This window comes from Bradyrhizobium sp. cir1 (assembly GCF_014198245.1).
In the GTDB taxonomy this organism is placed as follows: Bacteria; Pseudomonadota; Alphaproteobacteria; order Rhizobiales; family Xanthobacteraceae; genus Bradyrhizobium.
The window spans coordinates 56,966-252,710 of sequence record NZ_JACIHE010000011.1 but is presented as its reverse complement, the minus strand read 5'-3'; the positions used below and the strand labels follow the sequence as shown (position 1 = coordinate 252,710).

The window sequence follows — 195,745 nt, the reverse complement described above, 5'->3', positions numbered from 1 at the left end:
GAAGGCGTTCGCTTCAATACGCGAATGAAGACGGTGACCAGCCGCTGGCCAACCGGAATACGAGCCGGTGCCGAATTCGTCATGCCGACGATGTCGTAGGCAGAAGTGTCATTCGGCCTGCAATATTGACCCCCTAAGCCGGGGGGCGGCGCCCAAAAAATTAGCGCCCGGCTTCGCATGGTTGCGACACTGTTCCTCGAGCGGCCCTCGATCAGCACAAGGCTGATCGTGCAGGGCCGAAACTCGCACGAGCAGCAACCGAAGCTGCAGCCGGCCTGGGCAGCGGAAGAAGCGGACGGGAAGGTCGACGCCCGCAGAACGAGCCTAACTTTCAAGAGCAAGCCTGTGGCTGCCAACTCGCCGCCACAAGGATGACCACGAGTTCACGCGGGTTCGGCGAGAAGTTCGCCTGTTGGATTTAAGCTACGGCTCTCTTAGTATTGCCGTATACAGTAGTCTCAAACTGAAGATAGCCTCCGACCGAGGTTGGTCGGCAAAGGGTAAGATTTGTGTTGCCTGTAGCCGCCAATCCCATTTGGGCGGTCGATCGAATAGTAAGGGTTGGCGAGGCCGGCCCAGGGGAGGGCACCAGCGGGCCGGCCCCGTAGTGGCATCCTGCTCATTGACCATAAACGTGAGAGCCCAACTCTTCGGCATTCCCGGGAAGAACTCGGCGTAGTTCGACAGGTTTGGGATGGCGCCCGGCGGGCCTTAATCTTCATGCTGGCAGGCAAGCCGTTGCGGGCCGCCGGCTCGACATCTCCTTTTTGAGGACGCGCCCGCTGGATTATACCAAGTTCATCCGTATGTGGTTGGGCCGTCGAGAGAGGCCGTGCCCTCCCATCTGGACCTCGGGGACCTCAGAGAACTTTCGATATTCACTCGCGCTCCCTTGCTGCGCGGGTTACGATGTACCGCCGTACGTGCACTTTCTCGTGGCGAGCGTGTTATGAAGATGCAGTATTTCACAAATCCCTTATCCGATGTTCGCGTGGGATGTGGGATTCAGCTGCCGCTCACCCCCGCAATTTCTTGAGTCCAGATTCGTAGGTCTCTTTGGAAAAGCTCACCGGGCGCCGAGCCAAGCCGCATTGTTCTCCTATCAGGACCAGCCTGCCGGTCCTCGCTGAGGCGTGGATGGCCTGCGGAGTTGCGGTTTAACTCCGGCTCGGCACCTGACCGGCGTGTAGTCATGGCACTGGGGAACGGCCGACGAGAACGGTGAGCAGACCGTTGCCCCAGAGACGCGCCGCCACTCTTTTGGCATCCTCCAACGTCACCGCATCCACGATGGCGTGGTGCTTTTCGAGATAGTCGATCGGCAGCTTATCAAGCTGATGCTGCAACAGCGTTCGCGCAACCTTCGATGATGTGTTGAGAGCCAGTTTCTGCGAACCCTTCAGGTAAGACTTTGCATCGTCGAGTTCCTGCTGGGTTGGCCCTTCCTCGGCAATGTGGCGGACCTGCCTCTCGATCTCTTCGACTGTCTCGCTGGCGCGCTCAGCCCGCGTGCCGCTAGAGCCGACGAATACGGCTGAATGATCCATCCAGACCAGCCGCTCACTGACGGAATAGGCCAACCCGCGCTTCTCGCGGACTTCCCGGAAGAGCCGCGAGGTCATTCCACCGCCAAGGACGCGGTTGACGACACAGGCTGCCATGAAATCAGGTTCGTTGCGCCGGACGCCGGGACCTCCGAATGTCACAAATGTCTGCGGTACATCGAGAGGAATGAAAACGCGCTGCGGTGGCTTTGTTGCGAAGACCTCGGGAATAGGCGTCCAATTAGACTGTTCCGGTAGGCTCGAAAAAGTCCTGTCCAGCAAATTGCACAGGGCCTCTGGATCGATGTCGCCGACCACCGCGATCTTGAGTGTGTTTTTTGCGATCACGCCTCGGACATAGCCCTTGAGATCTGCTGCCTCGATCTTTGGCACGCTGTCGAGGGTGCCTCCGGCCTGCCGAGCATAGGGATGATCCTTGAAGGCGACTTCGAAGAACTTGCGAATTGCGAGTGACGAAGGATCGGTCAGCTCATGCCGAAGGTTCGCAATCACGCCGGCACGGATCCGTTCGAGATCGGCCGTGTCGAAACGCGGCGAGGTCAGGGCCATCCGTAAAAGGTCAAATGCCTCGTCCCTGTTGTCCTTTAGCGTGCGCAAGTTACCGCGGAAACGATCATGATCCGACTCGAAGCTCAACTCAATGGCGCGGCGGTCCAGCCGCTGATGAAAACTCGTGGAGTCCAGATCGCCGGCGCCTTGGTCGAGCAGCCCAGCCACCATGCGGCTTACGCCAGGTTTGTCGCTGGGGTCCTGGGTCGCGCCGCCTCCGAAGGCATATTCTACAGCAATCAGCGGGACCGTTGCATCCTGCACCAACCAGGCCTCTATACCGCCGCGCGAGACCACGCGTTTGACCTTGGCGGCGACAAACGTGCTGGTAGCAGCAAGCAAGCTTGGTGATGCGAGCATTGCGATTAAAGCCGACGCTCCAGCGAGGAGGACGTCACGTCGTGTGCAAGACTGGGTCACTATCGGCTCTCCCCGTTTCTTTGAGTGGGCTCATTGACGAGATAGCCAGTTACCGAACACTTTTTGTCGAGCCATTTGCGCGCGGCAGCGGACACCTGCGCGGCAGTGACTTCGCGGATGCTGCCCGGCCAGCCTAGGATCTCGTCGATGGTCAGTCCTGTCGTGAGCCGGCTGCCGTACCATTGCGCAAGCTCTACCTGGTCGTCCCGGGCATAGATTGCATGAGCGAGCAGCCGCGCCTTAACCCGTTCGATATCTTCTGTGCGCGCAGGATACTGCGCAATATCGGCAATCACTCCGTCGATAGCGTATTCAATCTGCGCGAACTCGATGCCGGGTTTTGGTGTGACAGAAATTGTGAGTTGCGACGAATCGAGCGCGGTGGGCTCGTAGCTCGCTGAGGCACTGCTCGCGAGCTTCTTGTCGATCACCAGCGCGCGGTAGAGATATGAGTTGATGCCGCCGCCCATCAATTCCCCGAGCACCTCAAGCGCCGGGCCCTCGCCGGCGACCGCAGTGCGTGCCGACGGGACCAGATAGTAGCGGTGCAGAGCTGGCTGCTCAACGCGGGCATCGGCCAGCGTCACGGTGCGCGCCGCGGCCGGCGTTGGCTCCTGAGCTCGCGAGCGTTCTCGGGGGATCGAGGGTTGCGGGAGGATGCTGCCAAACGTCGTCTCCACCAGAGAGCGGATCTCGTTGGCCTCCACGTCACCCGAGATGATCAAGATGGCGTTGTTCGGCGCGTAGAAAAGCTTGTAGAAGCTGAGCGCGTCCTTGCGGTCGAGCTTTTCAATCTCGTGGCGCCAACCGACAATGGGGCGACCGTAGGGGTGGTTGAGGTAAAGCGCGGCCATCATCTGCTCGGCGAGCCGCGCGCCTGGATGGTTGGCGACGCCTTTATTTAACTCCTCGAGCACGACGTCGCGCTCGGACAACACGTCCTCGTCTTCGAGGATAAGGCTGGTCATGCGGTCGGCTTCAAATTCCATCATCGGGCCGAGCTGCTCGCGCGGCACGTTCTCGTAATATACGGTAAAGTCGGTCCCGGTGGCGGCGTTGTCGTCGCCGCCGACGCGCATCACGGCCTGGGAGAATTCACCCTGCGGATGTTTGGATGTGCCTTTGAACATCAGATGTTCTAGGAAATGCGCGAGTCCTGATTTTCCAGGTGGTTCGTCGGCCGAGCCGACTTTATACCAGATCGTTTGAGTTACGACGGGCGTCCGACGATCCGGAATGACCACAACCTGGAGCCCGTTCTGAAGCGTAAAGCTGGCTGGTCGATCCCACCTGGCCTGAGCAACAACGCTACCCTCGTGAGAACCGTTTAGGTGACCAGTAGTGCTCGCCTTTGATCTCTCTTCGATCGGCAGCGAAGTCCGCGTCATCGGGTCGAAGGCATTACCGTCGGTCTTTGCCGTGTTTCCGCTGACCGATCCCCAATCACTCATGGCAGCGCCCTTCGTTCCATAAATACGCACATCCTATGGCAGAGCCGATCAAGAGCTGGCAGCCGCACACGGTTCGAAATGCAATGAAGCAAGGGCTGGGCCATTTGCCTCGGCCAGCGCGCGCAAACTGGAAATCAAGCAGAACCAACACGTTTTCTGGCTAAAGGTCCGCCGTTGCGATGTCGTGAACACGACATGGCCCAGCGAGCCGCACTACAATTTGTCGGATTTGTAGAGCGACAGCTTGCCGGCATCGATTGAGCCGCAACATGAAGACAGCTCAACTCGTTGGGCCGTGGATAGCTGAAGGGACGTCCAGACGAGCAGGCGTCTCGCGGAGCTCCTTGTTGCGTCAGGTCGGCATATGAAATCTCGGGTTCACAACTCGGCTGAAGATGCTTAACCAAAAAAGCCGACCAGCGCTGTTGCATTCAGCCAACAGCAGATGTCGGGCCATGCACAATAGCGTAGTAAAAGATTGCCAGAGCAAACAAAAAACCCCGGGCATTGCTGCCGGGGTTCTCGCGTTTCGTGGTTGACGTCGCCGTCGGTGTTAACCAGCAGACCAGGATGGCTCGACAGGCAATCTCAAGCGGACGAAGATGAGGCCCTTTCAGCCGAATTTATAGGAGGCCTGAAAGAACGTACCCCAGCGCTCCATGCTGTACTTCGCAAATGTGAGCGGCTCACCGGCGCAGCCGCGGCTGCTGCACAAAGAGTCGCTGTCCTTTTTCGTCCACATGGCCCAATAGCGGCCACCGACGCCGACGCTGATGTTCTTCGTGATTGAGTAGGACAGCACGCCTTCGATCTGGACGCCGCCACCACCATTTCCGCGTTGTTCATCAAAGATGGTCATGTCGCGCAAGAGATGATAGTCACGCCCCCTGAAACCGCTCCAAGGCAGGTAAGCGACATCAGCGTTCAGGCGCCAACGCTCGGTCAGCATCGTGTCGGCGCTCAAGCCGATCCGAGGCGCATTCCATTGAGTATCCTGGCTGCCCACGATTCTGTTGTCACCCGGGTTAAGACATCGATTCCGCGGATTAGCGAACTCGACACAACCGATCGAGTCCGAGCTCTGCCCGTAATAGGTCCAGCCTATAAACCCCCCCACCTTGTAATCGGTGCTGCGCAAGAAATCGTAACCGACGTCGGCCGTGTAGTATGTGAACCTTCCATTTGACTGATCTGAAAGGGTGTTCTGGTACGAGAGTCCCTCGTGGGGCCGCCAATCTTCATCGTTGTCCTTCCCTTTGTTGAAGCCTCCGATACCAAGGTTGCTCTTCAGGAACACTCCCCAGGGACTATCAACACGGCCGAACAGTTCGCCAGAGAATCCGTCCAGTCCATGATAGGTGAGTCTCGATATGAGCATCCCAGGATCCTCGTCTTCGTGCGCTGCGCTGCGATCCCACTGGAAGCGTCCCCGGCTCAGCCAGAGCCGCGAGCCGCCTTCGAAGGACCAGCCGGGTGCGTAGAAAATGGGTGGTACGCTGCCGGCTGATTTCCCATACAGCGGCGCATCGGACCATTGTGCGGCCTCTGGGTCCGCACCAAAGTGGTAGTTCAGGCCAATCTTTCCGATGTGATAGTTGCTGGCCAGGCTGGTCGTGTCCGCTGGCAGAATCGCAAACGGAGGAAACTGTACTGTCGAAGCCGTCGCGACGTTCGGCCCGCCAAAATGCAGATAGTCATATTCGACGTTCACCGACCATGCAGGCGTTAGGGTTTGCTCGACGCCCAGCCCGATGATGCCACCGGCCCGACCATCGTCGAAATGCGTTTTGCCCTGTGGCCAGCCGCCTTCATAGTTGTTGACCACATCGCCCCGATTATTTTGCCAAGCTAGGCCTGCCTTGAGATAGGCCAGCGTGTGTCCGAGCGCGCCAAAGGCGTAACCGAGGCGACCGGTCCCGGTCGCAAAGAGGCTCGGACCTGCCTTGCAATTTGCGCTCACAACAAAGCCCGAAGGGGCGAGGCATGTATTTGTACCCTCGGAGACAGAACCGGAGGCATCCAGCTCGATGCCAAACACCCAGCTGTTGTTCTGCCAGTTGTAACCGATCTGGCCACCCGCAAGGAACGCCGGGGTATCGACGATGCCGCCATAGATTGATGGACCATGTGGATTGCTGAAGGAGGTGCGGCCGTACCCACCGCCGGCGTGCCCGCCAATGTAGCCTCCAGACCAGTTCCATACCGCCTGTGGCAGTTTAAGTTGTGGCTCAAGGCCCGCCGGCTTGACTGCGCTGCTCGCAACCAGCGCAATCGTTGCCGCACCACAAAAAATAATTCTACATCGCATCAAAGTTCGCCCCGTACTTCCCGGTTCACGACCCGCCTCCTGAAGTATCGCCGCACGACAGATCGTCGGAGCAGACCAGGCACGCGGTAACGCGCGCCAGGTCCGTCCCAAAGATCACCGCACGACGATTGGTGATGATTTCCCGAATGAAGCAAACCGCGTGCCGAACTGAATTCGTATGCTTTGCCGGATTTTCGGAAGAGTTTGTCGCGTCAACTTGCCGACGTTGTCTCATATTTGACAGTCTGAGCTTCATTGCGTGGGAATAGTTGCGCTTCAAAGCGCCGGCGAACGGAAAACAACCAGGGTGGGAGTGAGTGGCGATTGCTACCCCGGATGCTGAAAAGCAGCACACACGATGGAGTGGCAACCGAGATGGACAAGAACACAGGACTTTCCTGAAACTGATTGCGCGACGTGATTTCGAGAGGCCGGCGCCCAGTTGAAGATCACAAAGGGTCAAATGCTATTGCACGAGCAGCGCAAGCTCGGCGCGAATGACAAAAAGCGCGCAACTGGATTTGTGACGATCCGGTCGCTGCGTTTCCTGCTATAGTGTCGCGCGCGCCGTGGTGGTGGAAGGCGCAGCCGTCAGACGTCTATCTCACGGAGCCACCGTCATGATCATCCTCGGACCACCACTCATTATCCTCGTCATCGGCTTGTTCTGTTGGCTGGTGTTCCTGCTTGCTGCTTTCGCACTACCCCTCTTCGTTGGCCCGACGATGGCATTTGGGCCTTCCACACTGGCGCCGGCATGCTTGGCGGCATTGTAACGGCCCTCGTGGCGTGCGGTGTGAGCTTTGGCGTCGCCCGGCTTGCGCTCGCTCTCGCGTCATGGGCTTGGGTTCGGCTCCAGACCATCTTTCTCTACGTCGCGCCCCGCTACCGCCGCGGGCTATACCGCCACATATGGAACCGCCCTGATGACGGGGCCTTCACCAATCTGGCAGACGATATTTGCTGTCGCAGGCGCAACTGCCGTCCGCATCACGGCTTCATCCGCTTCAAGGAATGGCCGCACCTGCACATGCCGGGCAATGGTAGCGCCCACTGAAGGCGTCACATCGACCGGCGGGACGGGACCAGGTATCCGCAATGATCGCGGTCCTCATCGTCGAAATTCGAACGAGAGCGGGCTGGCCGTTGAAGCTGCGGTCAACAAGTTTGCGCCGCGGCTTCGTCACGGTGACCATAGAGGCTTGCACCAAGCGGTCGCATCTCGAAGGATGCGGCGACATAAATGTGAATGGGCCGCGCGGCCGACGCGTAATCACGCCACCACATCCGTTCGTGTGAAGGGAGAGGGCGCGTGTCACCATCGAAACTCACTTGCCGGCCTCTCGGTGCAGTTTCGCCACATTCTCCTTGACGTCAGTTCTGTAGGCCGAGCGCACTAACAGCCTCTTCGATGGATTGATCTGGCCGAAGGACGGCTGCGTCTCGACCGCCGAAGACGCAGCAGCGGCGTCACAAATGTCCTCCCCTGCCGGCTGCGCCGTCATTCCGCGCGCGAGCCAAGAAAGTTGCTCCTTTGCTGTCAGGCCCCTTCGGGGTGCGCCGTCGGTCGCCTCCACCCTGTCGATCACCATCAAGGCCGCAAGGAGCGGGCTCGAAAAGCAGAGATCAAGGAGAACTACCATGGCGAACGAGTTCACCGGCGAAATCACCACCCTCTCGTTCAAGGCCAGGAACGTGCGGCGAGCCACCGGGTCTATGTCGGCCGTGTGGAGATCGGGGTCGCCGCCTGGTCGAAGCGCTCCAACGAGGGCCGCGATTATCTGGGTCTGAAGCTCGACGATCGGAGCTTCACCGCTCCGATTTTCGCCAACCTCTTCGCCGACGAGGAAGGTGAGGGCTTCAGCCTGATCTGGCCCCGTCCCGGCCGTCGCAACGGCGACTGACCCGGCCCACATTGCCTCGCCCGGCTAGTCCGGGCGGGGCATTACCTTGCGCAGGAGCCGGCCGCGATCTTGCGGCAGGGTCGCACCCCGACCATGCGAGCTTCGCAGGACGGACGCACCGATTAGGAGCTCTAGTCGCAAGTAACCGAGGGCGCATCGTTGTGCTTGAGGTGCCGCTTTCGGACATTGTAACTCACCAGCCAGATCACGCCGACCGCGATCGGCACGAAGGCTGCGGTCAGGAACGAGGGCTCTACTCGCAGTCCGACATCATGCGCGCCTTTGGCAAGATAGCTAAACAGGCTGACCACATAATATCCTATCGCCCCGACCGACAATCCTTCGACCGTGCACTGCAGCCGAAGTTGCTGTCTCGCGCGCTCGTTGATAGCCTGCAACAGGTCACGATTCTGTCGTTCGATTTCGACGTCGACCCGGGTTCGCAACAGATCGGCGGCACGCGCTAGCTTGACCGACAGAGTCGCCTGACGATCCTCCACAGTTGCGCAGGTTCGCATTGCCGGCGCCATGCGGCGTGCCAGAAACGACGACCAGGTTGGATAGCCCGAGACATCGTTGCCTTCAATGATGGATAATCGCGATTGGACCAGCTCGTAATAGGCCCTGCTGGCGCCGAAGCGAAACAGGCTGCCGGTCGCGCCTCTTTCGAAAGATGCGGCCAGCGCCGTCAGCTCGGCAAGCAGATGGTTGTTGAACTGCAGCCCTTCACCGCTTTGCATTTTCTCGAGCGCCTCAACAAGACGGCGGTCGATGCGATCAACAGATGGTGCAAGCTCAAGAGCAGCCGACAGGCCAAGCAGCGCCAATGGTCGGTAGGTCTCGATTTCCAGGAGCCGCTGCACTAGCGCTCCGAGATCGTGCGACGTCAACCCGAGGTCGCAGACGAGTATTTTCGCGAAGCCTTTTTCGTCTACGCGGAAGTCTGAGGCGGCAACGCCTGTGCCGCTCTTTGTGGCAACCATGGCCAGGCTATTCTTGTCAAAAATCTGTTCCGCCCGCCTGGTCGGCGAGGCGTCCCGCTCCACTTCTAGCCTGATTGCGACCAGCAACTGTCCGGTCTGACGCAGCGCGCGAATTAGCGATCGGACGGTACCATCAACTTTGTCAAATTGGTCTGCGGCTGAACAATTTGTGTTAGTCCAGATCCAGGTGAATGTCGTAAATTCCGAATGTTGCTCCCAGCGTAGCGTAGCGGGCCCGATGACAATCTGATGAAGTTTCGCCGATTGCTCAGGCGGCGTAAGATTGCGCTCGAGGCAAAAATCGATAAAACGGCAGCGATCGCTTGTGGCCGCCTCGCCCTGTGCAAGAAAAGCGAAGTGGATCACACTGAACGGCGAAACAAGGCGCGTGAAGGGGCGCGCGTGCACTTCGCGGAGCACAGCGTCGCGTTGCGGATGTGGCGTGAAGGTTCGCAGATCCAGTTCATCATCGATCATGTATTCACGCCTCGCTTCAGGTGAGCAGGCAACCGTCAGCCTTGACGCGGGGGGCAATGGCGGTGCGGGGAAACGGTTGCGCGCGGCTAGGTTGCTGATGAAGTCGTGTCGACGATCACGCCGCCTTGAACTCGGGAAAGAGGTCTTGCGGGAGGAGCGTCGGGCCAGGCAGATTGAGATCGAGCCGCCCCATCCAGCTTTTGGATGACGCCATTAAGGTATGGTCCGGTGTCTATGGCGAAACGCGGGCATTGTGGCTCAATCGGTGTGGCGGTGCGCGCGCGACCTTGGCGGTGGCGCGCGGCACCGTTCGACGTATGCTTAGATTTACGTGGACATGGTTATCTGGCCGTCCCTCAGGTTCCGCCGCGTGTCCGCCGATGAGTACCTCGACTTGTGGCTTGGGCAGGCCGACGTCGAGAGGGGTGCCGGGCGGAAGCTCCTTCACGGCCATGTCCCCAAGCTCCTGCTCGCTCTGCAAACGATCCGGGCGCGGGTTGGCGAGGTCGAACACGGCGAAGACCGAAATGATGAGGGTCGTCCCTGGAGGACGACGCTCGCATTTCGTCAACAGACCCAGTGTGCGGGGCTTTACAAGAACGGGCATGAAGCCTGCAAAGACGTTTTTCGTCCCACCAATATCTCTCGAGCGTGACAGACTTTCGGTCGCCCGATGCAAACGCGTCTTTATGTCCCATACCAAAGTTGGTAGGCAGCCGTTTAGCTCCGCGTTGCGTAAACCCGACGTTCCCGCGGCAAAGGTTGATATTCGAAGCAGCGGCAATTTGCTCCAGCAGAATCATCGGCCGACAAAGCCGCTCCGCCGCAACTTACCGCGATGCTGCGACTAGCAGTTCGACGCCGGTACAAAAGCCGGTACAGCGATCAATCTCCGGGGCTGAGATCGTCAAAGCGAATCGAAGATGACGAAGGTGCTTTTATATCTGAAGCTCTTCAGCCTTGAACCCGCAGTTGCTGACGTGGCCTCATGGCGGCGAAGGTTCATTAGCCACGATTGGTGAGGACCTTGACACTGCCTGCGCGGCTGGAAAACTCTGAGAAGTTTGAGGCTTGTAGCGTCGCTGTTCTAAGTTGACTGGGTGCATCGCGCCCCGCAAGTTGCCGAATTCGAGCAATTGATCGCGGCCGTCAGCTTTTGGTCAGGGGACGGGGTTAGTCAGGCGCTGCCCGAAAGGTGCCTGGGCAGCCCCACGAAGCTCCTTCCGGTCATGCTCGACCAGGTCGCGTTTGATGAACACGTATCGCGCCTCGCGCGCGCCGTTTGATCGGCAGCGCGTCAATAGGCAAATCACACATCTAGGCTGTCCAAAATGCCGCATGAAGATCGCTGTCTTAGTGCTATCGTTCTGTCCTCGTCGGGCGCGAAGGGCGATACCGGCGAGATAGCCTGAAGGACAATACAAGGTCGCGGATGGATACGTACTTCTTAACAAGTTCAAAGACAGTGGCGTTGCGTATCAGGCCGCCCTTGGTACACGATGATGATCCCACTGAGCGGCCTGGAGCCGCCTAAGCAGATTGCTCGAGGCTATATTGGTGCGTCACAAATCCGGCATCTGGAAGCATATGCGGACGCACTCCATCATCCGCGATGGCCGCTGTTCCTGAAGGAGTTGTAATGGCCCAATATGCCGTCACGGCAGACGATGCCGATGTCTATCTGTCATTTGCCGCCGAGCTCGCGGATTTGGTCAGACCCATCGTACTGTCCTATTTCCGCACCCCGCTGGATGTCGTCGCCAAGTCCGATGCCAGCCCGGTGACGATCGCCGATCGAGCCGTCGAGTTGCGTCTCAGGGAAAGGATCGAGGCGCGCTTTCCAGATCATGGCATCATCGGCGAAGAAATCGGAGCCAAGCCCGGCGGAGCATTCACCTGGATCGTCGACCCGATCGACGGCACCAAGAGCTTTATCAGCGGCTTTCCCTTGTTCGGCACGCTCATCGCGTTGACTTATCAGCAGCAGCCGTTCTGCGGCCTGATCGACATCCCCTTTACGGGCGAGCGGTGGATGGCGAAGCCCAGCGTGGCGCGGTTTGGCGATGGATTGGCTCGGACCAGCGCATGCGAGAGCGTCGCCGACGCGAGCTTCTACACCACATCGCCTGACATGTTCCGCGAAGGCGAGATGGAGCCATTCGAGCGGCTGTCGCGAGTTGCTCGTATGCGCCGATTCGGCGGCGACTGCTACATCTATGGCCTGCTTGCGTCGGGACACTGCGACATCGTTCTCGAAACGGGGCTTCAGCCATATGACTACATGGCGCTGGTTCCGATCGTGCAGGGCGCCGGCGGCTGCATCACCGATTGGGAGGGATGCCCGCTCTCGATTCACTCGGAAGGGCGCATTTTGGCAACCGCAACGCCGCGGCTTCATGCCGAAGCGCTGGCCTTGGTCCAGGGATAACCACCGATCATGCCCTACAGGACGCATCGGAGGGACGGTCGTCCCCTTGCTGACCTCTGGTGGGCGTGGCCGACGGTAGCAGTCGTCGTATTCCCCCTGAGCGCATTATTTGTTTGGTTCGTGCGCTACAGGAAACGGACGGGATGGTGGGCCGTTGCGTCCGGTCTTTTGGTTGGATTGTGGACCCTTGCGGCCTCCAGCATGTTTCTTCTTGGATTACTTGCATATGGCGCAGGTAGATCCGAATGAGCTCCCGAACATTGAAGCGTTCAAGTACACCGAAGAGGTGGCGCGAAACTTCTGGTTAGCCGGCGTCGCCGTGCTCGTTGCTCTGTCAACCGGGAAAGTTCCCGGAGGCGAGAAGAACTAACGAGCAGAGGAGCGAGAGGTATGAACCGAGGTCCATGGATAGGTTACGCCCGCCTAATGAGCCTCTCCGGCCGGAACTGCGTCGCCCAGCATCGCGCTCGAACACGCGACGGATTGAGTTAAGGCTGCCGACCCCGCAGCACGTGCACGTTCGTGTCGTGCCGCTCCGGCTGGTTCAGCATCGCGGTAGTCGGCCCGTAGCAGTTCTTGTTGCCTGAACGGTTCAGTTCCGACGAATTCAGTCTCCGTAGGCGGAGGCAATCAGGACCGGAAGGTCGGGCCGCACGCTGGGATGCTCTCAGCTGAAAGCCGTTCATGCCGGCATGGATAATCGCTGATGACGATCGGTCCTTACCGATCCGCGATGCGTCGCCGAGAAAACCCGTCACGATCAGATCTCGGCAGTGACGCCTCGCCCTTAATGCTCGAACTGCGGTTGCCGCGCAACAAGTAAGACCGCAGCGCGCGGACGGCGACCGCCCGCAGGATGCCGACGAACATCATGACGAAGACGGCGACCATCATCTCGCTAGCGTTGGCGGCGAGGATCGCGATTTGCCAGAACAGGATGACGGCGCGGCTTTTACCGACGGTTAAGGCGACAGTCGCCTCTTTGACGAATTCGTCAGCTGACGAGTGCACACACGCTGTTTGTCGTCGTGCGGCAACAAACGATGTGTCGGCCGCGAAAATTAGAAAAACTCATTGTCTCCGCGCGACGAAAAATAGTTCGTCTTGGACTCGCACGCTCAAAAGTTCTCTGAAAGGATTGATCATCAGGCAATGACGCCTGCCAGGAACGATCATGATGCGCGACGACGTCTTCGACGAGTTGAGTGATCCGGCTATGCGCAGACCTTCTCGATGTTCTTGTGCGCCCGGTTGTGGCGCGCCGTAGACCAGCGCAATCCGGACGTCGACGTACCCCTTCCAAACCGACGGCCCATAGGGCGACCTGAATAGCAACGTGAACACCTGCTCGTATTGGGCGGCGTGATTGCATGGTGTCGCCTGCCTCCAGGCGTCGCTCTTGTCTAAATCTTCAAGGATCAGCAGGATGACCGCGAACAACAACCCGATCAAATTCGCTTACTGGGTGCCGAACGTATCCGGCGGCTTGGTTATTTCGACGATCGAGCAGCGCACCAGCTGGGACATCGACTACAATCGCAAGCTCGCGCAGATCGCCGAGAAGGCTGGCTTCGACTACGCCTTGAGTCAGATTCGCTTCACGGCAGGCTACGGAGCCGACAAGCAGCACGAATCTGTCGCCTTCTCGCACGCGCTGCTTGCCGCAACCGAGAAGCTCAAGGTTATCGCCGCTCTCCTTCCCGGCCCATGGAATCCAGCACTGGCTGCCAAGCAGATCGCAACGATTAGCCAGCTCAGCAATGCGCGTGTTGCCGTCAACATCGTCTCGGGTTGGTTCCGCGGCGAATTCCACGCGATCGGCGAACCATGGCTGGACCACGATGAGCGCTACCGCCGCTCGGAGGAGTTCATCACCGCGCTCCGCGGGATATGGACGGAGGAGACCTTCACGCTCAAGGGCGACTTCTATCGCTTCAACGACTATTCGCTGAAGCCCAAGCCGTTAGATCCGCTGCCGGAAATCTTCCAGGGCGGCTCCTCGCGTGCAGCTCGTGACATGGCGGCTCGCGTATCCGATTGGTATTTCACCAACGGCAATACGCCCGACGGCCTGAAAGCGCAGGTTGACGACATCAGGGCCAAAGAAAAGACCTTCGCCAAGAGCTTTCGGACCAAGATCGGCATCAATGCGTTCGGCATCGTCCGGAAGACAGAACAGGAAGCCAAGGGCGTCCTGCAGGAGATCCTGGACAAGGCGATCCCGGAGGCCGTCCATGGCTTCCACCACGAAGTCCAGAATGCCGGCAATGCCAGCCCGGAGCGCGAAGGCAATTGGGCCAAATCCACGTTCCAGGATCTCGTTCAGTACAATGATGGCTTCCGCTCGAACCTGATCGGTACACCGCAACAGGTCGCCGAACGCATCATCGAGCTCAAGCGCGCTGGCGCCGACCTGATCCTGCTCGGCTTCCTGCATTTCCAGGAGGAGGTCGAATATTTCGGCAAGCATGTGATCCCGCTCGTCCGCGAGCTCGAGGCGCGTACGCCTCTGCACGTGCAGGCGGCCGAATAGGCCGTTAAAGAAAGGCAGCAGCCAGTGGCAGGGATCGCGACAGGACCGGGCGTGCTTCGTCTGGAGGAAGCTCCTCCAGACGGGCCGGCCCATGGCCAGACCAGGGAACGCGGTGATGCGAACATGCGCCACGGGGGGCATGTGCCTCAGCCGCTCGCGCGTCCGGTGCTTGGACTTGCAAACATTTCGTTGACTTTTGGCGGCGTCGCGGCGCTGCGCGACGTCGACCTCGACGTCGCGCAAGGCGAGATCCGCGCTGTCATCGGACCAAACGGCGCCGGCAAGAGTTCGCTGCTCAACGTTGTCAGCGGACAGTACCGGGCCGATCGTGGTGAGGTCCGGTTCGGCGAGCACGCCTTCGATGAAGTGCCTACTTCGAAGCTCACCGCCCATGGCGTGGCGCGGACGTTTCAGAATCTGGCGCTGTTCAAGGGGCTTTCGGTCTTCGACAATGTGCTGATGGGGCTTGCGCACCGTGTCCGCATCGGTTTCCTGCGGCAGATCGTCGGCTCGCCGCTTGCGCGCCAGATCGAGGCGGAAAACCGTGCGGCCGCGACGGAAGTGATCGGCTTCCTGCATCTGGACCAAGTCCAGGACCGTATTGCCGGAACGCTTCCTTACGGCGTGCAGAAGCGGGTCGAGCTTGCGCGGGCCCTGGTCGCGCGGCCAAAGCTCCTGCTGCTGGATGAGCCGTTTGCCGGCGTAACGCTCTCCGAGAAGCAGGAACTATCGCTGCATGTGCGTAACGCCCGTGACAGCTTTGGCGCCACCATCGTGCTGATCGAGCATGACATCGGTTTGGTGATGGGGCTGTCCGATCGTGTCGCGGTGCTGAACTACGGCCGCAAGATCGCGGACGGCACGCCCGAAGAGATCCGCACCGATCCGGCAGTGATCGATGCCTATCTCGGGGTCGCGCATGAGGATGACACGGAGCTTGCGGCTTGATGGTCGACTATCAGTTTTTGATTGAGGTCTTGATCGGCGGCCTGCTCTCGGGGGTGATGTATTCGCTCGTCGCGATTGGGTTTGTGCTGATCTACAAGACGTCCGGCGTGCTTAACTTCGCGCAAGGCGCGATGCTGCTGTTCGCGGCGCTGACCTTCGTCAGCCTGGTCGAGCGCGGCGCCCCATTTGCTGCAGCATTGGTGGCGACTCTGGTGATCATGGTCGGTCTCGGTATCACCATTGAGCGCACGGTGCTGCGACCGCTGGTCAACCAGCCGCCGATCACCCTTTTCATGGCGACACTTGGGCTCTCCTATGTGATCGAGGCCGCTGCGCAGCTCTTGTGGGGCACTCAGGTGCACGGCCTCGACATCGGAATCAGCGATACCCCGTTCGAACTCGCAGGCGTTCTGATCAGCCGGTTCGATCTGTTCGCGGCGGCGGTCGCAGGAGCCCTGGTCACCGTGTTTGCGCTGTTCTTCCGCTATACCCGCACTGGGCTGTCGTTTCGTGCCGTTGCCGACGATCAGTTTGCCGCTCTCGCAGTAGGCTTGCGGCTGCCGCGAGTTTGGGCCGCGGTCTGGACGGTGGCCGGCATCGTCGCCCTCGTCGGCGGGCTCTTGTGGGGCGCCCGGCTCGGCGTGCAGTTCTCGCTGTCCCTGGTCGTTTTGAAAGCGCTTCCCGTTCTGGTGCTCGGCGGCTTCGATTCGATTGCGGGCGCCATCGTCGGCGGGCTTTTGATTGGCGCGATCGAAAAGCTGGCGGAGGTCTATGTCGGACCGTTCTTCGGTGGCGGCATCGAGGCCTGGGCGGCCTATGTCGTGGCGCTGGCGCTCCTCCTGATCCGGCCATCAGGCCTGTACGGGCAGAAGCCGGTGGAGAGGGTGTAGATCGTGGCCGCTCTCGCTTCCACTCAATCCAGGCGGGTTTCCGCCGAGACGCTTGGAATCGGCATCGCCATCGTGGCCGCCTACGGCGTCGTTCCGCTCGCAGGCTCCGATTACTTGCTGGATGCCGTGCTCACGCCGTTCCTGGCTCTGGCGCTGGCCGCTGTCGGGCTGAATGTTCTTACCGGCTATGCCGGGCAGGTCTCGCTCGGCTCAGCCGCCTTCCTCGCGGTCGGTGCCTATGCCGCATACAATCTTCATCTCCGCATTCCAGGATTGCCGCTGCTGGTCGATCTGGTGCTGGCCGGCAGCATCGCCGCGGCGGTCGGCATCGTGTTTGGGCTGCCGAGCCTGCGGCTGCGCGGGTTCTATCTGGCGGTATCGACGCTCGCCGCGCAATTCTTTGTGCAGTGGGCGCTCACCAAGTTCGGCTGGTTCTCGAACGATAATGCATCCGGGGTGATCGATGCGCCACCTCTCAGTATTGCTGGCGTCTCCTTCACAAACCCGGTTGAGCGCTACGTCTTCTCGCTGACGGTCGTGGTCGTTCTGAGCCTGGTGACGCTGCGACTATTGCGTTCCCAATCCGGTCGCAACTTCGTCGCCGTGCGCGATCATGAGATCGCGGCCAAGGTGATCGGCGTGCCAATCTTGCGCACCAAGCTGCTCGCTTTCGGCATCTCATCCTTCCTGATCGGCGTCGCCGGCGTGCTCTGGGCGTTTGCGTATTTGCGCACCGTCGAGCCGGCCGGCTTCAATCTCGATCGCTCCTTCCAAATCCTGTTCATCATCATTATCGGAGGCCTTGCCTCCCTGCGCGGCTCCTTTGTCGGTGCAGCCTTCATCGTGGTGTTTCCGCTTCTCTTGTCGCGCGTCGGCGCCGCCCTGCTCGGCAGTGTCTTCGATTCCGGCGTGCTGGAGATGAGCCAGCGCATCCTTATCGGCGTGCTCATCATCGCCTTTCTGATCGCAGAGCCGCGTGGGCTGATCGCCCTCTGGGACCGCACCTGGGCCCGTACCTGGGCCGCGGTGTGGCCCGCCAAGCATCCGACTATTCCAACCTGAGATTTGCTTAACCCAAAAGGAGCTTCCGATGAGCATGTTGAGACGTTTGAAGATGACGATGGGCGCGGCGCTCGCCGTGAGTCTGGCCAGTACGCTGGCGGTGCACGCCGACGAGCAATTCTTCCCGCTGCAAAGCTATCGCGTTGGTCCCTATGCCGCCGGCGGCACCGGGTTCTTCGGAGGCTTCATCGATTACTTGAATTTGGTCAACATCCGCGATGGCGGCATCAATGGCGTCAAGCTGACCTGGGACGAAGGCGAGACCCAGTACGAGGTCGAGCGCGGCATCGAGGTCTACGAGCGGCTGAAGAGCCATCCCGGGATCGCCGCCTGGAATCCGCTGTCGGTCGGCATCGCCTATGCCATGATCGATCGGATTACCAAGGACAGGGTGCCGCTGATCACCATCAACCATGGCCGCACCGATTCGACCGACGGGCGCGTCTTCCCATATGTCTTCCCGCTCCTGCTCAACCCCTACAGCGAGACCTCCGGCATCGTGAACTACATTGCCTCACGAGAGGGCGGTCCCGACAAGCTGAAGGGCAAGAAGATCGTCGTGCTCTATCACGGCTCTCCCTATGGCAAGGAGACGATCCCGATCTACAAGCTCCTGGCCGACAAATATGCCTTCAGCCTGGAACAGATCGAAGTGCCGCATCCGGGCAACGAGCAGCAATCACAGTGGTTATCAATCCGCCGGGCGAAGCCGGACTATGTGGTGCTCCGCGGCTGGGGTGTAATGAACCCGGTCGCGCTCAAGACCGCGCAGAAGGTCGGCTTCCCCGCCGACCATATCATCGGCAACGTCTGGTCCAATTCCGAAGAGGACGTCATTCCCGCCGGTGACGCGGCCAAGGGTTATGTCGCGATTACGACCCAGGCCTCTGGTTCCGAATATCCGGTGCTGCAGGAAGTGATCAAGACCGTCTACGGCGCGAACAAGGGCAATCTCGAGGATAAGAAACGGATCGGCAGCGTCTATCACAACCTCGGAATCGTGAACGGCATCCTCAATGTCGAGGCGGTCCGGATTGCGCAGGCCAAGTTCGGCAAGCGCACCTTGACCGGCGACGAGGTGCGCTGGGGCTTTGAACATCTGCAACTCGATCCGGCGCGGGTCGAGGCGCTGGGCGCGAAGGGCCTGTTCCACTCCATCAACGTCACCTGGGACAATCACGAGGGCGACGGACGCGTCACCTTCCAGCAGTGGGACGGCAGCAAGTGGAAGGTCGTTTCGGACTGGATTGCACCGGACTGGGCGTTCCTCCGGCCGATTATCGAGAGGTCGTCCACGGCCTATGCCAAGGAACATGGCATCAAGGTCCGGACCTCCGGCGACGATCCGGTGAGCCAGTAACGCGGTGAAGCTCGCTACCGGCGGGAGCTCGGCTCCCGCAGGTCTCGGGTGGGATGGATCAGGGCATGAGTGACGTTCTGCTTTCGGTCGAGCGGCTGGCCGCAACCTACAATCACGCCATCCGCGCCGTGAACGATGTGTCGTTTGCGGTTCGGCGCGGCGAGATTGTCGCCGTGCTCGGCGCCAACGGCGCCGGAAAGTCGACGACCCTTCAGGCGATCTCGGGGCTACTGCCCGCGCGGCGTGGCCAGGTGGTTGCCGGGCATATTGTTTTCGACGGCAAGGGCATTGCGTCCGCGTCGCCCGCCAAGCTGGTCCGGGCCGGGATCGTTCCGGTGCTGGAAGGCCGGCATTGCTTCCGCTCGCTCACGGTGGAAGAGAACCTCATCAGCGGCGCGATTGGCCGGGACGCGAACTCGCGCGAAATTCGCGCCGATCTCGACAAGATCTACGCGCTTTTCCCGCGGCTCAAGGATCATCGCCGGTCGATCTCGGGACTGACCTCAGGCGGCGAGCAGCAGATGACCGCAATCGGCCGCGCGCTGATGTCGCGGCCACGGCTCCTGGCGCTCGACGAGCCATCGATGGGGCTCGCGCCGCTCGTGGTCGAGAACATTTTCCGCGCGCTGAAGCAACTCAACAGCGACCAGGGGCTCTCGATCCTCGTCGCGGAACAGAATTCAACGGTTGCGCTGCGCTTCTCCGATCACGCGGTCGTCCTGGAGAATGGCCATGGTGTGCTGTCCGGAGCGTCAGTGGAATTGCGCAATCGCGACGACATCAAGGCGCTTTACCTCGGCGGATCGACGCAAAAGGAAGTCGGCGAGAAGTCACTGACACACGCCCTTGCTTGAATTTGATTGAGACAATGGAGACTGATCATGGCAAACGACAATCTGGCGCGTAAGATCAATGAGGACGTCTATTCCCGGCTAGATGCCGCAATCGAGGCGACCGTAAAGATCGACGCCGATCGCAATGATCAGGAAGGCCGATTTCCCAGAGAGAATCTGAAGACGCTGGCGGAAGCCGGCTGGACCGGCGTATTGAACGAACCGCGATTTGGCGGGCTTGGCCTCGGCCATGTCGATTTCGCGGAAGCTGCTTACCGCATCGGGCAGGCCGACGCCTCGACCGGCCTCGTCTACGTCATGCATGTCGGCGCGGCCCAGACGATCAACCTGTTTGGCAACGACGACCAGAAGGAGCGCTGGCTTAAGGCGAGCAGCGGCGCCTTGCTTGGCACCTATTCGACCAGCGAACGCGCCACCGGCGGACACTGGTGGTATAACCTCTCCGAAGCCGCGCGAGACGGCGAGAACTATGTCCTCAACGCCGAAAAATCGTTCACGACGAGCTCCGGTCAGGCCGATTTCTACGTGGTGCAGACGCGCACGCCCGGCGCGAAGGACCAGACCGACATTATTTTCTTCATTGTCGACGGCAAATCTGAAGGCATCGAATCAAAGCCGTGGAACGCCCTTGGTGTGCGCGCCAACCACTCCGGGCCGATCCGCTACAACAATGTAAAGGTCCAGAAGCGGGATCGGCTGGGCGCCGAAGGGCAGGGGAAGGAGATCATCTACGACGGCGTATCGCCGGTCTATCTCATTGGGCTCGGCTCCGTTTGGGAAGGCGTGGCGCGTGGGGTGCTGAATGCGGCGGTGGCGCACACAAAGAGCTTCGTTCACAAGGACCGCAACAAGAGTCTTTCGGACTACCAGGCAGTCCGTCAGGAGCTCGGTGCGGCCAAGGTACTGGTCGAGACGCTGCGGCCTTGGCGGCTTGAACTGGCGGCGAAGCTCGATGAACTCTGGCGCGCCGGCAAGCCCCAGAGCGAGATCCTGATTGCATTGACCGAGTTCAAGGTCCATGCCGCCGAGGTCGCCAACAAGGTCGCCTCCGCGGCACTGACGGTGACCGGAGGCTATGGCTATCACCGGGGGCCGATTGAGCGTTCCTTTCGCGACGCGCGTGCAGCCATCGCGATGGGACCGTCCAATGTGATTGCGCGGGATTGGATCGGCAAATCGCTGGTCGGTCTGCCCCTCGAGCTTTTCTATGAGGGAGGAGAATAGATTGGGTTGGCAGCCAAACGTCAGCGACCGTCGAGACGATCTTGCCTGAATACGAGGGACCCCCGCTTCGGGGAATGTGCCATGAACGTAGTTCCCCGCAATATCATGACCGATATTGCCGTTTCGTCCGCTGATTTCCGCGGCGTCATGCTCATCTGACCGGTGGCGTCAGTGTCATCACGGTAGGCCTCGGCAAGGACATCACCGGCATGACTGTGACCTCGGTGACGTCGTTCTCCGTCGACCCACCGACGCTGATCGTCAGCATCAATCGCGATACATCCTCGTTCCCCTGATCAAACGCCACGGTGCCTTCGGCGTGAATATCCTCACCGCCGACCAGCTCGATGTTGCCGAGCGCTTTGCCGGCAAGGGTGGACTGAAAGGCGCCGATCGCTTTGTTGGCTCGGACTGGAGCGCGGGCAAATCAGGCGCTCCGTTGCTCGTCGGCGCCTTAGGCGCGCTCGATTGCGAGGTCGAGGAGATCATCGAGCGCCACTCGCACGCCATCGTCATCGGCTGTGTCCGCGAGATCCGTAGCTCGACCCGAAGCGCCGCGCTCGCTTACTGGCACGGGCAGTATGTGGCGGTTGACCAGCAAGGCGCCGCAAGGCTTGCCGAGATCAGCGTTCCCGTGCGGGGACGCTCGGTCGTGTGAAAGTTGGTTGGGGCGCCGGCGAACGCCTTGTACTTCGAAATGCCAAGGCGTCCCGGTGCAATCGATTTGCATTTTGTTGACCGATGTATCGATCCGCGAATGTCTGAACGACCGGAACGCCGCATGAGGTTCATGCCCCAGAGAGTTGGATACGACAGCCGTCAGCGCATGGCGCGCCGCTATTTCTCCGCCGCTACAGGGCTCTGTTGCCTCTGCTGACTGCCTCCTGAGCGGCATACCCCATTCGCGCTAGCACCAAATACGAGAGCAGGCCCTTGCTAGGCATTGCTGCTGTGCGAAGACCTCTCCGCCCGATTGGAGCGATCTTAGATTTCCCACCTGATTCACACATCTGAATCCCTTTCGCACGAAGTCCGTATTATCTTGATCATCGTTGGATAGGGGGAGACCACTATGGGGTTTGATACCGCTACCACAACGCTTCTTCGCGCTATCCTCGACGAGGTCTGCGAAAGCATTTCCCGGCACGAAACTGGCGTCCGCGCCCATGTCGCCTCGAAGATTCTGGAAGCGGCCACCAAGGGTGAGAAGACACCCGATGGCCTCAAACAGATCGGTCGAGCCGCCCTTTCCGAAGCACCGACCATGTGGCGGTAGGCCAGGACAATGTCAGTTTGTCAGTCAGGTGAACTTCCAGGTCACAGTCCTGAAGATTTTGGTGAGCTATCCGGATGGGTTTGCTCCGCTGGCCGAGCTTAAACGCGACATGGCCATTTTGGCGACGAGCGGTCGGGACTGGGCCGAACGCACCAAGAGAATGGCCGCCCGTGTGTCGGGCCTCAACATTTTTTCGCAGAAGCTCATTGAGCGCGGGAATGGCGGCTGGCGCATCACCGAGAAGGGACGTTCGCTCCTCGAATTCAGGGAAGCGCGGGCGATCGCTGCGGAGGTTTCGGCAGAGACCGAGGCCGTTTCTTCCGAGCAACCGAAGCCCGTGATAGCTCCATTGCGCCCTGCAGAGGCGCGTCGGCGACGGCATGAACGCCGCCAGCAATTACGCGCCGGCAATGGAAGACGCGCCAGCAAATCTTAGCGCTGCGGTCCTCGCTGGAGATTCTGCCCCAACCGGACTTCGACCTTTGTGGCGTTTTGTGTCGACGCGCAATGCCCTGGAAGCTCAGTGGTTGGCCGTCTCCCTATCGGGGACCGGGCTGTCGGCTGGCGCTGAAACCCCAAGCTGCGCCGGGTTTTCACCCTTTCGGGCGTTCATCCCTGACGAAAGCTGCGGTGGGAGCGGAAATTTCGTGAGCGTCAGCGATCGGCGATGCGCTGGCCATGACGGGTTGATGGTCGGAGGAGAGCCTTCTGGCGCCGTCATGGAGATTGCCTCCCATGAATACGAAGGTCCTTGATGGCCGCCGCGACGGTGGCGGTTACAGAGTGGATGTGAGCCGCGGCGCGCGCGTCGGTCGGCTATCCTCCGAGTGGTTTCCCGACCCTCAGATGAGCGCTATCTGTCACTCATGCGAACTCGCCCGAACGGTGCGTGACCGCACGCGGCGAAGCCGCACGCGCGTGGTCGAAACCGCACGCATACATGTGGAAGCAAGCCGCGCCGACTTCGAACGCTTGGCCCTGAGGCTGCCGGGTTGGGAGCTGCACGATCTGCTTGAGGCACGTGGTGTTTCGGCCTCTAGGATCGACTGCTACGTTTAGGATAGCGCGAGTAATCGCCGCCGACCGTTGCGATGAATTACCGGAAGCTGCCGCGGTCTTGCGGGTCTCCCCATGCATGGCCCATATTAATGATACGTTTATGGATCTTTTGCTTTGGATATGATACGTAAACGGAACATGTCGCTTGACGCCGGTTACCTCGCAAGATATGTATACGTATCTTTATTTGGATAAAAGATACGAGTACAGCTCATGGAACGCGGTTCACAGACCACCTTCCGGCTAGGACGGCTCCTCCGGGATGCCAGGAAACAAGCGGGTCTGACTCAAGAGCAGGTGGCTGAACGCGCAGGGATTTCCAGGCCTCGTTACCGCGATATCGAGCAAGGCGCGGCCGCCGCGCGCGCCACTACCCTGATAAACGTCGCGCGCGCGCTGGGTATAGAGTTGATGCTGATCCCACAAGCAATGGTCCCTGGCGTCAATGCTCTGCTTCGTCCTTCCGACGACGAGGACCGGCCGGCATTCACCACCGATGAGGATGATGAATGAGTGTCCAGGTCCGCGCCTCCAAAACCATCCAGTCCCTCGACGTGTTCCTTCAAGAGCTCAAGGTCGGAACGCTCGTACGCACGCCAGGCGATTTCAACGCCTTCAGCCTCGATCCGGCCTATCGAGCCATGGCAAGGCCTCCGATCTTGAGCCTTTCGTTGCGCTCCGCCGATGGCGGCCTCCGCAAAGATCCGAAGCCCGTGGCGCACGTCTTGCCGGCGTTCTTCGCGAACATGTTGCCTGAGGACAGGCTCCGCGAGGCAATGGAGAAGCACCACGCAGGAGCGGTGAGGCCGGGCAACGATTTCGACCTGCTGGCGGCGCTTGGCACGGACTTGCCGGGCGCCGTGCGCGTCGTGCCCAGCGACGGCACCAGCACGAGAGCTGCTCAAGACGATTTGCATGCGATCAAAGCTCGCTTTTCTCTGGCCGGAGTTCAGATGAAGCTCTCGGTGATGAAGAGCACGGGCAGGGCAGGCGGTCTGACCTTGTCCATCGGCGACGAGCAGGGGCAGTACATTGCGAAATTCCCTTCAACCAATCTTGTCGGATTGTCGGAAAATGAGTTCGCCATCCTGGCGCTCTCGGAGGCCCTCGGTATGGATGTGCCTCAACGAGAGCTTGTTGAAAAATCCGATTTCGAGGAAATACCTGAAGAGTTCAATACCCTCTCGACCGGTAAAGTCTTGTTGGTGAAGCGTTTCGATAGGGGCCCCGAAGGCAGGCGGATACATATCGAAGACTTTGCCCAGGTATTCGGCCGGCAACCATCCAAGAAGTACGATGACGCTTCATACCACGATATCGCCTCCGCACTGAACGTCGCGGTGTCGACAGATGCCGCACTCGATTTTGTTCGCCGCCTGGCTCTTGCCGCGCTTGTCGGGAACGGAGACATGCACTTGAAAAATTGGTCCACGATCTATCCGGGCGACGGTTGCACTCCGGCCATCGCCCCAGTGTACGACGTGCTGTCGACCACCGCCTATTTTCCAAAAGACGACATGGCGCTGTCATTGGGGGGCGAGAAGTCCTTCAAGGCGCTTACTCCGGATCGTTGGCGGAAGTTTGCCAACCGGGCGCGGCTACCGGATCCCGCGGTCATCTCGGCCGTCAAGCAAGTCGTTTCATCGGTGAACGATCTTTGGTGGAGCCTTCCTGAGCGGGATGTTGTTCCGACGGCTGTCCTGGAAAAGATCGATGCAAAAATCCGCGAGATGAGCCTGGTTCTGGATCCGAGCTAAGTCTCAAATCTCTTTTGCCCTTCGGGTTCGCGAGCATTGCTGGGTTTGGGAGCGGCAAGAAGATCGGCGCCGAGAAGGCCGACGCTGCCCAAATCGATGATCACCTCGATCCCGCCGTGGTGCTGAGCGTTGTGCTTGAACCCGCCTTTGTTCGGCGATGGCGAACTTTTCTGGCCGCATGGCCGACACAACGTATCGGCATATCGCGTCGACCTTAGCGCGCCTTGCCGATGGCTGCCGGCTGGTGACGATGTCAGGCGCAAATTACTTGCCCGAAGCTTTAGCCTCGCGCGACGCCTTCGCCAGATTGCAGGAACGCGGCCGCGTAGTGTTCACCGCTCCGGCGCGCAAGTTCGGGCCTACAGCGTCGGCTCGAACTGGCAGTGCACCAGCATCTCGGAAACCGAGGCGTTGTTCGGCAGCATGAGCGCGGTCTCAACCAGGCGGGCGATGTCGTCTGGCTGGCTCATCTCGTGGCGCGGGATCTCGTCGTCATTCAGCGTCATGTCGGTGGCCACGTAACCCGGGCAGATCACTGTCGCTCGAATGCCGGCCGCGCGTCCCTCCCGGCGGATGCCGTGGGTCAGCGCGACCACCGCGAATTTGGTCATGGCGTAGCCGACATTGCTGCCCACGCGCTTGCCGGAGAGGGATCCGAGATTGACGACCCGTCCATGACCGCAGGCGGCTAGATGCGGCAGAACGGCTCTGACGAGGCGCAGGGGACCCTTGACGTTGACGCGCCACATGTGGTCGAGCTCGCTCTCGCCTTCGTCGCAGACACGAACCTTCGGATTTATGCCGGCAGCATTGACGAGGGCGTCGACGCAGCCCCATCGTGCGACCGTCGCGTTGACCCAAGAGATCGGACTGCCGGCGTCATCCGCGTTGTAGTGATGCGTCATGAGCCGATCGCTCTCGGTAAGGCGGCTCGGGTCGCGAAGCCCTGCCGAGACCCGGAAGCCCGATGACAACAGCCGGTCGACGACGGCGCGTCCGATGCCGCGCGACGCCCCCGAGACCATGACGATCCGATTGCCGACCTCCAACATCTTAAGTCCGTCTCCTTTTGGTGAGCCAGGGGGCATCGCGAAATGTAAGGCCGAGCGGCGGATGGCGAGTAAGAGAAATTCACTCTGCCGGCATCGGGCGTGCTTATGGCCCGCGGGCCGGCACCATCCGGTCGGGATATTGGATGTCCTTATGAGGGCAGAACAAATCCGCTGTATGCCCGCATCGGCGCATGCCCGTAATTTTCCCGCCGCCGTGGCTGCTTGAAAAATTGGCTACCTGCAAAAGAGCCCTGCGGATGGGATTTTCGGACTATCGAACGGCGTTGGTGACGGGCGCATCCTCCGGTATCGGGGCTGCGACGGTTCGGCGCCTCCGCGCCGAGGGGCTTGAGGTTCACGCGCTGGCGCGCGACGCCAGGCGGTTGGCGAGCCTATCGGCAGAGACCGGATGCCGCATCTGCGAAGTCGATGTCAACGATCTCGCGGCCCTAACGCGGCTTGCGGGCGCGGCCGAATTCGATGTTCTCGTCAACAATGCCGGTCAGTCGCGGCGCAGCAATATCCTGGATACGGCGGCGGATGATGTCGACACCCTGGTCGACGTCAATCTGAGCGCGGTTCTGCATCTGACGCGGCTGATCGCACCAGGCATGGCGAGGCGCAACCGGGGCCACGTGGTCAACGTCTCCTCGATCGCCGGCCATTACGCCTTCGGCGAGAACACAACGACATTCAATTCCTCCGTGGCCTATCACGCCACCAAGGCGGGCATTCATTCGCTGTCGCAGCAATTGCGTGTCGATCTCTACGGCACCTGCGTTCGCGTGACCGAGATCTCGCCCGGCCGCGTGGCGACGAGCATCTTCCAGAACCAGGATGCCGCCGACAACCCGGATGCCCGCTTCGTCGGTGGCTTCGAGACGCTCCTATCCGACGACATCGCGGATGCCATTGCATTCGCCGTAAGGGCGTCGGCGCGGATGAACGTGGCGATGATCGAGGTCGTTCCCACGTTCCAGGTCGTTGGTGAACTGCGATTTGCGAGCCGAACCCAGGCCGCACATTTGAAAGACATGAGAAGTGGAGCTGACAATGCCTGAACTTGCAAACCGCCTGAAGACCGTGAAGGTGTCCGCCTCGGCGGCGATGACGGACAAGGCGCGCGAGCTCCGGGACGCAGGCGTCAAGATTGTAGGCCTGTCGTCCGGGGAGCCGGACTTTCCGACGCCGCCGCACGCGATCGAGGCCGCGCACAAGGCGGCGCTGCGTGGCGACACCAAATATCCCGCGCAGCCGGGTTCGGTCGCGCTGAGGACCGCAGTGCAGCGTAAGTTCAAGCGGGAGAACAATCTCGACTATGCCTTCGACGAGATCCTGATCGCCAACGGCGGCAAGCAGATCATCTTCAACGCGCTGTTCGCGACCTGCAACCCGGGCGATGAGGTCGTCATTCCGGCACCGGGCTGGATCACCTATGCGGACATCGTCCAGCTCGCGGAGGCGACGCCGGTCGCCGTGCCCTGTCCGGAGAACAACCAGTTCAAGCTCCGCCCGGCGGACCTGGAGGCTGCGATCACGCCAAGGACGAAGTGGCTGATCCTGAACTTTCCCAACAATCCGACCGGCGCGGCCTGCTCGCGGGCCGAGATGCGGGCGATCGCGGATGTCATGTTGAAGCATCCTAACGTCTGGATTCTCACCGACGACATCTACGAGCATCTCACCTATGACGGATTCGAGTTCTGCACCATCGCGGAGGTCGAGCCGAGGTTGAAGAACCGCGTGGTGACCGTAAACGGCGCCTCCAAGGCCTACGCCATGACGGGCTGGCGGGTCGGTTATTGCGGCGGGCCGAGGGACCTTATTGCTGCGATGAACAACGTCCACGGTCAGGCGACCGGCGGAATCTGCACGTTGAGCCAAGCGGCGGCGGTCGCGGTGCTGGACGGCCCGCAGGACTTCCTGAAGGAGCGTGCGGACATCTATCGCAACCGGCGCGATCTGGTGGTCGGGCTGCTCAACCAGATTCCAGGAATCACCTGCCACAAGCCGCAGGGGGCGTTCTACGTGTTTCCGAACATCGCCGGTAGCATCGGCAAGACCACCAAGGGCGGTCGCCGGCTGGACACCGATGCCGACTTCATCTCGGCGCTCTTGGAGGAACAGCATGTCGCAGCCGTGCCCGGCGGCGCCTACGGCATGAGCCCTTATTTCCGCATTTCCTACGCGACGGACACCGAGTCCCTTAAAGAGGGATGCCGGCGCATCGCGAGCTTCTGCGAAAGCCTGCGCTGACGCGTCGATATGTCAGGGGGCTTGGCCCCCGGCGGAGAACAAAAGCCGCAGCGAGCGGCATTTATCGGTCAAGATCGGAGCAGTATGCCGCACCAATTGTCATAATCCTTCCTAATGCCCCTAAACGAAGATGTTCTTGGTCCTGTAGGATGCCGGCGCATAAGCTTTGTGCAAAGAGGGGTATTGCCTTGGTATCGCGCAGTCGAGGACGGCCAGCGATGACCACCAGCGACAATGCGGTGGCGGTTTTGAGCGTTGAAGCTCCACCGGCGGCCCGGCGGGGACCGGGCTGGCGCCTGGCGCTGCCGGTCGGGCTCCTGGCCATCCCGATGCTGGCATTCCTGATGTATTTCTTCTTCTATCCGGCGCTGGTACTGTTGCTTTCAAGCATCCAGACGCAGGACAGCCGCGGCATTATCGGCCGCCCGTTCACGCTCGCGCACTACGCGCGCCTCGTCAATGTCGAGCTCTACGCACGCGTGCTTTGGACCACGTTGCGGATCAGCATCATCACCTCGGCGCTGGCGACGGTGCTCGCCTATCCGGTCGCGCTGGTGATGGTGAAGAGTCGCCCGATGGTCACGCGGATCATCACGCTGATCGTCATTGCGCCGCTGATCGTCAGCGTCGTCGTTCGCGGCTACGGCTGGCAGCTGGTGCTTCAGAACGGTCCGAAGGGCATGCTGAACTGGATCCTGATGACGCTGCATATCGTCGATGCACCGATATCGGTCCTTTACACCGAGGCGGCCGTCGTCATCGGGTCGCTGCACGTGTTCTTCCCGATGATGGTGCTGCCGCTGGCCTCGGCGCTCGGCAAGATCGATCCCAATCTCGAAGATGCGGCCCGCATGTTGGGTGCGCCCTGGTGGAAGGTGTTCCTCCGGGTGACGCTGCCGCTCAGCATGCCCGGCTTCGTGGCCGGATTCACGCTGGTCTTCTCGCTCACCGCCGGATCGTTCGTCATTCCGGCGATCCTGGGCGGCGCCTCGGCGATCATGCTCGGCAATCTGATCGAGCAGCAGATCTTCGTCGTCTACGACTGGCCGTTCGGTGCGGCCATCGCCGTCGTTCTCGTCGGCCTCGTCCTTGCGGTGAATGGCGTCTCGATGTGGCTTCTGGAAGGCCGTCGTCTCAGGAGGCCCGAGTGATGGACGAGCGATTCTCCGGCTTCGGCGCCTTCATCCTCTACAGCATCACGACAGGCATGATGCTGTTCATCCTGGCGCCGCTGCTCCTGGTCATGGCCGTGTCGGTCTCCGATTCCTATTTCGTGACGTTTCCGCCGCAAGGTTTCACGCTGAAATGGTACGCCAAGGTTCTCCAGGACCGTGACTTCCTCGAGGCGATGAGGTTGAGCATCCTGCTCGCGCTCGGCACCACGGCGGGATCGCTCCTGCTCGGTGTGCCGGCGGCCTTCGCGCTGGTGCGCGGCAGGTTCTTCGGCCTCGCCGCAATCAAGGGGTTCCTGCTGTCGCCGCTTATCTTCCCGGCGTTGGTCACGGGCCTTGCGCTGCTCCAGGTGCTGACCAAGCTCGGCTCCCAGGATGCGCGGCTCAATCTCTTGATCGGGCACGTGGTGGTGACGTCGCCCTATGTCATTCGCACCGTTGTCACCAGCCTTCAGCTGGTGGACGAGAATTTGGAAGATGCCGCACGCACGCTCGGCGCCAACCGGTTGCGGACCTTCTGGCGCGTGACACTGCCGCAGATCGCCTCCGGCGTTGCGGCCGGCGGGCTGTTCGCCTTCATGGTGTCCTTCGACAATTACCCCGTCACCATGTGGCTGGCGAACTCCGAATATTCGCCCGTGCCGCTCGTCCTGATGCGGCAACTGGTCAACGTCTTCGACCCCTCCGTGCCGGCGATGTCGACGATCATCATCCTGATGGCGATGCTCGGCGTGCTGGTGCTCGAGAAACTGGTCGGCCTTCGCCGCGCGCTGGCCGCCTGATGTGCATTGGTAGATGGAGATTGAACCCATGAAGCTGACGCGTAGGACTCTCATTCAGGCCGGTGCATCTGCGATTGCCTTCCCGACCATCATCAGCCGGTCGTGGGCGCAGGCCGCCAAGCAGCTGCATGTCGGCGTCTACAATTCCGCGCTGGGCAAGCTGATCCAGAAGGAGGTCATTCCCAAGTTCGAGGCCGAGTTCAAGTGCCGCGTCTTCACGATCGAAGGCGCCACGCTCTCCAACATCGCCGCGCTCCGCGCGACCCGCGACACGCCGCGCTTCAGCATGATGATGATGGACGACGTCGGCATCCCCCAGGCCAAGCAGGAAGGGCTGATCGACAAGCTCGACGCAGCCAAGATTCCCAATCTCGCGAAGGTCTATCCCCGCTATCTCTTCGAGGAGGATTATGGCGTCGGCTTCTCGATCTCGAGCGCAGCCATGTTCATCAATCCGCAGGTGACGAAGCCGCTCGAGAGCTATGAGCAGATCTTCGATGCGAAGTATCGCAAGCAGATCCTCTTGAACACGCCCAAGAACACCCAGAGCGTTCTGATGCTCATCGTGGCGACCGCGCTCGTGACGGGCAAGCCCCTCAAGGAGGCGCAATACCTCGTCGACAGCGGCTGGGACAAGCTCGCCACCCTCAAGCCCAACGTCCTGACGATCTACGACAGCGAGGCCCAGGTGCTCCAGGTGGCCCAGGGCCAGGCGACGATCGGCGGCATCGAATATTCCAAAGCGATCTATCCGCATACAGCCAAGGGCATGCCGATCGACATGACCTTCCCCAAGGAAGGCGCGTTCACCGGCATCAACAGCATGACGCTGGTCAAGAATGCGCCCGAGCCCGAGCTTGCCTGTGCGCTGATCAACCGCATTCTGGAGCCTTCGGTGGCCAAGATGCTGTCCGAGCAGACCCTTAGCGCGCCCTCGGTGGGCGGGATCGACTTCAAGCCGGAGACGGCCAAGTTCCTGGCCTATCCCGACACCAAGGCAACCGATCTCGGGCTGTTCACGCCGGATTGGAAGTTCATCGTTCCGCGCCGCGGCCCCTGGCTGGAGCGCTATAATCAGGTATTCACGAGCTAGGGCGTCTACTCATAAAAACGCAGATGACTGAGCATATGAGCACATACTCACAAAGAAGTGGCTGGGAGAACTTGGCTCGCCGCATCGACGTTAGAGCGGCTCCTCCCGGCCGACAGCGCCGAAGCATTCTCATAACCCCTAGAGGAGCGTGCGATGTCCTGGAAGTCGAAGCCGAGCTGGTACGTCGTGGCCGACAAGGACAACAGTCCCCTCCAACCGGAGCTTCAAGGTTTCGTCGCAAAACCCATGGGCACGACTGTCTTCGAGACCGACGGCAGCCGCGTCCTCAAGCTGGTCCGGCCCGAGCTCGTACTCGACGTGATCCGCAAGGCGATATACGCTGTTCAGCGTGTAAGACGTCGCAAAGTGCATCGCACCCGTTCCAGCCAACCAAAGGAAAATCCGGGTGGTGCGAACGGCGAAGCTCCATTGCAGACCTCAGCGGATTTCGTGGGCACCCATAGTGCTGTCGTCAACGCTCTCACAGCGACGATCATGAATGCGGAGGCAGGGTTAAGCTGGCTGAGCGCTCAACCACCGGATCTTGAAGAAGTCCGGCGAACTCTCAATACCATCGCTAACGACGGTGAACGAATGGTCGAAATTGTAGTTCGACTTCGAGCACCGATAAAAAGGCCTCCAGTGAATGACGCTCTTGATTCTTGAGCCGAAACTACCGAGGTGAGCGGAGCAACGTCGCCTTTTGCTCGGCTCAGAGCGGGCGACGTCCGCTTCGCACTGGTGTTAAGGGCAAAGCAGGCAAAGGCGCTCTGATCCGCGCCATCGCGATTTATGAGTACACACCCTAGGAAAGGCTGCCATGAGGTCTTCCGAAGTCAGGCTTGATCGCCTCAGCAAGGAATACAACCGCACCGTTGCGGTCGACGATGTGTCGCTCACGATCGAGCCGGGCCACATGGTGGCGCTGCTCGGTCCGAGCGGATGCGGCAAGACGACCTGCCTTCGCATGATCGCGGGATTGATTCGCCCGACATCCGGCGACGTCTTCGTCAACGACAAGCGGATGACGGGCGTTCCCGTGCATCGCCGCAACGTCGGAATGCTGTTCCAGAACTATGCGCTGTTTCCTCATCTGACCGTCGAGGAGAACATCGCCTTCGGCCTCGAGATGCGCGGCATATCCAGGGCCGATGCTGCAAGGAAGGTGGCCGAGGCGCTCAGCCTCGTGCAGCTCGCCAGCTTCGGGAAGCGTTATCCGGCGCAGCTCTCCGGCGGTCAGCAGCAGCGCGTCGCATTGGGGCGGGCCCTCGTGATCGAGCCGGCGATGCTTCTGCTCGACGAGCCGCTCGGCGCGCTCGACAAGGGGCTTCGCGAGAGCATGCAGGTCGAGCTGCGCGCGCTTCAGCGCAGGCTCGGCCTGACCACCGTCATGGTGACCCACGACCAGGACGAGGCCCTGACCATGGCCGACAAGATCGTGGTGATGCGCGACGGCAAGCTGGAGCAGGTCGGCTCGGCGACGGAGATCTACCAGCGTCCGGCTTCGAAATTCGTCGCGCAGTTCATCGGTGCCTCAAACCTGTTTGAAGGGCCCATCGAGCAGCGCAACGGAAACGGTGTGGTCATTCGCGTCTCGCCGGAATTGAGTCTTCAGGTGGGCCAGCTTCCATCGTCTGCGAGTGACGTGATGGTCTCGATCAGACCCGAGGCCATCGTCGTGGAAAGGGCAGGCCAGGCCCCGGCCGCGCAACGCGCGAACAGCGTGACGGCGCGCGTCGATCAGGCGATCTATCGCGGCTTCGTCAGTCACTACTACCTCAAGACACCGAGCGGCGGGCAGATCATCGTGTTCGAGCAGAATCAGTCGCAACAGGCCGGGCTTCGATACGCGGTGGGCGAGGAGGTGGTCGCGCGATGGGAGGCTCCGAGCAATCACGTCATTGCCCGTCACTGAGGCCTGGAACGAGAGCTGCGGATGCGGGCAATCGACATCCCTTATGCCCGCAGACGAACATCGTCTTGGATCGGCTGCTGCTGCCTGGCTAGATTTGAGGTGACGACGCCACGCGCGTTGGACCAGCGAGGCCCTCTTGTCGATTAATCAGCCCAGCGCTCCGCTCGTCGGTACGATCGAGAAAAGTCCGAAGATCAGCCTGATCGGCACGCTTGCAATGCTGGTCGAGGCGCCGGGTGACTTTGACCTGGTTCAACAGGGGCGCATCTGGGCGCTCGCGGATGCTTTGTCGTGCTGGCCCAACGTCCAGGAGGCCGTCATTGGCGTCACCAATGTGATGCTCGTGTTCGACGAGCCGCCAGCGGATATCGGCATGCTCGGCGCCTCGATCGTCGAACTGTGGCATCGCGTGGCGAGCCGCAAAGCCGACGGCAAGATCATTGAAATTCCCGTGATCTATGGCGGCGAGCTCGGCTTCGACCTGCCGGCGGTCGCGAAGCACACTGGATTGTCCGCGCGCGACATCATCAGGATTCACAGCGAAGGCGACTACACCGTCTGCGCCGTCGCGAGCTCGCCGGGATTTGGCTACCTTCACGGCCTCGACCCGCGCATTCACATGCCGCGCAAATCGGTGCCCTCGCTCAACATGCGCGCCGGCTCAGTCACGATTGGTGGGATGCAGACCGGTGTCGCGGCGTTGACGAGCCCGAATGGATGGAACGCGATCGGCTGGGCCTCGGTCGTGATGTTCGATGCCTTGCGCGAGCAACCGTCCCTGATGCTTCCGGGGGATCGTGTCAGATTCAGGATCGATCGGATCGAGCTGTGATCGAGATCCTCACCAGCGCGGCCTTCAACACGATCCAGGATCTCGGTCGCCACGGCGCGCGCCGTTTCGGCGTGAGCACATCAGGCGCGATGGATCCCGTCGCGCTGGCTGCCGGAAATGCGCTGCTCGGCAATGACGACGATGCGGCCGGCATCGAGATCCAGACCTTTCCGTTCCGCCTGCGTTTCCAGGCCGATGCCGCATTTGCGCTGACGGGCGCCGATCACGCTACGACGCTGGCCGGATCACCGGTTCGTCCCTGGTGGTGCAAGCGGGCGGGGGCCGGCGATATCCTCGGGATCGAGGCGCCGCGGCGCGGTGCGCGGGTCTACGCGACGTTCGCAGGCGGTATCGACGTTCCCCGCGTGCTGGGCTCGCGCAGCACGCATCTGCGCGCCGGATTCGGTGGGCTTGAGGGACGACCCTTGCAGGCGGGCGATGTCATTCTGGTCGGAAGACGCGAAGTTGCCGGCCGTTTCGACTTCGGCGTTGCGCCGCCGGATGTCGCGATCGTAGACGCCGCTCCAGCGGACGACCGTGTGCTGCGGATACGCGTCATGCGGTCCGGCGAGTACGACCTGTTTTCGGAGGCGATGCAGGCGACGTTCTGGTCGACGCGATGGAAGATCAGCGCCCACAGCGACCGGAGCGGCTATCGTCTCACCGGCGGCAAGCTGACATTGGACACGCCCGTCGAGCTGCGCTCGCATGGTGTGGTGGCCGGCGTCGTGCAGGTGCCGCCCGCCGGCGAGCCGATCATCCAGATGAGCGACGCCAACACGGCAGGCGGCTATCCCAAGATGGCGGCGGTGATCCAGGCTGATCTCTGGCGTCTCGGCCAGGCAACGCCGGGATCGTTCATCGCCTTCAGCGAGGTGAGCTACCAGGACGCGGTCGCGGCCATGGCGCCCGTCAACGATTATCTCGCCGGCTTGCGGGCTGTCGCGGAGCTTTACCGAGCGCTTTGAGTGAACGTGAACAACAACAAGAGCAGGGTGCGAACATGAAAATCGGCATCAATTCGGACATGGGCGAAGGCTTCGGCAATTATCGCATCTGCGACGACGAGGCGCTGATGGGCATCATCTCGTCCGCCAACGTCGCATGCGGCTTCCACGCCGGCGATCCCATCATCATGGATCGCATGGTGCGCCTCGCAAAGCAGAAGGGCGTCGAGGTCGGCGCCCATCCGGGCCTGCCCGACCTGCTCGGATTTGGCCGCCGCGTGATCCAGATGGACGCCGCCGAACTCGAGAAGCACATGGTCTACCAGATCGGCGCCTTGCAGGCGATTGCCGCCAATGCCGGCCACCGCGTCACCCATGTCAGCTTCCACGCCGCGATGGGCAACATGGTCAATGCGGACCCCGACATGGCTGAGGTCGTCGCCCGCGCGATCGGGACCATCAACCGCGACTTCATCGTGTTCTCGCAGCCCGACGCCGAGATCGTGCGCGCCGCGCGCAAGGTCGGCCTGCGCATCCTGACTCTGTTCCTCGCCGATCGTGCCTATGACGAGCACGGCCATCTGGTGTCGCGCAAGCTTCCCAACTCGGTCATCACCTCGCCCGAGGCGGTCGCCGAGCGAGTCAAGCGGTTCCTGGACAGCGGAACGGTGAAAACCATCGAGGGCAAGTCGATCAAGGTCGAGGCGCGTTCGATCCTGATCCACAGCGACACGCCTGGCTCGGTCCATCTTGCCGGCACGGTGCGCCGCGTGATCGAAGAGGGCGGCGGCGAAGTTACGCCCGCAACCGTCTTGCTCAATTGAACGGGCGGATCCGCACGATCGGGGTGCCGTAGCCGACCATGGCGCCGGTCTCCCCGATCACGGCATCGACGGTGCCGGCGGTCGGTGCAACGACGGGTGCATACAACAGCCCGATCTTGACCAGGCCGACGATCGCACCGGCCTCGATGCGCTCACCGGGGGCGACGAACGGCTTGTCCTGCCAGGGATGGGCTGCAAGGAAGTGCCCGGCGACATCGGCTTTCGCCGTGACGAAATGATCCGTGGTCGGGGCGGCCGGCGTTGCAGGCGCCGCAATCCTGGCAGCCGTGTCGACGACGAGCTTCAGGGTCAGTCCCGGCTCCTCGATCTCGATCGTGTCGACCCCGGACCTTGCGAGGATCTGGGCCAGGCGCTCGATATCGGTGATCTCTATCGGCATGTTCTGGTCTCCTCGACAAGACGCACATTGGCCCTGAGCCGCTCGAGATAGGCCGACATCTCGGCCTCGGCTGCAAGCGCGTCGGTGTAGGCGGTCTGCTCGAACCGCAGCTTGCTGCCGAGGCGCGCCTGCCCGAGGCGCCAGAGATCGGCCCGGATCACGGTCGCGATCTTCGGATAACCGCCTGATGTCTGCGCGTCGCGCATCTGGATGATCGGCTGTCCGTTGGGCGGGATCTGGATGACGCCGGGGACGATGCCGTGCGAGCGCTTCTCGATCGGCGCCTTCGGCTTCACCGCGGGGCCTTGCAGTCGGTAGCCGTAGCGGTTGCTTTGGGGCGTGATCTTCCAGCTGCTGGACCAGAACAGCGCCTGCGTGTCGGCATCGAACCCGTCATATTCGCCGGCGACGATAACGCGGACGATGGTTTCGTCCGCAGCAGTGTTCGGCCGTGCCAGCGTGATGTCGGCCGGCTCGACCCCGAGCTCGCCGATGGTCGCAGTAGATGTGGCGCAGGGCAGGATGTCGCCCACCTGGAGCGGCCGTCCGTTCAAGCCGCCGAACTCGCCGCGAAACTGCGTGCTGCGCGAGCCCAGCACGATGGGCACGTCGACGCCGCCGCTGACGGCGAGATAGAGGCGTGCGCCGTGGGGCATCGCCTTGATGTTCAAGATATCAGCGGCGCGCGCATGCGAACGCCACCACGGTGGGACGGCACGTCCCGCGATCTCGGCCTCGACGCCGGCGCCGGTGAGCGCAAATGCCATGTCCCGGCCGAAGCGGAGACTGAACGGCATCATCGGGATTTCAATGCCGGCGGCGTTCTCGTCATTGCCGAGCAGGATGTTGCCGGCGCGCAGTGCCACATCATCCATCGCGCCCGACGTACCTACGCCAAAGCGATACTGGTCGAAGCGCCCGAGATCCTGGATGCTGGCGGGACCCGTGACTGACAGGATCTCGATCAACGGACCACCTGCTTGATCTCGAAGCGGATCGTATCGCCAGGCGCGAGCGCGGCCGGCGTGGGCCAGGATGGATCGAAGAACCTCCAGCTCGTGTGCCCGATGGCGTGCCAGCCGCTGGGACCGGGCGAGGCGGAGACACCGGTCTGCGATCCACCGATCGATACCGAGCCGCCCGCGGAACGTTGCAGCGGTGTCTGTCGCCGCGGCATGGTGATGCGCGGGTCCATGCCGCCGAGATAGCAATAGCCGGGATGGCTGCCCAGCGCGAACACCGTGTAGAGCGGCGCGGCGTGGATCGACACGACGTCGTCGATGGATAGGCCGCAATGGTCGGCGACGGACCGGAGCGAGGAGCCGATCTCGCCGCCATAGGTGACGGGCAGCCTGATCTCGCGGCCGCCGATCGCGAGGCTCTCCACGGAGTCCCAGCTCTCATTGAGGGCGGTGATCAGATCGTCGAGCTGACGAGGCGGTGTCTCGAAGGTCAGCATTAGGTTGGTGATGCCGGGAATGGCCTCGCGGATATCTGGCCATTTCGACGCCGTCGCGGCCAAGGCCCAGATGCGTCGCTGATGAGGCAGGTCGAACGTGCCGGGCGCTTCGAACAGGAGAGCCGATGTGCCGAGCAGGCTGATCCGCGGGCGGTCGGGCGCCGTCATTGCGCGGCCACCTTCGCATTCATCCAGTGCTCGAGGTGATGGATGTCGTAGCCGCCGCGGCAGAAGGTGGGATCGGCCAGGATGGCCTGATGCAGCGGTACATTGGTTCGGATGCCTTCGGCACGCAACTCGGACAAGGCGACGCGTGCACGCGCCAGGGCCTCGTCGCGGGTGCTGCCGTGGGCGATCAGTTTGCCGATCAGCGAGTCATAGTGACGGGGAACGGTGGCGCCGGCCACGATATGGGAATCGACGCGGATGCCCATGCCCCCCGGCACGTCCCAGCGTGTCACGGTGCCGGGCGAGGGCGCAAAATTGACGGGGTCTTCGGCATTGATGCGGAATTCGACGGCATGGCCGACACGCGCGATGTCGCCTTGCGCGATCCCGAGTTGCTCGCCACGTGCGATGCGGATCTGCTCCTTGACGATGTCGATCCCGGTCGTCATCTCCGTGACGGGATGCTCGACCTGGACGCGCGTGTTCATCTCGATGAAGAAGAATTGTCCATCCTCGTAGAGGAACTCGAACGTGCCGGCGCCACGATAGCCGATCCGCCGGCAGGCTTCGACGCAACTTGCACCGACCCGCCCGATCAACGCGCGATCGATGCCTGGCGCGGGAGCCTCCTCGACGACCTTCTGGTTCCTGCGCTGAAGCGAGCAGTCGCGGTCACCGAGCCAGAGATGGTTGTCGTGCTGATCGCACAGCACCTGGATCTCGATATGGCGGGGCCTTTCGAGAAACTTCTCGATATAGACTGCAGCGTTGCCAAAGGCCTTGCTGGCCTCCGCGCGCGTCAGCGCGAGTGCCTCGTCCAGCGCGCTTTCGCTGCGCATGATCCGCATGCCGCGGCCACCGCCGCCGCCGGCAGCCTTGATGATGACGGGATAGCCGATGTCCCGCGCGATTGCGCGGACCTCCGCCGGATCATCCGGCAGAGCGCCGTCCGGCCCGGGCACGCAAGGCACGCCGGCCAGCCGCATCGCCCGCTTGGCCGCAACCTTGTCTCCCATGGTGCGGATACAGTCCGCGGGAGGGCCGATGAAGGTGAGGCCGGCGTTTGCTACCCGCTCGGCGAACTCCGCACGCTCCGACAGAAATCCGTAACCCGGGTGAATCGCCTGGGCGCCGCTGACCTCGGCTGCGAGCAGGATTGCAGCCACGTTGAGATAGGTGCTGCTCGCTGGTGCCGGCCCGATGCAGAGCGCCTGGTCGGCGAGCGCGACATAGCGTGCGTCACTGTCCGCCACCGAGTGGATGACGACCGTCTTGAGACCCATGGCCCGGCAGGCGCGCTGGATGCGAAGCGCGATCTCGCCGCGATTGGCGATCAGGACCTTGTCGAACATCACGATGAACCCGCAGGGCCGATCCGGAACAGCGCTTGTCCTGCTGCGATCTCGTCTCCGTTCTCGGCGAGGATCGCAAGCACCATTCCGGGCGCCTCGGCGGCGATGTCGATGAAGGTCTTCATCGCCTCGATGATGCAGATCTTCTGCCCGGCCTCGATCTTTGCGCCGACCTCGACCAACGGCGGCTCGTCGGGCGCCGCAGACCGGTAGAACACGCCGTGCATCGGCGCGGGCACGACGATATCGGCGGCAGCCGACGCCTCTGGGGCGGGAGCAGGGCTCTCCTGGCGATTGAGAGCAGGAACCTCGACAGCGCCTCCGCGTGCAGGTTGCACCGGGACCGGCGGCGCTTCTGCCGGCGAGCGCTTCAGGATACGGATGCGGGTTCCATCCTGCGTGAGGTCCAGCTCCGTGATCGAGGAGCGCGCAACCAGATCCACAAGCTGTTCGATTTTGGCGAGGTCCATAGTCACGCTCAGCGTTGACGGCATGTCGCGTTCGGGGCGTTCATGGATTCATGACTCGGCCGGCGGCCGGGCCTTCTGCGCGAAATTGAGGCCGCCGACGACTTGCTGGGTCGGCAGCACTTCCATGAAGGCGACATTCATGCGCGCCGGTGAACCAACCGCGAATGCGATCGAATTGGCGATGTCCTCGGGCTGGAGGGCATCGTAGTCGTCGAAGAAGCGGCGCTTCGCTTCGGCCAGATCGCCGAGCAGCCGTCCGAAAACCTCGGTCTCGACCCGTGCCGGCGATATCTCGGTGACGCGGACCCTGGTTCCGTAGAGGTCGACGCGCAATTGCTGCGACAGGGAGTGAATGCCGGCCTTCGTGGCGTGATAGACAGTGTTGCCGCCGGCGAAGGCGTAATGGCCTGCGATCGAGGAGATGTTGACGATATGGCCGCGATCACGGCGCGCCATGCCCGGCACGACGAGGCGCGTCAGATGCAGGACCGCGCGTAGATTGACGTCGATGAGCGCGTCGACGTCCTCCGGCGTGGTATCCAGGATATTGCCGCGCCGGGATTGGCCGGCATTGTTGATCAGGACGTCGAACTCGGCCGACTTCGCCAGCGCCGCGAGCGCGTCGAGGTCGCTGATATCAACGGCGCAGGGGCGGCAGCCGGTCTCCGCGGCCAGGGCGCTCAGGCGCGCGGCGTCGCGTGCCACGGCGTGAACCTGGAGCCCTTCCGCACTCAGGCGGCGCACCGTTGCGGCCCCGATGCCCGAGGATGCGCCTGTCACCAGCGCTGTTCGATAATCCGAAAATCCCATCCAAAAGGCTCCTCTGCTGCCGTCCGGCCCGCGAGCGGCTTCGGCGGCAACGCGAGCGGCGGACGAGTGCAGCACTACCTATAGGCCCCCCGGGTTCCAGGTGGTAAGAACAATTCCTTCTGATCCCATAGCTTCAGCCTATTGCTGCTGCTTTGCTCCCTGTCTGGATATCCGGAGACGCCGTATTGGATACGAAACGTTTGGAGGCCTTCATCAAGGTTGTCGATCTCGGCAGCATGACGAGCGCGGCAAAAGTGCTGAATGTCGCGCAGCCGGCCCTGAGCCAGCACATTGCGAGCCTGGAGGCGGACTTCAAATGCAAGCTGCTCGACCGCAGCGCCCGCGGGGTCAAGCCCACCGAGGCCGGACGAATCCTCTACCGCTATGCCAAGTCGATCCAACGGCAGATCGAAGAGGCCAGGCGCACCATTCTGGACAATAAGCCGGAGCTGACTGGCAACGTCACGATCGGCCTGGCCCCGCTCAGCTCGGCGGCATTGCTGGCGACTCCGCTACTGATGCAGGTCCGCGAACGCTATCCCGGCATCGTGCCGCACATTTACGACAGCTCCGGGATCATGCTCAGCGAGATGATGCTGAAGGGCAGTATGGATATGGCTGTCCTGTACGGCGATCGCCCGGTGACCGGTCTCGATTACAAGCCGTTGATGCGCGAGTACTTCTATCTTGTCGCGCCCCGCAGCATCTATCCGGAGCAGATGCCTCTGGAGGAGGTTTCGGCGGCGGAGGTCGCGCAATTCGACCTGCTGCTTCCCTATCGGGAGTCCTTCCTGCGCCAGACGGTCGAGCGGGTCTGCGCCGAGGTGGGACTTCGCCCGCGCATCGTCGCCGAGATTCATTCTCAATCGACCCTCTCTTCGGCCATTGCAGCCGGAGTGGGGGCGGCAGTGCTGCCCATGTCGATCGCAAAGGAGTTGCCGAACCTCGACGAACTCTGCATTCGGCGGATCAACGCGCCGTCGGCCTCGCAGCAGATGTCGCTTTGCATTTCCGACAATGCTGCGTTGTCCGATGCTGCATTCGCCGTCTACAAGATATTGCTCGAGATCATCGTCAAGACGTGGGGGCCGTTTGATCTCAACCTGGGCTCGGCGACCATCGTCATGGGCGGCGCAACGTCGGCTCTGGATGGTCCGAAGGACGAGCCATAACGAAACACGATGCGGCAATCCAAAAATCTGAATTTGCCGCCTCAAGGCGGTTGGTTATGGAGGTGTAACGGGGATCGCGACCGCAAGGAGATTACCATGGTGCATGTGATCAAGACATTCGATCGGCCCGCCGCCGAGCTTGTCGAGCGCATCAAGCAGTTTCCTCCGTCCACCCTTCATGAAGCACAGGGACGATCGGGCGCGCTGACCTCCCGCATCAAGCCGATCTATTCCGGGATGCGCGCCTGCGGACCGGCGCTCACGGTGAGCTGCCATCCGGGCGACAACATGATGCTGATCACGGCGATCTCGCTGGCCAAGCCCGGCGACGTGCTGGTGGTCAGCGCGGGCGATCATCCGGAGCAGGGCGGCTTCGGCGAGGTGCTGGCGACGGCCTGTGTCGCCAAGGGCATCGTCGGCCTGGTCACGGATGCCGGCGTGCGCGATGGCCTTGCGGTGCGCGCCACCGGCTTCAACGTGTTCTCCTATGGACTCTGCATGAAGGGCACCGTCAAGGAGACGCTCGGCACCATCAATCAGCCGATCGTCATCGGCGGCATTGCCGTTCGCCCCGGCGATATCGTCAGTGCCGATGACGACGGCGTCGTGATCGTGCCCAAGGAGAACATCGCCGACGTCTGCGTCAAGTCGGCCGCGCGCGAGGAGAAGGAGGCCGGCGTGATGAAGGCGCTCAAGGCCGGCGGAAACATCCTCGAACTGTCCGGCATCGGCAAGGTGCTGGAGTCCAAGGGCTGCACCTTCGGCTGAGCGGTCACGCGCCGCACACGCGCAATGATGGGAGATCAGGTGTCAGCCATTCTCGGCTCGGGGGAGCACCGCTACCGCGTCGTCGACAATTGGGCGAAGCTGCCGGATGGCTGGCAGCTCACCGACGTCGCTTCGGTCGCGGTTGACAGCCGCGATCGCATCTACGTCTTCAATCGCGGCGCCCATCCGATGGTGGTGCTCGACCGCGAAGGCAATTTCCTGCGCAGCTGGGGCGAGGGCGTGTTCAACCGCGCGCACGGCCTGCACATCGATGCCGACGACAATCTCTACTGCACCGACGACGGCGACCACACCGTGCGGAAAAGCACGACCGACGGCAAGGTGCTGCTGACGATCGGCGTTCCCGCAAAGCCCACACCGTTCATGAGCGGCGAGCCGTTCCATCGCTGCACCCACACCGCGTTGTCGCCCAACGGTGAGATCTACGTCTCGGACGGTTATGGCAATGCGCGCATCCACAAATTCACGCCGGACGGGAAGCTGATCAAGAGCTGGGGAGCGCCAGGCACCGATCCCGGCCAGTTCAACATCGTGAACAACATTGTCACCGATGCCGACGGCTGGGTCTATGTCGCCGACCGCGAGAACCACCGCGTGCAGGTGTTCGACGGCAACGGCAAATACGAGACGCAATGGAATAATCTGCACCGTCCCTGTGCGCTGTGCCGTTGCGGCGGCAAACAGCCGACATTCGTCGTCGGCGAGCTCGGCCCCGGCATGGCCGTCAATCGCAAGGTCCCCAATCTCGGCCCGCGCCTATCGATCGTCGACGCCAGAGGCAATCGCGTCGCTCGCCTCGGCGGCGAGAACGGCCCGGGTCTCGAAAGCGGAAAATTCCTGGCCCCGCACGGCATCGCACTGGACTCGAGGGGCGATATGTATGTCGGCGAGGTCGGCGTCACCGATTGGAAGACGAACTTTCCCGACGAGGATATGCCTTCCGTCGTTCGGACGACGCGGTGTCTGCAGAAGTTGGAGCGTATCGAATAGCCAATGAGGCTTGCAAGCAGAATTGATGCTGCTGATGCGGCAGCGTAGCTGCATCCTACACTCCATCAGTTCGATTTCGCCAATTGGCTCTATGCCAGCAAAAGCACGACCTGCGTCTAAAAGACAGCTCTTCGCGCAAAGGGAAGTCTCCCTCCGACCTGGTTTTCAACCGTCCCTCTGTTTAGCGCGTGTAGCGGACATTCTCGTCGCCGAGTTGCGCGATAACCCAATCTGCGAAGGCTCGTACTGCCGATCTTTGTCGGCTGGCGCGCGGGTAGATCAGGCGATGGCCGACGTAGCGGATATCGTTGGCGCGCCCCGCCAACGGCGCAACCAATCGCCCGCTCGCCAGTTCGCGCTCAGCCAGGAGCGTTGACTCCAGGGCGACGCCTAGACCCTCCGCAGCTGTTGCAATGGCCAGAAAGCTGCGATCGAACCTCATGCCGTGGAGTGCAGGGGCTTCCAATCCGTTGGCGGTGAACCATTGGTGCCACTGAACCTGCTTCACGTCGGAGCGGATCAGCGTCTGATTAAGGAGGTCGGCTGGCTTTCGGATCGATTTAGCAATAGAGGGGGAGCAGAGCGGGGTGACCGTTTCCTCCGGTAGAGGAACGACCTCGACGCCTTCGGCGCGCGGCGGACCGTAGACGATATCGATATCGAAATCGTCGTTGCTGAAGCGTGCATAGTCAGTGCTTGCAGCCAGCCGAACCTCGAGCTTCGGATAAGCGGCTAGAAACTGTGCAAGTCGCGGGGCAAGCCATTGCGCGGCAAAGCTCGGCGCGGAATGAACGCGCACCAATTGCGGCCCGCGCGCGGCGACTTCCTCGAGACCGCGGCGGAGCTGATCGAACGCCGCTCCGGTGTGGCGCATCAGGTTTTCGCCGGCCGGCGTGAGCCGCACTGACCGCGCGCTGCGCTCAAACAAAACGGTCCGAAGCGTGTCCTCCAGCTTGCGGATCGCATGACTGACGGCACTCGGCGTCAGGTGAAGCTCATTCGCCGCATCGCGGAACGATCCCGTGCGAGCGGCGGCTTCAAAGGCGCGAATTGCCGATATCGGGACATTCGACAGCATTCCATAAGTGAACCAGATTCATCGATCCGTGACAACTGTGCGTTTGTCTGTTGCGTGTCCGCGAGGCATTCCTAGCCTTGCCAAGGAAAAACAATTTGCGGGAGGAATTGATGCTGCTTAGCGGTAAGACGGCAATCATTTCGGGCGCGGCTTCGCCGCGCGGGATCGGGCTTGCCACCGCCCGCAGGTTCGCTGCCGAGGGCGCTCGGGTCGCCATTCTGGATATTGATGCCGATGCTGCTGCGGATGCCGCAGCATCGCTTGGAAAGTCCCACGTCGGGCTTCGGTGTGACGTTGCCGACAAATCGTCCTGCGAGCAGGCGGTCGCCGGCGCGCTCGAGGCGTTCGGAAGCGTCGATATCCTCATCAACAATGCCGGCATCACCCAGCCGGTGAAGCTCCTCCACATTTCGGCGGCCGATTGGGATCGCATCCAGGACGTCAATCTGAAAGGTGTTCTGTTCCTCTCCCAGGCCGTGATCCCGCATATGCGTGCACGGAAGTCTGGATCGATCGCGTGCATGTCGTCCGTGTCGGCTCAGCGGGGCGGTGGGATTTTTGGCGGCCCGCACTATTCGGCTGCGAAAGCCGGCGTGCTGGGTCTCGCAAAGGCCATGGCCCGTGAGTTTGGCCCGGACGGTATCCGGGTCAATTGTGTGACGCCCGGCCTGATCGGCACCGATATCACCGCCGGCAAGCTGACCGACGAGATGAGGGCGAAGATCCTGGAGGGCATTCCGCTCAATCGCCTCGGCACCGCAGAAGATGTCGCCGGCATCTACACCTTCCTGGCGTCGGATCTCTCCGCCTACGTCACGGGTGCCGTGATCGATGTCAATGGCGGCATGCTCATCCACTGAGCCAGCGAGACAAGGTCCAAATCAATGGAAACGTCTACCAAGCTGACTAACACGCCGAGCCTCGCGGATCGGGCCTACAACGTTCGCCGCAATGCGCTGCGCATGGGCGAGGTTCAGGGCCAGGGCTATATCGCACAGGCGCTGGACATCTCCGACGTGCTCGCCGTGGCCTACTTTCACGCGATGCGCTACCGGCCTGAAGATCCGTCATGGGAGGGGCGAGACCGCTTCCTGTTGTCCAACGGGCATTACGCCATCGCGCTCTACGCGGCGTTGATCGAGGCGGCGATCGTCCCTGAAGAAGAACTCGAAACCTATGGCAGCGACGAGAGCCGCCTGCCGATGTCGGGCATGGCCTCCTACACGCCCGGAATGGAAATGTCGGGCGGTTCGCTCGGACTTGGGCTCAGCATTGCGGTCGGCATGGGCCTGGGGCTGAAGCGCAAGAAATCCGAGGCGCGGGTGTACACCTTGTTCTCCGATGGCGAGCTCGACGAAGGTTCGGTCTGGGAGGCCATCCAGTCGGCGGGCCATTACAAGCTCGACAATCTGATCGGCATCGTCGACGTCAACAACCAGCAGGCGGACGGTCCTTCCACGCAGGTGATGACCTTCGAGCCGCTGGTCGACAAGCTTGAGGCCTTCGGCTGGTTCGTGCAGCGCATCGACGGTAATGATCTCGATGCCGTGGTCGCCGCGTTCGATGCAGCCAAGTCCCATCCCGAACCCAAACCGAGGATGATTGTCGCCGACACGCTGATGGGGAAGGGCGTTCCCTTCCTTGAGCAGCGCGAGAAAAACCATTTCATCCGGGTCGAGCAGCACGAATGGCAGCTCGCGCTTGCGGCGCTGGAAGCCGGGAGGCAGGCATGAAGACCGTCAGATCAGCGCCCCAGCCGGGCAAGCCGCGCCTGACCACCTCAGCCATGATCGCCTCGATCGCGGCCGAGGGACAGAAAACGAAACCGGCGCCCTTTGGCCACGCGCTGGTCGAGCTCGCGCGCAGCCGTCCCGACGTGGTCGGCATGACGGCCGATCTCGGCAAATACACCGACCTGCACATCTTCGCGAAGGAATTTCCGCACCGCTACTACCAGATGGGCATGGCCGAGCAGCTGCTGTTCGGCGCGGCTTCGGGTCTAGCCGCCGAAGGCTTCATGCCGTTCGCGACCACCTATGCCGTGTTCGCCTCGCGGCGCGCCTACGACTTCATTCACCAGACGATCGCGGAGGAAGACCGCAACGTGAAAATCGTCTGCGCATTGCCGGGCCTGACCTCGGGTTATGGCCCGAGCCATCAGGCCGCCGAAGATCTCGCGTTGTTCCGCGCTATGCCGAACATGACGGTGATCGATCCCTGCGATGCGCATGAAATCGAGCAGCTGGTGCCCGCCATCGCGGCGCATCAGGGGCCAGTTTACATGCGCCTGCTGCGGGGTCAGGTGCCCGTCGTGCTGGACGAATACAACTACAAATTCGAGCTCGGCGAGGCCAAGCTGATCCGTGACGGGAAAGACGCCCTGGTCATTTCATCCGGCATCATGACAATGCGTGCGCTCGAGGCGGCGCAATCCTTGAAGAACGACCGCATCGATACCGCGGTGCTGCATGTTCCAACCATCAAGCCGCTCGACGCTGCGACGATCTTGCGTGAAGCCGATAAGTCCGGCCGCCTTGTCGTCGTTGCCGAAAACCACACGACAATCGGGGGGCTCGGCGAGGCGGTCGCCGCACTCCTGATGCGTTCAGGCGTTCATCCGCCTTTCCGCCAGATCGCATTGCCGGACGAATTTCTTGACGCCGGCGCACTTCCGACGCTGCACGACCGCTACGGCATTTCCACCGCCGAAGTCGCAAGGCAGATCAAGCGGTGGCTTTAGCGCACCGGCACTAAGCGCCAGTCAGGCCAAATCCGAGTGAAGAGTTCCGCCCGCTGCATGTTGCGGCGGACGATGGCTGTTGCCCGAATGCGGGCGGTCGAAGAGCCCGGACAGCTGAAAGCCAGCGCCGGCTCATGCAGCCGGCACAACGTCAATGCAGGATCAGGAGGAAAACATGACTGTTTCCAAGCCCGGAAGCATCAGCCGCCGTTCGCTCTTGATGGCGGCCACGGCCGTACCACTCTGCGGGATTCTGACCCGCCCGGCGTCAGCCGCCGAGTTCGTCTACAAATTCGCGACGGGACAGGATCCGACCCATCCGGTGAATATAAGGGCGCAGGAAGCGATCGACCGCATCAAGGAAGCGACCAGCGGTCGCCTGGAGATCAGGCTGTTCCCCGCCAACCAGCTTGGCTCGGACACCGAGCTCTTGACGCAGGTTCGCAGCGGCGGCGTCGAGTTCTTCAATCAATCGTCCTCGATCCTTGCCACCCTGGTGCCTAGCGCCGGCATTGTGAACACCGGCTTCGCGTTTACTGATTACGACAGCGTATGGAAGGCGATGGACGGCGATCTCGGCACCTACATCCGGGCGCAGATTGCCAAGACGCCGATCATGGCGGTGTCGAAGGCCTGGGACAACGGCTTCCGCCAAGTGACCTCGTCCGGCCGTGAGATCCGCACCCCGGATGACCTGAAGAATTTCCAGATCCGCGTGCCACCCGCGCCTCTGCTGACCTCGCTGTTCAAGGCGCTCGGCGCCGGACCAACGCCGATCAACTTCAACGAGGTCTATTCCGCGCTGCAGACCAAGGTCGTGGACGGCCAGGAGAATCCGTTACCGATCATTGCGACCGCGCGGCTCTACGAAGTGCAGAGCACGTGCAGCCTGACCGGTCACGTCTGGGACGGCTATTGGATCCTCGGCAACAAGCGAGCCTTCGAGCGCCTGCCCAAGGATGTGCAGGAGATCGTGACTCGGGAGCTCGACCGCTCTGCGGTCGACCAGCGCGCCGACATCGCAAAGCTCAGCCAGTCCTTGCGCGCCGATCTTTCCGCCAAGAGCCTCAAGTTCGTCGACGTCGATCGTGCTGCTTTTCGCCAGGCGTTATCCAAGACGAGCTTCTATTCTGATTGGAAGGGCAAGTTTGGCGAGGAGGCGTGGTCGCAGCTAGAAAAAGCCGCGGGCCAGCTATCATGAGCAGCATGAGCCATACGCCGCCTGTCGATGCCGGTATGGCGGCCGGCACGTCTCAAGCAGGCTCGCGCAGTTGGGTGATCACAGCGAATATTATGCTCGGCCATGTCGTCGCCGTCCCGGCAGCACTGCTCGTGCTGGCCGAGATTGCGGTGCTGTCTGCCGGAATCGTGGGTCGATACGTGTTTCGCTCGCCCATCGTGTGGTCCGACGAGCTGGCGGGGATCCTCTTCCTCTGGCTCGCGATGCTGGGATCGGTGATTGCGTTCCAGCGCGGAGAGCACATGCGCATGACCGCGATCGTCGGCGTTCTCCGTGCCGAAACGCGTGCGTTCCTGGACACCGTCGCGGCCGCAGCATCGCTAGCCTTCCTCGTCCTGGTCGTCTGGCCGGCCTATGAGTTCGCCGCCGACGAGGCATTCGTGACGACGCCCGCGCTCGAGATCGTCAACAGCTGGCGCGCGGCGGCGTTGCCGATCGGGATCGGACTGATGCTGGTCGCAGCGGTACTCCGCCTCATCCGCATCGCAAGCCTGCGCAGCTTGTTCGCTTCCTTGGCGCTCGTTGCGGGCATCATTGCGACCTTCGTTCTGCTCGCTCCGGCCTTGAAGCCGCTCGGCAATTTGAACCTCCTGATCTTCTTCGTCTTCGTCGTCGGCGTGATGGTCTTTGCGGCCGTTCCCATCGCGTTCGCATTCGGCCTAGCCACCGTCGGCTATCTCGCCCTGACAACCAGCACGCCCGACGTGGTGATGATTGGACGAATGGACGAGGGCATGAGCCACCTGATCCTGCTTGCCGTGCCTCTCTTCGTCTTTCTCGGCTTGCTGATCGAGATGACGGGCATGGCACGCGCCATGGTCAGCTTCCTGGCAAGCCTTCTGGGCCACGTGCGCGGCGGGCTGCATTACGTGCTGGTCGGCGCGATGTATCTGGTCTCGGGGATTTCCGGCTCCAAGGCGGCGGATATGGCTGCGGTGGCCCCGGTCCTGTTTCCCGAGATGCGGCAGCGCGGGGCCAAGCCGGGCGATCTCGTTGCGCTCCTCGCCGCGACGGGCGCGCAGACCGAAACGATCCCGCCGTCACTGGTTCTCATCACGATCGGCTCCGTGACAGGCGTTTCGATCTCGGCGCTGTTCACCGGAGGGTTGCTCCCGGGCGTGGTGCTGGCCGTTATGCTCGCCGCCGTCGTGTGGTGGCGATACCGCAGCGAGGACCTGTCGCACATCAGAAGGGCGAGCGGGCGGGAGATCGGCCGCGCCTTTGTGATCGCCATTCCGGCCATCGCGCTGCCGTTCGTGATCCGCACTGCGGTAGTCGAAGGGGTTGCGACAGCGACGGAGGTCTCGACCATCGGCATCCTGTACTCCGGCTGCGCGGGTCTACTCATTTACCGGCAGTTCGACTGGCGTCGCATCTATCCGATGTTGGTCGAGACGGCTTCGCTGTCTGGGGCAATTCTGCTCATCATTGGCGCAGCCACAGGCATGGCTTGGGCACTGACTCAATCAGGATTTTCTGCCTCTCTAGCAAAGTTCATGACCAGCCTTCCCGGAGGAGTCCCTGTCTTTCTGGCGGTCACCATCGTGACCTTCGTGATCCTGGGCAGCGTGTTGGAAGGGATCCCGGCCATCGTGCTGTTTGGTCCGCTGCTGTTCCCGATCGCGCGGCAGGTCGGGGTGCACGATGTCCACTACGCAATGGTGGTCGTCCTCGCCATGGGCATCGGCCTGTTCGCGCCGCCATTTGGGGTCGGTTACTACGCAGCCTGTGCCATCAGCCGCATCAACCCGGATGAGGGCATGAAGCCCATCGTTGGCTACATGGTAGCCTTGTTGATCGGGACATTCATTGTGGCCGCCGTGCCCTGGCTATCGATCGGCTTCCTTTGAGGGCCTCGCGCGGCAAGCTGCTAGGCCCTTCGTCAGGCGAATTTCGGCAGATGCAGCGGAAGACCGTCGCAAGGCATGTTAGCCGATCGGATAACTGACCTCGTCAGCTTATCGACAGCTGAGGTTCCTAGCATGCGAACGTCTCGATCTAGCCGATAGAGCCGCCGCATTGGCTGAGACCAAACATGTCGTGAAGTTCATTGAATACAGAACGGGCCCAGCCTCGCGCTGGCATACCTTCCGAATCCGAAAGCACCGAGCCAACGTCTGGGGCCTCCGGGCAGTCCCCCTCGTGCCTACCCCAGTGGGCGTCAGCCTTGGCTCGATGGGCCACAGGAGCGGCCGCCGCCGACCGCGTCTCGTCCCAGGACCGCGTCCTGGCGAGCTGGGCAGCGCAAGATGGGCAGGGCGAAGGCGAGAATAGGCAAGAGGCGGTCAGCCGGACGAGGGCATGGCGGGACGACGGTGATGTCAGAGACGAGCTGAATTTGTCGTCATTGTCCCTGACTGCCTTGCCGGCCTCACTCCTGCCCAGGCTCCGAACCCTCAATGTCATCGGTAACCAGTTGACCAGCCTGCCGGCCCAGCTTCCAGGTGGTCTTCGGGACCTCTACGCCTCTGACAACCGGCTGACTAATCTGCCCGCCCTCCCGAGCAGGCTCCGGCACCTCCACCTCATGGCCAACGAGCTGGCCAGCCTGCCGGCAGAGCTGCCATCCAGGCTCCGCAGTTTGACTGTCGATGGCAACCAGCTGACTAATCTGCCCGCCCTTCCGGCAACGATCGAGGAGTTCTCCGCCGGCAATAATCAGCTCACCAGTCTGCCCAACCTTCCAGCCAGGCTCCGCCGCCTGGACGTCAGCGAAAATCAGCTGACCAGCCTGCCCGATCTTCCACCCAGATTGCGGTACCTGGACGCGAGCGACAACCAACTGACAAGCCTTCCCGACATTCCGGACAGACTTCAATACTTGGACGTCAGCGAAAATCAGCTGACCAATCTGCCCGAGACACTCCCCGTCAGCCTTGAAATGCTCGGCGCCAGCAATAATCAGCTGACCGGCCTGCCCGCGACCGTGCTGACGCAGCTCGGCAGCGCGTCCAGCATCGACCTGCGGTCTAATCCGATACCGGCCCCGGTGCTCGCCGATTTGGCGACAGCCACGCGCGGCGCGGACTATGCCGGCCCGCAGGTCTTGCTGTCGATGCCGCTTCAACCGGTGGAACATCAGCCCCGGCTACTCCAGGAGGTTGTCGCAGATTGGCTCGCGGCCGAGCCCGGCGCAGTAGACGCGTGGCAGGGCTTCGCCGAAGAGCCGGGTGCGCAGGACTTCGCACTCTTTCTCGAAAGACTCGCAGGCACCGTGAACTATGGTCATCAGGCGTTCCGCGACCAGGTGGCCGAGAATCTGCTGCAGGCTGCGATGAGGCCGCAGCTGCGCAAGCAGCTTTTCGAGCTGGCCAATGGATCGACTGCGTCCTGCGAGGACCGCATCACTTTGACCTGGAACGGCATGCAGACCGCACGCCTGAACGCTGATGTCAAGGAAGGGCTCTATGACAATCGGCTCGAGCAGCTGCTCCAACACGGCCGTGTCATGTTTCGTTTGGAGGCGCTTGACGACATCGCACGCGAGAGGGTCAGCTCGCTCCGTCGTGCCGACCCAGAGGCCAATATCGACGAGATCGAGGTCTATCTTGCCTATCAGACCCAGCTACGGGATCAGCTAGAACTGCGCCACATCGCCCCGGATATGCGCTTCTTGAATCTCGCTGACGTCACGCCGGACGACGTTGCCAGGGCTGAGACGTCGGTGCAGGAACAGGAAGCGACGGGTTTCGCGGATTTTCTGGCAACGCGCTGGGAGCCTTGGGATACGGTGGCGAGGCGGATCGCCCCCGATGATCATGCCGCGATGCGGGACCGGCTTGCGGATGCGCTGGAAGATGAGTTTCCGACGCGCTTGAACGAGCGACTCGCGGAGCATGGCCTGACGGATGATGCCGATGCCCGGCGGGTGGCCGGAGCCCAGATCCTCAGCGAAATCGCACGTGAGATCAAAGGCGAGCTGATGCACAAAGTTCTGCGGGAGCACGGCCTCGAGCCTTGACGATGTGATAGCCGCCCCGATCATGCAGTCGCGGCGCCGGCTTCATAGAGCTGATGGACGGCGGCATCGGCCTCGTAGACGGCACAGCAATTCATCCGCTGCTGATTCGACGGCGGGCGATGATTTTGCAATGGATTCCCATGGATTGCCGACATTTTCACTCTAAATATGTTTATTATCAGTAGGTTATGCGTATTTACTTCGATTTTTTGCCAGCCAAGTACATGGCACATCACATGAAATTAGAATCGTTGCTCGCTATCGTCAGGGTTGAAATATCGCCTGCCTAATCGGACGACGCAAATCACTGACGGTGACGAGCTCAGAGCCATCAGGCGGAAGACGGCTTTGCCCGGCGAAGCAGAAAGTAGGGAGATCGCACTCTGGAAAGATCCCAATGGTCGCGCGCGGCCACTTAAGCTTCCGCGGGGAGATCATGCGCTGCTCGTGACGTTAACAAGCCGCTGGGTCGAACAGTTCACTTTAGATGGAAGGGGGGATGGAACGTCGACGATGGAGTTTCAGTTCGGATCGGCTCATGGCGTTCGAATTCCAAAAGCGCCAGCATGGCTCGGCTTACCGACCTGAGATGCCTGGCGAGGGTCGGTGTCGCTCGAGGAGTGAACGGAGCATCAGATGGCAATATCAAGTAAACTGGTCAGCCTCCTGAAGAAAAACTTACGGGATGTTCCAGAGCCAAGAAACTACCAGAAACTTCGAAAACGACTGATCGAGATCCAACCTTCGCGGCGGGCACCCAGGATCAAGGAAAGTCCAGAGAACGCTCGTCGTGTGGGCATTTCGGTGGGGCACACTGAGGAGTGAACGTGTGGACTTGCACCGATGCTGCGAGCCCATGAATCGGCAATCGCCTTGGCCGCCGGATATTGCGGACCATTCTCTCAATCGCGGCTCGTTGCCGAGAAGTCCGCCCTTCAGGCCGGCGCGTCGTAGGTAACGAGATAGTGCTCCGGAAACGGCCTTCCCGCGTAGTCGATGTCCGCGGCCGGACGCACGCCTGGAATTTGCAGGATGCGGCGAACGATTTCCGGAACCTGGATGCGGCTGATCGGGTTGCCGAGACGGGTGTGCATCCCGTAGCCCAGATGCATGTATCCGCCCAAGCCCGCAACATCGTCATGGTGCCGCTCGGCAAACTGAAGAAGTCATCGAAGAATGTGCGTAAGATGCCACATTCGCTGGCGGAGATCGACGCTCGCCGCCAACGGTTTTGATGCGTCGGGTACTGATAGAGAGGTGGACTTAGGCTCCTTGGGTCCTGTCTTCAGATCGCTAACGGAGCCGCGCCCTTTCCGCTTGGCTCTTGGGATTGATCCCGTAGCGCTTAGCCAGCGATCTTAATCGCTCTTGATTATTTGTATTCCTCGACGGACCGCCTCCTTCGCGGTGGCGCAGCCGTGTAAAATTTGTCATGGCGCTTCCTTCGAGTCATCCGATAGGGATGCACCATCAAAGCCCGGAACTGAACATCTAGCGAACATGAACCCGCGGTAAGCGCGCCGCAGGCAAGCGGACGATGATCTGGCTGTCCGTGATGTCGATGACCTCCTTGCGCTTCCTCCCGTCGTCGTACCGCAATTCCAACGTCACTCCCGATGCAGATGGTGCAAAGGGCTCAGGTGTAAGGCTGATCCGCCCCTCTCCCAAATTCAGAATGATCGGTCGATCCGCCCGAAATCGGGCGTCGAGCAGCACCAAGTCCAATCGGAGAGACTGGAGCCGCAGGTTGAGCCGTCGCCGCACGCCATCACGTGGCCAGATACGCAGGGTGTGAGCGAACGTTTCCATCGTGCCACCGTAACAGACCTGCCCAAAGATGGGATCGTCGGCAACGATCGTCGCAGCAGCGCGGACCGCCCCACAAAATCCCAGGTCGATCTCGCACGAGTAATACCACGTTCCACGGTGATGCGGCTGACCGAGCCATGTGGTCCCGCTCGGCGCCGGCTCGAAGCCGCCACCGGCCGCGCCGTCATTCTCCTCGCCCGGATACCAATAGCCATGACCGGCCGACGCAGGGCCGCTGTTCAGCAAAGCCCAAGCGCTGAGTTGCGATGCATAGCCGAGACGAACGAGCGGATGCGGGTCGTCTGCATCGTTCAGAGCATGATCAAGCAATGCCCAGCCGCCCATCTGCGCCATGTAAGTCAACGTATAGGCGTCGCCCGCAGTGCTGCGATAATCGCTGCCCAGGTAGTAATAAGCAGGTTCCAGCCAGCCACGGCAGAACAGATTTGCAGCGATCTGGCGCTCCGCGAAGGCGCGCGCTGCCGCCTTCCAAACTCCCATGGCGACAGGGTCGTCAAGGGCCGAGCGCGCCAGTGCCTGTGTTGATTCGAAGGCTGTGGAATCGAACGGATATTCCGACTTGAACAGGTCCGCCTTTGCATCGACGAAGGCGCGCACCTTACGCGCCCAGTGCGCCTCCAAGGTCGCTGCCTCGCGCGTCAAGCCCGCAGTCGTTAGCGCCGAAACCAGTTCGGGGATCACAACTTCGTTGCAGAAGCCGGTGCCGTAGGCAGACCACATTACCACGCGCATCGGCACGGTGAACATGGCCAGCGCCGTACCGTAGGCGCGTACCAAATAATCTCGTGCGCTCTGGCGGGTGGGTATCGCGGGATGGTCACGCGCGATGCGGTGCATGGCCAAATAAATCGCGAAGATGTGCGGATAGTCATAAGGCCGCCAGATGTGCAGGCGGCCCTTTGGGCCGGGATCGCTACTTTCTCTGTTCTGCTTCCAATCGGGTATGCCGTAGAGGCCGTAGGCGTATGCCTCCTGTGTGGTACGCTGCAGCCCGCCCCAGACGAACGTATCTATGTACCGATCCAGTGCCGCCACTTCCGCCACATCAGGATGCTCGGCATTCTTGGTCGCGAGGTAAGCGGGCTTGCTCAGCCCGGGATCGTCGCACGTCACCTCGTAGATGCGCCAGCCTTTGATCCGGTCGTAATTGTCCGGGCCAAGCAGGACCTGCGTATCCATATTCCACTCGCCAAACAAACCGTCGTACCATTTGGACGGGTCACGATGCTGCCGTTTCACGATGAAGGTTGCGCGCTTCTTCATCATCGTCTCGACGGGCTCGGTAGCGAAGAATTCAAGAAAGGTCTGGCGCGCACCCGGCTGGTGCAGAGTCAGCCGGTTCTCGCCCAATCGCGAAAAGCGAACCCGCCACAGTCGCCTGCCAGCCCGATCCGGCAACCGTTGCACCAGCGTGTCGCCAGTAAATTCCGCTTCGATTCGCTCCACCGGAATGGAGGACGCGAGCGCAATGTCGACATGCAGGTCGTTGGGAACCGTCATGCCCGGCATTACTTCCACGTCCACCAGACCGGCGTCCGCGATAGCCCTGCGCGCCGCCTCGTAATCGGTAACCCACTGGAAGCGGAGACGGTAACGCCGTTGCTCGCCCGGCGACAGGGACAGGGAATGGGTCGGCTGTCGCCAGCGAGTCCCGCCCGCCATTGCCTCGCAGGCGGCCGCCCCGCCCAAGATGTAGGCGCACCACGTCCCACTGGCTTCGGTCGAATCCTTGTGGACATCCCAATATTCCAGTGACGTGTCCGCTTCCGGTAAGAGCATGAGGTAGGGACCGGTGCTGTTGCCACGAATCCAGAAGATGTGCGACCCATGCCCCGAGACGAAGCTGTGCTTCAAAACAGCCGCCGATACCGGTTGCCCTGCCGGAAATTCGGTGTTCATCGGCATGGGCAAAAAGAGGTCGCCAACCTCCACGCTCGCCATGCCGTCGTTCCGCAGCATGACCTCCCACGTCAATCCAGCCTCGTCGACTGCAAGGCGGGTTGTGAGAAGGACGCCGGCATCGCGGGCTGCTAGTTCAAGAGCCGCGCTATGCATCGGCTTCGTTGCATCAACGCCGGTTCGAAGCGTATGCCACTCGGATCCGGCACGCCGAACTCTAGCGTGAGCCTTCCCCAGCACGGCTCCAGGCCGGACATAATCCGTGTCATACGCATCGTTACGATAACGCAACGAGGTAATGCCGTCTTGTGTGCACCCAACGACGAAGGGAGAGTCGGCCGCCTTCAACACCATGGCACCTTGCGCTGCGGCTGATTGGGTGTAGGCACCGTAAACGCCCCCGAACAACGCTCCACTGCTGCCCAACAGCATCGCACGACGAGTATACGTACAGGCTTTAGACATGCCATTGATCTTCGTCATAAACCGTATCCGGTATTGCTACATACGGAGGATCAAGGCGTGCCGTTTCCCGCCGTAAACGTCAACGCGACAAAGCGACATACGTTGCGAACAGCAAAAAAGCGATCAAGCGTGGCAACATGCCCGCGCGATCCGTGAGCTTGGAGCATACTTGCATACCATGCACTAGCGCTCGACTAAGCGAAAATAAGCGTCAAGACCCGGCGATGATCGGTGTCTCGTCCTGTCGCGCTGACATCGTCAGTACGGCTTGTCGGACCAATGCGACTTTGCTCCGGTCATTGTCAACGCACGCCAAAAGCGCTTGGTTGTCTGCCGCGCTGGTAGTTTCGATTGACCAGAGCTCCGCAGTTACCAAGCAACACTAATCGCCACGTTATGAGGTCTGAGCCGATAACCCGTGCGAGAGCAACTTCTGGCCGGATGCCAAGCATAAGTCCAGTTGTCAGACTGCCGACGCCGTCACCCAAGTCGAGGGGCGGGTGAAGGATCTCTGCTACCCGTGGCGCGGTTGGCAAGAGATCACACGTCCGCGCTGCAACGTCGCGGACGGGCCCTGCCGCACCTCCAAAAGCGGCGCCGAATTGCGTGACAACGCGCTCAATGTCGGTCAGGGGCGCCCTGACACGAACAGCAAACACGCAACGGCCTTCATTGCTCGCAAAGTTGGCTGGAATCTATCGGTGACAAATTGGCCAAGGGCGCCGATCAACCAACCCGAAATGCCCTGCTGACGTAACTCAGTCGGCCAGAGTTTGCGGCTCCTTCTGCATGCTTTTCTTGTTCATCGGAAACAGCACCTGAGCCGCTTGCCCCAAAGGCTCAGATCAGAGACGACGGAAGCAGGTAGAGCGTTCGTGGACGTGATGAGTTCGCTGTCATTGCAGTCTTCGTCTGACAGCTTCGATGTATTGATCACACGGGATCTGGCGACCATTGAGGAGGCGGGCCGTTGGGAGATTATCGAGAACACTTGGTCTGCGTGATCGCTCCTGGCCATGTGGCAGAGAAGGGTGTGGGTATAATAAGGACATCACTGGTCCTTACTGTCACTTCCTGGCCAGATATTTTACCGACGTGGTTGAAGTCTCAAGGACTATCTCCGGACGATGTAACGCTTGGAGCCCGATATGATCAGCACTATCTGGCACTGCCTGCCGTCTTGAGCGGAAGGTCCCTTCTTGGTGCACCGGAGATCGTGATTGGCGGTCTCGTGCGTGGTGGCCTGCTCAAGGCCCTTCCGAACTCACGTGTGCCAAGTGGGATGCAGTATAACGCCTATTCATTCGACCGTAGCGACAACCCTGACCTGGCCCATGCATTCTGTCGCTGGCTCGTGAGACTTTGCCGGGACGAGACCAAGCTGATCCCATCATGTGCTCCGATCCCATCTCGGGAGATTTAATTGATTTACTCTTTTTGCATCGGCCCGATCGTTCAATCTCTCTAGCATCTTCCAAGCGCGAATGAGCGCAAGCCCGTTCACGAGTGAGGCGATGCAAGTGCAGCAAACCCCGCAAGTAAATCGGTCGCGGCGCCACCATTGAAGGCCACCAAGGATGCTGCTTGGGACTTCAGGAAAGGGTCGCGCCGATCTCACTGTCAGACACCGACAGTGAGCGAACCCACTCAGGCTCCTTCCAGGCCAGGGCAACCCAGACGCGTTATTGATTGCGGATCGCTTTGGTGGAAGGCTGTACAGTCAAGCGATAAATCACGAGGTGAGCCGCTCCGAGCTCCTCGATCGGTGTGCCGCAAGCAGGGCAGTGGTAGTTTCCTTGGATGCCGCGTTCAGACGTAAGCTCAAGACGGCTAAAGCCAGCACCGCATTCCAAGCGCGTCACATCGCTCTTTTTCATGCGTGGCCTCCTCGCGCTGGCAATCGTCACATTTCTTTAACATGTGCTTCGTTATCGCGCATCTCCCTGGGACGGCCTTTCAAGCACAATCAACATTGTGGACCTGCTGACGCCTGAACAAATCGGACATCCGACAAAAAATTTCGAACGAAACTGACGGCGCTCCTTCGTAGAATGCGTGACGCTCAAATCATTAGCTACGAAGCTTCTCGTCGTCATCGTGGCACTGGCAAGTGCTTTTCGTCGAATTCTGGCTTATCGCCGCAGAGTTTCTGCGTTGTGAGGCGCGAAAGACGATTAGGGCCTGATGTTCCAGGCGGCGCCATCGATCGGCAGGGCTAGAGCGCGGCCGTCGCGTCTTTTAAGAGCGAATTAAGCCAAGCTGGATTTTATGCCTCCCGGGCAGGAAGCTTAGGTCAGCGGGGCGTGTGATGAGTGCTGCGAACAGGCAATCCGTGGAATCAGATACCAGGCTGCCCAATGACATGCCGATCCTGCGGCGCAAGTGGCAAGCTGCGCTCGAGCCCGGCGAAACGCTTCCCCGCTACGAAAATGTGCTGCTGGGGAGCCTCGGGCGGCTTGCCGATCATCTTGTGCTGCTCAGGTGTGACGATGGCGCGTTTGCTGTTTCGCGCACTGGCCGTTATGTGCAGAACTGGTTGGGCGATGCCCGCTGGGACATTCCGCTTGATGCGTTGCGTCCAGACTGCGCGGCATCCCTCACCGAGGCGGCCTCGAATGCGATTGCAAACAACCATCCCTATCTCGCAACCGCTCATTGCGTGCAAGCCGGCATGGTACGGACCTACGACGTGCTGGCGCTGCCGACCTTATCGCGTTGGGCCGGTACGCTGGTCGGCGTCTATGTCAACGAGCGCGCTACAGAATACAATTTGATCGATGCAATCTTTTGCAAGACCGACGATGGCGTTATCGCGCTCTCAACCGTTCGCGATCCCGCAGGCAGGCCATTTGATTTTCAAGTTGTGCACAACAATCAGGCAGCCGCAAGGCTCCTCGGTGTGGAAGAGGGCAGCCTGCTGTGGCAGCGCCTCGGCAATGCAGACCATCTGCTTTGTTCGGAAGAGGTGATGGAGCGGTTGGGCGCCGCGGTCGCGAATGAATTCGGTGACCAGTTCGAGCTCGAATACGGTGATCAGAGCCTGCGCTTGCGCCTCAGTGCCTTCGGAGACATCGTGTCCGTGGTCATTTCCGACGTTACGTCGTTCAAGCGCCGGGACGCCTCGTTCAGGTTGCTGTTCGACAGTAATCCGATGCCGATGTGGGCGTTAGATGCCGAGACAATGGACTTCGTGAGGGTCAATGACGCGGCAGTGCAGCACTATGGCTATGCTCGCGAGACCTTCCTGCGAATGAAAGTTCAGGAGATCTGGCCAGACGACGAGCGGGTCAGCTATACGCGGGCGCTGCGAGAAGCGGGCGACATCTCTCAGTCCGAACATCCCTGGCGCCATGTCAGGGCTGATGGCACTGAGATTTCTGCGCTGACCTTTGGGCGGCGCCTCATGATCGAGGGACGCGAGGGCTATCTGGTTGTGGTGGTCGACATCACCGAACGGCGCAAGGTCGAGGCCCGCATCGCCCATATGGCACTTCACGACGGGTTGACCAACCTCGCCAACCGCGCACTCCACCAGAGGTGGCTCGGAGAGGCACTCGAAAGCGCTAATGCAGCCGGCAACCGTGTCGCGGCGCTGTGTATCGACCTCGACCTCTTCAAGAACGTCAACGATTCGTTCGGCCACCTCATCGGCGATCACCTGCTCGAGCAAGTGGCCGACCGGCTGCGGTCCAGGGTGGCCGGCAACAACCTGGTGGCACGGCTCGGCGGCGACGAATTCTCGATCATTCTCACGGATGATACCTCGCCGACGCATGTGAGCCAATTCGCGGGCGACCTGATCAGAACATTGAGTGCGCCATACGAGATTGACGATAACGAGGTCATTATCGGTGCCTCGGTCGGAATCGCGCTGTCACCAGGCGACGGCGCGATCAGCGCCGAGTTGATGCGTAACGCCGATATCGCGCTCTATCGCGCCAAAGAGGATGGCCGCGGAACGCATCGCTTTTTCGAGCGGGAGATGGATCAGCAGGTGCAGCGACGGCGTGAGATGGAGCTTGATTTGCGCCGCGCCTTTGCCAGCAGCGAGTTCGAGCTGTACTATCAGCCGCTGGTCGAGATTGCGAGCGACAAGATCTCAGGTTTCGAAGCGCTTCTGCGCTGGCCGCACCCAGGGAAGGGCATGATCTCGCCGGCCGAATTCATTCCCCTTGCGGAAGAAATCGGGCTGATCGGGCCACTCGGGGAATGGGTGCTGCGCGAAGCCTGTAAGGAGGCGGTAAAGTGGCCTTTAGAGATCAAGGTCGCGGTCAACCTGTCGCCGGTGCAATTCCGTAGCCGCAATCTGGTTCAGGTGGTGATTTCAGCGCTGGCGAATTCCGGCTTGGCCCCGAAGCGGCTCGAGCTTGAAATCACAGAATCGGTGTTTCTGGCGGAGACGGAGGCAAATCTTGCGATCCTGCACCAACTCCGCGAGCTCGGCGTCTCCATATCGCTGGATGACTTTGGAACGGGCTATTCGAGCCTCAGCTACTTGCGCAGCTTTCCCTTCGACAAGATCAAGATTGATCGCTCCTTTGTGAAGGATCTGGCGAAACGCTCCGATTGCGGGGCCATCGTGCGGGCGATCTCGGGCCTCGGCCGGAGCCTCAACATCACGACGACAGCGGAAGGGGTGGAGACCACGGAGCAGCTCGATTGGCTTCGGGCCGAGGGTTGCAACGAGGTGCAAGGATTCTTGTTCAGCGGCGCCAGGCCAGCCGCCGAAGTGGGGCAGCTCTTGTTTCGCTTTGGCGCAAAGGCGTCCAGAGCGGCCTGATCGCCGTGCCGCAGGAACAGCTTCGTCACGTTGAGGCTTCGCAAATCGAACCCGATCAGGCCACGAGGTCGCCCGTAGCCGTCTCTGCCCCCAGGAGGTGATCTCCGACACTTCTCGCGCGCCTTCACTGCGGGAAGGCGTGGTGCCAAGACGTCAAGGGGGCTTCAGCGCTCTTGGCGGCAGCCGGCACCAGATGCACGATCCGATACCCGTTCTGATGCAGGTAGCGCAGGAACGCAGGCAGCATGGCCGCCGTCCGCGTCTGGGCATCATGCAGCAGAATGATGCCCTTACGAGCGGCCTCGAGCCGCTCGATCAGGATTGTGAGCTCCTGCTCTGGAGTTATGTTCTCCCAATCGCTCGCCCAAAGGTCAGCTCCGAACACGACAATTCCGCGCGCCTGCAAGAGATCGAGCGTCGCAGGTGTCGCGTCGAAGTAGGGGAACCGGAAGAACGGTGTCGAGGGCATTTTGGTGGACACACCGTTGAGTGCCATTTCGACGGCGGCGATACCGCGCTCGATGTCCTCTTTCGCCTGCTCGAACGAGATTTTCGACATCTTCGGATGCGACCAGCTGTGGTACGCTACGGTGTGCCCCTGGGCGGCCACACGCCGCACGAGTTCGGGAAATTCCGCCGACGATCGGCCGACCAGAAAGAACGTGGCTCGCGCGCATTCCTGGGCGAGCGCAGCCAGCACCTTATCCGTGTTCGGGGACCGCGGTCCGTCATCGAAGGTGAGGACGACTTCATGGTCCGCCAGAGGAAGCGTCTCTGGAAAGTTCTTCAGCCCCACGCGCGGGAAGAGCGCGGCATCGACAGCGAGCACCCGCGCCGTGCCGAGCGCATCCCGCCGATTGCAGCTAGAGGCGTCTGACATGGCAGTACCGGCGAGCAACGCCAGCCCAGCGCAGCCGATGCGAAAAGCTAATCTAGGCAGGCGCAACTCCGTCATTACGCGTTAGTGCGACCTCGATCGGTTGGCGAGCCCCGTGGTACTCAGCAGACTATCTGACTGGCATCGCGGGATTTCGGCGCATCGAGGCCATGTCGTGCGCAAAAAGGTCGTCGAACGTCCGTTATCCGCTCGAACCGCGCCCGCTGCCTGACTTGCTTGAGCTGGGGGTGGCCCTGATGCGACATGGCGTGTGATCGCTGATGTAAGCGTGACGGGATGGATTTCCGGGTTTCCTGTGACGAGAGTCGCTGCTTCTCGCGTACGCATTTATCAAGCTCGTTGGAGTTCCTCCTAGCTTTAAGGTCACGTGGGAATGCAGGTCAATGTGTTGGGCGCCGAGCGTCGGGGGCGATGGAGTTACGACGAGAAGGTCCGCCTTGTCGAAGAGACCTTGCAGCCCGACGAGACGGTCTGCGGGGTGGCACGCCGGCACGGGGTGGCTGATAGCTGCTGTTCACCTGGCGTCGACAAGCGTGCCAGGGGCGACTGGGCGGAGATGCTGCGCCTGCTCTTATTCCCGTCGAGATCACACCTGTAGTGGCTCCGATATCGAGCGGCGCACCACAACTGGCGTCTTCACCGCCTGCGCAGCGTGCAAGGGCTGGAATCATCGAGATTGATCTCGGGGCGGTTGGACAACTGCCGGGTTGTCATGAGGTCATTCAATGCGATCGACCGGCCTCCCTTGAGTGACGGCAGAAGAGGCTTCACCGAACCGTGAGCTCCCAGATGATGCGAATGTGCCCCCCTTCAATCGATGGTCGGAAAATATGCATGTTTCTAACGCGCAGCTTACTGTCATCGATCACGTTCAGGACGCGCCCAATATCTCCCTGATCAGAAAAGACGACATACATTAGGCCATCAGCCTTGAGCCAATTAAACGAAAAGCGCACGTATCTGGTGCGATTTCTGGTGCGGTGATTCCGATCCGGCGAAATGGGGGCTGTTATTGAGTTATTTGCTGGGCCTTTTGGGATGCGTATCGAAAGTTATGCGTCGTACCAACCCGCGAAGCTAGGGAAATTTTCGAACAGATTCGCCGCGGTGGTGAACCGTTCTTGCAAGCTTAACCACGTGGTCGTGCCAGTTGGCGGCGACGAATAATCCATGGCGTGTCGATTAGGGCCGCCTGACGCCGCTCGTCCTTAAAGCTGTCTAGGACTCGAAGGCTGGAAGCGGATAGTTGTCGATGTGATATCGCCTTGGCCGCTGGATATTGCGGACCATTCTCTCAATCGCGGCTCGTTACCGAGAAGTCCGCCCTTCAGGCCGGCGCGTCGTAGGTGACGAGATAGCGCTCCGGAAACGGCCTTCCCGCGTAGTCGATGTCCGCGGCCGGACGGACGCCCGGAATTTGCAGGATGCGGCGAACGATTTCCGGAAGCTAGATGCGGCTGATCGGGTCGCCGAGACGGGTGTGCATCCCGTAGCCCAGATGCATGTATCCGCCCAAGCCCGCAACATCGTCATGGTGCCGCTCGGCCAACTGAAGAAGTCACCGAAGAATGTGCGTAAGATGCCACATTCGCTGGCCGAGATCGACGCGCTCGCCGCCAGCATCGCCCCGCTGGGTATGCTGCGGTTCGAGTCCTGCCGGGCTCACCAACCAGAACGCGGACCCGGATTCGATCCGCTGCCGCCCCCGTTATCGGACAGCCCGTTGCTCATTTCTGCAATGATATTAAATGGTTGGCGAAACGTCGCCGTGAGCTCGCCATCGCGCCAAGACGAGTTCGAAAGTACGAAATTTAGAAGGCGACGTTTGTCCGCCGCCGGGGCGCTTCGTGAAAAGCTGTTGGGAATCTTCGATGGCGTTCGTTGCGCTTTGATCAGGTTCTTCCTGGCGCGAAACTGATACGGCAGGTGACGCAGCTCGCCAGCAAAGGCCGGCTACATAGGGCACATACGCGGTCGAGACGAACGTCCCCCGGCGCTACCGCGGAAGCCGATCACTTGAGCGCGTCAATGGAGTCCTCGAGGTTGAGGCGTGCCGCTTCTAGGCAGCGAAGCGCTACGAGAGGGGATGCGCTCGTGGACAAGGCTTCCGAAAGCATTATGGAGCACTGCTTCGCGAAAGTCCTGTATCTGAGTTCGATCAGCGCAGCGCGCGGGCCACTTTGGTCTTGGGCTGCTTTGGTTTCGATCGCTTGTTGTGCGGCGCTGGGGAGGAACGGCCTGTCCCAACTACTCGCCCGACGATCGCTCGTGCCAGGCCGTCAGCGGTTTCGAAGCGAGGTATTCCACGGCGAATGCGAGCCCTTTCAGAAAACGTCATGGTTCGTTTTACCTTCCCGTCAGTGGGCAGCAGTACGTAATCGAGCACCGACTTGTTATGCTCAGCCATCCTGAGTGCGGCAATCCAGCCGTGAGGCAGGCGTGTCCCACGCTTTATAGACCAGTACGGTGCGCGGTCTTGCCTTCCGCACCAGAGGGCTACGCGAATTGAGATGTTGATCGATCCGTTCACGCGCAAGGAACCCGTCCCGTCGCGAGAGGCAGTTTGGCCTCCGGCCTTTCTAATAGCCATGCTGATTAGCGAGACGAGTTTTGTCTTTTCCTCGGCCCACTGCGGACGCGAGCCAAGAAACTCAAAGTTTCGCTTGGGAGTGTAGCCGATTAGCCGATACACGTTCATCATGCCACCGAAGTGGTTTTGATAGGTAGAGGCGCAAGGAAGGCCTGCCGTGCTGGCTATGATAGCAGAGCTCAGGCGTCCCTCCTTGAGCAGCGTCTTGCGTAGACGGACAAGCATCTCCTCTTCAGTGAGGTCGACACGCCGTTCTTCAATGATTTTGCTTACCTTCAGGAAGGTTTCGCGTTCGACAATTGGCTCGATACATCCCTCGCTGGTGATCCAAAGCTCGGGAGGATTGCACGTGCAGGTCCGCCGCAGCTTGCGTGATCGGCGGTTGAAGGTCATGTTTCCAATGTAGTTCTCGTTTCTAAGTACTGCGTTAACCGCTGCACGCGTCCACCGAATTCTTGTGCTCGTGAGTATGGCCCTCCGGTTTAGCTCCCGGGCAATGATCGCTTCAGACTTTACCTGCAGAAATCGCTCGAAGATCCACTTCACCACGGCTACTTCCTCGGGAATGCCGGGGCGCACTCGGACGTGATCAGTTGAGAGGTACTTCTGATCGCCGTTCTTCAGCACGCCTCGCGACCGCTGACTCTGATCGACAAGTTCTCGCAAAAGAGCATAACCGGGGCGACCTCCGAGCTTGAAGCCTAGTCGGGCGAACCGGCACTGCGCAGCGTGAACCTTTACCGAAAGCTCGCGACTGTATTCCGCTGCCATTACGCGCTTGATGTTCTTGATGATGCTGGAGAGCACGCTGCCGTCATTGTCAAACTGCTCCGCACAATACACGATGTTGATGCCTGCCTGCTTGCAGAGGAATTCGTAATACGCGCTCTCGTCGACATTCTGAAAGCGGCCCCACCGGCTTACGTCATAGACCAGAATATGACCAAAATCGGCTTCTTCTGCTTGGACATCCTTGATGAGCTGTATAAGGCCGGCCCTGTTCTTGATGAGCAGGCCGCTCTCTCCCTCGTCGCGATAGGTTCGTACAATCGTCAGGTTATGGGCGTGCGCGTATGCTGCAATCACAGCAGCCTGATTCTCAATCGAGTATTGCTGCCGTTGTGTCGACATGCGCACATACTGTGCGGCCCTCATGCCGAGCTGCGATCGTAACGGGTGAGCCTTATAGATCTCGAGCGCGTTGGCCATCATTCTCGCTCCCGAACGCTACACAGGAGCGAATCAAACATTTAAACGACAGTGCGGCAAGAATTACTTCGATTGGAAAAATAGTCTCCCTCCATCGCCGCCGTTGTGATGCAGGTTGGGCGAGCGGCTCGCTTCGCAGGCCGCGTCCCAAGGAGATTGTTCAAGGGGCATCTGCAACGCCCAATGGCGAAGAGCGCGACGCCGGTAAAACCAGATTGTCTTCGCTGCTGCGTTTATTTGGGCGTCTTGTACGCCGGCTGTTTCTCGCCCCTCCATAATCCGCAATGGATGGGACGCGTGTATCTCTGTTGGTCCCTATAAAAACGACCGCGTAATGCACATACCTACTCGACAGACGCCCCGTGCTTTCCGTTCTTGATCTGCGTGATGCGTCCGGAGCCGATCAGTCGGTCCGGTTTGTTGAAGTTGTAATACATGACGTCGTTTTCGCCAGCCCGGCCGGCACGGACCTCGCGCCGGTCGGCGCAGGCGGTTCGCCCAATGTTCGTTGAAGCTGCTGCTACCGGAGGATGTATTTGCTCGCAAGAGCTGTGACGCTAGCTTGCAGACCCGGGCGGGCATTCAGGGTATGTATGCCCATCGATTTGACGACTTCGCGCATTTCGGCAGCCGCATCTTGCGGAGAGCCCCCCGCACGGCGGATCCGCAAGCTTTATCGAAAAGCGCGCGCGTGCGTGCGGGTTGGCCCGGTCCTGTACCCAGACGTGCTCCTCACATTCGTGGATGGCCCCGGCTTCCAGCAGCACGTTGACCGAGAAGCCGCATATCCCCGATCGAGAGCGCGTGGCATTTGCCGGATGCGCCGCAACCGCCGAGATAGGCGTGCTCCGTGAACTGAAGTGCCATCTCCAAACGGGCTCGCTTGGCTCGCGAGCAATCGATGTGGCTCGGGAATTATGTGGAGTTCTTGCGGAGCCGTTCCGTCTGCGGAAGGTACGATGCTGATCTCCGGATTGACCTCGCCAATGACGGACAGTGGCTGCCGCAGCGTCGGGGAGAGACTTTCAACACTACGAAGGGCGTTCCGCTGCGCGTAATCGAAAACGAAGCAGTCGATCTGGTGCCCACTTTGGGTGCCCCGGGGTTGGCGGATCTGATTTGCTAATAGATCGTGATGTTGCCTTCGCTGAGGAGGAATAAAATTGCGTGCGCTTGGACGGCGATTCGAAGAGGCGGTATCCAGGTAAGTGAGAGCTGCCGGTTTCAACAGTTCGGATCTGTTTTAGATGGAACTGTTGAAACCATTGATTCTAGACGATAAATACCATTTCAACAGTTGGGTTAGAAATCAGGCTAGATTGTTGAAACCATGGATTTTCAAGAGCTTAATAACGACCAACGCCGCGAGGTGGTCAATAGTCAGCAGCGCTTCCAGGCCCTGAGGGATGCCAAGGAGGCCTACGATGTCCATCGGGGTTCCTTGACCTGGGTGGAGTCGAAAGGCCGCGAATACCTCATCCGGAGCTACTACGACAAGGCCGGTCTCAGGAAGCAAGCCTCGCTCGGCTCGCGTTCGCCCGAAACTGAAAAGATGAAGGCGGACTTCGAAGCTAAACGTGCTGTTGCAGAAGACCGGGTGAAAAACTTGCGCGATACAATGCATCGTCAAGCGGCGGTCAATCGTGCGCTCGGCTTAGGCCGCGTACCGTTGATTGGAGCCCGGATCATGCGGGCTCTCGACGGCTTCGGAATCTTGGGTTCTGGCATCCGGATTCTAGGGACCAACGCGATCTACGGTTATGAGGCCTCTTCCGGCGTCAGACTCGATCCGGGCCTAGCCACGACAGAAGACATCGATCTGCTGTTCGATGCGCGCGGCGGACTAACGTTCGTCGCCGACGACGACGTCTCTGAGTCATCGCTCATGAAGATACTCAAGCGAGTGGACACCAGCTTCGAACGTGCCAAGCAGACGTTCCGCGCTATAAACCGGGACGGCTATCTCGTCGATTTGATTAAGCCCATGCAGAGCCCACCTTGGTGGAAGGCTCCAGACAAGATCGGCTCGGACCCGGAAGATTTGACCGCTGTGCAAATCGAAGGACTCGATTGGCTGCAGAATGCTCCCGCGTTCGACGCGGTCGCGATCGACGAAAAGGGCGAACCGGTACGCATCGTAGCTCCGGATCCGCGGGTTTGGACCGCCCATAAGCTATGGCTGTCCCGTCGTGCGGACAGAGAGGCGATCAAACGCCAACGAGATGCAGCACAGGCTGAAGCCGTAGGCGCTCTGGTGGCGAACTATCTTACTCACCTCCCGTTCGACGCAGAGCAATTAAGGATGCTTCCGAAAGAGGTGGTGGACAGCGCGGCGCCTCTTTTCGCCAAGAAAGATGGCGCTGCGCGAGCCTAGCGGGCAGGGTCGGCAAAAAAGGCTCCGGCATATCCGGCGCCACTGATCATCAGCGGCACCATGATGATCAGCATCCTGCTGCTCATCGACATGCCGAAGATTAAAATGCCGGCATCATGACCAGCACCAGCACCAGCAGCAGCAGCAGCAGCAGCAGCTTGAGCATTGGCCGCTGGCAGCCCAGTGGCATTCGACACGTTGTTCCGGTCCAAGACGAGCAGACCCCCTGCAAATAGGCGCAGACGCATGGTTCGAGGGAGGCGGGACGATACGAATTGCTGGAGAACACGTTTCCGCTTCTAACAACGAGGTACTCGAACGTGTTCCCTTTAGCCGTGACACACCAACATGGCGTGGAAACGATTGCTCTGGATCAAGCGGATCGCGATGGCCGGTGAACGAAAAGCGCACGTATCTGGTGCGGCGGTTCCGATCCGGCAAAATGGTGCCTGATAAGCTATTGATTTTTCTGGTGGGCCCGGCAGGACTCGAACCTGCAACCAGACCGTTATGAGCGGCCGGCTCTAACCATTGAGCTACAGGCCATGGCGACCACGGAAAAGCAGCCAGCGAGGTTGCAGGGGGATCGTTTATCGGGTGGCTGGCATGCTTGCAATGCCAATTAGAACAAGTGCGAGGCTAAGTCTCACCGCGGACCAGAACAGGCAGATCGGCCAGGCGAGCATCTCGCCTTCCTACAGCAGGAGCGCCGGCACTGTCGCCGAGATACGGTGAGCACGGCCGCTCACCGCGTCCTTTGCTCCCGTCGCAGATGGTGAGGTCGACGTCCGCGGCAATCCCATCCACGGGGGTCCGAGCGGCCTCGCCTGGCAAAGCATGAAGCTGCCGAAAAGCCAGTGGTTAGCTGCTGTATTGTCGTGTCGCTCGGATACCTGCGCTCCACGCGTATAGCAGGGCTCGTCATTCAATTCATATCCGCCGATCGCGCGGAGCTTGAAGTTCACCGGGTTGTGGGAGGCGATGGTGCGCGCGTTCCGCCAATGCCGGTCGATCGCGAGTTCTCGGAGATCAGAGAAGCTCCGCCGACCTCGAAACGCTCGGTCGTCGCGGCGAGAGACGACAACTGTGCCTGTGCTGCCGCGAGCTCAGACGCATCAAGCTGTTGCGGGTCCTGTTAGCGGCCTGTCGAGTGTTCTCGCGAGCTCGTCGACGCCGGCGAGGACTGCTGCACGCGCACCAAAAGCAGCGCTGAAAAGCTTGCCGATGACCTGTTGCACCAGGGATCGTTCCGCGGCAGGTCGGCAACGGCGTGCGTGAACGTGCGGGTTCGCGCCTTAATCCACTCCGTCGTGTCGCTAGCGACGCGCCGCGCAATTCCAGCGAGGGTCGCAAGCAGGACCAGCTGAACATATGCCGTTCCAAAAAACCGGCTCTCCGTCCTAAATCCGGGACCAAGAATTCGGTCCTCGGGGATCGCTACATTCTTGAAATCAGTTGTACCGCTCGCGGTGGCCGAAGCCATCCCAATCGTCGTGGATGCTGACGCCGGGCTAATTGGTGTCGACGAGTACGGCGATCCGCTTGCCGCTCTGGTCAGCCGCTACGATCAAGTTATCGGCGTATAGCGTGCCAGTTCGTAATACTTCGTGCCATTGAGCCGCAGTCCGCCTCCGTCCGACGTCACCGCCGTCCGGTAGCGATCGGCGGCGCCGACGCCCAACTCGGTTGTCGCGCCCCCGATCAGCGCACTGTTAGCGATGGCTTTGATCTCATTTCGTCGTCAGCTCTCATTCTCGTGGAGGAATGCCGCAATGAATTCGCAACGAATTGGACGAAACGAACGTGAACAGAACGCGACCGGCAGGGCTGCCGTATCAGGAAAGTCAATAACTTAGAAGACACTCACTGCGTTCGGGACGCAGGGGTCGCAGGTTCGAATCCTGCCACTCCGACCATTATTTCAAAAGTCGACGTTTTCCAGAGACTTGGCGGACCGGCCGCCGGCGCCTCAAGGCGCCTTTTTGCAACGATTTCGGGATCGGGTCCACGGCCGATTTGGCCCTCGCAGGGCGGCCTGTCGCGGCGGCATGGCTTGCCAGGTTCAGGGTGACCCTGCGGGCCGGGGCTCGAACGAGACCACGATCCGCTTCGCCTTGATCCGGCCGCGTACCCCATAGCTGGACTCGAAGCTCAGCGTCGTGCCGTCGGGATTGACCTCGATGTCGAGCCCGAACATGATGCCGGCTTCCGTGAATTCGAATAGCTGGACCTCGATCAGCTCGAAGATCGTGAACGTGACGTCCACATGCTTCGTCAGCACGAAATAGCCGCGCTCATCGATCTCTGACGTCATCTGGAACGCGTGAGCCACCAGCCGGCTTGGCGCGCCCTGGCGCAGCTCCAGCTCCCGCAACGTTGCATCGTGGAATGAGGGGACACCCTCGAACCAGGCGCAAAAAGCTGCGCCACCTTCCAGATCGCCAATCGTTGCCTTCGCCATCGAGCATCTCTCGCGCGCAAATGTGTTGCGCAAAGCTATCGGAATTTCGACGACGCTGCATCTACGCGCTTGCGTGATCGGTGAAGCCGTCGCGCGCGATCAAATCCCTTCGCTCGGCATAACCAGTTGCCATCTGATCGGGGCGGCGGCTAGATGGGCGCATAGTCGATCGCGCGTTCGAGGGCACGGTCGGCCAATAACAAAAAACAGGGTTGGAAATCATGAACAAGAAAATCCTCGCGCTCGTCGCAGCTCTTGGCTTCGCTGCCTGCGGGTCGGCATGGGCGGCGTGGCCGGACGACAAGCCAATCGAAGTCGTCGTTGGCTTTGCGCCCGGCGGCGGCACCGATGTCATGGCGCGCAAGCTTCTTCCCTTTGTCGAGCGCGCGCTCGGCGGCAAGGCGAAGTTTGTGGTCCTGAACAAGCCCGGCGCCGGTGGAGAGATCGCGTTTGCGTCGATCGCGCGCGCGGTGCCCGACGGCAATGCGATGGGCGTCGTCAACGTGCCGGGCTACAACTTCCTGCCGATGACCCGCAAAACCCAATACACCACGGACGAAATCCGGCTGGTCGCTCGCGTCGTCGAAGATCCGAACGTGATCGTGGTGCCCGCAGACAGCAGATTCAACAATCTGCCGGATGTCGTTGCCGCACTTCGCAGCAAGCCGGGCTCGGTGACGTTTGGTCACAATGGTGCCGGCACGAACGGTCATCTGGCCATTCGCATGCTCGCGGCAGCCGCGAAGGTCGAGCCCAACGAAATCTCCTACAGAGGAACGGCGGCACAGCGGACCGATCTGTTGGGTGGGCATCTGGAAGTCGGGATGGTCAGTCTCAGCGAGATTCCCGAATTGCATGGCACCAACAAGGGGCCGCTTCGCGTCATCGCGATCCTGTCGAAGAAGCGCTTTCCATCGCTGCCCGAAGTTCCGACAGCAGAAGAGGTGGGCTTTCCGGTCACGTCGACGGCAGAACGCGGCTTTGCGGTCCCGAAGGGCGTTCCGGACGACATCGTCAAGAAGCTGGAAGCCGCGATTGCCGACGGCCTGCGCAATCCCGAATACTTGACGGGCTCGCCCGGCGACGAGCCGGTGATCGCCTTCATGCCTGGTGCCGAGTGGCAGAAGCGCCTCGACGACATGTCCGCGGCTTTGCGTCCTTACGCCGAGGAGATGCGAGCAAGCGAGCAGAAGTGATCGATCCTGCCGCAGCCGGCGGTTGTCGCGAGACTACCGCCTTGCCACCAGCACGCCCACCAAAAACGCCACCATCAGCGACGGCAGCGGCGCCTCGCGCACCATGCCGCGCACGATGTCTGTCCAGTGCTGCTCCGGGACGAGTTTTGGCGATCTGATTTCGGGCGTCGGCGGGATGTCCCATTCGGAGGCGAGCTCAGCGATCTCGCTTTGCGCGAGCTGCACGCCGTCGCGAACGCGGAAGATGGCAGCCTCGACGCGCTCGCGCGGGGCGAGCGTCATCAGCGTCGCGATCGCCGTACGCAACGTCATCTCGCCAAACCCTTGCAGTCTGACCGACTCCTCGGGGTCGGACGTCATGGGATAGTCCTCACGGCGCGAAGTGGTGCGCGATGGTGAAGGCCGCCGCCGTGCACAGGACCAGCGTGGATACGGCGCCGGCCACGCCGCGCGCAAGATGGGCTCGTGTCAGATGCCTGGTCATGATCTTGCTCCATACTCAGCATGGAAATGGCGGCGAGCAAGGTTGGTTCCTGCGCCGTTCGCGAATCGTTGAGCTGCGCAGGATGGGTAGAGCCCTTGCGAAACCCATCACTTTCGTCCCCCCGAGTGGGTCGATGAGTTTCGCTTCGCTCTACCCATCCTACGAGCCGCCGAATCGGCAGGCCTGCTACTTCCGCAGCAGCTCGCTCAACGCCGCCGTCGCCTCGGCGCAGCGGATGTCGTCGATCTCACGCGACAGGCTGAGCGCGCTCGATCTCAGCTCTTCGAGCTTCCAGTTCTCCGGACTCTGGTTTTCGAGTTGGCTGAGACGCTTGTTCAGATCGTCCAGTCTGGATTGGAGTTGCCCGATGCTGGCGGCTCCATTCACTTTCCAAACGCGTTGTGCGCGCATCGTCGTTCCCCTGATAGTCTCACGGCGTTGTGAGAGCGGTTCGTGGCCGCAATGGGAGTTTCTTTTGTCCGGCTTCAGACCGTGGGGAACCGTTGCAGATCGGCAACGGAAGTTCCTTGATTCGGTGCGCAGACCGGTCTTGCTCTTGCGCTGTGAGCTTCAATAGGCGCGGAATCTGCATATGCGCGGTCACGCCGCGCGATAGCGTTCGGCGAAGCAGTGCAGGAAGCAAAGGAAAGACGCGTGGCGAGATTTGTGAACGTCGCAGCCGGCCAGCTTGGCCCGATTGCGAGGCGCGAGACCAGAACCGAGGTCGTGGCGCGGCTGATAGCGTTGATGCGCCAGGCCAAGGCCAATGGCTGCGACCTGATCGTCTATCCCGAGCTCGCGCTGACCACCTTCTTTCCGCGCTGGTATTTCGAGGATCAGGCCGAGATCGACAGCTTTTTCGAGCGCGAGATGCCGGGGCCGGAGACGCGAGCCCTGTTCGATCTCGCCCGTGAGCGCGGCATCGGATTTTACCTCGGTTATGCCGAGCTGGCGGTCGAGGCCGGCATCGTCAGGCGCTACAATACCTCCATTCTCGTCGACAAGAGCGGCGCGATCGTCGCGAAGTACCGCAAGGTCCATCTGCCCGGTCATGCCGAGCACGAGCCGTGGCGCGAATTCCAGCATCTGGAAAAACGCTATTTCGAGCCCGGCAGTGGCTTTGGCGTCGTCGATGCGTTCGGCGGTATGATGGGAATGGCGATCTGCAACGATCGCCGCTGGAGCGAGACCTACCGCGTGATGGGCCTGCAGGGCGTCGAGATGGTGATGATCGGCTACAACACGCCGGTGCACAATCCGCCCGCGCCGGAGCATGACGACCTCTCGCTGTTCCACAATCACCTGGTGATGCAGTCGGGCGCCTACCAGAACGGCACCTTCGTGGTCGGCGTCGCCAAGGCCGGCGTCGAGGAGGGCGTCGACCACATCGGCGGCAGCTGTATCATCGCGCCCTCCGGCGAGATCGTGGCGCGATGCACGACCAAGGGCGACGAGATCGCGCTCGCCCGCTGCGATCTCGACCTCTGCAATTCCTACAAGCGCACGACGTTCAATTTCGACGTTCATCGCCAGCCGCGGGCCTATGGCATGATCGTGGAACGGAAGGGTGTGGCGACCATGGCGGACGGCACGCTGGTGCGGCCGAAGGGGTGATGCTCTCTCCTTCGTCATTCCGGGGCGATGCGAAGCATCGAGCCCGGAATCCATCGGGCCGCAAGACATGCCGCTCAATGGATTCAGATGCGCAATTGCGGATCATAGTTCGTCGCTGCGCGACGCCCCGGAATGACGCTGGAAACCGGTGTTTCGCTTCGCTGTCAACCCACCGCGCCAAAAATATTCCACTTTACCGAAATTCGGATTTGTCGTATGTGTCGCCCATCCCGGCTCATCCTTGAGGGGCGATCATGTGGTCGTCATTTTCGCGAGCCGGGCTTGCGGTGGACGCGGCAGCGTCGGGCGCGAGGTTAAGGGCAGGGCGGACTGCTCTCCGTGAGCCCAAAACTTCGCGTAGACGAACGGCGCTGACAGGTTCGTCTCGTCTGTAAGTTTCCGGCTCCGTCGACAGGGCTGGGAAAACTGCGGCGAAATGGCGGGCCGCGCGTACGGCAAAACCGTGTGGTTCCGGCCGTCGTTGCTACGGTCAAGCTCTTGCGGAGGCGGCAGTCGCGTCAACCGGCGCGCTGTCGGTGAATTCCGCTGGGGCGAGGGAGGCCAGAACGAACTCGGCTCCCGGGAGAGCACGGCATAAGCCGTCCAACCACTGCGCAGGGAAGGCCGAGTGATTGGCACCACCTGTATGCTGCTGTGCGGTCTCCTTTGCGCTACCTTTCGCGCAGCGGACCGCGGGTGCGAGGTCAGCACCCGGCCTTCCCCGCGCCCTCTTGGACAAGAGGGTGGAGAGATCAAGCAAAGCTCGGGCGAAATGCGCCGCGAGGATGCGAAGGCGTGCCTGCCTCCACACACTTGGTGTCATCGCCCGGCTTGACCGGGCGATCCAGTACTCCGAGACAGTTGTGGTTCAGCCGAGGAGCCGCGGCGTACTGGATTCCCCGCCTGCCGCCTACGCTAAAGCTTCGGCGCCCCTGGACCTCAACCCCGGCGAAGCCTTGGCGTAGCCGGGTCGCGGGGAATGACAGTGGTACTTGGAGGACGCAGCCGATGCCTCATACTCCGTCATTGCGAGCGCAGCGAAGCAATCCAGAGTCTTTCCGCGGAGGGATTCTGGATTGCTTCGCTGCGCTCGCAATGACGTGTGGAGGCAGTGTGCGTTCCCTCCATCCCGTCACCCTGAGGTGCGCGCTCTGTGGCGCATCGCGCCGCAGAGCAAGCCTCGAAGGGCGACGGCCCGGCTGCATCTCGGCCGTTTATCCTTCGAGGCTTCCGATGGGTCGCTCCGCGTCCCATCATTCGCACCTCAGGATGACGGGTTTGGCGCTTTCCCGGCTGCAAATCGGCCGCTCCGCACTTCGTCCATCCAACAATCACAACCACGTGTCTTTATTCGGAAACAATCATTCCCTATTATGCCGCAATGCAAAAAGCCGCTCGCCAGTCGCAAGCCAGCATCCGTCCGCCCGGTCGTCCCCGGGAGTTCGACATGGATACCGCGCTCGACCGTGCCCTGCGCGTGTTTCGCGAGCGCGGCTATCACGCCACCTCGATCGGCGACCTCACTGCGGCGATGCGGCTTGCGACCGGCAGCGTCTACAAGGCGTTTCGCGACAAGCATGCCGTGTTCCTCGCCGCCTTCGAGCGCTACGTCGCGGTACGCGGGGAGCAGACCCGCAGCGCGGCCGGGCGCGGTGCGAGCGGCCGCGAGCGGCTGCGCAACGTCCTCTTGTCCTATGTCGAGCACTCCCAGGGCATCGAGGGGCGGCGCGGCTGCCTCGTGGTCGGCAGCGCGGTCGAATTGTCGGCGGTCGATCCGGTGATCCGCACCCGCGTCAGCGCGCAGCTCGAGACCAACGAAGACTTCATCGCCGGCCTCATTCGCGAGGGCCAGGCCGACGGCTCGATTCCGGGCCATGTCAATGCCGACGACACCGCGCGGCTGATGATCTGCATCACGCAAGGCATGCGCGTCGTCGGCAAGGCGCGCCTGCCGCTCGATGGCGAGCGCCTGGTCGGCGTCGCGATGAAGCTGCTCGCCTGAATTCATGTCCTATTAGGGAATGATCGTTCCCGATTATCGGAGACTGCATCAATGACGATGAATGCCACGATCGAGACCGCGCCCGAGCCGGATGCGGTGTCGCAGCGCCTGACCTTCGTGCTTGCCGCGGCCTGTGGCATGGTCGCCGCCAACCTCTATTACGCCCAGCCGCTGATCGCCCCGATCAGCGCCGCGCTCGGCCTGTCCCATGCGGCGGCGGGGCTGATCGTGACCATGACCCAGATCGGCTATGGCGTGGGGCTGCTCTTCATCGTGCCGCTCGGCGATCTCGTCGAGAACCGCGCGCTGATCTGCTCCGTCATCACGCTCGGCGCCGCCGCATTGCTCGCCGCCGCCTTCGCCACCCATGCGCTGCCGTTCCTGGTGGCCGCGCTGTTCATCGGCCTTGGCTCGGTCGCGGTGCAGATCATCATTCCCTATGCCGCGCATCTGGCGCCCGCGGCGATCCGCGGCCGCGTCGTCGGCAACGTCTCGACCGGCCTGATGCTGGGCATCATGCTGGCGCGCCCGGTGTCGAGCTTCGTCACCGCGGCCTCGTCGTGGCATGCGGTGTTCTTCGCATCCGCTGCGCTGATGATCGTGCTCGCGGCCGCGCTCTGGATGGCGCTGCCGAAGCGCAAGCCCGTCGCGCGCATGCATTACGGCACGCTGCTGCTGTCGATGCCGCATCTGGCCCGGACCACGCCGCTGCTCCGGCGCCGCGCGCTCTACCAGGCGAGCCTGTTCGGCTGCTTCACCCTGTTCTGGACCGTCGCGCCGCTCCAGCTCGCCGGCGCGTTCGGCTTCTCCCAGCGCGGCATCGCGCTGTTCGCGCTCGCCGGCGTCGCGGGCGTCTTCGCAGCTCCGATCGCGGGCCGGCTCGCCGATCACGGCCATAGCCGCATCGCGACGCTGGTTGCGATGCTGCTCGCGGCCGCCGGCTTCCTCGCGACCTATATCGGCGCGCCCGGCTCGATGCTGAACCTCTCCGGATTGGTCGTGGCCGCCATTGCCATCGATATCGGCGTGCAGGGCAACGTCGTGCTCGGCTTCCGCGCCATCTTCACGCTCGGGCACGAGCACCGCAGCCGCCTCAACGGCCTCTATATGGCGACGTTCTTCGCCGCCGGCGCCGCGATCGGCGCCTGGGCCTTCGCGCAAGGCGGCTGGACGCTCGCATCGGCCATTGGCCTCGCTCTGCCCGTCGCGGGCCTGCTCTATGCGGCCACCGAGTAGCGGCCGGCCGGGACGGAAATTGTGCGATGCGGGTGTTTACCAAGCCGCAGATTCGTGGCCGTACCATGCCGTGTGGGCCGCAATTTCCATCTCGCGGATTGGTTGCAGCTGTAGTACTTTCGTCGCAATCGGACCTGGTTAACGGGCGGCAGGGGGAGGCTGATGAGGCGTGCGGGGCTGTTTGGCGTACCGCGGGTACGGCCATGGTCGTGGCAGGCGTTCCTGCTGGGCCTAGTCATCGTCGCAGTGTCGGCCCTGCTTCAGGGCGTCTGCGTCGCGCTTGGCGCAAAGCTTTATTTCGCAGCGTTCCTGCCCGGCCTGTTCGTGCTTGCGCTTGTCGCGGGCGTGCCGGCGGCGACATTCGCCGCGCTGCTCACCATCCTGCTGGTGTGGTGGGCGTTCATTCCGCCGTTCTTCGAGTTCACCCCGCTAACCAGCGCGAATGCCGATTCCATCAACCTGTTCTGCCTGCTCGCCGTGCTCCTGATCGGCCTCGCCGATCTCTGCCGCGAGACGATGACCATCATCAGCCGCGACGGGCTGAAGCCTTCGGGCAAGAGCGCGGCAACGAATTCGCAATAATTCGGCGTTGCGCGAGCGTGCACGTTGCGCCCGCGCAACAGTCCGGCAACCATGCGCGAGCTTGCTGCTCGCCGCTAACTTTTCGAAAAAGATTTGCCCGCAATTTCTCCCCCGGGAATGACGAGGGAGTTTCTAGACATGAACGGTCACGCCATCTTGGAGAACGTGCGTCGCTATCGCGGCATCGCATCGCTCTATCGCCAGACCGCCGCATTCCGCCCGGGCCAGAGCTGGTCGCTGCTGGAGCAGGCGAGGGAGTGGGAAGCACGGGCGCTGACGGAGCTGGAAGCCTATTTCGCCGCGCGCATGGACCACGCCGCTCCGCTCGCGGCCTGATTGCCCGCCGCGCAGGGCGGGGCGCAACCGGCCCTGTCGGGGCCGGGCGACCCGGGGCGACTACCGAGTTGTCTCGATGCCCGCTTGTGCTAGCAACATCCCGATCGAGATCTCCTTCACGGAGGCCGGGGGCGAGCGATGACCACCTTCAACCGCATCTTCACGACCGAGCGCCTGCTGCAGATCATCGTCATTCTGGCGGCGACCATCGCGATGAAGCTGATGGCGTAGGCACCGGCGGGCTATGGCCCGCCGAACTCCGGCACGACTGGCAGATAGTTCGACCCTTCGGAGCCAAGGAAATCGAACATCGCCTGCGCCGGCGGCAGCAGCACCTTGTCGCTGCGACGGATCACGTACCACTGGCGGACGATCGGCAGGCCGGCGACATCGAGCACGATGAGCCGGCCCTCGGTGAGCTCATGCGCGACCGTGTGGGCCGAGATGAAGGCGATGCCGAGCCCGGCGATCACCGCCTGCTTGATGGTCTCGTTGCTGCTCATCTCCATGCCGATGATCGGCTCGAGATCCGACCTCTGGAACATGCCCTCCATCAGCGTCCGCGTGCCCGAGCCGGGCTCGCGGGTGAGGAAGGTCTCGTGCACGAGATCGGTTAGGCTGAGGCCGGAATCCTTCTCCAGCCAGTGCCCCTTGCGCGCGACGATGACGTGCGGATTGCGTCCGAGCTGACGGACGTCGACGCTGACGTCGGCCGGTGGCCGACCCATCACCGCGAAATCGAGGTCGTAGCCGTGCATGGCCTCGCGGATCTCCTCGCGATTGCCGATGGTGAGCTTGATCTCGATCTTGGGGTGCCGCTTCGAGAACGCCGCGATCGCATGCGGCACGAAATATTTCGCGGTCGAGACCGCGCCGAGCTGCACCGTGCCGCCGGTCCGCCCCGCAAGCAGGTCGAGCGAGCCCTGGCAATCCATGATCGCGGCTTCGACCCGCTCGGCCAGCGCCAGCACCTCCTTGCCCGCCTCCGTCAGCAGCATGCCGTCGCCGGTCCGCTGCACCAGCGGCAGGCCGGCGAGGTCCTGAAGCTGCCGGAGCTGCTGGGTCACGGCCGGCTGCGTCAGGCCGAGATGGCCGGAGGCCGCCGTCACGCTGCCCTTGGCCGACAGCGCCGCAAGCGACCGAAGCTGCCGGATCGTCAGATGCCGGAGCTGGGCCGCCGCATGGCCGGGGCCATTATAAGAAAATTCTTTGGCGCTCATTATGAATAGAAATTTTCCTTATTAAGCTGCCCCTGTCAATCTCCTGATGCCGGGACTGATCGCACCGACCTCCAGCCTGGAGGCAATGGATGCGGCGCCGGCCCAGGGGATGGACGCAGATGACCGGGCAACTCAGGCTGGACGACCACCTTCAACGGTATTCAGAGACCGCGCCGCACGCGCTGGCGGTGGCGGCCGCAGTCGACGCCATCGCGGCGGCCGCGATCGAGATCGCCGACCTCATTGCCACCGGCGATCTGGCGGACGCTTCGGGCCTGACCACCGGCCGCAACAGCGACGGCGATGCCCAGCGGAATCTCGACGTGCAGGCGGATGCGATCCTGCGCCGCTGCCTCGGCAAGCTGCCGGTCGCGGCGCTGGCGTCGGAGGAGATGCGCGAGCCGCAGATCTGCGACCGCGAAGGCCGCATCTGCGTCGCGATCGATCCGCTCGACGGCTCCTCCAATATCGACATCAACATGACCGTCGGCACGATCTTCTCGATCCTGCCCGCGCCTGATGACATCACGCTCGCCTTCCACCAGCGCGGCTCGGCGCAGCTCGCGGCGGGCTTCGTCACCTACGGCCCGCAAACCTCGCTGGTGCTGACGCTCGGCGACGGCGTCGACATCTTCACGCTCGACCGCAAGGCCGGCTGCTTCCGCCTCGCGCGCAGCGCCGTGCAGATATCCGAGGCCTGCGAGGAGTTCGCGATCAACGCATCGAACCGCCGGCATTGGGACTCGCCGGTGCGTGCCTTCATCGACGAATGCCTCGCCGGCGTCGAGGGACCCGCCAACCATGATTTCAACATGCGCTGGATCGGCTCGCTGGTTGCCGAGGCCTATCGCATCCTCACCCGCGGCGGCGTGTTCCTCTATCCCTCGGACGCGCGCCCAGGCTATGGCGACGGCCGCCTGCGCCTCACTTACGAGGCGCACCCGATGGCGATGATCATCGAGCAGGCCGGCGGCTCCGCCACCACCGGGCGCGAGCGCATCCTCGACCTCGCAGCGCAAAGCCTGCACCAGCGCGTGCCGCTGATCATGGGCTCGAGCAACGAGGTGCGGCGCGTCGAGGAATTGCACTGCGATCCGCTGCTGGTTGCCAGCGTCTCAGCGCCGCTGTTCGCGCGGCGCGGATTCTTCCGACTCTGAGCGAGGCGTCCCATGTCAAGGAAGCATCCGATCATTTCCATCACCGGCTCCTCCGGCGCGGGCACCACCTCGGTCAAGAAGACCTTCGAGCAGATCTTCTTCCGCGAGAAGGTTAACGCCGTCTACATCGAAGGCGATGCCTTCCATCGCTACGACCGCGCCGAGATGCGCACGCAGATGGCGAAGGAGGCCGAGCGCGGCAACAAGCACTTCAGCCATTTCAGCCCCGAGACCAACCTGTTCGAGGAGCTGGAGCGCGCCTTCCGCGACTACGGCGAGACCGGCACCGCGGTGACGCGGCACTACGTCCATGACGCCGAGGAATCCGCGCTGCATGGCGTGGCGCCCGGCACCTTCACCGACTGGAAGCAACTGCCGGAGAACTCCGACCTGCTGTTCTATGAGGGCCTGCACGGCGCCGTCGTCACCGACAAGGTCAACGTCGCGCGCTATGCCGACCTCAAGATCGGCGTCGTGCCCGTCATCAATCTCGAATGGATCCAGAAGCTGCACCGCGACCGCAGCGCGCGCGGCTATTCGACCGAGGCCGTGACCGACACGATCCTGCGGCGGATGCCCGACTACATCCACTACATCTGCCCGCAATTCACCGAGACCGACATCAACTTCCAGCGCGTGCCGACGGTCGATACCTCAAATCCGTTCATCGCGCGCTGGATCCCGACGCCGGACGAATCGATGGTCGTGATCCGCTTCAAGAATCCGCGCGGCATCGACTTCCCCTATCTGCTGTCGATGCTGCCGCAGAGCTGGATGTCGCGCGCGAATTCGATCGTCTGCCCCGGCGCCAAGCTCGACCTCGCGATGCAGCTGATCCTGACGCCGCTGATCATGCAGCTGATCGAGCGCAAGCGCAGCCTGAAGTGAACAGGGAGAGAATCCGATGAACATCTCCGTCCACGCCGAAGCCGACCTCACGGCGGTCACGCATAACGATCTCGCCAACGCCGTCCGCTTCCTCGCGGTCGACGCCATCGAGACCTCGCAGTCGGGCCATCCCGGCCTGCCCATGGGCATGGCCGATGTCGCGACCGTGCTGTTCTCGCGCTTCCTGAAATTCGACTCGGCTCACCCCAACTGGCCGGACCGCGACCGCTTCGTGCTGTCGGCGGGCCACGGTTCGATGCTGCTCTATGCGCTGCTGCACCTCACCGGGGGCGACGTCAGCCTCGACGACATCAGGGCCTTCAGGCAATGGGGCTCGAAGACGCCGGGGCATCCCGAATATGGCCACACCCCGGGCGTCGAGACCACGACGGGACCGCTGGGGCAGGGCATTGCGACCGCGGTCGGCATGGCGCTCGCCGAGCGCATGGCCAATGCGCGGCATGGCGACGAGCTCGTCGATCACTTCACCTATGTCATCGCCGGCGACGGCTGCCTGATGGAGGGCATCAGCCAGGAGGCGATCTCGCTGGCCGGACATCTCGGGCTCGGCCGGCTGATCGTGCTGTTCGACGACAACGGCATCTCCATCGACGGTCCGACCTCGCTTGCAACGTCGGACGACCAGCTCGCGCGCTTCGCCGCCTCCGGCTGGTCGGTGCGCCGCGTCGACGGGCACGATCCTGAGGCCGTCGCACAGGCGATTGCGGAGGAGCGGGAGACCGCAAAGCCGTCGCTGATCGCCTGCCGCACCATCATCGGTTATGGCGCGCCTGATCGGCAGGGCACCGAGAAGGCGCATGGCGCGCCGCTCGGCACCGAGCAGACGGCGGCGGCGCGTCGGACGCTCGGCTGGGACTATCAGCCCTTTGTGGTGCCTGTCACGATCCAGAAGGCATGGCGGATGATCGGGCAGCGCGGGCAGGTCGATCGGCTCGCCTGGCTCGATCGTTACGAAGATGCGACGCCAGAGCAGCGCGACCTGTTCGTCGAGGGCAAGGCCGCGGCGCTGCCGGCCGCCTATGCGCTGGCCGCCGCAAAATTGCGCGAGCGCTTTGCCAGCGAGCGGCCGAAGCTTGCGACGCGGCAGGCCTCGCAACAGGTGCTCGACGGCATCGCCGGGACGATTCCCGGCCTGGTCGGCGGCTCCGCGGACCTGACCCATTCGAACCTGACGCATGCCAAGGCGCAGGCGCCGGTCAAGAACGGTGCATTCGCCGGCGACTACATCCACTACGGCATCCGCGAGCACGGCATGGCCGCCGCGATGAACGGCCTCGCGCTGCATGGTGGCTTCATCCCCTACGGCGGTACGTTCCTCGCGTTCTCCGATTACAGCCGGCCTGCGATCCGCCTTGCGGCCCTGATGCGGCTGCGCGTCATCCATGTGATGACCCACGACTCCATCGGTCTCGGAGAGGATGGCCCGACGCACCAGCCGGTCGAGCATCTCGCGGCGCTGCGCGTCATTCCCAACCTGCTCGTGTTCCGGCCGGCTGATGCCGTGGAGACGCTGGAGGCCTGGGATTGCGCACTTGCTGCGGAGCATCGTCCGTCCGTGCTGTGCCTGTCGCGGCAGGCTTTGCCGACCTTCCGCAGCGATGTGCGCGGCAGAAACCGCGTCGCGAACGGTGCCTATCTCGTCGTCTCGCCGGATGGCGGCCGCGACATAACGCTGATGGCAACCGGCTCGGAAGTGTCGATTGCAATGGAAGCCGCGCGCCTGCTCGCGACTGAGCACATTCGTGCAGCGGTGGTCTCCGCACCGTGCTTCGCGCTGTTCGCGGAGCAACCGGACGACTACCGCGCCTCCGTGCTCGGCACCGCGCCGCGCGTCGGCATCGAGGCGGCCGTGCAGGGCGACTGGTCGCGCTGGATCGGCACTGACGGTGAATTCGTCGGCATGCGCGGTTTCGGCGCCTCGGCGCCGGCGCCGGTGCTGTACCGCGAATTCGGCATCACACCGCAAAGCATTGCGGAAGCGGCCCGCCGGGCAATCGCCCGCAAGAGCCAATAAGGAGGACGACCCTTGGCCCGTATCACGCTTCGCCAATTGCTCGATCACGCCGCGAGCCACGGTTACGCCGTGCCGGCGTTCAACATCAACAACATGGAGCAGGGCATCGCGATCATGCAGGCGGCGGCCGAGGTCGATGCGCCCGTGATCATCCAGGCCTCACGCGGCGCGCGCAGCTATGCCGGCGATCTCATGCTCTCGCACATGATCGACGCGCTGGAGCGGACCTATCCGGACATCCCGCTCTGCATGCACCAGGACCACGGCAATGACGAGGCGACCTGCGCCTCGGCTATCGCCCATGGCTTCACCTCGGTGATGATGGACGGCTCGCTCAAGGCCGACGCCAAGACGGCGGCCGATTATGACTACAATGTCGCGATCACCCGCCGCGTCGTCGATCTCGCTCATTGGGTGGGTGCCTCCGTCGAAGGCGAGCTCGGTGTGCTCGGCTCGCTGGAACACGGCGGCGGCGAACAGGAAGATGGTCATGGCGTCGAGGGCAAGGTCAGCCACGACCAGCTGCTGACCGATCCGGACCAGGCGGTGGATTTCGTCCGCGCAACGAAAGTCGATGCGCTGGCTATCGCGATGGGCACCTCGCACGGCGCCTACAAGTTCAGTCGCAAGCCCGATGGCGACATCCTGGCGATGCAGGTGGTTGAGGAGATCCATCGCCGGCTGCCGAATACGCATCTCGTCATGCACGGCTCCTCCTCGGTGCCGCAGCCGCTCCAGGACATGTTCAATCAGTTCGGTGGCGAGATGCCACAGACCTGGGGCGTGCCGGTCGAGGAGATCGTCCGCGGCATCAAGAGTGGGGTGCGCAAGGTCAATATCGACACCGATTGCCGCCTCGCAATGACCGCCGTGTTTCGCAAGGTCGCCACCCAGAGCCGCAATGAGTTCGATCCGCGCAAATTCCTCAAACCCGCGATGGATGCGATGCGAGAGCTTTGCCGCGAGCGGTTCGAGCAGTTCGGCACCGCGGGCCACGCCAGCAAGATCAAGGTGGTCCCGATGAGCGAGATGGCGCGGCGGTACCGCGCCGGCGAGCTCGACCCACGCATCGACGCCCGCGAGCCCGTCGCGGCCTAATCAATCAGAAGAGCAAAGAGAAGAGCAGGAGAGAGACATGAACGTACACTCCGGCACGGTCCACGGCAAAGAGCGCTATCGCTCGGGCGTCATGGAATACAAGCGCATGGGCTATTGGGAGCCCGACTATGTGCCGAAGGACACCGACGTCATCGCGCTGTTCCGCGTGACGCCGCAGGAGGGCGTCGATCCGATCGAGGCCTCGGCGGCGGTCGCCGGTGAATCCTCGACCGCGACCTGGACGGTGGTGTGGACCGATCGCCTGACGGCCGCCGAGAAGTATCGCGCGAAATGCTATCGTGTCGATCCGGTGCCGGGCTCGCCGGGCTCCTATTTCGCCTACATCGCCTATGACCTCGATCTGTTCGAGCCGGGCTCGATCGCCAACCTCTCGGCTTCGATCATCGGCAACGTCTTCGGCTTCAAGCCGCTGAAGGCACTGCGGCTCGAGGACATGCGTTTCCCGGTCGCCTATGTGAAGACGTTCCAGGGCCCTGCGACCGGCATCGTGGTCGAGCGCGAGCGGCTCGACAAGTTCGGCCGGCCGCTGCTGGGTGCGACGGTCAAGCCCAAGCTCGGTCTGTCCGGCCGCAATTACGGCCGCGTGGTCTTCGAGGCGTTGAAGGGCGGGCTCGACTTCACCAAGGACGACGAGAACATCAACTCGCAGCCCTTCATGCATTGGCGCGAGCGTTTCCTCTACTGCATGGAGGCGGTGAACCGCGCCCAGGCGGCCACCGGCGAGGTGAAGGGGACTTACCTCAACATCACCGCTGGGACGATGGAGGACATGTATGAGCGTGCGGAGTTCGCCAAGGAGCTCGGCTCGATCGTCGTCATGATCGACCTCGTGATCGGCTACACCGCGATCCAGTCGATGTCCAAATGGGCGCGGCGCAATGACATGATCCTGCATCTGCACCGCGCTGGTCACTCGACCTACACGCGGCAGAAGAGCCACGGCGTGTCGTTCCGCGTGATCGCCAAATGGATGCGCCTCGCCGGTGTCGACCACATCCACGCTGGCACGGTGGTCGGCAAGCTCGAAGGCGATCCCAACACCACGCGCGGCTATTACGATGTCTGCCGCGAGGACTTCAACCCGATGAAGCTCGAGCATGGCCTGTTCTTCGACCAGTCCTGGGCGAGCCTCAACAAGTTGATGCCGGTGGCTTCCGGCGGCATCCATGCCGGCCAGATGCACCAGCTGCTCGACCTGCTCGGCGAGGACGTCGTGCTGCAATTCGGCGGCGGCACCATCGGCCATCCCATGGGGATTGCGGCCGGCGCGACCGCCAATCGCGTGGCGCTGGAAGCGATGATCCTCGCTCGCAACGAAGGCCGCGACTACGTCCACGAAGGGCCTGAGATCCTGGCCAAGGCGGCCCAGACCTGCACGCCGCTGAAGGCAGCGCTCGATGTCTGGAAGGACGTCACCTTCAACTATCAGTCCACCGACACGCCGGACTTCGTGCCGACGGCGCTGGAAACCGTCTGAGGAGATTTGACATGAAATTGACCCAGGGCTGCTTCTCGTACCTGCCGGATCTGACCGACGAGCAGATCACCAGCCAGGTGCAGTATTGCCTCAGCAACGGCTGGGCGGTGAACATCGAATTCACCGACGACCCGCATCCCCGCAACACCTATTGGGAGATGTGGGGCCTGCCGATGTTCGATCTCCAGGACGCCGCCGGCGTGATGATGGAGCTCGCCGAATGCCGCAGGGTCTATGGCGACCGCTACATTCGCATCAGCGGCTTCGATTCCAGTCATGGCTGGGAGTCGGTGCGGATCTCGTTCCTCGTCAACCGGCCGCCGCAGGAAGCGGAATTCGAGCTGGTGCGGCAGGAAGCGGCCGGACGCGCGATCCGCTACACCACCGTGCGAAAGCCGGCTGCTCACGCGGCTCAATAGCCATTCTCCTCCGCGCGGAGCTCTCCCTGCTCCGTATCCTTGGCGGACCACTGCTTCGCCGCCTCCCCCGCGGCGAAGCTTTTTTCTTCGAGGTGCCGATGCTCGATGTCCCCCATGCAACGACGACCGATCAGGGCGAGACCCAATTCGATCTTCGCAAGGAGGCCGAAGCCGCCGGGATCACCGATACGCTGCAACAACTCGATCGCGAGCTGATCGGGCTCAAGCCGGTGAAGAACCGCGTGCGCCAGATCGCCTCGCTGCTGCTGATCGAGCGCATCCGTCAACGCGCAGGTCTCGCCGCGGCGCCGCCGACGCTGCACATGTCGTTCACGGGCAATCCCGGCACCGGCAAGACCACCGTGGCGCTGCGCATGGCCAAGATCCTGCACGGGCTCGGCTTCGTGCGGCGCGGGCAGGTGATCTCGGTGACGCGTGACGATCTCGTCGGCCAGTATATCGGCCACACCGCGCCGAAGACGAAGGAGATCCTGAAGAAGGCGATGGGCGGCGTGCTGTTCATCGACGAGGCCTATTATCTGCATCGGCCCGACAACGAGCGCGACTACGGTCAGGAATCGATCGAGATCCTGCTCCAGGTGATGGAAAACCAGCGCGAGGACCTGGTCGTGATCCTCGCCGGCTATGGCGAGCGGATGACGAGCTTCTTCGCCTCCAATCCCGGCTTCCGCTCGCGCATCGCGCACCACATCGAGTTCCCTGATTATGCGGAGGTCGAGCTGCTCGTCATCGCCGAGCTGATGCTGAAGGAGCGGGGCTATCGCTTCTCGGCAGCGGCGCGCGAGGCGTTCGAGAAATACGTCGCCTTGCGCCGGACCCAGCCGTTCTTCTCCAACGCCCGCTCGATCCGCAACGCCGTTGACCGCATTCGCCTGCGGCAGGCCGATCGCCTGGTGTCCGATCTTAACCGCATGCTCGATGTCGCCGATCTCGAAACCATCGACCCGGCGGATGTCCTTGCAAGCCGCGTCTTCAACGGTGGTCCGGCCGCGGAAAGGAGCGTGAAGGCATGACCAGCGAGATCCTTATTGCCCCCTCGATCCTGGCCGCAGACTTCGCGCGTCTCGGCGAGGAGATCGCGGCCATCGATGCGGCCGGCGCCGACTGGATCCATTGCGACGTGATGGACGGACATTTTGTCCCGAACATCAGTTTCGGCGCCGATGTGATCAAGGCGATCCGGCCGCTGACGAAGAAGGTCTTCGACGTGCATCTCATGATCGCGCCGGTCGATGCCTATCTCGAGGCGTTCGCGAGGGCCGGGGCTGATGTCATCACTGTTCACGCCGAAGCGGGTCCGCATCTCGACCGCTCGCTCCAGGCGATCCGCGCGCTCGGCAAGAAGGCCGGCGTCAGCCTCTGTCCGTCGACACCGGAGAGCACGATCGAATACGTGCTCGATCGTCTCGACCTCGTGCTGGTGATGACGGTCAATCCGGGCTTCGGGGGCCAGGCTTTCCTGGACTCCCAGCTGGCGAAGATCGCACGGATCAAGGCCATGATCGGCGACTGGCCGATCCGGCTCGAGGTCGATGGCGGTATCACCCGCGATAATGCGGCGGCGGTTGCGGCGGCCGGCGCGGATACGCTCGTGGCGGGCTCTGCCGTGTTTCGCGGCAAGAGCAGTGCCGACTATGCCGCAAACATCGCGGCCATTCGCCTCGCGGCAGAGGCGGCGCGGGCTCCCAACCTGCAATCTAGTTCCGCGCAATCGAAGCGCGTGGGCGAAGAGGACGCAACCGGTAGACAACGGGAGGCGCAAGTATCGACGGACCCGGCGGGGTTCCGCGCTGACGTTTGGAACTAAAATTCCTACTGGAGCTTCTCGAAAATTAACCGAGGTTAGGCGCGTTGTGCCCGCAGCAAATGTTTTGCATAAACGCCATCGGCCTGACGCAAATCAGGACAATAAGCGCGGTGAACGCGAGGGAGGGTCTCATGGAGAACGTACGTCGCTACCGGGCGCTGGCGTCCCTCTGTCGTCAGCAGGCCGCTTCAGAACTGGGAACTCCTCGGCCAGGCCGAACATTTCGAATATCTCGCCGAGATCGCGCTGAAGGCGCATTTCGACGCGTGCAATGCGCAACGTGACGAGAACGCGGCCGCTGAGTGGGAGGCACCCGTCGCGGCGTGAGAACGTGTCGCCTTCGCTAATGCGACATCAGCGCCGGGATCGTCATGGCCTCCAGCATGGAGCGGGTAACGCCGCCGAGAAAGCGCTCCTGCAATCGCGAATGGCCGTAGCCGCCCATGACCAGGAGGTCGAGGTTCTCGTCCGCCGCCAGCGACAGGATGGTCGGCTGGATGTCGGAGCGGGCGGCTGAGAACGCAACGATCCGGGGCGACAGTCCCTTGCGCGCCAAATGCCTGGCGAGATGATCCGCTGAAGCCTCGCCGGGAATGGCATCTGCCTCATTGATCGTGATGATGACGATCTCTTCGGCCCGCATCAGGAACGGCGTTGCATCGTGCACTGCGCGAGCGGCGACGCGGCTGCCGTCCCAGCAGATGCCGATCCGGTCCGCCTTGAAAGCTCCACGGAAAGTATAGGGCAGGAATAGCACGGGGCTTCCTGCGTGGAACAGGACCTCGCGCGGCAGGTCATTGTCGAACGAGCCCTGCTCGGGATCCGGCTGGACCACGACGTTGAGATCATACAGACGCGCCAGTGCGCCGACCGAGGCCGCCGCGTCCGCGGGGATCGCGGCCAGGGGATGGCAGGCATGGGCAATACCGGCGTGCTTTGCTTCGGTCTCGAACACGGTCAGCGCCGTCTCGGCCCGTTCCATCGCGCGCTCGCGCTCCATCTCGAACACGGCCGCCACCGCGGCGCCGCCGTCCATGACATAGGCCGTGCTGGTTGCGACATAGCCGACCGCGACCGCATCAAGATGGGCGTTGAGACCCGCGGCCAGCGAAATCGAGCCATCGATCGCGGCGCGCATCGGCCGCTCGGTCGGGATATGGACAAGAATGTCTTTGATCATAGCGCAGTCTCCCCGTGATCTCGTGTCGTCGCCATAATCTTCCATCGTTCCGGACGCCAGTATTTTGAGCTGGGTCAAGCCCCGCGTTTTGATCCGCCGCAAAATCTCTCGCCGCCGGTCGCCTAGACTTGACAATACGGTCTCATTCTTGCGGCTTGGCGGAGAAGATAATGGACAAGGACTCGTCGTCGCGGCAGCAGTCCATCGCGGTCGGCTACATCTTCGCGGCCGGAATCCTGCTTGTGCTGCTGCAATGGGCATTCGCCACCTACAATACCGTCGAGAGCATTCCCTACAGCCAGTTCGAGCAGCTCATCGCGCAGGGCAAGGTGGCGGAGGTATCGGTCGGGCAGGACGTGATCCAGGGCAAGCTCAAGGAGAACGAGAAGCTCGCGGGCGGCAAGACCGCCTTCGTCACCGCGCGCGTCGATCTGCCGCTGGCGGAGAAGCTGCAGGACAAGGGAATCACGGTCACCGGCGTGCCGTCCGGCGGCCCGTTCCAGACCATCCTGTCCTGGGTCGTCCCGGCGCTGATGTTCTATCTGGTCTGGGTGTTCCTCGGCCGGCGCCTGGTCGAGCGGCAGGGCTTCGGTGGGTTGATGTCGATCGGAAAATCGCGCGCGAAGGTCTTCGTCGAGACCGATACCAAGGTGACCTTTGCCGACGTCGCCGGCGTCGAGGAGGCAAAGTTCGAGCTGCAGGAGGTCGTCTCCTTCCTGAAGGACCCCAAGAGCTACGGCCGACTGGGCGCCCATGTGCCGAAGGGTATCCTGCTGGTCGGCCCGCCCGGCACCGGCAAGACCCTGCTGGCGCGCGCGGTGGCGGGCGAGGCCGGCGTTCCGTTCTTTTCAATCTCCGGCTCCGAATTCGTCGAGATGTTCGTCGGCGTCGGAGCCGCACGCGTGCGCGACCTTTTCGAGCAGGCGCGCAAGGCCGCGCCCTGCATCATCTTCATCGACGAACTGGACGCGCTCGGGCGCAGCCGGGCGCCGAGCGCCTTCGGCGGCTATGACGAGAAGGAGCAGACGCTGAACCAGCTTCTCGCCGAGCTCGACGGATTTGATCCCTCGGCCGGCGTCATCCTGCTCGCCGCGACCAACCGTCCCGAGGTGCTCGATCCCGCGCTGCTGCGTGCCGGCCGGTTCGATCGCCAGGTGCTGGTTGACCGGCCCGACAAGGCCGGGCGCGTGGCGATCCTCAAGGTTCACGTCAAGAAGATCCGCATGGCGAAGGACGTGGATCTCGACATCGTGGCAGGCCTCACCGCCGGATTCACCGGCGCGGACATTGCCAATCTGATCAACGAGGCCGCGATTGCCGCGACCCGGCGCAGCGCGGAGGAGGTTTCCTTCGATGATTTCACCGCCGCAATCGAGCGGATCGTGGCCGGCGTCGAGAAGAAGAGCCGGGTCCTGAGCGCGGATGAGCGCAGGCGCGTCGCCTATCACGAGATGGGGCACGCGCTGGTCGCCGCCAATCTCGCCGGGGTCGATCCCGTGCAGAAGGTCTCGATCATCCCGCGTGGCATCGGCGCGCTCGGCTACACCATGCAGCGTCCGACCGAGGACCGCTTCCTGCTGACGGTTGCCGAACTGAAGAGCCGCATTGCCGTGCTGATGGGCGGGCGCGCCGCGGAGCGGGTGATCTTCGATGGCGACATCTCGACCGGCGCGGCCGACGATCTCCAGCGCGCCACCGAGATCGCGATCGAGATGGTGACGAAATACGGCATGGACGCGACCGTCGGTCAGCGCACCTATGCACCAAAGCCGTCGATGTTTCTCCCGGTCGCCCAGGACGCGGTCGTCAGCGCCGCGGCCGACACCGGACGCGAGATCGATCTGGCCGTGCGCAATCTGGTCGAGGCCGGCGATACGACGGCGCGCAGGATCCTTGCCGAGCACCGCTCCGATCTCGAGGCCGGCGTCGAGTTGCTGATCGCGAACGAAAGCCTCACGGCCGAGCAGTTCGCGCCATTGCGTCCGCAGGGCGTGAAGCGCGGCCAGGTCGCCGCATGAGGCCGGCATAAGGCGCTGGGTGTTGCGCCGTCCTCCGCGGCTGCGGCCTTCTTTGCCAAGATTTAATCGCGTGGACGGAACGCCGTAAGGTGGCAGCGACCATGTTGGGTGCAAGGCGACACCTGACCCAACATGGACATTTCGACATGAACGATCGCGTCAATTCCGACACCACCACGTCCCGGAAGATCCTGGGACCGCGCCGGCTTGCGCTGCTCGGTACCGTGGCCGCGCTTGGCGTGGCCGTGCTGGCCGGCTCTCCCGGCTCCGCGCAGTTCGGCGTGACCTCCCTGATCTCGCCCGCGCACGCCGCGGAAAGCGCCGCGCCCCCGCAGGGCTTCGGCGACCTCGTCGCCAAGGTCAAACCCGCCGTGATCTCGGTGCGGGTCAAGATCGACCGCGACAACGACAAGAACGCAATGTTGCAACAGAACCGGATGGATTCCGACGAGGACTCTCCGTTCGACCAGTTCTCGCGGCAGTTCGGCTTCCGCGGCCCGGGTGGCATGAACGGCATGCCGCGCCAGCGCCACCAGATGATCATGGGCGAAGGCTCCGGCTTCTTCATCTCCGCCGACGGCTACGCCGTGACCAACAACCACGTCGTCGACCACGCCGAGTCCGTGCAGGTCACCATGGACGATGGCACGATCTACACCGCGAAGGTGGTCGGCACCGACCCGAAGACCGATCTTGCGCTGATCAAGGTCGACGGCAAGAAGGACTTCCCCTTCGTCAAATTCGCCGAGCAGAAGCCGCGGATCGGCGACTGGGTGGTCGCGGTCGGCAATCCCTTCGGCCTCGGCGGCACCGTGACCGCCGGCATCGTCTCGGCCAGTGGCCGCGACATCGGCAACGGGCCCTATGACGATTTCATCCAGATCGATGCGCCGATCAACAAGGGCAATTCCGGCGGCCCGGCTTTCGACATGAATGGCAACGTGATCGGCGTGAACACGGCGATCTTCTCGCCGTCCGGTGGCTCGGTCGGGATCGGCTTCGACATCCCGGCGACGACCGCAAAGCTCGTCGTCGCGCAGTTGAAGGACAAGGGTGCTGTGACCCGCGGCTGGCTCGGTGTGCAGGTGCAGCCGGTGACGGCCGACATCGCCGACAGTCTCGGCCTGAAGGAGGCGCGCGGCGCGATCGTCGACAATCCGCAAGACGGCAGTCCGGCGGCAAAGGCCGGCATCGAGGCGGGCGACGTCATCACCGCCGTCAACGGCACCGCGATCAAGGACTCCCGCGATCTTGCCCGCACCATCGCAACGCTGGCACCGGGCACGTCCGTGAAGCTCGATGTCTTCCACAAGGGCGGAGCCAAGACGGTGACGCTCACGCTCGGCGAGTTGCCGAACGAGCGGCAGGCCCAGGGAAACGGTAAAGCCGACGAGGGCAAGGCGCAGCTGGGCAACGGCACGCCGCGCCTCGGGCTCAGCCTCGCGCCGGCCGGCGAGGTGCAGGGCGCCGGCCAGAAGGGCGTCGTCGTCACCGAGGTCGATCCGCAAGGGCCGGCGGCGCAGCGCGGTATCCAGACCGGCGACGTCATCCTCAATGTCGGCGGCAAGCCTGTGGCCAATGTCGGTGACGTCCGCGCTGAATTGGCGCAGGCCAAATCGTCCGGCAAGAACAGCGTGCTGCTTCAGGTGAAGGGCGCGGAAGCGACCCGGTTCGTCGCCGTGCCGCTCGCGTAAGTCTTTCGCCTTCAACAGCAATTCAAAAGGCGGCCCACGGGCCGCCTTTTTCGTGCCGGCGTGAAAGATACCCACAGGCCAGCGATAACATTCTCGTTAACGGCAGCATTGATGACGGGTTCGTCCGAAAAAGCCGCGTTCGCTCGTCAGACTTTCGAGTCCATATTACCCGCAGGGGGTGGAACTCCGAACGTCCGGCTGCTTTGGAACCGGCCGGTGTTCGCATTTGATCGGTGCCGACATGGATCGATTGAAGCTTTCGCTGAGATGTGCGCTGCTCGTGGCGCCGCTCGTGCTGTCGGCCGGAAGCGCCCTCGGGCGCGACGATGGCCGCTACGCCAATTCACCGCTCAAGCCGTGGTTCGACAGTCTGCGCAGCCATCTCGGCCCGTGCTGCTCGGATGCCGATGGATTTGCAGTCTCGGATCCCGATTGGGAGTCCCATGACGGGCATTATCGCGTGCGTCTCGACGGTCAATGGGTGGATGTGCCGGATGAAGCCGTCATCACCGAACCGAACCGGGCGGGGCGCACCATGGTTTGGCCGGTGAAGACCGCGTTCGGAATTTCGATCCGGTGCTTCATGCCGGGCAGCATGATCTGACGCCGGTCGGCGTCACCGCTTGCTGGATTTGCGCTTCGACGATTTCCTGGACGATTTCTTTGCCGCTTTCTTGGCCGTCTTCTTCCTGGACGTTTTCCGCTTAGACGCTTTCTTGGGGACCTTCTTGCCCTTCTTGCGGGCCTTCGAGAGTCCAATCGCGATCGCCTGCTTGCGACTCTTCACGCGTCCGCCGCGACCGCTCTTCGCAGTGCCTTTCTTGTAGCGGCGCAATTCGCTCTCGACATCGCTGCCGGAGCTGCGCGAGTAGCGGCGCTTCTTTGCCTTGCGTGCCATGCATTTTCTCCCTTGGCCGGGGAAAACCACTCGACACAGGCATGGTTCCGAAAGCGCGTCAGCAACGCTCCCAATGAATTGACGCAGGCTAGAAGGAGTTCGCGAGCTCGATCTCCGCTTCGAGCACCCGGATGCGCCGCGCGGCCTCGGCGGAGGACAGATCCCGCGCATATTGCGCGGGCTGATACGCCTCTTCACTCAGCCGCTTCAGCCGCAACCCCTGCGCCCGGGTCATCTGCTCCATGAGAAAAGCCTTGGCGTCGTATTTACCCTGAACCCGCATGTCCGCTCTCCATTCTGAAATCGCGACTTGACTATATGTTCTTATTTTGTTCTAACAAGCCATGGACAACCGAATTAATGAAATTCGACGTAAAATCAGCGTCTTGAGGCTGGAAATGGCCGACGTCGAGGCATCTGTGCGCGACCTCGTCGACCGCGATCGCGACTGCACGGAAAAGGCCCTGGCGCAGATGGACTTGCGCCGGAAAATCAACCTGTTGATCGGCGAATGGAGAGCGGCTGGCGGTGGCGATGTCCTGCCGGATGTCCGCGATCGTGTACGGCTTCGTCTGCTGAAGAAAGTTGCAGATCCCGTGCGGACGATCGCGCGCCGCTGAGAGCTTTGGGAGCGCGCCGTGGTGGAAGACCCGGACGCCTACCGGATCCTGAGACTGCGCGCCGAGATTCTCGAAACTGGGCTCCGCGATCCGGCAATTGCAGCGTGAGGGGCTCGATGACGCCGCGGCCCAGCGCCTGATTGCGCGCAAGCGGGCGCAGCTCGATAATCTCGTGAAGATGAATTCCGCGAGCGGCGGACTGAACATCGCCGATATGCAACGAGATTAAAGCATGATCCGGAAAAGTGCGAACCGGTTTTCCGGAAAGACCATGCGTAAACGACAACCTAAAGCGCGATGACATTCATCCAAATCTGATCGTGCTCTAGCGCGTGCGAGGTGGCGTCAGAAGGATCGCATCGAATCTCAAAGCGAGAAGGCCCCGCGATGGCGGGACCTTCGATGAGCAGCTGCGCCTTACTTCGCGGTGCCCGTGCCCTTGGTCATGGTGCCGCCCTGATCGGAGCCGGGGCCGGAGCCGCCCTGGCCGGAGGCATCGGGGCTCTTGGTTTTCGTGTTGGCGCCGGTTGTCTGTGAGGACGAGGTCGAGGATTCATGTTTCGCCTTGTGCGATTTTGCCTGTACGGCAAACGGGGCGGCGGCAAGGCCGGTTGCCAACATCACGGTGAGAGCGAGCTTGGTCGTCTTCATGCGCGGGAACTCCCTGGGTTAAATTGACGCAGGCAGCCAACTGCTGTTCGTCACAGGAGTTCCCGACAAAGTCACCCGCATGTTTCACGCGCGCTTCAAAATTCCTTGTCCTCGTCGATGATGAACACGACGCCGGTGAGCGTCGCGCCGATCGCGAACGTCGTCACCAATGTGAGGGCGAAGACCAGAATCGCCTGGCTTCCGCCGTGATTGAGCAGATTGGCGACCGCCGGATTGGACAGAGTGAGCGCAAGGCCGAATGTAAGTCCGAGAGCTGCGCCCATCATCGCATGCGTCACGAGCTTGATGACGCCGGTGGGAGAGATCAGGCTCGGTGGCTTCTTGGGCGACTTGTTCGCACGCATGGAACCGACCCTCGATTGCACATGCAACGCGCACGATGATCGCCGGTTCCATTCGCATGAAGGAATTGTCATCCGCCGCTTCATCCGGCGTTCATGCCGGGCTTGCGAGGATGAAGGCGATCAACATGGGACACTCGACATGGGTAAGGTCGTCTATCTCTATCGCTCGCTGGCCTATCGGAACGCGGCCGCGGACATGTTGCGCAAAGCGCGCAAGCTGCCGCGCGGTGCGGAGCGAAGCGCCGCCCGCCGTTATGCGATGGCGCTGCGCGATCTCGCACAAACGGAAGCCTGGCTCGAAGGGCGCGTCGCCGACGAACCTCGGTCGATCCTGCGCACGAAAGTCGCCGCGTCCGGTTAACCCGACGCGCGCTGCAGCTCGGGGGAGGTGTCGGCGTCGAACTTGCCCTGCGTTGCCGAGGCAGGGGTCTTGCGGGTCAGCGGCACGTCCAGGCGGCACAACAGGCCCTCGGCCCGCCAATCGAATTGCGCCCGTCCGCCGAGCTGGGACTCGACGCTCGCAAGCAGGCTTCGCGTACCAAAACCGCGAGACTTCGGCGTCCTCACGAGCGGACCGCCGGATTCCTCCCAGGTCAGCGCGAGGTGGTCTTCCTCGACCTGCCAGCCGATCAAGAGCCGGCCCGATCGCGTCGAGAGCGCGCCATACTTGGCGGAGTTGGTGAAAAGCTCGTGCAGCGCCAGCGCCAGCGTCTGGGCGGTTGTCGGCAGCAACTGAACCTCCGGGCCTGCGAGCTTGATCTGGCCGCCGAGCGAATAGGGTGCAAGCTCCTCGTCGATCAGCTTGGAAAGCTCGGCGCCCTGCCAGCTCGACAGCGACAGGATCGTGTGCACGCGCGCCAGCGCATTGATGCGCCCTTCGACGGCATTGACGTAAGCCTTGACTTCGTCGGCACGGGTGAGGCGCACGATCGATTGCGCCAGCGCCAGCGCATTCTTGGCGCGATGATCGACTTCCCGCGCCAGCAGGTTTTGCCGCTCCTCGGCACGCTTGCGTTCGGTGATGTCCACGGTGACGCCGCTCACGCGCACCACGCGGCCGGCCTGGTCCACGGTCGCGGCCGCTGTGCCGACGCACCAGCGCACCTCACCGTCGGGCCGGCTGACGCGAAATTCCCCTTCATAGGCGCGTGCCCCGCTATTGAACGCGGCAATAGCCTGGCCGAACCGGTCGACGTCATCGGGGTGCAGCAGCGCCTGGATGTTCGCCGAGGTGACGTTGAAGGTCTCCGGCGTCACGCCGAAGATGCGGTACTGGCCTTCGTCCCACATCCAGTCGCCGTTGATCCAGTCCCAGTCCCAGGATCCCATCTTGCCGGCGGCAATCGCCATGCTGCGGCGCTGCTCGCTCTCGCGCAGCTTGGCGGTGGAGTTCTCCAGTTCCGCCGTGCGCGCGCGGACACGGTCCTCGAGTTCCTGGTTCAGCCGTTCGAGCTCGCGGGTCTTGCGGTAGAGCTCGGAAAACACCTTGATCTTGGCGCGCAGCACCTCCGGCACCACGGGCACCGGCACGTAGTCGACCGCGCCCATCTCGTAGCCGCGCAACCGGTCGATGTCGCTCACTTGAATGGCCGAGATGAAGATCATCGCGGTCTTCTGGAAGCGCGGATGTTCCCGGATCATCGCCGCCAGCTCGAAGCCGTCGAGCTCGGGCATGCAGACGTCGACCAGGATCACCGCGACCTCGGTCTTGAGCAGCACTTCCAGCGCCTCCCGCCCCGACGAGGCGATCACGAGATTCTCGCCGAGATCCTTCAAGATCACCTCGTAGGCGAGCAGCTTGGCCGGCTGGTCGTCGACGAGGAGGATATTGACCTTTTCGTGGTCCATTCGCGGATCCAGCTCAGCGGTGCAGCCACATGCGGATCGCAAGCAGCAATTGATCGGTGTTGACGGGTTTGGCGAGGTAGTCGGAGGCGCCGGCCTCCAGGCATTTCTCGCGATCGCCTTTCATTGCCTTGGCGGTCAACGCGATGATCGGAAGGCGGGCGAAGGCCGGGTTCGCGCGGATCACCCCGATGGTCTGATAGCCATCCATCTGCGGCATCATGATGTCCATCAGCACGATGGCGATTTCCGGATTGGATTCGACCAGCGTCACGGCTTCGCTCCCGGTGGTCGCCGTCAGCACCTTCATGCCGCGCCGTTCCAGCACGCTCGATAGCGCAAAGATGTTCCGGGCGTCGTCGTCGACGAGCAGCGCGGTCTTGCCGATCAGGTCCTCGTCGGAACTGTTCAGCTTCTCCAGCATGCGCTGCTTCTCGACCGGAAGTTCCGTGATCACGCGGTGCAGGAACAGCGCGGTCTCGTCGAGCAGACGTTCCGGCGATTCCACGCCTTTGACCACGATACTGCGCGCCATGGTGTGCAGCTCCGCGTCCTCCTCCGCCGAAAGCTCGCGGCCGGTAAAGACCACCACCGGAACATTCGAGAGCGCCTCGTCATTGCGGATCTGGTCCAGCACCTCGAAGCCGCTCATGTCGGGCAGTCGTAGATCGAGAACGACGCAGTCGCAGGGCGCTTCGCGCAGCATCGCGAGTGCGCCGGCGCCGGTGTCGGTCGCCACGATCTCGATGTCGTCGTGATGCAGCAGCTCGCGGATCGAGAGCTGCTCGGCCTCGTTGTCCTCGACGATCAGGAGCCGCTTGCGCCGCGGCCGCGCATACTCCTTGATCTGCGTCAGCGCAGCCGCGACGCCTTCGGTCGTCGTCGGCTTGTTGACGAAGGAGAAGGCGCCGCGCGCCAGCGCGTGCTGGCGGTCCTCGTCGAGCGTGATGATCTGCACGGGGATATGGCGGGTCAGCGGATTGTGCTTGAGCTGGCTCAGCACCGTCCAGCCGAGCATGTCGGGCAGGAACACGTCGAGCGAGACCGCTCTCGGCTGGTACTGCTTCGCAAGCTCCAGCGCCTCAGCGCCGCGCGCCGCGACCAGCACCTTGAAGCCCTTGTCGCGCGCGAGGTCGACCAGCACCCGCGCATAATGCGGGTCGTCCTCGACGATCAAGAGGATGCTGTCGCCGGGTTCGAGGTTGAGACGGTCGTCGGGCAGTTGCTCGATGGCGCGCTGCTGCTCCGGCGCGGCCGGCTGCAGCGCCGGCGGCTGGCTGTATTGCTGCGGCGTCGGCGCGCGCGGCGCCAGCGTCGGTCCCGAATATTTCAGCGGCAGGTAGAGCGTGAAGGTCGAGCCCTTGCCCGGCGCGCTGCGTAGATGGATTTCGCCGCCGAGCAGGCTCGCGAGCTCTCGGCTGATGGCAAGGCCAAGGCCGGTGCCGCCATATTTACGGCTGGTGCCGGCGTCGGCCTGCTGGAACGCTTCGAAGATCAGCTTCTGCTTTTCCAGCGGAATGCCGATGCCGGTATCGGACACCTCGAACGCGATCACGGCCGGCGCTGAGTTCAGCACCGGGTGATCGGTTCCCCAGCCGCCGAGGGCTCCGCCGACCTTCAGACGCACTTCGCCTTCGGCGGTGAACTTGAAGGCGTTGGAGAGCAGATTCTTCAGGACCTGTTGCAGGCGCTTGGAGTCGGTAACGATGCTGCGCGCGAGGTTCGGATCGACGTCGATCTTGAACGAGAGGCCGCGGTTCTCCGCCTCGTGCCGGAACGGCCGGCCGACGGTCTCGAGCAGGTTCGCGGTCAGGATCTCCTCGGCATCGACGGTCACCGTGCCGGACTCGATCTTGGAGAGATCGAGGATGTCGCTGATGAGGTTGAGCAGGTCGGTGCCGGCGCCGTGGATGGTGCGGGCGAACTCGACCTGCTTGGCCGTGAGGTTGCCGTCCGGATTGTCGGTGAGCTGCTGTCCGAGGATCAGGATCGAGTTCAGCGGCGTACGCAGCTCGTGGCTCATATTGGCGAGGAATTCGGACTTGTACTTCGAGGTCAGCGCGAGCTCGGTGGCCTTTTCCTCGAGCGCGCGGCGGGCCTGCTCGATCTCCTGGTTCTTGCGCTCGACCTCGACGTTGCGCTCGGCGAGTTGCTGCGCCTTCTGCTCGAGCTGCTCGTTGGTCTGCTGCAATTCGCGCTGCTGGGTCTGAAGCTCGCCGGCGAGCTGCTGCGATTGCTTGAGCAGGCCTTCGGTCTGCATCGTCGCCTCGATCGAGTTGAGCACGATGCCGATGGAGTCGGTGAGCTGCTCCAGGAACGTCATTTGCGAGGTCGTGAAGGAAGCGAGCGAGGCAAGCTCGATCACGGCCTTGACCTGGCCTTCGAACAGAACCGGCAGCACGACGAGGTTCTTCGGGGCGACACGGAACAGCGCGGAATTGATCGGCATCACGTCCGTCGGAATGTCCGCGACGACCCGCGGGCGCCTGTCGAGCGCGCACTGGCCGATCAGGCCCTCTCCGAATTGCAGTACGCGTTGATAGGGATAGACGCCGTCGCCGGCGTAGGAGGCGAGCAGCAGGAGCTGCGGATTATCCTCGCTCTCGATCTGGTAGATCACGCCGGTATGCGCGTTCACCAGCGGCGAGAGCTCGGTCAGCAGCAGCCGGCCGACGGTGGCGAGGTCGCGCTGGCCCTGGAGCATGTTGGTGAATTTCGCAAGGTTGGTCTTCAGCCAGTCCTGCTCGGTGTTCACGTCCGTCGTGAGACGGAGGTTCGTGATCATCGTGTTGATATTGTCTTTCAATTCCGCGACTTCGCCGCGGGCATCGACCTGGATCGACCGCGTCAGGTCGCCCTTGGTCACGGCGGTCGCGACTTCCGCGATGGCGCGGACCTGCGAGGTGAGGTTCGCGGCCAGGAGATTGACGTTGCCGGTGAGGTCCTTCCAGGTGCCGGCCGCGCCCGGCACGTCGGCCTGGCCACCGAGGCGGCCTTCGACGCCGACTTCGCGCGCCACTGAGGTCACCTGATCGGCGAAGGTTGCGAGCGTCTCGGTCATGTTGTTGATGGTGTCGGCGAGGGCTGCGACCTCGCCCTTCGATTTCACCGTGAGATTCTGCTTGAGGTCGCCGTTGGCGACCGCCGTCACCACCTTGACGATGCCGCGGACCTGCTCGGTCAGGTTCGCCGCCATGACGTTGACGGTGTCGGTGAGGTCCTTCCAGGTGCCGGCGACGCCGGGCACCTGAGCCTGGCCGCCGAGCTCGCCCTCGGTGCCGACCTCGCGGGCAACGCGCGTGACTTCGCCGGCGAAGGCGTTGAGCTGGTCCACCATGGTGTTGATGGTGTTCTTCAGCTCGAGGATCTCGCCCTTCACGTCGACGGTGATCTTGCGGGACAAGTCGCCGCGCGCCACGGCGGTCGTCACTTCGGCGATGTTGCGGACCTGCGTGGTGAGGTTCGCAGCGAGCAGGTTGACGTTGTCGGTGAGGTCCTTCCAGGTACCGCCGACGCCGGGCACGACGGCCTGGCCGCCGAGCCGGCCTTCGGTACCGACCTCGCGCGCGACGCGCGTCACTTCGGCGGCGAAGGAGCGGAGCTGCTCGACCATGGTGTTCAGCGTATCCTTCAGCAGCAGGATTTCGCCGCGCACGTCCACGGTGATCTTCTTCGAGAGGTCGCCGCCGGCGATGGCGGTCGCGACCTCGGCGATGTTGCGGACCTGGGCCGTCAGGTTCGACGCCATGAAGTTGACGTTGTCGGTGAGGTCCTTCCAGGTGCCGGCGACGCCGGGCACCTCGGCCTGACCGCCGAGCTTGCCTTCGGTGCCGACCTCGCGCGCGACGCGGGTGACCTCGCCGGCAAAACCATTGAGCTGGTCCACCATGGTGTTGATGGTGTTCTTCAGCTCGAGGATTTCGCCCTTCACGTCGACGGTGATCTTGCGGGACAAGTCGCCGCGCGCCACGGCGGTGGTCACCTCGGCGATGTTGCGAACCTGCGCGGTGAGGTTGCCCGCCATCGAGTTCACGCTGTCGGTGAGGTCCTTCCAGGTGCCGGCGACGCCGGGCACGTTGGCCTGGCCGCCGAGGCGGCCTTCGGTGCCGACCTCGCGCGCGACGCGCGTCACCTCGCCTGCGAAGCGGTTGAGCTGGTCGACCATCGTGTTCAGCGTGTCCTTGAGCTGAAGGATCTCGCCGCGGACGTCGACCGTGATCTTGCGCGACAGGTCGCCGCCGGCAATCGCGGTTGCGACCTCGGCGATGTTGCGGACCTGGGCGGTGAGGTTGCCCGCCATCGAGTTGACGTTGTCGGTGAGGTCCTTCCAGGTGCCGGCGACGCCCGTCACCTGCGCCTGGCCGCCGAGCTTGCCTTCGGTTCCGACCTCGCGCGCCACGCGCGTCACCTCGCCGGCGAAGGCGTTCAGCTGGTCGACCATGGTGTTGAGCGTCTCCTTCAGCTGAAGGATTTCGCCCGACACGTTGACGGTGATCTTCTTCGACAGGTCGCCCTTGGCGACCGCGGTCGCGACTTCGGCGATGTTGCGGACCTGGCCGGTCAGGTTCGAGGCCATCGAGTTGACGCTGTCGGTGAGGTCCTTCCAGGTGCCGGCGACGCCGCGCACCTGGGCCTGGCCGCCGAGCTTGCCTTCGGTGCCGACCTCGCGCGCGACGCGGGTGACTTCGCCGGCGAAGGCGTTGAGCTGGTCCACCATGGTGTTGATGGTGTCCTTCAGCTCCAGGATCTCGCCGCGGACGTCCACGGTGATCTTCTTGGACAGGTCGCCGCCGGCGACCGCCGTCGTGACCTCGGCAATGTTGCGGACCTGTGCGGTCAGGTTCGAGGCCATCGAGTTGACGCTTTCGGTGAGATCCTTCCAGGTGCCGGCGACGCCGAGCACGTTGGCCTGACCGCCGAGCCGCCCTTCGGTGCCGACCTCGCGCGCGACGCGGGTGACTTCGCCGGCGAAGGCGTTGAGCTGGTCGACCATGGTGTTGAGCGTTTCCTTCAGCTGAAGGATCTCGCCCGAGACGTTCACAGTGATCTTCTTCGACAAGTCGCCACCGGCGATGGCGGTCGCGACGTCGGCGATGTTGCGGACCTGGGCGGTCAGGTTCGACGCCATGAAGTTGACGTTGTCGGTGAGGTCCTTCCAGGTGCCGGCGACACCGGGCACCTGGGCCTGGCCGCCGAGCTTTCCTTCGGTGCCGACCTCGCGCGCGACGCGCGTGACTTCCGAGGCGAAGGAGTTGAGCTGGTCCACCATGGTGTTGATGGTGTCCTTCAACTCCAGGATCTCGCCGCGCACGTCCACCGTGATCTTGCGCGACAGGTCGCCGCGCGCCACGGCGGTGGTGACGTTGGCGATGTTGCGGACCTGCGCCGTGAGGTTGCCGCACATCGCGTTCACGGAATCGGTCAGGTCCTTCCAGGTGCCGGCGACGCCGGGCACGATCGCCTGGCCGCCGAGCTTGCCGTCGGTGCCGACCTCGCGCGCCACGCGCGTCACTTCGGAGGCGAAGGAGCGGAGCTGGTCCACCATCGTGTTGATGGCTTCCTTGAGCTGAAGGATCTCGCCGCGGACGTCGACCGTGATCTTCTTGGACAAGTCGCCGTTGGCGACCGCGATCGTGACCTCGGCGATGTTGCGAACCTGGTTGGTCAGGTTGTTCGCCATCGAGTTGACGCTCTCGGTCAGGTCCTTCCAGACGCCGGTCACCTCCGGTACCTGGGCCTGGCCGCCGAGCTTGCCCTCGGTGCCGACCTCGCGCGCGACGCGGGTCACCTCGGAGGTGAACACGCCGAGCTGCTTGATCATGGTGTTGACGATGTTCGCCGACTGCAGGAATTCTCCGCGGAGCGGACGGCCGTCGACGTCGAGCTTGACGGTCTGGAGCAGGTCGCCTTGCGCAACCGCGGCGACGGCCCGCGTCACCTCGCGCGTCGGCCACAACAGGTCGTCGATCAGAGTATTGACGGAGCCTTCCATGTCCGCCCAGGAGCCGGAGGCGAGGCCGAACTTCACGCGCTGCCGGGTCTTGCCCTCGCGCCCCACCACTTGGCCGACCAGTTCGAGCTGCTGCGCCATGCGCTGGTTGGCGGCGATGATTTCGTTAAAGGTGTCGGCAATCTTGCCGTCGATGCCGAGATAGTCGCCGCTCATGCGCACCGAGAAATCGCCGCTGCGCATCGCTTGTAGCGCGAGCAGCAATTCCGCTCGGGAATCCGGCTCCGACATTCCGTTGGCTTTTGGTTTCGGGACGCGACGACCGGAGCGTGATGCAGTTCCGGGATCGAGGTCGCTCATACTGATTCCCCCGCAGGCGCCGGCCGAATCTAAAGGCGAGACGCAATTGGTCGAAATGAAATAGAGCGTCAGCCAAATTCGAAATCAAGCGCCAAGGTTGCGGCACGAAGAAATGGAACCTGCTTTGCTCAGCCCGGCCAAATTAACGACAGGGGATAGGATTGGTTCCGCCAGGTTCCAGAAAAATTTCGAACCGCCGCGGAGTCTTAGAGAAGCCTCTTCCTCGCTGCTGGCGCCGTCCTTTCGGAACGGAGCGCCAGCCCTGCCGGTTAGCGGGGACAGGGAGAGCGCATATGCAAATCAATGTAGGATTAACCGTGATCGCTGTCGTCGCATTGCTGGCCGGATCGGCCTTCGCGCAAGGGGGTGAACCCAGCGGCCGCGGATCCGTGACCGGCGATCCCGCCGCAAGCTCCGCCACCCCGCGGGCGGATGCACCGACCACGGGTGCGGCGACCCGGTCGAACCCCAGCGGCAGCGGCACGTCGAGTTCAGGGGGCAAGGACGACAACGGGGATGCGGGGCGGGACAAGATGCCGGAGAGCGACCGCACGGTGCGACCGGAGAGTCAGCAGCATCATCCGAACGACAAGTGAGGCCGGCTACTTGTCCGCCATGGTGCGCTCTGCGTCCCTGACCTGCGAGCGCAGCAGCGGCAGTTGGCCGCGCGCGAACACTGCAAGCGCCGCATTGTCGGGGGCTTTCAGATAGCGTTCGAGCAGGGCGATGGTCGATTCATATTCGGGGATCTGCGCGGCATAGAAAGTCCGGACGTAGGCCGGTCCGTCCGAACTGTCGGGCTCGGCGAGGCCAGCACTCGTCGCCGTCTTGCCGATGCGGGGCTCGGCGCCGATCGCTTCCTGAATATCCTTCAGGGTCTTGTCGCGTTTGGCAGCTTCTTCGGCGCGCCAGGCGGCAAGGTTTTTCACCTCCGCATTGCCCTTCAGATCGGTGCTCTCCAGAAGGCCCTGCTGAAAGCGGCTGAACGCGTAAAGGCCGCTGATGACGTCAATGGCCGTCGGCGCGCGGTTGTCAGGCCTTTGCTCGCCGGTGCTGTCGGCCAGCGCTGCGCTGCCAATGAGCATCAGGATGATCGCGACAAGAACTCGCATCCACGACAATGACCGATGCCGTGCCAAGTTCCCGAACGTTAAGATCCGGTAGGGGCGGTTGCGACGCAGGAGTTCCGTCCCCACGTCTTGCTCATGAAACAGTCTGACATTTTCAGGGATAACGCCGAGAACTGCCTGCAACTCGCCGAGCGAGCGGAAGGGCAACCCGCCTTCAAGCGCTATTCGCGCATGGCGGATGCCTGGACGGCGCTTGCAAGGGAGCAGGACTGGCTCGATGGCGAAATCCCGCCAGTAACGGTCCGCATCCCCCAAGACCGGGAGGCATAGGCGGCTCTCGTCTTCGTGAGTCCGCGTGTGAGACAAAGCACGGAACGCAAGCGACCAATCGAGGATCATCCGGGAACAGTCGATCGCGTGGATTTTCGACTCCAGAAGGAGGTTTTTGCAATGGCTCCACGTCTTGCCCTTCTTTCACTCATTCTCGCCTTTGGCGTCTCGGTCGCATTCGCGACGGTGACGACGGTACGGCAGGTGCATCTCGAGAAGGCGTCGGCCGCGGTTCATGCCGCGCATGGCTAGCGCTGTTGCTCGCGTCCGGGAACATTCGGCGCTGACATGCGTAGCCGCTTCGATAAATCAAGAGAGAAGCGAGAGCATATCATGGCCCATTCCGACCACGGCATCGTCAAGGACAAGCGCGCGGAGGAGCAGCCGCGCGACAAGCAGCGCGCCCAGACGGTGCACAAGACGAACCCGAAGGGCTCGCCATCGCGAGAGGCGACGCGCGATCCCGACCTCACCGATAAGAACAAGACGCCGGGCTCCGGCGTGATGCCGGACGATTCCGGTGACGCGCCGACCGGGTAGAGCATGATCTGGACCCGGAGGGCCGCGTTAGCGCAAAGTGTGAAGCGGTTTTCCGGAAGCATCATGCTCGAACGCTAGAGGGTTTCCGCAAGGAACGAATTCGCGCGCGAAGAGTCGACGGATTGCTTCCGGTTGGCATGCCCCCGGTGCACCGGAAGCAATCTCCAAGGACGGCCCTGGCACCCACCGTGCCGGGGCCGTTTTGCCTTGCGAGGCCTGTGATCAGTCCTCGTTGCCGCTCTCGGGGTCGGTTTGAGTGTGGCCATCGGGTCCACGGCCGAACACACCGAAGTTGCTAGACTTCACGCCGGCCGCCGCATCGACGTCCGCTGCTGTCAGCCCAAACTTGAGCAGCTCGCGGACCGCAGCGGCGCGGGTCGGCATGCGGTGCTTGAATCGGAAATCGTCTACTGCGGCCAGCTCTTCCGGCGAGAGCATGACCTGAAGGCGCTCGGCGCGAAGGTCATTCATGGTCGATCACGCAGAATGAGTAAGTTGAGTAGTCTGCTCAACAAACGAACTTGGCGACAGTTCCACAAGAGTCGGTGAAAATGCCAAATGAGTAGGAATTGCAAGCAAAATCAATAAGTTATATTGAAACGACTCCCGTGCTGGCGCATTCTTCTGCAAAGGGAGATTGGCCATGACGGATGAGGTCAGGTTACCCCGCAAGCTTTCCGAAGAACCGGAAGCACCCAAGCCGGTGCGGCCGAGCCACCAGAAGGTTATCGATCAAGTCGAGCGCTGGGCGAACAGCCCGGGCCTGCAACCCCCGAGGACGGACGATGCGAAGACGGTCTGAACCCCACACATTCGAACAACGTCTCGACGCGCAGCGGCTGCGGCTCGAGCAGGAGTTCGCAAGTCTGCCGGTCGGCGTTCAGCGGGATTCCGTTGCCGCGCGCATCGAACAGCTTCATGCCGCCGCGGAGATGTTTGAATTCCTGAAGCTACGGGACGCTTCGCCGTCGCGCTGATCGCGACCAGGATTCGGACGACCGGCGATGCGAGACGGTGCGAAATTTCCGTCTCATCCACCACGCCGAGACTGAAACCACGGCCCAGGCGAAGACGGCGCCGATAAAGGCCGCGACGCTGCTCACGGGGACCGTGACGTAGAAGACGGCGGCGAACGCAGCAAGACCGATGCTTCCCAAGGCGGCGCCGGCGGCGTCGAGCGCTGCGGCCTCCTGCCCACGCCGGCGGCCATCGAGACCTGCCTTCTCCTTGGCCCTGCGCTCATGACTTTCGATCAGCGTTGCGCTGGCGCAGAAGATGGCGGGAAGGGCAAGGAAGAGCCCGCCTATGGAGGTGCCGAAGCTCGCACCCATGATGCCTGCCAGCACTGTCGCCGCTCCGCCGAGCACGAAGCGAATAGCGTATTCGTACCCGCGCGTTTGCTTCAGCGCCGATGGGGACAGCTTGACCAGCATCAGGCGGCACCTCCGAAGCTCGCGAGCAGGCCGAACGCGACGACCAGCCATACCGCGAAGGCGAGAACGGTGGCGGGCAGCGCGGCAAGACGAAACCTGATCAGCAGATGGCACACGGCAACGCTGTAGCAGGCAAGCGCGATCGCGCCGTAGATCATGGTCCAGCTTTCGGCTGCGGCGTAAGCTCTGCCATGCTGCACGATCGCGATTGCGAGCGTGGCGAGCGCGACCGAGGGTGCCGCGCCGAGCAGGCCGGCAAAACTCTTTGGCCGCAGCATGTCGCCAAGGATCGCGAAAGCTGAGACGATCACGCCACCGGCGATGAAGCGCACGACATATTCGGTCATGACTGCACCCGCCTGTGGTGCTGGCGTCTCGCCAAGGTGAGCGGCCTGAGAAGTCGTTCGACGACAACGCCGAGCGAGAACCCCGCCAGCACATCGCTCGCCCAGTGCGCCAGCAGCACGACGCGCGTCAGCGAAAGCGCAACCGTGATGAAGCGTACCGTACGGCGCGGCCCTTTTGGCAGCAGCCCTGCTGCCGAGGCCAGCCCACCCATGTGCATGGCGTGGCCGGAGGGAAAGGCATTCCGCGCTCGCCCGGAGAAGGGAACGCCATTCCGATGACCGCGAACGGTCGTGCGGTCAGGTCTTGTCTGGTCGAATATGGATTTCAGCGCGTGCGGAATCATGGCAGTCACCAACGTCACTGCCAGAATATGATTGGCGGCGGGGCGTGCCTCCGGACGCCGCAATTGAGCGTAAAACCATCCCGCAGCGGCAAGCGCCAGAAGCACGTGCTCGTCAGCCGCCCAGGTCAGCGTCTGCGCCGTCTGCTCCAGCCCTGAATTGGTGTGGTCGGCGATCTCGTTCGCGATCACCGTGTCGATCCGAGTGGGTTTGACTGTTACGACTGCCATCGGTCCGCGGTTGGTGCAACGTCCCCCATGACGTTCTTGTAAAACCTGAGTGACGATGATGGTTCCTACGGCTACGGCTGTCCGGATCCGCCTGCAGCGCCATAGATCTGACCGGTCGCGTAGCTTGCATCGGCCGCGGCAAGCTGCACGTAAATGGAGGCGAGTTCGGCGGGCTGGCCGGGGCGGCCGAGCGGCGTCATGCGGCCGAACTTCTCGAGCTTCTCCATCGTAGCGCCGCCGGAGACCTGGAGCGGGGTCCAGATCGGACCGGGTGCCACGCCGTTGACGCGAATGCCCTTGGGACCCAGCTGCTTGGCGAGCGACTTCACGTAGTTCATCGTCGCGGCCTTGGTCTGTGCGTAGTCATAAAGCTCCGGAGACGGATCGTAAGCCTGCTCGGACGTCGTGCCGATGATGCACGAGCCCGGCTTCAGATGCGGCAGCGCCGCCTTGATGATCCAGAAAGGAGCGTAGATGTTGGTCTTCATGGTCGCGTCGAAGTCCTCGGACGAGATGTCGAGGATCGACTCGCGGGTCTGCTGTCGCGCGGCGTTGCAGACGACGATGTCCAGTCCGCCGAGGCCCTGCACCGCTTGCTCGACCAGCTTCCTGCAGAAGTCCTCGTTGCGAAGGTCGCCGGGGATGGCAAGTCCGGTGCGTCCCTCCTTCTTGACCAGGGCGATGACGTCCTGGGCATCGGGTTCTTCGTTCGGGAAGTAGTTGATGGCGACGTCGGCACCTTCGCGTGCATAGGCGATCGCGGCGGCGCGCCCCATGCCGGAATCGCCGCCGGTGATGAGTGCCTTGCGGCCGGCGAGGCGGCTGGAGCCCTTGTAGCTGGTCTCGCCATGGTCCGGCCGCGGCTCCATCTTGCCGGCAAGGCCGGGCCAGGGCTGCGACTGCTTCTTGAACGGCGGCTTCGGGTAGCGGCTGACGGGATCTATCAAGTTCTGCTCGGCCATGGGCGGGTTTCCTTTCGCTGCCGAAGATGCCAGCGAAGCTAAACGAGAAGCCGCCGGCAGAACCGGCGCTCTCGAAATATTACTTCGACTGGCCGACGCTCGGCGCCTTGCCGAGCTCTTTCGCCATCTCGAGATGGTGCTTGAGCCCGGGCAGCGTCTTGCCGGCCCAGTCCTTCAGCTCGGCGTTCTCGCCGCCTTTGGCGTAGCGATCGAACAGCGACACGGCGTCTTCATGCGCGCTGACTTGATAGGAATTGTAGTCGGAGCTGAAGTCCTTGCCGGTCGCGCCCTTGAGCTTGTCGAGCTTGCTCTGATGCGAGCTGTCGAGCGCCGTCGGCAGCGTCGCCTGGACTTTGCCGTTGCCGACCAGACCCTTGAGCTCGCTGCTGGTCTTGGTGTGGTCAGTCACCATCTGCTGTGCGAAGGATTTCTCCTGAGCGTTGCCCTTCTGCTCCGCGAGCTTGCTCGACTCGATCTCGAACATGTCGCTGATGGCGACTTCCTTGACGAAGTCGGCGGTGGTGGGCGCGACGCCGAGCGCCGAATTGACGCCGGTCTTCTCGCCGAGCGACTGGGCGAGCGCGGGGCCCGCGAGGAGCACGCAAGCAAGGGCAATGACGGTTCGTTTCATGGTCGGTCCCTCTGAATTGGCGGCGCGAGCGCTTGCCGCACGACGTTTGCGCCGATCAACACGGGATCGGGACCGAGGTTCCTAATCCGTCGGATGGCGGCCGGTGCGCGGGTTGATCGGATCGGTCGGCTTGCGCCGGAGCCTTTCCGGCAGGAACGGTTCGCCTGGTGAGGCAGACGGCTCTGCACGCACGTCCGCATGGTGCTGGGCGCGCTCGTGCGGTGTCTTGTTGTCGTTGAAGTGCAGTTTCACATCGACGCCGTTGACGGGATCGTTGACGCCGTTCTGGATGTCGCGAAAATCGCTCATGGCTCACTCCATTCTGGGTAGGATCGTCTCGATCACCTGCCGCAGCGTGCCGTGCGCTCGGGGCGGACTTTCGTATGGTTCTTTCTGAAGATTGTTGATGAGCGCGGTCGGGGTCCGCCGGGTAAGCACGGTCCGCTGATGCAGGCGCTGGACGATGAAGTCGGAAACGGTCTGGGGCATCGCGCATGGCCCTCTGTGAAGCTCAGAGAACCGCTCGTTCCCTGCGATGTTCCTGACCTGCCGCTGGAACATGGACCGGAACGATCGTACGCCTGTCCGGTTGGTCCACACATTGGCTGAGTGGAGAATTGCAATGTTGAACCAAGGCGAGCTGGATCGCGCCGAGATGGGCCGGTTGATCGGCAGCGACAAGGTCGAGGGAACATCGGTCTATGGTGCCGACCGCAACAAGATCGGCTCGATCGAGCGCGTGATGATCGACAAGATCAGCGGCAGAGTGTCCTACGCCGTGCTCGGTTTCGGCGGATTCCTGGGCCTCGGTAATGATCACTACCCCTTGCCCTGGCAGTCGCTGAAGTACGACACCGAGCTCGGCGGCTATGTCACCGGCATCACGGCCAAGGAGCTGCAAGGCGCGCCGAAATACGGCGCGAAAAGCGATTGGAACTGGAGCGATGACGCCGCCGTTCGCGGCATCAACTCATACTACGGTGTTCCGTTCGCGTAAGGCTGCTTCACGAAAGGAGATCCGATGAGCAAGGAACGGCCCAACGACGATCCCCGGCAGCAGAATGACTGGGGATCTCATGCCCAGACGGACAAGCCCTGGAAGGGCAATCCGGAGAAAGAACAGGGATCGGACAACAAGGTGAAACCCGATCTCGAGAAATGGCACGAGACCAAGACGCACTGAGCGAAGTGCGTCGGCACGACCATCGAGGCGAGCGCGGCACGGTGAGTGCCGCGCTTGCTTTTTGACCTCTGCAATCACGAACGGCGGTGGCGCGCTCGGGATGCGGAACCATGCCTCAGTGCCAAGGTTAGGCTGGCGGCGCATAAGCTCGCTTTGTCGTTCTGCGCCGTTCAATCCCGAGAAAGGTGTGCACCGTGGATGCTCAAACCCGGGAGCGTGGGGCGCGTGCGGAGCAGCCGGCGAAATCGCCGCCGCTGCGGGACCGGCTCCGCGAGCATTGGCTTCTCACCACCATGGGAGCGATCGTGCTGGTCGCCGCACTCGCCGGCGGTCTGCTCTACTGGCTTGACGTGCGTCATTACGAATCCACGGACGACGCCTTCATCGCCGCGCGCAGCTTTTCCGTGGCCTCGAAGGTCGGCGGCTACGTGACCGACATCCCGGCCACGGACAATCAGCATGTCAATGCCGGTGACCTGCTGGCCAGGATCGACGAGCGCGACTATCGCATCGCCATCGATCAGGCCAACGCTCAGCTCGCGGTCGCCAAGGCGAACGTCGCCAATGTCGAGGCGCAGATCGATTCGCAGCAGGAGCAGATCAAGCAGGCTCAGGCGCAGCTCGAGCAGGCCCAGGCCCAGCTCCAGTTCTCGCAGGAAGAGTTCAAGCGCGCGGAAGATCTGGTCGAGAAGGGCGCCGGCACGGTGCAGCGCCAGCAGCAGACGCGCTCCGATCTTCAGGCGCAGCAGGCCAACACGGAGCGGACCAAAACCGCGGTGACAGCCGCGCAGCTCGGTATCAAGACGCTGCAAGCCCAGCTGGAAGGCGCCAAGGCGCAAGTCGAGCAGTCGCAGGCGCAGCTCGATCAGGCCAGGCTGAATTTGCAATATACGAGCGTCGTCGCGGCGCAGTCCGGCCGTGTGGTCAAGCTCTCGGGCGCCAAGGGCACCTTCGCCACGGCGGGCCAAAGCCTGATGATGTTCGTGCCCGACGAGGTCTGGATCGTCGCCAACTACAAGGAGACCCAGCTCAACGACATGCGGCCCGGCCAGCCGGTCGAGATCCGCATCGATGCCTATCCGGGCCGCAAGCTGGCCGGCCATGTCGATTCCGTGCAGCCCGGCTCCGGCACCGCGTTCAGCCTGCTGCCTGCGGAAAACGCCACCGGCAACTACGTCAAGGTCGTCCAGCGCGTGCCGGTGAAGATCGTGGTCGACAATTGGCCGGCCGATCTGCCCGTCGGTCCGGGCATGTCGGTCGTGCCCTGGACCAGGGTGCGATGAGCGACGTCGCGCAAGGCGGCGCGTCCGGGTGGTCACCGGAGCGCTCGGCGGCCGGCGGGCACAATCCCTATCTGATCGCCTTCGTGGTTTCGATCGCGACCTTCATGGAGGTGCTCGACACCACCATCGCCAACGTCGCGCTGCGGCACATCGCCGGCGGGCTCGCGGTGGGCATCGACGAGAGCACCTATGTCATCACCAGCTATCTCGTCGCCAATGCCATCGTGCTGTCGATCTCGGGCTGGCTCTCGACCGTGATCGGCCGCAAGCGCTTCTACATGATGTGCGTGGCGACGTTCTCGGTCGCCTCGCTTCTGTGCGGCTTCGCCTGGAATTTGCAGTCGCTGGTGCTGTTCCGCATTCTGCAGGGCCTCGGCGGCGGCGGCATGGCCACCAGCGAGCAGGCGATCCTCGCCGACTCCTTCCCGCCGCACAAGCGCGGCCAGGCTTTCGCCATCTACGGCGTTGCCGTGGTGGTCGCGCCGGTGGTCGGCCCGACCCTCGGCGGCTGGATCACCGACACCTATAGCTGGCACTGGGTGTTCCTGATCAACGTGCCGATGGGGCTGCTTTCGCTGTTCCTGGTCGGCACGCTGGTCAAGGAGCCGTCGGGAGCGGAGGAGGAGAGGGAGAAGCTCCTGAGCAGGGGTCTGCGCGTCGACTATATCGGCTTTCTGCTCGTCGCGATCGGGCTCGGCTCGCTCGAATTCGTGCTTGACGAAGGCCAGCGTAACGACTGGTTCGGATCGACCATGATTGTGATCTTCGCGGTTCTCGCAGCGGTCTCCCTGCTGGCGCTGATCCCATGGGAACTGACGCGTGAGGATCCCATCATCGATCTGCGCCTGCTCGGCCGCCGCCAGTTCGGCGCCTGCTTCCTGGTCATGCTGGGAACCGGCGCGGTGCTGATCTCGACGACCCAGCTCCTGCCGCAACTGCTCCAGACCGAGCTGAACTACACGGCCATGCTGGCCGGCCTTGCCCTATCGCCCGGCGGCGTCGCAACCCTGGTGCTGATGCCGGTGGTGGGCCGCCTCGTCAGCGCGGTGCAGCCGAAATATCTCATCATGTTCGGCGCTGCCATCGTGGCGTTATCGATGTGGCATCTTACCGGACTCACCGGCGACATCACTTATGGCTATGCGGCGCTGTCGCGCATCTTCCTCGCGCTGGGCCTGCCCTTCCTGTTCCTGCCGGTGACGACTGCCTCCTATGACGGCGTGCCGCCCGACAAGACCAACCAGGCCTCTGCGCTGATCAACGTCGCCCGCAACATCGGCGGCTCAATGGGCGTCGCACTGGCGCAGACGATTTTGGCGCAGCGCCAGCAATTCCATCAGAGCCGCCTCGTCGAGCACGCCGCGCCGTCTGATCTCGGCTATCAGCAAACCATCGATGCGATGACGCGCTACTTCCAGGCGCAGGGCTCGAATGCGAGCGACGCCGCGTCGCAGGCAGTTGCCTGGGTCGGCAGGACCTTGCAGCAGCAGGTCGACTTCCTCGCCTATATCGATGTGTTCTGGACGCTCGCGATCGTCGCGGTTCTGATGATCCCCACGGCTGCCGTGCTGCGACCGATCGACTTGAGTGCGCCGGCGCGGGGGCATTGAGTGGCAATGCCATCAGTGCGTCTTTGGCGCGAGAGCGTATCCCACCCTCGCTGTCATCGCCCGCGAAGGCGGGCGATCCAGTATTCCAGAGGCAGTCGAGGGATGCAGAGAGGCCGCGGCGTACTGGATGCCCCGGTCAAGCCGGGGCATGACACCTGTTTACTTGGCGACATTCACCCCACCGCTTCTTCCCGCCCCGGACCCGCATGCACATGCACTTGCTTGGCATGCAGTACCTCCCCGCATTCCGAGCACACCATCACCGGGTCGAACAACTTGCCGCATGTCTTGTGCTCGTGCAGCAGCGGGCGGCCGCGCTCGTCGCCCATGTGGGTGTCGCCCCAATGCACCATCGCCATGATGATCGGGTAGAGGTCGAGGCCCTTCTGGGTGAGGATGTATTCGTAGCGCTTGGGCGCTTCTGAATAGGGGACGCGACGCAGGATGCCAAAGCGCACCAGCTTCTTCAGCCGCTCCGAGAGCAGATGCCGCGTGATCTGAAGCGAGGACTGGAACGCCTCGAACCGTCTTACGCGCAAAAAGCATTCGCGCAGGATCAGCAGCGTCCAGCGATCGCCGACCACGGCGACGGTGCGGGAAAGCGAGCAGGGCTCCTCGTCCAGCGTGTCCCACTTCATAATCCGGTCTCCGGCACTAGTCAGTCAGAAAAAGGAACGGACTTGAATGATCGACGTAATTTCCAGCCAAACCTAGCACTTGGCTCGGTGGTTTGACAGTTCTATTTTAGAACTATAGCCTCCTGTCAATCACACCCTCAGCGGAGGAGACGACCTTGCCCAAGCGAAACGCGACCGCCGCCGTCATCGGGGCCGGCGATTTCATCGGCTCCGAGATCGCCAAGAAATTCGCTGCGGAAGGATTTTCGATCTTCGCCGGCCGCCGCAACGGCGACAAGCTGGCGCCGCTGGTGAAGGACATCGAGGCCTCAGGCGGTGAGATCCACGCGCGCTCGCTCGATGCGCGCAAGGAAGACGAGGTCATCTCGTTCCTCAACGATGCCGACAAGCATGCGCCGCTCGAGGTCTGCATCTTCAACGTCGGCGCCAACGTCAATTTCCCGATCCTCGACACCACCGAGCGCGTGTTCCGGAAAGTGTGGGAGATGGCCTGCTATTCCGGCTTCCTCGCCGGCCGGGAAGCGGCGCGGCTGATGCTGCCGCGCGGCGGCGGCAACATCTTCTTCACCGGTGCGACTGCAAGCTTGCGCGGCGGCAGCGGCTTTGCCGCCTTCGCCAGCGCCAAGTTCGGCCTGCGCGCGGTGGCGCAGGCGATGGCGCGCGAGCTCGGGCCGAAGAACATCCACGTCGCCCATCTCATCATCGATTCCGGCGTCGACACCGAATGGGTGCGGCAGCGCCGGCTCGAAGCGCTCGGGCCGAACGCGCTCGACAATCCCGATCTCCTGATGCCGCCCTCGTCGGTCGCGGACGCCTATTGGCAGCTCTATCAGCAGCCCAGGAGCGCCTGGACCTTCGAGATGGAGATCAGGCCGTTCGGGGAGAAATGGTGACCACGGCGCAAAAGTCCGGCTAGACTGATCCCAACCCAAGCAAAATTCCGGGAGGTACTTAAGTGAAGACCGCGATCACCGAACTGTTCGGCATCGAGCACCCCATCATCCAGGGCGGCATGCATTTCGTCGGCTTTGCCGAGCTTGCCGCCGCCGTCTCGAATGCCGGCGGGCTCGGCATCATCACGGGCCTCACTCAGAAGACGCCGGAATCGCTCGCCAAGGAGATCGCGCGCTGCCGCGACCTGACCGACAAGCCGTTCGGCGTGAACCTGACCTTCCTGCCGACCTTCTCGGCGCCGCCTTATCCGGAATACATTGCGGCCATCGTCGAGGGCGGCATCAAGGCGGTGGAGACCGCGGGCCGCAGCCCGGAAGCCTACATGCCGGCGCTGAAAGCCGCCGGCATCAAGGTGATCCACAAATGCACCTCGGTCCGCCACTCGCTGAAGGCCGAGCGCATCGGCTGCGACGCCGTCAGCGTTGACGGCTTCGAGTGCGGCGGCCATCCCGGCGAAGACGACATTCCCAACATGATCCTGCTGCCGCGGGCGGCAGAGGAGCTGAAGATCCCGTTCGTGGCCTCCGGCGGCATGGCCGACGGGCGTAGTCTCGTCGCGGCGCTGTCGCTGGGCGCGGCCGGCATGAACATGGGCACGCGCTTTATCGCGACCAAGGAAGCCCCGGTGCATCAGAACGTAAAGAACGCGCTCGTTGCGGCCACCGAGCTCGACACCCGCCTGATCATGCGCGCCCTGCGCAACACGGAACGCGTGCTGAAGAACGCCAATGTCGATCGCTTGCTCGAGATCGAGCGCGAGAAGGGCACCAAGCTCACCATCGACGACATTCACGACCAGGTCGCGGGCGTGTATCCCAGGATCATGCTGGACGGGCAGATGGACGCCGGCGCCTGGAGCTGCGGCATGGTCGCCGGCCTCATCCACGACATCCCCTCCTGCAAGGAACTCATCGATCGCATCATGGGCGAGGCGGAAACCATCATCCGCGGCCGCCTTATGGGGTTCCTGGATGGGACGGGGGCGACGCGTAAGGTCGCCTGACACCGCCAAACTTCTTAACCACGGCAGCAACCGGCCGCTGGAATTCCGCGCGATGCCCTCCTAAATAGGGATAAATTACGCCCTAAATAATCAATTTCAGGAGGCGTCCGTGGTCCTGAAAAGCGTTCCTTTTGCCGTTGCCGTCGCCCTCGTCGTTGCATGGGGCGGCATCGTGCGCGCTGACGACTACAAGCCTGACGAATATCTCGGTCTCGATCTCTCCAAGGCGGTGCTGTCGCCGAAGCGGCTCGGGCCCGAGACGCGGTTCGCACCGGTCGCACTCGAGGCGAAGGGCGGCAACGAGGCGCAGGCGCGGATCGAGCCGATGGATGTGCCGAAGAAGGTCGCCGCCGAACGCGTGCATGTGCCCGAGCCGAAGGTCGCGCATACCAAGAGCACGCAGCCCCGCGGCGCCGCCCGCACCAAGCTCGCGCATCGCCGCAGCAACCCGCTCGACGCGCAGGCGATGGACACCCGCATCCAGACCTGGCCGTGCCGCTCCGGCGGCATCTGCAACTGGAAGCGCTAGAGCAGTCTGGTCTTCGTCGCTATTTTGGCACAAGATCACAAGCGGTTGGCGCGAATTAGCGAAACGCACTTGGCCGCCTTTGCTAAAGGTGTACGGTCCGGTTTTGACCGGCACAGCCATCGGCATTGTCCGGGCGACTTACTGACGCTTGGCGCGCTCGCTCCTCATTGCTACTGCTCTAGGGCGATCACGTCGCGTCTGAAGCCAGACGTGGGCGATGATACTGATAAGACGAAATTTCTTCTTTCTGGCGCTTGATCTGGACAATCCGAATCATTTGGAGTTGCACGCAAAATACCACAACGTCTAATTGACCTGTCCTGTCTTCCTTGCTCTGGGATAGAGCTTACCGATTATGCAGCTATCGCTATTGGCGACCTTACCACCGAGGTTGAGTTAGATGATTGACGAGCCGACCAGTTTATTGCCGCCGTCGGGTGCGGGGGAAAGTGACGATACAACAAAGACCCGAACGCGCCTTGCGATGCTGGTTGAAAAGATCCGCGAGGCCGCGGGCCGCGCATTCGCGTTCAAGACCAACCCACTGCGATCGGTTCTCGCTGTGGCCGGCTGCCTGCTTGTCCTGTTCGTGGCAGCATGGGTCCTTGACAAGATCTTCGTCTACTTCCTGGCCCGCAGCTATGTCCAGGAGGTTGCTGACGTCTTCGACCTGAACAAGCATCTTGCCAATGCGCTTGTTTATGTGACCTTCGTTGCGCTCGTCTTCTTCGGCGGGCTGACGATTTCGCTGTCGAAGCGACGGCGGCTTGTGGGGCTTCTCGGCGTCTTCGTCCTGATGGTCGGGCAGTCCCTCATCTTGTGGCGGGGAACCTCGAAAGAGATTATTTCACGCGATGGCAACGCCCTGAAGTGCTACGTAATCACGCGCGATGGCGTCAGATATGGCGAACGGCCCGGCATAGATCCGGGGACCGGACGCCAATGTCGTGCCGTCACGCCCGAAATGGTCGAGCGTCTTCGCGAATACGAGAAGGGCAATCGTCCGACTCAGATCACCGGCGGCACGCCGACCTTCTTCAATCTCGGAACGGGAGAACCGATCGTCTGGTACTCCAAGACCAAGAACGGCGAGATTGAACTGTTCGACCTGATGGGTTTCCATCCCTCTTCCGGAGAGGAATTGCTTCCGATCACCAAAGACGTCGTCGAGGCCTGGAACCTGCAAAAGCAGAAAGAGGCGCGCCAGGCTCCAACGCTGATCGATCCCGAGAAATACGCGTTCTTCGATCCTATCACCGGCAAGGCTCGCGTCTGGTATCGACGCGCTGACAAGACGGGCGATTTCGAGTTCTACGATCGCGAAGGCTTCGACCCGCGAACCGGCGATGCCCTCGCAGTCATCTCGCGCGACGTGATCGCAGCCTGGCAGCAGTACAAGCGCGATAGCGAATCCCAAAAATGTTACGTCATCACCAAGGACGCGGTGCGATACGGCAACAAGCCGGGCATCGACAGCGCCACGGGCAAGGAATGCCGGCTGTTGACGGCCGAACTGCTCCAGAGGCTCAGGGAATACGAGAAGGGCAATCGTCCGAAGCCGATCAAGGCGCCGCCGGATCCGGTGTTCTTCGATCTGCGAACCGGAGAACCCATCGTCTGGTATTACAAGGCCAGGTCCGGCGCGATCGAGATCTTCGACCTGATGGGCTTCCATCCCGAGACCGGCGAGGAACTTCTGCCGGTCAGCAGGGACATCGTGGAAGCTTGGAAAGCGCAGCGGCAGTCCGAAGCCGTCAGGGCTCCGCAGCGGATCGATCCCGAGAAATATGCCTTCTTCGATCCCCTCACCGGCAACGCGCGCGTCTGGTACTGGCGCAGCCAGAAGGGCGAGTACGAATTCTACGACGCCCCGGGGTTCCAGCCGCACACCGGGGAGGCGCTGATTGTCGTCACCAAGGATACCCTCGATCAGCTCAAGCGGGATGCCGAAGGGAGGCAAAAGGAGCTTGAACAGCAGCGATTGAAGATCGAGCAACAGCAGCGCGAGCGGACTGAGCGGCTTGAGCGTGAAACACGTGAAGCCGCCCAAAGGCTGGACGAGGAGAGAAAGAAGCGCGAGGCCGAGATCCAACGCGAGACCCAGGCAGCCAACCTTTGCGACCAGCTGGCCGGAAACCCGACCGACCCGCAACGGTCGGGGCCGGGGGCCCCATTCGACGCGCTCAAGGCCCGGGTCAGCGACGCGGTGGCCAATTGCGAGCTGGCTGTCCGGCAATATCCGGATCAGCTCCGGTTTCAGTATCAACTGGGCCGATCGCTGCAGTTCGGAGATCGCAACAGGGCCTACGAAATCCATCGCAAGCTCGTTAGCCTGCGCTATCCCGCCGCCTACGACAATCTGGGCTGGATTCTGTATCAGGACAAGAAGAACGTCCCGGAGGCGGTCAATACCTTTCGGATGGGTGTGCGGCTCGGCGATCCCGATTCAATGGTGAGCCTGGCCGAAATGATCGACCGAAAATACGCCTATCCCATGGATCAGAGCGAAACGAAAATTTCCCTCTATGCGAGAGCGGGGGCGCTCGGGCATCTGGGCGCGCAGCGGGCGCTTCAGGTCGAGCAGGCGAACGAGGCAAAGGCGGCACAGGATCTCGCCGTGCAGCAACAACAGCAACGGCTGATGTTGGAGATGCTCGGAACGATCGTGCAGAACGTGCGCCGCTAGCAGCACTTCCGGCCATTTGCGACAGGATCGGCCGCGCACAGCGTTTACCCAGATCTTGCGCGCAACAGCTGCTGCTGCAAGCTTTTCGCGTGCGCTTGGTGTGTCGGCCACCGGTCGATTGTGTTCAAATGCCCTAGGTCCGTCCGCTGCCGTCATCCCGGTGTCGCAAAACCGTAGGCGCGGAGTCAAGAAACCGTCAGGGTGGAGTCAAGGAGCGCAGGCACCTTCCGTCGCGATTCGACGAAGGTTTCCTGAATGGCAATGCTCCGAGCCCCGCGCGCATGGACCCGGCGGCAATTCCTGGTCCGCTCGACTTCAAGCCTCGCCGTCGCCTCGCTCGGCACGCTCGCAACGCCCCGCATCAGCCGTGCCGCCGACCGCCCGCAAATCGCGGGCGGCATCCAGTCCGGCGATGTCTCGGATGGCTCTGCCGTGGTCTGGGCGCGCGCGGACCGGGCCGCACGGATGCACGTGGAGTGCTCCACTGTCGAGAGCTTCAAGACCATCATTGCGTCGGCTTCGCGCAATGCTCTGCCGGATGCGGATTTCACCTCAAAGCTGCTGCTGAATGACCTGCCGCCCGGGCAGGACATCTTCTATCGCGTGCGCTTCGACGACATCGCCACCGGCATCGCCGGCGAAAGCCGCGTCGGTCGATTCCGCACCGCGCCGGCAGCTAATCAATCGATCTCGTTCCTGTGGTCCGGCGACACCGCGGGGCAGGGCTGGGGCATCGACGTCTCGCGTGGCGGCTATCGCAGCTATCGCACCATGCTCGACAATCGCCCCGACTTCTTCATCCACTCCGGCGATCACATCTATGCCGATTGCACGATTCCTGCCGAACAGAAGCTGCCGGACGGCGAGACCTGGCGCAACATCGTCACCGAGGAAAAGGCTGAGGTCGCGCACACGCTGGCGCAGTTCCGCGGCAATTACAAATACAACCATCTGGACGAGCACTTTCGCGCCTTTCACGCGAACGTGCCGCTGTTCGCGCAATGGGACGACCACGAGGTCACCAACGACTGGTCGCCGTCCGGCAGCTACGACGATGCGGGCTTCGAGGACGACGGGACGCCGCGCCTGGTCGCACGCGCCCGCCGCGCCTTCTTCGACTTCATGCCGATCCGCGACATCGGCGCGCGGCAGGGCCGGGTCTATCGCAAGATCGCTTACGGCCCGCTGCTCGACGTCTTCATGATCGACATGCGCAGCTATCGCGACGAGACCTGGAACAAGGGCCGGGATCAGCGCGGCTGGATTCTCGGCGCCGAGCAGCTCGCCTGGCTGAAGCGCGAGCTTGCGGCCTCCCGCGCGACCTGGAAGGTGATCGCGGCGGACTTGCCGATTGGCCTGGTCAGCCTCGATGCGGTCGCGCTTGGCAACGGTCCTCCGGATCGGCGCGAGCACGAGATCGCCGATCTGCTCTCCTCCATCAAGCGTGCCGGCATCCGCAACATCGTCTGGCTCACCGCCGACATGCACTACACCGCCGCGCACTATTACGATCCGAACAAGGCGCAGTTTCAGGACTTCGAACCGTTTTGGGAGTTCGTCTCCGGCCCGCTGCATGCCGGCACCTGGGGGCCCGGTGACCTCGACAACACCTTTGGCCCGGTCGCGATGTATCAGAACGGATGCAGCGCGGCACAGGGCGAGAATCTGGCGCCGTGTTTCGGGCTGCAGTTCTTCGGCCGTGTCGACATCGACGGCGCGAGCGGCGTGATGACCGTGACCCTGAAGGACGTCGACAACCGCGACCTCTGGTCGGTCGATATCGTGCCGCAGCCACAGACGCGTCCGGCCGTGGTGGCCCAGCACTCCTAGGGCATGCGCAGGCCGATGCCTCCGCGCACGGGCCGGGTCGCGGGCCGCGCGGCTTCCGCACGAGCGTTCGTCCACGAAGGCACTTTCGGCACGGTGGGTTGCCGGACAAAGAATTCGCCCTGCTTGGGGGAGCCCATATAGGCAAAGCCGTCGGCATGAGCCGAAGCGGCACTGCCAAGAGCTGCCGCCACGATGGCCATCGTCAACAGCGTCTTCATAATAATTCCTCCATCTCGCATGCGGCGCGAATGACCGCGATGGCGGAGATGCTGCCAGATGAGCGAGATGATCTGAAATGCCGTTTGGCTGTTGTGGCGATGCCTGCCAGGCATCTTGCTAAACTGATCTTGATTTGGCCCTGTTCCGGCGGGGAGCTACAATGTGCATTCCCGCCACCTCTTTTCCATCACCGAAGAGTCTGCTCGCTCGGCACTGCTGCGCGTATCCGGCGGGCTGAAATACGTCAGGAGCCTGTTTCATGGACAATCTGAAGACACAGGGCATCAGCATGCCCAAGCTCGGCCTCGGCACCTTCCGCATGCAGGGCGATGCCTGCCGGGCGGCGGTCGAGAGTGCGCTTGCGATCGGCTACCGCCACATCGACACCGCCGAGATGTACGCCAACGAAGAGGCGATCGGCGCCGCGCTTGCCGCAGCCCGCGTGCCGCGCAATGAGCTGCACGTCACGACAAAGGTCTGGCACGAGAATCTCAGCCCAGATGCGATCCGCCGTGCCTTCGATGCCAGCCTGACGAAGCTGCGGCTCGATCATGTCGATCTCTATCTCGTGCACTGGCCGTCGAAATCCGCGAACTGGGGCGCGGTGTTCGAGACCTTGATGAAGCTGAAGGAGGAGGGGCGCACGCGGGCGATCGGCGTTGCCAACTTCACCACCGCACTCCTCAAGATCGCGATCGAGGACATCAAGGCGCCGATCGCCTGCAACCAGATCGAATATCACGCGATGCTCGATCAATCGAAGGTGCTGGCCTATCTCAAGCCTAAGTCGATCCCGCTGGTCGCCTATTGCCCGCTGGCGCAGGGGCGCATTGCCTCGGATCCCGTGCTGGCCGAGGTTGGCATCAAACACAATGCGACCGCCGCGCAAGTCGCGCTGAAATGGCTGCTCGACCAGGACGGCGTTGCCGCGATCCCGAAGGCCTCGCGCCGCGAGAGCCAGCAGGCCAATCTCGATGCGCTGAAGATCACGCTTGACGATGCCGACCGCAAGAAGATCGCCGCGCTGGCAAAGGACAGGCGCTGCGTCAATCCGGGCTTTGCGCCGACGTGGGATTAGTAGGCGGAGGCAGCCGCTGTTTACCCTCTGCCCTTGCGGGAGAGGGTGGCTCGCCGCGAAGCGGCGAGACGGGTGAGGGGTATCTCTCCGCGCATGAATCTCTTACTTTCGGACTCGCTGAAACAACCTCTCATCCGGAATGCTCAATCGCAGCGCTGCTGCGCCGGCGTCGGCGCGCCCGTCGCGACGTACTTGCCGTCCCTGATCGTGTACTCGCCGCGCTCGCTGCGATTGTAGATCGCGCGCAAATTGCCGTCCTTCGCCAGCAGCAGCCCGAATTCGCGGGTCTGATGCAGCGAGGGGAAGTACACCATCACATTGAGCAGGCCTCCGGTGTTGACCGTGGCGGACACCACCTCGTTCTCGTCCTTGGCGTCGCCGAAATTGCGCCGGTACATCAGCCGGCCGTCCTTCCGGATCTCGTAGGTCAGGAGCGCACCCTTGTCGCGGTCCGGCCGGGCCGCGCAATCGACCGCCCAGGAGCCGAGCAGGCCCCATTGCTCGACAGTCGCCGCGAGCGTCTCCGCGCGCGCCAGAGGTATGAAGGCAACCCATAGCAATGCAGCCGCGGTCCAGCGGCTCAAACAACGCGTCATGTCCCGAAAAGCCCCGCCTCGAAGAATTCCAAACTGTAGCATCCCCGGCGCGGCCGTCCACGCTAACTGCCGATCGCGCGCGAATTTGATCCGCGTCAATGAGACCGGCCGTAGCGGGGGTAGGATAGCGTTTCCCGAAGGCGAACGTGGATAGATCAATGCTGAATCAAGTCATGGATTTTGCGGGCGAAGTGCTGCCGGGGAGCTGCGCCGTGCCGCCCTATTCGGAGACCGCGTTTCTGGCCGAGCTGGGCGACCGCCTGAAGTCGTCGCGCACACGCTGCGACCTGTCGCGCCGGGAGCTCGCCCGCCGCTCCGGGATCTCCGAGCGCTACATCGCCCAGATCGAGGCCGGCAAGGGTAACGTCTCGATCGTCTTGTTGCTGCGGCTTGCCTCGGCGATCCACAGCAGCCAGCCACAGGCGGCCTGACGCTCCGAGGTGACCGCCATGGGGCAGCTCGTACTCGCGGCCAAGGTCACCCACGTTCCATCGTTGATGCTGTCGGAGCAGCCCGGCAGCCCGTTGCGTGCCGCGCGCCAGGCTGCCGTCGAGTCTCTGCGCGAGCTGGGGCGGCGGGCGAGAGAGCGCGGCGTCACCAGCTTCGTGGTGTTCGATACCCACTGGCTCTCGAATTTCGGCTATCACATCAACGCCAATGCGCGGCATCGCGGCTCGTTCACCAGCCACGAGGCGCCGCAGATGATCCAGGATCTGCACTACGATCTGCCCGGCGATACCAGGCTCGCTGAAACCATTGCGAGCAGGGCCGAAGATGCCGGTCTGAACGTCATCGCCCACCAGGTGGCGAGCCTCGGGCTCGAATACGGCACCATCGTGCCGATGCACTACATGAACCCGGACGGCTTCGCGAAGGTCGTCTCGGTCGCCTCGCCGCTGTTCACCTCGTTCGAGGAGAGCCGGGTTCTCGGCGAAGCGACCCGCCGTGCCATCGATGAATCCGGCGAACGGGTCGCTGTCCTCGCCAGCGGTTCGCTCTCGCATCGGCTCTGGCCAAACAAAAAGCTCGGTCCGGAGGCGTGGACGTCAGTCGCCAGCGAGTTCAACCGCCAGGTCGATTTGCGCGTGCTCGAGCTTTGGCAAAGCCGCCGCTACCGCGAATTCCTCGACATGCTTCCCGACTACGCCATCAAATGCAATGGCGAGGGCGGGATGGCCGACACGATCATGCTGTTCGCTGCACTCGGCTGGTCCGACTATCGCGGTGCCGCCGAGCAGCTTTGCGACTATTTTCCGTCGTCGGGCAGCGGCCAGGTCAACGTGGAATTCCACGTCGAGGCGTGAGGCGTCGGCCTCAGGCCCGCTTCTCCACATTGGCGCTGCGGAACGGCACGCCGAACTCCTTGCGGCAGACCTCGGCGAGCACGGCGACGCCCTCGCGGATCTGCTGATGCGAAGGGCTTGCAAAGCACAGCCTGAGGCGTGAGCTGGAATGGCTCTTGTTGGTCGACCATTCCGGCCCCGGATTGATCGAGACGCCGGCGGCGAGTGCGGCCTGGTAGAGCTTTAGCGTATCGACCTTGTCGGGCAGTTTTACCCAGAGGAAGATGCCGCCCTTGGGCTCCTCGAACTCGGCGGCCGTGCCGAACTGCTCGTTCAGGGCTTCCATCAGCGTGTCGAGCTTGGTGCGCAGCGCCTTCGTCAAGGCCGGCACGTGGGTCGAAAAATGCGGCTTGCAATAGGCCGCCAGCACCATCTGCTCCAGCGCGCCGGACCCGGCATCCGTCTTCAGCGACAGCATCCGCGACATCACATCCCAGGGCGCGACGATGAAGCCGACGCGCAGCGCCGGCGCGATCGATTTCGAGAATGAGCCGATATGGATCACGCCGCCGTTCGGGCTCATCGCGTAGATCGCCGGCGGCCGCTGTCCCGACCAGACGAGATCGGCGTAGCAATCGTCCTCGAAGATGGGCACGCCATATTCGGCGGACAGCCGCAGCAGCTCAGTGCGGCGGCTCTCGGGCATGATGCTGCCGGTCGGGTTTTGCACTGTCGGGATGGTGTAGATGTATTTCGGGCGGATGCCGCGGCCTTTCAGATCGGCCAGAGTCGTGGCCAGCGCCTCCATTCGCATGCCGTCCCTGTCGAGGGGGACGCCGACGACATTGACTCCTAGCCGCGCGAGGCGTGTCAGCGAGCCCTGATAGCTGTCCTGCTCGAAGATCACGGTGTCGCCGCGCGTCAGCAGCGTGTTGTTGACGAGATCGAGCGCCTGCAGCGAGCCCGAGACGATCAGGAGATCGTCGACCGTGCAGTTGATGCCGGCATCGCGCTTGAGTTTTGTCACCAGGAATTCGCGCAAGGGCAGGTAGCCCTGCGGCCCATGCGCCAGCCCGTAAGTGGCGAGGGAGCGGCCCTCGCGCCGCAGCACCGTGTTGGTGGCTTCGATCAGTTCGTCGAGCGGCACCTGTTCGGAATCATTGTTGCCGCCAACAAAGCTATATTTGGCAAGGCCCGTCCAGCGCGCAGTCGGGGCCGGCAGCCCTGCGGGAAACAGGGGAGCGAAATCGAAGCTGGACGTCATGGGAGCGTTCCTCGTTTTGTTCTTGTTGAGCGACCGGCTTTGCGCCGGCCTGCTTTACGACTTTGCTGGCCGCCCGGGTCGGACGGCCATTACTTTTTGCCGGCCGTCCGGGTCGGACGGCCCTGGCTGATGAAAGCGTAATGCGCATTGGCGACGCCGCCAACCATCAAGGCCTCGACCACCGGCTCGGCGATCTCGCTTGTAGCGGCCCAGTCGACGATGAAATTGGCGCCGGTGCCGCCGCGCACATCGTCGGTCGGGATGAAGATCGAGACGGTGGCGAGGGGCTTCAGTGCCACCGGCGCCTTCAGATAGCTCTCGACCTGCTTGCCTGCGGTGTCGAAATAGGCGATGCGTTTGAGGATCAGGGCTTGCGTCTCGGAGGCGTTGTGCACGCTCAACGTCACCGAGAAGTCGACGCGCAGCTTGCCCTGGCTCATCGCGACGCTGGAATAGGCCGGCACGTAGAATCCGCCGGAGACGGCGAGATCCTCCCTTGGCAGCGCCGTGAGCGATTCGGCAAAGTTCTGTTCGATATTGACCTTGGATTGCGCGGCGGCCGGCAACGCGAACAGACCCGGCAGGGCTATCAAAGAGAGCACGATCCACATGTGACGAATTGCTCGCTTGCCGCGTTGCAACCCGTCTCTAGGGTGCGGCGAAACGGACCAATTTGGCATGCATGAGCTCATTCGCGACATCACACTCTCTATCCTGTTTGCCTGGATGCTGGGCCTGCTCGCCCATTTCTCCCGGCAACCGCTGATCCTGGCCTACCTTATCGCCGGCTTCTGCATAGGTCCATTCGGTGCCGGCTGGGTCAAGTCGCAGGAATCGATCAGCGTCATCTCCGAGCTTGGCCTGATCTTCATGCTGTTCATGATCGGCCTGGAGATCGACCTGAAGAAGATCGTGCGGGCGGGCAAGGTGATCCTGTTCGCGGCGGGTGGCCAGCTCCTCGGCGGCTGTGTGCTCGGCGTGCTGTTCTTTATCGGCATCGGCCTGTCGCTCGGTGGCGGGCATTTCGACGCGGTCTATCTCTGTGTCGCCTGCGCGCTGTCGAGCACGGTCATCATCGTCAAGGTGCTCTACGAGAAGCGCGAGCTCGATACGCTGCCGGGCCGCATCACGCTCGGCGTCCTCGTGCTGCAGGACATCTTCGCCATCCTGTTCCTGGCGGTGCAGCCGAGCCTCGCCAATCTGGAAGTCACCGTCATCCTGCTCTCGATCAGCCGCGTCTCGGTGCTGGTCGCGGCTGCGCTCCTGATCAGCCGTTATGTGCTGCCGCGCCTGTTCCACCAGATCGCCCGCCGTCCCGAGTTGATCCTGCTCGGCGCGCTGGCCTGGTGCTTTCTCGTCGCCGAGACCGCCGAGCGGCTGTCGCTGTCGCGCGAGATGGGCGCCCTGATCGCCGGCGTCTCGCTCTCGACCTTTCCTTACGCGCTCGACGTCACCGCCAAGGTCACCACGCTGCGGGACTTCTTCATCACCCTGTTCTTCGTTGCGCTCGGCATGACCATCCCCGTGCCCGGCCTGTCCGTGATCGGCCTGGCATTGATGATCGCGGCCTTCACCGTGGTGAGCCGCCTCGTCACGACCTTCACCCCGCTCTACCTGATGAAGCAGGGGCTGCGTGCCAGCCTGTTGCCGGCGCTCAACCTCGCGCAGATCTCGGAATTCTCGCTGGTGGTGATCCAGACCGGCGTCACCGACCACCACATCGCAGCCGAGACGGCGAATGCCGCCTCTTTCGCCTTCGTGGTGCTGGCGGTGCTCTCGACCTTCGTGATGACCCGCAGTGACGAGATCACCCGCTGGGCGATCGGTCCGTTGAAGCGGATCGGCCTGCGCGATCTCGATCGCGGCAACGGCCATGCCGAGGAGAGCCACGAGGGCGGCCATGGCGAGGCCCGCCGCATCGTCATCCTCGGCTTTTTCCGTGCGGCGAGCGCGCTGCTGGCCGAGATCGAACGGCAGGCACCGGTGCTGCTGGAGCAGATCACGGTGGTCGATTTCAACCCCAATGTGTATCAGACCCTGCTTTCACGCGGTCTGCACGTGATCTATGGCGACATCAGCAGCGCCGACACGCTGCTCCATGCCGGCGTCGGCAAGTCCGAGATGATCATCCTCAGCGTGCCGGACGCGCTTCTGAAGGGCGCCAGCAACGAGAAGCTGGTCCGTCACGTCCGCACCCTCAATCCGACCGCCATGATCGTAGCCACGGCCGATCTGCTGTCGGATGTGGACGAGCTCTATGCGGCCGGCGCCAGCTACGTCACCGTGACCCGGCTCAGCGATGCTCATGAGCTGTTTACCGTGATCGAAGCCGCCCAGGCCGGCCTCCTCGCCGACAAGCGTGCCGAGCTCGATCTGCGGCTCGGCGAGCGCCGCGAGGTGCTGCCCTGACGGCGGTTTGCCGTCTTCCGTCTGGGGCCCTGCGCACCTATATCCCTGGTATCTTCGGTGCAAGCCTGAGGCCCGCGGGCCGACCCGCCATCAGGCATATGCGGTTGCGTCCAGGACACTAGCGCTTGAAGCCAAGTCCGGCTAAGGCGTCCGGCAAGCCTCCGGCCCCATAACCGATAGAGATTGGGACATGCCCGATACCGTCCAGGAAGTCTTGCAGGCCTTTGCCAGGGGCGAACTCGTCGTCGTCACCGACGACGAGGATCGCGAGGGCGAGGGCGATCTGATCGTCGCCGCCTCGCTCTGCACCGCCGAGAAAATGGCGTTCATCATCCGCCATACCTCTGGCATCGTCTGCGCCCCCGTGACCACCGAGGACGCCCGCCGCCTGCGGCTCGATCCGATGGTCGCCCACAACGATTCCGCGCACACCACCGCCTTCACGGTCTCGGTCGACTACAAGCCCGACGGCGGCACCGGCATCTCGGCCGAGGAGCGCGCCTCGTGCTGCCGGGCGCTCGCCAATCCCAATGTCGGCGCCAGCGACTTCGCCCGCCCGGGCCACATCTTTCCGCTGATCGCCAAGGATGGCGGCGTGCTGCTGCGCTCCGGCCATACCGAGGCCGCCGTCGATCTGTGCAAGCTCTCCGGCCTGCCGCCGGTCGGCGTCATCAGCGAGCTGATGAACGACGACGGCAGCGTGATGAAGGGCGAGCAGGTCGCGCAGTTCGCCGCCAGGCACAAGCTCAAGCACGTCACCATCGCGGACATGATCGCCTACCGCCAGGCGCGCGAAAAGCTGATCGAGCGGGTCTCGACCTTCGTCATCGACAGCCCGATCGGACCCTTGCAGGGCTATGCCTACCGCTCGCCGTTCGATTCCATCGCCCACGTCGCCTTCGTCTACAACGGCGTCGGCGACGGCAAGAACGTGCTGACGCGCTTCCACAAGCCGAACATCGTCAAGGACACCTTCACCGGGCACAAGCGCATGGCCGTCGTGCTCGAGCATTTCAAGAAAACCGGCCGCGGCGTGCTGGTCTATTTGCGCGACGGCGCCGCCGGCGTGCCCGTGGCCCCGCTTCCGGACGAGACCTCGACGGAGGCGGACCGCAACCGGCAGTGGCGCGAGATCGGCGTCGGCGCGCAGATCCTGCGCGATCTCGGCGTCACCTCGATCCGGCATCTCACCTCCTCGGTGCACGATTACAAGGGCCTGTCGGGCTTCGGCATCGAGATCGTCGCCGACGAGCGGCTCGAAATCTGACCGCGTCGTTTCCGGGTTCGCGCCGTTGCGCGAGCCGGAATGACCGAAGCCAGGATGCATTTGCACTTGTTGCCGCGGCGCTTTAATTTGTCGGGCAATTTCTAGACGGAACCAGACGTGAAAGGACGTTTCATGAGCGTGCGCCCTCAGGCCAAGGACAAGCCGGCTGCGGCTTCTTTCCAGTGGGACGATCCGTTCCTGCTCGACGAACAGCTGACCGAAGACGAGCGCATGGTGCGCGACACCGCCCGGGCCTATGCCCAGGACAAGCTGCTGCCCCGCGTCTCCAAGGCCTATCTGGAAGAGAAGACCGACCGCGAGATCTTCAACGAGATGGGCGAGCTCGGCCTGATCGGCATCACGCTGCCGGAAGAATATGGCTGTGCCAACGCGAGCTACGTCGCCTATGGTCTCGTCGCGCGCGAGATCGAGCGGGTCGATTCCGGCTACCGCTCGATGAACTCGGTGCAGTCCTCGCTGGTGATGTATCCGATCTACGCCTATGGCGACGAGAACCAGCGCAAGAAGTACCTGCCGAAGCTCGCCAGCGGCGAATGGGTCGGCTGCTTCGGCCTGACCGAGCCGGACGCCGGCTCCGATCCGGCCGGCATGAAGACCCGCGCCGAGAAGGTCTCGGACGGCTATCGCCTCACCGGCAGCAAGATGTGGATCTCGAATGCGCCGATCGCCGACGTGTTCGTGGTCTGGGCCAAGTCGGCGGCGCATGACAACCAGATCCGCGGTTTCGTGCTGGAGAAGGGCATGAAGGGCCTCTCCGCGCCGAAGATCGGCGGCAAGCTCTCGCTGCGCGCCTCCATCACCGGCGAGGTCGTGATGGACGGCGTCGTGGTTCCCGAGGACGCGCTGCTGCCCAACGTCTCCGGCCTGAAGGGGCCGTTCGGCTGCCTCAACCGTGCCCGCTACGGCATCTCCTGGGGCGCGCTCGGCGCGGCCGAGGACTGCATGCATCGCGCCCGCCAGTACACGCTTGACCGCAAGCAGTTCGGCAAGCCGCTCGCCGCCACCCAGCTGGTGCAGAAGAAGCTCGCCGACATGGAGACCGAGATCGCGCTCGGCCTTCAGGGCTCGCTTCGCGTCGGCCGCCTGATGGACGAGGGAAAGTTCGCGCCCGAGATGATCTCGATCATGAAGCGCAACAATTGCGGCAAGGCGCTCGACATCGCCCGCACCGCCCGCGACATGCACGGCGGCAACGGCATCTCGATCGAGTACCACGTGATGCGCCACGTCCATAACCTCGAGACGGTCAACACCTACGAGGGCACCCACGACGTCCACGCCCTGATCCTGGGACGCGCGATCACGGGCATTCAGGCGTTTTTCTGAGCGTCACGGGGCACCGTGGCGATTGTCTTGCTCCACTGTCATCGTGCGCAATTGCGCACTGGGGGCGGGCGATCCAGTATCCGGAAGACCTCGCCTTCGCCTCAGGCGCCACGGCGTACTGGATACCCCGCCTTCGCGGGGTATGACGGCGGGGATTGGGGCAGCAGTGCACAGGAAGTCTCATGTCCGACAACGACGACGTCCCGTTCAACCGCAACTTTCCGCTTAAGGCGGGCGTCGTCGAGGAAGTCCGTCCCGGCGTGCGGCGCGTGCTCTGCAACAATCCGAGCCCGTTCACCTTCACCGGCACGGTCAGCTACATCGTAGGCACCGGCAACGTCGCGATCATTGATCCCGGCCCGGACGACCAGGGGCACGCGACCGCGCTGCTCGACGCCGTGCGCGGCGAGACGGTGAGCCACATCTTCGTCACCCACACCCACCGCGACCATTCGCCCAACACCGCGCGGATCAAGCAGGCGACCGGCGCGCCGGTTTATGCCGAAGGCCCGCACCGCGCCTCGCGCCCGCGCTTCGAGAGCGAGAAGCACAACCCGGAATCCGGCGTCGATCGCGATTTCGCGCCTGATATCACCATCGCTCATGGTGACGTTGTCGAGGGGGCCGGCTGGCGCCTCGAGGCGGTGGCGACGCCCGGCCACACCGCCAACCACCTCGCCTTCGCCTGGCCGGAGCGGAAATTCAACTTCGTCGGCGACCACGTGATGGGCTGGTCGACCTCGATCGTGGCGCCGCCCGACGGCTCGATGATCGACTACATGGACTCGCTCGACCGTCTCGCCGCGCGCGAGGAGGATCTCTACTTCTCCGGTCACGGCCCCGAGATCCCGGACGGCCCGCGCTTCGTGCGTTTCCTGATCCGCCACCGCAAGGCGCGCGAGGCCTCGATCCTGCACCGCCTCGCCAAGGGCGAGGCCGACATCCCGACCATGGTGCGCGCGATCTATATCGGCATCGATCCGAGGCTGACGACGGCCGCCGGCTATTCCGTGCTGGCGCATCTGGAAGACCTCGTCGCCCGCGGCGTGGTGGCAACCGATGGCGATCCCGTGATCACCGGGACGTATCGGATGGCCTAGCTCGTCATTCCGGGGCGCGCGTCAGCGCGAACCCGGAATCCATCGTGCCGCAGTGTCGGTGGATGAATGGATTCCGGGCTCGCCGCTTTGCGGCGCCCCGGAATGACAGCCGGGGCTATTTCTTCACCGTCTTCGCCGGAGCCTTCGGCGGCGCCACCGGGGTCTTCTTCACCGGCTTGAGCGCGTCGGCATCGGCGGCGGTGTTGAGATCCTCGATGAATTTCTTCACACGTGCAGCATTGCTGCCGAGATCGCTGTCGAAATAGCGCGAAGCGGAGCGGATATCGACGCGGGAATCCTCGCCGTCGGGCACGACCCTGATGGAAATGTCCTCGCGCAGGCCCATGATCGGCGTGCGGGCTACCGCCTCGATGCGGCCGATGCGGCGCGGCGGCTGCGGCGCGCGCTCGTCGATGACGAGCCATTTGCGCTTGTTGACCAGCTGGAGCGCGATCGCATAGGCGCGATCGACCGGGATCTCGAGCTCGATCGGTTCGATATCAGGATAGAAATGGCGCTGCTGCTCGGCCGAATAGAGGCCGGCATAGACTGCCGTATTGGCGCCGTCGCCGGCGCGCAGACGCGCCAATGCGTCGAAGCGGGGCGGGTCGATCGGGTCGGTGGTGATGTCGTGGATCGCCGGCAGCTTGCGATATTGCAGGGCGAGATAGGCGGGGTAGGCGAGGATCGCGCCGTCGATCAGGAACGCGAGCAGGATGCGGGCCATGCCGCGCGAACCGTTCTGCCAGATCGCGGCGAAGCCCGCGAGCCCGAACAGGATCGAGACCCCGGCGATCGCGAGGCCCCCGAAGAAGGTGACGAGCGCCGGCTTCGGCTCCAGGAAGCCGAAGCGGACGACAATGATCGACACCAACACGGCGACCACCGCGAACACGGCGAGATTGCGCGCCCAGCTGGCGAGGCTGGACACGGGCTCCGTCTGGTAGGGAGCGGAAAACCTGCGGGCCATCGGGTGAGCTCTGCCGGGGTCTTGGTGCCGGCCGATCTGGCGCGACGATAGGCCGTTGAGACCACGGCCCGAGGGCAAATTCAAGGGTCACCCTCTTACCCTCCCCTGGAGGGGGAGGGTCGATCGCGCGCAGCGCGAGCGGGGTGGGGTGATCTCTCCGCACGGGCACCGCTCTTGGGGAGAGACTGTCACCCCACCCCGTCTCACATCGCTGACGCGCAGCGAGCCGACCCTCCCCCTCCAGGGGAGGGTGGCACCCTCCCTACGCCGCCGCGTTCGGGAAGCGGTAATCCTTGAACTGGTCGCGAAGCGCCGTCTTCAGGATCTTGCCGGTGGCGGTGTGCGGGATGCCTTCGACGAAGGCGACGTCGTCCGGCATCCACCATTTGGCGATCTTGCCGTCCATGTATTTCAGGATGTCCTCGCGGCTCGCCTGCTGGCCCTGCTTGAGCTGCACGATCAGGAGCGGCCGCTCGTCCCATTTGGGGTGGAACACTCCGATCACTGCGGCTTCCGCCACGGCCGGATGGCCGATCGCGAGGTTTTCGAGGTCGATCGAGGAGATCCACTCACCGCCGGACTTGATCACGTCCTTGGAGCGGTCGGTGATCCGCATATAGCCGTCCTGGTCGATGGTCGAGACGTCGCCGGTGTCGAAGAAGCCTTCCTCGTCGAGGATGTTGGCATCGACGTGGTAATAGGCCTTGGCGACCGCGGGGCCGGAGACCTTGAGCCGGCCAAAAGTCTTGCCGTCCCAGGGCAGCTCCTTGCCGGCATCGTCGGTGATCTTCATCTGCACGCCGAAGGGCGCATAGCCCTGCATCTGCAGCACGTCGAGCTTGGCGTCGCCGGTCGCATCGGTGAACGGCGGCTTCAGCGCCGCGACGCTGCCGATCGGGCTCATCTCGGTCATGCCCCAGGCGTGACGGACGTTCGAGCCCATGTCGAGGAAGGCCTTGATCATCGAGCGCGGCATCGCCGAGCCGCCGCAGATCACCATCTTCAGGTCCGGCAGCTTCAGATTATTGGCGGCCATGTGCTGCAGCAGCATCAGCCACACCGTGGGCACGCCGGCAGTGTGCGTCACCCTCTCGGTCGAGAGCAGCTCGTAGACCGAGGCGCCGTCGAGCTTGGCGCCGGGCATGACCAGCTTGGTGCCCTGCGAGGGCGCGGAGAAGGCGATGCCCCAGCTGTTGGCGTGGAACAGCGGCACCACCGGCAGCATCGTCTCGGAGGCGCTGGTGCCGAGCGCGTCGACATTGTTGGCCATCAGCGCGTGCAGCACGTTGGAACGATGCGAGTACAGTACGCCCTTCGGATCGCCCGTGGTGCCCGACGTGTAGCACATCGCGGCTGCCGTGTTCTCGTCAAAGTCCTTCCATTTGAATTTGCCGTCGGCCTGCGCAATCCAGTCCTCGTAGGCCACCGCATTCTTCAGTGTGGTCTGCGGCATGTGCGCCTTGTCGGTGAGCACGACGTAGCGTTCCACGCTTGTCAGCTTGTCGGCAATCTTCTCCAGGACCGGAACGAAGGTGATGTCGGTCATCACGATGCGGTCCTGCGCATGGTTGATGATCCAGGCGATCTGCTCGGGGAAAAGGCGGGGATTGACGGTATGGCAGATGGCGCCGATCCCCATGATGCCGTACCACACCTCGAGATGGCGCCAGGTGTTCCAGGCGATCGTTGCGACGCGGTCGCCGAGCTTGATGCCGTCGCGCTCCAGCATCTGCGAGACCTTGAGCGCGCGCTTGTGGATTTCGCCGTAGGTGGTGCGATGGATCGGTCCCTCGACCGATCGCGTGACCACCTCCTGCCTGCCATGAATCCTGGCGGCGTGTTCGATGATTCGGTGGCAGAGCAGGGGCCAGTCTTGCATCAAACCAAGCATTCCGACGTTCCTCCGAGAAGTCGCTGGGCGCGTTTTTGCTCTCAGCGTTGGGCCAAAGAATTGTCATGAGTTTTAGCCTGCCGGACTTTCGCCGCAAATGGTCTTGTCGCGGCTATATGTCCGCCGGCGCGGCAATGGTTACCGTCGCGCTGGGGCTGTCACTTGTGCTGACGGAGCGGGCAGAGGCGCGAAAATATGCTGCGCCGCTCGATATTTTTGGCCTTGGTACACCACGGCCGCGCGCGAGGGTTCATTCCGCCAAGATCCCGTTACCGAGACCACGCCCCGAGGAGGCCCCCAAGGCATCGGACGAGGGCCCGCCGGAGGCGGAGGGCAAGCCGTCCCCGGACAAGCCGGGTGACAACAAGCCCGCCGAGGCCGCGCCGCCGCCGGAGAAGCAGGTCTCGGCCTGCCGCCTCGCGCTGACCGAAGACATCGCGGTCGCGCCGTCCATTCCCGATATCCGCGGCCCCGGCGCCTGTGGCGGCGAGGACCTGGTGCGGCTGGAGGCCATCGTGCTGCCGGACAAGCGCAAGGTGGCGGTCAAGCCGGCGGCGATCCTCCGCTGCACCATGGCCTCCGCGATCGCGGACTGGGTGCGCAAGGACATGGTGCCACTGGCCGCAAGCCTCGGCTCGACCATCAGCGATCTCGACAATTTCGACAGCTTCGAGTGCCGCGGTCGCAACCGCATCGTCGGCGCAATGCTGTCCGAGCACGGCAAGGCCAACGCCCTCGACGTCCGCGCCATCAAGCTCGCCAACGGGCAGTCGATCGGCCTGACCGACCGCACCATGTCGCGCGACGTGCGCGAGCGGGTGCTGCATTCGGTCTGCACACGCTTCTCCACCGTGCTCGGTCCGGGCTCGGACTGGTACCACGAGGACCACATCCATCTTGACCTTGCCCAGCGGCGCAACGACTACCGGATTTGTCAGTGGAACGTCTGGGATCCCCTGCCGCAGGTTGCCCCGCTCTTGCCGGCTGAGCGCCCCGAGGAGGCGCCGCCGCGCGAGGTCGCGGCCAAGCCTGAGGCAAAGGAAGGCGCTGACGACGAGGCGGCCGAGAAATCCTCTCCGCCCGAGGACAAGTCGGCACCCGAGAAGAAGGCTCAGCCGCACAAGCCGGCAACAAAAAAGCGCCGGTAAAACCGGCGCTTTAGGATTTTCGAGATCAGGAGGCGATCAGTAGCTGCCCGCCTGGCCAGTTCCGCCGGCGCCAAGCGCCAGCCGGGAATTATAGGGCGAGTCGCCGTGCTTGGGCTCGAGCACGACCACGATCGTGCCGACCTTGACGCGGCCGTAGAGATCGATTGCGTCCTCGTTGGTCAGGCGGATACAGCCCGACGAGATTGAGGCGCCGATATATTCCGGCTGGTTGGTGCCGTGGATGCGGAACAGCGTGTCCTTGCCGCCCGAGTAGAGATACATCGCGCGGGAGCCCATCGGATTGTCCGGACCGGGCGCGACATAGGTCGGAACGCCGAGGCGCGAAATCTCGCCCGGGGTGGGGTGCCATGCCGGCCATTCGGTCATGCTGCCGACCTTGGCAATGCCCGACCAGGCCATGGCCTCTTCGCCGACGGTAATGCCGTAGCGGATCGCCTTGCCGCCATCGAGCACGTAATAGAGGTAGTGATTGTCGGAATCGACCACGATCGAGCCCGGCGATTCCTTGCGGTGATATTCGACGATGGCGCGGCGGAACGGCTCCGCGACCGGGGTGTTCTCATACCGAACCTTGGCAAGGAGTTCCTTGTCCTTCGGCTTGAATGCCTTGGTGTCGGTCGCCTCGAAATGCGTGGCCTGCATGCAGCCCGACAGCATCAGGCCCGCGGCCAAAATTCCCAACTTAACTTTCAGCGACGACATGGTTTGGTTCCAATCAAAACAATACCGTGCGGAAGGCCTGAGCTTGGCGCCCAGGTTCCTCGACTCCGTTAGTCCCATTATCGTTGAAATCTGCCACAATTCCAGCGCTGAAGGCCTTTTCCCGCGCTGCGAGAGCCAAGCTGTGGCTTTTCTGCCGCAAGTTTTGCGATGCTATGGTGGTTTTTCGGCAAAGGAGGTCAGGAACTGTCGATTCTGCGCCACAGTGGCGCCACAAATGCAAACCCTCCGTTAATGTTGTTGTCATCGTGAACCTGTCAGAATCGCGCTAAAGGCTGTCATTCTGTCGCAGGTTCTCTGGAGCTGTTCATGTTTTCGGTGTTTGTTCCCTCCGAGTCCTCCCTCAGGAAGGCGGTTATCGAGGATCTCGCGGCGCTGCCGGAGAACGCCGTCTGGATCGACCTCGTCACCCCCTCAGCCGCCGAGGACAAGGCAGTGGAGCGGCTGGCGGGCATCGCCATCCCGACCCGGGAAGACATGCAGGAGATCGAGATCTCCAGCCGCCTCTATATCGAGAACGGCGCGCGCTACATGACCGCGACGCTGATGTGCCACTCAGATACCGACATGCCCCGCACCACGGCGGTGACCTTCATCCTCGGCGACCATCGCCTGGTGACGGTGCGCTATGACCTGCCGAAGCCGTTTGCGCTGGTGGAGGCCAAGCTCGGCCGCTCCTGCACGCCTTCCATCACCGGCGAGATGGTGCTGATGGAACTGCTGGACGCCGTGATCGACCGCTGCGCCGACATCCTGGAGCGCTGCGGCGCCGAGATCGACCAGGTCTCGCACGACATCTTCGAGCCCGAGAGCGAACGCCACGGTCACGCCAAGCAATATTCCCAGATCCTGATCTCGATCGGCCGCAAGGGCGATTTGACCTCGAAGGTTCGCGAGAGCCTGGTATCGATCGGCCGCGTCGTCACCTTCCTGTCCGCGGTGGTCGAGGGCGTGAAATGGTCCAAGGACATGCGCGAGCAGCTCAAGACCATGCAGCGTGACGTGGCGTCACTGACCGATCACGCCTCCTATCTTTCCAACAAGATCACTTTCGTGCTCGATGCCATGCTCGGCGTCGTCAATCTCGAGCAGAACAACATCATCAAGCTGTTTTCGGTCATGGCCGTTGTCCTGATGCCGCCGACGCTGATCGCCTCGATCTACGGCATGAACTTCAAGGCGATGCCGGAACTCGAATGGGCGCACGGCTATCCGATGGCACTGGTGATGATGCTGATCGCCGCGATCGTCCCGTACTGGATCTTCAAGTTCAAGAAGTGGCTCTGATCTCGCCCACTCTCGGAAAATAGCTACCGAGAGCTTACGCTGGTCGCAGAGACACGGCGGATCGTGTCGCAGAATAGAGCGGGATTGCGGCGCCGCGGTGATGTGTGCGCTCCGCCCCAATTCCTCCGGTAAAATTTGAGCGGTGGGCTGAACGTTTGCGCGAAACTTGTCTGCGATAAGCAGTGCGTAGCCGCGAGGAACAGCCATGGTTGAAAAACACATAACGTCGCCCCGCAACGTCATCGATCTGGCGAACTATCGTCAGGTCCTGGCGAGCGGCAAGGCGATGTCGATGTCGGCACGCCTGTGCCGGCACTGTGGTGCTCCGCTGCTCGATGGCGAGAACGACGACGACTGCTCGACCGCATTCAATGCCGGAGCTCCAAGTGCTTCGGCTCCAGGACTGCGCGATCGGTCACGTCGGATTCGAGTCGATTGAGAAACGGAAGGAAGGGCGGGCGATCCAGGTCTTGCGGCGGCGTTGTCTGGATCGCCTTGCTTCCGTCCTGCCTGTGTCGCGCGCGCGTCAAGCCATTCGCGCAAAAATATTCCACTTTACCGAAATTCGGAAATGGCGTATGTGTCGCCCATCCCGGCTCATCCTTGAGGGGCGATCTTGTAGTCGTCTTGTTCGCGAGCCGGGCTTGCGGTGGACGCGGCAGCGTCGGCACGGAAGGTGCGAGCAGGGGCGGGTAGTCCCTGTGAGCTCGCGGCCGCGTGCGGACGAACGGCGCTGCAAGGCTCGTCTCGTCTGTAAGTTTCCGGCTCTGTCGACGGGGTCCGGGAAAACTGCGGCGAAATGGCGGGCCGTGCGTACGGCAAAACCGTGTGGTCCTGGCCGTCGTTGCTACGGTCAAGCCTTTCGCGAAGATGTGCGCGAGCCCAACCGGGCGGACGGCATCGTCAATTCGCGGGGTGAGGGAGGCCAGAAGGAAAGTTCGGCTCCCGGGAGAGCACGGCATAAGCCGTCCGACCATCGCGCAGGGAAGGCCGAGTGATTGGCACCACCTGTATGCTGCTGTGCGGTCTCTTTGCGCTACATCTTTCGCGCAGCGGACCGCGGGTGCGAGGTCAGCACCCGGTCTTCCCTGCGCCCTCCTGGTTTCGAGGGTGGAGTGACCAGGCAAAGCTCGGGCGAAATGCGCCGCGAGGCTGTGAAGCCGTGTCCGCAACCACCTACTCGATGTCATCGCCCGCGAAGGCGGGCGATCCAGTATTCCAGAGGCCCACGTTGAAAAGCTCGCTCTCACCACACCCGCTACGGCGTACTGGATTCCCCGCCTCCGCGGGGAATGACAGCGTCACTCGTGCGGATCACACGTGCTGGCCGCCGTTGATGTGGATCTCGGCGCCGTTGACATACGAACTGGTGTCCGTACAGAGCACGTAGATGATCTTGGCGACCTCGTCGGGTGTGCCGAGCCGGTGCATCGGGATTTGCTGTTCAACGATCTTCTCGGTACCCGGTGACAGGATCGAGGTGTCGATCTCGCCAGGTGCGATGGCATTGACGCGCACGCCGATGCGGCCGAAATCGGACGCCATCTCGCGCGTCAGCGAGGCGAGAGCGGCTTTCGAGGTGGCATAGGCTGCGCCCGCGAAGGGATGCACGCGTGAGCCCGCGATCGAAGTGACGTTCACCACCGAGCCCCTGGCCGCCTTCAACTCCTCCATCAATCCGCGCGCGATCATGATCGGCGCGAAGAAGTTGACGTGGAAGACATGCGTCCAGGTGTCGAGGTCGGTGTCGACCGAGCCGAGCCGCGAGCCGCCGGGGCCCTTCGGCGAGATCGCGGCGTTGTTGACCAGCGCGTGCAGTGTGCCGCCCTCGAGTCGGCGGCGGATCTCGTTGATTGCACGCGCGGTGTCCTTGGGGTCGCCGAGATCGACCTGGATGTGATCCTCCGGCCCCGCATCCCAGGGGCAGTCTTCGGGAAATGGATGCCGCGAGCAGGTGATGACGCGCCAGCCCGCCGAGGAGAAGCGGATCACGGTGGCGTGGCCAATGCCGCGGCTCGCCCCGGTCAGGAGCAGCGTACGACGCGGCAGGTTGGACGAATGCGGCATGGACATCTTTCAGGTCGGCTCAAAGCTCGAGACGAGGCTCAGGATAGGCTCAAGGATACATCCGCGTCTTGGACCATGGCTGGCCGGCGGCGTCACGACGAAATTCGATGCGGTCGTGCAGGCGAAATGGGCGGTCGTGCCAGAACTCGATGCGTAGCGGCGCGATGCGCCAGCCGCTCCAGCCCGGCGGCCGCGGGACCTCGCCGATGACATATCTGGCCGCGACCTTGGCGATGGCCTGCTCGAAGGCGAAGCGGCTCTCCAGCGCTTCGGATTGCTTGCTCGCCCAGGCGCCGATCTGCGCCTGCTTCGGTCGCGTCGCGAAATAGGCGTCGGCCTCGGCATCGGTCACCGGCGTCACGTTGCCGCGGATGCGGACCTGACGGCGCAGCGACTTCCAGTGAAAAAGTAACGCTGCCTTAGGATTTGCGGCGAGTTCGCGGCCCTTCTGGCTGGCGATGTGGCTGTAGAAGACAAAACCCTCGGTATCGAAGCCCTTCATCAGCACCATGCGCACATCGGGCAGCCCGTCGGGATCGACGGTTGCGAGCGCCATGGCGTTCGGATCGTTCGGCTCGCTCTTGATCGCCTCGTTCAGCCAGGCCTCGAACAGCGCAAAAGGCTCGTCGGCGGCGGTGAAATCACCGGATGTTAAGGGTGTCTGGTGTTTCATCGAGGTCGTGTCGGTCATGTCTGGAGTCCGAATTGCATCCCGCGGCCCAAAACGCGTTGTTGTCCGCTACCGCCCTATATAGGGCATGGGGACGCGTTGGCCTATCGGCGATCCGGCCGTCCGGCCTTGTCATGACGATCATTCTGATTGGGTTGGGTGCCGGCGGCTGCAGCTTCTCCCGTGGTGACAAGAGTGCCTATGCCAAGGCGGACGACAGCGACCTCACCGGCTCGATCGTACGGCCGGCGAAAGACACCGCACCGACAGATACCGATCTCGCCTTCGCCCGCAACGCCGCCTCGGACGTGCTGAGCAAGGGCGACAGGGATTCCAGCCAGCATTGGGAGAACCCGGAGACAGGGGCGCGAGGCTCGGTGACACCGATTGCGCAGTCCTATGCCGCCGAGGGTGGCCGCAAATGCCGCGATTTCCTGGCGAGCTACGTCAACGGCAGCACGGAAAGCTGGCTCCAGGGCGCCGGCTGCCAAAGCAGTCATGGCCGTTGGGAGATTCATACGCTAAAGCCGTGGCGGAGCTGAGCATGATCCGGAGAAGTGGGAACCGTACAGCGTCGAGCTAGCCTGACTAGTTGCAAAAATGCCACTCCCACCCCACATGGATCGCAGGTGGGGCGGGGTGCCCTTTGAACAATTCGAATTCCTGAAGGAGACGTGACGGATGCGCGACCCCTATGAGGTCTTGGGGGTGCCGCGGAGCGCCAACGCTGCCGCGATCAAGAGCGCCTATCGCAAGCTTGCCAAGAAGCACCATCCCGACAGCAACAAGGACGACCCGAAGGCCGCCGAGCGCTTCTCCGAGATCAACTCGGCGAACGAGATCATCGGCGACGAGGACAAGCGCAAGCAGTTCGACCGCGGCGAGATCGACGCCGAGGGCAAGCCGCGCTTTCAGGGCTTTCCGGGCGGCGGCGGGCCGCGCGGTCGCGCGGGTCCCGGCGGGTTCGAGAGCTATACGTTCCGGAGCGGCGGCGCGGGCGGCCCGGGCGGCGGCGCGTTCGAGGACATCCTCAATAGCATGTTCGGCGGCGGGATGCGCGGTGCGCGCCCCGGGGCCGGCGGCGGTGCCCAGTTCGATTTCGACACCGGCGGGGTCGGGCTCGATCTCGACGTCAACGTCGCCATGTCCGTCTCGCTGGAAGAGGCGGTCAAGGGCGGCGAGAAGCGCGTCCGGCTGCCGACGGGCAAGGAGCTCAACGTCAAGATTCCGGCCGGCGTCACCGAGGGCCAGCAGATCCGGCTGCGGGGGCAGGGCGAAAGCGCCCAGGGCCATCCGCCGGGCGATCTCCTGATCACCATCAGCATCGCGCCGCACCCGTTCTTCAAGGTCGAGGGTGCCGACCTCAGGATCGACCTACCGGTCACTCTCTATGAGGCGGTGCTCGGGGCCAAGGTCCGCGTGCCCACCCTCGGCAATGCCGTGGAGCTGTCGGTCCCCAAGAACACCTCCAGCGGCCGGACCTTCCGTCTCAAAGGCAAGGGCTTGCCGAGATCTGGTGGAACCGGGGATCTCTTCGTCACCATCAGGATTATGCTACCGGACGGGAACGACGCTGAGCTTGAGGCATTGATGGAGAAGTGGCGGGACCAACACCCCTACAATCCACGTAGCGGGCTCGGTTAGGGCGCGGTCGAACTGAAGGGGTTTTTCCTAAAGGCCTAAAGCATCGTCCAGGAGATGACGCTCATCATATGCCTGAGGCGTGGTAGCGCTTCATGGTCTCGACGTGTCGGTTGTCCGGCGGGGCAGCCGATAAAAAGGTGCGGCCTCGAGAGGGGGACCAGCGCGGTACCAAAAACCCCAATCGAGGCCGCCCGCGTCGATCGGCGGATCGAACGCTACTCATAATCGCGTGAACACCCGGTGCGATAATGAGACGCGTCCATGTCCTGATTCCAAATTTTCAATGACGGAATCGAGGCACCGCGTTTGTGCAGTTGTTTAGGTGCCGTTTTTCTCTGCCTGGTCGTACACGGCCTGCGCCACCTTGGTCAGCCGGTCGCGGTCGCCGCCACCGCTGACGACGTAGCCGACACCGCGCTCCGCCCAGAACAGCGCGCCGTCCTTGTCCGTCCTGGCGTAGCGCATTTGCGTTGCACCATTCTCGGTCTTGGCGGTGTAGATCGTGTACCGCTCGCCCGAGGCGCCCTCATACATCAGGAATGACGCCGGACCGTTCGGTCCCGGCAGGAGTCGGCCGCCGACCAGCTTCAGTCCGCTCGCCTCCAGGTTCGGCGCGAACACGGTCCAGCCGCAGCGCCTGGTCAGCCAGGCCTGCAAATGATCGCGCTCGTTGCCGCCGACCTCGACGGGGTGGCGCACCTCGACGACATAGAGGCGGTGGGCGTCGAGCGCGTCCGCCGTGAAGCTCTGGAAGGTCGAAGGCGCGTTGGCGGCGCCATGCGCCACCCAGCCGGCGGTGCCGCCGGCGACGAAGGCAACCAGCACGGCCGCGGCGGCGCCATAGAACCATTGCCGGGGGCGGCGCTCCAGCCGCTCGAGCTCGAGTCGTGCCGGCACCGGCTCCTGGGCGACGGAATCGTAGCGGGCGTGCAGCATCTCGGCCATGGTCCGCCAGGATTGCACCCGCTCGGCATCGTCGGGGTGGGCGGCAAGCCAGGCCTCGACGTCGGCGCGTCGCTCGGTCGGCAGTTCGCCGTCGACATAGGCGTGGAGTTCGTCCTCGGTGATGGGAATGTTGCGGTCGTTCATATCGGTCGTCTCTGGCTCTGCGGCCCAAAATATCCTTCGTGACTCAACTTCGCGTAGCTCACCGTCAGGCTGCGGGCGGACATTATTCGATGCATCAACCCGGTCATCATTTCACCTGCCTGAGCGCCGGGCGCTGGCCCTCCAGCGAGGCTTTCACGTGGGCTCTCGCCCGTGCCAGGCGCGACATCACGGTGCCGATCGGCACGCCCTGGATGTCGGCGACCTCGCGGTAGCTCATGCCCTCCAGCATCACCAGCAGCAGCACCGAGCGTTGCTCCTCAACCAGTGTTGCCAGCGCCTTCTCGATGTCGCGTCCCTCGGCCTCGGTCCCGCTGGCGTCGGGGTTGTTCTCGGTCAGCTGTATGAATTGCGGCCGTCTTGCCAGCGAGCGCCGCCGGTTCTTGTTAAGGTTGGTCAGGATCGTATAGAGCCAGCTCCTGACGTCGCCGCCGAGAAACAGGCGCTCCGAACGCAACGCACGCACCAATGTGTCCTGCACCAGATCGTCGGCCGCATCCGCATCGCGCGTAAGCGCACGGGCGTAGCGGCGCAACGCCGGGATCATGGCTTCCACACTCTGGCGAAACGCACTCATTGCCGTCTTGACGTCCTGGTGTCCGGCGCGAGCGCCTCAACAATCATAACACCCGAATGGAACGGCTATTCCGGCGCTCGAAACAGCGTTAACGCCGCGTATTAGGGCTGTACCGCAGGGGAGGGCTGGTGTACCTCCAGACCTCAAAGAGAGCTCGACGGGACGTTCAAAAATGGCGCAGAATTCAGGTCTGATGCAAGGAAAGCGCGGGGTGATCCTCGGCGTTGCCAACAACCGCTCGATCGCCTGGGGCATTGCCAAGGCATGCCACGCCGCCGGCGCCGAGCTCGCCTTCACCTATCAGGGCGATGCGCTGAAGAAGCGCGTCGAGCCGCTCGCCGCCGAGATCGGCGGCCTCGTGCTCGGTCATTGCGACGTCACTGATGCTGCGACCATCGACGCGGCCTTCGCGGTGCTGAAGGAGAAGTGGGGCAAGATCGACTTTCTGGTGCACGCGATCGCCTATGGCGAGCAGCTCGACGGCCGCTACGTCGACACCACGCAGGAGAACTTCACCAAGTCGATGCTGATCTCCTGCTACTCGTTCACGGCGGTGGCGCAGCGCGCCGAGAAGCTGATGACCGATGGCGGCTCGCTGATCACGCTCTCTTATTACGGCGCCGAGAAATGGATGCCGCATTACAACGTGATGGGCGTGGCCAAGGCGGCGCTGGAAGCCAGCGTGCGCTATCTCGCCGCCGATCTCGGCGAGAAGAACATCCGCGTCAACGCGATCTCGGCAGGTCCGATCAAGACGCTGGCGGCCTCAGGCATCGGCGACTTCCGCTATATCCTGAAGTGGAACGAGAACAATGCGCCGATGCGCCGCAACGTGTCGACCGAAGACGTCGGCGGCAGCGCGCTGTATTTCCTGTCCGATCTCTCGCGCGGCGTCACCGGCGAGGTGCATCACGTCGATTCCGGCTATCACGTGCTCGGCATGAAGCGCCCGGACGCGCCGGACATTTCGTTCGGCGGCAAGGACTAATCTTCAACCGGAATGCCCGTGCCTACGATCTATTACCTTCGCCACGGCGAGACCGAGTGGAATGCACTCGGCAGGCTTCAGGGTACCAGGGACATTCCGCTGAACGCGCGCGGCCGCAGTCAGGCCGTGCAGGCCGGCGGCGTTCTGGCCGATCTGCTCAAGCGTGACGGGCGCGACAAGGCCGCATTACCCTACGTATCGAGCCCGCTCGGCCGTGCGCGCCAGACCATGGAACTCGCGCGCGACAAGCTCGGGCTGCCGGTGGCCGACTATGCGCTCGACGATCGCCTGCGCGAGATCGGCTACGGCACCTGGGAAGGGCTGACGCTGGCCGAGAGCGAAGCCGCCGATCCCGACATCTATGCCAGGCGCCTCGCCGACAAATGGACAGTGGGGCCGGCGGGCGGGGAGACCTATGCCGACGTGCAGGTCCGCGTGCGCGCCTGGTACGACCAGCTCCGGACCGACACGGTCGCGGTCGCCCATGGCGGGACCTGCCGGGCGCTGATGGTGTCCCTGGGGCTGGAGACCCCCGCCAGCGCCGCCGAGCTCTACATCGAGCAGGGCGCCGTCTACGTGTTCCGCGACGGGCGGCTGGAGAAGTTTAGTTAGGCCAAGTTTTTCGTCATTCCGGGCCGGTGCGCAGCACCGAACTCCGGTGCGCCCTTGCGCACCTGAGAATCTCAAGATTCCGGGTCTGGTCCTTCGGACCATCCCGGAATGACGGCGTAACTGGTTTGACCCCCGGTCCGCCGCGCGTTACCACACGCCGGAACCGATCTTGGCGAGCAGCGATGTCCTTCAACACCTTTGGCCACATGTTCCGCGTCACCACCTTCGGCGAGAGCCACGGGGTGGCGATCGGCTGCGTGGTCGACGGCTGCCCGCCGATGATCCCGCTCATCGAGGCTGACATCCAGCGTGACCTCGACCGCCGCCGTCCCGGCCAGTCGCGCTTCACCACCCAGCGCCAGGAGCCGGACCAGGTCAAAATCCTCTCCGGCGTGATGGCGCATCCGGAAACCGGCGTGCAAGTGACGACGGGCACGCCGATCGGCCTCCTGATCGAGAACACCGACCAGCGCTCGAAGGACTATTCCGAGATCAAGGACAAGTTTCGCCCCGGCCACGCCGACTTCACCTATGAGGCGAAGTACGGCCTGCGCGACTATCGCGGCGGCGGCCGCTCCTCCGCGCGCGAGACCGCGATGCGGGTTGCCGCCGGCGCGATCGCGCGAAAGGTGCTGCCCGACGTGAAGGTGCGCGGCGCGCTGGTGCAGATCGGTCCGCACAAGATCGATCGTGAGAAGTGGGACTGGGACGAGGTCGCCAAAAATCCGTTCTTCTGCCCGGACAAGGACAAGGCCGCATTTTTCGAGACCTATCTCGACGGCATCCGCAAGAGCGGTTCCTCGATCGGTGCGGTGCTCGAGATTGTCGCCGAAGGCGTGCCGGCCGGCCTTGGCGCACCGATCTATGCAAAGCTCGATTCCGATCTCGCAGGCGCGATGATGACCATCAACGCGGTGAAGGGCGTCGAGATCGGCGCGGGCTTTGGCGCGGCCGAGCTCACCGGCGAAGAGAACGCCGACGAGATGCGCACCGGCAATGACGGCACGCGCTTCCTCTCCAACCATGCCGGCGGCATTTTGGGTGGCATCTCCACGGGACAGCCGATCGTGGTGCGCTTTGCGGTAAAGCCGACCTCGTCGATCCTCCAGCCGCGCCTGACCGTCGACCGCAAGGGCGCCGACACCGAGATATTCACCAAGGGCCGCCACGATCCCTGCGTCGGCATCCGCGCCGTCCCGGTCGGCGAAGCCATGATGGCCTGCGTGCTGGCCGATCATTTCATTCGGGATCGCGGGCAGGTGGGGCGCTAGCGCCAGTAGGGCCTTCGCGCCGCGGTACTAGCCCACCGCGCAGCTTGACGGCGCTACAACTTCGTCCGCAAATGCGGGCATGCAAAACGCCGAGCTCCAGCGCATCACCAACTGGCTGATCGACGGCGCGAGGTCGTCCGGAACCCCGGCCGAGATGATCGCCTACGTCTGCGAGCATCTGGTCGAGGCCGGCCTGCCGCTGTGGCGGTTCGGCATCTTCATCCGCACGCTGCATCCGGAAATCTTCGGCCGCAACTTCATCTGGCGGCAGGGCCAGGAGGTCGAGATCGGCTCCGTCGATTTCGAGATTCTCGATACGCCCGAATTCGCCAGGAGCCCGCTTCGGATCGTGTTCGAGGAGGGGCTGGAGGTCCGCGGACGGATGGACGATCCGGACAGCAAGCGGTTTCCGTTCCTTGACGACATGCGCGCCGAAGGCGTCACCGACTACGTCGCGATGCCGATGCCGTATCTCGACGGTTCGATCCACGCGACGAGCTGGGTCACACGCCGTCCCGGCGGCTTCAGCGACGACGACATCGCGGCGATCCGGACCATCGTGACGCCGCTCGCGCGCGTCAGCGAGATCATCAGCCTGCGCCGCACCGCCGACATGCTGCTCGACACCTATGTTGGCAATCGCGCCGGCGCGCGCATCCTTGGCGGCCAGATCCGGCGTGGCCACAACGACACCATGCAGGCCGCGATCTGGCTCTCCGATCTGCGCGGCTTCACCGCGCTGTCGGACCGGCTGCCGGCCGAGACCGTGGTCGACATCCTCAACCAGTATTTCGATTGCCAGGTCACCGCGATCCGCGGCCATGGCGGCGAGGTGCTGAAATTCATGGGTGACGGCCTGCTCGCGGTGTTCCCGATCGACGAATATGTCGGCGATGCCACCCATGTTTGCGCGCGCGTGCTGGAGGCTGCGCGTGAATCCCGCGCCAGCGTCGAGGCGCTGGCCTTTCCGGTCGGCGACATCATCGAGCGCTTCCGCTTCGGCGTCGCGCTGCATGTCGGCAACATCCTCTACGGCAATATCGGCGGCGGCAACCGCCTCGACTTCACCTGCATCGGCCCCGCCGTCAATCTCGCGGCACGGCTGGAGAAGATCGCGGGGAGGCTCGGGCGCACCGTCGTCGTCTCGGAAGTCTTTGCCAATGCCTGCCGCCACGACTGGCGCGCGCTCGGCGAGTTTCCGATCGCGGGATTTTCCAAGGCGCAGCGCGTGTACGGGCTCGGCGAGGAGACGCCGGTGGTGATGGCGTGACGCGCACCGAGCTGAAGGTCATTCATCGTCGCACGATGAAGCCCTACTCCTCCGGCTCGGTCGTGAACAGCAGCGGATAGCCCTTGGCGCGGCCGGCGTCGGTGGCGCGCGTGGCCTTGGTTTCGGCGACGTCCTTGGTGAACACGGCGACCACGCAGGTCCCGAGCTTGTGCGCGGTGATCATCACCTTGTAGGCCTGATCCTCGGTCATGCGGAATTCGGCCTTGAGCACCATGGTGACGAATTCGCGCGGCGTGTAGTCGTCGTTGATCAGGATGACCTTGTGCAGCTTCGGCCGCTCGACCTTGGTCTTCTTCCTGGTTTTCGGCTTGGTGACGGTGTCGTTCATTCCGCCTCCTGGACACGGCGGGCTCGGGTTTCCGGCCGGAAGCGATCAGCTTGCGGCCTTCTCACCATATTGCAGGACCTGCACCTTCTCCAAGGTGATCAGGCCGCTCGACATCATGCTGTCCAGGATGGGCAGGAATGCATTGATGTTGTCCTCGCTGTCGACGATCTCGATCAGCAGCGGCAGGTCTTCCGAGAGGCGCAGGATTTTCGAGGTGTGCAGCCGGCTCGACTTGCCGAAGCCCATGGGACCACGCAGCACGGTGGCGCCGGCGAGGTGCAGCTCGCGCGCCCTCATCACGATCGCCTCATAGAGCGGCTTGCCGTCATAATGGTCGCTCTCGCCGATGAAGATGCGGAGCGAAACTGCCTGATTGGGAATTTGCATGATCAGCTCCTCTTCAAGCGGTTGTAGCGGCTCGCCAGCATATGCCCGGCCCACACCGACACCAGCCAGCAGACGACGGAGGACGCGACATAGGCAAGCGCAGTGTATTTCATGCCGCCATGGAACAGGCGGAAGGATTCCAGGCTGAAGGCGGAAAAGGTGGTGTAGCCGCCGCAGAACCCGGTCATGACGAATTGCCGGTGCTCCGGCGGCGCCAGCATGCGGCCATCAGGGCCGGTCAGCGTCGCGTAGAAGCCGATGATCAGCGAACCCGTGGCGTTGATGAACAATGTCGCGAAGGGAAAGCCCGGCCCGGAATCGAGCGCGAGCCCGACCAGATAGCGCGTCAGCCCGCCAAGGATGCTGCCGGCGGAAACCCAGGCGTAGAGAACCGCACTGCGCCAGCGGTCGGTGGAGGAGGGAGAGCTCATCAGCCGCTGCCCCTTCTCCCTCTCCCCGCGTGCGGGGAGAGGGTCGGGGTGAGGGGGGCTCTCCGCGAGGGACGTGGCAGTTGGATTCGCGGAGAGTCCCCCTCACCCGGAATCTGCGTTGCACGCAGATTCCGACCTCTCCCCGCAAGCGGGGCGAGGTGAAGCTGCGGCCCGCCCAGCGCTTCTGCAAATGCCATCGCGCTACCCTCCAAGACTGTCCGCAAGCAGGAAGCCGCAACTCACGGCCGTGAGGCACAGCCCGACCGAGGCGGCGACATTGCCGAGCGCATGCAGCGGCTCGCCGTTGCGGGCCAGCGTCAGCGTTTGCAGGCTGAACGAGGACACCGTGGTGTAGCAGCCGAGGAAGCCGGTCACCGCGAACAGCCACGGATTGGGCGCGGCGAAGACCGAGCCCGGATGGGTCGCCAGCGCGCCAAAAATGCCGATCAGGAAGGCGCCGGTGACGTTGATGGTCATGGTGCCCCACGGAAAGGTCTCGCCCAGCCGCCGTGCGATCGCGCCGGAGACGAAATAGCGCGCGCAGCCGCCCAGCACGCTGCCGATCATGATCGCGAGCACTCCGCTCAGCACGATGAACCGCCTCCCGTCACTGCTTGCCCTCCGTTGCAATTCCGTTGCCGATGGCGAGCAACCCCGCGAGCGACACCAGCGCGAAGCCGAGCCCGGCCAGGAACGTGCCGGCCGGGCCATAGGCGTCCCACAGTGCACCGGCGATCACGCTCGCCGCCAGCAGGGCAAGGCCCGTGAACAGGTTGAAATAGCCGAAGGCCGTGCCGCGCAGGCTGGGCGGCGCGGCGTCGGCGACGAGCGCCGAGAGCAGGCCCTGCGTCAATCCCATATGCAGCCCCCACAGCACGACGCCGAGCGCGAGGCCACCAAGGTTCGGCAGCAGCGCGAGTGCAAGGTCGGCCCCGGCGAGCGAGAGGAGACCAACAGCGAGCAGGCCAGTCCGATTGATCCGGTCCGACAGCACGCCGGCTGGATAGGCGGAGAGCGCGTACACTATGTTCATGAGCACCAGCACCGCCGGCACCCACATCGCATTGAGGCCGATATTTTGCGCGCGCAGGATCAGGAAGGCCTCGCTGAAGCGAGCAAGTGTGAACACCACGCCGACCGCGACGACGCGCCAGTATACGGATCCGAGCTGCCGCATCGCGGCGAGATTGAGCGGATTGCCGGCATGCTCCCGGGTGGCGTCCGGCGCCGGCTCGCTTACGGCAAAGGCGATCAGGCCGAAGGAGAGGAAGGCCGGCAGCACCGCGAACCAGAACACGAGGGTAAAATTGTCCGCCGTCCACCACATCAGGCCGATCGCTGCGAGCGGCCCGACGAAGGCGCCGATCGTGTCGAGCGATTGCCGCAGGCCGAAGCTCGCGCCGCGCAGGCCGCGAGGGGCGATGTCAGCGATCAGCGCATCGCGTGGCGCGCCGCGGATGCCTTTGCCGACGCGGTCGATGAAGCGCGCGGCCACCAGCCACCCGACGCTGGGCGCGAGCGGGAACAGCGGCTTGGTGAAGGCGGCGAGCCCGTAGCCGAGCGCGGCGAGCAGCTTGCGGCGGCCGAGCCAGTCCGACAGCGCGCCGGAGAAGATCTTGGTGATCGAGGCGGTGGCCTCCGCAATGCCCTCGATGAAGCCGACCGTGAGCGTCGAAGCCCCGAGCACAGTGACGAGATAGACCGGCAGCAGCGCGTGGATCATCTCAGAGGAGATGTCCATCAGCATCGAGACGAAGCCGAGCACCCAGATTCCCCCGGGGAGCCCGCTACGCACAGCATTCGGTGTCGTCGTCACGCCTTCTCCTTCTCCCGCTTTCAGGCAACAAAAAACCCGCCATCGGCGGGTTTGTCCATGCTCCCGCCAAAGGCGGAGGCTCAATGATTGCCCCACCTCAAGCAGGAGTCATCAGCCCACTACGGTCCAGCCGCCGGGCGGTTGTCGGGGGACTCCATCCCCATCTGTGCAGCCAACGTAGCATGGAAATCGCGCCGGACAAGTGGGCGGGGGCGCGTCTCCACCGGCGTCTGCCATTCCGGGGCTCGTGCAGCGATAACTCAGGCGCGCCTGGGAATCTCCAGATTCCGGGTTCGATGTTGCGCATCGCCGCGGAATGACGGTGCTCTTCTTGCGCGCGTTCCTGCGTCAGCGCTATGGCCAAACGACGGCAACGCGCTGCAGCGATGCACTTGAATGTGAAGCGCAAGCGATCTTCGCACTTTGCGGCAAGGCGATTGCATGTCACCATCGCGTCATACGACGGGAGACTGCGATGCGCTTGCTGTTCTCGATCGGGGCTGTGCTGGTGGCCGGCGTGCTCGCCGGAGGGGACGTCGCGGGCATCGCGGCACCAGGGCCGAAGTTTGAACCGCCCAGGACTCCGCCGCAGCGGCTGGCGGCCGACAGGGACGCGCAGACGGTCGATGTCGAGCTGATCCTCGCGGTCGACGTGTCCTACTCCATGGACATGGACGAGCTGGCGATCCAGCGCGAAGGCTACGCGCAGGCAATCCAGTCGAAAGAATTTCTCCAGGCGTTGAAGCTGGGTCCGAACGGGCGGATCGCGGTGACCTATTTCGAGTGGGCCGCCTCCACCGACCAGAAGATCATCATTCCCTGGCGGCTGGTTGACGGGCCGGAGACCGCGGACGCGGTCGCCGCCGAAATCATGAAGACGCCGATCCGGCGCGCCTCGCGCACTTCGATCTCCGGTGCGATCACCTTCGCGCTGCCGCTGTTCGACGAGGACCCGTATCGGGGTCTGCGCCGCGTCATCGACATTTCAGGCGATGGTCCCAACAACAATGGCGGCCCGGTCACGGTGGCGCGCGATGCCGCGCTCGAGAAGGGCATCGTCATCAACGGCCTGCCGATCATGGTCAAGGAGCCCTCCTATTCGACCATGGATATCGACAACCTCGATTACTATTACGAGGACTGCGTCGTCGGCGGTCCCGGCTCCTTCGTCATCGCGATCAAGGACCGCGACAAGTTCAAGGAGGCGATCCGCACCAAGCTGCTGATGGAGGTCGCCGGCCGCACGCCCGAGCGCCCCGTGGTGCGCGTTGCCGACAAGGACAAGGAGCCGCGCGTCAGCTGCCTGATCGGCGAGAAGATCTGGTCGGACCGTTGGGGGCGGTGATCGCGACGGCGATCGAAGGCGCGGGCCGTTGCCCGGCTGACTTATGCCTCCAGCGAACCGAGTTCCTGCTCGATCCTGCGCAGGTGCGTCAGCGCTGTACCGTACGCCTTGGTCCCGATGCGTCGCCATATCGTTGCGACTTCTTCCACCAGGTCGGGGATCGTCAGCGGAAATTCCGAGGCCTCCTGCAGTGCCCCCTTCTCGTTGATGAGATATCGCCCGTTGATCGCGAACAGGACCTGCGCAACGCAGGCGAGCGCCCGGTAGGCACATCCAGCGACATGGTTCTGCTCCTCACGCAGCCCGGCCAGTTCGGCATTCTCGATGCTGAACAGGATCTCCCAGCGGAAGCGCTGGATCAGCGCTTCGCGCAGCGGTCGCGGATAGGGCAGGGCGAGCGACTTCAGCCGCGCGATCAGGTGCGCGGGGTCGTGAAGCGGCTCGGCATAGGCGATCTCGCCCATCCAGATCGCCGAGCAGAAGCCGTGCGGATGTCCGGGCTGGTAGTCCATGCTGACGACGCCGGCGCGGCATGATTCCATCACCACCTCGACCGCGTCGGCGTTGCGGTAGAGCAGATCGACCTTGTGTCCCCTGACCATCAGCCACGCCCCGCCGACGATCCACGGTCCCCATTCGCCGATCGCCGTCACGGCCGTGGTGTCGGGATCGTCGGCGATCGCTTTTGCGGCCACCAGGAGCCGATCCGTATCGAGGGGGCTCTCCGCGGAGAAATACAGTCCGATGTCGTAGTCGGACGTGGCATGCGCGCTGCCGCGCGCACGCGAGCCGCCGAGCACGATGGCCGAAACGCCCGGCACCGCGGCAAAGGCGGATGTCAGGTGCGACAGGAGCGGATCGTGCGTCATGGAGGCCAGTGGATGGCTATTTGGCCGCAAGCGACGGCAGCGGGGGCACGCTGCCGTTCGGCGCTTCGGCTTGCATCGACCGCCAGCTTACGTTGCAGCGCGAGCGAGGCAAGGATGTTGCTGCGAAGCGGGGCGGCGGCATCGGCATGGCCGTATGCCGCCGCCACGGGCCGGCGTCAGAAATGTCAGATCCGCGCCTCCAGGATCAGGTTGAAAGGTGTTTCCGCGGCGCGGCGGAAGCGCGACAGGCCGCCCTCGCGCGCGACCTTGCGCAGCCGCGCTTCGCCGGCCTGTGCACCCAGCGCGAGGCCCACCTCCTGATCGAGCGACGCCGGTGTGCAGATCATGGTCGAGGCTGCGTAATAGACGCGGCCGACCGGATTGAGATTGTCTTCGAGGCGGTCGCCTGCGAACGGTTCGACCAGCATGCAGGTGCCGTCCTTGTCCATGGTCTCGCGCACATGGCTGATGGCGCCGACGGGATCGCCCATGTCGTGCAGGCAATCGAAGAAGCAGACGAGATCGTAGCCCTCGGCCGGATAGGACTTGGCCGAGTGAACCGCGAAGGAGACCCGGTCCTCGAGTTTGGCCTCGTTGGCCGCCTTCCGCGCCGCCTCGATAGAGCCCTCGTGATAGTCGAATCCGTAGAAGCGCGAATTCGGGAAGGCCTCCGCCATCAGCCGTGTCGAGACGCCGTGGCCGCAGCCGACATCGGCGACCTTGGCGCCACGCTTCAGCTTGTCCACGACGCCGTCGAGCGCGGGCAGCCACTCCTGCACCAGGTGATGCATGTAGCCGGTGCGGAAGAAGCGGGCGGTGCCGCAGAACAGGCACTCGCTGCGCCGGTTCCAGCCGACACCCTTGCCGGTTTTGAAGGCGTCCGTGACCTTAGGCTCGTCGAGAAACGCAGCCGCAATGACATTGCCGACCGCGCCCAGGAACACCGGGCTGTCCTGGTCGGCAAGCGCCATCGCCTGCTCCGGCAGCATCGAGAATTTTCCGGAAGCGGCATCATATTCGACGTAGCCGGACGCCGCCTGGCTTGCGAGCCATTCGCGGACATAACGCTCCGTCGTCCCGGTGGCGCTGGCCAGCTCGGCGGAGTTCATCGGTCCTTTGGCGGCGAGGGCGCGGTACAGGCCGAGCTTGTCGCCCAGCAGGACCAGCGATGCGTTCATCGCCGCCCCCACCTCGGTGATCATCTTGCCCATAAAGGCGTTCAACCTGTCGGAATTGACCTCCATGACAGCCTCCATGCAATGTCGGGCATTTTCAAAGGTCTGCGCAATCAAAGCGCGGGCGCGAGCTTGCGCGCGTCCCTTCAATGGGTCAATCGGACGCGGAGGAGGTTCAACGCGTCAGGAAGAGGTGATCGGGAACTGGATGAGGCGGCCGCCGGCATCGCATCACTGGCAATCTCGCGGTCCTGCGAGTATGATTTGAGGACGTTCTGACGGTTACCCGAATGCCAGGCTTTGCTTCTTCACGTGCGCTTGCAACCCTCTTCGCCGTGCTCTGCGTCTGCGGAGCTCCGGCGCATGCGCAAGTCGCACCCCTGAGATATTGGATCCCGGGCGGGGCCTTCGGCTATGGCGGCAGCGATGGCCAGAGCTCCGACACCTACGGCAATTTCCCGGGCTTCAATGCCGCCGACGCGGGCGGACGCGCCAACTTTGCGAACGGCTTCTTCGTCGGCAGCCAGCGTGGCAACCTCAATTGGAGCGGCCTCAGCCAGACGGGCCTCGCCGGCAATTTCAGCGCGCTCTCCTATGACAGCACGCAGTTCGGCTACAATACCAAGACCGCCGGCGGCATGCCCGTCACGTTCTTTGCCGGTTTTAACTCGCAGAAATACGGCGACGGCATCGGCAGCTCGCTTGCGCCGCTCACCTCCGGCGCCGCGCCGGGATATGGCGCATTCGCGGGCGTCGAATTCAAGCCGACCTCGAACCTCAGCCTGTCGTTCGGCGCCGGGTTCACCCAGCAGGACTCGGGCCGGATGGACAGCGATATCAGGTCGAACATGCTGCCCGGGGAGTCGCCGGCGCTCGGCGGGCTTCGCCGCTAGCGCGTGAACTTCGCCACCAGCTCGACATGCGGCGTGTGGCGGAACTGGTCGACCGGCACCACGGTCTCGATCTTGAAGCCGCCATCGATCAGCAATCGCGCGTCGCGGGCGAAGGTCGCGACGTTGCAGGAGACCGCGACCACGACCGGCACCTTGCTAGCGGCAAGCTTCAGCGCCTGAGCCTGCGCGCCCTGGCGCGGCGGATCGAACACCACGGCGTCGAAGTCGCGCAACTCCGGCGGCACCAGCGGGCGGCGGAACAGGTCGCGCGGCTCGCACCTGATTGGCTTCAGGCCAGGCGTGCGCGCTGCTTTCGCAAGCGCCGCGACCGCGCCGGCGTCGCTGTCAAAGGCGGTGACACGCGCCTTCTCGGCAAGCCGCAACGCAAACGGTCCGACGCCGCAGAAGAGGTCGAGGACCTCCTTGGCCTTGCCGACGCGCTCGGTGACGAGCGCCGCCAGCGTCTCTTCGCCGGCGACGGTCGCCTGCAGGAACGAGCCCGGCGGCAGCGTCACTTCCGCGCGGCCCATTCGTACGGTCGGTGCGAGGCGCTGCAGCACCAGCTCGCCATGGCGCGTCAGCCGCGCCAGGCGATGCTGCTCGGCGACGCGCGACAGCGCGGTGACGAGCGGCGTCGGCAGCGGGCCGGAGCCGCGCACGTCGACGTCGAGGCCGTTGATGGTGGCGGTGACCTGGATATCGAGCGGCTTGGTCACCGGCATTTTGGACGTCAGCGGCTCTGCAAGCGCCCAGGCCGCATCGAGCGCGCCCTCCAGTGCGGGATCGAGGATCGGGCAGCGATGGATTGGGATGACGTCGTGCGAGCTCGTCGCCGAGAATCCAACCTTGAGGACCTCGTGCGTGCCGAAGCGGCCGTGCAGCGTGATGCGCCTGCGCCCCGCGCCATGGGCATCGACCAGCGGCGCCACCTCGCAATCGATGCCGGCCTGCGCCAGCGTCTCGGCCACGATGCCGCGCTTCCAGGCATGGTACGGCTCCGCGGCCCAGTGCTGGATGGCGCAGCCGCCGCAGACCCCGAAATGCGGGCAGAACGGCTCGATGCGCTCGGGGCTCGCGACGTCCACCGCCAGCAGCTTACGGCGGTCGGGATGGTGTCCCACGACGTGATCGACCTCCACGGTCTCGCCGCCAAGCGTGTAGGGCACGTAGATCGCATCGCCTGTCGTGAGCGAGACGCCGTCGCCGCGATGGCCGACGTGGTCGATCGTCAATCGCTCAACCACGGCGCGCGCCCAGGAAGAATTCGATGTTGCCGTCGCCGCCCGTGATCGACGAGGGGAACACCTCGATATCGGTGCAGCCGAGCGAGGCCGCAAACGCCGCGATGTCGTCGCAGATTTCCTGGTGCACGGCGGCGTCGCGAATGATGCCCTTCTTGTTGTGCTTCCTGTCAGCCTCGAATTGCGGCTTGATCAGCGCCAGCAGGCTCATCGGGGCCGCCGCCAGCGATAGCGCCACCGGCAGCACGCTCTTCAGCGAGATGAAGCTGACGTCGATGACGACGATATCGGGCCGCGCCGGTAGGCGCTTGCTCTCATAGCTACGGATGTCGGTCTCCTCCATCGACACGATCTTGGGATGATCGCGCAGCGAGGGATGCAGCTGGCTGGTGCCGACATCGATCGCGAACACCAGGCTCGCGCCGTTCGCCAGCAGCACCTCGGTGAAGCCGCCGGTGGAAGCGCCGACATCGAGGCAGACATGATCCTCGATCTCGATCGGGTAGCGCTCCAGCGCGCCGGCAAGCTTGACGCCGCCGCGCGAAACGTAGGGGTGCGCCGGCTCGGCCTGGATCACCGCATCCTCGGCGATCGTCTCCGACGGTTTTGAAACCTGCTTGTCGTTGGCGGTGACGAGGCCGGCCTCGATGGCCGCGCGCGCCCGCGCCCGGCTCTCGAACAGGCCGCGCTCGACCAGCAAAACATCCGCGCGCTTGCGGGCAGGGGACATTGGCTCTCCGAAGACGACTTATTGACTGAGCATGATCTTATCGGAAAACCGCTGCACACGTTCCGGATCATGCTCTGGCGCTTATGTAACGATCAATCGCGCGGCCGCCATCCGGACGCAAGTCTCGAACGCGGCAAGGTCGTGCCAGACGTCGACCGGCATCTGCGCCGGCGTCACCAGCGGGCAGCCGTGCAGCTCCAGCGCATGGATCATCATGAGGTTGTCGACGAGGCCAAAGTCCTCGACCGTCAGCCCCTGGGCATCGGCCAGCCGCCCGTCTTCGGACGTGACCTCCATGAAGCGGCCGACACGATCGGCATAGACGGCGCCATCGTTGGAATAGGCCAGGCAGAATTTGCGCCGGCCGGCCATGTAGCCGAGCTCGTAGACGGTGCCGGGATCGGCGCCCGCGCCGCGGAACGGCGTCAGGTTTGCGATGATGGCATCGGCCGCATCCATCATCGCCTCGTTGCCGGAAAAGATCTGCCGCGACGCGTCGGGCGCGGTGAGGTCGATGGCGTTGTCGAGTGGATAGAGGCCGGTGAGCCCGTGCGCCGCGCAGATCGCAGCCTTACGCCGGCCGATCTCGACCGCGTCCGGCAGGAACACATCGGGACCTGCCAGATAGATCTTCATGGAAGCGTGTCGCCTTGCCGAAGGCCGAAGCTCGCCCTCAGGCGAGCTTGACCGTCTCGGCCTTCACGTCCTTGCCGAGCGCTTCGAAAACCTTGGCGACGATGCCCTTGGCGTCGAGACCGGCGCGGCCGTACATCGCGGCCGGCGTGTCGTGGTCCTGGAACACGTCGGGCAGCACCATCGAGCGGAACTTGACCATGCCGGTGTCGAGCACGCCTTGATCGGTCAGGAACTGCGCGACATGCGAGCCGAAGCCGCCGACCGAGCCTTCCTCGATCGTGATCAGGATCTCGTGGTCGCGGGCGAGCTTGAGCACCAGCTCGGTGTCGAGCGGCTTCATGAAGCGCGCATCCGCGATCGTGGTCGACAGGCCGTGGGCGGCGAGCTCGTCGGCCGCCTTCTCGCATTCGGCAAGGCGGGTGCCGAAGGAGAGCAGGGCGATCTTGCTGCCCTGGCGGATCATGCGGCCCTTGCCGATCTCGAGCGGAATGCCGACCTCGGGCATTTCGATGCCGCGGCCCTCGCCGCGCGGATAGCGCAGCGAGCTCGGACGGTCGTCGATCGCGACCTGGGTCGCCACCATGTGCACGAGCTCGGCCTCGTCCGCGGCCGCCATGATCACTATGTTGGGCAGACAGCCGAGATAGGCGTTGTCGAACGAGCCGGCATGCGTCGCGCCGTCGGCGCCGACGAGGCCGGCGCGGTCGATGGCGAAGCGGACGGGCAGGTTCTGGATCGCGACGTCATGCACGATCTGGTCGTAGCCGCGCTGCAGGAAGGTCGAGTAGATCGCGCAGAACGGCTTGTAGCCTTCGCTGGCAAGACCGGCGGCAAACGTCACCGCGTGCTGCTCGGCGATACCGACGTCGAAGGTGCGGTCCGGGAACGCCTTGTTGAAGATGTCGACGCCGGTGCCGGACGGCATCGCCGCCGTGATGGCGACGATCTTGTCGTCCTTCTGCGCTTCCTTGACGAGGCTCTGGCCGAACACGTTCTGATAGGCCGGCGCATTCGGCTTGGCCTTGGCCTGCGTGCCGGTCGCGACGTCGAATTTGACGACGGCGTGGTACTTGTCGGCGGAGGCTTCCGCCGGGCCGTAGCCCTTGCCCTTCTGGGTCACGACGTGAACCAGGATCGGGCCTTCCTCCATGTCGCGCACGTTCTTCAGCACGGGCAGGAGATGGTCGAGGTTATGGCCGTCGATCGGGCCGACGTAATAGAAACCGAGCTCCTCGAACAGCGTGCCGCCGTCCATCATGAAGCCGCGCGAATATTCCTCGACGCGGTTGGCACGGTTGGCGATGATCTTGGGCAGGCGCTTGTTGATCTGCTTGGCCGCCTCGCGCAGCGTGCGATAGGTCTTGCCGGAGTAGAGCCGCGACAGATAGGCGCTCATGGCGCCGACCGGCGGCGCGATCGACATGTCGTTGTCGTTGAGGATGACGATCAGGCGCGAGTTCATCGCACCGGCATTGTTCATGGCCTCATAGGCCATGCCCGCCGACATCGCACCGTCACCGATCACGGCGATAACGTTGTTCTTGCCGCCGGAGAGGTCGCGCGCCACGGCCATGCCGAGGCCGGCGGAGATCGAGGTCGAGGAATGCGCCGCGCCGAACGGATCGTAATCGCTCTCGCTGCGCTTGGTGAAGCCGGACAGGCCGCCGCCGGTGCGCAGCGTGCGGATGCGGTCGCGCCGGCCGGTGAGGATCTTGTGCGGATAGGCCTGGTGGCCGACGTCCCAGATCAGGCGGTCGCGCGGCGTATCGAAGACATAATGGATCGCGGTGGTGAGCTCGACCACGCCGAGGCCCGCGCCGAAGTGACCGCCGGTCACCGAGACGGCATCGATGGTCTCCTGCCGCAGCTCGTCGGCGACCTGGCGAACCTGCTCGATCTTGAGCTTGCGCAGGTCTTCCGGCGTCCGGATGGTGTCGAGAAGCGGCGTCTTGCTGTATGCGTTCACGGCGATTTCCAATTTGTCAGCGCCGGAAGTTCGTTCCGGCGCGCGATGGGTTTGCACAATATCGGCGCAGCGCGAGTCCTTAAACCGTCGGAGCCACCTGCATGGGGCAAGGCCCCGTCTTCAAGCTTAGGTGAGCTTAAGTGCGCTCCGGTTCAGTCTCTGTGATCCCTGTCACTTAGATCGGCTTCGTCCGTCCAAGCCAATTTCATTAGCAATTTGAAGCGCTTGTCGTTGGTAATCGGTGCCCACGTCAAGGCTAACAAAAAGCCACACTCCGCGCAGCTTTACACCAAAGCTTGGGCCAAAGCCAACCCGCCGGGCCGATTACGGGCATGCACCTGCAACCCCTGGGCCAGAGTGGTTAACTGTGGCGCCGGCGGCGGGGTTCCAGTCTTGCCCGGTTCCGCAGCAGTATTTTTGAGCGGGAGCGAGGGCTTTTTGGCGGATTCGAGGGGCCGGGCGGCCCTCGGGAAGGAGTTCCCTTGATTCTTGTCCCGGGTTGGCCCGCCGCGTGAGAGCAATCAGCAGCGTGCAATCATGAAAAAATGCAGGCTTCAAATGCCCGAAACTGGGGCCTGACCGTCGCCCTTACTGGACATCGAGCGGTGCGGTTCCGGTAGGCTGGCCGCTGGCATCGGTGGTGATCTTGTCGACGCGGGCCTCGGCCTGGCGCAACAGTTCCTCGCAGCGGCGCTTCAGGGCCTCGCCGCGCTCGTAGATCGTCACGGATTCCTCGAGCGGCACCTTGCCGTCCTCGAGCCGCTTCACGATCGTTTCGAGTTCCTCGATCGCGCGCTCGAAGGTGAGCCTGGAGACGTCGATTTGGGTATTTTCGGCCATATCCGTTTCCGATTGCCCGATTCGCTTAGCCCACAGTGAAGGCGGGTTTTGCGGGCTTAATGTGGCGAGTCCGTTAAGCGCCCATCAGGGCGCCGACATGCGCCGTAACAGATTCTTTCAGTCCTTGCAGGTCATAGCCGCCCTCGAGCACCGAAACAACGCGTCCCCCGGCGGACTTGTCGGCGAGGTCCATCAGCTTGCGCGTCACCCAGGCATAGTCTTCGGCGCGCAGGTTCAGCGAGGCGAGCGGGTCGCGGTAATGCGCATCGAAGCCCGCCGAGATGATGAGCAGCTCGGGGCTGAATTTTTCGAGCTGCGGCAGGATCAAATTCTCGAACGCGGAACGGAATTCCGGCCCGCCGTCTTCTGACGCCAGCGGTGCGTTGACGATGGTGTCGTGGTCACCGCGTTCGCTCTTCGCGCCGGTGCCCGGAAACAGCGGCATCTGATGCGTCGAGCAGTACATCACGGTCGGGTCCGACCAGAAGATGTCCTGCGTGCCGTTGCCGTGGTGCACGTCGAAATCGACGATGGCCGCGCGCTTGATGCCGTATTTGCGCTGCGCGTGGCGCGCGGCGATCGCGACATTGTCGAAGAAGCAGAAGCCCATCGGCTTGCCGATCTCGGCGTGATGGCCCGGCGGGCGTATCGCGACGAAAGCGTTGCGGTGCTCGCCATTCATCACCGCTTCGGTCGCAGCCACCGCGCCGCCGATGCCGCGCATCACCGCTTCCCACGTGCCCGGGGACATCGAGGTGTCGCCGTCGATATAGACCTGGCCGCTGGTCGGGGCGATGTGGCGCAGCTCGGTGACGTAATGCTCGTTGTGGCAGAGCGTGACGAGATCGAGATCGCCCTCCGGCGCCTGGTCGCGCACCAGGAACTGGAAGCGCTCATGCGACAGCGCTTCCTCCACCGCGCGCAGGCGGTCAGGCCGTTCGGGGTGTCCCGGCGGCGTGACGTGGTCGAGGCAGGCCTTGTGGGAGAGAAGAAGCGTGCTCATCAGGTCGGGCTCACTGGGAATGGGCTCTTGACGTCGCTTGGCGCATCCGGCGCCAAAACGCAATGCCAAACCCAATCTATGCGCTTGGACGGGAATGGCAAAGGGTTGTCCCGTTCCGGCCCGTTTGATCCGGATCAATTCACGCGCAGGATGCGAGTCGGAGGCAGCGGGCCGATCGGCCCGTGCGCCCGGAAAAAGGCGAACAGCGCATCGGCATCGTAGCCGCCATATTGCGGCGCCGAGCCCTGCTTGGCGACCGTGAAGCCATCGCCGCCGACGGCGAGGTAGTCGTTGAGGGTGACTCGGTAGCCGGTCCCAGCCTCGATCGGCCTGCCGTTGAGCGTCATCTTCTCGGATGCGATGCGTTCGCCGAACGGCTTCGAGCTGTCCCAGGTGTAATTGAACCCGTTCGACACCTGCAGGATCCGCGGTCGCTTCGGATCGAGCCATTGCTGCTCCAGCATGTCCTTCAGCTGGCTGCCCGTGAGCGTCATGGTGACGAGGCGGTTGCGGAATGGCTGGCTGGCGAAAACATCGCCGAACGTTATCGCGCCGTTCTCCTTCGGGACGATATCGGTGCGGATGCCGCCGGGATTGGTGAGCGCGATGACAGCGCCACCATCCTTGGCCTCCCTGGTCGCCGCGAGTTGCGCATCCGCGATGACATCGCCGAGCGCGCTTTCGCCGGCCTCGTTCGGAACGCGCGACAGCGTCTGCGTCACCGATCCGGCCGGCCGGTTGGCGATCGGCGCCGACAGCTTGTCATAGGCGTCGATCAATGCGGTCTGTTCGGGGTCCTTCGCCAGCGAGGCATTTGCGACGATGACGTTCTCGCCCTTCGCGCTGACAATGTCGCGGGTTGCCGGATCGAGCTTGAGGTCGATCGCCGTGACCAGTGTGCCGTACTTGTCGCCGCTGGTGACGAGCCGCCCGTCGATATCGCAGACATAGGCGCGATGGGTGTGGCCGCTGACGACGACGTCGACGGCGCGATCGAACTTCTTTACGATATCGACGATGGGCCCCGTAATGGCGGGGCATTCGTTGTAGTCGCCTGAGGGCTCGCCGCCCTGGTGGATCAGCACCACGATCGCCTCGACGCCGCGCGCCTTCAACTGCGGCACCAGCGCATTCACCGTCTCGGCCTCGTCGCGGAATTCGAGACCGGCGATGCCTGATGGCGAGACGATGCCTGCAGTCTCCTTCAGGGTCAGTCCGATGAAGGCGACAGGGATGCCGTCGAACTCCCTGATCTCGTAGGGCGGCAGCACGCTCTTGCCGGTTGCGGTTTCCACGGTGGAGGCTGCGAGATAGTGGAATTTGGCACCTAGGAAGGGATGCGGCCCCTGGCAGCCGTCGAGCGGATGGCAGCCGCCGTTCTGCATCCTGAGCAGCTCGGTCTTGCCCTCGTCGAATTCGTGATTGCCGACTGAGGTAATCGCAAGCCCCATCATCGAGAGCGATTCGATCGAGGGCTCGTCGTGGAACATTGCCGACAGGAACGGGCTCGCCCCGATCAGATCGCCGGCGGCAACGAAGATCGTGTTCCTGTGCCCTTCGCGCAGCTGCTTGACCAGCGTCGCCATGTACTCGGCGCCGCCGGCCGCGACCATCACCTTCCTGGTCTTGTCCTCGGGGTCATTGATGCGGATGCCGCCCGGCGGCGGCCGCAGATTGCCGTGGAAATCGTTGATCGCGAGAATGCGCAGCTCGACGGGTGCGGCGGTCTGCACAGAGGCGGGGAGGGAGGCAAGCGCGAGGACGAGCGCAGCAAGGATCGATCGGTATTGCATGGAACCAGATTAGTCGTTCGGCGCGAAGATTTCACGAAAGTTCTCGCCGTCATTCCGGGGCGCGACGAAGTCGCGAGCTATGATGCGCAATTGCGCATCTGAGAATCCATTCATCCATCAACTCTGTGGCCCGATGGATTCCGGGCTCGCGCTACGCGCGCCCCGGAATGACGGTGGGGCTCACCGCTTCTTCCTGTTCGCAAAGGCATTGAACGCAGCTACTGCGTCGTCCGATTTCAACCGCTCGCCGAACAGATGGGCCTCCTGGTCGATGCGGCGGGTCAATTCCTCCGGCGGGGTGCGCAGCAGTTTGCGCGAGGTCGCGACGGCCTCGGCCGGAAGCCGGCAGATCTCGCGCGCCACCTTGCGCGCCTCGACTTCCGTATGTCCCGGCGAGACCACGCTGTTGACGAAGCCTGCGGCTTCGGCTTCCGCGGCGGAGAAGGTCCGCCCCATCACCAGCATCGCGAAGGCGCGCTGGTACCCCATCGTGTTCGGCATCAGGAGGCTGGCGGCGCCGACCGGCACGAGCCCGAGCTTGATGTAGGGCGCGGAGAATGTCGCGGCTGTCGAGGCGAGCACGTAGTCGCAATGAAACAGCATCACGGTGCCCATGCCGATCGACGCGCCGTCAACGGCGGCGATGATCGGCTTGGTATTGAGGGCGAGCGAATAGAGAAATTTCGCGCCGTTCGACAGCGTCTCTGGGCGCGCCGTGTCGGCGTGGAGAAAGTCGTCGATGTCGTCGCCGGCGGTGAACACGCCGGAGCCGCCGGTGATGATCATGCATCGGATATCGGGATTGTTCTGCGCGGTGTCGATGGCGTGGCTCATCTCCCGGTACATGTCCTGGGTGATCGCGTTCTTCTTGCCCGGACGGCGCAGGGTGATCACGCGCGTCTCCCGCTCTTCGGTGACCACGATATTGCCATTCGGCATGAGAACCCCCCCTGCGCCGCTGCGCCGTTTGTCGCCCGCGAGTCTCGCAAGCCTCAGCCTACATCATCTTGCAGGCGTGCCAATGCGCTCGCTCAACCTTTTCGGTTGATGCGCGCGAGGCCGCGCCCACCGCGGGTTGCATTACTGTCACGCGCCGTTGCGCGCCGCAACAAATAGCTACAATGTTTCATTTGAAAAACCGGTGGTTGTGGGGCACGATCGCGCTTTAGTTCCATCTGGCCGGCTCGATTGATGGTTGCCGCAACGGGCGTTGACGAATCTTCGCTGTCCTATCGCGGCTGGCGCGTTGTGCTGGCCTGCTTCCTGATGGCCTTCTTCATGTTCGGCTTCGGCCTTTACGGCCAGGGCGTCTATCTCGCCGAGCTCCAGCGCGCCCATGGCTGGCCGGGCACGCTGGTCTCCGCGGCCAGCACCTTCTCGTTTCTGTTGACCTCCGTCCTCGTCATTTTCACCGACGACCTGCTTGCCCGCATCGGGCTGCGCTCGCTGATCCTGTGCGGTCTCTGCGCGCTGGGGGCGTCGACGGTGCTGCTGGCGCTGATGCAGACGCCCTGGCAGCTCTATCTCGCCTATGCGCTGATGTCGGTCGGCTGGACCGGCATGGGCACCGTGGTGATCGCGACCGTGCTCAATTCCTGGTTCGAGCGGCGCCGCGGCCTCGCGCTCAGCCTCGCCTTCAACGGAGCGACCTGCGGCGGCATCATCCTCGTTCCGCTGCTGCTGTCGCTGACCGGCAGCATCGGCTTCCGTTCGGCGATGCTGGCGGCGACGATCGCGATGGTGGTGCTGGTGCTGCCGGTGGTCGTCGGCTTCATCGGTTGGCCCGGCGGGACATCATTGGCATCGGGTGGACGCTCCTCCGTTGCCGGCACAGCCGCCCCAGTGCATTCACGCAAGGCGCTGCTCGCCAATGCGGCGTTCTGGACCATGGTGCTGCCGATCGCGATCGCGCTGCTGGCGCAGATGGGATTCATCATCCACCAGGTGACGTTCCTCGAACCGCTGATCGGTCGCGCCAGCGCCGGCCTTGCCGTGACCATCATGGCCGCGATGGCGGTGGTCGGACGCCTGTCGCTCGGCCTGTTCGTCGACCGGCTCGATCCGCGGCTTGCCTGCGCGGCGTCGATGACGAGCCAGGCGGCCGCGCTCTTCGTGCTTCTCCAGAGCACGAGCCCGACCGTGCTGCTGGTGTGCTGTGCCGTCTACGGCTTCTCGATCGGCAACATGATCACGTTCCCGCCCCTGATCATCCAGCGCGAGCTCGGCTCCGCCGCCTTCGCCGCCGCGATGGGATTGGGCACCTCGATCAGCGGCGTCGTCAGCGCCTTTGGCCCGGGTATCGTCGGCCTCGTGCGAAGCCTCACCGGCAATTACACGACTGCGTTCGCGATATGCGTGGTGTTGGACCTGGTCGCCGCGGGAATCGTGCTGTGGCGGCCGGGCAGGCGGAGCGCGAAAGTTCGTAGGGTGGGTTAGCCCTGTGGTTGCGCGAAGCGCAGTCCGCGGGGTGTAACCCACCTCTTCTGCATCCGCGGAAGCAGACGCTGGTGGGTTACGCCGAACAGAAGCACTTCGTGCATCTGCTCGGCTAACCCATCCTACGCGTCTGTGCGCTCGGTAAACCGCTTACCTCAACAGCACCGCGTCCGCCGCCGCGACCGACTCCGCGCTCTCCGTCACGGTACGCTCGAGCGCGCCGGCCTGCACACTGATGTTCTCGGCGAAGAAACGCGCGAGCGAGACGTGGCGCGCGGCGTCGGTGTTGCCGTCGGCTTTCGCGGCGAGCGCCTCGGAAGCAAGCATGCAGCCGCCGAGCGTCGCGCCGAACTGCTGCAAGTAAGGCGTGGCGCCGGCGAGCGCCTCGTTCGGTGCCGAGGTGACGCGCTCCAGCAGCCATTTGCTGGTGCGCGTCAACGCCTCCAGCGCCTCGCGCAACTTGACGCCGGTGGTGCCGAAAGCGGGATCGTTGGAAGCTTCGACCTGCTTGACCGTTGCCGCGAGCTCGTCGAGCAGCGCCCACACGGCCGCGCCGCCATTGGCCGCGAGCTTGCGCGTCACAAGGTCGATCGCCTGGATGCCGTTGGTGCCTTCATAGATCGCGGTGATGCGCGCGTCGCGATAATGCTGCGCGGCGCCGGTTTCCTCGATGAAACCCATGCCGCCATGCACCTGCACGCCGAGATAGGCGACCTCGTTGCCGATATCGGTGGAATATCCCTTCGCCATCGGCGTGAGCAGCGCCGCGCGCGCGGCCGCGTCGGCGCGGACCTTGGGATCCTTGGCCCGCGTCGAGACATCGATCGCGACGGCGGTGGCGTAGCAGATGGTGCGCGCGGCCGCGGTCTGCGCCCGCATCCGCATCAGCATGCGCTTGACGTCGGGATGCACGAAGATCGCGTCCGAGCCTTCGCCCTTCTTGCCGATGGCGCGGCCCTGCTTGCGTTCCTGCGCATAAGACAATGCCTGCTGATAGGCGCGATCGGCGACGCCGACGCCCTCCAGGCCCACGCCGAGCCGCGCCTGGTTCATCATCGTGAACATGCAGCGCATGCCTTGGTTCTCTTCGCCGATCAGGAAACCGATCGCGCCGCCCTGATCGCCCATGGTCATGGTGCAGGTTGGCGAGGCATGCATGCCGAGCTTGTGCTCGACGCCGGAGGCAAAGATGTCGTTGCGGGCGCCGAGCGAGCCATCGGCGTTCACCATGAACTTCGGCACCAGGAAGAGCGAGATCCCCTTGGTGCCTGCAGGCGCGTCGGGCAGGCGCGCGAGCACGAAATGCACGATGTTGTCGGTCATGTCGTGCTCGCCATAGGTGATGAAGATCTTCGTCCCCTTGATGCGATAGGTGCCGTCGGCCTGCTTTTCGGCGCGAGTACGCAGCGCGCCGACATCGGAGCCGGCCTGCGGCTCGGTGAGTTGCATGGTGCCGGTCCATTCGCCGGAGACCAGCTTTTCGAGATAGATCTTCTTCAGCTCGTCGCTGCCATGGGCATCCAGCGCCTCCATCGCCGACGCCGTCAGCAACGGGCAGAGCCCGAAGGCGACGTTGGCCGCGCTCCAGATCTCGGTGCAGGCGGCGTTGATCGCCAGCGGCAGGCCCTGGCCGCCGAAATCCTCGGGTCCCGACACCGCGTTCCAGCCGCCCTCGGTCCAGCGCTTATAGGCATCGGGCCAGCCCGGCGCAGTCGTGACCTTGCCGGCATCCAGCTTGATGCCGTGCTCGTCGCCGATCTTGTTGAGCGGCGCCAGCACGTCGGTTGCGAACTTGCCGGCTTCCTCCAGCACGGCGGCCGCAATGTCGGCATCGAAATCGCCGTAATGGCCGGCGTCCACCGCCGCCTTCAGGCCGGCGCCATGGTTGAGCGACAGCAGCATGTCAGAGATCGGCGCGCGGTAGGTCATGGTTCACTCCCGGAGACAGGTCTTGGCGGCGGTCTTCCCATGAATTGCCGGCGGTCTCAACTGCCCGTACGCCAGGACGGCTCAGGCCCGGAACAGGGCCTCCACCCGGACTTATATAGAGTGTGGCGCCGCCGCTCGCGGGGGCTGTGGTATTTTGCCCCTCCAGGCGGTTGAAATGCCGTGCCGCAGCCTATAGACCGGCTGCGATCCGAGGGAATCTGCGGTAGCCAGTTCTTCCGCCGTCCCGAGGTCGCCTGTTGGGGCGTAGCCAAGCGGTAAGGCAGCGGATTTTGATTCCGCCATTCGGAGGTTCGATCCCTCCCGCCCCAGCCAGTGTTTAAGCTGTTGAGTTCATTCGTTAAGCAGTTCGATCTCAGTCAGGTCTTTTGGGCGCGTTTGGAAACAGGGACTCAGTCCAGAATCGAACTAAACGGCGTGGCCATGCTGGCTTATCTCCGAGGCTTCCATCCCAACATATGCCGCGGAAGCTGCTCGGGCAGGTCTGTTTTGCCCTCATCGTAGAATAGGGTGCTACGGCGAACGAAGCGGACGACCGGTCGAGATGCGGTTGTGCGGAATTTGCAGCCGTGCCGCAGTCCGCCCAGCCGGCGGCCATGGGGGCGGTCGTTGCCCCGCTATTGGGGACCACTACGACTGCAAATCGCGTGGCCTTCGTTTCCTTGCCCGACCGGAACGATGTAGACCACGCACCTCCTGCTGTTGAAAAAGCTCGCCGCACACGTCACGCAGCCATTGGTTTGCCGGGTCGTGATGGAAGCGGGCGTGCCAATATTGCTTCACCGTAAAGCCGGCGATCGCCAGTGGGCAGTCGAGGACGCGCAGTCCGTAATAGTGAGCCAATGTTTCGCCGATGTGCCTTGGAAGGGTAGCGATCAGGTCCGTCGTCCCGACGATTGCGGGCAGTCCCAAAAAGCCAGGTAGCTCAAGCGCAACGTCGAGGACTATCCGCTGCTCCTGTAGTGCGTCCGCGAGCAACTGATGTCCGGTGCCGGAGCGAATGAGGACGTGCGCTTCACGCCTGAAATCCTTTGTGGTGATGCGGTCGCGGATCCGGGCATGTTTTGCGTTCGCCAAACAGACCCAATCCTGGGGAAAGAGCGCCTGTTGGAAGTGCCCGGCGTCGAGGTCCGAGATGTAGCCGAGCGCCAGATCGGCCTCGCCGGATTGCAGCATTCGTGGGGTATCCGCGCCGATCTGTGTCGCCTCGATACGAACGCCAGGGGCAACGCGGCGAACGTGAGCGAGAATAGACGGAAGCAGCGTGACGTGGCTCGCATCCGTCATGCAGATGACGAAGCGGCGTTTTGCAGTCGTCGGATCGAACTCTGGGCGAAGCTCCGCCAGACGTCGCAGCATCTCCAATGCCTGCCGGGCCGTGCCGATGAGCGCCTCGGCGCGCGGAGTCGGCAGCATTCCCTCAGCCGACCGAATGAAGAGCGGATCGGCCAGTTCCTTCCGTAGGCGCGCCAGCCAGATCGAAATGGTCGGCTGGCTCTGGCCTAGCTTCTCGGCCGCCTTGGTGACGCTGCCCGTGGCGAACAATGCGTCAAACAGCCGGAGCAGGCGCGGCTCCAGCAGAGTCGTCTCGGGGAGGTCTCGCTGCTTCATTGCGATCTTCAATAATGGTTATAAGGATCATAGCATATCCAAATACAGGGCAGCCTGCTAGCACGCTTCCAACGCCAAGGATGGGCGAGGGAGAAGCGTTCGGATGAGGATCTGCTTTATCGGAGCGGGAGCCCTGGGCTCGACCATCGGCGGCACGCTGGCGCGCGGTGGGGCCGAGGTTTGGTTGATCGATCCGTTCCAGGCCCATGTTGACGCAATCAACGCCAACGGTCTCCGGATGCTCGAGGGTGACGCCGAGACCGTCGTGAAGGTCTCGGCCTGTACCTCCGCGACGCAGGTCGGCATCGTGGCGGACCTCGTCATCGTCCTTGTCAAATCCTATCACACGCGGGATGCGATCCGGGCGGCAGCGCCGATCATAGGCCCGCAGACGGTCGTGATGTCGCTTCAAAACGGTCTTGGTCACGAGGACATCCTTTCAGAGGAAGTTGGTCGTGACCGGGTCATGGCAGGCAAGACCTATGTTGGCGGCGTGCTGCTCGGCCCCGGTCATGTTCGCTCCGGAGTGGTCGGCAAGGAAACCATCATCGGCGAGCTTGACGGACGCTTGACGGAACGCGCGCAGCGAATTTCCGAGACGTTCAATCGTGCCGGCATTCTCACGCTGCTCAGCGACAACATCCTGGGCACGATGTGGGACAAGCTGTTCATCAACGTCGCCGGAGGAGGAATTACCGCGGTTACCGGGCTGACTTATGGCGGCCTCTATTCACTGCCGGTCCTGGAAGAGTGTGCGCTGGCCGCAATCTCGGAGGGCATCGCGGTCGCGCAGGCGGCCGGCGTGAAGATCTCGATTGCCGATCCGCGCCGGGCCTGGACGATGGCGTCTGCTGGACTGCCGCCCGAATTCAAGACATCGATGTTGCAGAGCTTGCAGTCCGGCAATCTGACCGAGGTTGATTACATTCACGGCTCCGTCGTGCGTTGGGGCGCCAAGCTCAACGTGCCGACCCCCGTCAACGCGACCCTTGTCGCGTTGGTCAAAGGGCTCGAATACGCCCGCAGCGACTATCCTGGAAAGGCCTGAGACGATGTCGCTGCCCCGCGCTTATGTCGAACACGTCGCGATCCGCGTGCCGGACGTTGATCATCACGTCGACTTCTTTCGCGAGGTGCTTGGTCTCACTATTCGCGACGAGCAACCCGCCGATGGTGCGCGCCCGCGTCAGGTATGGGTGCTGGGAAGCGTGCAACTCATCGAGGATCCGCATTTTGCCGGGCCGGAGGGGCGTCTCGCCCATCTCGGCATCATGGTCGACGACTACGAAGGCGTACTCGCTCGCGCCGCCGCCTGGGGCGCCAAGGCTTTGCCCGCCGGCCCGAACTGGCTCGAGCTGCCGGGCGGCCTGAACGTCGAGATATTGCAAGCCAGCGCAGGCGCCGTGGAAGCCGCCCTGGCGATCAATCCCCGTGCCTAGAGGAAGACGCGACATGACCGACGAGCGCTACTGGGACGATGCCGAGGTCGGTGACGAATGCGTCACCCCCTCGGTGACGGTCACTGAAGCAATGGTGAATGCCTACGCCGAGCTAACAGGCGATTTCACGCCTGTTCATGTCGACGAGGAATACGCCAAGACCACACCATTCGGTACGCGCGTCGCGCACGGGCTGTTTGGGCTGTCGCTGGCCGACGGCTTGAAGACCCGTGCCGACTACCGCTTCCTTCCGGGAATGTCGCTGGGCTGGACGTGGGATTTCAAGCTGCCGATCAAGCTCGGCGACACCGTGCACGTCAAGTTCCGCGTTGGTTCAATGCGCTCGACGAAGCGGGAAGGGTGGGGCATCGTGGTGCTGCCCTCGGAGCTGATCAATCAGCGCGGTGAAGTGGTGCAGCTAGGCGAGCACCGGCTGATGATTCCGATGCGCCCGAAGACCAGCGTCGCGGGAGAGCAGGCATGACCGCACAAGATCTGCCGCTCAAAGGCATTCGCGTCATCGACTACAGCCATTTCCTTGCTGGTCCGTTCATGGGCCGTTGCCTCGCCGCGATGGGTGCGGAAGTCATCAAGGTGGAGCGTCCGAAGCAAGGTGATGCGGGCCGCGCCCACGGCTATTTCAAGGACGGACAATCCGGCTACTTCCTGCAGCAGAACATGGGCAAGCAGGGATTGTGTATCGATCTGCGCGACAAGCGTGGCCTCGACCTGATGATGAAGCTGGTCGACACAGCCGACGTCTTCATCGAGAACTACCGCCCCGGCGCACTCGAGCGCCTCGGGCTCGGTTACAAGGCGCTCTCGGCGCGCAATCCCGGACTGATCTACTGTTCGGTCTCCGCCTATGGTCACACTGGTCCCTATGCCGACCGTCCGGGCTTCGGTCTGATCGCAGAGGCGATGTCGGGCGCTCTGGCGCAACTGGGCAATCCTGGCGAAGCGCCGCCGCTGCTGCGGATGCCATTGGCCGATATGTACACCGGCATTCACGGCGTGGCTGCCATCAATGCAGTGCTGGTCGGCCGCGCGTCGTCCGGGCGCGGCCAGCATATCGATCTGGCGCTGTACGACTGCATGGTCTCGATGCACGACTATGCGGTTCAGCGCTACTTCCTCTCCGGCGGTACCGACCTGCCGAAGCAGACCGGCAGCGGACAGCCGGAATCGACCGTTTACGGCGTCTTTCCGGCCAGGGACGGCAATCTCGTCATCGCCGCGCAAGTCGATGATGCCTGGCGACGATTGGCGACGCTGATTGGCGGAAGCAGGTTGTCATCCGACGAACGCTTCACCACGCCTGCCGCGCGGAACGCCCATTATGCCGAAGCGATGGAGATCGTGCGCAACTGGACTCTGTCGCAGTCGTCTCGGGATGCTTGTCTTGCGGCACTTGACGAAGCAGGTGTGCCGTCCGCTCCCGTGCAGACCATCGAAGAGGTCGTGAAGGATCCGCAGATCCACGCGCGCGGCATGCTGGTCGAGCAGGAGCATCCTGTGCTCGGCAAGGTGACGTTGCCGAACCTGCCGTTTCGGTTCTCCGATTGCGACACCACGGTGCGGACTCCGGCGCCGCTGCTCGGCCAGGACAATTGCCGTATTGCAATGTCGCTGGGACTGTCGGCCGAGCTCGTCGAGGCGATGGTGCGTGACGGTGTCCTCTATAACGAAGCTGCAGTGCAGGAGTGAGCCATGAGCGATCGTTATGCGGTGATCGGCAATCCGATCGGCTTCAGCAAATCACCTCTCATCCATGGCACTTTCGCCAGAATGACGGGACAGGACCTTGTCTATGAGGCGATCGAGGGTCCCCTCAATGGCTTTAGCGAACGGGTTGATCAATTCCGGACAGAGGGCGCCAAGGGGCTGAACATCACCGCCCCGTTCAAGCTCGATGCCTTCGCCTATGCAAGCGAGCTTTCAGAGAGCGCCAAACGAGCAGGCGCCGCAAACTGCCTGAAGTTCGATGGCGATCGGATCATTGCCGAGAATTTCGACGGGATCGGCCTCGTGCGCGACATCACCGTCAATCTCGGCGTCAAAATGGCCGGCCGCCGCGTCCTGATGCTCGGTGCCGGAGGAGCAGCGCGTGGCGCGCTGCTGCCGTTCCTGCGCCAGGAGCCGACCGAGCTGGTTCTCGTCAACCGGACGCTGGCGAAAGCGGTGGCATTGGCCGAAGAGTTTGCCGGCTGTGGCCCCCTGATCGTCAGCGGCTATGCTGAACTGGCCGACCTTGCCGAAGGCTATGACGTCGTGGTCAACGCGACATCGGCCAGCCTGCGAGGTGAGATGCCGCCACTTCCCGGCAATGTCTTCCGCGGTGCGGAGCTGGCATACGAACTCGCCTACGGCAAGGGATTGACGCCTTTTCTACAGGCGGCCCGCGCAAAAGGCGTAGCCAGGCTGGCCGACGGCGTCGGCATGCTGGTCGAGCAGGCGGCCGAAGCTTTTTCCTGGTGGCGCGGCGTTCGACCGAGCACGGCTCGGGTCATCGCCGAGCTGACTGTCCCTTTGAGCTGACGGGCGATGCCGACCATGCATCAGAAGTCCAGCTTTCTCGTCGGCCTGATCGGCAGCGGCATCGCTGCGTCCCGCACTCCGCCCATGCACGAAGCGGCCGCTGACGCCGCCGGCATCCGCTACCTCTACAAGAAGATCGATCTCGCCGAGTTGAAGCTTGGCGTAGAGGCATTGCCGGAATTGCTGACGGCGGCAAAGCGGACGGGCTTTGACGGGCTGAACGTGACCCATCCCTGCAAGCAGGCGATCATTCCACTGCTGGATGAGCTTTCGCCTGACGCGGAGGCGCTTGGTGCCGTGAACACCGTGGTCATCAGGAACGGTCGAATGACCGGCCACAACACCGACTGGTTCGGCTTCGCCGAGAACTTTCGCCGCAACATGCAGGGTGCATCGCTCGGTCGTGTCGTCCAATTCGGCGCCGGCGGTGCAGGAGCTGCGGTCGCCTTCGCGCTGATGAAGCTCGGCGTGCGGGAGTTGACCATCATCGACGTCGACTCGGCCAAGGCGCAAAATGTGGTCGACGGCTTGTCTTCTCGATTTTCAGAGGGGCGCTTGAGGGTCGGCCAGGATGTCGCGGCCGCCGTTGCTGCCGCAGACGGAATTGTCAACGCCACGCCGATCGGGATGGACAAGTATCCAGGGACGCCGCTGCCGACGGCCCTGTTGCGTCCCGATCTCTGGGTCGCCGAGATCGTCTACTTCCCGCTGGAAACCGCATTGCTGCGTACGGCGCGTGCCCTCGGCTGCCGCACCGTCGACGGCGGTGGCATGGCGATCTTCCAGGGCACCGAAGCATTCCGCCTGTTCACGTGCATCTCACCTGATCCAGACGTCTTCTTCGCCACTTTTGCCTCCCTGGGAGGGTGACACCCGGCCGATGGGCGAGCGGCACGCACAACGCCCGAGAGGAAACGCAAGATGGGCTATACGCTCGATTTCTCGGTGGTTTGGCATGCGATGCCGGCCCTGCTGTGGGGGTGCGTGGGCACGTTGGGCCTGGCGCTTGCCGGCATGACGCTCGCCATGACGATCGGTGTCGCCGGCGTCGCGGCACGCGATTCGAAGGCGGCCTGGTTGCGGGCCATCGTAATCGGCTTCGTCGAGATCGTGCGCAATACGCCTTTCCTGGTGCAGATCTTCTTTCTGTTCTTCGCCCTGCCGCTGATCGGATTGAAGCTCAATCCGACCGCCACCGCCATTATCGCGCTCGGTGTCAATGGCGGCGCCTACGCCATCGAGATCATCCGCGGCGGGGTGCAGTCCATTCATAAAGGGCAGGTGGAAGCCGGCTACGCGCTCGGACTGCACAAAGGGCAGGTGTTCCGGTTCATTGTGCTCAAGCCCGCGCTTCGCGCGATCTACCCCTCGCTGACGGGGCAGTTCATCATGCTGACGCTGACCTCATCGATCTGTTCGGCGGTATCGGCTTACGAATTAACGTCGGTTGCGCAGCGCATCGAAAGCGACACGTTCCGCAGCTTCGAGGTCTACTTCTTCGTCACCTTCCTCTACCTCGCGATCTCCTGGCTGTTGATGCTGGGTTTCGCGGTCGTCTCTCACCGCGTCTTCTCCTATCCGACACGCTGAGGGAGGCGATCATGACACCGCATTTTGGTCTTCCCGAGTTCGGCTTCCTGCTGCGTGGGCTGCAATGGACAATGCTGCTGACGGTGGTCGCGTTTGTGGGCGGCTGCACGGCGGGGCTGGCGGTCGCGTTGCTACGCACCTGCGGTCACAAGGGCGTGGAATGGATCACCCGCATCTACATCGGGATATTTCAGGGCACTCCGCTGCTGCTGCAGCTCTTCGTCGTGTATTACGGATTGGCGCTGACCGGGCTGAAGCTCGACGCCTTCGTCGCGGTGGCGATCGGCTTCACCGTGAATGCCTCCGCCTTCCTCGGCGAGATCTGGCGCGGCGCGATCCAGGCCGTGCCGCGCGGCCAGACCGAGGCGGCGATGGCGCTTGGACTGCACTATTCGTCTCGCATGCGCGACATCGTGCTGCCGCAGGCGATCCGCATCTCGCTGCCCGCGACCATCGGCTATCTCGTGCAACTCATCAAGGGCACTTCGCTCGCCGCCATCGTTGGTTTCATCGAACTCGCCCGCGCCGGTCAAATCGTATCGAACCAGACCTTCCAGCCGTTGCTCGTCTTCGGCGTGGTCGGCGCGATGTACTTCATCCTCTGCTGGCCACTGTCGTGGTGGGGCAGTCGGATGGAGGCCAGGCTAGCCCTGGCCGGTCAAAGGTAGGAACGGCGCACCTGCTCAATCACAAACAGCCATCACCAGGAGGAGATACTCATGTTGTTTTCACCCAACCGCCGCCAGCTCGGCATCGCGCTGCTGGCATTGGCGGCTATCGCCATCGCAGGCAAATCGCAGGCCGGCACTCTGGAAGACGTGAAGAAGAAGGGCGTCGTCGTCATCGGCATTCAGGGCGATAATCCTCCCTGGGGCTATGTCGATAGCTCGGGAAAGCAGGATGGCATCGATGCCGACATGGGGCGCGCCTTCGCCGAATATCTTGGCGTGAAGGCCGAGTTCGTTCCGCTGGCGGTTGCCAATCGCATTCCGGCGCTGACCACGGGCCGCGTGGACATTCTGTTCGCAACCATGGCCATGCTGCCCGAGCGTGCGAAGGCGGTGCAGTATTCGAAGCCGTATGTTGCGAACGAGATTACGCTAGTCGCAGCCCAGGCAACGCCGATCAACAGCAATGCCGATATGGGCAAGTTCGTTATCGGCGTTCCGCGGTCCTCCACGCAGGATACTCAGGTGACCAACAACGCCCCGTCCGGGACCGAGATCCGCAGATTCGACGATGACGCAGCCACCATCCAGGCGCTGCTCTCTGGCCAAGTCCAGGCAGTCGGCGCGAATCTGTTTTATCCGCAGCGCCTCAACGCCGCAAAACCGGAACTGGGGTTCGAGCCCAAGCTTCACTTCACCGCTCTGTACAACGGCGCTTGCACACGACTGGGCGAGAAGGAGTGGAACGAGACGGCCAACAAGTTCATCGACGAGATCAAGTCGAACGGCAAGTTGGCGGGTTTCTACGCCAAATGGATGAAGGTCCCGGTCCCGGTCTTCCCGGGCTCCGTCCCCGGCGTTCCCTTCACCGTCCAGTAGCCACCGCGAGCGGCCGACGCGATCCGCGTTGGCCGCCGCCCAACGGCGGAGACCAGCATGCAGGACCAGATCCTGATCGAAATGAAGGGCGTGCAGAAGTGGTACGGCGGGTACCAAGCTCTCCGCGACGTCGATCTTATCGTGCGCAAGGGCGAGAAGATCGTGCTCTGCGGTCCGTCCGGCTCAGGCAAGTCGACGCTGATCCGCTGTATCAACCGCCTGGAGGCGATCCAGCAGGGCAGTATCGTGGTGAACGGCCATCGGCTGGACGACAGCATCAAGGCAATCGATGTCGTACGTCAGGACGTCGGCATGGTCTTTCAGAGCTTCAATCTCTTTCCGCATATGACGGTCTTGCAGAACTGTATGCTCGCACCCATCCGGGCGCGCCGGATCAGCAAGAGCGAGGCGGAAGCGATTGCGCGAAAATACCTCGAGCGCGTGCGCATCGGTGACCAGGCCGAGAAGTATCCGGCTCAGCTTTCTGGCGGTCAGCAACAGCGCGTCGCGATCGCGCGTGCGCTCTGCATGCAGCCGAAGGTGATGCTGTTTGATGAACCGACCTCGGCCCTCGACCCTGAGATGGTCAAGGAGGTGCTCGATACGATGATAGGTCTCGCCAACGACGGCATGACCATGATTTGCGTCACCCACGAGATGGGCTTTGCTCGCCAGGTTGCCGACCGGGTCATCTTCATGGCCGAAGGCCAGATCATCGAAGCAGGCGCGCCCGACGCTTTCTTCCGCAATCCACAGCACGCCCGCACCAGGCAGTTCCTTGGCGAGATCCTCGCCCATCACTGAACGGAGTACTTCCATGAGTCGCCTTGTCTACGTCCTGAACGGGCCCAATCTCAATTTGCTCGGCAAGCGCCAGCCCCACATCTATGGTCACGAGACGCTTGCGGACGTGGAGCGGGATTGCCGGGCGCTAGCCAAGGAGCTTGGCCTGGAAATCCGCTTTCATCAATCCAACAGAGAATACGAGATCATCGACTGGATTCACGAGGCGCGCGAGACGGCTGCCGGGATCGTGATGAATCCCGCGGCTTTCACCCATACGTCAGTCGCCATCCTTGATGCTCTAAACACGTTCGAGGGGACAGTGATCGAGGTACATATTTCCAACGTGCACAAGCGCGAGGAATTCCGCCACCACTCGTTTGTCTCCAAACGGGCTGATGGGGTCATCGCAGGGTTCGGCACCCAGGGTTATCTGCTCGGCTTGCGTCGTGTGGCGAAGCTGCTGGATGAGAAGAAGGAATAGCATCGTATGAGCGCACCCGTCCGCCTCTCGGTGATGGGAGCGGGTCTCATCGGCAAGCGACACGTCGAGCACATTCTCGCGCGGCCGGAGGCGGTGCTGTCATCGATCGTCGATCCGATGCCGGCGGCCCGAGAGTTGGCGGTTTCGCTGAAGGTGGACTGGTTTCCGTCCCTTCAGGACATGCTCTCCGAAAATCGGCCGGAGGGGGTGGTCGTCGCCACCCCCAATCAGATGCATGTGGCCAACGGCATGGATTGTATCGCAGCTCGCATCCCAGCGCTGATCGAGAAGCCGTTAGCGGATGACGTCGTCGCCGCACAGGCCCTGGTCGAGGTCTCCGAGCGGGCGGGGGTGCCGCTGCTCACCGGCCATCATCGCCGCCACAATCCGATGATCCAGCGCGCCAAGGCGGAGATCGACAGCGGCCGGCTCGGCCAGATCGTGTCGGTGCATGGCATGTTCTGGCTGATCAAGCCGGACGACTATTTCGATATGGCCTGGCGTCGCGAAAAAGGGGCGGGGCCTGTTTTCCTGAATCTCATCCACGATGTCGACCTGCTGCGCTACCTGTGTGGGGATATCGTCGCGGTGCAAGCTGCGCAATCGAATCGAGTGCGTGGAAACGCCGTCGAAGATACGGCGGTGATCATCCTGCACTTCGCCTCGGGCGCGCTGGGAACGGTCAATCTCTCCGATACCATCCAGTCGCCCTGGAGCTGGGAATTCACGGCTGGTGAGAACCCGGCGTACAGTCATACACAGGAGTCTTGTTACCAGATCGGCGGAACGAGGGCATCGCTCGCAATTCCGCAACTCGATCTATGGCATCACCCGAGCAAGGCCAGTTGGTGGGCGCCGATCGAGCGCGAGTACCTGAGATATGAGAAGGAAGACCCGCTCGGCCTGCAGATTGCCAATTTCTGCGGGGTCATCCGCGGTACGGCCGCGCCTGTGGTGAGCGGGCGTGAAGGGCTGAAAACCCTCAGAGTGATCGACGCGATCAAGCGCGCGGCAGAAACCGGAGATTTCATATCGGTTTGATATCGCAACGCACGGCGTCCACTCCGAGGTATCGGCGTCTGGAAATGTTGGCCGTCCGAAATTCGCAAGCCGGTAGATGCAGATCTTGGAGCAGGTTTGGAAAACTGAAAAATCCCATCTTCGCGGGCCGGTTCCACAGCATCGCCTTCCGGACTCGCAAGCCGTATCGAAACCGTCTCGGGCGACGATCGATCGCGCACGCGCTCGCCCGCCCGAGGGGCCGGAATTATGTCCGGGAGGGATTTGCCAGCCCGTGATTGAGCTTCACCGAACTAACCCGTGCCCAAAGCGCCGTCCTGCTAGGTGCTCGAGCGCCCTAGGAGGTTGCCAGCATATCGTGCCTGAACCGGGGCTTGTGAAATCCGGTGACCTTCAGCTCTTCGCGCCAGAGCCCTTCAGTGCCTTCCAAGCCGCCTGATTGGCCTGATCGAACGCCTTGCGAGACTCGGCGAGCGCTGCGCTCAGCACCGTCCATGACTCGCTGCCAGCCTGCTTCAGCTTCTGCAGACGCGCTTCCGCCTCTGACGCATCGGATTTCATCTGCTTGAGGGCGGCATCGAAATCCCCGGTATGAGTTGCGGCGACCTTGCCAGCCGCGTCACGGAACTTGTCGGCGGCCTCGCGCCAAGCCTTCGCCTGCGCGGCGGCGATGTCCTTGAATGTGGCCTGCTGCTGCTCGAGCTGCTTGCCGGCGCTCTCGAAGTAAACCTTCATCTGCGCCTCGAAGCCGTTCCAGTGCTTCTCGAGTTCCGTCCTGTTGCGTGCCCAGGCTGCTTCGCCGGCTTCGGCTTGCGTCTTGAGCTGCACCTGGAATTCGTCGCGGCGCTTCTTCAGATCGGCGATGATCTCCTCGGCCTTGACCTTGGATTCGGCCTTGGCCTCTCCGGCCTTGACCTCGAACGAGGCGAGTGCCGCATCCATCTCGTCGATGCGCTCCTTGGCCCAATTCAGGTAGAAATGCACGCTGCTTTGCTCCGACATGACCGTCTCCGTTGATTGTTCGAATTGCATGATCTCCGAGCTTGGCTTTGCTCGTGTTGACTTGGGTCAACTCCCTCGCCGTCTGGTGCCACGTTCCTCACGCCGCGAGATAGGGAAAGAGCCTTACCCCTTCATCCCTGGCCCTTGGCCGAGTGCGCGATCGACCGAAAGCAATCGCCGCATAAAAGTCGCACGGAGCCATCAGCTCGATACCTTGGGGCAGCACGTCCGCATTGAAGGTCTCCTCGCATACGCGCAGAGCGTTGGCGAGGCCGTCATCTTCCGCAGGATTGAGTTGGAAACGGCGTTTGGTCGCGTCGAGTAGGTTCGCTTTTTCGAGAGCAAGCACGATTGAAGCTCCGTGAATTGAAACCGGCTACGCAGCCGTCCAGCCGCCATCCATCGAGAGGTTGGCGCCCGTGATTTGAGCGGCCTCGTCTCTGCACAGGAACAGTGCGAGCGAGGCGACCTGCTCGACGGTGACGAACTCCTTGGTGGGCTGCGCGGCGAGCAAGACATCGCTGATGACCTCGTCTCTCCGCATGCGCCGGGCCGCCATCGTGCTCGGAATCTGCTTTTCGACGAGTGGCGTCCAGACGTAGCCGGGGCTGATGCAGTTGCAGGTGATCTTCGAGCGGGCGAGTTCCAGCGCCACCGTCTTGGTGAGGCCCGCGATGCCGTGCTTGGCCGCGACATAGGCCGACTTGAAGGGAGAGGCGACAAGTGAATGCGCCGAGGCCGTCGTGATGATGCGGCCCCAGCCGCGTCTCTTCATGCCAGGCACCACTGCACGAACGGCGTGGAAAGCGGCCGAGAGATTGATCGCGATGATGGCGTCCCACTTCTCGGCGGGGAAGTCGTCGATCGGCGCGACGTGCTGGATCCCGGCGTTGTTGACCAGGACGTCGACGCTGCCGAAGCTCGCCTCTGCGAGGGCGATGAGCCCGGCGATCTCACTCGGCTTCATCATGTCCGCAGGCGAGTAGATCGCCTTGACAGCGAAGTCGCGCGCGATCGCGGCGCGCGCCGCCTCGACGTCTGCGGGCGCTCCCATGCCGTTGATCACGACGTTAGCGCCCGCGCTGGCGAACGCCCGCGCGCAAGCTAGGCCGATGCCGCTCGTCGAGCCCGTGACGACAGCCGTCTTACCTTTCAGAATTCCCATCTCGTACACTTCCTCGTAAACGCGAACCATGGACCCCTGCGTCGCTGATCGCGACGCGCGCTCAATATTAGAAGACAAGAGCCTTCTCACCGGCTCGAATCGAACCGCGAGCCGGCTGTTGCAGATAGTCGTGCACCACTGTGCCGAGGCCGAGCGTGAGGTCGGCCCGGATGTGGACGGCGGAGACGATCTCCAGCACCGGCAGTTCGGCGACGGGCGCAAGGGCGTGTGGCGTGAGGGCCAGCGCCGCCGGTCCGCTCCATGCACCTTTCAGCACGATGTCCTCGAGATGATATTGAACGAGCTCGCAGATGCGTGGGCTGCCGTCGACGTGCGGAATGATCTTGAGCAGGAAGTTCGGCTCGTTGAGTGCAGCCTTAACCTTCGCCAGATCGGCCTCGCGGTGCTTGTAGCCCATTGTCCCCGTAGCGACCCTGAGCGGGCCGTAATCCAGGGTGCCGATCAGCGTGTCGATCTCGGTTCGCAGCGTCGGTTGCGCAAGCTTCTTCGGAAAGCCCCAGAGCTCGCGTCCGCCCGCGATAGGTCCCTCGTCGTTGAGGAACATGCAATGGGTGTAACCGCCCTTGCGTCCGCGGAACGAGACGGGAATGACCTGACCGCTTTCGGTGTAATCGCCAAAGCCGTTGGAATCGGGCATCCGGATGAATTCGTACTTGACGAGCGCTTCTCGCTCGTCGACCTCCAGCGGCTCCGGAACTATGGCCCGTAGCTTGGCCGGATCGGTGCGATAGGTGATGATCAGGTATTCGCGATCGACGAACCGGTACGGCCCGGGCGGATAGGCCGGGCTGGTCAGCGGCATCGCGAAGGCACGTTGTTTCACATCAGTCTCGCGCATTTGCGCTCTCTCCGGGCGATGAGATTGGGCTACTCGCGGCCGTCATGTTCGAGATCGAAGGTGAAGACCCCGTCGGGACCAGAAGGCCGGGCGAGCACTTCGGGATGGCGGAGGGTGCGCAGTGCGTCGTGGTAGCCGGCTTGCCAATGGTCCTGCATCGATAGGCGCGAGAACTCGTAATCCTTGGAATGCCCCTCGTGATTGCGCGCGCGATAGATCAGATGGACGATGCTGTAGACGTTCCGCGAGACAGCCGTGCTGAGCAGTTTCACGGCCTCATGCTGACTGAGATCGTCGGGCAGCCGGCCGAGCAGATCCGTGAGTGCGCGCCGCAGACGCTGCACGTGCTTGAATTGATCGGTGCTGGCGCGCGTGCGGCTCGAATACTGGATTTCCTTGTGCCGCGTGACGACCTCAGCCATGTTGCGGGGAAGTTGACCGCGCGCGCTCCAGAGGTCGACCTGAAACGCCAGCATGTCCTGCGGGGCATCCGATTCGATCACCCATTGCAGCGGCGTATTGGAGACGAGACCGCCGTCCCAATAGTGCTCGCCCTCGATCTCCACCGCCGGAAAACCCGGCGGCAGCGCGCCGCTTGCCATGATGTGCTCGGGCCGGATCGTATGGGTGGTATTGTCGAAATAGACGAAATTACCGGTTCTGACGTTGACCGCGCCGGCGCTGAAGCGCGTCAGCCCGGCATTGATACGATCGAAGTCGACCAGGCGCTCCAGCGTGGTCTTGAGCGCGCGCGTGTCATAGATGCTGGTCGCATCGCTGGCTCCGCCAGGCTGCAGCCAGGGCAGGACGGGACGGGCGGAGAAGAATCCGGTGGCGCCACACGTGGCCGCCAGACCGGCGCTCATCTGGTTGACAAGGTTGCGCGTGTTGTCGCTGCGCGTCCATTCCAGGAAGGGATTGCCCGACCAATCCCAGGGCGCCGTCGAGGTGACCTGGGTCCAGAAATCGCGCAGACGGTCGACACGAGACTCGGGCGGATTGCCGGCGATGATGGCGGCATTGATGGCTCCGATCGAGATGCCGGCGACCCAGTCGGGATGAATGCTGGCTTCAGCCAGGGCTTCGTACACGCCCGCCTGGTAGGCGCCGAGCGCACCGCCGCCTTGCAACAGCAGCGCGATGCAGTCGAACGGAAGCTGCCGTTGTGCGGATGAGAGTTGTGATCGGGGCTGAAAGTTCATGGCGTGTGCTCTTGAATTGCTGATTGGATGCTCGTGTTAATGGCGACTGGTGTCTTGCTTTCCGACCTTCGGAGGCTCGAGCAGCACCTCCTTCAAATGGTCCCCGGAGGCAACGACGATCACGAAGTTGAGTTTGCCGTCCTGTCGGATCAGTCCACCGGCCAGCGCGCTGCCGGCCGCCGCTTTCTCGGCGACCTGCACGGCATCCGACAATTCCTGCTTGATCCATCTCATGGCAAGGATCTTGGCGAGGTCTTCCCGATCGAGTTCCTTCAGCGAGGACGTCACCTCTCTGCCCGTGATGCTTCCGGTATTTGCGTCAATGGCGTTCTCCCACACGTGTTCGTTTCGGATCGTGCGGACGCGGTAGACGGGTGAGTTGTCGATCTCGAAGCTGATGTCGGCGGCCTTCGAACCGTCATGCAGGTGCTCCGCGATCGCCATGGCGCGGCTGAGCGGGACGCGTATGGTGCGGAATTCCGAGAGCACGCGTTGGATAGCGGCCTCTTCGGCCTGGCTTTGCGCGCTCGCGCTTCGGCTGTCCGCATCTGCAGATTTTTGTACGTCAGCGACGGCGGCTGTCGCGGCGAGCGTGGCGGACCACATGATCAGGGCAAACAAATGCTGCTTCGACATCGGATCAATCTCGGTCTGGTTGGTCAATCGCCTGCGACGGGCGTGTGAGCGACGACGATCTCCTTGTCGGAGAGCGTGGGCAGCGACTGATTGGTATCGATCACGACGCGCTCCGGCCCCTTCACGTCGGAGTGGATGCGGATCGGAGGCCGCGCAGGATCCGGCTCCGCGAAGCGGCTTGGCAGTTGGGCTGGGAGGACCCAACCGATCGCCCAAAGCAAGCAGAGCAGGGCGCCGCCGACCGACAGAAAATAGCCGCGCAAGGGAAGGGCGGTGTCGGTCGATCGGCTCACGTGCATTGACATGACGGATCGTCGGCTCACGGCACGCTGCTCCCGACAACGGCATCACTCTGTCGCATCGTCAGATACTCCACGGGCGCGGATGCCGGCGCGCACGTTCGGCGTCGAGATAACCGCGCTCATCGAGCCATTCGGTTGGACAATAGGCTGCGGCCTTCGGATCGATCATGAGTCCGTCACGCTGGAGCGCTGTCCGTGTTCCGGTCACACCATTCCACACGACCTCGCCGCTGGTCGGGTCCACTTCCATCCCGTCAAAGACTTCGATGAAGTTCAGCATCTCAGACACCGGTGCTCGCTCACGCCGTGTGCGCGAGACGGTCGACTTCGTCTGCCGCAACGCCTCTGCGCGCGAGCTCGGACTCGATCACGTCGAACACGCATTCGACCGGCGCGATCCAGACGTTGACCCAGTAGATGATGCAGTTGCGGGCGATCAGCAGGGCCGGTGTCATGCGACCGTCCTCCGCTCCAGCCGAACGGCGCTGGGCTGGCGTGCGGCAAGCGTATGGGCCCACGCGATCATCGCGATCGTGATGCCAAGCAGCAGGCTGAGGGCCACGAGGCACAACGCGACAAAGACGTTCAGCGAAGCGGCGGCGAGGCCGGGCAACGGATTTTCGCGCATCAACGCGAACAGCAGTGTTGACATTCCGCGTCTCCTTAATAAAATACACCGTATAGTTCATATAAATCATGCGCCACGGCCGGAGTCAAGACGAGTGCGTCACAAGCGCGTGTGCGGGATCAAGGCGGCGAGGCTCCGCCAGGTTCAACCAGAAGCCTCGAGCAGAGAAGGGATCTGACATGACGAGATTGATGCCGGCGTTGTTCGCAGCGGCCGTAGTCGCGCTTGGCAGCGCAGCGGGTTTGGCCCAGGAGAACCGGGGTACACCCGAGCAGCGAGCGGCTTGCACCTCCGATGCCTTTCGCCTGTGCAGTGCTTACATTCCCGATCCATCGGGAGTCGAAGCCTGTCTGCGGCTCAGGAAATCGGATCTGAGCGAAGGCTGTAAGGCGGTGTTCGAGCAGGCATCCACCGGATCAGTCAGGGGCAGATAACGAGCGACGTTGCGGCGTGATGTGACGAGGCGCTGCCTTGAGCCGCATTCGCACTGCGACAGGAGACAGGAGCGATCTTATGAGCACGGTGTATATACCGGCCTTGGCTGCCTTCGGCGGCTCTGCGTTCGGCGCGCTCTCGACCATCGTCAGCGGATGGTTTAGCGGACGCCGAAGGCGTCGCGAGCTTCATCATGCCCGCTCATTCTCGAAGCGCGAACAATTGTACCATAGCTTCATCGAGGAGGCCTCACGGCTCTATGCCGAGGCCCTGGTCAATGATCAGGCCGAAATCCCGCAACTGGTCAGCCTCTATACGCTGGTCGGACGCATGCGGATCTTGTCGAGCAGCGAGGTCGTTCAGGCCGCCGAGAGAGCCGGGCACTTGATCATCGAGACGTATCTCTCGCCAAATCGCACATTCGTCGATCTCCCCAAATTCATCGAGGAGATGGATCCCTTGCGCGATTTCGGAGAGGCCTGCCGCCGCGAGCTGATGAACATACCGGCGCAGTGAGAGACGTTATGCGCAGGCAGATTGAAGATCGAACGAGCAGCGCCCGCCGCAGGATCGTGCAGGCCGCCATCCATCTCTACGGCGAGATGGGACACAAAAAGACCACCGTTGCGGACATCGCGCAGAATCTGTCGATGTCTTCGGCAAGCGTCTATCGATTCTTTCCCTCAAGGCGGGCGATCGAGGAGGCTGTGGTGGAGGAGGTGCTCGAGGAGGCGGCCAGTGCGGCGGCTGAGGCGGCTGGCGGCACTGGACCAGCGCTACGGCGCCTGGCCGCAATCCTGAAGGCCATTGCCGACTGCAATGAAGCTCGACCGGCGAAGCATCGACGACTGCAAGACCTGATAACTCTGGCCGTCCGTCAGAACTGGACGGTCGTCCTCACCTACCACGACAGGATCCGAGGGCTGGTGCGACCGATCATCGGCATCGGGCAGGCACGCGGAGAGCTGCGGGGCGGCAGTCCGATGGCGCTGACCTGCTGCCTGCTGGAAGCCATGGATGTCCATCTCAACCCATCGCGGGTCGGCGCTGCGACGCTGCGGCCAAGCTTCGACGAGATGTTGAGATTTTGTACGGGCGCTTTGTGTCGCACGCCATTCCTGCAGCCGGCCGAGATGACAGCTCACGTGCAGCTCAAGGCCGCCGGCTAATGCGGATGCTTCCAAACCAACCGTCTAAGGAAGACAACTAGTACGACCAGTCCGTCTCGCAGGCAGCCAGGAAAAAGCCGACGCGCTCGCGCACGAATCCCGGAAGTTCCTTCTTCAGGTCCTTCGGAGTTTCACCGACGAGCGACCGAAACAGCATCGGTAGGAGGATCAGGTCGAGAAAGATCTGCGCGGTAGCACGGCTTCGCTTGGCGCTGAAAGGGCCCCTCGGGGTGCGAGAGAGCTTCTGCGTGGCGTCGTCCAGCAACTGGGACACTGCGGCCAGGGAGCGATCGCGCGCAGCGTCGTGAACATTGCGGCTCAGTTCGGGGAACCGCTGCGATTCCGCGATCGTCGCGCGCACCATGCCGAGCGATTCCTCGACCACTCTTTCGACGATGGCTGTCCCGAGGCTCATCAACTTGTCCTCGATGGTGCGGCCCTCGGGAGAGAAGCCCTCGAAGTCCGTCAAGCCGTCGATGGTGCGGGCCACCACCGCCGCGAACAGCGCTTCCTTGCCGGGGAAATGAGCGTAGATCGTCGGCTTGCTCGCAGGAGCGAGCTCGGAAATGTCGTCGATGCTGGCGCTGCGATAGCCCTTCTCCAGAAACAGCTGCTGGGCGGCGTCGAGGATTCGCGCCTGCGCGTCGCCGGCAAGATCCTTGGGCGGTCTGCCACGCTTCGTCTTCTTCATTTGGGACCTCCGAAATCACGAGTCTGTGCGTGTCGCTTTCCGACTTGACACGACGGGTGAAGAAAGGCAAGAAAAAGAAAATATACGGTATAGTTTATTAAGCGTCAGGTCGCAGCTCTTTGCAGGCTTGGCGAGTGCTCCCGAACGATCGGGGTCGCAAAGGTGAAGCGTTCGACCCCGATCGCTCGCGTCGAATAGGAGAATGTCGTGACTGTTTTGAACCCGGACCGGCCCGGCTTGCAGGAAGGCGTGCTGCTGCGCGAGCTGCATCACAGGGTCACCAACGGTGTTGCCTTCGCCATCGACCTGGTCTCCGCCGCCGCCATCCGGGTCGAGGGGACGGAAGCCAAGTGCGCGCTCAGCGATGTCGTCGAGCTGCTGCATGGCTACGCCGATCTACATCGTACGTTGGCCATGCCCCCGGGTGAAACGCTGATCCATGCCGCGACCTACATTCGCAAACTGGGCTGTGGCATGCGCCGGGCAGTCCTGGACCGGATGAACATTCAGCTGGCATTCGCGACCCGGTCGCTCGCGCTTCAGCCGGAGCGCTGCTGGCATCTGGGGCTGATCGTCCATGAGCTCGTGATGCACGCCGCAAGACACGCTTGTTTCGACGCACGGGCCGGGCAGATCAGGATCAAGCTGACGCGTACCGGTGCGCTGGTGAACTGCGTGATCCTGGACAACGGCTCGCGTCCCGCGCGGGAGACTTCCGACCGCGAACTGCGAATTGCCAGGGATATCGCGCGGGCGCTCGGCGGTCGGATCGAGCAGGGTTTCGGCGCGGAGTTCACCTCGATTGTCCTCTCGTTCCCGCTGACCGAGCGCGAACGGGGCGCAAACTGGTCAATCGCAACGCGCCAGATGAGGGCTCCGCGCCGCACGAGAGCCACCGCTTCGAACGAAGCGGTGCTCACGGCAAGCGCAGCGGCCGATCAACGCGGGCCCACCGATGAGACCAATCCCTTTGCGGGACTACTGCGCCAGCAAGAACGCGAATTGGTCGTCCGCCGCCAATCCGCCGATGTGCTTGGCGGGCTGTTGTCGCCTTCCCAACATATGGACGCGCCATGACAAACCAATTCTCCAAGCCCGTTCGAACGCCACATGTGGGGAAGGCCCTCGCCGCAGCGACCGTGCTTGTCAGCATTGCGCTGACCGGTTGCAATGATCACGCGGCGCAGACGGCCACACGGGCAACGCTGGTCCGGACCACGATCGTGCAGCCGCGCGACCGGCAAGCCGCCATCACATTGACCGGAGAGGTCCAGGCGCGCTTCCGTGCCGATCTTTCGTTCCGCGTCAGCGGACGTGTGATCGCTCGCACCGTGGATGTTGGTGCTCACGTCAACAAGGGCGACGTCCTCGCCCGGCTCGATCCGGCCGAGCAACAGGCTGATGTCGATGCTGCGACCGCGGCAGTGGCCTCCGCCGAAGCCCAGCTGCGCGTGGCGAAGGCTACGTTCGAGCGGCAGAAAGCGCTGATCGCAAGCGGCTTCACCACCCGGACCGTTTACGACCAGGCCCAGGAAGGCTTGCGGACCGCGGAGGGCGTGCTGGAAGCGGCCAAGGCCCAATTGGGCACTTCAGCGGATGCGCTTGGCTATACCGTGCTGCGTGCCGAAGCGGACGGCGTCATTACCGCACGAAATCTCGAGGTCGGCCAGGTCGTTCCGGCTGCCCAACCCGTGTTCTCGCTTGCTCAGGACGGGGAGCGGGATGCCGTCTTCGAGGTCTACGAATCCGTCTTCCTTGGCCAGACCGACAGCCGCCGCGTAACGTTGGCGCTGGTTTCCGATCCCGGCGTGACAGCGACGGGAGAGGTGAGAGAGATTTCACCGGCGATCGACGCGAAGAACTCCACGATCCGCGTCAAGGTGTCCATCGAGAACCCGCCGGCTGCGTTGACGCTGGGCAGCGCCGTCTCGGGAACGGTCAAGGCGAAAGCTCAGAAGGAGATCACCTTGCCCTGGAGCGCGCTGATGGCCGCGGGCAGCAAGCCTGCCGTCTGGATCGTCGACCCGAAAACGCAGACAGCGTCGCTGAAGCCCGTCACGGTCGGCGCTTATGAAGCCGGTCAGGTGCTGATCAAGGGGGGCCTCGAGCCCGGCGAGCGCGTCGTCGTCGACGGCGGCAAGCTTTTGAGCGTTGGCCAGTCGGTCACTGAGGAGGGAGGTCAGTCATGAAGCGAGAGGTCATGATGATCGCTGGCACGCTCGCGGCGGCCTCGTTACTGACCGGCTGTCAGCAGGAGACGAACGCGCCGGAGCCCGTGCGCCCCGTGCTCTCAATGGTGACCAAGCCGAATAGCGGTGACAGCACGATTGCCGTGGGCGTCGTCGAGCCGCGCTACAAGACCAACCTTGGTTTTCGCGTACTCGGACGGCTGACGTCGCGCCCAGTCTACGTTGGCGACATCGTCAGCGAAGGACAAATCATCGGGACGATTGATCCCACCGCACTCGATCTCGCCGTTCGCGCGGCCAAAGCTCAGCTTGCGAAGGCCGAGGCGCAGCTTGCGACGGCCAAGGCCACGGAGGAGCGGCAACGCACGCTCATCACCAGCGATGCGACCACCAGACAGACGCTGGACAATGCCGAACAGGCCCGGGCCGGCGCCGAAGCAAGCGTTGCGCAGGAGCAGGCGAACTTGACCAAAGCGATCGAGCAACTCGGCTATGCCCAGATCAAGGCCGACTTCGGCGGCGTCGTCACCGCCGTCGGCGCGGAAGTCGGCCAGGTGGTCTCGCCGGGTCAAACCGTAGTGACGGTCGCGCGCCCGGACATTCGCGAGGCGGTCGTCGATATCGGGGAAGACCTGCCTGTGCCGCTCGAAGTCGGTCTCCCGTTCACCGTCAGCCTGCAACTCCTCCCCACCGTCCAGGTCGAGGGCAGGATTCGCGAAATCGCGCCGCAAGCCGATGCGGTGACGCGGCTGCGACGTGTCCGGATCGCGCTCGACAACCCGCCCGAAAGCTTCCGTCTTGGCGCGACGGTCACGGCAAAGCTCGCCAAGGATCGGAGCAAGGTCTTGCGCCTGCCCGCATCAGCGGTGCTCGCCAGGGACGGCGCCGATTTCGTCTGGGTGGTCGATCAGTCCGCCGGCACCGTCTCGCTGCAGAAGATCGATGGTGTCGCCGAACAGGCGGGCATCCGCGTCACCGGCGGGCTTGCCGCAGGCACCCGCGTCGTCACCGCCGGAATTCACAGCCTCAAGCCGGGACAGCACGTCCGCTTCGAACAGGATCAAGAGCCATGAAGTCGTTCAACCTCTCCGACTGGGCGCTCGGCCATCGTTCGCTCGTCTGGTATTTCATGATCGCCTTCATGGCGGCCGGCCTGTTTGCCTATCTCCAGCTGGGACGACAGGAGGATCCTGACTTCACCATCAAGACCATGGTGATCCAGGCGCAGTGGCCAGGCGCCTCGCCCGAGGAGATGACGCGGCAGGTCACCGACCGGATCGAGAAGAAGCTGGAGGAGCTGGAATCGCTCGACTACACCAAGAGCGTAACGGTCGCGGGTCAGACCACCGTCTTCGTCTACTTGCGCGACTCGACCAGGGCGGTCGACGTCAAGCCGACCTGGGTGCGCGTCCGCAACATGATCGCAGACATCAGGGGCGATTTTCCTCAAGGCGTGATCGGACCCGGTTTCAACGACCGCTTCGGTGACGTCTTCGGCAACGTCTATGCCTTCACCAGCGACGGCTTGAGCCAGCGACAGCTCCGCGACCAGGTCGAGGACATCCGGGCCAAGGTGCTGACGGTGCCCGATGTCGGCAAGGTCGACATTCTCGGCGCGCAGGATGAGGTGATTTATCTCGAATTTTCTACCCGCAAGATCGCAGCCCTTGGCCTCGATATCCACGCCATCATGAATTCGCTGCAGGGCCAGAACGCGGTTGCGCCCTCCGGCGTGTTCCAGGAGGGGCCGGAGCGGATCAGCGTCCGCGTGAATGGCCAGTTCGCCTCCGAGGCGAGCCTCAAGGCGGTCAATCTCCGCATCAACGATCGCTTCTTCCCGCTGACCGATGTTGCGAGCATCACGCGCGGCTACGCCGATCCGCCGTCGACGCTGTTCAGATACAACGGTCAGCCCGCCATTGCGCTCGCGATCGGCATGAAGTCCGGTGCCAACCTGCTCCAGTTCGGCGAGGCGCTGAAGGAGGAGATGACTGGGATCATCGCCGACCTGCCGATCGGCGTCGGCGTGCACCTCGTTGCCGACCAGCCCGTCGTGGTCGAACATGCCGTTTCGGGCTTTACCGAAGCGCTGTTCGAGGCCGTGATCATCGTGCTCGGCATCAGCTTCCTGAGCCTGGGCTTGCGGGCGGGGCTCGTGGTGGCGATCGCCATTCCGCTCGTGCTCGCGATCACCTTCGTCGTGATGGCCTATTGCGGCATCTCGCTGCAACGCATTTCGCTGGGGGCCCTGATCATCGCGCTTGGCCTGCTGGTCGACGATGCCATGATCGCGGTCGAGATGATGGTGGCGCGGCTTGAGATCGGCGATCCCCTCGAAAAGGCGGCAACCCACGTCTATACGTCGACCGCTTTTCCGATGCTGACGGGAACGCTGGTCACCGTGGCCGGCTTCATCCCGATCGGGCTCAACAGCAGCAACGCCGGCGAGTTCACCTTCACCTTGTTCGTGGTGATCGCGGTATCTCTGATCGTCTCATGGATCGTGGCCGTATTGTTCACGCCGCTTCTCGGTGTCACCATCCTGCCGGCCAAGATGAAGGGGCATCACGAGCAGAAGGGGCGCCTGGCGCAGATGTTCGCGCGCCTGCTGCTGTTCTGCATGCATCACCGCTGGAGCACCGTCGCCGTGACGGCCGGCGCCTTCCTGCTCGCCCTGTTCGGCTTGCAGTTCGTGCAACAGCAGTTCTTCCCCTCGTCCGACCGTGCCGAGCTCGTGATCGACTGGAACCTGCCGCAGAACGCTTCGATCACCGAAACCAACACGCAGATGGCTCGCTTCGAGCGCGACCAGTTGCAGGGCAATAATTCGGTCGAGCACTGGTCCACCTATGTCGGCACCGGCGCGCCGCGCTTCGTGCTGTCGTTCGACCTGCAGACCGCCAACACCTGGTTCGGCCAGCAGGTGATCGTGACCAAAGGCGGCATCGTCGCGCGCGACAAGCTCAAGTCGCAGTTCGAGGACTATTTGAGGAAGACCATCCCGGGCACCGACACCTACGTCAAGCTGCTCGAGGTCGGCCCTCCCGTCGGCCGTCCGGTGCAATACCGCATGAGCGGCCCTGACATCGCCGAGGTCCGCGACCTCTCACAGAAGCTTGCAGGCGTCATTCGCAGCAGTCCTGACCTCGGCAACGTGGTGTTCGACTGGATGGAGCCCGCGCGCGTCGTCAAGGTCGATGTGCTCCAGGACAAGGCTCGCCAGCTCGGCGTGACCTCGGAAGACATCGCCACCACCCTGAACTCGGTGCTCCAGGGCTCGCCGATCACGCAGGTGCGTGACAGCATCTATCTCGTCAATGTCACGGGACGTGCGACGGCGCCGGAGCGCGCCTCGATCGACACGCTGCGCGACCTGCAGATGACCGGGCTCGGCGGCCAATCGGTGCCGCTCGGGGCCGTCGCCAATCTGCGCTACGAGCTGGAGCAGCCCACGATCTGGCGGCGCGCGCGGATTCCGACGATCACGCTGAAAGCCGCTGTCGTCAGCAACGCACAGCCGAAGACGGTCGTCGACCAGCTCGCGCCCAAGGTGGCGGAATTTACCAAGCAGCTGCCCGCGGGCTACTCGATCAAAATCGGGGGCTCAGTGGAGGAGAGTGCCAAGAGCCAGGGGCCGATCATCGCGGTCGTGCCGCTGATGCTGTTCGTCATGGCCACCGTGCTGATGGTGCAGCTGCAGAGCTTTTCGCGGCTGTTCCTGGTGTTCGCGGTTGCGCCGCTCGCGCTGATCGGCGTCGTCATGGCCATGCTGCCGAGCGGTGCGCCGCTGGGCTTTGTGGCCATCCTCGGCGTGCTGGCCCTCATCGGCATCCTGGTCCGAAACTCCGTGATCCTGATCGTGCAGATCGAGGATCTCAAGAAGGAGGGCAGGCCGGCTTGGGATGCCGTGGTGGAAGCAACCGAGCACCGCATGCGACCGATCCTGCTCACGGCCGCAGCGGCAAGTCTCGCGCTCATTCCAATCGCGCGCGAGATTTTCTGGGGCCCGATGGCCTATGCCATGATGGGCGGCATCATCGTCGGCACGCTGCTGACGCTCCTGTTCCTGCCGGCGCTCTACGTGGCATGGTTTCGGATCCATCCTGGTCGCGACCAGCAAGCCGTGACGGTGGAGATCGAGGCGGGCTGTAGCGCAGGTTCCCTCGAGCAGGTTGCTGGACAGCAAGCGGCGGCGGCGGTCCTCGAACCGGCGGATAGCTGACTATTACCGCGAGCGCGTCGATCGACATCGTAAGTGCGTTGAAGGTGCTGGTGCGGGTCACGAAGACCGGCTCGTTCTCGGCCGCGGCGCGCGAGCGCGACGTTCAGCAAGGCGGCCGTGGCGCGGCAGGTCTCCTTTCTGGAAGAGCGTTTTGAGTTTGCTGCACAGGACGGCCCGCAGGCTCAGCTGACGGACAATGGACACAATGATTGACTCACTCGCGCAAGCGCTGGTGGACGTATGGGGACAGGTCGAACTGCTGCCAATGTTCCGGATCGCCCGCATCTTTTTCTGAGCCTCCGAACGACCAGCCCTGCGCCTCGGCGAAGACGTCGAGGAGCCGAGATGTCGAGGAGCGATACCCCCTGTACGGCTAAGAGCATCGCTGCCGGCTTGCCGCTGCGGCGGACTGATCTGCTGGTTTCGGTGCGGCCAAAGCCGATACGCCGCTGATGCAATCATCGCCGACAATCGGCATCGATCTGTGGCGCTCGTCTGGCAGGATGAGGCCGCCACGAGCTATCTTTCCTATAACGATCCCGCGCCGCGGGGGGCACCCGAACTGTGGGCGACTCGCGCCATTCAGCCAGGTATTGCGGTGACTCCCTTGATCTAGCGCAAGCAATGGGGATCGCTTTCAAGATAGTTTGCAATGGCTCATTGGAGGTCGCAATGATCATTGAGCATCTATCCCAGGAACACCGCAACATTGAGACGCTGCTGGCCGTGCTCGAGCGCGAGCTTGAGATTTTCGATCGCGGGGGCCACGCCGACTATGAGGTCATTCGCGCGATTATCAGCTACTTCGAGCTCTATCCGGAGCTGTATCATCATCCCCAGGAAGAACTGGTTTTTGCCAAGCTAAAGCTTCGAGATCCAGCGGCGGCGGCAAGGGTCGGCGATCTAACTCTTGAGCACCAAAAAGGGACCCAGCGTTTGCGCCGCGTCGCTCAGGCGATCGACAGTGTTCTGGCGGATCGGGAGGTTCTTCGGCAAAATGTGGACAACATCGTTCGCGATTTCATAGAGAGCGAGCGGCATCACATCATGATCGAAGATCGCGATTTCTTCCCCGCCGCCCTCAAGGCTCTAGAGCCTTCAGATTGGACTGAGATCGCTTCGGCCTCGACGAATCATGAGGATCCGCTGTTTAGCGAAGCTGCCGAAGAAACCTTCGACGCGCTACGGGCGCGCATCTTGCAGATGGAGCAAGAATCCGAAGTCGAACGGCATTAGAAGGGCTCTGGCGGCCTCTGATCGCAAAGTAAGGTCGCGAGTTTGGGTGAAGATCACTTCGGCAGTGCGGCGCCCTCGACATGAGCCGCAAGGTAGACGCGCCTCGGCTACGATGCGCCCGCGGGTTCGGTCGTGCCCAGCACGCTGACGATCAGGACGATCGCGCTACCAAGGCTCAGCTCTGCGACCATGTTGATGAGGAGCCGGCGCAGGCCGTGTTTCGAGGCGCCTGCTGCGGAGCGCAGCAGCGTGGGGACCACGAGGAAGCGATTGAGCCCGGCAAAGCCGACCATGGCCGCAAAGAGAACAAGCTTTAGCAGGAGCAGCCGGCCGTACGCTGTCGCGACCAGATTGGTAAGCGAGCCTACAAGGAACCAGGAATTGAACAGACCCGACGCGACCAAGATCGCGACGGCCATATAGCCCATCTTCGAAAAGCGATATGCCGCTTCGCACGCTTGGCCGATCGGCTCATTCCCGTAGAAAGATGCGAAGGTCAGGCG

The 195,745-nt window shown here is 63.0% G+C and carries 189 protein-coding genes, 2 tRNA genes, 7 pseudogenes and 1 riboswitch (1 of these 199 only partly in view); of the genes and pseudogenes, 114 read left to right on the top strand and 84 right to left on the bottom strand.

What is annotated here, in order from left to right; genetic code table 11:
- Positions 1 to 99: pseudogene (locus tag GGD63_RS40240) on the top strand (methylmalonate-semialdehyde dehydrogenase (CoA acylating)); the annotation flags it as partial.
- Between the two features lie 1,091 nt (positions 100 to 1,190).
- Here the strand turns inward: GGD63_RS40240 and GGD63_RS23170 are convergent.
- The 4 genes from GGD63_RS23170 to GGD63_RS23155 form a co-directional block, all read right to left on the bottom strand.
- Positions 1,191 to 2,474, bottom strand: coding sequence for a pitrilysin family protein (locus tag GGD63_RS23170; RefSeq protein WP_183245453.1), 1,284 nt, complete (start codon positions 2,472 to 2,474; stop codon positions 1,191 to 1,193).
- A 59-nt stretch (positions 2,475 to 2,533) separates the two neighbouring features.
- Positions 2,534 to 3,985, bottom strand: a complete 1,452-nt coding sequence (locus tag GGD63_RS23165; RefSeq protein ID WP_246785607.1) for a pitrilysin family protein — start codon at positions 3,983 to 3,985, stop codon at positions 2,534 to 2,536.
- Between the two features lie 613 nt (positions 3,986 to 4,598).
- The gene (locus GGD63_RS23160; protein WP_183245452.1) at positions 4,599 to 6,293 is read right to left on the bottom strand and encodes an outer membrane beta-barrel protein; all 1,695 of its coding nucleotides are present in this window, start codon (positions 6,291 to 6,293) and stop codon (positions 4,599 to 4,601) included.
- Positions 6,294 to 7,621: 1,328 nt separating this feature from the next.
- Positions 7,622 to 7,951, bottom strand: coding sequence for a hypothetical protein (locus GGD63_RS23155; protein ID WP_246785606.1), 330 nt, complete (start codon positions 7,949 to 7,951; stop codon positions 7,622 to 7,624).
- Between GGD63_RS23155 and GGD63_RS23150 the strand changes: the two are divergent.
- Positions 7,935 to 8,197: pseudogene (locus GGD63_RS23150) on the top strand (DUF736 domain-containing protein). The gene GGD63_RS23155 and the pseudogene GGD63_RS23150 overlap by 17 nt on opposite strands.
- A gap of 131 nt (positions 8,198 to 8,328) precedes the next feature.
- On the opposite strand, the gene GGD63_RS23145 reads toward GGD63_RS23150, so the two are convergent.
- Together GGD63_RS23145 and GGD63_RS40990 are read right to left on the bottom strand one after the other, a co-directional pair.
- Positions 8,329 to 9,657: a DUF3422 family protein gene (locus tag GGD63_RS23145; RefSeq protein ID WP_183245450.1), complete on the bottom strand. Its 1,329-nt coding sequence runs from the start codon at positions 9,655 to 9,657 to the stop codon at positions 8,329 to 8,331.
- A 232-nt stretch (positions 9,658 to 9,889) separates the two neighbouring features.
- Positions 9,890 to 10,264 (bottom strand): DUF2169 domain-containing protein, encoded by a 375-nt coding sequence (locus GGD63_RS40990; protein WP_409334087.1) that lies wholly within the window; start codon positions 10,262 to 10,264, stop codon positions 9,890 to 9,892.
- Positions 10,265 to 11,296: 1,032 nt separating this feature from the next.
- Here GGD63_RS40990 and hisN point away from each other — a divergent pair.
- Entirely contained in the window at positions 11,297 to 12,085 is a 789-nt protein-coding gene (hisN, locus tag GGD63_RS23135) for a histidinol-phosphatase (protein ID WP_183245448.1), read from the top strand.
- Between the two features lie 720 nt (positions 12,086 to 12,805).
- On the opposite strand, the gene GGD63_RS23130 is transcribed toward hisN, so the two are convergent.
- The gene (locus GGD63_RS23130; protein WP_183245447.1) at positions 12,806 to 13,096 is read right to left on the bottom strand and encodes a hypothetical protein; all 291 of its coding nucleotides are present in this window, start codon (positions 13,094 to 13,096) and stop codon (positions 12,806 to 12,808) included.
- A gap of 60 nt (positions 13,097 to 13,156) precedes the next feature.
- A complete protein-coding gene (locus GGD63_RS23125) occupies positions 13,157 to 13,525 on the bottom strand; it encodes a hypothetical protein (RefSeq protein WP_183245446.1) in 369 nt (122 codons plus the stop codon).
- Between GGD63_RS23125 and sfnG the strand changes: the two genes are divergently transcribed.
- The 14 genes and pseudogenes from sfnG to GGD63_RS40230 all read left to right on the top strand — a co-directional run.
- The gene (gene sfnG / locus GGD63_RS23120; protein WP_183245445.1) at positions 13,512 to 14,618 is read left to right on the top strand and encodes a dimethylsulfone monooxygenase SfnG; all 1,107 of its coding nucleotides are present in this window, start codon (positions 13,512 to 13,514) and stop codon (positions 14,616 to 14,618) included. The genes GGD63_RS23125 and sfnG overlap by 14 nt on opposite strands.
- Positions 14,619 to 14,741: 123 nt before the next feature.
- A complete protein-coding gene (locus GGD63_RS23115; RefSeq protein ID WP_183245464.1) occupies positions 14,742 to 15,566 on the top strand; it encodes an ABC transporter ATP-binding protein in 825 nt (274 codons plus the stop codon).
- Positions 15,566 to 16,456 (top strand): branched-chain amino acid ABC transporter permease, encoded by an 891-nt coding sequence (locus GGD63_RS23110; RefSeq protein ID WP_183245444.1) that lies wholly within the window; start codon positions 15,566 to 15,568, stop codon positions 16,454 to 16,456. The genes GGD63_RS23115 and GGD63_RS23110 overlap by 1 nt, the downstream gene beginning before the upstream one ends.
- 57 nt (positions 16,457 to 16,513) lie before the next feature.
- Positions 16,514 to 17,518, top strand: coding sequence for a branched-chain amino acid ABC transporter permease (locus GGD63_RS23105; protein WP_312013380.1), 1,005 nt, complete (start codon positions 16,514 to 16,516; stop codon positions 17,516 to 17,518).
- 28 nt (positions 17,519 to 17,546) lie between these two features.
- On the top strand, positions 17,547 to 18,878 hold the full coding sequence (locus tag GGD63_RS23100) for an ABC transporter substrate-binding protein (protein WP_183245442.1): 1,332 nt from the start codon (positions 17,547 to 17,549) through the stop codon (positions 18,876 to 18,878).
- A gap of 65 nt (positions 18,879 to 18,943) precedes the next feature.
- Positions 18,944 to 19,732, top strand: coding sequence for an ABC transporter ATP-binding protein (locus GGD63_RS23095; protein ID WP_183245441.1), 789 nt, complete (start codon positions 18,944 to 18,946; stop codon positions 19,730 to 19,732).
- Between the two features lie 27 nt (positions 19,733 to 19,759).
- Positions 19,760 to 20,956, top strand: coding sequence for an acyl-CoA dehydrogenase family protein (locus tag GGD63_RS23090; RefSeq protein WP_183245440.1), 1,197 nt, complete (start codon positions 19,760 to 19,762; stop codon positions 20,954 to 20,956).
- Positions 20,957 to 21,037: 81 nt separating this feature from the next.
- Positions 21,038 to 21,614, top strand: a pseudogene (locus tag GGD63_RS23085) (flavin reductase family protein).
- Positions 21,615 to 22,028: 414 nt separating this feature from the next.
- Positions 22,029 to 22,232 (top strand): hypothetical protein, encoded by a 204-nt coding sequence (locus GGD63_RS23080; protein WP_183245439.1) that lies wholly within the window; start codon positions 22,029 to 22,031, stop codon positions 22,230 to 22,232.
- A 28-nt stretch (positions 22,233 to 22,260) separates the two neighbouring features.
- Positions 22,261 to 22,668, top strand: a complete 408-nt coding sequence (locus GGD63_RS23075; RefSeq protein ID WP_183245438.1) for a hypothetical protein — start codon at positions 22,261 to 22,263, stop codon at positions 22,666 to 22,668.
- Between the two features lie 299 nt (positions 22,669 to 22,967).
- Positions 22,968 to 23,225 (top strand): annotated as a pseudogene (locus GGD63_RS23070) (DUF932 domain-containing protein); the annotation flags it as partial.
- 279 nt (positions 23,226 to 23,504) lie between these two features.
- On the top strand, positions 23,505 to 23,804 hold the full coding sequence (locus GGD63_RS23065; protein ID WP_183245436.1) for a helix-turn-helix domain-containing protein: 300 nt from the start codon (positions 23,505 to 23,507) through the stop codon (positions 23,802 to 23,804).
- Positions 23,801 to 25,048, top strand: coding sequence for a type II toxin-antitoxin system HipA family toxin (locus GGD63_RS23060; protein WP_183245435.1), 1,248 nt, complete (start codon positions 23,801 to 23,803; stop codon positions 25,046 to 25,048). Before GGD63_RS23065 ends, GGD63_RS23060 begins: the two co-directional genes overlap by 4 nt.
- 77 nt (positions 25,049 to 25,125) lie before the next feature.
- Positions 25,126 to 25,388, top strand: a pseudogene (locus tag GGD63_RS40230) (hypothetical protein); the annotation flags it as partial.
- Positions 25,389 to 25,407: 19 nt separating this feature from the next.
- Here the strand turns inward: GGD63_RS40230 and GGD63_RS23055 are convergent.
- Complete coding sequence (locus GGD63_RS23055; RefSeq protein ID WP_183245434.1) at positions 25,408 to 26,100, bottom strand: SDR family NAD(P)-dependent oxidoreductase; 693 nt, start codon at positions 26,098 to 26,100, stop codon at positions 25,408 to 25,410.
- 257 nt (positions 26,101 to 26,357) lie between these two features.
- On the opposite strand from GGD63_RS23055, the gene GGD63_RS23050 reads away from it, so the two are divergent.
- The 10 genes from GGD63_RS23050 to GGD63_RS23005 all read left to right on the top strand — a co-directional run bounded on the left by GGD63_RS23050 (position 26,358) and on the right by GGD63_RS23005 (position 35,921).
- On the top strand, positions 26,358 to 27,161 hold the full coding sequence (locus tag GGD63_RS23050; RefSeq protein ID WP_183245433.1) for an SDR family oxidoreductase: 804 nt from the start codon (positions 26,358 to 26,360) through the stop codon (positions 27,159 to 27,161).
- Positions 27,154 to 28,356 (top strand): pyridoxal phosphate-dependent aminotransferase, encoded by a 1,203-nt coding sequence (locus tag GGD63_RS23045; protein ID WP_183245432.1) that lies wholly within the window; start codon positions 27,154 to 27,156, stop codon positions 28,354 to 28,356. Before GGD63_RS23050 ends, GGD63_RS23045 begins: the two co-directional genes overlap by 8 nt.
- Before the next feature lie 218 nt (positions 28,357 to 28,574).
- Positions 28,575 to 29,507, top strand: coding sequence for an ABC transporter permease (locus tag GGD63_RS23040; RefSeq protein WP_183245431.1), 933 nt, complete (start codon positions 28,575 to 28,577; stop codon positions 29,505 to 29,507).
- The gene (locus GGD63_RS23035) at positions 29,507 to 30,310 is read left to right on the top strand and encodes an ABC transporter permease (RefSeq protein WP_183245430.1); all 804 of its coding nucleotides are present in this window, start codon (positions 29,507 to 29,509) and stop codon (positions 30,308 to 30,310) included. The genes GGD63_RS23040 and GGD63_RS23035 overlap by 1 nt, the downstream gene beginning before the upstream one ends.
- A 28-nt stretch (positions 30,311 to 30,338) precedes the next feature.
- Positions 30,339 to 31,403, top strand: a complete 1,065-nt coding sequence (locus GGD63_RS23030; RefSeq protein ID WP_246785605.1) for an extracellular solute-binding protein — start codon at positions 30,339 to 30,341, stop codon at positions 31,401 to 31,403.
- 153 nt (positions 31,404 to 31,556) lie between these two features.
- Positions 31,557 to 32,069, top strand: coding sequence for a hypothetical protein (locus GGD63_RS23025; RefSeq protein ID WP_183245428.1), 513 nt, complete (start codon positions 31,557 to 31,559; stop codon positions 32,067 to 32,069).
- Between the two features lie 154 nt (positions 32,070 to 32,223).
- Positions 32,224 to 33,318, top strand: coding sequence for an ABC transporter ATP-binding protein (locus GGD63_RS23020; RefSeq protein WP_183245427.1), 1,095 nt, complete (start codon positions 32,224 to 32,226; stop codon positions 33,316 to 33,318).
- Between the two features lie 136 nt (positions 33,319 to 33,454).
- Positions 33,455 to 34,150 carry a 5-oxoprolinase subunit PxpB gene (gene pxpB, locus GGD63_RS23015; protein ID WP_183245426.1) on the top strand — a complete coding sequence of 232 codons (696 nt, stop codon included), beginning with the start codon at positions 33,455 to 33,457 and terminating at the stop codon, positions 34,148 to 34,150.
- Positions 34,147 to 35,118: a biotin-dependent carboxyltransferase family protein gene (locus tag GGD63_RS23010; protein ID WP_183245425.1), complete on the top strand. Its 972-nt coding sequence runs from the start codon at positions 34,147 to 34,149 to the stop codon at positions 35,116 to 35,118. Before pxpB (GGD63_RS23015) ends, GGD63_RS23010 begins: the two co-directional genes overlap by 4 nt.
- 35 nt (positions 35,119 to 35,153) lie before the next feature.
- Positions 35,154 to 35,921 (top strand): LamB/YcsF family protein, encoded by a 768-nt coding sequence (locus tag GGD63_RS23005; protein ID WP_183245424.1) that lies wholly within the window; start codon positions 35,154 to 35,156, stop codon positions 35,919 to 35,921.
- On the opposite strand, the gene GGD63_RS23000 is transcribed toward GGD63_RS23005, so the two are convergent.
- From GGD63_RS23000 to GGD63_RS22975, 6 genes are read right to left on the bottom strand one after another with little or no spacing between them, the layout of a single operon-like run.
- Positions 35,914 to 36,321, bottom strand: a complete 408-nt coding sequence (locus GGD63_RS23000; RefSeq protein WP_183245423.1) for a biotin/lipoyl-containing protein — start codon at positions 36,319 to 36,321, stop codon at positions 35,914 to 35,916. The two genes, GGD63_RS23005 and GGD63_RS23000, sit on opposite strands and share 8 nt — an antisense overlap.
- Positions 36,312 to 37,289 (bottom strand): biotin-dependent carboxyltransferase family protein, encoded by a 978-nt coding sequence (locus GGD63_RS22995; RefSeq protein ID WP_183245422.1) that lies wholly within the window; start codon positions 37,287 to 37,289, stop codon positions 36,312 to 36,314. The genes GGD63_RS23000 and GGD63_RS22995 overlap by 10 nt, the downstream gene beginning before the upstream one ends.
- Positions 37,286 to 37,948 carry a 5-oxoprolinase subunit PxpB gene (gene pxpB, locus GGD63_RS22990; protein ID WP_183245421.1) on the bottom strand — a complete coding sequence of 221 codons (663 nt, stop codon included), beginning with the start codon at positions 37,946 to 37,948 and terminating at the stop codon, positions 37,286 to 37,288. Before pxpB (GGD63_RS22990) ends, GGD63_RS22995 begins: the two co-directional genes overlap by 4 nt.
- Entirely contained in the window at positions 37,945 to 39,300 is a 1,356-nt protein-coding gene (accC, locus tag GGD63_RS22985; RefSeq protein ID WP_183245420.1) for an acetyl-CoA carboxylase biotin carboxylase subunit, read from the bottom strand. Before accC ends, pxpB (GGD63_RS22990) begins: the two co-directional genes overlap by 4 nt.
- Positions 39,300 to 39,770 carry an acetyl-CoA carboxylase biotin carboxyl carrier protein gene (gene accB, locus GGD63_RS22980; protein ID WP_183245419.1) on the bottom strand — a complete coding sequence of 157 codons (471 nt, stop codon included), beginning with the start codon at positions 39,768 to 39,770 and terminating at the stop codon, positions 39,300 to 39,302. The genes accC and accB overlap by 1 nt, the downstream gene beginning before the upstream one ends.
- Before the next feature lie 48 nt (positions 39,771 to 39,818).
- Positions 39,819 to 40,580 carry an SDR family oxidoreductase gene (locus GGD63_RS22975; protein ID WP_183245418.1) on the bottom strand — a complete coding sequence of 254 codons (762 nt, stop codon included), beginning with the start codon at positions 40,578 to 40,580 and terminating at the stop codon, positions 39,819 to 39,821.
- 185 nt (positions 40,581 to 40,765) lie between these two features.
- Here GGD63_RS22975 and GGD63_RS22970 point away from each other — a divergent pair, with 185 nt between their 5' ends.
- The 3 genes from GGD63_RS22970 to GGD63_RS22960 all read left to right on the top strand — a co-directional run bounded on the left by GGD63_RS22970 (position 40,766) and on the right by GGD63_RS22960 (position 43,531).
- Positions 40,766 to 41,752 carry a LysR substrate-binding domain-containing protein gene (locus GGD63_RS22970; protein ID WP_183245417.1) on the top strand — a complete coding sequence of 329 codons (987 nt, stop codon included), beginning with the start codon at positions 40,766 to 40,768 and terminating at the stop codon, positions 41,750 to 41,752.
- Positions 41,753 to 41,848: 96 nt separating this feature from the next.
- Entirely contained in the window at positions 41,849 to 42,520 is a 672-nt protein-coding gene (locus GGD63_RS22965; protein ID WP_183245416.1) for a 4-carboxy-4-hydroxy-2-oxoadipate aldolase/oxaloacetate decarboxylase, read from the top strand.
- Positions 42,521 to 42,559: 39 nt separating this feature from the next.
- On the top strand, positions 42,560 to 43,531 hold the full coding sequence (locus GGD63_RS22960) for a peptidyl-alpha-hydroxyglycine alpha-amidating lyase family protein (RefSeq protein ID WP_183245415.1): 972 nt from the start codon (positions 42,560 to 42,562) through the stop codon (positions 43,529 to 43,531).
- A 181-nt stretch (positions 43,532 to 43,712) separates the two neighbouring features.
- Here the strand turns inward: GGD63_RS22960 and GGD63_RS22955 are convergent, their stop codons facing one another.
- Positions 43,713 to 44,609, bottom strand: coding sequence for a LysR substrate-binding domain-containing protein (locus GGD63_RS22955; protein ID WP_183245414.1), 897 nt, complete (start codon positions 44,607 to 44,609; stop codon positions 43,713 to 43,715).
- A 110-nt stretch (positions 44,610 to 44,719) separates the two neighbouring features.
- On the opposite strand from GGD63_RS22955, the gene GGD63_RS22950 reads away from it, so the two are divergent.
- The 6 genes from GGD63_RS22950 (at position 44,720) to GGD63_RS22925 (ending at position 52,550) form a co-directional block, all read left to right on the top strand.
- A complete protein-coding gene (locus GGD63_RS22950; protein ID WP_183245463.1) occupies positions 44,720 to 45,469 on the top strand; it encodes an SDR family NAD(P)-dependent oxidoreductase in 750 nt (249 codons plus the stop codon).
- A 24-nt stretch (positions 45,470 to 45,493) separates the two neighbouring features.
- On the top strand, positions 45,494 to 46,342 hold the full coding sequence (locus GGD63_RS22945; RefSeq protein WP_183245413.1) for a transketolase: 849 nt from the start codon (positions 45,494 to 45,496) through the stop codon (positions 46,340 to 46,342).
- Entirely contained in the window at positions 46,339 to 47,349 is a 1,011-nt protein-coding gene (locus GGD63_RS22940) for a transketolase family protein (protein WP_183245412.1), read from the top strand. Before GGD63_RS22945 ends, GGD63_RS22940 begins: the two co-directional genes overlap by 4 nt.
- A gap of 175 nt (positions 47,350 to 47,524) precedes the next feature.
- On the top strand, positions 47,525 to 48,550 hold the full coding sequence (locus GGD63_RS22935; protein WP_183245411.1) for a TRAP transporter substrate-binding protein: 1,026 nt from the start codon (positions 47,525 to 47,527) through the stop codon (positions 48,548 to 48,550).
- A gap of 35 nt (positions 48,551 to 48,585) precedes the next feature.
- The gene (locus tag GGD63_RS22930) at positions 48,586 to 50,439 is read left to right on the top strand and encodes a TRAP transporter large permease subunit (RefSeq protein ID WP_246785616.1); all 1,854 of its coding nucleotides are present in this window, start codon (positions 48,586 to 48,588) and stop codon (positions 50,437 to 50,439) included.
- Positions 50,440 to 50,639: 200 nt separating this feature from the next.
- Positions 50,640 to 52,550: an NEL-type E3 ubiquitin ligase domain-containing protein gene (locus GGD63_RS22925; RefSeq protein ID WP_183245409.1), complete on the top strand. Its 1,911-nt coding sequence runs from the start codon at positions 50,640 to 50,642 to the stop codon at positions 52,548 to 52,550.
- A gap of 935 nt (positions 52,551 to 53,485) precedes the next feature.
- Here the strand turns inward: GGD63_RS22925 and GGD63_RS22920 are convergent.
- The 4 genes and pseudogenes from GGD63_RS22920 to GGD63_RS22905 all read right to left on the bottom strand — a co-directional run bounded on the left by GGD63_RS22920 (position 53,486) and on the right by GGD63_RS22905 (position 58,621).
- On the bottom strand, positions 53,486 to 53,662 hold the full coding sequence (locus tag GGD63_RS22920) for a cytochrome P450 (RefSeq protein WP_246785602.1): 177 nt from the start codon (positions 53,660 to 53,662) through the stop codon (positions 53,486 to 53,488).
- A gap of 126 nt (positions 53,663 to 53,788) precedes the next feature.
- Positions 53,789 to 53,977 (bottom strand): annotated as a pseudogene (locus tag GGD63_RS40225) (IS481 family transposase); the annotation flags it as partial.
- Between the two features lie 64 nt (positions 53,978 to 54,041).
- Positions 54,042 to 56,762, bottom strand: coding sequence for a DUF5695 domain-containing protein (locus tag GGD63_RS22915; RefSeq protein WP_246785601.1), 2,721 nt, complete (start codon positions 56,760 to 56,762; stop codon positions 54,042 to 54,044).
- Between the two features lie 1,664 nt (positions 56,763 to 58,426).
- Complete coding sequence (locus GGD63_RS22905) at positions 58,427 to 58,621, bottom strand: hypothetical protein (RefSeq protein ID WP_183245407.1); 195 nt, start codon at positions 58,619 to 58,621, stop codon at positions 58,427 to 58,429.
- Positions 58,622 to 59,052: 431 nt separating this feature from the next.
- On the opposite strand from GGD63_RS22905, the gene GGD63_RS22900 reads away from it, so the two are divergent.
- Complete coding sequence (locus GGD63_RS22900) at positions 59,053 to 61,524, top strand: bifunctional diguanylate cyclase/phosphodiesterase (RefSeq protein ID WP_183245406.1); 2,472 nt, start codon at positions 59,053 to 59,055, stop codon at positions 61,522 to 61,524.
- A 124-nt stretch (positions 61,525 to 61,648) separates the two neighbouring features.
- Here GGD63_RS22900 and GGD63_RS22895 read toward each other — a convergent pair whose 3' ends face one another.
- Positions 61,649 to 62,479, bottom strand: a complete 831-nt coding sequence (locus GGD63_RS22895) for a polysaccharide deacetylase family protein (RefSeq protein ID WP_183245405.1) — start codon at positions 62,477 to 62,479, stop codon at positions 61,649 to 61,651.
- 316 nt (positions 62,480 to 62,795) lie between these two features.
- Here GGD63_RS22895 and GGD63_RS40985 point away from each other — a divergent pair, with 316 nt between their 5' ends.
- Together GGD63_RS40985 and GGD63_RS22885 are read left to right on the top strand one after the other, a co-directional pair.
- The gene (locus GGD63_RS40985; RefSeq protein ID WP_183245404.1) at positions 62,796 to 63,020 is read left to right on the top strand and encodes a transposase; all 225 of its coding nucleotides are present in this window, start codon (positions 62,796 to 62,798) and stop codon (positions 63,018 to 63,020) included.
- An 819-nt stretch (positions 63,021 to 63,839) separates the two neighbouring features.
- Positions 63,840 to 64,340 carry a hypothetical protein gene (locus GGD63_RS22885; RefSeq protein WP_183245403.1) on the top strand — a complete coding sequence of 167 codons (501 nt, stop codon included), beginning with the start codon at positions 63,840 to 63,842 and terminating at the stop codon, positions 64,338 to 64,340.
- A 240-nt stretch (positions 64,341 to 64,580) separates the two neighbouring features.
- On the opposite strand, the gene GGD63_RS22880 is transcribed toward GGD63_RS22885, so the two are convergent.
- Positions 64,581 to 66,224: a recombinase family protein gene (locus GGD63_RS22880; protein ID WP_246785600.1), complete on the bottom strand. Its 1,644-nt coding sequence runs from the start codon at positions 66,222 to 66,224 to the stop codon at positions 64,581 to 64,583.
- Positions 66,225 to 67,551: 1,327 nt separating this feature from the next.
- On the opposite strand from GGD63_RS22880, the gene GGD63_RS22875 reads away from it, so the two are divergent.
- The gene (locus GGD63_RS22875; protein WP_183245402.1) at positions 67,552 to 68,595 is read left to right on the top strand and encodes a nucleotidyltransferase domain-containing protein; all 1,044 of its coding nucleotides are present in this window, start codon (positions 67,552 to 67,554) and stop codon (positions 68,593 to 68,595) included.
- Here the strand turns inward: GGD63_RS22875 and GGD63_RS22870 are convergent.
- Both GGD63_RS22870 and GGD63_RS22865 read right to left on the bottom strand, forming a co-directional pair.
- Positions 68,592 to 68,807, bottom strand: coding sequence for a hypothetical protein (locus tag GGD63_RS22870; protein ID WP_183245401.1), 216 nt, complete (start codon positions 68,805 to 68,807; stop codon positions 68,592 to 68,594). The two genes, GGD63_RS22875 and GGD63_RS22870, sit on opposite strands and share 4 nt — an antisense overlap.
- 258 nt (positions 68,808 to 69,065) lie before the next feature.
- Positions 69,066 to 69,141: transfer RNA gene (locus GGD63_RS22865), tRNA-Ile, on the bottom strand.
- An 899-nt stretch (positions 69,142 to 70,040) separates the two neighbouring features.
- On the opposite strand from GGD63_RS22865, the gene GGD63_RS22860 reads away from it, so the two are divergent.
- Positions 70,041 to 70,181 carry a hypothetical protein gene (locus GGD63_RS22860; protein ID WP_157336773.1) on the top strand — a complete coding sequence of 47 codons (141 nt, stop codon included), beginning with the start codon at positions 70,041 to 70,043 and terminating at the stop codon, positions 70,179 to 70,181.
- 476 nt (positions 70,182 to 70,657) lie between these two features.
- Here the strand turns inward: GGD63_RS22860 and GGD63_RS22855 are convergent, their stop codons facing one another.
- On the bottom strand, positions 70,658 to 71,056 hold the full coding sequence (locus GGD63_RS22855) for a hypothetical protein (RefSeq protein ID WP_183245400.1): 399 nt from the start codon (positions 71,054 to 71,056) through the stop codon (positions 70,658 to 70,660).
- A gap of 221 nt (positions 71,057 to 71,277) precedes the next feature.
- Here GGD63_RS22855 and GGD63_RS22850 point away from each other — a divergent pair, with 221 nt between their 5' ends.
- Complete coding sequence (locus GGD63_RS22850) at positions 71,278 to 72,252, top strand: tripartite tricarboxylate transporter substrate binding protein (protein WP_183245399.1); 975 nt, start codon at positions 71,278 to 71,280, stop codon at positions 72,250 to 72,252.
- 33 nt (positions 72,253 to 72,285) lie between these two features.
- Here GGD63_RS22850 and GGD63_RS22845 read toward each other — a convergent pair whose 3' ends face one another.
- Both GGD63_RS22845 and GGD63_RS22840 read right to left on the bottom strand, forming a co-directional pair.
- On the bottom strand, positions 72,286 to 72,612 hold the full coding sequence (locus tag GGD63_RS22845) for a hypothetical protein (RefSeq protein WP_183245398.1): 327 nt from the start codon (positions 72,610 to 72,612) through the stop codon (positions 72,286 to 72,288).
- Positions 72,613 to 72,922: 310 nt separating this feature from the next.
- Entirely contained in the window at positions 72,923 to 73,147 is a 225-nt protein-coding gene (locus tag GGD63_RS22840) for a hypothetical protein (protein ID WP_183245397.1), read from the bottom strand.
- A 243-nt stretch (positions 73,148 to 73,390) separates the two neighbouring features.
- Between GGD63_RS22840 and GGD63_RS22835 the strand changes: the two genes are divergently transcribed.
- The 5 genes from GGD63_RS22835 to GGD63_RS22815 all read left to right on the top strand — a co-directional run bounded on the left by GGD63_RS22835 (position 73,391) and on the right by GGD63_RS22815 (position 78,506).
- The gene (locus tag GGD63_RS22835) at positions 73,391 to 74,350 is read left to right on the top strand and encodes an N-carbamoyl-D-amino-acid hydrolase (RefSeq protein WP_183245396.1); all 960 of its coding nucleotides are present in this window, start codon (positions 73,391 to 73,393) and stop codon (positions 74,348 to 74,350) included.
- A 1,381-nt stretch (positions 74,351 to 75,731) separates the two neighbouring features.
- Positions 75,732 to 76,352, top strand: coding sequence for a TetR/AcrR family transcriptional regulator (locus GGD63_RS22830; protein ID WP_183245395.1), 621 nt, complete (start codon positions 75,732 to 75,734; stop codon positions 76,350 to 76,352).
- Positions 76,353 to 76,403: 51 nt separating this feature from the next.
- Positions 76,404 to 77,588, top strand: coding sequence for an MFS transporter (locus GGD63_RS22825; RefSeq protein WP_183245394.1), 1,185 nt, complete (start codon positions 76,404 to 76,406; stop codon positions 77,586 to 77,588).
- A 162-nt stretch (positions 77,589 to 77,750) separates the two neighbouring features.
- On the top strand, positions 77,751 to 78,170 hold the full coding sequence (locus GGD63_RS22820) for a DUF4118 domain-containing protein (RefSeq protein WP_183245393.1): 420 nt from the start codon (positions 77,751 to 77,753) through the stop codon (positions 78,168 to 78,170).
- A gap of 138 nt (positions 78,171 to 78,308) precedes the next feature.
- Entirely contained in the window at positions 78,309 to 78,506 is a 198-nt protein-coding gene (locus GGD63_RS22815; RefSeq protein ID WP_183245392.1) for a hypothetical protein, read from the top strand.
- Positions 78,507 to 78,748: 242 nt separating this feature from the next.
- Here GGD63_RS22815 and GGD63_RS22810 read toward each other — a convergent pair whose 3' ends face one another.
- A complete protein-coding gene (locus GGD63_RS22810; protein WP_183245391.1) occupies positions 78,749 to 79,726 on the bottom strand; it encodes a LysR family transcriptional regulator in 978 nt (325 codons plus the stop codon).
- A gap of 119 nt (positions 79,727 to 79,845) precedes the next feature.
- Between GGD63_RS22810 and GGD63_RS22805 the strand changes: the two genes are divergently transcribed.
- The 9 genes and pseudogenes from GGD63_RS22805 (at position 79,846) to GGD63_RS40830 (ending at position 88,976) form a co-directional block, all read left to right on the top strand.
- Entirely contained in the window at positions 79,846 to 80,883 is a 1,038-nt protein-coding gene (locus GGD63_RS22805; protein ID WP_183245390.1) for a class 1 fructose-bisphosphatase, read from the top strand.
- A gap of 12 nt (positions 80,884 to 80,895) precedes the next feature.
- Positions 80,896 to 81,771 carry a phosphoribulokinase gene (locus tag GGD63_RS22800; protein WP_183245389.1) on the top strand — a complete coding sequence of 292 codons (876 nt, stop codon included), beginning with the start codon at positions 80,896 to 80,898 and terminating at the stop codon, positions 81,769 to 81,771.
- A gap of 16 nt (positions 81,772 to 81,787) precedes the next feature.
- Positions 81,788 to 83,806: a transketolase gene (gene tkt / locus GGD63_RS22795; protein WP_183245388.1), complete on the top strand. Its 2,019-nt coding sequence runs from the start codon at positions 81,788 to 81,790 to the stop codon at positions 83,804 to 83,806.
- Positions 83,807 to 83,818: 12 nt separating this feature from the next.
- A complete protein-coding gene (gene fba / locus GGD63_RS22790) occupies positions 83,819 to 84,904 on the top strand; it encodes a class II fructose-bisphosphate aldolase (RefSeq protein WP_183245387.1) in 1,086 nt (361 codons plus the stop codon).
- Positions 84,905 to 84,941: 37 nt separating this feature from the next.
- On the top strand, positions 84,942 to 86,402 hold the full coding sequence (locus GGD63_RS22785) for a form I ribulose bisphosphate carboxylase large subunit (protein ID WP_183245386.1): 1,461 nt from the start codon (positions 84,942 to 84,944) through the stop codon (positions 86,400 to 86,402).
- 11 nt (positions 86,403 to 86,413) lie between these two features.
- Positions 86,414 to 86,821 carry a ribulose bisphosphate carboxylase small subunit gene (locus GGD63_RS22780; RefSeq protein WP_183245385.1) on the top strand — a complete coding sequence of 136 codons (408 nt, stop codon included), beginning with the start codon at positions 86,414 to 86,416 and terminating at the stop codon, positions 86,819 to 86,821.
- A 98-nt stretch (positions 86,822 to 86,919) separates the two neighbouring features.
- Positions 86,920 to 87,855 carry a CbbX protein gene (cbbX, locus tag GGD63_RS22775; protein WP_183245384.1) on the top strand — a complete coding sequence of 312 codons (936 nt, stop codon included), beginning with the start codon at positions 86,920 to 86,922 and terminating at the stop codon, positions 87,853 to 87,855.
- Positions 87,852 to 88,649, top strand: coding sequence for a ribulose-phosphate 3-epimerase (gene rpe / locus GGD63_RS22770; protein ID WP_246785598.1), 798 nt, complete (start codon positions 87,852 to 87,854; stop codon positions 88,647 to 88,649). Before cbbX ends, rpe begins: the two co-directional genes overlap by 4 nt.
- A 131-nt stretch (positions 88,650 to 88,780) precedes the next feature.
- Positions 88,781 to 88,976, top strand: a pseudogene (locus GGD63_RS40830) (hypothetical protein).
- A gap of 16 nt (positions 88,977 to 88,992) precedes the next feature.
- On the opposite strand, the gene GGD63_RS22765 reads toward GGD63_RS40830, so the two are convergent.
- Positions 88,993 to 89,829, bottom strand: a complete 837-nt coding sequence (locus tag GGD63_RS22765; protein WP_183245383.1) for a universal stress protein — start codon at positions 89,827 to 89,829, stop codon at positions 88,993 to 88,995.
- A 170-nt stretch (positions 89,830 to 89,999) separates the two neighbouring features.
- Between GGD63_RS22765 and ftsH the strand changes: the two genes are divergently transcribed.
- The 3 genes from ftsH (at position 90,000) to GGD63_RS22750 (ending at position 94,145) form a co-directional block, all read left to right on the top strand.
- Positions 90,000 to 91,847 carry an ATP-dependent zinc metalloprotease FtsH gene (ftsH, locus tag GGD63_RS22760; RefSeq protein WP_183245382.1) on the top strand — a complete coding sequence of 616 codons (1,848 nt, stop codon included), beginning with the start codon at positions 90,000 to 90,002 and terminating at the stop codon, positions 91,845 to 91,847.
- A 146-nt stretch (positions 91,848 to 91,993) separates the two neighbouring features.
- Positions 91,994 to 93,541, top strand: coding sequence for a Do family serine endopeptidase (locus GGD63_RS22755; protein ID WP_183245381.1), 1,548 nt, complete (start codon positions 91,994 to 91,996; stop codon positions 93,539 to 93,541).
- Positions 93,542 to 93,782: 241 nt separating this feature from the next.
- Positions 93,783 to 94,145 (top strand): hypothetical protein, encoded by a 363-nt coding sequence (locus GGD63_RS22750; protein ID WP_183245380.1) that lies wholly within the window; start codon positions 93,783 to 93,785, stop codon positions 94,143 to 94,145.
- 12 nt (positions 94,146 to 94,157) lie between these two features.
- Here the strand turns inward: GGD63_RS22750 and GGD63_RS22745 are convergent, their stop codons facing one another.
- Positions 94,158 to 94,439: a DUF6496 domain-containing protein gene (locus GGD63_RS22745; protein ID WP_183245379.1), complete on the bottom strand. Its 282-nt coding sequence runs from the start codon at positions 94,437 to 94,439 to the stop codon at positions 94,158 to 94,160.
- An 88-nt stretch (positions 94,440 to 94,527) separates the two neighbouring features.
- Complete coding sequence (locus GGD63_RS22740) at positions 94,528 to 94,722, bottom strand: DUF3072 domain-containing protein (protein WP_183245378.1); 195 nt, start codon at positions 94,720 to 94,722, stop codon at positions 94,528 to 94,530.
- Between the two features lie 115 nt (positions 94,723 to 94,837).
- On the opposite strand from GGD63_RS22740, the gene GGD63_RS22735 reads away from it, so the two are divergent.
- Entirely contained in the window at positions 94,838 to 95,059 is a 222-nt protein-coding gene (locus GGD63_RS22735) for a hypothetical protein (protein WP_183245377.1), read from the top strand.
- Between the two features lie 417 nt (positions 95,060 to 95,476).
- Here GGD63_RS22735 and GGD63_RS22730 read toward each other — a convergent pair whose 3' ends face one another.
- Both GGD63_RS22730 and GGD63_RS22725 read right to left on the bottom strand, forming a co-directional pair.
- Complete coding sequence (locus tag GGD63_RS22730) at positions 95,477 to 95,710, bottom strand: hypothetical protein (RefSeq protein WP_183245376.1); 234 nt, start codon at positions 95,708 to 95,710, stop codon at positions 95,477 to 95,479.
- Positions 95,711 to 95,805: 95 nt separating this feature from the next.
- Positions 95,806 to 96,075 carry a hypothetical protein gene (locus GGD63_RS22725; protein WP_183245375.1) on the bottom strand — a complete coding sequence of 90 codons (270 nt, stop codon included), beginning with the start codon at positions 96,073 to 96,075 and terminating at the stop codon, positions 95,806 to 95,808.
- Positions 96,076 to 96,214: 139 nt separating this feature from the next.
- On the opposite strand from GGD63_RS22725, the gene GGD63_RS22720 reads away from it, so the two are divergent.
- Positions 96,215 to 96,436, top strand: coding sequence for a hypothetical protein (locus GGD63_RS22720; protein WP_183245374.1), 222 nt, complete (start codon positions 96,215 to 96,217; stop codon positions 96,434 to 96,436).
- Here GGD63_RS22720 and GGD63_RS22715 read toward each other — a convergent pair.
- Together GGD63_RS22715 and GGD63_RS22710 are read right to left on the bottom strand one after the other, a co-directional pair.
- Positions 96,433 to 97,923, bottom strand: coding sequence for a sensor histidine kinase (locus GGD63_RS22715; protein WP_183245373.1), 1,491 nt, complete (start codon positions 97,921 to 97,923; stop codon positions 96,433 to 96,435). The genes GGD63_RS22720 and GGD63_RS22715 overlap by 4 nt on opposite strands.
- A 13-nt stretch (positions 97,924 to 97,936) precedes the next feature.
- Positions 97,937 to 104,230: a HAMP domain-containing protein gene (locus GGD63_RS22710; RefSeq protein WP_183245372.1), complete on the bottom strand. Its 6,294-nt coding sequence runs from the start codon at positions 104,228 to 104,230 to the stop codon at positions 97,937 to 97,939.
- Between the two features lie 293 nt (positions 104,231 to 104,523).
- On the opposite strand from GGD63_RS22710, the gene GGD63_RS22705 reads away from it, so the two are divergent.
- Entirely contained in the window at positions 104,524 to 104,826 is a 303-nt protein-coding gene (locus GGD63_RS22705; protein WP_183245371.1) for a hypothetical protein, read from the top strand.
- A gap of 6 nt (positions 104,827 to 104,832) precedes the next feature.
- On the opposite strand, the gene GGD63_RS22700 is transcribed toward GGD63_RS22705, so the two are convergent.
- On the bottom strand, positions 104,833 to 105,342 hold the full coding sequence (locus GGD63_RS22700) for a hypothetical protein (protein WP_183245461.1): 510 nt from the start codon (positions 105,340 to 105,342) through the stop codon (positions 104,833 to 104,835).
- A 93-nt stretch (positions 105,343 to 105,435) separates the two neighbouring features.
- Here GGD63_RS22700 and GGD63_RS22695 point away from each other — a divergent pair, with 93 nt between their 5' ends.
- The 3 genes from GGD63_RS22695 to GGD63_RS22690 all read left to right on the top strand — a co-directional run bounded on the left by GGD63_RS22695 (position 105,436) and on the right by GGD63_RS22690 (position 106,170).
- On the top strand, positions 105,436 to 105,630 hold the full coding sequence (locus GGD63_RS22695) for a hypothetical protein (RefSeq protein ID WP_183245370.1): 195 nt from the start codon (positions 105,436 to 105,438) through the stop codon (positions 105,628 to 105,630).
- Between the two features lie 120 nt (positions 105,631 to 105,750).
- The gene (locus tag GGD63_RS40625; protein WP_283811975.1) at positions 105,751 to 105,882 is read left to right on the top strand and encodes a hypothetical protein; all 132 of its coding nucleotides are present in this window, start codon (positions 105,751 to 105,753) and stop codon (positions 105,880 to 105,882) included.
- Positions 105,883 to 105,963: 81 nt separating this feature from the next.
- Entirely contained in the window at positions 105,964 to 106,170 is a 207-nt protein-coding gene (locus tag GGD63_RS22690) for a hypothetical protein (RefSeq protein ID WP_183245369.1), read from the top strand.
- A 222-nt stretch (positions 106,171 to 106,392) separates the two neighbouring features.
- Here GGD63_RS22690 and GGD63_RS22685 read toward each other — a convergent pair whose 3' ends face one another.
- Positions 106,393 to 106,641 (bottom strand): hypothetical protein, encoded by a 249-nt coding sequence (locus GGD63_RS22685; protein WP_183245368.1) that lies wholly within the window; start codon positions 106,639 to 106,641, stop codon positions 106,393 to 106,395.
- A gap of 172 nt (positions 106,642 to 106,813) precedes the next feature.
- On the opposite strand from GGD63_RS22685, the gene GGD63_RS22680 reads away from it, so the two are divergent.
- Positions 106,814 to 106,972, top strand: coding sequence for a hypothetical protein (locus tag GGD63_RS22680; RefSeq protein WP_018648711.1), 159 nt, complete (start codon positions 106,814 to 106,816; stop codon positions 106,970 to 106,972).
- A 148-nt stretch (positions 106,973 to 107,120) separates the two neighbouring features.
- Here GGD63_RS22680 and GGD63_RS22675 read toward each other — a convergent pair whose 3' ends face one another.
- From GGD63_RS22675 to GGD63_RS22650, 6 genes are all read right to left on the bottom strand, one after another.
- Complete coding sequence (locus GGD63_RS22675; protein ID WP_183245367.1) at positions 107,121 to 107,603, bottom strand: DUF3147 family protein; 483 nt, start codon at positions 107,601 to 107,603, stop codon at positions 107,121 to 107,123.
- Complete coding sequence (locus GGD63_RS22670) at positions 107,603 to 107,950, bottom strand: DUF3147 family protein (RefSeq protein WP_183245366.1); 348 nt, start codon at positions 107,948 to 107,950, stop codon at positions 107,603 to 107,605. The genes GGD63_RS22675 and GGD63_RS22670 overlap by 1 nt, the downstream gene beginning before the upstream one ends.
- Positions 107,947 to 108,522 carry a phosphatase PAP2 family protein gene (locus GGD63_RS22665; RefSeq protein WP_183245365.1) on the bottom strand — a complete coding sequence of 192 codons (576 nt, stop codon included), beginning with the start codon at positions 108,520 to 108,522 and terminating at the stop codon, positions 107,947 to 107,949. Before GGD63_RS22665 ends, GGD63_RS22670 begins: the two co-directional genes overlap by 4 nt.
- Before the next feature lie 71 nt (positions 108,523 to 108,593).
- A complete protein-coding gene (locus tag GGD63_RS22660) occupies positions 108,594 to 109,484 on the bottom strand; it encodes an SDR family oxidoreductase (protein ID WP_183245364.1) in 891 nt (296 codons plus the stop codon).
- Between the two features lie 79 nt (positions 109,485 to 109,563).
- Complete coding sequence (locus GGD63_RS22655) at positions 109,564 to 110,115, bottom strand: DUF4142 domain-containing protein (protein WP_183245363.1); 552 nt, start codon at positions 110,113 to 110,115, stop codon at positions 109,564 to 109,566.
- Between the two features lie 81 nt (positions 110,116 to 110,196).
- Entirely contained in the window at positions 110,197 to 110,424 is a 228-nt protein-coding gene (locus GGD63_RS22650; RefSeq protein WP_183245362.1) for a hypothetical protein, read from the bottom strand.
- Positions 110,425 to 110,737: 313 nt separating this feature from the next.
- Here GGD63_RS22650 and GGD63_RS22645 point away from each other — a divergent pair, with 313 nt between their 5' ends.
- From GGD63_RS22645 to GGD63_RS22630, 4 genes are all read left to right on the top strand, one after another.
- On the top strand, positions 110,738 to 111,112 hold the full coding sequence (locus GGD63_RS22645; RefSeq protein WP_183245361.1) for a PRC-barrel domain-containing protein: 375 nt from the start codon (positions 110,738 to 110,740) through the stop codon (positions 111,110 to 111,112).
- Positions 111,113 to 111,136: 24 nt separating this feature from the next.
- On the top strand, positions 111,137 to 111,298 hold the full coding sequence (locus tag GGD63_RS22640; RefSeq protein WP_183245360.1) for a hypothetical protein: 162 nt from the start codon (positions 111,137 to 111,139) through the stop codon (positions 111,296 to 111,298).
- A gap of 194 nt (positions 111,299 to 111,492) precedes the next feature.
- The gene (locus GGD63_RS22635; protein ID WP_183245359.1) at positions 111,493 to 112,581 is read left to right on the top strand and encodes an HlyD family secretion protein; all 1,089 of its coding nucleotides are present in this window, start codon (positions 111,493 to 111,495) and stop codon (positions 112,579 to 112,581) included.
- Complete coding sequence (locus GGD63_RS22630) at positions 112,578 to 114,191, top strand: DHA2 family efflux MFS transporter permease subunit (protein WP_183245358.1); 1,614 nt, start codon at positions 112,578 to 112,580, stop codon at positions 114,189 to 114,191. Before GGD63_RS22635 ends, GGD63_RS22630 begins: the two co-directional genes overlap by 4 nt.
- A 173-nt stretch (positions 114,192 to 114,364) precedes the next feature.
- Here GGD63_RS22630 and GGD63_RS22625 read toward each other — a convergent pair whose 3' ends face one another.
- Positions 114,365 to 114,829 (bottom strand): helix-turn-helix domain-containing protein, encoded by a 465-nt coding sequence (locus GGD63_RS22625; protein ID WP_183245357.1) that lies wholly within the window; start codon positions 114,827 to 114,829, stop codon positions 114,365 to 114,367.
- A 155-nt stretch (positions 114,830 to 114,984) separates the two neighbouring features.
- Between GGD63_RS22625 and GGD63_RS22620 the strand changes: the two genes are divergently transcribed.
- From GGD63_RS22620 to GGD63_RS22600, 5 genes are all read left to right on the top strand, one after another.
- Entirely contained in the window at positions 114,985 to 115,722 is a 738-nt protein-coding gene (locus GGD63_RS22620) for an SDR family oxidoreductase (RefSeq protein ID WP_183245356.1), read from the top strand.
- A gap of 62 nt (positions 115,723 to 115,784) precedes the next feature.
- Positions 115,785 to 116,786: a nitronate monooxygenase family protein gene (locus GGD63_RS22615; protein WP_183245355.1), complete on the top strand. Its 1,002-nt coding sequence runs from the start codon at positions 115,785 to 115,787 to the stop codon at positions 116,784 to 116,786.
- 109 nt (positions 116,787 to 116,895) lie between these two features.
- Entirely contained in the window at positions 116,896 to 117,315 is a 420-nt protein-coding gene (locus GGD63_RS22610; protein WP_183245354.1) for a hypothetical protein, read from the top strand.
- A gap of 400 nt (positions 117,316 to 117,715) precedes the next feature.
- On the top strand, positions 117,716 to 120,001 hold the full coding sequence (locus tag GGD63_RS22605) for a YrzE family protein (protein ID WP_183245353.1): 2,286 nt from the start codon (positions 117,716 to 117,718) through the stop codon (positions 119,999 to 120,001).
- A 255-nt stretch (positions 120,002 to 120,256) separates the two neighbouring features.
- Positions 120,257 to 121,831: an alkaline phosphatase gene (locus GGD63_RS22600; RefSeq protein WP_183245352.1), complete on the top strand. Its 1,575-nt coding sequence runs from the start codon at positions 120,257 to 120,259 to the stop codon at positions 121,829 to 121,831.
- On the opposite strand, the gene GGD63_RS22595 is transcribed toward GGD63_RS22600, so the two are convergent.
- On the bottom strand, positions 121,828 to 122,049 hold the full coding sequence (locus GGD63_RS22595; RefSeq protein WP_183245351.1) for a hypothetical protein: 222 nt from the start codon (positions 122,047 to 122,049) through the stop codon (positions 121,828 to 121,830). The two genes, GGD63_RS22600 and GGD63_RS22595, sit on opposite strands and share 4 nt — an antisense overlap.
- Positions 122,050 to 122,309: 260 nt before the next feature.
- Here GGD63_RS22595 and GGD63_RS22590 point away from each other — a divergent pair, with 260 nt between their 5' ends.
- Positions 122,310 to 123,128 (top strand): aldo/keto reductase, encoded by an 819-nt coding sequence (locus tag GGD63_RS22590; RefSeq protein WP_183245350.1) that lies wholly within the window; start codon positions 122,310 to 122,312, stop codon positions 123,126 to 123,128.
- A gap of 143 nt (positions 123,129 to 123,271) precedes the next feature.
- On the opposite strand, the gene GGD63_RS22585 is transcribed toward GGD63_RS22590, so the two are convergent.
- Entirely contained in the window at positions 123,272 to 123,724 is a 453-nt protein-coding gene (locus GGD63_RS22585; protein ID WP_183245349.1) for a hypothetical protein, read from the bottom strand.
- A gap of 158 nt (positions 123,725 to 123,882) precedes the next feature.
- Here GGD63_RS22585 and GGD63_RS22580 point away from each other — a divergent pair, with 158 nt between their 5' ends.
- Positions 123,883 to 124,155 (top strand): helix-turn-helix domain-containing protein, encoded by a 273-nt coding sequence (locus GGD63_RS22580; protein ID WP_183245348.1) that lies wholly within the window; start codon positions 123,883 to 123,885, stop codon positions 124,153 to 124,155.
- Positions 124,156 to 124,173: 18 nt separating this feature from the next.
- Positions 124,174 to 125,028, top strand: coding sequence for a 3,4-dihydroxyphenylacetate 2,3-dioxygenase (hpaD, locus tag GGD63_RS22575; RefSeq protein WP_183245347.1), 855 nt, complete (start codon positions 124,174 to 124,176; stop codon positions 125,026 to 125,028).
- A gap of 10 nt (positions 125,029 to 125,038) precedes the next feature.
- Here hpaD and GGD63_RS22570 read toward each other — a convergent pair whose 3' ends face one another.
- Positions 125,039 to 126,271: a PLP-dependent aminotransferase family protein gene (locus tag GGD63_RS22570; protein ID WP_183245346.1), complete on the bottom strand. Its 1,233-nt coding sequence runs from the start codon at positions 126,269 to 126,271 to the stop codon at positions 125,039 to 125,041.
- Positions 126,272 to 126,360: 89 nt separating this feature from the next.
- Positions 126,361 to 126,882 (bottom strand): DUF3124 domain-containing protein, encoded by a 522-nt coding sequence (locus GGD63_RS22565; RefSeq protein WP_183245345.1) that lies wholly within the window; start codon positions 126,880 to 126,882, stop codon positions 126,361 to 126,363.
- 67 nt (positions 126,883 to 126,949) lie between these two features.
- Between GGD63_RS22565 and GGD63_RS22560 the strand changes: the two genes are divergently transcribed.
- From GGD63_RS22560 to GGD63_RS22545, 4 genes are all read left to right on the top strand, one after another.
- On the top strand, positions 126,950 to 128,680 hold the full coding sequence (locus tag GGD63_RS22560; RefSeq protein ID WP_183245344.1) for a cation:proton antiporter: 1,731 nt from the start codon (positions 126,950 to 126,952) through the stop codon (positions 128,678 to 128,680).
- A gap of 190 nt (positions 128,681 to 128,870) precedes the next feature.
- Positions 128,871 to 129,947 carry a 3,4-dihydroxy-2-butanone-4-phosphate synthase gene (gene ribB / locus GGD63_RS22555; protein WP_183245343.1) on the top strand — a complete coding sequence of 359 codons (1,077 nt, stop codon included), beginning with the start codon at positions 128,871 to 128,873 and terminating at the stop codon, positions 129,945 to 129,947.
- Between the two features lie 132 nt (positions 129,948 to 130,079).
- A complete protein-coding gene (locus tag GGD63_RS22550; protein ID WP_036004014.1) occupies positions 130,080 to 131,294 on the top strand; it encodes an acyl-CoA dehydrogenase in 1,215 nt (404 codons plus the stop codon).
- A gap of 182 nt (positions 131,295 to 131,476) precedes the next feature.
- Positions 131,477 to 132,394: an MBL fold metallo-hydrolase gene (locus GGD63_RS22545; protein WP_183245342.1), complete on the top strand. Its 918-nt coding sequence runs from the start codon at positions 131,477 to 131,479 to the stop codon at positions 132,392 to 132,394.
- A gap of 115 nt (positions 132,395 to 132,509) precedes the next feature.
- Here GGD63_RS22545 and GGD63_RS22540 read toward each other — a convergent pair whose 3' ends face one another.
- Both GGD63_RS22540 and GGD63_RS22535 read right to left on the bottom strand, forming a co-directional pair.
- Positions 132,510 to 133,364: a DUF1499 domain-containing protein gene (locus tag GGD63_RS22540; protein WP_183245341.1), complete on the bottom strand. Its 855-nt coding sequence runs from the start codon at positions 133,362 to 133,364 to the stop codon at positions 132,510 to 132,512.
- Positions 133,365 to 133,626: 262 nt separating this feature from the next.
- Complete coding sequence (locus GGD63_RS22535) at positions 133,627 to 135,255, bottom strand: fatty-acid--CoA ligase (RefSeq protein ID WP_183245340.1); 1,629 nt, start codon at positions 135,253 to 135,255, stop codon at positions 133,627 to 133,629.
- A 65-nt stretch (positions 135,256 to 135,320) separates the two neighbouring features.
- Between GGD63_RS22535 and GGD63_RS22530 the strand changes: the two genes are divergently transcribed.
- Complete coding sequence (locus tag GGD63_RS22530) at positions 135,321 to 136,403, top strand: extensin family protein (RefSeq protein WP_183245339.1); 1,083 nt, start codon at positions 135,321 to 135,323, stop codon at positions 136,401 to 136,403.
- Between the two features lie 36 nt (positions 136,404 to 136,439).
- Here GGD63_RS22530 and GGD63_RS22525 read toward each other — a convergent pair whose 3' ends face one another.
- Positions 136,440 to 137,126 carry a L,D-transpeptidase gene (locus GGD63_RS22525; protein WP_011085407.1) on the bottom strand — a complete coding sequence of 229 codons (687 nt, stop codon included), beginning with the start codon at positions 137,124 to 137,126 and terminating at the stop codon, positions 136,440 to 136,442.
- A gap of 327 nt (positions 137,127 to 137,453) precedes the next feature.
- Between GGD63_RS22525 and GGD63_RS22520 the strand changes: the two genes are divergently transcribed.
- Positions 137,454 to 138,431 carry a magnesium transporter CorA family protein gene (locus tag GGD63_RS22520; protein ID WP_183245338.1) on the top strand — a complete coding sequence of 326 codons (978 nt, stop codon included), beginning with the start codon at positions 137,454 to 137,456 and terminating at the stop codon, positions 138,429 to 138,431.
- 205 nt (positions 138,432 to 138,636) lie between these two features.
- Entirely contained in the window at positions 138,637 to 138,870 is a 234-nt protein-coding gene (locus tag GGD63_RS22515; RefSeq protein WP_183245337.1) for a hypothetical protein, read from the top strand.
- A gap of 875 nt (positions 138,871 to 139,745) precedes the next feature.
- On the opposite strand, the gene GGD63_RS22510 is transcribed toward GGD63_RS22515, so the two are convergent.
- Positions 139,746 to 140,498: an SDR family NAD(P)-dependent oxidoreductase gene (locus GGD63_RS22510; RefSeq protein ID WP_183245336.1), complete on the bottom strand. Its 753-nt coding sequence runs from the start codon at positions 140,496 to 140,498 to the stop codon at positions 139,746 to 139,748.
- Positions 140,499 to 140,547: 49 nt separating this feature from the next.
- Complete coding sequence (gene pdxH / locus GGD63_RS22505; protein WP_183245335.1) at positions 140,548 to 141,189, bottom strand: pyridoxamine 5'-phosphate oxidase; 642 nt, start codon at positions 141,187 to 141,189, stop codon at positions 140,548 to 140,550.
- A gap of 113 nt (positions 141,190 to 141,302) precedes the next feature.
- Between pdxH and GGD63_RS22500 the strand changes: the two genes are divergently transcribed.
- Together GGD63_RS22500 and GGD63_RS22495 are read left to right on the top strand one after the other, a co-directional pair.
- Positions 141,303 to 141,710 carry an RT0821/Lpp0805 family surface protein gene (locus GGD63_RS22500; RefSeq protein WP_183245334.1) on the top strand — a complete coding sequence of 136 codons (408 nt, stop codon included), beginning with the start codon at positions 141,303 to 141,305 and terminating at the stop codon, positions 141,708 to 141,710.
- 139 nt (positions 141,711 to 141,849) lie between these two features.
- Positions 141,850 to 142,812: a DnaJ C-terminal domain-containing protein gene (locus tag GGD63_RS22495; protein WP_183245333.1), complete on the top strand. Its 963-nt coding sequence runs from the start codon at positions 141,850 to 141,852 to the stop codon at positions 142,810 to 142,812.
- A 318-nt stretch (positions 142,813 to 143,130) separates the two neighbouring features.
- Here the strand turns inward: GGD63_RS22495 and GGD63_RS22490 are convergent, their stop codons facing one another.
- Together GGD63_RS22490 and GGD63_RS22485 are read right to left on the bottom strand one after the other, a co-directional pair.
- Positions 143,131 to 143,901: an anti-sigma factor gene (locus GGD63_RS22490; RefSeq protein ID WP_183245332.1), complete on the bottom strand. Its 771-nt coding sequence runs from the start codon at positions 143,899 to 143,901 to the stop codon at positions 143,131 to 143,133.
- A 106-nt stretch (positions 143,902 to 144,007) separates the two neighbouring features.
- Positions 144,008 to 144,496 carry an RNA polymerase sigma factor gene (locus GGD63_RS22485; RefSeq protein WP_183245331.1) on the bottom strand — a complete coding sequence of 163 codons (489 nt, stop codon included), beginning with the start codon at positions 144,494 to 144,496 and terminating at the stop codon, positions 144,008 to 144,010.
- Between the two features lie 172 nt (positions 144,497 to 144,668).
- On the opposite strand from GGD63_RS22485, the gene fabI reads away from it, so the two are divergent.
- The 4 genes from fabI to GGD63_RS22465 all read left to right on the top strand — a co-directional run bounded on the left by fabI (position 144,669) and on the right by GGD63_RS22465 (position 148,637).
- Entirely contained in the window at positions 144,669 to 145,484 is an 816-nt protein-coding gene (gene fabI, locus GGD63_RS22480; protein ID WP_183245330.1) for an enoyl-ACP reductase FabI, read from the top strand.
- Positions 145,485 to 145,496: 12 nt separating this feature from the next.
- Positions 145,497 to 146,096, top strand: a complete 600-nt coding sequence (locus GGD63_RS22475) for a histidine phosphatase family protein (RefSeq protein ID WP_183245329.1) — start codon at positions 145,497 to 145,499, stop codon at positions 146,094 to 146,096.
- A gap of 182 nt (positions 146,097 to 146,278) precedes the next feature.
- Entirely contained in the window at positions 146,279 to 147,367 is a 1,089-nt protein-coding gene (gene aroC / locus GGD63_RS22470) for a chorismate synthase (RefSeq protein WP_183245328.1), read from the top strand.
- A gap of 79 nt (positions 147,368 to 147,446) precedes the next feature.
- Positions 147,447 to 148,637, top strand: a complete 1,191-nt coding sequence (locus tag GGD63_RS22465) for an adenylate/guanylate cyclase domain-containing protein (protein ID WP_183245327.1) — start codon at positions 147,447 to 147,449, stop codon at positions 148,635 to 148,637.
- A 43-nt stretch (positions 148,638 to 148,680) separates the two neighbouring features.
- Here the strand turns inward: GGD63_RS22465 and clpS are convergent, their stop codons facing one another.
- The 5 genes from clpS to GGD63_RS22440 form a co-directional block, all read right to left on the bottom strand.
- A complete protein-coding gene (gene clpS, locus GGD63_RS22460) occupies positions 148,681 to 148,986 on the bottom strand; it encodes an ATP-dependent Clp protease adapter ClpS (RefSeq protein ID WP_183245326.1) in 306 nt (101 codons plus the stop codon).
- 45 nt (positions 148,987 to 149,031) lie between these two features.
- Positions 149,032 to 149,373 (bottom strand): DUF190 domain-containing protein, encoded by a 342-nt coding sequence (locus tag GGD63_RS22455; RefSeq protein WP_183245325.1) that lies wholly within the window; start codon positions 149,371 to 149,373, stop codon positions 149,032 to 149,034.
- A gap of 2 nt (positions 149,374 to 149,375) precedes the next feature.
- Positions 149,376 to 149,804: a CrcB family protein gene (locus tag GGD63_RS22450; protein ID WP_183245324.1), complete on the bottom strand. Its 429-nt coding sequence runs from the start codon at positions 149,802 to 149,804 to the stop codon at positions 149,376 to 149,378.
- A gap of 201 nt (positions 149,805 to 150,005) precedes the next feature.
- Complete coding sequence (gene crcB / locus GGD63_RS22445) at positions 150,006 to 150,395, bottom strand: fluoride efflux transporter CrcB (RefSeq protein ID WP_183245323.1); 390 nt, start codon at positions 150,393 to 150,395, stop codon at positions 150,006 to 150,008.
- Between the two features lie 16 nt (positions 150,396 to 150,411).
- The gene (locus GGD63_RS22440) at positions 150,412 to 151,620 is read right to left on the bottom strand and encodes an MFS transporter (protein WP_312013376.1); all 1,209 of its coding nucleotides are present in this window, start codon (positions 151,618 to 151,620) and stop codon (positions 150,412 to 150,414) included.
- A 95-nt stretch (positions 151,621 to 151,715) separates the two neighbouring features.
- Positions 151,716 to 151,791, bottom strand: a riboswitch (Fluoride riboswitch).
- 304 nt (positions 151,792 to 152,095) lie between these two features.
- Here GGD63_RS22440 and GGD63_RS22435 point away from each other — a divergent pair.
- Positions 152,096 to 152,965, top strand: coding sequence for a DUF1194 domain-containing protein (locus tag GGD63_RS22435; RefSeq protein WP_183245322.1), 870 nt, complete (start codon positions 152,096 to 152,098; stop codon positions 152,963 to 152,965).
- A gap of 41 nt (positions 152,966 to 153,006) precedes the next feature.
- Here GGD63_RS22435 and GGD63_RS22430 read toward each other — a convergent pair whose 3' ends face one another.
- Together GGD63_RS22430 and GGD63_RS22425 are read right to left on the bottom strand one after the other, a co-directional pair.
- A complete protein-coding gene (locus tag GGD63_RS22430; protein WP_183245321.1) occupies positions 153,007 to 153,834 on the bottom strand; it encodes a nucleotidyltransferase domain-containing protein in 828 nt (275 codons plus the stop codon).
- Positions 153,835 to 154,019: 185 nt separating this feature from the next.
- Entirely contained in the window at positions 154,020 to 155,078 is a 1,059-nt protein-coding gene (locus GGD63_RS22425; protein WP_183245320.1) for a class I SAM-dependent methyltransferase, read from the bottom strand.
- Positions 155,079 to 155,299: 221 nt separating this feature from the next.
- Between GGD63_RS22425 and GGD63_RS22420 the strand changes: the two genes are divergently transcribed.
- Positions 155,300 to 155,902 carry a hypothetical protein gene (locus tag GGD63_RS22420; protein ID WP_183245319.1) on the top strand — a complete coding sequence of 201 codons (603 nt, stop codon included), beginning with the start codon at positions 155,300 to 155,302 and terminating at the stop codon, positions 155,900 to 155,902.
- Here GGD63_RS22420 and GGD63_RS22415 read toward each other — a convergent pair.
- The 8 genes from GGD63_RS22415 to GGD63_RS22380 all read right to left on the bottom strand — a co-directional run bounded on the left by GGD63_RS22415 (position 155,899) and on the right by GGD63_RS22380 (position 165,050).
- Positions 155,899 to 157,146, bottom strand: a complete 1,248-nt coding sequence (locus GGD63_RS22415; protein WP_183245318.1) for a methyltransferase — start codon at positions 157,144 to 157,146, stop codon at positions 155,899 to 155,901. The genes GGD63_RS22420 and GGD63_RS22415 overlap by 4 nt on opposite strands.
- Complete coding sequence (locus GGD63_RS22410; RefSeq protein ID WP_183245317.1) at positions 157,139 to 157,873, bottom strand: TlyA family RNA methyltransferase; 735 nt, start codon at positions 157,871 to 157,873, stop codon at positions 157,139 to 157,141. The genes GGD63_RS22415 and GGD63_RS22410 overlap by 8 nt, the downstream gene beginning before the upstream one ends.
- An 81-nt stretch (positions 157,874 to 157,954) precedes the next feature.
- Positions 157,955 to 158,509, bottom strand: coding sequence for a nucleoside 2-deoxyribosyltransferase (locus GGD63_RS22405; protein ID WP_183245316.1), 555 nt, complete (start codon positions 158,507 to 158,509; stop codon positions 157,955 to 157,957).
- Between the two features lie 37 nt (positions 158,510 to 158,546).
- Positions 158,547 to 160,475 carry a 1-deoxy-D-xylulose-5-phosphate synthase gene (dxs, locus tag GGD63_RS22400; protein ID WP_183245315.1) on the bottom strand — a complete coding sequence of 643 codons (1,929 nt, stop codon included), beginning with the start codon at positions 160,473 to 160,475 and terminating at the stop codon, positions 158,547 to 158,549.
- Positions 160,476 to 161,063: 588 nt separating this feature from the next.
- Positions 161,064 to 161,315 carry an exodeoxyribonuclease VII small subunit gene (locus GGD63_RS22395; RefSeq protein ID WP_018648646.1) on the bottom strand — a complete coding sequence of 84 codons (252 nt, stop codon included), beginning with the start codon at positions 161,313 to 161,315 and terminating at the stop codon, positions 161,064 to 161,066.
- Positions 161,316 to 161,388: 73 nt separating this feature from the next.
- Positions 161,389 to 162,318: a histone deacetylase family protein gene (locus GGD63_RS22390; RefSeq protein ID WP_183245314.1), complete on the bottom strand. Its 930-nt coding sequence runs from the start codon at positions 162,316 to 162,318 to the stop codon at positions 161,389 to 161,391.
- A 134-nt stretch (positions 162,319 to 162,452) separates the two neighbouring features.
- Positions 162,453 to 164,111, bottom strand: coding sequence for a bifunctional UDP-sugar hydrolase/5'-nucleotidase (locus GGD63_RS22385; protein ID WP_183245313.1), 1,659 nt, complete (start codon positions 164,109 to 164,111; stop codon positions 162,453 to 162,455).
- A gap of 180 nt (positions 164,112 to 164,291) precedes the next feature.
- Positions 164,292 to 165,050 carry an enoyl-CoA hydratase-related protein gene (locus GGD63_RS22380; RefSeq protein ID WP_183245312.1) on the bottom strand — a complete coding sequence of 253 codons (759 nt, stop codon included), beginning with the start codon at positions 165,048 to 165,050 and terminating at the stop codon, positions 164,292 to 164,294.
- 252 nt (positions 165,051 to 165,302) lie between these two features.
- On the opposite strand from GGD63_RS22380, the gene GGD63_RS22375 reads away from it, so the two are divergent.
- Positions 165,303 to 166,547, top strand: a complete 1,245-nt coding sequence (locus GGD63_RS22375; RefSeq protein ID WP_183245311.1) for an MFS transporter — start codon at positions 165,303 to 165,305, stop codon at positions 166,545 to 166,547.
- Positions 166,548 to 166,697: 150 nt separating this feature from the next.
- Here GGD63_RS22375 and GGD63_RS22370 read toward each other — a convergent pair whose 3' ends face one another.
- Positions 166,698 to 168,476: an acyl-CoA dehydrogenase gene (locus GGD63_RS22370; protein ID WP_183245310.1), complete on the bottom strand. Its 1,779-nt coding sequence runs from the start codon at positions 168,474 to 168,476 to the stop codon at positions 166,698 to 166,700.
- Positions 168,477 to 168,734: 258 nt separating this feature from the next.
- Between GGD63_RS22370 and GGD63_RS22365 the strand changes: the two genes are divergently transcribed.
- Positions 168,735 to 168,809 (top strand) — tRNA-Gln (locus GGD63_RS22365).
- Between the two features lie 315 nt (positions 168,810 to 169,124).
- Here the strand turns inward: GGD63_RS22365 and GGD63_RS22360 are convergent.
- Entirely contained in the window at positions 169,125 to 170,105 is a 981-nt protein-coding gene (locus tag GGD63_RS22360; protein WP_183245309.1) for a LysR family transcriptional regulator, read from the bottom strand.
- Positions 170,106 to 170,208: 103 nt separating this feature from the next.
- Between GGD63_RS22360 and GGD63_RS22355 the strand changes: the two genes are divergently transcribed.
- From GGD63_RS22355 to GGD63_RS22300, 12 genes are read left to right on the top strand one after another with little or no spacing between them, the layout of a single operon-like run.
- On the top strand, positions 170,209 to 171,153 hold the full coding sequence (locus GGD63_RS22355) for a ketopantoate reductase family protein (RefSeq protein ID WP_183245308.1): 945 nt from the start codon (positions 170,209 to 170,211) through the stop codon (positions 171,151 to 171,153).
- Between the two features lie 4 nt (positions 171,154 to 171,157).
- A complete protein-coding gene (locus GGD63_RS22350; RefSeq protein ID WP_183245307.1) occupies positions 171,158 to 171,544 on the top strand; it encodes a VOC family protein in 387 nt (128 codons plus the stop codon).
- 13 nt (positions 171,545 to 171,557) lie between these two features.
- A complete protein-coding gene (locus GGD63_RS22345; protein ID WP_183245306.1) occupies positions 171,558 to 172,028 on the top strand; it encodes a MaoC/PaaZ C-terminal domain-containing protein in 471 nt (156 codons plus the stop codon).
- Positions 172,025 to 173,251 (top strand): CaiB/BaiF CoA-transferase family protein, encoded by a 1,227-nt coding sequence (locus GGD63_RS22340; RefSeq protein ID WP_183245305.1) that lies wholly within the window; start codon positions 172,025 to 172,027, stop codon positions 173,249 to 173,251. Before GGD63_RS22345 ends, GGD63_RS22340 begins: the two co-directional genes overlap by 4 nt.
- 3 nt (positions 173,252 to 173,254) lie before the next feature.
- Entirely contained in the window at positions 173,255 to 174,082 is an 828-nt protein-coding gene (gene aroE, locus GGD63_RS22335; protein WP_183245304.1) for a shikimate dehydrogenase, read from the top strand.
- A 15-nt stretch (positions 174,083 to 174,097) separates the two neighbouring features.
- Entirely contained in the window at positions 174,098 to 174,952 is an 855-nt protein-coding gene (locus GGD63_RS22330) for a shikimate dehydrogenase (RefSeq protein WP_183245303.1), read from the top strand.
- A gap of 51 nt (positions 174,953 to 175,003) precedes the next feature.
- Positions 175,004 to 175,672, top strand: coding sequence for an amino acid ABC transporter permease (locus GGD63_RS22325; protein ID WP_183245302.1), 669 nt, complete (start codon positions 175,004 to 175,006; stop codon positions 175,670 to 175,672).
- 11 nt (positions 175,673 to 175,683) lie between these two features.
- Positions 175,684 to 176,340 (top strand): amino acid ABC transporter permease, encoded by a 657-nt coding sequence (locus GGD63_RS22320; RefSeq protein WP_183245301.1) that lies wholly within the window; start codon positions 175,684 to 175,686, stop codon positions 176,338 to 176,340.
- Between the two features lie 51 nt (positions 176,341 to 176,391).
- Positions 176,392 to 177,219: a transporter substrate-binding domain-containing protein gene (locus GGD63_RS22315; RefSeq protein WP_183245300.1), complete on the top strand. Its 828-nt coding sequence runs from the start codon at positions 176,392 to 176,394 to the stop codon at positions 177,217 to 177,219.
- A 57-nt stretch (positions 177,220 to 177,276) separates the two neighbouring features.
- Positions 177,277 to 178,023, top strand: a complete 747-nt coding sequence (locus tag GGD63_RS22310) for an amino acid ABC transporter ATP-binding protein (protein WP_183245299.1) — start codon at positions 177,277 to 177,279, stop codon at positions 178,021 to 178,023.
- Between the two features lie 13 nt (positions 178,024 to 178,036).
- A complete protein-coding gene (gene aroQ / locus GGD63_RS22305; RefSeq protein WP_183245298.1) occupies positions 178,037 to 178,486 on the top strand; it encodes a type II 3-dehydroquinate dehydratase in 450 nt (149 codons plus the stop codon).
- 6 nt (positions 178,487 to 178,492) lie between these two features.
- Positions 178,493 to 179,527, top strand: coding sequence for a Gfo/Idh/MocA family protein (locus tag GGD63_RS22300; protein ID WP_183245297.1), 1,035 nt, complete (start codon positions 178,493 to 178,495; stop codon positions 179,525 to 179,527).
- A 372-nt stretch (positions 179,528 to 179,899) separates the two neighbouring features.
- On the opposite strand, the gene GGD63_RS22295 is transcribed toward GGD63_RS22300, so the two are convergent.
- The 10 genes from GGD63_RS22295 to GGD63_RS22250 all read right to left on the bottom strand — a co-directional run bounded on the left by GGD63_RS22295 (position 179,900) and on the right by GGD63_RS22250 (position 185,324).
- On the bottom strand, positions 179,900 to 180,508 hold the full coding sequence (locus GGD63_RS22295; protein WP_183245296.1) for a hypothetical protein: 609 nt from the start codon (positions 180,506 to 180,508) through the stop codon (positions 179,900 to 179,902).
- 97 nt (positions 180,509 to 180,605) lie between these two features.
- On the bottom strand, positions 180,606 to 180,857 hold the full coding sequence (locus GGD63_RS22290) for a hypothetical protein (RefSeq protein WP_183245295.1): 252 nt from the start codon (positions 180,855 to 180,857) through the stop codon (positions 180,606 to 180,608).
- A 27-nt stretch (positions 180,858 to 180,884) separates the two neighbouring features.
- Positions 180,885 to 181,673 carry a 3-hydroxybutyrate dehydrogenase gene (locus GGD63_RS22285; protein ID WP_183245459.1) on the bottom strand — a complete coding sequence of 263 codons (789 nt, stop codon included), beginning with the start codon at positions 181,671 to 181,673 and terminating at the stop codon, positions 180,885 to 180,887.
- A gap of 67 nt (positions 181,674 to 181,740) precedes the next feature.
- The gene (locus GGD63_RS22280) at positions 181,741 to 182,532 is read right to left on the bottom strand and encodes an acetoacetate decarboxylase (RefSeq protein WP_183245294.1); all 792 of its coding nucleotides are present in this window, start codon (positions 182,530 to 182,532) and stop codon (positions 181,741 to 181,743) included.
- A gap of 29 nt (positions 182,533 to 182,561) precedes the next feature.
- Positions 182,562 to 183,734, bottom strand: coding sequence for a DUF3734 domain-containing protein (locus GGD63_RS22275; RefSeq protein ID WP_183245293.1), 1,173 nt, complete (start codon positions 183,732 to 183,734; stop codon positions 182,562 to 182,564).
- A 36-nt stretch (positions 183,735 to 183,770) separates the two neighbouring features.
- A complete protein-coding gene (locus tag GGD63_RS22270; protein ID WP_246785597.1) occupies positions 183,771 to 184,397 on the bottom strand; it encodes a PepSY domain-containing protein in 627 nt (208 codons plus the stop codon).
- Positions 184,394 to 184,693: a hypothetical protein gene (locus GGD63_RS22265; RefSeq protein ID WP_183245292.1), complete on the bottom strand. Its 300-nt coding sequence runs from the start codon at positions 184,691 to 184,693 to the stop codon at positions 184,394 to 184,396. Before GGD63_RS22265 ends, GGD63_RS22270 begins: the two co-directional genes overlap by 4 nt.
- A 40-nt stretch (positions 184,694 to 184,733) precedes the next feature.
- Positions 184,734 to 184,952 (bottom strand): hypothetical protein, encoded by a 219-nt coding sequence (locus GGD63_RS22260; protein ID WP_246785596.1) that lies wholly within the window; start codon positions 184,950 to 184,952, stop codon positions 184,734 to 184,736.
- 19 nt (positions 184,953 to 184,971) lie between these two features.
- Positions 184,972 to 185,127 carry a hypothetical protein gene (locus GGD63_RS22255; protein WP_183245291.1) on the bottom strand — a complete coding sequence of 52 codons (156 nt, stop codon included), beginning with the start codon at positions 185,125 to 185,127 and terminating at the stop codon, positions 184,972 to 184,974.
- Positions 185,124 to 185,324 (bottom strand): hypothetical protein, encoded by a 201-nt coding sequence (locus tag GGD63_RS22250; RefSeq protein WP_183245290.1) that lies wholly within the window; start codon positions 185,322 to 185,324, stop codon positions 185,124 to 185,126. Before GGD63_RS22250 ends, GGD63_RS22255 begins: the two co-directional genes overlap by 4 nt.
- 489 nt (positions 185,325 to 185,813) lie before the next feature.
- Between GGD63_RS22250 and GGD63_RS22245 the strand changes: the two genes are divergently transcribed.
- Together GGD63_RS22245 and GGD63_RS22240 are read left to right on the top strand one after the other, a co-directional pair.
- Positions 185,814 to 186,251, top strand: coding sequence for a hypothetical protein (locus GGD63_RS22245; protein ID WP_246785594.1), 438 nt, complete (start codon positions 185,814 to 185,816; stop codon positions 186,249 to 186,251).
- 8 nt (positions 186,252 to 186,259) lie between these two features.
- Positions 186,260 to 186,904 (top strand): TetR/AcrR family transcriptional regulator, encoded by a 645-nt coding sequence (locus tag GGD63_RS22240; RefSeq protein WP_183245288.1) that lies wholly within the window; start codon positions 186,260 to 186,262, stop codon positions 186,902 to 186,904.
- 37 nt (positions 186,905 to 186,941) lie between these two features.
- Here the strand turns inward: GGD63_RS22240 and GGD63_RS22235 are convergent, their stop codons facing one another.
- Complete coding sequence (locus GGD63_RS22235; protein ID WP_183245287.1) at positions 186,942 to 187,595, bottom strand: TetR/AcrR family transcriptional regulator; 654 nt, start codon at positions 187,593 to 187,595, stop codon at positions 186,942 to 186,944.
- A 207-nt stretch (positions 187,596 to 187,802) separates the two neighbouring features.
- Between GGD63_RS22235 and GGD63_RS22230 the strand changes: the two genes are divergently transcribed.
- The 5 genes from GGD63_RS22230 (at position 187,803) to GGD63_RS22210 (ending at position 195,242) form a co-directional block, all read left to right on the top strand.
- Positions 187,803 to 188,672 (top strand): sensor histidine kinase, encoded by an 870-nt coding sequence (locus GGD63_RS22230; RefSeq protein ID WP_312013370.1) that lies wholly within the window; start codon positions 187,803 to 187,805, stop codon positions 188,670 to 188,672.
- The gene (locus GGD63_RS22225; protein WP_183245286.1) at positions 188,669 to 189,784 is read left to right on the top strand and encodes an efflux RND transporter periplasmic adaptor subunit; all 1,116 of its coding nucleotides are present in this window, start codon (positions 188,669 to 188,671) and stop codon (positions 189,782 to 189,784) included. The genes GGD63_RS22230 and GGD63_RS22225 overlap by 4 nt, the downstream gene beginning before the upstream one ends.
- Positions 189,781 to 190,857 (top strand): efflux RND transporter periplasmic adaptor subunit, encoded by a 1,077-nt coding sequence (locus GGD63_RS22220; RefSeq protein WP_183245285.1) that lies wholly within the window; start codon positions 189,781 to 189,783, stop codon positions 190,855 to 190,857. Before GGD63_RS22225 ends, GGD63_RS22220 begins: the two co-directional genes overlap by 4 nt.
- Positions 190,854 to 194,006 (top strand): efflux RND transporter permease subunit, encoded by a 3,153-nt coding sequence (locus GGD63_RS22215; protein ID WP_246785592.1) that lies wholly within the window; start codon positions 190,854 to 190,856, stop codon positions 194,004 to 194,006. The genes GGD63_RS22220 and GGD63_RS22215 overlap by 4 nt, the downstream gene beginning before the upstream one ends.
- Before the next feature lie 672 nt (positions 194,007 to 194,678).
- Positions 194,679 to 195,242, top strand: coding sequence for a hemerythrin domain-containing protein (locus tag GGD63_RS22210; RefSeq protein ID WP_183245284.1), 564 nt, complete (start codon positions 194,679 to 194,681; stop codon positions 195,240 to 195,242).
- Positions 195,243 to 195,349: 107 nt separating this feature from the next.
- On the opposite strand, the gene copD is transcribed toward GGD63_RS22210, so the two are convergent.
- Positions 195,350 to 195,745 carry the final stretch of a copper homeostasis membrane protein CopD gene (gene copD / locus GGD63_RS22205; RefSeq protein ID WP_183245283.1) on the bottom strand. The gene runs 507 nt beyond the window's last position, so the window shows 396 of its 903 coding nt (coding positions 508-903); its start codon lies beyond the right edge, outside the window — the gene reads right to left on this strand; it ends in the stop codon at positions 195,350 to 195,352.

What these genes read in the sequence shown, in the direction of transcription:
- GGD63_RS23170 (WP_183245453.1), bottom strand. Translation starts at nt 2,474, where the DNA reads ATGCTCGCATCACCAAGCTTGCTTGCTGCTACCAGCACGTTTGTCGCC.
- GGD63_RS23165 (WP_246785607.1), bottom strand. Translation starts at nt 3,985, where the DNA reads ATGAGTGATTGGGGATCGGTCAGCGGAAACACGGCAAAGACCGACGGT.
- GGD63_RS23160 (WP_183245452.1), bottom strand. Translation starts at nt 6,293, where the DNA reads ATGCGATGTAGAATTATTTTTTGTGGTGCGGCAACGATTGCGCTGGTT.
- GGD63_RS23145 (WP_183245450.1), bottom strand. Translation starts at nt 9,657, where the DNA reads ATGATCGATGATGAACTGGATCTGCGAACCTTCACGCCACATCCGCAA.
- GGD63_RS40990 (WP_409334087.1), bottom strand. Translation starts at nt 10,264, where the DNA reads ATGCCCGTTCTTGTAAAGCCCCGCACACTGGGTCTGTTGACGAAATGC.
- hisN (WP_183245448.1), top strand. Translation starts at nt 11,297, where the DNA reads ATGGCCCAATATGCCGTCACGGCAGACGATGCCGATGTCTATCTGTCA.
- sfnG (WP_183245445.1), top strand. Translation starts at nt 13,512, where the DNA reads ATGACCGCGAACAACAACCCGATCAAATTCGCTTACTGGGTGCCGAAC.
- GGD63_RS23115 (WP_183245464.1), top strand. Translation starts at nt 14,742, where the DNA reads ATGCGCCACGGGGGGCATGTGCCTCAGCCGCTCGCGCGTCCGGTGCTT.
- GGD63_RS23110 (WP_183245444.1), top strand. Translation starts at nt 15,566, where the DNA reads ATGGTCGACTATCAGTTTTTGATTGAGGTCTTGATCGGCGGCCTGCTC.
- GGD63_RS23100 (WP_183245442.1), top strand. Translation starts at nt 17,547, where the DNA reads ATGAGCATGTTGAGACGTTTGAAGATGACGATGGGCGCGGCGCTCGCC.
- GGD63_RS23095 (WP_183245441.1), top strand. Translation starts at nt 18,944, where the DNA reads ATGAGTGACGTTCTGCTTTCGGTCGAGCGGCTGGCCGCAACCTACAAT.
- GGD63_RS23090 (WP_183245440.1), top strand. Translation starts at nt 19,760, where the DNA reads ATGGCAAACGACAATCTGGCGCGTAAGATCAATGAGGACGTCTATTCC.
- GGD63_RS23080 (WP_183245439.1), top strand. Translation starts at nt 22,029, where the DNA reads ATGGGGTTTGATACCGCTACCACAACGCTTCTTCGCGCTATCCTCGAC.
- GGD63_RS23065 (WP_183245436.1), top strand. Translation starts at nt 23,505, where the DNA reads ATGGAACGCGGTTCACAGACCACCTTCCGGCTAGGACGGCTCCTCCGG.
- GGD63_RS23060 (WP_183245435.1), top strand. Translation starts at nt 23,801, where the DNA reads ATGAGTGTCCAGGTCCGCGCCTCCAAAACCATCCAGTCCCTCGACGTG.
- GGD63_RS23055 (WP_183245434.1), bottom strand. Translation starts at nt 26,100, where the DNA reads ATGTTGGAGGTCGGCAATCGGATCGTCATGGTCTCGGGGGCGTCGCGC.
- GGD63_RS23050 (WP_183245433.1), top strand. Translation starts at nt 26,358, where the DNA reads ATGGGATTTTCGGACTATCGAACGGCGTTGGTGACGGGCGCATCCTCC.
- GGD63_RS23045 (WP_183245432.1), top strand. Translation starts at nt 27,154, where the DNA reads ATGCCTGAACTTGCAAACCGCCTGAAGACCGTGAAGGTGTCCGCCTCG.
- GGD63_RS23040 (WP_183245431.1), top strand. Translation starts at nt 28,575, where the DNA reads ATGACCACCAGCGACAATGCGGTGGCGGTTTTGAGCGTTGAAGCTCCA.
- GGD63_RS23035 (WP_183245430.1), top strand. Translation starts at nt 29,507, where the DNA reads ATGGACGAGCGATTCTCCGGCTTCGGCGCCTTCATCCTCTACAGCATC.
- GGD63_RS23030 (WP_246785605.1), top strand. Translation starts at nt 30,339, where the DNA reads ATGAAGCTGACGCGTAGGACTCTCATTCAGGCCGGTGCATCTGCGATT.
- GGD63_RS23025 (WP_183245428.1), top strand. Translation starts at nt 31,557, where the DNA reads ATGTCCTGGAAGTCGAAGCCGAGCTGGTACGTCGTGGCCGACAAGGAC.
- GGD63_RS23020 (WP_183245427.1), top strand. Translation starts at nt 32,224, where the DNA reads ATGAGGTCTTCCGAAGTCAGGCTTGATCGCCTCAGCAAGGAATACAAC.
- GGD63_RS23005 (WP_183245424.1), top strand. Translation starts at nt 35,154, where the DNA reads ATGAAAATCGGCATCAATTCGGACATGGGCGAAGGCTTCGGCAATTAT.
- GGD63_RS23000 (WP_183245423.1), bottom strand. Translation starts at nt 36,321, where the DNA reads ATGCCGATAGAGATCACCGATATCGAGCGCCTGGCCCAGATCCTCGCA.
- pxpB (WP_183245421.1), bottom strand. Translation starts at nt 37,948, where the DNA reads ATGACGGCGCCCGACCGCCCGCGGATCAGCCTGCTCGGCACATCGGCT.
- accC (WP_183245420.1), bottom strand. Translation starts at nt 39,300, where the DNA reads ATGTTCGACAAGGTCCTGATCGCCAATCGCGGCGAGATCGCGCTTCGC.
- accB (WP_183245419.1), bottom strand. Translation starts at nt 39,770, where the DNA reads ATGGACCTCGCCAAAATCGAACAGCTTGTGGATCTGGTTGCGCGCTCC.
- GGD63_RS22975 (WP_183245418.1), bottom strand. Translation starts at nt 40,580, where the DNA reads ATGGGATTTTCGGATTATCGAACAGCGCTGGTGACAGGCGCATCCTCG.
- GGD63_RS22965 (WP_183245416.1), top strand. Translation starts at nt 41,849, where the DNA reads ATGGTGCATGTGATCAAGACATTCGATCGGCCCGCCGCCGAGCTTGTC.
- GGD63_RS22955 (WP_183245414.1), bottom strand. Translation starts at nt 44,609, where the DNA reads ATGCTGTCGAATGTCCCGATATCGGCAATTCGCGCCTTTGAAGCCGCC.
- GGD63_RS22950 (WP_183245463.1), top strand. Translation starts at nt 44,720, where the DNA reads ATGCTGCTTAGCGGTAAGACGGCAATCATTTCGGGCGCGGCTTCGCCG.
- GGD63_RS22945 (WP_183245413.1), top strand. Translation starts at nt 45,494, where the DNA reads ATGGAAACGTCTACCAAGCTGACTAACACGCCGAGCCTCGCGGATCGG.
- GGD63_RS22940 (WP_183245412.1), top strand. Translation starts at nt 46,339, where the DNA reads ATGAAGACCGTCAGATCAGCGCCCCAGCCGGGCAAGCCGCGCCTGACC.
- GGD63_RS22935 (WP_183245411.1), top strand. Translation starts at nt 47,525, where the DNA reads ATGACTGTTTCCAAGCCCGGAAGCATCAGCCGCCGTTCGCTCTTGATG.
- GGD63_RS22930 (WP_246785616.1), top strand. Translation starts at nt 48,586, where the DNA reads ATGGCGGCCGGCACGTCTCAAGCAGGCTCGCGCAGTTGGGTGATCACA.
- GGD63_RS22920 (WP_246785602.1), bottom strand. Translation starts at nt 53,662, where the DNA reads ATGCATCTGGGCTACGGGATGCACACCCGTCTCGGCAACCCGATCAGC.
- GGD63_RS22915 (WP_246785601.1), bottom strand. Translation starts at nt 56,762, where the DNA reads ATGACGAAGATCAATGGCATGTCTAAAGCCTGTACGTATACTCGTCGT.
- GGD63_RS22905 (WP_183245407.1), bottom strand. Translation starts at nt 58,621, where the DNA reads ATGAAAAAGAGCGATGTGACGCGCTTGGAATGCGGTGCTGGCTTTAGC.
- GGD63_RS22900 (WP_183245406.1), top strand. Translation starts at nt 59,053, where the DNA reads ATGAGTGCTGCGAACAGGCAATCCGTGGAATCAGATACCAGGCTGCCC.
- GGD63_RS22895 (WP_183245405.1), bottom strand. Translation starts at nt 62,479, where the DNA reads ATGACGGAGTTGCGCCTGCCTAGATTAGCTTTTCGCATCGGCTGCGCT.
- GGD63_RS40985 (WP_183245404.1), top strand. Translation starts at nt 62,796, where the DNA reads ATGCAGGTCAATGTGTTGGGCGCCGAGCGTCGGGGGCGATGGAGTTAC.
- GGD63_RS22880 (WP_246785600.1), bottom strand. Translation starts at nt 66,224, where the DNA reads ATGATGGCCAACGCGCTCGAGATCTATAAGGCTCACCCGTTACGATCG.
- GGD63_RS22875 (WP_183245402.1), top strand. Translation starts at nt 67,552, where the DNA reads ATGGATTTTCAAGAGCTTAATAACGACCAACGCCGCGAGGTGGTCAAT.
- GGD63_RS22855 (WP_183245400.1), bottom strand. Translation starts at nt 71,056, where the DNA reads ATGGCGAAGGCAACGATTGGCGATCTGGAAGGTGGCGCAGCTTTTTGC.
- GGD63_RS22850 (WP_183245399.1), top strand. Translation starts at nt 71,278, where the DNA reads ATGAACAAGAAAATCCTCGCGCTCGTCGCAGCTCTTGGCTTCGCTGCC.
- GGD63_RS22845 (WP_183245398.1), bottom strand. Translation starts at nt 72,612, where the DNA reads ATGACGTCCGACCCCGAGGAGTCGGTCAGACTGCAAGGGTTTGGCGAG.
- GGD63_RS22840 (WP_183245397.1), bottom strand. Translation starts at nt 73,147, where the DNA reads ATGCGCGCACAACGCGTTTGGAAAGTGAATGGAGCCGCCAGCATCGGG.
- GGD63_RS22830 (WP_183245395.1), top strand. Translation starts at nt 75,732, where the DNA reads ATGCAAAAAGCCGCTCGCCAGTCGCAAGCCAGCATCCGTCCGCCCGGT.
- GGD63_RS22825 (WP_183245394.1), top strand. Translation starts at nt 76,404, where the DNA reads ATGACGATGAATGCCACGATCGAGACCGCGCCCGAGCCGGATGCGGTG.
- GGD63_RS22820 (WP_183245393.1), top strand. Translation starts at nt 77,751, where the DNA reads ATGAGGCGTGCGGGGCTGTTTGGCGTACCGCGGGTACGGCCATGGTCG.
- GGD63_RS22815 (WP_183245392.1), top strand. Translation starts at nt 78,309, where the DNA reads ATGAACGGTCACGCCATCTTGGAGAACGTGCGTCGCTATCGCGGCATC.
- GGD63_RS22810 (WP_183245391.1), bottom strand. Translation starts at nt 79,726, where the DNA reads ATGAGCGCCAAAGAATTTTCTTATAATGGCCCCGGCCATGCGGCGGCC.
- GGD63_RS22805 (WP_183245390.1), top strand. Translation starts at nt 79,846, where the DNA reads ATGACCGGGCAACTCAGGCTGGACGACCACCTTCAACGGTATTCAGAG.
- GGD63_RS22800 (WP_183245389.1), top strand. Translation starts at nt 80,896, where the DNA reads ATGTCAAGGAAGCATCCGATCATTTCCATCACCGGCTCCTCCGGCGCG.
- tkt (WP_183245388.1), top strand. Translation starts at nt 81,788, where the DNA reads ATGAACATCTCCGTCCACGCCGAAGCCGACCTCACGGCGGTCACGCAT.
- GGD63_RS22785 (WP_183245386.1), top strand. Translation starts at nt 84,942, where the DNA reads ATGAACGTACACTCCGGCACGGTCCACGGCAAAGAGCGCTATCGCTCG.
- GGD63_RS22780 (WP_183245385.1), top strand. Translation starts at nt 86,414, where the DNA reads ATGAAATTGACCCAGGGCTGCTTCTCGTACCTGCCGGATCTGACCGAC.
- cbbX (WP_183245384.1), top strand. Translation starts at nt 86,920, where the DNA reads ATGCTCGATGTCCCCCATGCAACGACGACCGATCAGGGCGAGACCCAA.
- rpe (WP_246785598.1), top strand. Translation starts at nt 87,852, where the DNA reads ATGACCAGCGAGATCCTTATTGCCCCCTCGATCCTGGCCGCAGACTTC.
- GGD63_RS22765 (WP_183245383.1), bottom strand. Translation starts at nt 89,829, where the DNA reads ATGATCAAAGACATTCTTGTCCATATCCCGACCGAGCGGCCGATGCGC.
- ftsH (WP_183245382.1), top strand. Translation starts at nt 90,000, where the DNA reads ATGGACAAGGACTCGTCGTCGCGGCAGCAGTCCATCGCGGTCGGCTAC.
- GGD63_RS22755 (WP_183245381.1), top strand. Translation starts at nt 91,994, where the DNA reads ATGAACGATCGCGTCAATTCCGACACCACCACGTCCCGGAAGATCCTG.
- GGD63_RS22750 (WP_183245380.1), top strand. Translation starts at nt 93,783, where the DNA reads ATGGATCGATTGAAGCTTTCGCTGAGATGTGCGCTGCTCGTGGCGCCG.
- GGD63_RS22745 (WP_183245379.1), bottom strand. Translation starts at nt 94,439, where the DNA reads ATGGCACGCAAGGCAAAGAAGCGCCGCTACTCGCGCAGCTCCGGCAGC.
- GGD63_RS22740 (WP_183245378.1), bottom strand. Translation starts at nt 94,722, where the DNA reads ATGCGGGTTCAGGGTAAATACGACGCCAAGGCTTTTCTCATGGAGCAG.
- GGD63_RS22735 (WP_183245377.1), top strand. Translation starts at nt 94,838, where the DNA reads ATGGCCGACGTCGAGGCATCTGTGCGCGACCTCGTCGACCGCGATCGC.
- GGD63_RS22730 (WP_183245376.1), bottom strand. Translation starts at nt 95,710, where the DNA reads ATGAAGACGACCAAGCTCGCTCTCACCGTGATGTTGGCAACCGGCCTT.
- GGD63_RS22725 (WP_183245375.1), bottom strand. Translation starts at nt 96,075, where the DNA reads ATGCGTGCGAACAAGTCGCCCAAGAAGCCACCGAGCCTGATCTCTCCC.
- GGD63_RS22720 (WP_183245374.1), top strand. Translation starts at nt 96,215, where the DNA reads ATGGGTAAGGTCGTCTATCTCTATCGCTCGCTGGCCTATCGGAACGCG.
- GGD63_RS22715 (WP_183245373.1), bottom strand. Translation starts at nt 97,923, where the DNA reads ATGGACCACGAAAAGGTCAATATCCTCCTCGTCGACGACCAGCCGGCC.
- GGD63_RS22710 (WP_183245372.1), bottom strand. Translation starts at nt 104,230, where the DNA reads ATGAGCGACCTCGATCCCGGAACTGCATCACGCTCCGGTCGTCGCGTC.
- GGD63_RS22705 (WP_183245371.1), top strand. Translation starts at nt 104,524, where the DNA reads ATGCAAATCAATGTAGGATTAACCGTGATCGCTGTCGTCGCATTGCTG.
- GGD63_RS22700 (WP_183245461.1), bottom strand. Translation starts at nt 105,342, where the DNA reads ATGCGAGTTCTTGTCGCGATCATCCTGATGCTCATTGGCAGCGCAGCG.
- GGD63_RS22695 (WP_183245370.1), top strand. Translation starts at nt 105,436, where the DNA reads ATGAAACAGTCTGACATTTTCAGGGATAACGCCGAGAACTGCCTGCAA.
- GGD63_RS40625 (WP_283811975.1), top strand. Translation starts at nt 105,751, where the DNA reads ATGGCTCCACGTCTTGCCCTTCTTTCACTCATTCTCGCCTTTGGCGTC.
- GGD63_RS22690 (WP_183245369.1), top strand. Translation starts at nt 105,964, where the DNA reads ATGGCCCATTCCGACCACGGCATCGTCAAGGACAAGCGCGCGGAGGAG.
- GGD63_RS22685 (WP_183245368.1), bottom strand. Translation starts at nt 106,641, where the DNA reads ATGAATGACCTTCGCGCCGAGCGCCTTCAGGTCATGCTCTCGCCGGAA.
- GGD63_RS22680 (WP_018648711.1), top strand. Translation starts at nt 106,814, where the DNA reads ATGACGGATGAGGTCAGGTTACCCCGCAAGCTTTCCGAAGAACCGGAA.
- GGD63_RS22675 (WP_183245367.1), bottom strand. Translation starts at nt 107,603, where the DNA reads ATGCTGGTCAAGCTGTCCCCATCGGCGCTGAAGCAAACGCGCGGGTAC.
- GGD63_RS22670 (WP_183245366.1), bottom strand. Translation starts at nt 107,950, where the DNA reads ATGACCGAATATGTCGTGCGCTTCATCGCCGGTGGCGTGATCGTCTCA.
- GGD63_RS22665 (WP_183245365.1), bottom strand. Translation starts at nt 108,522, where the DNA reads ATGGCAGTCGTAACAGTCAAACCCACTCGGATCGACACGGTGATCGCG.
- GGD63_RS22660 (WP_183245364.1), bottom strand. Translation starts at nt 109,484, where the DNA reads ATGGCCGAGCAGAACTTGATAGATCCCGTCAGCCGCTACCCGAAGCCG.
- GGD63_RS22655 (WP_183245363.1), bottom strand. Translation starts at nt 110,115, where the DNA reads ATGAAACGAACCGTCATTGCCCTTGCTTGCGTGCTCCTCGCGGGCCCC.
- GGD63_RS22650 (WP_183245362.1), bottom strand. Translation starts at nt 110,424, where the DNA reads ATGAGCGATTTTCGCGACATCCAGAACGGCGTCAACGATCCCGTCAAC.
- GGD63_RS22645 (WP_183245361.1), top strand. Translation starts at nt 110,738, where the DNA reads ATGTTGAACCAAGGCGAGCTGGATCGCGCCGAGATGGGCCGGTTGATC.
- GGD63_RS22640 (WP_183245360.1), top strand. Translation starts at nt 111,137, where the DNA reads ATGAGCAAGGAACGGCCCAACGACGATCCCCGGCAGCAGAATGACTGG.
- GGD63_RS22630 (WP_183245358.1), top strand. Translation starts at nt 112,578, where the DNA reads ATGAGCGACGTCGCGCAAGGCGGCGCGTCCGGGTGGTCACCGGAGCGC.
- GGD63_RS22625 (WP_183245357.1), bottom strand. Translation starts at nt 114,829, where the DNA reads ATGAAGTGGGACACGCTGGACGAGGAGCCCTGCTCGCTTTCCCGCACC.
- GGD63_RS22605 (WP_183245353.1), top strand. Translation starts at nt 117,716, where the DNA reads ATGATTGACGAGCCGACCAGTTTATTGCCGCCGTCGGGTGCGGGGGAA.
- GGD63_RS22600 (WP_183245352.1), top strand. Translation starts at nt 120,257, where the DNA reads ATGGCAATGCTCCGAGCCCCGCGCGCATGGACCCGGCGGCAATTCCTG.
- GGD63_RS22595 (WP_183245351.1), bottom strand. Translation starts at nt 122,049, where the DNA reads ATGAAGACGCTGTTGACGATGGCCATCGTGGCGGCAGCTCTTGGCAGT.
- GGD63_RS22590 (WP_183245350.1), top strand. Translation starts at nt 122,310, where the DNA reads ATGGACAATCTGAAGACACAGGGCATCAGCATGCCCAAGCTCGGCCTC.
- GGD63_RS22585 (WP_183245349.1), bottom strand. Translation starts at nt 123,724, where the DNA reads ATGACGCGTTGTTTGAGCCGCTGGACCGCGGCTGCATTGCTATGGGTT.
- GGD63_RS22580 (WP_183245348.1), top strand. Translation starts at nt 123,883, where the DNA reads ATGCTGAATCAAGTCATGGATTTTGCGGGCGAAGTGCTGCCGGGGAGC.
- hpaD (WP_183245347.1), top strand. Translation starts at nt 124,174, where the DNA reads ATGGGGCAGCTCGTACTCGCGGCCAAGGTCACCCACGTTCCATCGTTG.
- GGD63_RS22570 (WP_183245346.1), bottom strand. Translation starts at nt 126,271, where the DNA reads ATGACGTCCAGCTTCGATTTCGCTCCCCTGTTTCCCGCAGGGCTGCCG.
- GGD63_RS22565 (WP_183245345.1), bottom strand. Translation starts at nt 126,882, where the DNA reads ATGTGGATCGTGCTCTCTTTGATAGCCCTGCCGGGTCTGTTCGCGTTG.
- GGD63_RS22560 (WP_183245344.1), top strand. Translation starts at nt 126,950, where the DNA reads ATGCATGAGCTCATTCGCGACATCACACTCTCTATCCTGTTTGCCTGG.
- ribB (WP_183245343.1), top strand. Translation starts at nt 128,871, where the DNA reads ATGCCCGATACCGTCCAGGAAGTCTTGCAGGCCTTTGCCAGGGGCGAA.
- GGD63_RS22550 (WP_036004014.1), top strand. Translation starts at nt 130,080, where the DNA reads ATGAGCGTGCGCCCTCAGGCCAAGGACAAGCCGGCTGCGGCTTCTTTC.
- GGD63_RS22545 (WP_183245342.1), top strand. Translation starts at nt 131,477, where the DNA reads ATGTCCGACAACGACGACGTCCCGTTCAACCGCAACTTTCCGCTTAAG.
- GGD63_RS22540 (WP_183245341.1), bottom strand. Translation starts at nt 133,364, where the DNA reads ATGGCCCGCAGGTTTTCCGCTCCCTACCAGACGGAGCCCGTGTCCAGC.
- GGD63_RS22535 (WP_183245340.1), bottom strand. Translation starts at nt 135,255, where the DNA reads ATGCTTGGTTTGATGCAAGACTGGCCCCTGCTCTGCCACCGAATCATC.
- GGD63_RS22530 (WP_183245339.1), top strand. Translation starts at nt 135,321, where the DNA reads ATGAGTTTTAGCCTGCCGGACTTTCGCCGCAAATGGTCTTGTCGCGGC.
- GGD63_RS22525 (WP_011085407.1), bottom strand. Translation starts at nt 137,126, where the DNA reads ATGTCGTCGCTGAAAGTTAAGTTGGGAATTTTGGCCGCGGGCCTGATG.
- GGD63_RS22520 (WP_183245338.1), top strand. Translation starts at nt 137,454, where the DNA reads ATGTTTTCGGTGTTTGTTCCCTCCGAGTCCTCCCTCAGGAAGGCGGTT.
- GGD63_RS22515 (WP_183245337.1), top strand. Translation starts at nt 138,637, where the DNA reads ATGGTTGAAAAACACATAACGTCGCCCCGCAACGTCATCGATCTGGCG.
- GGD63_RS22510 (WP_183245336.1), bottom strand. Translation starts at nt 140,498, where the DNA reads ATGCCGCATTCGTCCAACCTGCCGCGTCGTACGCTGCTCCTGACCGGG.
- pdxH (WP_183245335.1), bottom strand. Translation starts at nt 141,189, where the DNA reads ATGACCGACACGACCTCGATGAAACACCAGACACCCTTAACATCCGGT.
- GGD63_RS22500 (WP_183245334.1), top strand. Translation starts at nt 141,303, where the DNA reads ATGACGATCATTCTGATTGGGTTGGGTGCCGGCGGCTGCAGCTTCTCC.
- GGD63_RS22495 (WP_183245333.1), top strand. Translation starts at nt 141,850, where the DNA reads ATGCGCGACCCCTATGAGGTCTTGGGGGTGCCGCGGAGCGCCAACGCT.
- GGD63_RS22490 (WP_183245332.1), bottom strand. Translation starts at nt 143,901, where the DNA reads ATGAACGACCGCAACATTCCCATCACCGAGGACGAACTCCACGCCTAT.
- GGD63_RS22485 (WP_183245331.1), bottom strand. Translation starts at nt 144,496, where the DNA reads ATGAGTGCGTTTCGCCAGAGTGTGGAAGCCATGATCCCGGCGTTGCGC.
- fabI (WP_183245330.1), top strand. Translation starts at nt 144,669, where the DNA reads ATGGCGCAGAATTCAGGTCTGATGCAAGGAAAGCGCGGGGTGATCCTC.
- GGD63_RS22475 (WP_183245329.1), top strand. Translation starts at nt 145,497, where the DNA reads ATGCCCGTGCCTACGATCTATTACCTTCGCCACGGCGAGACCGAGTGG.
- aroC (WP_183245328.1), top strand. Translation starts at nt 146,279, where the DNA reads ATGTCCTTCAACACCTTTGGCCACATGTTCCGCGTCACCACCTTCGGC.
- GGD63_RS22465 (WP_183245327.1), top strand. Translation starts at nt 147,447, where the DNA reads ATGCAAAACGCCGAGCTCCAGCGCATCACCAACTGGCTGATCGACGGC.
- clpS (WP_183245326.1), bottom strand. Translation starts at nt 148,986, where the DNA reads ATGAACGACACCGTCACCAAGCCGAAAACCAGGAAGAAGACCAAGGTC.
- GGD63_RS22455 (WP_183245325.1), bottom strand. Translation starts at nt 149,373, where the DNA reads ATGCAAATTCCCAATCAGGCAGTTTCGCTCCGCATCTTCATCGGCGAG.
- GGD63_RS22450 (WP_183245324.1), bottom strand. Translation starts at nt 149,804, where the DNA reads ATGAGCTCTCCCTCCTCCACCGACCGCTGGCGCAGTGCGGTTCTCTAC.
- GGD63_RS22435 (WP_183245322.1), top strand. Translation starts at nt 152,096, where the DNA reads ATGCGCTTGCTGTTCTCGATCGGGGCTGTGCTGGTGGCCGGCGTGCTC.
- GGD63_RS22430 (WP_183245321.1), bottom strand. Translation starts at nt 153,834, where the DNA reads ATGACGCACGATCCGCTCCTGTCGCACCTGACATCCGCCTTTGCCGCG.
- GGD63_RS22425 (WP_183245320.1), bottom strand. Translation starts at nt 155,078, where the DNA reads ATGGAGGTCAATTCCGACAGGTTGAACGCCTTTATGGGCAAGATGATC.
- GGD63_RS22420 (WP_183245319.1), top strand. Translation starts at nt 155,300, where the DNA reads ATGCCAGGCTTTGCTTCTTCACGTGCGCTTGCAACCCTCTTCGCCGTG.
- GGD63_RS22410 (WP_183245317.1), bottom strand. Translation starts at nt 157,873, where the DNA reads ATGTCCCCTGCCCGCAAGCGCGCGGATGTTTTGCTGGTCGAGCGCGGC.
- GGD63_RS22405 (WP_183245316.1), bottom strand. Translation starts at nt 158,509, where the DNA reads ATGAAGATCTATCTGGCAGGTCCCGATGTGTTCCTGCCGGACGCGGTC.
- GGD63_RS22395 (WP_018648646.1), bottom strand. Translation starts at nt 161,315, where the DNA reads ATGGCCGAAAATACCCAAATCGACGTCTCCAGGCTCACCTTCGAGCGC.
- GGD63_RS22390 (WP_183245314.1), bottom strand. Translation starts at nt 162,318, where the DNA reads ATGAGCACGCTTCTTCTCTCCCACAAGGCCTGCCTCGACCACGTCACG.
- GGD63_RS22385 (WP_183245313.1), bottom strand. Translation starts at nt 164,111, where the DNA reads ATGCAATACCGATCGATCCTTGCTGCGCTCGTCCTCGCGCTTGCCTCC.
- GGD63_RS22380 (WP_183245312.1), bottom strand. Translation starts at nt 165,050, where the DNA reads ATGCCGAATGGCAATATCGTGGTCACCGAAGAGCGGGAGACGCGCGTG.
- GGD63_RS22375 (WP_183245311.1), top strand. Translation starts at nt 165,303, where the DNA reads ATGGTTGCCGCAACGGGCGTTGACGAATCTTCGCTGTCCTATCGCGGC.
- GGD63_RS22370 (WP_183245310.1), bottom strand. Translation starts at nt 168,476, where the DNA reads ATGACCTACCGCGCGCCGATCTCTGACATGCTGCTGTCGCTCAACCAT.
- GGD63_RS22360 (WP_183245309.1), bottom strand. Translation starts at nt 170,105, where the DNA reads ATGAAGCAGCGAGACCTCCCCGAGACGACTCTGCTGGAGCCGCGCCTG.
- GGD63_RS22355 (WP_183245308.1), top strand. Translation starts at nt 170,209, where the DNA reads ATGAGGATCTGCTTTATCGGAGCGGGAGCCCTGGGCTCGACCATCGGC.
- GGD63_RS22350 (WP_183245307.1), top strand. Translation starts at nt 171,158, where the DNA reads ATGTCGCTGCCCCGCGCTTATGTCGAACACGTCGCGATCCGCGTGCCG.
- GGD63_RS22345 (WP_183245306.1), top strand. Translation starts at nt 171,558, where the DNA reads ATGACCGACGAGCGCTACTGGGACGATGCCGAGGTCGGTGACGAATGC.
- GGD63_RS22340 (WP_183245305.1), top strand. Translation starts at nt 172,025, where the DNA reads ATGACCGCACAAGATCTGCCGCTCAAAGGCATTCGCGTCATCGACTAC.
- aroE (WP_183245304.1), top strand. Translation starts at nt 173,255, where the DNA reads ATGAGCGATCGTTATGCGGTGATCGGCAATCCGATCGGCTTCAGCAAA.
- GGD63_RS22330 (WP_183245303.1), top strand. Translation starts at nt 174,098, where the DNA reads ATGCATCAGAAGTCCAGCTTTCTCGTCGGCCTGATCGGCAGCGGCATC.
- GGD63_RS22325 (WP_183245302.1), top strand. Translation starts at nt 175,004, where the DNA reads ATGGGCTATACGCTCGATTTCTCGGTGGTTTGGCATGCGATGCCGGCC.
- GGD63_RS22320 (WP_183245301.1), top strand. Translation starts at nt 175,684, where the DNA reads ATGACACCGCATTTTGGTCTTCCCGAGTTCGGCTTCCTGCTGCGTGGG.
- GGD63_RS22315 (WP_183245300.1), top strand. Translation starts at nt 176,392, where the DNA reads ATGTTGTTTTCACCCAACCGCCGCCAGCTCGGCATCGCGCTGCTGGCA.
- GGD63_RS22310 (WP_183245299.1), top strand. Translation starts at nt 177,277, where the DNA reads ATGCAGGACCAGATCCTGATCGAAATGAAGGGCGTGCAGAAGTGGTAC.
- aroQ (WP_183245298.1), top strand. Translation starts at nt 178,037, where the DNA reads ATGAGTCGCCTTGTCTACGTCCTGAACGGGCCCAATCTCAATTTGCTC.
- GGD63_RS22300 (WP_183245297.1), top strand. Translation starts at nt 178,493, where the DNA reads ATGAGCGCACCCGTCCGCCTCTCGGTGATGGGAGCGGGTCTCATCGGC.
- GGD63_RS22295 (WP_183245296.1), bottom strand. Translation starts at nt 180,508, where the DNA reads ATGTCGGAGCAAAGCAGCGTGCATTTCTACCTGAATTGGGCCAAGGAG.
- GGD63_RS22285 (WP_183245459.1), bottom strand. Translation starts at nt 181,673, where the DNA reads ATGGGAATTCTGAAAGGTAAGACGGCTGTCGTCACGGGCTCGACGAGC.
- GGD63_RS22280 (WP_183245294.1), bottom strand. Translation starts at nt 182,532, where the DNA reads ATGCGCGAGACTGATGTGAAACAACGTGCCTTCGCGATGCCGCTGACC.
- GGD63_RS22275 (WP_183245293.1), bottom strand. Translation starts at nt 183,734, where the DNA reads ATGAACTTTCAGCCCCGATCACAACTCTCATCCGCACAACGGCAGCTT.
- GGD63_RS22260 (WP_246785596.1), bottom strand. Translation starts at nt 184,952, where the DNA reads ATGCTGAACTTCATCGAAGTCTTTGACGGGATGGAAGTGGACCCGACC.
- GGD63_RS22255 (WP_183245291.1), bottom strand. Translation starts at nt 185,127, where the DNA reads ATGACACCGGCCCTGCTGATCGCCCGCAACTGCATCATCTACTGGGTC.
- GGD63_RS22250 (WP_183245290.1), bottom strand. Translation starts at nt 185,324, where the DNA reads ATGTCAACACTGCTGTTCGCGTTGATGCGCGAAAATCCGTTGCCCGGC.
- GGD63_RS22245 (WP_246785594.1), top strand. Translation starts at nt 185,814, where the DNA reads ATGAGCACGGTGTATATACCGGCCTTGGCTGCCTTCGGCGGCTCTGCG.
- GGD63_RS22240 (WP_183245288.1), top strand. Translation starts at nt 186,260, where the DNA reads ATGCGCAGGCAGATTGAAGATCGAACGAGCAGCGCCCGCCGCAGGATC.
- GGD63_RS22235 (WP_183245287.1), bottom strand. Translation starts at nt 187,595, where the DNA reads ATGAAGAAGACGAAGCGTGGCAGACCGCCCAAGGATCTTGCCGGCGAC.
- GGD63_RS22225 (WP_183245286.1), top strand. Translation starts at nt 188,669, where the DNA reads ATGACAAACCAATTCTCCAAGCCCGTTCGAACGCCACATGTGGGGAAG.
- GGD63_RS22220 (WP_183245285.1), top strand. Translation starts at nt 189,781, where the DNA reads ATGAAGCGAGAGGTCATGATGATCGCTGGCACGCTCGCGGCGGCCTCG.
- GGD63_RS22215 (WP_246785592.1), top strand. Translation starts at nt 190,854, where the DNA reads ATGAAGTCGTTCAACCTCTCCGACTGGGCGCTCGGCCATCGTTCGCTC.
- GGD63_RS22210 (WP_183245284.1), top strand. Translation starts at nt 194,679, where the DNA reads ATGATCATTGAGCATCTATCCCAGGAACACCGCAACATTGAGACGCTG.